Origin of the sequence: Streptomyces sp. NPDC088246, assembly GCF_044741025.1 — a bacterium.
GTDB lineage: Bacteria > Actinomycetota > Actinomycetes > Streptomycetales > Streptomycetaceae > Streptomyces.
The window spans coordinates 56,902-265,221 of the sequence record NZ_JBIURV010000008.1; the positions used below are offsets into that span (position 1 = coordinate 56,902).

At 70.1% G+C, this 208,320-nt stretch carries 159 protein-coding genes and 12 pseudogenes; 63 read left to right on the forward strand and 108 right to left on the reverse strand.

The window, feature by feature from the left end:
• Nucleotides 1-197: 197 nt before the first annotated feature.
• Entirely contained in the window at nucleotides 198-1,493 is a 1,296-nt protein-coding gene (locus tag ACIPEK_RS13740; RefSeq protein ID WP_401995242.1) for a hydrolytic protein, read from the reverse strand.
• 241 nt (nucleotides 1,494-1,734) lie between these two features.
• Here ACIPEK_RS13740 and ACIPEK_RS13745 point away from each other — a divergent pair, with 241 nt between their 5' ends.
• The 4 genes from ACIPEK_RS13745 to ACIPEK_RS13760 all read left to right on the forward strand — a co-directional run bounded on the left by ACIPEK_RS13745 (nucleotide 1,735) and on the right by ACIPEK_RS13760 (nucleotide 8,650).
• Entirely contained in the window at nucleotides 1,735-2,445 is a 711-nt protein-coding gene (locus ACIPEK_RS13745; protein WP_401994855.1) for a LuxR C-terminal-related transcriptional regulator, read from the forward strand.
• A gap of 216 nt (nucleotides 2,446-2,661) precedes the next feature.
• Nucleotides 2,662-5,817 carry a hypothetical protein gene (locus ACIPEK_RS13750; RefSeq protein ID WP_401994858.1) on the forward strand — a complete coding sequence of 1,052 codons (3,156 nt, stop codon included), beginning with the start codon at nucleotides 2,662-2,664 and terminating at the stop codon, nucleotides 5,815-5,817.
• Nucleotides 5,814-6,518, forward strand: a complete 705-nt coding sequence (locus ACIPEK_RS13755) for a DUF4255 domain-containing protein (protein ID WP_401994861.1) — start codon at nucleotides 5,814-5,816, stop codon at nucleotides 6,516-6,518. The genes ACIPEK_RS13750 and ACIPEK_RS13755 overlap by 4 nt, the downstream gene beginning before the upstream one ends.
• A complete protein-coding gene (locus ACIPEK_RS13760; protein WP_401994864.1) occupies nucleotides 6,515-8,650 on the forward strand; it encodes an ATP-binding protein in 2,136 nt (711 codons plus the stop codon). Before ACIPEK_RS13755 ends, ACIPEK_RS13760 begins: the two co-directional genes overlap by 4 nt.
• 446 nt (nucleotides 8,651-9,096) lie before the next feature.
• Here the strand turns inward: ACIPEK_RS13760 and ACIPEK_RS13765 are convergent, their stop codons facing one another.
• The 6 genes from ACIPEK_RS13765 to ACIPEK_RS13790 form a co-directional block, all read right to left on the reverse strand.
• Complete coding sequence (locus tag ACIPEK_RS13765; RefSeq protein ID WP_401994867.1) at nucleotides 9,097-10,956, reverse strand: APC family permease; 1,860 nt, start codon at nucleotides 10,954-10,956, stop codon at nucleotides 9,097-9,099.
• 180 nt (nucleotides 10,957-11,136) lie between these two features.
• A complete protein-coding gene (locus ACIPEK_RS13770; protein WP_401994870.1) occupies nucleotides 11,137-15,174 on the reverse strand; it encodes a hypothetical protein in 4,038 nt (1,345 codons plus the stop codon).
• 54 nt (nucleotides 15,175-15,228) lie between these two features.
• On the reverse strand, nucleotides 15,229-16,104 hold the full coding sequence (locus ACIPEK_RS13775; protein WP_401994873.1) for a carbohydrate ABC transporter permease: 876 nt from the start codon (nucleotides 16,102-16,104) through the stop codon (nucleotides 15,229-15,231).
• Nucleotides 16,101-17,063 carry a carbohydrate ABC transporter permease gene (locus tag ACIPEK_RS13780; RefSeq protein ID WP_401994876.1) on the reverse strand — a complete coding sequence of 321 codons (963 nt, stop codon included), beginning with the start codon at nucleotides 17,061-17,063 and terminating at the stop codon, nucleotides 16,101-16,103. Before ACIPEK_RS13780 ends, ACIPEK_RS13775 begins: the two co-directional genes overlap by 4 nt.
• On the reverse strand, nucleotides 17,060-18,367 hold the full coding sequence (locus ACIPEK_RS13785; protein WP_401994879.1) for an extracellular solute-binding protein: 1,308 nt from the start codon (nucleotides 18,365-18,367) through the stop codon (nucleotides 17,060-17,062). The genes ACIPEK_RS13780 and ACIPEK_RS13785 overlap by 4 nt, the downstream gene beginning before the upstream one ends.
• Nucleotides 18,364-21,285 carry a family 78 glycoside hydrolase catalytic domain gene (locus ACIPEK_RS13790; protein WP_401994882.1) on the reverse strand — a complete coding sequence of 974 codons (2,922 nt, stop codon included), beginning with the start codon at nucleotides 21,283-21,285 and terminating at the stop codon, nucleotides 18,364-18,366. The genes ACIPEK_RS13785 and ACIPEK_RS13790 overlap by 4 nt, the downstream gene beginning before the upstream one ends.
• Nucleotides 21,286-21,600: 315 nt before the next feature.
• Here ACIPEK_RS13790 and ACIPEK_RS13795 point away from each other — a divergent pair, with 315 nt between their 5' ends.
• Nucleotides 21,601-23,199: an alkaline phosphatase D family protein gene (locus ACIPEK_RS13795; protein ID WP_401994884.1), complete on the forward strand. Its 1,599-nt coding sequence runs from the start codon at nucleotides 21,601-21,603 to the stop codon at nucleotides 23,197-23,199.
• Between the two features lie 306 nt (nucleotides 23,200-23,505).
• Here ACIPEK_RS13795 and ACIPEK_RS13800 read toward each other — a convergent pair.
• A pseudogene (locus ACIPEK_RS13800) lies at nucleotides 23,506-24,535 on the reverse strand (cellulose binding domain-containing protein); the annotation flags it as partial.
• 1 nt (nucleotide 24,536) lies between these two features.
• Nucleotides 24,537-24,893, reverse strand: a pseudogene (locus ACIPEK_RS13805) (IS200/IS605 family accessory protein TnpB-related protein); the annotation flags it as partial.
• A gap of 361 nt (nucleotides 24,894-25,254) precedes the next feature.
• Here ACIPEK_RS13805 and ACIPEK_RS13810 point away from each other — a divergent pair.
• Nucleotides 25,255-25,650, forward strand: a complete 396-nt coding sequence (locus ACIPEK_RS13810) for an SSI family serine proteinase inhibitor (RefSeq protein ID WP_401994886.1) — start codon at nucleotides 25,255-25,257, stop codon at nucleotides 25,648-25,650.
• 239 nt (nucleotides 25,651-25,889) lie between these two features.
• Here the strand turns inward: ACIPEK_RS13810 and ACIPEK_RS13815 are convergent, their stop codons facing one another.
• From ACIPEK_RS13815 to ACIPEK_RS13835, 5 genes are all read right to left on the reverse strand, one after another.
• Complete coding sequence (locus ACIPEK_RS13815; protein ID WP_383068631.1) at nucleotides 25,890-26,048, reverse strand: hypothetical protein; 159 nt, start codon at nucleotides 26,046-26,048, stop codon at nucleotides 25,890-25,892.
• A gap of 66 nt (nucleotides 26,049-26,114) precedes the next feature.
• Nucleotides 26,115-27,065: a cytochrome c oxidase assembly protein gene (locus ACIPEK_RS13820; protein WP_401994889.1), complete on the reverse strand. Its 951-nt coding sequence runs from the start codon at nucleotides 27,063-27,065 to the stop codon at nucleotides 26,115-26,117.
• A 112-nt stretch (nucleotides 27,066-27,177) separates the two neighbouring features.
• Entirely contained in the window at nucleotides 27,178-28,206 is a 1,029-nt protein-coding gene (locus ACIPEK_RS13825) for a 6-phosphofructokinase (protein ID WP_327276624.1), read from the reverse strand.
• 373 nt (nucleotides 28,207-28,579) lie between these two features.
• On the reverse strand, nucleotides 28,580-29,308 hold the full coding sequence (locus tag ACIPEK_RS13830) for a type 1 glutamine amidotransferase (protein ID WP_093893408.1): 729 nt from the start codon (nucleotides 29,306-29,308) through the stop codon (nucleotides 28,580-28,582).
• A gap of 34 nt (nucleotides 29,309-29,342) precedes the next feature.
• On the reverse strand, nucleotides 29,343-30,581 hold the full coding sequence (locus ACIPEK_RS13835) for a MurT ligase domain-containing protein (protein ID WP_093893409.1): 1,239 nt from the start codon (nucleotides 30,579-30,581) through the stop codon (nucleotides 29,343-29,345).
• 114 nt (nucleotides 30,582-30,695) lie between these two features.
• On the opposite strand from ACIPEK_RS13835, the gene def reads away from it, so the two are divergent.
• Complete coding sequence (gene def, locus ACIPEK_RS13840) at nucleotides 30,696-31,241, forward strand: peptide deformylase (protein ID WP_401994892.1); 546 nt, start codon at nucleotides 30,696-30,698, stop codon at nucleotides 31,239-31,241.
• Nucleotides 31,242-31,253: 12 nt separating this feature from the next.
• Here def and ACIPEK_RS13845 read toward each other — a convergent pair whose 3' ends face one another.
• On the reverse strand, nucleotides 31,254-31,904 hold the full coding sequence (locus ACIPEK_RS13845; RefSeq protein ID WP_401994894.1) for a TetR family transcriptional regulator: 651 nt from the start codon (nucleotides 31,902-31,904) through the stop codon (nucleotides 31,254-31,256).
• Between the two features lie 173 nt (nucleotides 31,905-32,077).
• Here ACIPEK_RS13845 and ACIPEK_RS13850 point away from each other — a divergent pair, with 173 nt between their 5' ends.
• Complete coding sequence (locus ACIPEK_RS13850) at nucleotides 32,078-33,304, forward strand: acyl-CoA dehydrogenase family protein (RefSeq protein ID WP_266363770.1); 1,227 nt, start codon at nucleotides 32,078-32,080, stop codon at nucleotides 33,302-33,304.
• Nucleotides 33,305-33,451: 147 nt separating this feature from the next.
• Here the strand turns inward: ACIPEK_RS13850 and ACIPEK_RS13855 are convergent, their stop codons facing one another.
• From ACIPEK_RS13855 to ACIPEK_RS13865, 3 genes and pseudogenes are all read right to left on the reverse strand, one after another.
• The gene (locus ACIPEK_RS13855) at nucleotides 33,452-33,940 is read right to left on the reverse strand and encodes a glutathione peroxidase (RefSeq protein WP_401994896.1); all 489 of its coding nucleotides are present in this window, start codon (nucleotides 33,938-33,940) and stop codon (nucleotides 33,452-33,454) included.
• Between the two features lie 142 nt (nucleotides 33,941-34,082).
• Nucleotides 34,083-34,445, reverse strand: a pseudogene (locus ACIPEK_RS13860) (GNAT family N-acetyltransferase); the annotation flags it as partial.
• 29 nt (nucleotides 34,446-34,474) lie between these two features.
• Nucleotides 34,475-35,038 (reverse strand): helix-turn-helix domain-containing protein, encoded by a 564-nt coding sequence (locus ACIPEK_RS13865; RefSeq protein WP_401994898.1) that lies wholly within the window; start codon nucleotides 35,036-35,038, stop codon nucleotides 34,475-34,477.
• Nucleotides 35,039-35,217: 179 nt separating this feature from the next.
• On the opposite strand from ACIPEK_RS13865, the gene ACIPEK_RS13870 reads away from it, so the two are divergent.
• Nucleotides 35,218-35,655 carry a hypothetical protein gene (locus tag ACIPEK_RS13870; protein ID WP_401995245.1) on the forward strand — a complete coding sequence of 146 codons (438 nt, stop codon included), beginning with the start codon at nucleotides 35,218-35,220 and terminating at the stop codon, nucleotides 35,653-35,655.
• Between the two features lie 16 nt (nucleotides 35,656-35,671).
• On the opposite strand, the gene ACIPEK_RS13875 is transcribed toward ACIPEK_RS13870, so the two are convergent.
• On the reverse strand, nucleotides 35,672-37,057 hold the full coding sequence (locus tag ACIPEK_RS13875; RefSeq protein WP_401994900.1) for a chloride channel protein: 1,386 nt from the start codon (nucleotides 37,055-37,057) through the stop codon (nucleotides 35,672-35,674).
• Nucleotides 37,058-37,489: 432 nt separating this feature from the next.
• On the opposite strand from ACIPEK_RS13875, the gene ACIPEK_RS13880 reads away from it, so the two are divergent.
• Nucleotides 37,490-37,936, forward strand: a complete 447-nt coding sequence (locus tag ACIPEK_RS13880; RefSeq protein WP_401994902.1) for a DUF6325 family protein — start codon at nucleotides 37,490-37,492, stop codon at nucleotides 37,934-37,936.
• 88 nt (nucleotides 37,937-38,024) lie between these two features.
• Nucleotides 38,025-38,324 (forward strand): SHOCT domain-containing protein, encoded by a 300-nt coding sequence (locus ACIPEK_RS13885; protein WP_401994904.1) that lies wholly within the window; start codon nucleotides 38,025-38,027, stop codon nucleotides 38,322-38,324.
• 33 nt (nucleotides 38,325-38,357) lie between these two features.
• On the opposite strand, the gene ACIPEK_RS13890 is transcribed toward ACIPEK_RS13885, so the two are convergent.
• A complete protein-coding gene (locus tag ACIPEK_RS13890) occupies nucleotides 38,358-39,065 on the reverse strand; it encodes a hypothetical protein (RefSeq protein WP_401994906.1) in 708 nt (235 codons plus the stop codon).
• A 69-nt stretch (nucleotides 39,066-39,134) separates the two neighbouring features.
• On the opposite strand from ACIPEK_RS13890, the gene ACIPEK_RS13895 reads away from it, so the two are divergent.
• On the forward strand, nucleotides 39,135-39,371 hold the full coding sequence (locus tag ACIPEK_RS13895; RefSeq protein ID WP_401994908.1) for a DUF6011 domain-containing protein: 237 nt from the start codon (nucleotides 39,135-39,137) through the stop codon (nucleotides 39,369-39,371).
• A 12-nt stretch (nucleotides 39,372-39,383) separates the two neighbouring features.
• Here the strand turns inward: ACIPEK_RS13895 and ACIPEK_RS13900 are convergent, their stop codons facing one another.
• Nucleotides 39,384-40,256 (reverse strand): acyl-CoA thioesterase, encoded by an 873-nt coding sequence (locus ACIPEK_RS13900; protein ID WP_401994910.1) that lies wholly within the window; start codon nucleotides 40,254-40,256, stop codon nucleotides 39,384-39,386.
• Nucleotides 40,257-40,305: 49 nt separating this feature from the next.
• Nucleotides 40,306-42,819, reverse strand: a complete 2,514-nt coding sequence (locus tag ACIPEK_RS13905; RefSeq protein ID WP_401994912.1) for a DEAD/DEAH box helicase — start codon at nucleotides 42,817-42,819, stop codon at nucleotides 40,306-40,308.
• A gap of 138 nt (nucleotides 42,820-42,957) precedes the next feature.
• On the opposite strand from ACIPEK_RS13905, the gene ACIPEK_RS13910 reads away from it, so the two are divergent.
• Complete coding sequence (locus tag ACIPEK_RS13910) at nucleotides 42,958-43,749, forward strand: metal-dependent hydrolase (RefSeq protein WP_327276642.1); 792 nt, start codon at nucleotides 42,958-42,960, stop codon at nucleotides 43,747-43,749.
• A 146-nt stretch (nucleotides 43,750-43,895) separates the two neighbouring features.
• On the opposite strand, the pseudogene ACIPEK_RS13915 reads toward ACIPEK_RS13910, so the two are convergent.
• From ACIPEK_RS13915 to ACIPEK_RS13955, 9 genes and pseudogenes are all read right to left on the reverse strand, one after another.
• Nucleotides 43,896-44,189 (reverse strand): annotated as a pseudogene (locus tag ACIPEK_RS13915) (substrate-binding domain-containing protein); the annotation flags it as partial.
• Nucleotides 44,190-44,234: 45 nt separating this feature from the next.
• Entirely contained in the window at nucleotides 44,235-45,500 is a 1,266-nt protein-coding gene (locus ACIPEK_RS13920; protein WP_401994915.1) for a protein kinase, read from the reverse strand.
• 13 nt (nucleotides 45,501-45,513) lie between these two features.
• The gene (locus tag ACIPEK_RS13925) at nucleotides 45,514-46,455 is read right to left on the reverse strand and encodes a WD40 repeat domain-containing protein (protein ID WP_401994918.1); all 942 of its coding nucleotides are present in this window, start codon (nucleotides 46,453-46,455) and stop codon (nucleotides 45,514-45,516) included.
• Nucleotides 46,456-46,824: 369 nt separating this feature from the next.
• Entirely contained in the window at nucleotides 46,825-47,472 is a 648-nt protein-coding gene (locus ACIPEK_RS13930) for a DUF7019 family protein (protein WP_401994921.1), read from the reverse strand.
• A gap of 301 nt (nucleotides 47,473-47,773) precedes the next feature.
• On the reverse strand, nucleotides 47,774-49,555 hold the full coding sequence (locus ACIPEK_RS13935; RefSeq protein WP_401994924.1) for an ABC transporter ATP-binding protein: 1,782 nt from the start codon (nucleotides 49,553-49,555) through the stop codon (nucleotides 47,774-47,776).
• Nucleotides 49,552-51,456, reverse strand: coding sequence for an ABC transporter transmembrane domain-containing protein (locus ACIPEK_RS13940; protein WP_401994927.1), 1,905 nt, complete (start codon nucleotides 51,454-51,456; stop codon nucleotides 49,552-49,554). Before ACIPEK_RS13940 ends, ACIPEK_RS13935 begins: the two co-directional genes overlap by 4 nt.
• A 194-nt stretch (nucleotides 51,457-51,650) precedes the next feature.
• Nucleotides 51,651-53,105, reverse strand: a complete 1,455-nt coding sequence (locus ACIPEK_RS13945) for a Gfo/Idh/MocA family protein (RefSeq protein ID WP_401994930.1) — start codon at nucleotides 53,103-53,105, stop codon at nucleotides 51,651-51,653.
• A gap of 239 nt (nucleotides 53,106-53,344) precedes the next feature.
• Nucleotides 53,345-56,296 (reverse strand): FAD-binding and (Fe-S)-binding domain-containing protein, encoded by a 2,952-nt coding sequence (locus tag ACIPEK_RS13950; RefSeq protein ID WP_401994933.1) that lies wholly within the window; start codon nucleotides 56,294-56,296, stop codon nucleotides 53,345-53,347.
• A 90-nt stretch (nucleotides 56,297-56,386) separates the two neighbouring features.
• Complete coding sequence (locus ACIPEK_RS13955) at nucleotides 56,387-56,830, reverse strand: MarR family winged helix-turn-helix transcriptional regulator (protein WP_189280113.1); 444 nt, start codon at nucleotides 56,828-56,830, stop codon at nucleotides 56,387-56,389.
• A 156-nt stretch (nucleotides 56,831-56,986) separates the two neighbouring features.
• Here ACIPEK_RS13955 and ACIPEK_RS13960 point away from each other — a divergent pair, with 156 nt between their 5' ends.
• Both ACIPEK_RS13960 and mltG read left to right on the forward strand, forming a co-directional pair.
• The gene (locus ACIPEK_RS13960) at nucleotides 56,987-58,792 is read left to right on the forward strand and encodes an ABC transporter ATP-binding protein (RefSeq protein ID WP_401994936.1); all 1,806 of its coding nucleotides are present in this window, start codon (nucleotides 56,987-56,989) and stop codon (nucleotides 58,790-58,792) included.
• A 487-nt stretch (nucleotides 58,793-59,279) separates the two neighbouring features.
• Nucleotides 59,280-60,128 carry an endolytic transglycosylase MltG gene (mltG, locus tag ACIPEK_RS13965; RefSeq protein ID WP_401994939.1) on the forward strand — a complete coding sequence of 283 codons (849 nt, stop codon included), beginning with the start codon at nucleotides 59,280-59,282 and terminating at the stop codon, nucleotides 60,126-60,128.
• 12 nt (nucleotides 60,129-60,140) lie between these two features.
• Here the strand turns inward: mltG and ACIPEK_RS13970 are convergent, their stop codons facing one another.
• From ACIPEK_RS13970 to ACIPEK_RS13990, 5 genes and pseudogenes are all read right to left on the reverse strand, one after another.
• Nucleotides 60,141-61,283 (reverse strand): NAD(P)-binding domain-containing protein, encoded by a 1,143-nt coding sequence (locus tag ACIPEK_RS13970; RefSeq protein ID WP_401994942.1) that lies wholly within the window; start codon nucleotides 61,281-61,283, stop codon nucleotides 60,141-60,143.
• 131 nt (nucleotides 61,284-61,414) lie between these two features.
• A pseudogene (locus ACIPEK_RS13975) lies at nucleotides 61,415-62,616 on the reverse strand (LLM class flavin-dependent oxidoreductase).
• A pseudogene (locus ACIPEK_RS13980) lies at nucleotides 62,613-62,795 on the reverse strand (ABC transporter substrate-binding protein); the annotation flags it as partial. The pseudogenes ACIPEK_RS13980 and ACIPEK_RS13975, both read right to left, overlap by 4 nt.
• 184 nt (nucleotides 62,796-62,979) lie before the next feature.
• Complete coding sequence (locus ACIPEK_RS13985) at nucleotides 62,980-63,747, reverse strand: ABC transporter ATP-binding protein (protein WP_401994945.1); 768 nt, start codon at nucleotides 63,745-63,747, stop codon at nucleotides 62,980-62,982.
• Nucleotides 63,720-63,998 (reverse strand): annotated as a pseudogene (locus ACIPEK_RS13990) (ABC transporter permease subunit); the annotation flags it as partial. The gene ACIPEK_RS13985 and the pseudogene ACIPEK_RS13990, both read right to left, overlap by 28 nt.
• A 582-nt stretch (nucleotides 63,999-64,580) precedes the next feature.
• Here ACIPEK_RS13990 and ACIPEK_RS13995 point away from each other — a divergent pair.
• A complete protein-coding gene (locus ACIPEK_RS13995) occupies nucleotides 64,581-65,000 on the forward strand; it encodes a secondary thiamine-phosphate synthase enzyme YjbQ (RefSeq protein WP_401994948.1) in 420 nt (139 codons plus the stop codon).
• Nucleotides 65,001-65,370: 370 nt separating this feature from the next.
• On the forward strand, nucleotides 65,371-67,614 hold the full coding sequence (locus ACIPEK_RS14000) for a PQQ-binding-like beta-propeller repeat protein (protein WP_401994951.1): 2,244 nt from the start codon (nucleotides 65,371-65,373) through the stop codon (nucleotides 67,612-67,614).
• Nucleotides 67,615-67,810: 196 nt separating this feature from the next.
• Here the strand turns inward: ACIPEK_RS14000 and ACIPEK_RS14005 are convergent, their stop codons facing one another.
• The 19 genes and pseudogenes from ACIPEK_RS14005 to ACIPEK_RS14095 form a co-directional block, all read right to left on the reverse strand.
• Nucleotides 67,811-68,989 carry a hypothetical protein gene (locus tag ACIPEK_RS14005; protein WP_401994954.1) on the reverse strand — a complete coding sequence of 393 codons (1,179 nt, stop codon included), beginning with the start codon at nucleotides 68,987-68,989 and terminating at the stop codon, nucleotides 67,811-67,813.
• 217 nt (nucleotides 68,990-69,206) lie between these two features.
• Nucleotides 69,207-69,293 (reverse strand): annotated as a pseudogene (locus ACIPEK_RS14010) (IS5/IS1182 family transposase); the annotation flags it as partial.
• Nucleotides 69,294-69,533: 240 nt separating this feature from the next.
• A complete protein-coding gene (locus tag ACIPEK_RS14015) occupies nucleotides 69,534-77,957 on the reverse strand; it encodes a type I polyketide synthase (RefSeq protein WP_401994956.1) in 8,424 nt (2,807 codons plus the stop codon).
• Nucleotides 77,958-78,796: 839 nt separating this feature from the next.
• Nucleotides 78,797-80,311: a hypothetical protein gene (locus tag ACIPEK_RS14020; protein WP_401994959.1), complete on the reverse strand. Its 1,515-nt coding sequence runs from the start codon at nucleotides 80,309-80,311 to the stop codon at nucleotides 78,797-78,799.
• A 69-nt stretch (nucleotides 80,312-80,380) separates the two neighbouring features.
• On the reverse strand, nucleotides 80,381-81,112 hold the full coding sequence (locus ACIPEK_RS14025; RefSeq protein WP_401994962.1) for a PP2C family protein-serine/threonine phosphatase: 732 nt from the start codon (nucleotides 81,110-81,112) through the stop codon (nucleotides 80,381-80,383).
• A 41-nt stretch (nucleotides 81,113-81,153) separates the two neighbouring features.
• Nucleotides 81,154-81,615 carry an FHA domain-containing protein gene (locus ACIPEK_RS14030; protein ID WP_401994965.1) on the reverse strand — a complete coding sequence of 154 codons (462 nt, stop codon included), beginning with the start codon at nucleotides 81,613-81,615 and terminating at the stop codon, nucleotides 81,154-81,156.
• Between the two features lie 209 nt (nucleotides 81,616-81,824).
• Nucleotides 81,825-82,511, reverse strand: coding sequence for a 4Fe-4S single cluster domain-containing protein (locus tag ACIPEK_RS14035; protein WP_401994968.1), 687 nt, complete (start codon nucleotides 82,509-82,511; stop codon nucleotides 81,825-81,827).
• On the reverse strand, nucleotides 82,508-84,439 hold the full coding sequence (locus ACIPEK_RS14040) for an AAA family ATPase (protein ID WP_401994971.1): 1,932 nt from the start codon (nucleotides 84,437-84,439) through the stop codon (nucleotides 82,508-82,510). The genes ACIPEK_RS14035 and ACIPEK_RS14040 overlap by 4 nt, the downstream gene beginning before the upstream one ends.
• A 67-nt stretch (nucleotides 84,440-84,506) precedes the next feature.
• Nucleotides 84,507-86,750, reverse strand: coding sequence for a serine/threonine-protein kinase (locus ACIPEK_RS14045; RefSeq protein WP_401994974.1), 2,244 nt, complete (start codon nucleotides 86,748-86,750; stop codon nucleotides 84,507-84,509).
• 54 nt (nucleotides 86,751-86,804) lie between these two features.
• Nucleotides 86,805-88,097 carry a hypothetical protein gene (locus tag ACIPEK_RS14050; RefSeq protein WP_401994977.1) on the reverse strand — a complete coding sequence of 431 codons (1,293 nt, stop codon included), beginning with the start codon at nucleotides 88,095-88,097 and terminating at the stop codon, nucleotides 86,805-86,807.
• The gene (locus tag ACIPEK_RS14055; protein ID WP_401994980.1) at nucleotides 88,094-90,364 is read right to left on the reverse strand and encodes a serine/threonine-protein kinase; all 2,271 of its coding nucleotides are present in this window, start codon (nucleotides 90,362-90,364) and stop codon (nucleotides 88,094-88,096) included. Before ACIPEK_RS14055 ends, ACIPEK_RS14050 begins: the two co-directional genes overlap by 4 nt.
• 400 nt (nucleotides 90,365-90,764) lie before the next feature.
• Nucleotides 90,765-91,871 carry a hypothetical protein gene (locus ACIPEK_RS14060; RefSeq protein ID WP_401994983.1) on the reverse strand — a complete coding sequence of 369 codons (1,107 nt, stop codon included), beginning with the start codon at nucleotides 91,869-91,871 and terminating at the stop codon, nucleotides 90,765-90,767.
• Between the two features lie 87 nt (nucleotides 91,872-91,958).
• Nucleotides 91,959-92,636: an RES family NAD+ phosphorylase gene (locus ACIPEK_RS14065; protein ID WP_401994986.1), complete on the reverse strand. Its 678-nt coding sequence runs from the start codon at nucleotides 92,634-92,636 to the stop codon at nucleotides 91,959-91,961.
• Complete coding sequence (locus ACIPEK_RS14070) at nucleotides 92,633-93,337, reverse strand: hypothetical protein (RefSeq protein ID WP_401994989.1); 705 nt, start codon at nucleotides 93,335-93,337, stop codon at nucleotides 92,633-92,635. The genes ACIPEK_RS14065 and ACIPEK_RS14070 overlap by 4 nt, the downstream gene beginning before the upstream one ends.
• Nucleotides 93,334-96,720, reverse strand: a complete 3,387-nt coding sequence (locus tag ACIPEK_RS14075; RefSeq protein WP_401994992.1) for a CHAT domain-containing protein — start codon at nucleotides 96,718-96,720, stop codon at nucleotides 93,334-93,336. Before ACIPEK_RS14075 ends, ACIPEK_RS14070 begins: the two co-directional genes overlap by 4 nt.
• 98 nt (nucleotides 96,721-96,818) lie before the next feature.
• Nucleotides 96,819-97,361: a hypothetical protein gene (locus ACIPEK_RS14080; RefSeq protein WP_401994995.1), complete on the reverse strand. Its 543-nt coding sequence runs from the start codon at nucleotides 97,359-97,361 to the stop codon at nucleotides 96,819-96,821.
• Between the two features lie 802 nt (nucleotides 97,362-98,163).
• Complete coding sequence (locus ACIPEK_RS14085) at nucleotides 98,164-99,435, reverse strand: FAD-dependent oxidoreductase (RefSeq protein ID WP_401994998.1); 1,272 nt, start codon at nucleotides 99,433-99,435, stop codon at nucleotides 98,164-98,166.
• Between the two features lie 252 nt (nucleotides 99,436-99,687).
• Nucleotides 99,688-100,542: an ABC transporter permease gene (locus ACIPEK_RS14090; RefSeq protein ID WP_401995001.1), complete on the reverse strand. Its 855-nt coding sequence runs from the start codon at nucleotides 100,540-100,542 to the stop codon at nucleotides 99,688-99,690.
• Nucleotides 100,539-101,459 (reverse strand): ABC transporter ATP-binding protein, encoded by a 921-nt coding sequence (locus ACIPEK_RS14095; RefSeq protein WP_401995004.1) that lies wholly within the window; start codon nucleotides 101,457-101,459, stop codon nucleotides 100,539-100,541. Before ACIPEK_RS14095 ends, ACIPEK_RS14090 begins: the two co-directional genes overlap by 4 nt.
• A gap of 204 nt (nucleotides 101,460-101,663) precedes the next feature.
• Here ACIPEK_RS14095 and ACIPEK_RS14100 point away from each other — a divergent pair, with 204 nt between their 5' ends.
• Together ACIPEK_RS14100 and ACIPEK_RS14105 are read left to right on the forward strand one after the other, a co-directional pair.
• Nucleotides 101,664-102,836, forward strand: a complete 1,173-nt coding sequence (locus ACIPEK_RS14100) for a histidine kinase (protein WP_401995007.1) — start codon at nucleotides 101,664-101,666, stop codon at nucleotides 102,834-102,836.
• Nucleotides 102,833-103,495: a response regulator gene (locus ACIPEK_RS14105; RefSeq protein ID WP_401995010.1), complete on the forward strand. Its 663-nt coding sequence runs from the start codon at nucleotides 102,833-102,835 to the stop codon at nucleotides 103,493-103,495. The genes ACIPEK_RS14100 and ACIPEK_RS14105 overlap by 4 nt, the downstream gene beginning before the upstream one ends.
• 336 nt (nucleotides 103,496-103,831) lie before the next feature.
• On the opposite strand, the gene ACIPEK_RS14110 is transcribed toward ACIPEK_RS14105, so the two are convergent.
• Nucleotides 103,832-104,230 (reverse strand): DUF6221 family protein, encoded by a 399-nt coding sequence (locus tag ACIPEK_RS14110; RefSeq protein ID WP_401995012.1) that lies wholly within the window; start codon nucleotides 104,228-104,230, stop codon nucleotides 103,832-103,834.
• Nucleotides 104,231-104,499: 269 nt separating this feature from the next.
• Here ACIPEK_RS14110 and ACIPEK_RS14115 point away from each other — a divergent pair, with 269 nt between their 5' ends.
• The 3 genes from ACIPEK_RS14115 to ACIPEK_RS14125 all read left to right on the forward strand — a co-directional run bounded on the left by ACIPEK_RS14115 (nucleotide 104,500) and on the right by ACIPEK_RS14125 (nucleotide 107,960).
• On the forward strand, nucleotides 104,500-105,033 hold the full coding sequence (locus tag ACIPEK_RS14115; RefSeq protein ID WP_401995015.1) for a hypothetical protein: 534 nt from the start codon (nucleotides 104,500-104,502) through the stop codon (nucleotides 105,031-105,033).
• 148 nt (nucleotides 105,034-105,181) lie between these two features.
• On the forward strand, nucleotides 105,182-105,937 hold the full coding sequence (locus ACIPEK_RS14120; protein WP_401995018.1) for a dienelactone hydrolase family protein: 756 nt from the start codon (nucleotides 105,182-105,184) through the stop codon (nucleotides 105,935-105,937).
• Nucleotides 105,938-106,082: 145 nt separating this feature from the next.
• Entirely contained in the window at nucleotides 106,083-107,960 is a 1,878-nt protein-coding gene (locus tag ACIPEK_RS14125) for a transketolase (RefSeq protein ID WP_401995021.1), read from the forward strand.
• Nucleotides 107,961-108,177: 217 nt separating this feature from the next.
• Here ACIPEK_RS14125 and ACIPEK_RS14130 read toward each other — a convergent pair whose 3' ends face one another.
• From ACIPEK_RS14130 to ACIPEK_RS14230, 21 genes and pseudogenes are all read right to left on the reverse strand, one after another.
• The gene (locus ACIPEK_RS14130; RefSeq protein WP_401995024.1) at nucleotides 108,178-109,071 is read right to left on the reverse strand and encodes a peptidoglycan-binding protein; all 894 of its coding nucleotides are present in this window, start codon (nucleotides 109,069-109,071) and stop codon (nucleotides 108,178-108,180) included.
• Nucleotides 109,071-110,636 carry a DUF6519 domain-containing protein gene (locus tag ACIPEK_RS14135; protein ID WP_401995027.1) on the reverse strand — a complete coding sequence of 522 codons (1,566 nt, stop codon included), beginning with the start codon at nucleotides 110,634-110,636 and terminating at the stop codon, nucleotides 109,071-109,073. The genes ACIPEK_RS14130 and ACIPEK_RS14135 overlap by 1 nt, the downstream gene beginning before the upstream one ends.
• A 65-nt stretch (nucleotides 110,637-110,701) precedes the next feature.
• Entirely contained in the window at nucleotides 110,702-112,861 is a 2,160-nt protein-coding gene (locus ACIPEK_RS14140; protein ID WP_401995030.1) for a hypothetical protein, read from the reverse strand.
• Nucleotides 112,861-116,697, reverse strand: a complete 3,837-nt coding sequence (locus ACIPEK_RS14145) for a putative baseplate assembly protein (protein WP_401995033.1) — start codon at nucleotides 116,695-116,697, stop codon at nucleotides 112,861-112,863. Before ACIPEK_RS14145 ends, ACIPEK_RS14140 begins: the two co-directional genes overlap by 1 nt.
• 133 nt (nucleotides 116,698-116,830) lie before the next feature.
• Nucleotides 116,831-119,971, reverse strand: a complete 3,141-nt coding sequence (locus ACIPEK_RS14150) for a putative baseplate assembly protein (protein ID WP_401995036.1) — start codon at nucleotides 119,969-119,971, stop codon at nucleotides 116,831-116,833.
• On the reverse strand, nucleotides 119,968-120,354 hold the full coding sequence (locus ACIPEK_RS14155; RefSeq protein WP_401995038.1) for a GPW/gp25 family protein: 387 nt from the start codon (nucleotides 120,352-120,354) through the stop codon (nucleotides 119,968-119,970). The genes ACIPEK_RS14150 and ACIPEK_RS14155 overlap by 4 nt, the downstream gene beginning before the upstream one ends.
• Nucleotides 120,351-120,716 (reverse strand): hypothetical protein, encoded by a 366-nt coding sequence (locus ACIPEK_RS14160; protein ID WP_401995041.1) that lies wholly within the window; start codon nucleotides 120,714-120,716, stop codon nucleotides 120,351-120,353. Before ACIPEK_RS14160 ends, ACIPEK_RS14155 begins: the two co-directional genes overlap by 4 nt.
• A 19-nt stretch (nucleotides 120,717-120,735) precedes the next feature.
• Nucleotides 120,736-121,266: a phage baseplate assembly protein V gene (locus ACIPEK_RS14165; protein WP_401995044.1), complete on the reverse strand. Its 531-nt coding sequence runs from the start codon at nucleotides 121,264-121,266 to the stop codon at nucleotides 120,736-120,738.
• Nucleotides 121,267-121,308: 42 nt separating this feature from the next.
• Nucleotides 121,309-122,448 carry a hypothetical protein gene (locus tag ACIPEK_RS14170; RefSeq protein ID WP_401995047.1) on the reverse strand — a complete coding sequence of 380 codons (1,140 nt, stop codon included), beginning with the start codon at nucleotides 122,446-122,448 and terminating at the stop codon, nucleotides 121,309-121,311.
• Nucleotides 122,441-122,812 (reverse strand): hypothetical protein, encoded by a 372-nt coding sequence (locus tag ACIPEK_RS14175; protein ID WP_401995049.1) that lies wholly within the window; start codon nucleotides 122,810-122,812, stop codon nucleotides 122,441-122,443. The genes ACIPEK_RS14170 and ACIPEK_RS14175 overlap by 8 nt, the downstream gene beginning before the upstream one ends.
• 9 nt (nucleotides 122,813-122,821) lie before the next feature.
• On the reverse strand, nucleotides 122,822-123,508 hold the full coding sequence (locus ACIPEK_RS14180; protein WP_401995052.1) for a hypothetical protein: 687 nt from the start codon (nucleotides 123,506-123,508) through the stop codon (nucleotides 122,822-122,824).
• Nucleotides 123,505-124,170 (reverse strand): hypothetical protein, encoded by a 666-nt coding sequence (locus ACIPEK_RS14185; RefSeq protein WP_401995055.1) that lies wholly within the window; start codon nucleotides 124,168-124,170, stop codon nucleotides 123,505-123,507. Before ACIPEK_RS14185 ends, ACIPEK_RS14180 begins: the two co-directional genes overlap by 4 nt.
• A gap of 12 nt (nucleotides 124,171-124,182) precedes the next feature.
• Nucleotides 124,183-130,650, reverse strand: a complete 6,468-nt coding sequence (locus ACIPEK_RS14190) for a DUF4157 domain-containing protein (RefSeq protein ID WP_401995058.1) — start codon at nucleotides 130,648-130,650, stop codon at nucleotides 124,183-124,185.
• Entirely contained in the window at nucleotides 130,647-130,937 is a 291-nt protein-coding gene (locus ACIPEK_RS14195; RefSeq protein ID WP_401995061.1) for a hypothetical protein, read from the reverse strand. Before ACIPEK_RS14195 ends, ACIPEK_RS14190 begins: the two co-directional genes overlap by 4 nt.
• Before the next feature lie 14 nt (nucleotides 130,938-130,951).
• Nucleotides 130,952-132,982 (reverse strand): ATP-binding protein, encoded by a 2,031-nt coding sequence (locus tag ACIPEK_RS14200; protein ID WP_401995064.1) that lies wholly within the window; start codon nucleotides 132,980-132,982, stop codon nucleotides 130,952-130,954.
• A gap of 33 nt (nucleotides 132,983-133,015) precedes the next feature.
• A complete protein-coding gene (locus ACIPEK_RS14205) occupies nucleotides 133,016-133,921 on the reverse strand; it encodes a DUF4255 domain-containing protein (RefSeq protein WP_401995067.1) in 906 nt (301 codons plus the stop codon).
• A gap of 73 nt (nucleotides 133,922-133,994) precedes the next feature.
• Entirely contained in the window at nucleotides 133,995-134,747 is a 753-nt protein-coding gene (locus ACIPEK_RS14210) for a hypothetical protein (RefSeq protein ID WP_401995070.1), read from the reverse strand.
• Nucleotides 134,740-135,516 (reverse strand): hypothetical protein, encoded by a 777-nt coding sequence (locus ACIPEK_RS14215; protein ID WP_401995073.1) that lies wholly within the window; start codon nucleotides 135,514-135,516, stop codon nucleotides 134,740-134,742. Before ACIPEK_RS14215 ends, ACIPEK_RS14210 begins: the two co-directional genes overlap by 8 nt.
• 51 nt (nucleotides 135,517-135,567) lie before the next feature.
• A complete protein-coding gene (locus ACIPEK_RS14220) occupies nucleotides 135,568-136,092 on the reverse strand; it encodes a phage tail protein (RefSeq protein ID WP_067023001.1) in 525 nt (174 codons plus the stop codon).
• Nucleotides 136,093-136,111: 19 nt separating this feature from the next.
• Nucleotides 136,112-137,977, reverse strand: coding sequence for a phage tail sheath family protein (locus ACIPEK_RS14225; protein ID WP_401995076.1), 1,866 nt, complete (start codon nucleotides 137,975-137,977; stop codon nucleotides 136,112-136,114).
• Nucleotides 137,978-138,321: 344 nt separating this feature from the next.
• Nucleotides 138,322-138,669 (reverse strand): annotated as a pseudogene (locus ACIPEK_RS14230) (GMC oxidoreductase); the annotation flags it as partial.
• Nucleotides 138,670-138,824: 155 nt separating this feature from the next.
• Here ACIPEK_RS14230 and ACIPEK_RS14235 point away from each other — a divergent pair.
• On the forward strand, nucleotides 138,825-139,790 hold the full coding sequence (locus ACIPEK_RS14235) for an aldo/keto reductase (RefSeq protein ID WP_401995248.1): 966 nt from the start codon (nucleotides 138,825-138,827) through the stop codon (nucleotides 139,788-139,790).
• 141 nt (nucleotides 139,791-139,931) lie between these two features.
• Here ACIPEK_RS14235 and ACIPEK_RS14240 read toward each other — a convergent pair whose 3' ends face one another.
• Nucleotides 139,932-140,822, reverse strand: a complete 891-nt coding sequence (locus ACIPEK_RS14240; protein ID WP_401995079.1) for a fumarylacetoacetate hydrolase family protein — start codon at nucleotides 140,820-140,822, stop codon at nucleotides 139,932-139,934.
• Between the two features lie 147 nt (nucleotides 140,823-140,969).
• Here ACIPEK_RS14240 and ACIPEK_RS14245 point away from each other — a divergent pair, with 147 nt between their 5' ends.
• From ACIPEK_RS14245 to ACIPEK_RS14260, 4 genes are all read left to right on the forward strand, one after another.
• Nucleotides 140,970-141,536, forward strand: a complete 567-nt coding sequence (locus tag ACIPEK_RS14245; RefSeq protein WP_401995082.1) for a TetR/AcrR family transcriptional regulator — start codon at nucleotides 140,970-140,972, stop codon at nucleotides 141,534-141,536.
• A 97-nt stretch (nucleotides 141,537-141,633) separates the two neighbouring features.
• A complete protein-coding gene (locus ACIPEK_RS14250) occupies nucleotides 141,634-142,149 on the forward strand; it encodes a VOC family protein (protein WP_383068745.1) in 516 nt (171 codons plus the stop codon).
• Entirely contained in the window at nucleotides 142,146-143,840 is a 1,695-nt protein-coding gene (locus ACIPEK_RS14255) for an FAD-dependent monooxygenase (protein ID WP_401995085.1), read from the forward strand. The genes ACIPEK_RS14250 and ACIPEK_RS14255 overlap by 4 nt, the downstream gene beginning before the upstream one ends.
• A gap of 348 nt (nucleotides 143,841-144,188) precedes the next feature.
• Complete coding sequence (locus tag ACIPEK_RS14260) at nucleotides 144,189-147,746, forward strand: indolepyruvate ferredoxin oxidoreductase family protein (protein ID WP_401995088.1); 3,558 nt, start codon at nucleotides 144,189-144,191, stop codon at nucleotides 147,744-147,746.
• Between the two features lie 89 nt (nucleotides 147,747-147,835).
• Here the strand turns inward: ACIPEK_RS14260 and ACIPEK_RS14265 are convergent, their stop codons facing one another.
• Nucleotides 147,836-149,554, reverse strand: coding sequence for a protein kinase (locus ACIPEK_RS14265; protein ID WP_401995091.1), 1,719 nt, complete (start codon nucleotides 149,552-149,554; stop codon nucleotides 147,836-147,838).
• A 492-nt stretch (nucleotides 149,555-150,046) separates the two neighbouring features.
• Here ACIPEK_RS14265 and ACIPEK_RS14270 point away from each other — a divergent pair, with 492 nt between their 5' ends.
• The 6 genes from ACIPEK_RS14270 (at nucleotide 150,047) to ACIPEK_RS14295 (ending at nucleotide 155,590) form a co-directional block, all read left to right on the forward strand.
• Entirely contained in the window at nucleotides 150,047-151,009 is a 963-nt protein-coding gene (locus ACIPEK_RS14270; RefSeq protein WP_401995094.1) for an alpha/beta hydrolase, read from the forward strand.
• A gap of 181 nt (nucleotides 151,010-151,190) precedes the next feature.
• A complete protein-coding gene (locus ACIPEK_RS14275; protein ID WP_401995097.1) occupies nucleotides 151,191-151,427 on the forward strand; it encodes a hypothetical protein in 237 nt (78 codons plus the stop codon).
• On the forward strand, nucleotides 151,424-152,095 hold the full coding sequence (locus ACIPEK_RS14280) for a response regulator (RefSeq protein ID WP_401995100.1): 672 nt from the start codon (nucleotides 151,424-151,426) through the stop codon (nucleotides 152,093-152,095). Before ACIPEK_RS14275 ends, ACIPEK_RS14280 begins: the two co-directional genes overlap by 4 nt.
• 392 nt (nucleotides 152,096-152,487) lie before the next feature.
• A complete protein-coding gene (locus tag ACIPEK_RS14285) occupies nucleotides 152,488-153,171 on the forward strand; it encodes an FkbM family methyltransferase (protein WP_401995103.1) in 684 nt (227 codons plus the stop codon).
• Between the two features lie 16 nt (nucleotides 153,172-153,187).
• Nucleotides 153,188-154,342, forward strand: a complete 1,155-nt coding sequence (locus ACIPEK_RS14290; protein WP_401995106.1) for a glycosyltransferase family 4 protein — start codon at nucleotides 153,188-153,190, stop codon at nucleotides 154,340-154,342.
• 441 nt (nucleotides 154,343-154,783) lie between these two features.
• Nucleotides 154,784-155,590, forward strand: a complete 807-nt coding sequence (locus ACIPEK_RS14295) for a thioesterase II family protein (protein WP_401995109.1) — start codon at nucleotides 154,784-154,786, stop codon at nucleotides 155,588-155,590.
• A 34-nt stretch (nucleotides 155,591-155,624) separates the two neighbouring features.
• On the opposite strand, the gene ACIPEK_RS14300 is transcribed toward ACIPEK_RS14295, so the two are convergent.
• From ACIPEK_RS14300 to ACIPEK_RS14315, 4 genes are all read right to left on the reverse strand, one after another.
• On the reverse strand, nucleotides 155,625-155,948 hold the full coding sequence (locus ACIPEK_RS14300; protein ID WP_401995112.1) for a hypothetical protein: 324 nt from the start codon (nucleotides 155,946-155,948) through the stop codon (nucleotides 155,625-155,627).
• A gap of 90 nt (nucleotides 155,949-156,038) precedes the next feature.
• Complete coding sequence (locus ACIPEK_RS14305; RefSeq protein WP_401995115.1) at nucleotides 156,039-156,692, reverse strand: GntR family transcriptional regulator; 654 nt, start codon at nucleotides 156,690-156,692, stop codon at nucleotides 156,039-156,041.
• A 115-nt stretch (nucleotides 156,693-156,807) separates the two neighbouring features.
• Nucleotides 156,808-157,254: a hypothetical protein gene (locus ACIPEK_RS14310; protein WP_401995118.1), complete on the reverse strand. Its 447-nt coding sequence runs from the start codon at nucleotides 157,252-157,254 to the stop codon at nucleotides 156,808-156,810.
• 183 nt (nucleotides 157,255-157,437) lie between these two features.
• Entirely contained in the window at nucleotides 157,438-157,842 is a 405-nt protein-coding gene (locus tag ACIPEK_RS14315) for a DUF5997 family protein (protein ID WP_401995121.1), read from the reverse strand.
• A 58-nt stretch (nucleotides 157,843-157,900) separates the two neighbouring features.
• Between ACIPEK_RS14315 and ACIPEK_RS14320 the strand changes: the two genes are divergently transcribed.
• Nucleotides 157,901-158,662: a LysR family substrate-binding domain-containing protein gene (locus ACIPEK_RS14320; RefSeq protein WP_383068770.1), complete on the forward strand. Its 762-nt coding sequence runs from the start codon at nucleotides 157,901-157,903 to the stop codon at nucleotides 158,660-158,662.
• A 186-nt stretch (nucleotides 158,663-158,848) separates the two neighbouring features.
• On the opposite strand, the gene ACIPEK_RS14325 is transcribed toward ACIPEK_RS14320, so the two are convergent.
• From ACIPEK_RS14325 to ACIPEK_RS14340, 4 genes are all read right to left on the reverse strand, one after another.
• Nucleotides 158,849-160,177 carry a geranylgeranyl reductase family protein gene (locus tag ACIPEK_RS14325; protein WP_401995125.1) on the reverse strand — a complete coding sequence of 443 codons (1,329 nt, stop codon included), beginning with the start codon at nucleotides 160,175-160,177 and terminating at the stop codon, nucleotides 158,849-158,851.
• A 230-nt stretch (nucleotides 160,178-160,407) separates the two neighbouring features.
• Nucleotides 160,408-161,043 carry a response regulator transcription factor gene (locus ACIPEK_RS14330; protein WP_114243193.1) on the reverse strand — a complete coding sequence of 212 codons (636 nt, stop codon included), beginning with the start codon at nucleotides 161,041-161,043 and terminating at the stop codon, nucleotides 160,408-160,410.
• The gene (locus ACIPEK_RS14335) at nucleotides 161,043-162,179 is read right to left on the reverse strand and encodes a sensor histidine kinase (RefSeq protein ID WP_401995128.1); all 1,137 of its coding nucleotides are present in this window, start codon (nucleotides 162,177-162,179) and stop codon (nucleotides 161,043-161,045) included. Before ACIPEK_RS14335 ends, ACIPEK_RS14330 begins: the two co-directional genes overlap by 1 nt.
• A gap of 173 nt (nucleotides 162,180-162,352) precedes the next feature.
• Nucleotides 162,353-163,027 (reverse strand): DedA family protein, encoded by a 675-nt coding sequence (locus ACIPEK_RS14340; RefSeq protein WP_401995131.1) that lies wholly within the window; start codon nucleotides 163,025-163,027, stop codon nucleotides 162,353-162,355.
• Nucleotides 163,028-164,359: 1,332 nt separating this feature from the next.
• Here ACIPEK_RS14340 and ACIPEK_RS14345 point away from each other — a divergent pair.
• Nucleotides 164,360-165,694, forward strand: a complete 1,335-nt coding sequence (locus ACIPEK_RS14345) for an XRE family transcriptional regulator (protein ID WP_401995134.1) — start codon at nucleotides 164,360-164,362, stop codon at nucleotides 165,692-165,694.
• Between the two features lie 61 nt (nucleotides 165,695-165,755).
• Here ACIPEK_RS14345 and ACIPEK_RS14350 read toward each other — a convergent pair whose 3' ends face one another.
• From ACIPEK_RS14350 to ACIPEK_RS14370, 5 genes are all read right to left on the reverse strand, one after another.
• Nucleotides 165,756-169,235 carry a M28 family peptidase gene (locus ACIPEK_RS14350; protein WP_401995251.1) on the reverse strand — a complete coding sequence of 1,160 codons (3,480 nt, stop codon included), beginning with the start codon at nucleotides 169,233-169,235 and terminating at the stop codon, nucleotides 165,756-165,758.
• Nucleotides 169,236-169,487: 252 nt separating this feature from the next.
• Entirely contained in the window at nucleotides 169,488-170,051 is a 564-nt protein-coding gene (locus ACIPEK_RS14355) for a hypothetical protein (RefSeq protein ID WP_401995137.1), read from the reverse strand.
• A gap of 152 nt (nucleotides 170,052-170,203) precedes the next feature.
• Nucleotides 170,204-171,412: a serine/threonine-protein kinase gene (locus ACIPEK_RS14360; RefSeq protein WP_401995140.1), complete on the reverse strand. Its 1,209-nt coding sequence runs from the start codon at nucleotides 171,410-171,412 to the stop codon at nucleotides 170,204-170,206.
• A 309-nt stretch (nucleotides 171,413-171,721) separates the two neighbouring features.
• A complete protein-coding gene (locus ACIPEK_RS14365) occupies nucleotides 171,722-172,465 on the reverse strand; it encodes an HAD family hydrolase (RefSeq protein WP_401995143.1) in 744 nt (247 codons plus the stop codon).
• Nucleotides 172,466-172,478: 13 nt separating this feature from the next.
• Nucleotides 172,479-172,964 carry an Lrp/AsnC family transcriptional regulator gene (locus tag ACIPEK_RS14370; RefSeq protein WP_401995146.1) on the reverse strand — a complete coding sequence of 162 codons (486 nt, stop codon included), beginning with the start codon at nucleotides 172,962-172,964 and terminating at the stop codon, nucleotides 172,479-172,481.
• A 229-nt stretch (nucleotides 172,965-173,193) separates the two neighbouring features.
• Here ACIPEK_RS14370 and ACIPEK_RS14375 point away from each other — a divergent pair, with 229 nt between their 5' ends.
• The 5 genes from ACIPEK_RS14375 to ACIPEK_RS14395 all read left to right on the forward strand — a co-directional run bounded on the left by ACIPEK_RS14375 (nucleotide 173,194) and on the right by ACIPEK_RS14395 (nucleotide 179,104).
• Nucleotides 173,194-173,640 carry an alpha/beta hydrolase gene (locus tag ACIPEK_RS14375; protein WP_401995149.1) on the forward strand — a complete coding sequence of 149 codons (447 nt, stop codon included), beginning with the start codon at nucleotides 173,194-173,196 and terminating at the stop codon, nucleotides 173,638-173,640.
• On the forward strand, nucleotides 173,633-174,796 hold the full coding sequence (locus ACIPEK_RS14380; RefSeq protein ID WP_401995152.1) for an acyltransferase: 1,164 nt from the start codon (nucleotides 173,633-173,635) through the stop codon (nucleotides 174,794-174,796). Before ACIPEK_RS14375 ends, ACIPEK_RS14380 begins: the two co-directional genes overlap by 8 nt.
• A gap of 10 nt (nucleotides 174,797-174,806) precedes the next feature.
• Nucleotides 174,807-176,099 carry a sensor histidine kinase gene (locus ACIPEK_RS14385; RefSeq protein ID WP_401995155.1) on the forward strand — a complete coding sequence of 431 codons (1,293 nt, stop codon included), beginning with the start codon at nucleotides 174,807-174,809 and terminating at the stop codon, nucleotides 176,097-176,099.
• Nucleotides 176,100-176,397: 298 nt separating this feature from the next.
• Nucleotides 176,398-177,903 carry an FUSC family protein gene (locus ACIPEK_RS14390; protein WP_401995158.1) on the forward strand — a complete coding sequence of 502 codons (1,506 nt, stop codon included), beginning with the start codon at nucleotides 176,398-176,400 and terminating at the stop codon, nucleotides 177,901-177,903.
• 130 nt (nucleotides 177,904-178,033) lie between these two features.
• Nucleotides 178,034-179,104, forward strand: a complete 1,071-nt coding sequence (locus tag ACIPEK_RS14395; protein ID WP_401995161.1) for a lactonase family protein — start codon at nucleotides 178,034-178,036, stop codon at nucleotides 179,102-179,104.
• A gap of 98 nt (nucleotides 179,105-179,202) precedes the next feature.
• On the opposite strand, the gene ACIPEK_RS14400 is transcribed toward ACIPEK_RS14395, so the two are convergent.
• Together ACIPEK_RS14400 and ACIPEK_RS14405 are read right to left on the reverse strand one after the other, a co-directional pair.
• Nucleotides 179,203-180,126, reverse strand: coding sequence for a sirohydrochlorin chelatase (locus ACIPEK_RS14400; RefSeq protein WP_401995163.1), 924 nt, complete (start codon nucleotides 180,124-180,126; stop codon nucleotides 179,203-179,205).
• Between the two features lie 119 nt (nucleotides 180,127-180,245).
• Nucleotides 180,246-181,301: an N-acetylglucosamine kinase gene (locus ACIPEK_RS14405; RefSeq protein ID WP_401995166.1), complete on the reverse strand. Its 1,056-nt coding sequence runs from the start codon at nucleotides 181,299-181,301 to the stop codon at nucleotides 180,246-180,248.
• A gap of 217 nt (nucleotides 181,302-181,518) precedes the next feature.
• Between ACIPEK_RS14405 and ACIPEK_RS14410 the strand changes: the two genes are divergently transcribed.
• Nucleotides 181,519-182,196 carry a uracil-DNA glycosylase gene (locus tag ACIPEK_RS14410; RefSeq protein WP_093894247.1) on the forward strand — a complete coding sequence of 226 codons (678 nt, stop codon included), beginning with the start codon at nucleotides 181,519-181,521 and terminating at the stop codon, nucleotides 182,194-182,196.
• Nucleotides 182,197-182,604: 408 nt separating this feature from the next.
• Here ACIPEK_RS14410 and ACIPEK_RS14415 read toward each other — a convergent pair whose 3' ends face one another.
• On the reverse strand, nucleotides 182,605-183,693 hold the full coding sequence (locus ACIPEK_RS14415) for a WD40/YVTN/BNR-like repeat-containing protein (protein ID WP_401995169.1): 1,089 nt from the start codon (nucleotides 183,691-183,693) through the stop codon (nucleotides 182,605-182,607).
• A 184-nt stretch (nucleotides 183,694-183,877) separates the two neighbouring features.
• On the opposite strand from ACIPEK_RS14415, the gene ACIPEK_RS14420 reads away from it, so the two are divergent.
• The gene (locus tag ACIPEK_RS14420; RefSeq protein ID WP_401995172.1) at nucleotides 183,878-184,594 is read left to right on the forward strand and encodes a cupin domain-containing protein; all 717 of its coding nucleotides are present in this window, start codon (nucleotides 183,878-183,880) and stop codon (nucleotides 184,592-184,594) included.
• Here the strand turns inward: ACIPEK_RS14420 and ACIPEK_RS14425 are convergent.
• Nucleotides 184,582-185,124 carry a GNAT family N-acetyltransferase gene (locus tag ACIPEK_RS14425; RefSeq protein WP_401995175.1) on the reverse strand — a complete coding sequence of 181 codons (543 nt, stop codon included), beginning with the start codon at nucleotides 185,122-185,124 and terminating at the stop codon, nucleotides 184,582-184,584. The two genes, ACIPEK_RS14420 and ACIPEK_RS14425, sit on opposite strands and share 13 nt — an antisense overlap.
• A 105-nt stretch (nucleotides 185,125-185,229) precedes the next feature.
• Here ACIPEK_RS14425 and ACIPEK_RS14430 point away from each other — a divergent pair.
• The 6 genes and pseudogenes from ACIPEK_RS14430 to ACIPEK_RS14455 all read left to right on the forward strand — a co-directional run.
• A pseudogene (locus ACIPEK_RS14430) lies at nucleotides 185,230-185,466 on the forward strand (hypothetical protein); the annotation flags it as partial.
• Nucleotides 185,467-185,501: 35 nt separating this feature from the next.
• Nucleotides 185,502-185,882 carry a hypothetical protein gene (locus ACIPEK_RS14435; RefSeq protein WP_401995178.1) on the forward strand — a complete coding sequence of 127 codons (381 nt, stop codon included), beginning with the start codon at nucleotides 185,502-185,504 and terminating at the stop codon, nucleotides 185,880-185,882.
• A gap of 174 nt (nucleotides 185,883-186,056) precedes the next feature.
• Complete coding sequence (locus tag ACIPEK_RS14440; protein WP_401995181.1) at nucleotides 186,057-187,154, forward strand: NADH:flavin oxidoreductase/NADH oxidase; 1,098 nt, start codon at nucleotides 186,057-186,059, stop codon at nucleotides 187,152-187,154.
• A gap of 344 nt (nucleotides 187,155-187,498) precedes the next feature.
• Complete coding sequence (locus tag ACIPEK_RS14445) at nucleotides 187,499-187,666, forward strand: hypothetical protein (RefSeq protein ID WP_401995184.1); 168 nt, start codon at nucleotides 187,499-187,501, stop codon at nucleotides 187,664-187,666.
• A 480-nt stretch (nucleotides 187,667-188,146) separates the two neighbouring features.
• Nucleotides 188,147-188,287, forward strand: a pseudogene (locus ACIPEK_RS14450) (ABC transporter permease); the annotation flags it as partial.
• A gap of 108 nt (nucleotides 188,288-188,395) precedes the next feature.
• Nucleotides 188,396-188,812, forward strand: coding sequence for an acyl-CoA thioesterase (locus ACIPEK_RS14455; protein ID WP_383068815.1), 417 nt, complete (start codon nucleotides 188,396-188,398; stop codon nucleotides 188,810-188,812).
• Between the two features lie 59 nt (nucleotides 188,813-188,871).
• Here ACIPEK_RS14455 and ACIPEK_RS14460 read toward each other — a convergent pair whose 3' ends face one another.
• Nucleotides 188,872-189,042, reverse strand: coding sequence for a hypothetical protein (locus ACIPEK_RS14460; protein WP_401995187.1), 171 nt, complete (start codon nucleotides 189,040-189,042; stop codon nucleotides 188,872-188,874).
• 68 nt (nucleotides 189,043-189,110) lie between these two features.
• Between ACIPEK_RS14460 and ACIPEK_RS14465 the strand changes: the two genes are divergently transcribed.
• Nucleotides 189,111-189,491, forward strand: coding sequence for a hypothetical protein (locus ACIPEK_RS14465; protein WP_401995190.1), 381 nt, complete (start codon nucleotides 189,111-189,113; stop codon nucleotides 189,489-189,491).
• Between the two features lie 40 nt (nucleotides 189,492-189,531).
• Here the strand turns inward: ACIPEK_RS14465 and ACIPEK_RS14470 are convergent, their stop codons facing one another.
• Nucleotides 189,532-190,167: an NAD(P)-dependent oxidoreductase gene (locus ACIPEK_RS14470; protein ID WP_401995193.1), complete on the reverse strand. Its 636-nt coding sequence runs from the start codon at nucleotides 190,165-190,167 to the stop codon at nucleotides 189,532-189,534.
• A 101-nt stretch (nucleotides 190,168-190,268) separates the two neighbouring features.
• Between ACIPEK_RS14470 and ACIPEK_RS14475 the strand changes: the two genes are divergently transcribed.
• Nucleotides 190,269-190,646, forward strand: a complete 378-nt coding sequence (locus tag ACIPEK_RS14475) for a winged helix-turn-helix transcriptional regulator (RefSeq protein ID WP_401995196.1) — start codon at nucleotides 190,269-190,271, stop codon at nucleotides 190,644-190,646.
• 90 nt (nucleotides 190,647-190,736) lie between these two features.
• The gene (locus ACIPEK_RS14480; RefSeq protein ID WP_401995199.1) at nucleotides 190,737-191,117 is read left to right on the forward strand and encodes an ArsR/SmtB family transcription factor; all 381 of its coding nucleotides are present in this window, start codon (nucleotides 190,737-190,739) and stop codon (nucleotides 191,115-191,117) included.
• Nucleotides 191,118-191,119: 2 nt separating this feature from the next.
• On the opposite strand, the gene ACIPEK_RS14485 is transcribed toward ACIPEK_RS14480, so the two are convergent.
• Both ACIPEK_RS14485 and ACIPEK_RS14490 read right to left on the reverse strand, forming a co-directional pair.
• A complete protein-coding gene (locus ACIPEK_RS14485) occupies nucleotides 191,120-192,538 on the reverse strand; it encodes an FAD-dependent oxidoreductase (protein WP_401995202.1) in 1,419 nt (472 codons plus the stop codon).
• 77 nt (nucleotides 192,539-192,615) lie between these two features.
• Nucleotides 192,616-193,302, reverse strand: coding sequence for a DUF305 domain-containing protein (locus tag ACIPEK_RS14490; protein ID WP_401995205.1), 687 nt, complete (start codon nucleotides 193,300-193,302; stop codon nucleotides 192,616-192,618).
• A gap of 158 nt (nucleotides 193,303-193,460) precedes the next feature.
• Here ACIPEK_RS14490 and ACIPEK_RS14495 point away from each other — a divergent pair, with 158 nt between their 5' ends.
• The gene (locus ACIPEK_RS14495; protein WP_383068829.1) at nucleotides 193,461-194,951 is read left to right on the forward strand and encodes an LVIVD repeat-containing protein; all 1,491 of its coding nucleotides are present in this window, start codon (nucleotides 193,461-193,463) and stop codon (nucleotides 194,949-194,951) included.
• Between the two features lie 108 nt (nucleotides 194,952-195,059).
• On the opposite strand, the gene ACIPEK_RS14500 is transcribed toward ACIPEK_RS14495, so the two are convergent.
• The 5 genes from ACIPEK_RS14500 to ACIPEK_RS14520 form a co-directional block, all read right to left on the reverse strand.
• On the reverse strand, nucleotides 195,060-195,239 hold the full coding sequence (locus tag ACIPEK_RS14500) for a hypothetical protein (protein WP_093894798.1): 180 nt from the start codon (nucleotides 195,237-195,239) through the stop codon (nucleotides 195,060-195,062).
• 69 nt (nucleotides 195,240-195,308) lie between these two features.
• Nucleotides 195,309-196,010, reverse strand: coding sequence for an HAD family hydrolase (locus ACIPEK_RS14505; protein ID WP_401995209.1), 702 nt, complete (start codon nucleotides 196,008-196,010; stop codon nucleotides 195,309-195,311).
• Between the two features lie 19 nt (nucleotides 196,011-196,029).
• Nucleotides 196,030-196,728, reverse strand: a complete 699-nt coding sequence (locus ACIPEK_RS14510; RefSeq protein ID WP_401995212.1) for a phosphatase PAP2 family protein — start codon at nucleotides 196,726-196,728, stop codon at nucleotides 196,030-196,032.
• 33 nt (nucleotides 196,729-196,761) lie between these two features.
• A complete protein-coding gene (locus ACIPEK_RS14515; RefSeq protein ID WP_383068836.1) occupies nucleotides 196,762-197,697 on the reverse strand; it encodes a M56 family metallopeptidase in 936 nt (311 codons plus the stop codon).
• Nucleotides 197,698-197,783: 86 nt separating this feature from the next.
• Complete coding sequence (locus ACIPEK_RS14520; RefSeq protein ID WP_401995215.1) at nucleotides 197,784-198,365, reverse strand: DUF5134 domain-containing protein; 582 nt, start codon at nucleotides 198,363-198,365, stop codon at nucleotides 197,784-197,786.
• A 160-nt stretch (nucleotides 198,366-198,525) separates the two neighbouring features.
• Here ACIPEK_RS14520 and ACIPEK_RS14525 point away from each other — a divergent pair, with 160 nt between their 5' ends.
• Nucleotides 198,526-198,897 carry a hypothetical protein gene (locus ACIPEK_RS14525; RefSeq protein WP_401995218.1) on the forward strand — a complete coding sequence of 124 codons (372 nt, stop codon included), beginning with the start codon at nucleotides 198,526-198,528 and terminating at the stop codon, nucleotides 198,895-198,897.
• Here the strand turns inward: ACIPEK_RS14525 and ACIPEK_RS14530 are convergent.
• On the reverse strand, nucleotides 198,885-199,271 hold the full coding sequence (locus ACIPEK_RS14530; RefSeq protein WP_401995221.1) for a VOC family protein: 387 nt from the start codon (nucleotides 199,269-199,271) through the stop codon (nucleotides 198,885-198,887). The genes ACIPEK_RS14525 and ACIPEK_RS14530 overlap by 13 nt on opposite strands.
• A gap of 78 nt (nucleotides 199,272-199,349) precedes the next feature.
• Here ACIPEK_RS14530 and ACIPEK_RS14535 point away from each other — a divergent pair, with 78 nt between their 5' ends.
• Nucleotides 199,350-199,901: a GNAT family N-acetyltransferase gene (locus tag ACIPEK_RS14535; RefSeq protein ID WP_401995224.1), complete on the forward strand. Its 552-nt coding sequence runs from the start codon at nucleotides 199,350-199,352 to the stop codon at nucleotides 199,899-199,901.
• A gap of 12 nt (nucleotides 199,902-199,913) precedes the next feature.
• Here the strand turns inward: ACIPEK_RS14535 and ACIPEK_RS14540 are convergent, their stop codons facing one another.
• Complete coding sequence (locus ACIPEK_RS14540) at nucleotides 199,914-200,564, reverse strand: glycerophosphodiester phosphodiesterase (RefSeq protein ID WP_401995254.1); 651 nt, start codon at nucleotides 200,562-200,564, stop codon at nucleotides 199,914-199,916.
• 551 nt (nucleotides 200,565-201,115) lie between these two features.
• On the opposite strand from ACIPEK_RS14540, the gene ACIPEK_RS14545 reads away from it, so the two are divergent.
• From ACIPEK_RS14545 to ACIPEK_RS14565, 5 genes and pseudogenes are all read left to right on the forward strand, one after another.
• Complete coding sequence (locus ACIPEK_RS14545) at nucleotides 201,116-202,513, forward strand: DUF6421 family protein (RefSeq protein WP_401995227.1); 1,398 nt, start codon at nucleotides 201,116-201,118, stop codon at nucleotides 202,511-202,513.
• A gap of 26 nt (nucleotides 202,514-202,539) precedes the next feature.
• Nucleotides 202,540-203,307, forward strand: coding sequence for an SDR family NAD(P)-dependent oxidoreductase (locus tag ACIPEK_RS14550; protein ID WP_401995230.1), 768 nt, complete (start codon nucleotides 202,540-202,542; stop codon nucleotides 203,305-203,307).
• The gene (locus ACIPEK_RS14555) at nucleotides 203,286-204,365 is read left to right on the forward strand and encodes a threonine aldolase family protein (protein ID WP_383068850.1); all 1,080 of its coding nucleotides are present in this window, start codon (nucleotides 203,286-203,288) and stop codon (nucleotides 204,363-204,365) included. Before ACIPEK_RS14550 ends, ACIPEK_RS14555 begins: the two co-directional genes overlap by 22 nt.
• 75 nt (nucleotides 204,366-204,440) lie before the next feature.
• A pseudogene (locus tag ACIPEK_RS14560) lies at nucleotides 204,441-205,050 on the forward strand (transglutaminase domain-containing protein).
• 26 nt (nucleotides 205,051-205,076) lie between these two features.
• Nucleotides 205,077-205,769, forward strand: coding sequence for a B3/4 domain-containing protein (locus ACIPEK_RS14565; RefSeq protein WP_401995233.1), 693 nt, complete (start codon nucleotides 205,077-205,079; stop codon nucleotides 205,767-205,769).
• Nucleotides 205,770-205,799: 30 nt separating this feature from the next.
• Here ACIPEK_RS14565 and ACIPEK_RS14570 read toward each other — a convergent pair whose 3' ends face one another.
• Nucleotides 205,800-206,522, reverse strand: a complete 723-nt coding sequence (locus ACIPEK_RS14570) for a lysophospholipid acyltransferase family protein (RefSeq protein WP_401995257.1) — start codon at nucleotides 206,520-206,522, stop codon at nucleotides 205,800-205,802.
• A 218-nt stretch (nucleotides 206,523-206,740) separates the two neighbouring features.
• Here ACIPEK_RS14570 and ACIPEK_RS14575 point away from each other — a divergent pair, with 218 nt between their 5' ends.
• From ACIPEK_RS14575 to ACIPEK_RS14590, 4 genes are all read left to right on the forward strand, one after another.
• On the forward strand, nucleotides 206,741-207,067 hold the full coding sequence (locus tag ACIPEK_RS14575) for a TlpA family protein disulfide reductase (RefSeq protein WP_401995236.1): 327 nt from the start codon (nucleotides 206,741-206,743) through the stop codon (nucleotides 207,065-207,067).
• 72 nt (nucleotides 207,068-207,139) lie between these two features.
• Complete coding sequence (locus ACIPEK_RS14580) at nucleotides 207,140-207,220, forward strand: putative leader peptide (protein ID WP_401995260.1); 81 nt, start codon at nucleotides 207,140-207,142, stop codon at nucleotides 207,218-207,220.
• A gap of 43 nt (nucleotides 207,221-207,263) precedes the next feature.
• Nucleotides 207,264-207,770 (forward strand): flavin reductase family protein, encoded by a 507-nt coding sequence (locus ACIPEK_RS14585; RefSeq protein ID WP_383068854.1) that lies wholly within the window; start codon nucleotides 207,264-207,266, stop codon nucleotides 207,768-207,770.
• Between the two features lie 200 nt (nucleotides 207,771-207,970).
• Nucleotides 207,971-208,320: electron transfer flavoprotein subunit beta/FixA family protein (locus ACIPEK_RS14590; protein ID WP_401995239.1), on the forward strand; the 350-nt coding region annotated here is incomplete at its 3' end.

Sequence of the window (208,320 nt, forward strand, 5' to 3'; positions counted from 1 at the left end):
CGGAGCACGTCGGTTCGTATCCGAGCGACCGGAAATTCTTCACCCGTTTCAGGTGCCGCGGGGAGCCCTGGAGGCGTAGACCTACGGGGTGCAGGGGAAGAGATCTGCCAAGACCGGCAAGCCGGGTTTCCCCCGGTCGGGATTTCTGCTGTTCTCATCCCCCGTAGGGGGAAGCAGGAGGCCCGGCGTTGTTGTTTCTACGGTGCGAGATTGCTCAGTACGCCGCTGACATTGAGTACCTGGTGGCATTCGGAAGCCTGAGTTCCGGTCGCTGGCGTGCCAGGTTTGGCACAGGTCACGGAAGCGGTGACCGTGTCGTTCTCCTGAATCTCGATGGGGGTGACCCAGTGGTAGTCCGTGTTGCGGAAGGTCTCCAGAGCGATGGTGGTGATCTTCCGTTCTCCGAAGGAGATGGTCAGTACTCCTTCGTCGCCCTGGAAGTTCGCCACCACGATGTCCGTGATACCGAATACCTTCCCCTTCGGAACCCGGTACTTCCCCTCCTTCTTGGCCCCGGACCCGGTCTGCACATCGATCGTCGCCGAGCTCTGCTGGGTGCCCCCCGATCCCCCGCCCGTTCCCGAGCCGGAACCACCCGAGCCGGAGCCTCCGGACGCGTTCGGCTTGCCCGTACCGTCCCCCTGCCCCTGGTTCTTCCCCCCCTGATCGCCCGTGCCGCCCGCCGTTGTCGCACCCTGTTGCTCGTTGCGGGGCGTCTTTTCCTGAGCGGCCTCGTTCGCCGCCTGCTTCGCGGTGCTCCGTACCGCGGGCCGGACCAGTGCGAACCACGCGAGCAGCAGCGCGAGCAGCGCGGCCAGAACGATCAGCAGCCACCTGGGCAGTACCGGCAGTTGCGCGAACTCACCGGGCAGCGCCTCGGACCGGCCGGGCTGCTCGCTGTCGGTGTCCCGTTCGGTGCTTTCGGCGGCCTCGACCTCGAACGGCCAGGCGACCGGCTTACCGAACCAGATCAGCTTCCGGGCCCGTACCCGCAATCCCACCTCGGCGGACTCGCCCGGTTCCAGGCGTCGTTGGCCCGGGGTGAAGGCCAAGCGGAGTTCCTCGCCGGCCTGCTTGCCGGTGAGAGCGACGTCGACCGCGGTGTTCCCCTTGTTCTGCACCGAGGTCCGGAACCGGGCGCCCAGCCAGCCGGAGCGCCGGCGCGGGTCGAGGTCGGCCCGGAGCTCGTGAAAGGGCCCGACGACCACCGTGGCCTCGGGGACCGCCACCGACTCGGGGTGCTCCGTGGGCAGAACGCGGACACCCAGGGGTATCTCACCGGCCCGGACCTCGTGGGACCGGGGCGGCGCGAGCCGTACGGTCACCACCTCGGAGGTGCCCGGGTAGAGGGACACGCGCGCCGGCTCGACGGTGCTCCACGCGGCGCAGTCGCCGACCACTTCGAGCGTGTAGGCCTCGACGATGTCGCCGTCGTTGCGCACGGTCAGGGTCGTCGTCGCTTCAGCGCCGGGCGACACCGTCACCGTGGGCATTTCGAGTTCGGCAGATGTGGTCACGATGCGACGTTAAGCCGCCCCTGCGGTTCCGCAGCAGAGACGCGAGGGCAACAAGCGGGCAGGGGTGGTGCCCCGACGGCACAACGCCGCGGTGCCCCCGCGACCCCTCCCCGGGCCCGATCCCCATGCCGGAGGCCGGTGCAGTCGAGAGCGGCAACAGACATATCTGGCGGAAGTACCTGAGGAAGACAGGCACGCAACGATGACGACGACGGACATGAAGAACAGAGCAGCGGAACGCGGCCAGTACCGCAGGCCCGCTACGTCGGAGCACTCCGCCGAGGGCAGCGCCAAGGAGGCCCCCGGGGGCAGGATCTCCGTGGCGGTGTACGCGGAGGACCTGATCCTGCGGACCGGTGTGGTCCACCAGTTGCGCGTGCGGCCCGAGGTAGAACTGATAGCGGAGTCCGAGGCCGAACGGGCCCAAGTCTCCTTAGTGGTAGTGGACATGGTGGACGAGCCCACTGTCCAGCTCCTGCACCGTCTGCAGCGCAACACCGCGACCCGTACCGGACTCGTCGTCGGTTTCTTCGAATCGGGCGCGCTCCAGACCATGATCGAGTGCGGTGTCGCCGCCGTGCTGAGGCGCGGGGAGGCGGACCAGGACAGTCTTGTCCACCTGGTGACGGCGATGGCGAACGGCGAAGGAGTGCTGCCGGGCGACCTGCTCGGAAAGCTCCTCGACCACGTCAGCAGCCTCCAGCGCACCGTCCTCGACCCCCGGGGGCTCTCGCTCTCCACCCTCACGACGCGGGAGGCGGAGATGATCAGGCTGGTGTCGGAGGGCTACGGCACCGCGGAGATCGCACAGAAGACCTCGTACTCCGAACGCACCGTCAAGAACGTCCTGCACGAGGTGGTGACACGGCTCGAACTGCGCAATCGGGCCCACGCTGTCGGATACACCATGCGACACGGACTCATCTGAGTCCTGCCGCGGGCTCCCACGTGGACGGCCGTTCGGACGTCGCCGCGCGGGAGCCCGCCGGTGTTCTTGGCCGGAGCAGCCGGGCGGGGTGACCGGGAAGGCGACGCAAAGGGCAACAGCCCCTTCCCCCGGTCCGGGTACTACGGACCTGTCCTTGGCCCGGCGCAGGCACGATGCTTGTCCTGGAGAGTCATCAACAGGACTGTGAGGTGGGCCGTGACCGGCACTGCTGGCCCTGCGAGGCATACCCGGCTGGGCCGGCTGACGGGCGCGGTCGTGCTGTTGGCGCCGCTGCTGGTGGCGGGTTCCGCGTCCGCTCCTCAGGGTGCGCCGAGGCTCGCCGCGGCGGCGGACGAGGGGCCGGTGGATGCCGGGCGCATCGCCTACGCCGGGACCGAACACCGCAGCCTCGGCCGGGTCTCCGACCCGGCCACCAGCGCACCGCTGTTCGGTCCCGGACCGGCCCACTACGACCAGGATCCCTCCGCACGCGGTGAGGTGCTGGTCTTCACCAGCCTGCGCGACAGCGTGCGACCGCAGGTGTACGTGCGCGACGCGGACGGAGCGGTGCGCAAGCTCACCACCGGCCGGGACGCCGCGCACCCCGAACTCTCCCCGGACGGGCGGACCGTGGTGTTCGACTCCGCGGAGCGGGGGCCGGGTGACGTGGTCCAGCGTGAGCTGTGGACCGTCGGGGTCGACGGCTCCGGCCTGCGGCGGCTGACGGACACCCTCAACAACGAGACCTTCCCGACGTTCTCCCCGGACGGCTCGCGGATCGCGTACTCCTGCGACTCCGGTCCCGGGCGGAGCGGGCTGATATACGAACGGGCCGTGGCCGGCGGCGCGGCGAGGGTGATCAGTGACGGCCCGCCCGGTGACGCGACCGAGCCGGAGTGGAACCCGGTGGACGACGGCTCCCACCGCGCTCTCGTCGCGTACACCCTCACCACGGACGAGACGACGGGACCCCGGCTCCGGGTGACCGAGGGGGTCGGGACCGACCGTCCCCTGCTGGCCGGTGTCCAGGCCGGCTGGCGCACCCGCTCGGCCGCCTGGCTGCCGGACGGAAACGACTTGGTCCTCCTCAGCCCCGACACGACCTGCGGGTGCAAGGACTACGACCACGTCTACCGGACGACCGCCTTCGACGGAACCGAGCCGAGCCTGGCGCTCGGCGAGGACCGTGCGGTCGAATCGCCCACCTGGATCGGGCCCGCGGACTCCGGGACCGTCGTGGTGGCACGGCGGACCCCCCGTGAGGCGAACGACGTGACGCTCCAGGACGTCAGGCAGGACGGTTCGGATCCGCGGGACCTCGGGCTCTCCATCCTGAAGGAGGACCCGGCGGCCAGTACGAACACCGACCCCGCCAAGGATCCGCTGTTCAACCCGCAGGATGCCTATGACCCGTGGACCGAGCGGCAGAACTACACACCGGACGGCAGGCGCATCGTCGTGACCCGCTTCGAGGGTCCGGAGAAGGAGCGCGTCGAACGGATCTGGCTGGCCGACGCCGACGGCTCCAACGAGGCGGCGATGCCGCTCGCCGGACGCGGTCCCCGCGACTGGGACACCGACCCCACGTTCTCGCCGGACGGTACCAAGCTGGCGTTCACCAGGACCTCGCCCGGCGGGGTCGGCGGGGCCGCGGGGCCGAGCAGCATTCTCATCGCGGACGTGGCCACGGGAGCGATCGTGGGCAAAGTGGTCCCGCCGGAAGGGCAGTTGGCGGGTGGTGACGCGCAGCCGACCTGGTCGTCGGACGGAACCACCCTCGCGTTCACCCGCAACCACGTGATCCGGGGCCTGGGCGGCATCAAGCACGTCTGGACCGTGCCGGTGGCGGCGCTCGACCAGCAGCGGGACCTCAGCGTCACCATCTGCCCCGGTGAATGCAAGGTGATCGACGACAGCCCCGCCTTCTCCCCCGACGGCGGCACGCTCGCCTTCAACCGCAAGGACGGCGGCGGCCGGGTCAACGAGCGCGACGGAATCCTCGTGACCTCGCTGACCGGCGGCGAGTGCCGGGTCGTGCTTCCGTCCGTCCAGCGGAACAACCCCGACGCATGCCATCAGGACATCCCCGACACCTCGCAGACCGGGCCCTTCCAGCCCCGCGACGTGGCCTGGTCGCCGGACGCGGGACGGCTGGTGCTGAGTTCACGCAGAGCGCTCGCACCGAACTCCCCGGAGCAGCTGTCCGTGCTCGACCTCTCCTCCGGCACGCTGACGCCGTTCGGCGACAGGCTCACCGGGCGGCAGAAGGAGCCCGCCTTCCAGCAGTCGGTCGACCTGTCCCTGACCGCACCGCCCACCGGACCCGCGGTGGAGGTCGGTTCCTCCGTATCGGTGACGGTCACCGTCACCAACAGGGGTCCCGCACCCTCGCCCGGCACCACGTTCACCGTCGACGCCCCGCCCGGCGTGCGCCTGGAGGAGCTCACCACCCCGGCCGGGTCCTGCACCACCGGGTCGCCCCAGTGCGACCTGGGCGTGCTCCGGCCCGGGGCCAGCGTGAAGGTCACCGCTCGGCTGACCGGCGTGACGTCGGGAGACCAGCGGATCGGCTGGTCGGTCACCGGAGCCGTGGTGGACCCGAACCCCACGGACAACGCCACCGGGACGACCGTCCCGGTCCGGGACGTGCCTGAGACACCGACGCCCACCCCGTCTCCTTCGACCTCGCCGCCCCGGCCTCCGGCACCCCAGCCGCCGCCCGAACCCGAGGCGGGGCCAGGCGTCACGGTGCGGGCACAGCCCAGCCCCGGCTTCGTCGGAGGCCGGGTGGTGGTGACGTACACCGTGCGCAACGGCCGGAACGCGCTCGCCACCGGTCTGCGGCTGAGGCTCGGACTGCCCACGCGGATCCCGGCGGGTCCGCTTCCGGCGGGCTGCGCCGCCGGGGTGTGCACGCTGCCCGACCTGGCGCCGGGAGCCTCTACGGTCGTCCGCGTCGTACTCAAGCCGGACCGGGCGCTGAGGACGACCGTCACCGGAACGCTGACCACGACGGGTACCGACGCCGACACCGGCGACAACGTCTCCAGGATCCCGCTGCGCATCCTCCAGCCCCGTATCGTCGCGGTGCCCGCCGTCGGCAAACCCGGGTTCGTCACCTCCGTACGAGGCAAGGACTTCCCGCCCGGAGCACCGGTGACGCTCACCTGGAAGCCCGGGATCACGGCAACCGCACCGCCCACGGTCCCGCGAGGGGACCGTACGTTCATCGCGCAGTTGCTGATCCTGGCGAAGGACCAGACCGGGCCGCGCACGATCACCGCCGAGGGACCGGGGTTCAGCCCGGTCACCACAACCTTCCTGGTGGTCAGTGGCACGATCGTCCCGCCGGACGAGGTGGGGCGCCGATGATCCACGAAGTGGACGAGGGGCTGCGGCTGTTGCTGGTCGACGCCGGCCTCCAGGAGAGCGGTGTCGACCTGGTCTTCGACGCGCCGACGAAGGACTGGTCCGCCCGGCGCAACGCCCCCACGATCAGCGTCTTCCTCCACGGCATCCGTGAGGATGCGACCCGCCGCCGTACCGGCACGGCCGAGGAGCACGACGACCAGGGAATGGTCATCGGCTGGCGGACCCCGCCGCGCTGGTTCGAGCTGACCTATCTGGTGACCGCCTGGACCAACCGCCCGCAGGACGAACACCGCCTGCTCTCCGAGGTGTTGCGCTGCCTCGTACGATCGGACGTCCTGCCCGCCCGTATGCACACGGGCAGCCTCGCAGAGCTCGGACTGACAGTGGAGATCGAGGCGGCGGGCCCGGGCATCGACGGGCCGTCCGCCTCGGACGTGTGGTCCGCGCTCGGCGGTGAGCTCAAGGCCGCGATCGACCTGCGTGTGTGGGCACCGCTGGCCGGTGAAAGGACATCCGCCGGCCCGCCGGTCACCGAAGGGCTGGTGGTGAAGGCCGAGCCCGCACGGGACGGCGAGCCGGCGGCACCGGGGCGCCGGCTGCGCTACGAGGGGGCGTCCGACCCCGGGGGGCAGGGCTTCGCCGCGGCACGTGAACGGCAGCTGCCGCCCGGTCGGCGCAGGCGCGGGGGTGCGGCTCGATGACCACGACACAGGGCACGCATGCCGTCCGCGAGCTGCCGGGCGCGCCGACGGCGGGCATCGAGGACCTCTGGGAGCGGTTGATCCACGTCGAGCAGCGGGTCAGGCACGCCGTGGCGGCCCGCCGGGCCGTCGACCCGGAACCGGACGATCCGTACCGGGGGCAGTACCTCACCCCCGAGGCGGCCGAGCGGATCGCGACGTCCCGCGACGCGTTCGCGCCCGTACCGGCGTACGGCTCCGAGCCTCCGCCCCACTCCCCGCCCGGGAGCCGGATCCGGCAGCTCGCCGAGAACTTCGGCCTGGTACCGCTGGACGTCGACCTCCTGCTGGCCGCGATGGCCCCGGACATCGACATCCGGTTCGAGCGGCTCTACGGCTACCTCAACGACGACCTCACCCGGCGAAGGCCGACCATCGGCCTGGCACTTGAGCTCTGCGGGCTGCCCGCCGCGAGCTCCGGCCGCTTCCGGTTCTCGCCGTCCGCCCCGCTGGTCGCGGGCGGGCTGCTGGAGGTCCTGGAAGCCGACCGCCCACTGCTCTCGCGGGTGCTGCGAGTGCCGGACCGGATCACCGCGCATCTGCTCGGCGACGACGAGACCGACGGGAGGCTGCGCGGCCTCGTCCGGGTGGTCGGGCCCGAGGAGGAGCCGGACACGGGACCGGAAGTCCTGCGGGTCGCGGCGGCGTTGGGCACGGGCAGCGGCCTGGTGCATCTGCTCGACCGGGGAGGCGACCCCGGCAGACTGGCGGTCCAGGCGCTCCTTGCCGCAGGGTGTCGTGCGCTGGTGGTCGACATCACGGCACTCGCCGCCGCTCCCGAACCCGCGGAGCTCGTACGGACCCTGGCGGCCGAGGCCCGGCTGAGCAGTGGCGGGGTCGTCCTCGGGCCGCTCGAAGCGCTCGCCCCCGAGCGGCCCGAGAGAGCCGGGCTGCTCAGTGGCCTCTGCGCGGCGGTCAGCGGTACTCCCCTGATCGCGTACGGGAAGAAGAACTGGGACCCCCTGTGGACCAGGGAGAGCCCGGTTCCGGTCCGCGTCCTGCCCCCGGGCCCCGCGGGTGTGGCGCGGCAGTGGCGTCGGGCGCTCGCCGAGGCCGGCACGGCTGTCGGGCTGCCCGCCGAGAACGTGCCGGCCGACGAGGGACTCATCGAGGCCACCGCCTCCTACCGGCTCGACTCCGAGCAGGTGCGCAAGGCCGCCGCCGTCGCCTCCCGGCTGGCCGTCCTGGAGGAGCGTCCGGTGGACGCGCAGGACCTGCGCACAGCGGTCCGGGGACAGAACGGCGCGGGGCTCGAACGGCTCGCCCGGCGCATCGAGCCCGCGGTCGGCTGGGACGACCTCGTGCTGCCTTCCGCGACCCGCCGCCAGCTGACCGAACTCGCGCTGCGCGCACGCCACCGCGAGCAGGTGCTCGGGCACTGGCGGATGCGGCCGGGCGGCGGCCGGGGGCGGGGGGTCATCGCGTTGTTCGCCGGTGAGTCCGGCACCGGCAAGACCATGTCCGCCGAGGTGGTGGCGTCGGAGCTCGGCATGGAGCTCTACGTCGTCGATCTGTCCACCGTGGTGGACAAGTACATCGGTGAGACCGAGAAAAATCTCGAACGGATCTTCGTCGAGGCGTCCGACGTCAACGGCATCCTGCTGTTCGACGAGGCGGACGCCATCTTCGGGAAGCGCTCACAGGTCAAGGACGCGCACGACCGCCACGCCAACGTGGAGTCGGCCTATCTGCTGCAACGGATGGAGTCCTTCGACGGGATCGCGGTGCTCACCACCAATCTGAGGGCCAATCTCGACGAGGCCTTCACCCGCCGCCTCGACGTGATCGCGGAGTTCCCCATGCCGGACGCCCAGCAGCGACTGGCCCTGTGGGACCGCTGCCTCGGGACGGCGATCCCACGCGACGCGGAACTCGATCTGGAATTCTGCGCGGGACGCTTCGAGCTGGCGGGAGGGTCGATCCGGGCCTGCGCGGTGACCGCCGCCTACCTGGCGGCGGAATCCGGTAGACCGCTCGGTATGGAGCAGCTCGTCTCGGCCGTGTTCCAGGAGTACCGCAAACTCGGCCGACTGGTCCGGGAGAGCGAGTTCGGCCCTTGGCTGGACCGCGCGCGGGGACGTGACGGAGGTTAGCGCCTCCGGAAGATCTCGGCCGCACCTCTCCCGGCCGGAGGTGTGCGCCGGGGGTGAGGGTGTGCGTCCCGGAGGCAGGGCGACGCTGCTGGCAGACGACGAGTGAGACATGAGCCCGGCGCTGTCGATGGCAGGTACACGATTCGGAGATCTGTCCTCAGCAGTCGATGATGGTCACCGCGAGCCCCCGCGCGGCTTCCTGAGGGCCCCTGACCAGGGGACCCGGTGGCCGAACACGGACGCACGCCGGAGCACTGGCCCGCGGCCCACGAGGTCAGCACACGGACCACTGGCCGACGGACGAGCACTGAGGAACTGCGGGGCGCGATGGTCCACTACCGCGCACTCTTCGACGATCTGCTCAGCAACGGCGAAAGGCCGGGGACGCAGTGCACGGGACCGCGACAACCGCCGCGTCACGTCGTCCTTGACGGTCGTGCAGCCGGTTACATCTGCAGGGGCGGATCCGACAGCCGGAACCGCAGTCGGCAGATCACCGCGTCCGTCTCGTGGCGGACGGCGTGCGCGACGACCGCGCCTCGCTGGTTCTGCAGCAGCCGCTGCCACATGTGGGCCGGTTCGACCTCGGGGATGAGCACGGTGATCCGTACGCCCGGATCAGTGGCCGCCACCTCGCGTACATACGCGGCGACCGGACGGCCGACCGAACGGCGCTGCGAGGTCACACGCACCAGGGGGACGCCCGGATTCCACAGTGCCCAGTCCCGTTCCAGCGCTTCGGTCAGGATGCGGTCCTCGGCATCGGGGTGGCAGACCGTCACCGCGCGGACCTCGTCGCCGAGGGATACAGCGGCGGTGAGAGCCTCGCTGGTGAGCCGGGTGAGGGAGGAGACCGGAACCACGACCAGCGAGCGGTCGCGGTGCGGAGGCTCCGGGATGCGGCCGATGCCCAGCCGCTCGCCGATCCTGGCGTAGGCACGGTGGACACACTCGAAGCCGGCGACCAGCAACGGCAGGGCGACCACGATCAGCCAGGCGCCGTCGTGGAACTTGGTGGCCGTGACCACGACCGCGCCGACCCCCGTCAGGAACGCGCCCAGCCCGTTCAGCAACGCCTTGCCGACCCACTTGGGCCCGCGCACACCGCGCCAATGGATGACCATCCCGGTCTGGGCGATGGTGAAGCCGACGAAGACGCCGATCGCGAAGAGCGGGACGAGGGTGTTGGTGTCGCCCCCGGAGAAGACCAGGAGCGCGGCGGAGACGGCCGCGAGCGTGAGGACCCCGTGGCCGTGGACCTGTCGGTCGGCCTTGAGCCCGAAGACATGCGGCAGGTAGTTGTCGCGAGCCAGCAGCTTGAGCAGCACCGGCAGACCGCCGAACGACGTGTTCGCGGACAGCGCCAGCAGCACCATGGTGGCGAACTGGACGACATAGAAGGCGAGATTGTGCCCGAAGGACGCGTCGGCGAGCTGCGCCAGCACGGTGACGCCCTCGACCGGCTGCAGCCCGAACCGGGAGATCAGCACGGACAGACCGATCAGCATCACACCCAGCAGTGCGCCGAGTGCGACCTCCGCGCGCTGGGCGCGGCGGACGGCCGGGGCACGGAAGGACGGAACGGCGTTGGCGATGGCCTCGACACCGGTGAGCGCCGAGCAGCCTGAGGCGAAGGCTTTGAGTAGGAGCAACGCACCGACTGTGCCGGCGTTGGTGCCGAGTACGGAGGCATGGCCGGCGGCCGCTTCCGTGCTCACCGGGGCGTCGCGGAACAGCCCGACCACGATGAGGACGAAGATCGCTCCGACGAACACCGCGGTCGGCACGATGAACGCGCGCGCCGAGTCCACGATCCCGCGCAGATTCACGGCGGTGATCAGGACCAGAACCGCGAGGCACAGCCACAAGCGATCGCCGTACAACTCCGGGAAGGCGGAGGTCAGCGCTGCCACGCCCGCGGTCACGGCGACGGCCACGTTGAGGACGTAGTCCAGAACCAGGGACGCGGCGGCGACCAGGCTGGTGCGGCGGCCCAGATGCGCTTTGGCGACCGCATAGCTTCCGCCACCGTCCGGGAAGGCCGCGATGACCTGGCGGTACGAGGCCACGAGGACGGCCAGGAGGACGGCGATCGCCAGCGTGACGGGGAGCGTGAAGCCGAGCCCGTGGCCGCCGGCCGCTGCCAGGACCAGAACGATCGCCTCGGGCCCGTACGCCACCGAGGCCATTGCGTCGAGAGAGAGCGCGGCGAGGCCGGTGAGGGTGGTGAGCTTGTGCCGGGCCCCGGTATCGGGGGGTTCCTCGGCCCTTGGTGCCGTACCGGGGTCTGAGGTGAGAAGAGACATGTGCTGCGCGGTCCTTTGATCGGGTCCGCTCAGGGTGATCCCGCTTCCGGCCGGTGACGGCAGCCAATGGCGCGTTCTTGGCGCGAAACGGTGATCTCTTCACGCAATCTTGACGGGGTGGCCGGGGCGACGAAAGCGGGGTGGTCGCGACGACATCGACACGGGGAGGTCAGGACGGTGTCACAGCTGCCCCTGACCCCTGTCGGAACCGCCGACCCGCAGCCGTACGGGACCCAGCAAACCGCTGACACGCTGGCCCGGGAAGACGAAGTGGGTCGGGCTCGTCGCGTCCAGGTGCGGCGCCAGCGTCCCGAACGCGGTGATGTCGAGGGTATTGGCTCCGGGCCCGATCAGACCTGTCAGATCGAAGACGTACGGGGAGCACACGCGCACCCCCGCGGCGACGCCGCCGACCCGCACCTCCGCGGTCCCGCGGACCCGTCCGAGGTCGAGCGACACCTGCCCCGGGGTGATCTCGGCGGGCACGGTCACCACGCGGCGGTACCGCACACCGCCGCTGTACTCGGCGAGGCCGTGCGTCTCCCAGTCGCCGACGCGAATCCGCCCGGGCCCCACTTCACAGCGCACGGGCCCGGCCAGCGCGGCGCCCCCCTCGTACCCGGGGCGCGTCCGCACGCGCAGGGCCGCGGTCCGGGGCCCGGAGGGGCCACCGGCCGAAAGGCCGACGGTCACGGTCAGCACGTCCCGCGAGTCGACGGCGGTGACGGGCCCAGTGCACTCGGAGCCGTCCACGAAGACAGTCGTCTCGCCGCGCACGAGCGCGGTCAACCGGGTGGCGCCCGGCGGCAGTTCGCACCACAGCCACTCAACCGCTCCCCGGCGCCCCGGGACCGCGAACCGGACCGGCACCACCGTGCCGTCGTCCGCGGTCGGATCCAGCCAGGCGGCGCCCGGCAGCGGATGAGGGCGGCGGCGCAGATACAGCGCGGCCGGGTCACCCATCGGCGCGCGACGTACCGCGACCGGCACACGTCCGTCCGCGCTCTCGGCCCACCAGCGGGCGTCGCTGTGCAGGGTCGCGACACGATTGCCGTTCCCGTCGTCGAAAACCGCATCCACCAGGACCGCGCGGTCGCCGCCCCCGGACGTCTCCACCGTGATGTCGTTGTCACCGATGCGCAGGGCCGCCGCCACGTCATGCCGTCGCACGCGCGGGACCGCGTGTTCGGCGTACGGGTCGAATCCGCCTTGCCTGCCCACCACTCGTCCATTGACGCGCAGTACGCACGGCACGCGCGCGGCCACCTGGACGACGGCCCGGACGGGGAGGTCCGGGAGATGCAGCGTCATGCCCATCGTCCCGGAGGCGTGAATCCATTCCGGACGCCGGTAGCGCTCCGGATCGCGTACGAGTGCCACATGCGCCCGCAGGTCACAATCCTGATCAGGTGTCAGCTCCAGTTCGAGCAGACGGCGGCCCGCTGCCACTCCTACCGGGCCCATCGCAAGGTGGCCCTCGTCGTCCAGGAAAACGGGGGTCCCGTCGAGCCGGGCCCGCTTCGCCGCCGCGGCCCCGATCGCGAGGTGTCCGTCGAAGGCCTCGTCGAGGTGCAGTTCCATGCGCAGCCGCACCAGCTCGTCGGCGGCGGTGGGGCCGATGTGTACGAACTCCTCCGGCACATGCCCTTTGGGCCCCAGAACGGCACGGTGGATCGGGTCCTTGTACACGCCCAGGGTGTCGGACCACTCGAGGGCCGACGGGACGTCGTGGCCGGGGCGGTCGCCGAGCACGATCGCGTGCGGACCGAACGTCGCGTGGACCGTGGCCGCGACCGGCTCATCGGTGCGGTCCGGCACGGCCCATCCGTCGCGTACGCCGTCCTCCCCGGCCTCTTCCACGCGGTGCCGGAAGGTCCGGCGTTCGGTGACGGCCGGGCCGGCGGGCGGCCCGGCCGAGGGGCGGGCGAAGTCTCCCCAGGTGTTGTCGAGGGTCGGCACGAGCGTCATGTCCCAGTCCGCGTCCGGAGGGATCTCGATGGTGGTGACGTCCGGCGCGGGTGCGTCGGCTGCTATGGGCAAGGCCGTCTCTTGGGTTCCCGCCGGAAAGACCAGCACTGCTGCGGGGCCCGTATCGAAGGGGACATCGACCTCCACGGCCCGGACGTCGTCATCGGCGGGCCGCACCGGAAGCGTCCGGGGAGCGCCGCCGAACGGATCCAGCAGGACCGCCGGGCCCGCCACGTCCCGCACCCGCACCCGTGCGCCGCGCGCATAGCGGTCCGGATCGAAGTCGTACCGGGCATCCAGCCAGCCCAGTGCGGCGCCCCGCTCGTCGGGGGCCGCGACGGCCGCTCGGGTTGCCCGTGGGGCGGCGGCGGTCAGGAACACCACCGTGGCGCCGTCCACACGGCGCGCGAGTGCGGGGACCGGGGCCCGGACCACCGGGTGCCCCACGGCGAGCGCCGCGGCGAGCGAGTCGCCCGGATCGTCCGTCATGGGGACGGCAACGGCCCGGCCGTCCGCGAAACACGCGCGCAGCTCGGCAAGCGCGGTCGCCGACCCGGGGCCGATGACATGCTCGGGAAGGGCGCCGACCGCGATCAACTTCCCGCCAGAGGAGGCGAATTCGATGAGCCGGCGTGCGGTGTCCCGTTCCAGGACAGTGCACGAGGGCAGCACGATCGTGGCGTACGCCTCGTCCGCGACCCTCAGCCGTACACCGCCGTCGGACGGAGCGATCCGGGCACGCGCCAGGGATGCGTCGTCGATGACGTCGGCGTCGAGACCGAGACGGTCCATGATGCCCGGCCGGGTATGGAACCAGGTCATGTCACCGGTGAGTCGGAGATACGTCGACTGGGCCCGCGCCGCAGCATCCGTGACCCCGTCCAAAGCGGTACCGGCCTGGGCTGTGGTGGTGGGCAACAGGATCGCGATGTCGCACAGGTGGTGGCCGAGGCTCAGGATCGCGCACAGCCGGGTCACGGCGTCGGCGAAGACGCGGTGGTGGCGCCAGTACGGCTGACGCCAGTCGGTTGCGGGTGGCGCCCACTCCCACCAGCCGCCCTTGGTCGTGTAGTAGACGGCATGCGGGTTGTAGAGGGTCGCGCCCGCGCGGAGCCACGGCAGCAGCCAGTCGAAGGTCTCCTCCGGCGTGCCGCCCCAGCCGGTGGAGTGGAAGGCCTCGATCCAGGTGCGGGGGCGGCCGTAGAGGTGGGCGAGCGAGGAATGGATGCGGGCGTCCCCGTGGTGGTCGGAGCCGGGGGCCGAGAACCAGCGGTGGGTGCGGGCGTAGTCGGCGTACAACTCCACGCCCGCGACGGGGTGTCCGGCACGGGCCGGGTCCTGCTGGTCGCAGCCGATGAGCAGGCCGTGGCGGTCGTGCCAGGCGGCCAGCGGCCGGAAGAACGCCTCCTCGGCCAGCTCGGCACGGGTCACCTGAAAGTCGCGCCGGACCCGGTGGGCGTCCGGATCCGTGCTGTCGCCGTACAGGGCGTCCAGCCGTGCAGTGATGTCGTACCCGCGAAGGCGCACGAAGGCGTCGGCGAAACCGGTGGACCAGGTGGGCAGGGAAGGCAGCTCGTCCTGGAAGGAGCCGACGACGACGGTCCCGAGCCGGTCGCCGAGCCGGCGCTCGAACTCCCCGTGCACCCGGTCCAGCAGTGAGGCACACGCCTGAGTACCGAGGTAGTCGAAGCCGAGCGGCACATGATGATGGAGCGTCAGGCGCCAGCGTCCAGGGCTCGGCGCTCGTACGACTCCGTCGGCCACCGCGACCGGGACTGCCGGGCCGACTGTCCGGCCGCCGGCGTCGACCGGTTCGGCGCGGCCCGCGAGCGGCCGTCCGTCCGGGGGACACCGCAGCTCTCCGGTCCCTGCCGCTGTGGAGTCGACGACGGCACGCAGGCGGTCGAGCCGACGTCCCGCGTGGGCGGGCTGTTCGTCGACGAGGCGCGCCTGGAGGTCGGCGCCGGAGAAGCCGAGCTGATCGTAGAACCACAGGCTGACGCCGAGTTCGAGGGCGTCGTCGCACACGCTGTCGAGCAGGGCCCACCAAGCATCGGACATGAAAGGCGGGTCGTCGGCGTCGGAGCCGAACAGGGGGCCCGACGGTGCCAGGTTGAGGAGCACGAGGTTGTGCACCCCGCCCTCCGCGAACCGCTCCAGCTGTGCCCGCAGCCGCGCGTGGTCGAGCCGTTCTCCGCTCCACCACCAGATGGCGGTGGGCGAGAAGGCACGCGGGGGCTCGGCGAGCACCGTCGCGATGCTCGGGGGGAGTGGTGGGTGCGCCGGGTGTGTCATGAGATGCCCTCAGCCCTTGAGACCGCCCGCGAAGCCCTTGATCACATATCGCTGGAGGACCACGAACACCACCAGGATCGGCAGGGCGGCCAGCACCAGTCCGGCGAAGACGAGTCCGTAGTCGGAGACGTACTGGCCGACGAACGCGAACACACCGACGGGCACGGTCTCCTTGCCGGAACCGCCCAGATACAGCAGCGGGGTGAAGAAGTCGTTCCAGATGAACACGGCGTTCAGGATGATCACGGTGCCGGTGATGGGGCGCAGCAGAGGGAAGACGATCCGGGTGAACGCCTGCCGGTGGGTGCAGCCGTCGATGAGCGCGGCCTGTGCGTAGTCCTGCGGCAGGGCCCGGATGAATCCGGTGTAGAGGAAGACGGTGAACGGAAGTTGGATGCCCGTGTAGAAGAGCACCATGCCCTGGTAGGTGCCGAGCCAGCCCAGGTCGTCGACGAGTTCGTAGAGCGGGATCATGCCGAGCTGGAAGGGCAGCACGATGCCCAGCAGGAACAGGATGTACAGGCCGTAGCCCATGCCGCGGGCGCGGCGCGCGAGGTAGTAGGCCCCTGTGGAACCCAGGACGACGAGGATCAGCAGACTGACAGCGGTGATGACCGTGCTGTTGAGCAGGGCGGGCCCCAGCGACGCGGAGGACCAGGCGTCGCCGAAGTTGGCGAAGGTGGGCGGGGAGGGCAGCGAGAGGGGCGAGTCGGAGATCTGCCGGGGGTCCTTCATCGCCAGGGTGATCAGGGCGTACACCGGGAACAGGAACACGACGGCGACCGCGATCATGACAAGTTCGAGGGCGTACTGCCCGAACCGTGGCCTGCGGCCTCTGCGTTCGGGTTTCTGTTCGGCGGGTCCGCGGGACGTGTCGCTGATCACGCGGTGACCTCCCTCGCGCGCAGATAGCGAAGCTGGACCAGGGAGACCGCGGCGACGAACAGCGCGAGGACGAGGGCGACGGCGGTACTGTAGCCGAACTTCCCGTAGACGAACGCTTCCTTGTACAGCACGGTCGACAGGGTCTCGCTGGAGGTGCCGGGTCCGCCGTTGGTCGCGGCGTAGACCTGGTCGAAGAGTTTGAGACCGCCGATGGTCGACAGCATGAGGTTGATCGTCAGGGCCGGGGCCAGCAGCGGCCAGGTGACATAGCGGAAGCGCTGCCAGGAGCCGGCGCCGTCGATTCTCGCGGCCTCGTGGAGTTCGGCGGGTACGCCCTGCAGGCCGGCGAGGAAGACGACCATCGAATATCCGGCGTACTGCCATACGACCATCGCCGCGACGGACCACAGGGCGAGCGAGGGATTGCCGAGCCAGTCCTGACGCAGACCGCAGAGTCCGACCGCGCCGAGGACACCGTTGAGGCCTGCGCCGTTCTCGGGGTTGTAGATGTACTTCCAGAGAATCGCGACCATGACGGGGCTGACGACGGCGGGAGCGAAGAAGATCAGCCGCAGCAGAGCGCGGGACTTGATGTCGGCGTGGACGCCGAGCGCGAGCAGCAGGCCGACGCCGTTCTGGACGACGACCACGGCGACGGTGAGCAGCAGTGTGTTGCTGACGGACTCCAGTGCCCGGCTGTCGTCGAGCAGGGCCCGGAAGTTGTCCGGGCCGGTGAAGGAGAAGCCGCCGATGCCGGACCAGTCGGTGAAGGCGTACATCACCCCGGCGAGGCTGGGGTACAGGACGACGACGCCGTAGACGACGAGCGCCGGAACTACGAAGAACCAGGGTGGGACGGTGTGATCGCGGCGCCGGACCGGGCGGCCGGAGCCGGCCCGCAGCCCGCCCGTGGCCTGGCCGACCGTGCCCAAGGCGGCCTTCTCGGACGTGGTCGTCACGATTTCTTCCCGTACGCCTTGTCCATCTGTCCCAGGGCGCCGTCGACGTCCGTCTTTCCCGCGAGCAGGTTCTGTACGGCGGCGAAATGGGCGGGCTGGACCTCGGCGTTGGGCCAGCTCTGATCCATGAAGGGGACGGCCCGGTTGTCGTCGATGACGGGCAGGAAGTCATCGAGGACGGGGTCGATCCTGGTGGACGCATCGCGCTTGAACGGGATCGCGGCGACGGACTGCGCCCATCGGTTGACGTTCTCCTGCTTCCCGAGGAACTCGATGAGCGCCTTTGCCCCTGCTGCCTTCTTGGACCGTGCGGAGACGCCGAGGCCGACGACGATGCCCGCCGGGATCCACAGGTTCGCGGCGTCGTCACCGCCGGGGAACGGGAACATGCCGAGGTCGTCCGGTGTCCGGGTGGCCTGACGGAAGTTGGCGAGTACGGCGGAGACCTGGACGGCCATCGCAGCCTTACCACTCGCGACCATGGATGTCTGCTGCTCGTACGTCGTTCCGTTGGGGTTGTCGTTGAAGAACCCCCGACGCTGCAACTCCTGGTACTTGCCCAGCGCGTCGGCCCACCCGGAGCCGCGGAAGTGTGCCCGCCCGGCTGCCATCTCGGCGTCGAAACCGGGGTTCTTCGCGTAGACGGCGTTGGGGACCAGCGCGTAGGTGATCAGTTGGGTGACCCAGGGAGTCTGCGCGCCGAGCGCGATCGGTATCACGCCCTTGGCCTTCAACTTTGCGCAGACGTCGAGTAGTTCACTCCACGTCTTCGGCGGCGTGACGCCGGCCTCGGCGAAGGCCTTCTTGTTGTGGATGGCGCCGATGGTGCTGCTTCCCGCCGAATACAGATACATCTTGCCCTTGTACCGGTACGCGGGGTGGAAGTTCGCCGGGACTTCCTTGGCCCATGCCTGGTCGCTGAGGTCGGCGAGCAGCCCGGCCCTGGCCACCTCGACCATGGACATGGCGCTGCCGCTGCCGGGATAGAGCACATGCACATCGGGGGCGTTGCCACCCGCGAGCTGAGTGCGCACCACTGTCTGTACCTGGTCCGTGGGCGCGAAGGAGGTGGAGAACTCGTCGTCCGGGTGGGACTTGCGGTAGAGCGCGACGAGTTCCTCGATCGGCTTCTGCTGGTCGGCGACGCCGACGATGCGCAGCTTGCCGGAGCCGCCGCTCGAATCGGAGCAGGCGGTCAGTGCGGGGGGAAGGGCGGCGAGCGCCGCGGCCCCACCGCTGATACGGAGAAAACCCCGGCGCCCGACCGTGTGCCGGCCCGGCCGGCTGCGAGAACCCGTCGTCATGGTGTGTCCTCCTCGTGCGAACGGGCGGACGATGGTTTCGCCGCCGGTCCTGATGTGCGTCGGCTCCGGGTGAGCGCCGGCTCGGGCCGGTCCGCCGGAGACGTCCCGGCGTGGCCGTCTGCCGGTGGATGAGTCGCGGTGAAGCGGTAGGCACCGGAGGACACGCGGTAGCGAACGTGGTCGGAGGCGATCGCGAGCAGCGTGATGTGGCGGTCGTCGGCCCTCGGGGCCACGCCCGATTCGCGGATCGAGCGGGGGTCCGTGGTGGGCACGTACACATCGGCGGTGGAGCCGGGCGGCACCAGGACCCGCAGGGCGAGCCGGCCGCGGTGTCTCTCCCATGTCACCTCGACGGTGCCACGGACCGATTCGTGGCGGGCGCTCGCGTGGCGCAGGGCACCCGGGCGGGGCCGTATCCGCAGATGCCGGTATCCGGTGGAGTCCGGCGCCTGGTCGAGGCCGGCGACACCGCGGTAGAGCCATTCGCCGATCGAGCCGAGCGCGTAGTGGTTGAAGGAGTTCATCGACGGTGCGCGGAACCCGGTATCGGGGGTCCACCCGTCCCAGCGTTCCCAGATCGTGGTGGCGCCGTGCCGCAGCGGAAACCGCCACGAAGGCACTTCGTCACGGTGCAGGAGCGCATGGGCGAGGTCGGCCCGCCCATGGGCGTCGAGGACGGGCGCGGCGAGCGCGACCCCGAGGAAACCGGTCAGGAGGGCGGGTCCGGCCGACTCGACGATTTCACCGAGACGGTGTGCGGCGGCGTCGACGAGGCCCGCGGGCAGCAACTCGAAGGCGAGGGCGACGAGATAGCCGGTCTGGGTGTCCCCTGCGACACGTACGGCAGGAAGTGCGGCAGCGGCACTCTCGACGGTGACGAAGTGCTCCGCGAACGTGCGACGAATGTCGTCGGCCAGCTGGTGGTAATGATCCGCGACGTCTTTCTGTCCCAGGGCATCGGCAGCCTTCGCCGTGAGGCGGGCACTGTGTGCGAAGCAGGCCGTGGCGATGACATCGCGCGGGGTGGGGGTGCCGGGAGCGAGCCAGTCGGAGAAGTGCGGACCCACCCGCCTGCGCCAGACCAGATCCGTGTTGTGGCGGTGAATCAGATCGACCCAGGCGCGCATTCCCTCCAGCGCCCGGGCGAGGAACCGCGGGTCGTCGTAGGTGCGGTAGAGGTGCCACGGGATGATCACACCCGCGTCGCCCCAGCCGGGCGCGCCTTCGTCACAGACCCCCACGAGGCGCGGGGCGACATTGGTGAAGCCGCCGTCGGGTGTGCGGGCGTCATCGATGTCGCGCAGCCACTTGGTGAAGAACGCCGCGACGTCCGCGTTGAGCGCGGCCGTCGGCAGGAAGACCTGCGCGTCGGCCAGCCAGCCGAGCCGCTCGTCGCGCTGCGGACAGTCCGTGGGCACACTGACGAAGTTTGAGCGCTGTCCCCACGCCACACAGTCGTGGAGCCGCCGGAGCTCGGCGTCCGAGCAGTCGAACTCCCCGGCCCACGGGGTGTCGCTGTGCAGCGCCACAGCGACGACATCGGACTCGGTCAGCTCCGGGACTCCACTGATCTCCGCGTAGCGGAACCCGTGATAGGTGAATCGCGGCTGGAACACGATGTCCTGACGCCCGTCCCCGACGAGCACATCGGTCGCGGCGGCGGTCCGCAGATTGGCCGTGTACAGCTGGTGCGACTCGTCCAGCACCTCGCCATGGCGGATAACCACCCGTGCCCCGGCGGCGAGTTCACCGATCCGCAGCCGTACGCGCCCGGCGAGGTTCTGGCCGAAGTCGACGATGTGGGTATCCGGCGAGATGCGCCTGACCGAGCACGGACGCAGTTCGGCCATCGCCCGCACGGGCTCGTCGACGGACGCCACGAGCAGATGGTGGTCTGCGTCCGCGACCAGGGCCGGGGACCAGCCGGTGTCGTCGAAGCCGGGCAGTTCCCAGCCGTCGGCCGCGTGCCGCAGGTCATGGCACTCGCCCATGAGCAGATCCGCGTGACGGATGGCTCCCGTGCTGGTGCGCCACGTCTCGTCGGTGACGATCGCGGTACTGCGGCCGTCCGGACCGGTGAGGTGAAGCTCGGCCAGGAACTGGGGGAACGAGCCGTAGTGTGCTCCGGCCCTGCGCGGCTCGAAGCCGACGAATCCGCTCCACCAGCCGTCGGCGACGGTCGCGGCAAGAACGTTCTCACCCTCACGCAGCAACGCGGTCACGTCATACGTCTGGTACTGGACGCGGCAGCGGTAATCGGTCCAGCCGGGGGCGAGTTCGGCGTCGCCGACCCGTACGCCGTTGAGCCGGACCTCGTACAGGCCACGCGCGCTGACAAGGAGCCGGGCCGGCGTGCCGGGCGAGCCGGTGAAGGTGCGTCGCAGGACGGGGCACGGGGCGAGCCCGTGGTCGTCGAGGGCGAACTCGCCCTCGGTGGGCGCGTCCATGACGTCGACCGGATGCCGGTCGTGAGTGATCCACGACGCCCGCCAAGCCCCGGCTTCGGTGAAGGCCGTCTCGAACCAGGACGTGGCCTCGGCGGGCACCGCCGTTCCGGCCGGCCAGACGCAGACCTGCCAGTGATAGCGCGTACGGCCCAGGAGAGCGGGTCCGGCGTACTCCACGGCGGCCGCATGGGGATCAGCCACCCGGCCCGTGTCCCACAGGAGTCGACCGCCCCCGTCCAGCTCCTCGGGGCGTTCGGCGACACGGACCCGGTAGGCCACCGGGTCGTCGCCACGGCGATCGGACGCGAGCCGCCAGGAGAGCCGGGGCGCGGGTTCGTCGATCCCCAGCGGAGTGGTGCGGTGCTCGCATCGCAGACCGTACGGCCGCAGCGTCCGGTCTTCGGGACGTCCGGCCGCTGCTCCTTCGGCGGGACGGTGGGCGGGTACATCCGCTGCCGAGGGACCGGACACGAGCACGTCCTTCCGTCGCACCGATTTTCCCGATGTGAAATCTAACGTTAATTCTGTGGCGTGGAGACTATGAGCACCTCTGAGGGGTGTCAAGGGTATTGCCGACCCGTCCTCAGCCACCTCGGCAAATGACCGATGTCTCCCCAACTAACCGCCCGTGAACGGCATTGCGACCAACGAAGCGTGGTCTTGTGGCGTGTGATTCCCCTGTGATATCCAGCCTGTGATTACCACATGGGCGGACGTGAAATCACGCGCCGATCCCACCCCGTACCGCACGGGATCCCGCCCGACGAAGGGACGAGTTCCATGCAAATGAACAGTGGGCCAGGCGGCACCGGAGGGTTCGGCAGACGGGCGATGCTCGGCGGGACGGTCGGGATGGCCCTCGCCGCGGCCGGCCTGTCGGCGGGCAACGCCTGGGGTGACGCCCCCTTCCACGACGACCCGTTCACTCTGGGGGTCGCCTCCGGCGATCCATGGCCGGACGGATTCGTGCTGTGGACCCGCCTCGCGCCCCAGCCCCTCGCCCCCGACGGGGCCGGAGGCATGCCGCCGTACTCCGTCGACGTCCAGTGGGAGATCGCCCGCGACGAACGCTTCCGATCCGTCGTACGCCGGGGACGGACCCGCGCAGTGCCCGAACTCGCCCATTCCGTCCACGTCGAGGTCTCCGGGCTGCAGCCGGGCAGGCACTACTACTACCGCTTCCGCGCCGGTGGTGTGCACAGCCCCGTGGGCCGCACCCGCACCGCACCCCCGCCGCACAGCCGCCCCAAAGAACTCGACTTCGCGTTCGTCTCCTGCCAGGCGTGGTTCGAAGGCTTCTACACCGCCTACCGGCACCTTGCCGAGGAGGACGTCGACCTGGTCCTGCATCTCGGCGACTACATCTACGAGAACGCCATCGACGCGATGGGCGGCGTGCGCAACGTCCCCGTCGCCGCCGAACTGCGCCCCGAGCCGATGGACCTCGTCCAGTACCGCAACCGCCACGCACTCCACCGCTTCGACCCCGACCTCATCGCCGCCCACCGGGTCCACCCGTTCGCCGTCGTCTGGGACGACCACGAGGTCGAGGACAACTGGGCACGCGACAGGTCCAAGGCCGACACCGAACCCGACCAGGACCCGGCGGTCTTCCGGCAACGCGCGGCGGCGGCCTTCCAGGCGTACTACGAACATCTGCCGCTGAGGCTGCCGAACAAGCCGAACGGCTTCGAGGCCCGGATGTACCGCAGCCTGCGCTACGGGCGGATGGCCACGTTCCATATCCTCGACACCAGGCTCTTCCGCGACGACCAGCCCTGCGGCGACGGCACGAAGAGCGGCTGCGACGAACGGCTTACACCCGGCCGCACCATCCTCGGCCCGGAACAGGAGCAGTGGCTCTACCGCGGCCTCGGGCGGTCGGACACGACGTGGAACATGATCTCCCAGCAGATCCCCGTGACCCAGGTCGACACCGACCCGGGCCCCGGCCAGGCATTCGTGATGGACTTCTGGGACGGTTATGTGGACGCACGCAGGCGGCTGTTCAAGGAGATCACCGACCGCAGCGTGAGCAACCCCGTCGTACTGACCGGTGACATGCACCGTCACCTCGCCGCCGATCTGAAGCAGAACTTCGACGACCCCGAATCGCCCACGCTCGGTGTCGAGTTCGTCGGCTCGTCCATCTCCACCACGAAGGACGGGATGGACCTGGACCCCTCCGGGGCCAGACTGCTCGCGGCGAACGAGCACATCAAGTTCACCAACTTCCAGCGCGGATACGTACGTTGCTCGTTGACCAAGGAGAGCTGCCGCGCCGACTTCCGGGTCCTCCCGTACGTCACCACCCCCGGCGCCCCTGTCTCGACCCGCACCTCGCTCGTGACCGAGGCGGGCCGTCCCGGGATTCAGCCCGCCTGAGACCGACCGGCACATGGGGGGTGGGAGAAGGAGCGGGGCTGGGTGCGTGCAGCTGCAAGGCGGAGGAGGGAGGCAACGCGAAGGGGGTCCCCCCATGCTTCAGGGCTATGGGGGAGTTGTCGACTGACGGCAACGCCACAGGTGTGCGTGCCCAGCCCCGCGACGCCGCCCCCATGTGCCGGTCGGTCTGAGAAACACCGGCCGCCCCCTGCCGGGAGAGCGACAGGGGGCGGATCGCGCCGGGCGTGTCCCTCGCCCGGCCCTCGGCCCGTCGCCGGCCATACGGACGGCGACGGGGAAACCCGGTCAGGGAGCGGTGCCCCAGGAGAGGGTGCCGCCCGCATAGACGGCGATCTTCGAAGCGTCGGCGTAGGCCGTGTTGGTTCCACGGCTGTAGTCGTCGGCCTCGTTGAAGTTGGACCAGTCGGTCTTGTTCAGCCGCAGCTGAATCTCCCCGGTGGAGGCTCCGGCGGCCAGGCTGCCGCTGCTGAAGCCGACCTCCAGGTAGTGGCTGGCCCCCGCAGCCGAACCGCCCGAGGAGAACACTCCGATGTTCACATGGGAGCAGCCGATGACCGCGTAGTCGCACAGTGCCGAAGGTGCTCGCACCGGCCTCGGGCGTGAACCAGTACCGCACCTTCACCGTGGACAGATCCACCGCGGTGGAGCCGGTGTTGACCAGTTGCAGACCCATCCGGATCTGATTGTCGGTGGCGGAGGAATCGGTGTTCTTGTACTGGACCTTGAGGGTGCCGTTCCCGGTGCCGCCGCCCTGGTCGGTCGTGGCCGAGACCGCCGCGGAGGCCGCCGAGACATTACCGGCAGCGTCCCGCGCCTTGACCGTGTAGCTGTACGCGGTCGAGGCCGTCAGGCCCGTGTCCGTGTAGGAGGTCGACGCGGTGGAACCCACCTGAACTCCCGAGCGGTACACGTCGTAGGCGGTCACAGCGGTGTCGTCGGTCGACGCCGTCCATGACAGCGAGACGCTGCCACTGGTCTTCCCCGTGACCTTCAGACCCGTGGGCGCGGTCGGCTCCTGGGTGTCGTCACCACCGCCGCTGCCGTCCAGCGGCGGGTAGGCGTTGCGTACCAGCTCCTGGAACTGCGCGGAGAACCAGTGGCCCGCCAGCGGGGAGTTCGGCAGGGCGCCGGTCAGGTTGTTGCCGTTGCGGCCGTTTCCGGTGTACGTCGGGTCGCACATCCGGTCGAAGCCCTTGCCTTCGTCGTTGTCGACGGGCTGGCTGTTGCCGTCCGACTCGCCCGGGGGCTTCGCCCAGACGTAGGCGTCGATGCCGGGTTCGGGGGCGCTGGTGGGCCGCTCACCGATGCCCGCACCGCGCGATGCCCTGTTCGACGGCCATGGAGACCAGCCGGGCCTTGAGATTCCCGGTGGGCATACCGGAGATCAGCTGCCGGAACCTCTTCCGGCGGTCGTGCTTCTCGCGGGTCTTCTCGGCGGTGAAGTCAAGGTCTTCGATGCCGATCGCGGCGACACCGGCCTGCTTGGCCCAGTTGATCAGCCGGGTCGGGGCGTGGCGGATCTGGGCGTCGCGGTGACCGGCCGAACCGGACAGGTCGTAGCCGAAGCGGTGCGGGTCGCCGACCGGGTTGCCTTGCCGGTCGAGGTGGTAGGCGGCGAAGTGGTCGGCGTTGGTGTCGACGCCGATCATGCCCCGGGCGCGGGCTGTGGCCAGCGTTGATCACGGCAGCGGCTGTCCTTGCAAGGTTCCCCATCACAAGAGCTCCTCGGATCCGTGCCGCCGCTCCGACAGCACGGTGATCCGAACATAAAGGGCGCCGTGACCGGGGGAGGGCAGACGCTCGGGGTGCCCCGCCGGACGAATCCGTCCGGGTGCAGGGAACCCCGCCGGGCGGTACTCCAGCCGGACCCGCCGGCTGACTCCGGAGGGTGGGACCACGGCGCGGTTCCTTGCCCGGTGCGAACTCAGAAGATCATCTTGCCGGGTTCCCGAATGCGGGCCGTCCAGGACGCCTGAGACGCACCCGGCCCGTCCCCGGGATGCCCTGGATCCCCCGAGCCACAGGAGTTCTCCGATGCGCCTGCGCGCCGCTCTCGCCGCCGCTGCCCTGCTCACCCTCACCGTCGCGGTGCCTGCCGCGGCCGCCGAGTCCAAGGACCTGGTGCCGGACCGCGGGCTCCTCCTCACCGTCTCGGGCAGCGAGAACACCTGGATCCGTGGCGTCGCACTGTTCTGCCCGCCCGCCCCGGATGCCCATCACCCCCATGCGGCCGCCGCCTGCGCGGCGATCGACCGGGCGGAAGGCGATCTGGACGCCCTGCCCGGCAGTCCGCGTCTGTGCATCGAGGGGTACGACCCGGTGACGGCCACCGCCACCGGTAACTGGGACGGGCGCCCCGTCCGCTGGCAGCGGACGTTCCCCAACGCCTGCGTGATGGACGCGGTCACCGGACCGGTCTTCCGCTTCTGAGCCCGGCCGGCCTGAGAGCCTGTCGGGTGACCTCTGATCGGGCGGCCACGCCCTGGCACGCACGCTTCCGGCGTTGCCGAAATGCCCTAGTAGCTCCTTCCCCAAACTCTCAACTCCGGTCGAGCAGGGGAGACCCCATCCGAGGCCGTCCCGGCGCCTTGGAATCGCACGCACCATGCCGCGTCCGCTCTCCGATCGAAGGTCACCCGACAGGTTCTGAGCCGGGTGACCCACCCGGCTCAGGACTCGCGCGTCGCAACCATCCCCAGGGTGATCAGACCGAGCACCACCCATCCGAACCAGAGCCAGCCGCTGCTCCCCAGCGCCACCGTGTAGGCGGTGACCGCCACCAGGGACGCCACGGTGATCACTCCCATGGTTTTCGTGGATCCGGACATGCCCGCACCCTCCTCATCGGCCGCGCGGCCGTGGATGCCATCGTCACCCCGGAGGTATGCCCACCGCTACTGCCCGCGCGCCTGCAACGAGGCGAGATAGGCGTTGTACGCCTGCAGCTCCTGGTCCCCGTCCCGGTCGGCCGCCCGGTCGGAGCGCTTCGCCGTGCGCTGCTCGGAGCGGTACCACTGGAAGACCAGCGCGATCAGCACCAGCACCGACGGGATCTCGCTGAATGCCCAGGCGATGCCGCCCGCCCAGTTCTGATCGCTCAACGCGTCGACGCCGAGCGAGGCCGGTGGGTTCTTGTACGTCTCCACCATCGGCGTCGTCGCCATCATCAGCGCGATACCGAAGAACGCGTGGAACGGCATCCCCGCGAACAGCTCCAGCATCCGCATCACATAGCCGGGCCGGTGCGGCCCCGGGTCGACGCCCATGATCGGCCAGAAGAACACCAGACCGACCGCGAGGAAGTGCACCATCATCGCGATGTGCCCGGTCTTCGAACCCATCAGGAAGTCGAAGAGCGGGGTGAAGTACAGGGCGTACAGGCTGGCGATGAAGAGGGGAATCGTGAAGACCGGATGCGTGATGATCCTCATGTACCGGCTGTGCAGCAACATGAGCAGCAGCTCACGCGGACCGGTGCGGTCACGCCCCGCGACCGGGAGTGCGCGCAGCGCCAGTGTCACCGGAGCGCCCAGCAGCAGCAGGATCGGCGACAGCATGCTGATCACCATGTGCTGCACCATGTGCACGCTGAACATGACCATGCCGTAGTCGTTCAGCTTGGTGCACATCACCAGGGCGATGGACAGCACACCGACGACGAAGAAGACGATCCGGCCGGCCGGCCAGCTGTCCCCGCGCCTGCGCAGCCGCAGCACGGCGTACCCGTACAGGCCGATGGCGAGCACGCAGCCGATGAGAAAGAACGGGTCCGCGGAGAATTGAAGCCCACGTCCCAGCGTGAACGGCGGCAGATCCATGTTCATGCCGTGCCCGCTGTGATCCATCTGTTCACTCCCGCTGGGGACGTCCCCGTTTCGTGCCGGTTGTCCCGACCAGAGTAGAACTGCCCCCGGCCGCAGCTGCGGCCGGGGGCAGTTCGTCGGACAGGGGTGTCGCTCAGAGCACGCACTCCGCCTCGGCGTAGCGCTCGGCCGGGACCGTCTTGAGGGTCTCCACGGCCTCAGCCAGCGGCACCATCGCGATGTCCGTGCCACGCAGCGCCGTCATCATGCCGAATTCGCCGCGGTGCGCGGCCTCCACCGCGTGCCAGCCGAAACGGGTGGCGAGAACACGGTCGTACGCGGTCGGGGTGCCACCGCGCTGCACATGGCCGAGGATCACCGGGCGGGCCTCCTTGCCCAGCCGCTGCTCCAGCTCGATGGAGAGCTGCGTGGCCACGCCCGCGAACCGCTCGTGCCCGTAGATGTCCTTGGTGCCCTGCTCGAATTCCATGGAGCCGCCCTGACGCGGCTTGGCGCCCTCGGCGACGACGACGATCGCGAACTTCTTGCCGGCCGAGAAGCGCTTGCCGACCAGCTCGGTCAGCTCGTCGATGTCGAAGGGGCGCTCCGGCACGACGATGGCGTGCGCACCGGCCGCCATGCCCGAGTGCAGGGCGATCCAGCCGGTGTGGCGGCCCATGACCTCGACGATCAGCACCCGCTGGTGGGATTCGGCGGTGGTCTTCAGCCGGTCGAGTGCCTCGGTGGCGACACCGACGGCGGTGTCGAAGCCGAAGGTCACATCGGTGGAGGCGATGTCGTTGTCGATCGTCTTCGGTACGCCGACGATCGGCAGGCCCGCCTCGGAGAGCAGATTGGCCGCCTTGAGAGTGCCCTCGCCGCCGATCGGGATGATTGCGTCGAGACCCAGATCGGCGACGTGGCCCCTGGCCTGTTCGACGCCGCCCCGCAGATGGGCGGGCTGGACCCGGGAGGAGCCGAGGATCGTACCGCCGCGGGCGAGAATGCCGCCGACCGCGTCGAGGTCGAGCTTGCGGTAGTCACACTCGAGGAGACCCTTCCACCCGTCGTGGAAGCCGATGACCTCGTCGCCGTGGTCGACCACCGCGCGATGCACGACGGAACGGATGACGGCGTTGAGGCCGGGGCAGTCGCCGCCGGAGGTGAGCACACCAATTCGCATTGCCCGGGAAACCTTTGCAACGTGGGCCGACGACCGGACCACGTCGTCCGGTTGGATCCCCGCCACCCTACCGGCGCAGGGTGGCGGGACCGAACCGGGCGTCCGCCTGCTGGACGCCGCTCAGCTGAGCGAAAGCAAGAGCGTCCGGCAATCGGGGGGCGGCGTAGCGGGGCTGGGCACGCACTCCCCCAAGGCCTCAAGGGCCAGGGGACCCCCTCCGGCGTTGTCGTCGGTCACCGACTTCCCCAAGCTCTCGGCTTCGCTCGAGCAGGGGAGACCCCATTCGCGTTGCTTTCCTCCTCCGCCTTGCAGCTGCACGCACCCAGCCCCGCTCCTCCTCCCGCCCCTCGATTGCCGGACGCTCTGTGCCTCATCAGGCGGGCTGGGTCGCCGAGGCGATGCGCTCGGCGCGCAGCGCCTCGTACCAGCGGTCGTCCGTCGGAGGCAGGGCGTTGACATCCAGCGCCAGCTTCAGCAGCAGATCCGCGATCAGCGGGTTGCGCGCCATCACGGGCCCGTGCATGTACGTACCGAAGACGGTGTCGTTGTACGCACCCTCGGTGCCGTCGCCGGTGCCGTTGCCGCCGCCGAACTGCACCCGGGCGAACGGCCGTGCCGTCGGGCCGAGATGGGTGATGCCCTGGTGGTTCTCGAAACCGGTCAGCGGCGGCAGGCCGAGGCGCGGGTCGATGTCGGCCAGTACGTCACCGACGCACCGGGCCCCCTCGCCGCGGGTGGAGACCACGTCGAGCAGCCCGAGACCGGGCTCGCGCTCACCCAGGTCGTTGATGAACTCATGGCCGAGGATCTGGTACCCGGCGCAGACCGAGAAGATGATCGCGCCGTTGGACGCGGCCCGGCTGAGCCCGCCGTCGCGGCGCAACCGCTCCGCGGCGAGGCGCTGCGGCCGGTCCTCACCGCCGCCGATCAGGTAGATGTCGCCGGACGTCGGGACCGGCTGGTCGCTGCGGACGTCGACGCGCTGCACGTCGAGACCGCGCTGGCGGGCCCGGCGCTCCACCACGAGCGCATTGCCCTGGTCGCCGTAGGTGCTGAGGAGGTCGGGGTAGACCCAGACCAGACGCAGACCGTTGTTGCTCATGCTTCGTCCTCTCCGGAGGTGGCCGGGGCCGGGGTCAGTTGCCGACACGACGGCGCAGGTCCTGGAAGGCGGTGTAGTTGGCAATGACCTCGATACGGCCGGGCGGGGCCTGCTGCACGGCCTCGTCGAGGTTCTCGCAGACCCGGAAGTCGAGACCGGCGACTTCGAGACGGACCGCGAGGTCCAGCTTGCGGTCGCCCAGCACGAAGATCGGGTGACCGGCGAGCTGGGTGTAGTCCACGTCCCACAGCCAGGAGGTGTCCGTGCCGTCCGCGCCACGGGCGTTGACCGAGAGGATCACCGGGGTGGGCGGCGGGTCGATCAGGGAAAACGTTTCGAGCCAGCCCGCCGGGTTCTTCGCCAGCAGCAGTCGCAGCTCACGGCCGAGGAAACTGACCACGTCGTAGCGGCCCGCGACGGCCTGCACCTGGTACATGCGCTCCAGCGCGACCTGCGGCGGCACGCCGAAGACGGCGGCCACGGCGGCGGAGCTGGTGGCGTTGGCCTTGTTGGCGCGGCCGGGCAGCTGGAGGTGGATCGGCCACGCCGAACCGTGCGGGTCCAGGACGTAGTCGCCGTGCAGCACCCAGCTGGGGGCGGGGCGGCGGAATCCGCACTCGCCGCAGAACCAGTCGTCGCCGGGACGCTGCATTACACCGCCGCAGGAAGGGCAGGACCAGGCGTCGTCCTTCCACGCCTGGCCGGCCGCGACCCACACCACATTGGGAGAGGAGGACGCCGCCCAGACGATCAGCGGGTCGTCGGCGTTGGCGACGATCACGGCCTTCGAACCGGACAGCCCCTCACGCCACTTCTCCGCGAGCATCCGGGTCTCCGCGGCGCGGTCCAACTGGTCGCGGGAGAGGTTGAGCAGCGCGATCACCTTGGGCGTCGTGTCGCGAGCGACCCCGGCGAGGTACTTCTCGTCGACCTCTATCACGCCGTACTTCGCGTCCGAGCCGCCTGCCAGCGCCGAGGTGATGCCCGCCGGCATGTTCGCCCCGAGCGCGTTCGACACGACCGGGCCCGCGGCCCGCAGTGCCTCGGCGATGAGCCGGGTCGTCGTCGTCTTGCCGTTCGTCGCCGACACGAGGATCACGTCCAGGTGCTGCGCCAGCCGCCCCAGCAGGTCGGGGTCGAGCTTGAGCGCCACCCGGCCGCCGATCACCGATCCGCTGCCGCGCCCCGCAGCGCGCGACACCGCTGCCGCGGCCTTACCCGCCGTCACGGCCAGCTTGGCCCGCGGCGACAGCGGCTCCGTGTTGCCTGCCATCGTCCTAGATCCTCCTTGCATCGGTCCACGCCCAGCCTATCGATGTCCGGCGCGGCGACCGCACCGCGGCACCGCCGGGAAGGTGGAGGTCACGTGGAACGTACGATTGCCTCCATGCGAAACCGCCCGATCCCCGGCAGTTCCGGACTGATTCGTGCCATGAGTCTGCTCGGTGATCCGGTGCTGCACAGTGCCTGCGAACCCGTCACGGACTTCGGTCCCTCGCTCGCCCGCCTCGTCGAGGACATGTACGCCACCATGTACGCGGCCCAGGGAGTCGGACTCGCGGCCAATCAGGTCGGCGTTCCACTGCGGGTGTTCGTGTACGACTGCCCGGACGACGACGACGTCCGTCACCTCGGGCATCTCGTCAACCCGAAGCTGGTCGAGGCGGACGGCATCACCCTACGCGGCCCGGAGGGCTGTCTTTCGCTGCCCGGCATCGAGGCCGGCACCCCGCGCTTCGACCGTGCCGTCGTCGAGGGCGTGACGGTCGAGGGCGAGCCGGTACGGGTCACCGGCACCGGCTTCTTCGCCCGTTGCCTGCAGCACGAGTGCGACCACCTCGAAGGCACGGTGTATACGGACCGGCTGACCGGGCTGCGCCGGGCGAGGGCGCTGCGCGCGGCCCGCCGGGCGCCCTGGGCGGCGGGCGGCTGACCGCACAGACCCTCAGAATCCCGGGCCGCCGGGCCGGTCGCCCGCGTCGGCCAGCCGGCCCCACAGCAGATCCGCCAGGCTGCGAACCAACTGTTCGCGGGAGCAAGGGCGTTCACCCAGCCACCAGTCGCCCGCCGCGTGCATCATGCCGACGATGCCGTGGCCCCAGATGCGGGCCATGGCATCATTGTCCGGGCCCAGGTCCACCCGCTCGGCGATCACCAGGGCGAGTTCCTCGCCGAGCCGACGCAGCAGCGGTGCGGAGTGCCTTCCGACATCGAAGCCCTGCTCGGTCGAGGGTGCCGAGTCGTCGGACGGGTGCATCAGGAAGCGGTAGACCTGCGGGCGGGCCTCGATCGCCGCGAGATAGGTGTCGAGCGTCGATTCCACGCGCCGGCGGCGCTCGGCGGGTGCGTCGAGCGCGGCCCGCAGGGCGATGAGCAGGGCATCGGTGTGACGCTTGGCGAGGGCGCGGTAGAGGCCGCCCTTGTCGCCGAAGTGCCGGTAGAGGATGGGCTTGGTGATTCCGGCCTCCGCCGCGATGGCGTTCATCGAGGCGCCCGGCCCGTCCCTGAGCACCACGCGGTCGGCGGCCTCGAGCAGCTCGCGGCGGCGGCTCTCGGCCGCTGTCCGCTGGCGCTCGGCCTGTCGTGTGGTCTCCATGTCGCCTCTCCCCACCCCTGGCCATGCAATTGCGTCCTGCCTGCGCAACGTAACACCCTGCCCTGCGGGGCGCGGATCGGCACCCGGGCGGTTGACAGAGGCTACTTGCCGGTAACAGACTGCGGTTACCGCAAGTAACGAGTAGATTTTCAGGGCAGTACGTGGAGGGGAACATGGCCGAGTTCACGCTCGAACTCAACGATGACCAGAAGCAGGTCCGTGACTGGCTTCACGGCTTCGCCGCGGATGTGATCCGACCGGCGGCTTCGGAGTGGGACGAGCGTGAGGAAACGCCCTGGCCCGTCATCCAGGAGGCGGCCAAGGTCGGCATCTACTCCCTCGACTTCTACGCCCAGCAGTTCTTCGACCCGACAGGCCTCGGTATCCCGATGGCGATGGAGGAGCTCTTCTGGGGGGACGCGGGCATCGCCCTGTCGATCGTCGGTACGGGCCTGGCGGCCGTGGGCGTCCTCGCCAACGGCACCGAGGAGCAGATCGGCACCTGGATCCCGCAGATGTACGGCGACGCCGATGATGTAAAGGTCGCCGCCTTCTGCTCCTCCGAGCCGGACGCGGGTTCCGACGTCGCCTCGATGCGCACCCGCGCGGTGTACGACCAGGCCAAGGACGAGTGGGTGCTGAACGGCACCAAGACGTGGGCGACCAACGGCGGCATCGCGGGCGTCCATGTCGTCGTCGCCGTGGTCGACGCGGAGCTCGGCTCCAAGGGGCACGCCTCGTTCATCGTGCCGCCGAACACCCCCGGCCTCTCCCAGGGCCAGAAGTTCAAGAAGCACGGCATCCGCGCCTCGCACACCGCCGAGGTCGTCCTCGAGGACGTCCGTGTCCCCGGTCACTGCCTGCTCGGCGGCAAGGAGAAGCTCGATCAGCGCCTGGCCCGGGCCCGCGAGCGCGCCGCGTCCGGTGGCGAGCGGGTGAAGAACGCGGCGATGGCCACCTTCGAGGCCTCCCGCCCCGCGGTCGGCGCCATGGCGGTCGGCACCGCCCGTGCCGCGTACGAGGTCGCGCTGGACTACGCGAAGACCCGCACCCAGTTCGGCCGGCCGATCATCGACAACCAGGGCATCGCCTTCCAGCTCGCCGACATGCGTACGCAGATCGACGCGGCCCGGCTGCTGGTCTGGCGAGCCTCCTGGATGGCGACCACCGGCAAGCCGTTCACCTCGGCCGAGGGTTCCATGTCCAAGCTGTACGCGAGCGAGACGGCGAAGAAGGTCACCGCGCAGGCCGTGCAGATCCTCGGCGGCAACGGCTTCACCCGTGAATACCCGGTGGAGCGGATGCACCGGGACGCGGCGATCTACACGATCTTCGAGGGCACGAGCGAGATCCAGCGCCTGGTGATCGCCCGCACCCTCTCGGGCATGCCGATCCGCTAGCGCGGGCGGGAGCGGCGGTGTGCACGGTTCCTGCTCGTGCGGCCCGCACCCCGGCGCCGGCTGTCCTCAATCGCCGGGCAGGCTGAAATTCCGGCCCGTCCGGCGATTGAGGGCAGAGCGGCCGTCCGGTATTGAGGACGGAAACAGTCAGGCGGGCAGCTGGGACTCGATGGCTGCGATGAGCTCCGGGGCCTCCGGCTCCGTGCGCGGGCGCAGGCGCGCGACCGGCTCGCCCGCAGGCGAGATGAGGAACTTCTCGAAGTTCCACTGGATGTCACCGGCCTCGCCGTCCTCGTCCGCGAGTCCGGTCAGCTCGGCATAGAGAGGGTGGCGCCCCTCTCCGTTCACATCGGTCTTCTCCAGCAGCGGGAAGCTGACACCGTACGTCGTCGAGCAGAAGGTCTGGATCTCCTCCGCGTTCCCCGGCTCCTGCCCGGCGAACTGGTTGCACGGCACGCCGAGCACGGTGAAGCCGCGGTCCGCGTACTCGTTCTGGAGTCGTTCCAGGCCCGCGTACTGCGGGGTGAGTCCGCACTTCGACGCGACGTTCACCAACAGGACCGCCCGGCCACGGTAATCGGCCAGGGAGGTGGGCTCGCCGGTGAGCGTGCGCAGGGGGATGTCGTACAGCGTCATGAGGCTCTCCTTGTGAGGGTGACTTCCACAGCCATTGTCACGCCCACAAGTTGATCGGCACGCACCCGATCGCCCGGATTCAGCCGAGGGGGTGTTGCCCAGCCGCCCGATCCGGTGGTCCCTGCGCGGAGCCGATCGCCCCCCCCGCATCGGCGGCCGACCGCTCGGCGGCGGCGAGCAGCGACCTGCCGAGACCCTGACCGCGGGCCGACGGACGGACCACCAGCTTGGCGACCTCCGCACGGTCACGGGCGTTCGGCAGCGGAGCCCGGACCAGGCCGATGGTCCCGGCCAGCCGTTCCGCGTCCCGGGCGATCCAGATCTGAAGGTGTCCCGCATCGACGGCCCCGGCCCTCTCCCGTCACCAGGCAGAGGCCACGTCAGGGTCCAGCGGCGCGAGAAATCCCACCGACGATCCGCCGTTCACGGTCTCCACCAGGAGGGCGGCCAACTCATCGGCCCAGGTGACCAGTTCGGGCCAGGATGCCGGGACGGTCCCGGTCATGAGGCGGTCCTTTCACGGCTTCACAACATTCACGGCAGGACGATCATCAGTGCGTAGCGGACCTGTTCCGGTCCCGGACAGTGGAAGCGCGAAGGGCCGCGCAGCCGGAAGCGCAGGCAGTCGCCTCTGCGCACGGTATGCACGGTGCCGTCGACGGTGATCTCCACCGTCCCCTCCAGCACCCAGACATGCTGCTCCACGCCGGACACGGGCGCGTTCTCGTACGCGACGGCGGCCCCGGCGTCGAGAGTGCCCTCGATGACCTCCGCGCGCAGACCGGTGTGCGGCGGCGAGACCGAGCGGCGTACGAAGCCCGATGCCTCGTCCCGCCACACCGGTTGCCGCTCGGCGGGAACCAGCTGCGGTGGTTCCGCCTCCACCTCCATCAGCAGCCGGGACATCGTCCGCTCGTAGACCGTGCACAACTTGCCGAGAAGGGAGGCGGTCGGGCTCAACTCGCCGCGCTCCAGCCGGGACAGCGTGGAGCGGCTCACCTCACTTCGCCGGGACAGTTCGTCCAGCGACCAGCCGCGTTCGGTACGCAGTTCGCCCAGTCGCACGGCCAGCCGGGCGTCGGCGGAGTCAGGATCCACTCTTTCGAATTCTCTCACAATGGAGACAATATCCCGGATTGGAGAATGGTTGTGTCGTGGACCGGCGGCTGGATGTGGTTGTTCTGCTGACCGAGCGCCGTCGTGCCACGCTTGTTCGGGGAGGTCCCGGCGGGCCCGCTCCGGTCTGCCAGGTTGCTCTGCTAGCCGAGGAGGCCGAAATGGCAAGTGCCGGCACCGGGCCGAGTGTGGCGCGTGACGCCACCCCGAGTTCGCATCATCCCTTCCGGTACGGCTGGACCGCCTTCGCGGCGGTTCTGATGATCTTCGGCGGAGCGATGGCGATCTTCGAAGGGATCGCCGCCATCGCCAAGGGCAACATCTTCGCCGCCACACGCAACTATGCGTTCCAGTTCAGCCTCACCGGCTGGGGCTGGATCCACCTCATTCTGGGCATCGCCATAGTCCTCGCCGGCTGTGCGCTGTTCACCGGGGCCGCATGGGCACGCGTCGTGGGCATCGTGCTCGCAGGCCTGGGTGCACTCGCCAACTTCCTGTGGCTGCCCTTTTACCCGTTCTGGTCCATTGTGCTCATCGCCATCAACGTCTTCATCCTCTGGGCGCTCTGCGCGGGTCCGGAGGAGGAGCAAGGGGCCTGAGGCCACGGCCTGCCCGTCATCCTTGATCCGGTCGGGAGCCGGCACTCGCCGGAGTGTCGGGTGCCGGAGGCAGGGCGGCCGATGACGGGGTGAGCCTGAGCGTGACGACATAGGAGACCACGACCGAGACGATCGCCAGCGGCATGACGGTGAGGCCCTCGGACCCCAGCAGCAAGGTGGCCAGCAGCACCGAGGTCATCGGCAGCTTCAGAATCGCCACGCACATGGCACCGATGCCCATCGCGAAGCCCGACGTCGGATTCAGCCCGGGGAGATGGGACAGCGCGAGTCCGCCCGCCGCTCCTACGAACATCGCCGGAAAGACGGGGCCTCCCCGGAAGCTGCTGAGGGACGCGCAGTACGCCAGCGCCTTGCACAGGGCGAGCACCAGGAGCGCGGCAACCGAGTAGCCCGCGCTCCGGGAGAGCAGCGGGCCGAGCGCGCTCTCCCCGGAGAACAGCACCCCGGATGCGTCCCTTCCCGTGCCCAGCGCGTACACGAACGCCACCAGGCCGACGACGAGGCCCATGACCACGGTGGCCACCACAGTCCGCTGCTCGACCCGAGCCTGAAGGAACAGGGCGAGCCGCTGAATGCCCGCGCCGGCGAAGGCTGCCGCGAGGCCCAGCACGACTGCCCAGCCGAACTGCGCGATGTCGGGCTCCTCGGCGTGGGGCACATGGTGGAGCGCCAGGGAGTACGTCCCCAGGCCGGTCCATGAGCCGAGACCGGTGAAGATGAGCGCCCCGATGCCGGCGGCGAGCAGTCCCGGCACCAGGACCATCCCGAGCAACATCCCGGCCAGCCCCGAGGCCTCCATCAGGAGAAAGGCGCCCAGGAGCGGAGAGCCCAGCAGTGCGCTGATGGCGGCGAAGCTCCCCGCGGCTCCCACCACGGCACTCGCCTTGGGGCCGATGCCGGGCTTGACCAGACGCACCGCGTACACGGCCAGACCGCCGCCGAGCGCGATGAGCGGCGCCTCGGGACCGAGCACGGCCCCGACACCCAGCGAGGCGAGCGCCGCGAATGCGATGCCGGGCAGCTCCACCGCCGAGGGCGCCCCCGTGTTCATGAGACCGTCGGCGGGCCGGTGGCCGCCCTTTCCGGGGAGGTGGCGGACGGTCAGCCCGGCCAGCAGGCCGGCCACGGCGAGCAGCGGCACCGGCCACCAGGAAGGCGTGCCCGTGAAGCCCAGCGCCCTGGGCAGGTCGTCGTAGGTGAGCGACTGGAGTTCGTGGACGAGGGCGAGGAAGCCGAACGCCACCGCCGAGATCGGGATTCCGAGAAGCGCCGCCATCACGAGGAGCATGGCGTAAGCGCGGGTGCGGATCAGTGTGAAGGGGTCCGGCGGCGCCGTGGTGGTGGCCGGCATGATCGTTGTCTCCTCGGTGTCGGAACCCATCTGGAACACGCTGTCCCGCAAGCGTCCACAAGGAGTTAGCACAGTGCGGTCACGTGGCCGCGATGCCCCCGCTGTGTGCGGCGGTGATTTCCGTACGGCCATTCGCTTGGACCAGCGCCGTGGGCGGGCCACCGCCCACGGGGTCACGACGGCAAAGGCGGGCCTCCGATGTGAGCACGCGTGATGAACAGCAGACCGGGCCCGCCCCGCAGGCCGTCCGCGCGCGACAACCATCCGTGGCGGCGGAGGACGGGAGGGGTGCGGCTCGCCCCACTCGGCCATGGGAGCGACCCGCTGTCCGTCCAATGGTCCAACGGGGCCCAGGCTCACCCACGTCCATGACCGAGATGCGCTGTGGTGCACCCGCTGTTGCAATGGCCAAGGCCGTGGTCTCCGGCGGAACCGGGGCAGTCGAGATTCTGAGGAGCTGGCGTGAGCGGCGAGAGCGACGAGACGGGACCGATCGACTACCTGGTGATCGAGTTCCCGGCGGGAAGCCGGATGACGGGAGAGGGACTGCCCCTGCTGGTCGACCTGGTCGACCGGGGCATCATCCGGATCCTGGATCTGATCTTCGTCAGGAAGAACCAGGACGGAACGGTCGAGGGCGTGGAACTCTCCGAAGTGACCGGGGACGGCGGCGAAGACCTCGTCGTGTTCGAAGGGGCGTCCTCGGGCCTGCTCGGCCAGGACGACATCGACGAGGCGAGCTCGGTCCTCGAACCCGGCAGCGCTGCCGGAATCCTCATCTACGAGAACGTGTGGGCGGGACCCCTCGCGGCCGCGCTGCGGCGCTCCGGAGGCCGGCTCGTCGCCAACGGGCGTATCCCGATCCAGGAGGTCCTGGCCTCGCTCGACGCGGCCGAGTCCAGGGTCTGAGCCGTTCACGGTCCCGTCGGGCCGACCGTCCCCGCTGAGCCCCGGTCGGGCGGACCGTCCCCGTAGAGCCAGTCAAAGGAGATGCACCATGCCAGGCCTTCTTCGCGGCGTCGCCCGTACAGCGGTGATCGCCGGAACCGCCACCTCGGTCTCCAATCGGGTCTCCCGGCGGCAGGCGGGCCGCTGGGCACGGCAGGACGCCGCGCAGGCACAGACGGCCCAGCCGGCCCCCGCAGCGCCTCCGTCGCCCGCTCCCACGTCCCTCGCACCGGAGGACGAGATGAGCAACAAGATCGCTCAGCTCAAGGACCTCGGTGACCTCAAGAGCCAAGGAGTGCTGAGCGACAGCGAGTTCGCGGCTCAGAAGGCCAGAATCCTCGCCTCCTGACGGGTCCGGGCCGGCCACCGGCGCCGCTGCGGCTCACTGCCGCTTGTCGTCCCAGGGGGTGCCCATCCAGCTGTCGAAGGTGCGGATCAGCGCCGTCAGCGCGGCTGCGAGCCGCCAGTCGACCCACGGTGCGTGGACATGGATCTCGTCGTCGTCCGACCGGAACTCCAGCGGGACATCCTGGCCGGCCCGCCAGATGACGCGCCGCGGCCCCCGCGCCGCATCGCCGCCGCCGCTCAGGAGGCTGCCCACGCCGATGGCCACCTGGACGGGGAACAGCAGCCACCACACGTACCACCAGAAGATCCGGCCCTTGAGGCCGACCGCCTCCTGGCAACCTGTCTGCGCGACCGTCCAGCGGGTCCGCAGCCCCTTCCCGGCGAGGGCCTTCTCGCGGACGAGTGTGCCGATGGGCTCACCCTGCGCGCCCAGCACCTGGTACGTGGCGACGCCATCGGCTGCGGACGTGGTGACCAGGGTCGCCACCCGGGCCCGGCGATCGGGGTCGGCCCACAGGACGAAGGAACGCGCACCCGTCTTGCGGGCCGCGAGGTACGCGGGTATCCCGCCCTGCGGCAGTTCGCGCTCCACATGGGCGACCACCCGGGACTCCCCGCCGGGCTCGTCCGCGAACTTGACGACATGGCCGATGGGCGCGACCGCATCAGGGGTGATGTCCTGTTTCGCCTTTTTGTCCTTCTCCGGTCGGAGGACCGGCTCCAATGTCAGCACGCTGTTCACCCGCGAACTCCTCCGTTGTGTGCCGTTCGGAAGTCGCAGAGTAGACGGGCGTCTTGAGAAGATCGATCCGTGGAGTCCGCTGAACCCTTCCCCGAATCCGGCGTCGAGCCGTTGCCCGGCGGTCCGGCCGGCCGGACCGCCCGCCGACGGGTGGTGCGCTGCCGCATGTGCGGGCGCCCGCTCACCGGTACGGAGTCACGCCGCACCGGCCTCGGCCCCGCCTGCGGCGCCAAACTGCACCCGGCGCCCCCGGACATCCGCACCCGCCGCCACGAGGTCGAGCAGGACCCGCTCCCCGGCATCTGAGCCCAGGCACGGCTACGCACCCAGGCGGCGGAACAGCCCCTCCTGCACCACGGACACGAGCAGATTGCCTCCGCGGTCGTAGATCCGGCCGCGCGCCAGCCCTCGTCCGCCTGTTGCGATCGGCGACTCCTGGTCGTAGAGGAACCACTCGTCCGCCCGGAACGGCCGGTGGAACCACATCGCGTGGTCCAGCGACGCCATGTCGAAACCGCGCGGACCCCAGAGCGGCTCCACCGGGATACGGACCGCGTCGAGCAGCGTCATGTCACTGGCATACGTCAGCGCGCAGGTGTGCACCAGCGGGTCGTCGCCCAGCGGGCCGACTGCACGCATCCAGACCGCACTGCGCGGGTCCGCGCCCTTGATCTCCTCCTGCGTCCAGCGCAGCCGGTCGACGTACCGGATGTCGAAGGGCTGCCGGCGGGCCATGCGCTCCAGCGCCTCCGGAAGCGCCCCGAGGTGTTCGCGCACCTCCTCGGCGACGGTCGGCAGCCGCTCGGGGTCGGGGACCTCGCGGGCGGGCGGCAGCTGGTGCTCGAAGCCCGCCTCCTCCGGCCGGTGGAAGGACGCCGTCAGATTGAAGATCGTCCGGCCCTGCTGGACGGCCGTGACCCGGCGGGTGGTGAACGACCGGCCGTCCCGGACGCGCTCGACGTCGTAGACGATCGGCACACCCGGACGCCCCGGACGCAGGAAGTAGGCATGCAGCGAATGGACAGGCCGGTCCCCGTCGGTGGTACGGCCGGCCGCCACCAGCGCCTGCCCGGCGACCTGGCCGCCGAAGACCCGCTGGAGGGACTCCTCGGGGCTGCGCCCGCGGAAGATGTTGACCTCGATCCGCTCCAGGTCGAGGAGGTCGACCAGGCGCTCGGCGGGGTTCGTCATGCGGTTCGTCTCCACTCTCGCAGGGGTGCCGGATGCACGGCGGGCGCGGTCACAGCTGGCCGACCGAGGTGACCCTGACGACCGCCCGGCCCTCTTCGTCGGAAGCCGCCAGATCGATCTCTGCGCTGATGCCCCAGTCGTGGTCGCCGTTCGGGTCGGCGAAGGTCTGCCGGACCCGCCACAGGCCGTGCGCGGCGTCCTCGTCGATCTTCAGCAGCTTCGGCCCACGGGCGTCCGGACCGGTGCCCAGATCCTCGTACTCGTCCCAGTAGGCATCCATCGCATCGGCCCACGCGTCCTCGTCCCAGCCCGCGTCGCCGTCCAGCTCGCCGAGCGCGGCGACCTTGTCCAGCGCGGCCAGCTCCACCCGGCGGAACATCGCGTTGCGGACCAGCACCCGGAAGGCGCGGGCATTGGCCGTGACGGGCTTCACCTCGTCGGCCCGCTCCTGCGCCTCCTCGGCGGTCTCCACCTCCGGGTTGGCGAGCTGCTCCCACTCGTCGAGAAGGCTGGAGTCCACCTGACGGACCATCTCGCCGAGCCAGGCGATCAGGTCCTGAAGGTCTTCGGACTTGATGTCGTCCGGGATGGTGTGCTCAAGGGCCTTGTACGCGCTCGCGAGATAGCGCAGCACGATGCCCTCGGTGCGGGCCAGCTCGTAGTTGGAGGTGAACTCCGTGAACGTCATGGCGCGTTCGTACATGTCGCGGATCACGGACTTCGGCGACACCGGGTGGTCGCCCACCCACGGGTGGCTCCTGCGGTACACGTCGTAGGCATGCCACAGCAGCTCGCTCAGCGGCTTCGGGTACGTGACGTCCTGGAGCAGCTCCATGCGCTCCTCGTACTCGACACCGTCCGCCTTCATCCGCCCGACCGCTTCGCCCCGCGCCTTGTTCTGCTGGGCGGCGAGGATCTGCCGCGGGTCGTCGAGCGTCGACTCGACGACGGAGACCATGTCCAGCGCGTACGAGGGGGAGTCGGGGTCAAGCAGGTCGAACGCGGCCAACGCGAAGGTGGACAGCGGCTGGTTGAGCGCGAAGTCCTGCTGGAGATCGACGGTGAGCCGGACGATCCGGCCCTCCGCGTCCGGCTTGTCGAGCTGCTCCACGACACCGCCGTCCAGCAGCGAGCGGTAGATCGCGATGGCCCGGCGGATGTGACGCAGCTGCGCCCTGCGCGGCTCGTGGTTGTCCTCCAGCAGAAGCCGCATCGCCTCGAAGGCATTGCCGGGGCGCGCGATCACGGACAGGAGCATCGTGTGCGTGACCCGGAAGCGGGAGGTCAGCGGCTCCGGATCGGACTGGATCAGCTTGTCGAAGGTGGTCTCCGACCAGGCGACAAAGCCCTCGGGGGCCTTTTTGCGAACCACCTTGCGCTTCTTCTTCGGGTCGTCGCCCGCCTTCTTGACGGCCTTCTCGTTCTCGATGACGTGCTCGGGCGCCTGCGCCACGACGAAGCCCGCCGTATCGAATCCGGCCCGGCCCGCGCGGCCCGCGATCTGGTGGAACTCACGTGCGCGCAACGTACGGACGCGGGTGCCGTCGTACTTGGTGAGCGCCGTGAACAGCACTGTGCGAATGGGCACGTTGACGCCGACGCCGAGGGTGTCGGTACCGCAGATCACCTTCAGCAGACCGGCCTGGGCGAGTTTCTCCACCAGCCGCCGGTACTTCGGCAGCATGCCCGCGTGGTGCACGCCGATGCCGTGGCGCACATAGCGGGAGAGGTTCTGGCCGAACTTGGTGGTGAAGCGGAAGTTGCCGATGAGATCGGCGATCTTCTCCTTCTCCTCCTTGGTGCACATATTGATACTCATCAGCGACTGCGCCCGCTCGACGGCCGCGGCCTGGGTGAAGTGCACGATGTAGACCGGCGACTGCCTGGTCTCCAGGAGTTCGGTGAGGGTCTCGGTGATCGGGGTCAGCCGGTACTCGTAGCTGAGCGGGACCGGCCGGGTCGCGGAGCGCACCACGGAAGTGGGGCGGCCGGTGCGGCGGGTCAGGTCCTGCTCGAACATCTTGACGTCACCGAGCGTGGCCGACATCAGGACGAACTGGGCCTGCGGCAGCTCCAGGAGCGGGATCTGCCAGGCCCAGCCGCGGTCCTGCTCCGCATAGAAGTGGAACTCGTCCATCACGACCTGGCCGATGTCGGCGTATTTCCCGTCGCGCAGCGCGATGGAGGCCAGCACCTCGGCCGTGCAGCAGATCACCGGGGCGTCGGCGTTGACGGAGGCGTCGCCGGTGAGCATGCCGACGTTCTCCGTACCGAACAGCTTGCACAGGTCGAAGAACTTCTCCGAGACCAGCGCCTTGATCGGTGCGGTGTAGAAGGTGACCTTGTCCTGGGCCAGGGCGGTGAAGTGCGCAGCTGCCGCGACCAGGCTCTTTCCGGAGCCGGTCGGAGTGGAAAGGATCACATTCGCGCCGGAGACCACCTCGATCAGCGCCTCCTCCTGAGCGGGATAGAGGGTGATGCCCTGCGTCTTCGTCCATGACGAGAAAGCCTCGAAGAGGGCGTCGGGGTCGTCGGTCGGGGGCAGCTGATCGATAAGGGTCACGCCCCCATCTTGCCTGCCTTCCGCCCGGATGAGGGAACCGGACGACCGTATGAAGATCACGGACGATACGCTGCCCACTCAACTCGGCCGTGCCTGGGCGGCAATGGCAGCAGGACAACTTTGGGGGCGGGCAGAACGATGATGGGACCGGCACACTCTCTGTCAGGGGCGGCGGCCTGGCTGGGGGTGGGCGCGGCGGCGGCCGCCGCCGGCCACGCGATGCCGTGGCCCGTCCTCGCCGTCGGTGCGCTGATCACCGCCGGAGCCGCGCTCGCCCCGGACCTCGACCACAAGTCCGCGACCATCTCGCGCGCCTTCGGTCCGGTCTCCCGGGGGCTCTGCGAGATCGTCGACAAGCTCTCGCACGCCGTCTACAAAGCGACCAAGATGCGCGGCGACTCGCACCGCAACGGCGGCCACCGGACCCTGACACACACCTGGCTGTGGGCGGTCCTGATCGGTGCCGGGGCCTCCGCCGCGGCGATCACCGGCGGCCGGTGGGCGGTCCTGGCGATCCTCTTCGTCCACCTGGTGCTCGCCGTCGAAGGACTGCTGTGGCGGGCCGCCCGGATGTCCAGCGACGTCCTGGTGTGGCTGCTCGGCGCGACCAGCGCCTGGATACTGGCCGGCGTCCTGGACAAGCCGGGCAACGGTTCGGACTGGCTGTTCAGTGCCCCCGGCCAGGAGTATCTGTGGCTCGGGCTGCCGATCGTGCTCGGCGCCCTCGTCCATGACATCGGTGACGCGCTGACCGTCTCCGGCTGCCCGATCCTGTGGCCCATACCGCTGGGCCGCAAGCGCTGGTACCCGATCGGGCCGCCGAAGGGCATGCGGTTCCGGGCCGGCAGCTGGGTGGAGCTGAAGGTGCTGATGCCGGTCTTCATGGTGCTCGGGGGAGTGGGCGGGGCGGCCGCGCTGAACTTCATCTGACCGCTGTGGTCCGACGGCTGTAGTCCGACCGCCGGGTTCCGGCTGCCCGGATTCAGGTCGTCGGAGCGCTCAGGCCGACTCGCGGGGGGAACCAGGCGGTGGGCCAGGACGATCTCCCTGGCCGTTCCCGGACCGTCCCCGTCGAGCCGGTCGGCCAGCAGCTGCGCGGCCGGACGGCAGATCTCCCGGGCCGGGTTGAGAACCGTGGTGAGGGCGGGGGAGACCAGTGAGGCCGCCTCGATGTCGTCGTACCCGGTGATCGCCACGTCGTGCGGCACCCGCAGCCCGGTGGCTCGTGCCGTGTCCAGCGCGCCGATCCCGATCAAGTCGTTGGCGCACACCACGGCGTCCGGCCGCTCCGCGGCGTTCAGCACGGTGGTGGCCCCGGCCCGCCCGCCCTCGCGGGTGAAGCCGGTCCGGGCGACCAGCTCACCGGGCACCGGCAGCCCGGCCGCCTGCAAGGCCTTGCGGTAGGAAGGTGCGCCTCACATGGCCCGACGGATCGCGCTCCGAAGGCCGCAGGCGGTGGTCGGAGTGATTCGGGGCCGGTCGACGAGGCCGGCGTCGATCAGCTCGGCGAGCCGCCGGGGGAGGGAGGGCAATCGGTCACGTACCGGCACCGGCGGCTCGCGCAGGACGACGGCGACCGGGTCGGCACCGGGCGGGAAGTCACGTGGGGCCGAGCCGGTGAGCATCCAGTACAGGCAGGCTGTCACGGCCCACAGATCGGCCTCCGGGCGAGCGTACTTGAAGTCGATCACCTGGCCGCGCGGCATGAAGGCCAGGCTTCCGCCCATCGCGCCGGTCAGGGTGTGCCCGGACAGTCCGGCGCTGTCGAACGCCTTGGCCAGGCCGAAGTCCGCGATCTTGAGTGTCATCCGCTCCCGGTCACCGGTGAGCAGCAGATTCTGCGGTTTGATGTCGCGATGCACCAGCCCGCGACGCACAGCGACGGTCCCGTCGGGGAGCCGTACGGGTACCTCCGCGGCGTGCGCGTAGTCAAGGCCGCGCAGCGTCTGCAGGGTGATCGCCAGCGCCTGTTCGACGCTCAGTCTGCCGCCGGCCCGGACGACCCGGTCGGCGACACTGCCCCAACGGCAGAACTCGCAGGTGAAGTAGAACGTGCTGCCGTGCACGCCGCCACCGTGGAAGGCGACCACATTGCGGTGCCGCAGGGCCCGCGTGCAGTCGAACTCGCGCAGGAACCCGTCGCGGGCAGCCCGGCTGACGGAACCATGGGCCGACAGCGTCTTCAAGGCGAGGAGTTCACCCGTCTCCTCTCGGCGGGCGAGGTGGACGACGCCCTGCCCGCCACGACCGAGCTCCTGGAGCAGTTGGTAGCCGCGGATCGCGGTGAGGCCGGTTTCGCCCGCCTCCGCGGCGGCCAGCAGCGTGTGCAGGGCGTCGGCGGGGTCCTGGCGGGCATCGGGCACGGTCGCGGGCTTCGGGTCGGTGACAGTGACCAGCAGGAGCGCATTTCCGAGGCGGATTTCGTCTCCATCGGTCAGCTCCCGGACGGCGGGGCTCCCCTTCAGCGGCCTCCCGTTGACGTACGTGCCGTTGCGGCTGCCGAGATCCTTCACCCGCAGGTGCGGCGGATTGACGTCGAACATGCAGTGGTGGCGGGAGGCCTTCTTCTCGCTCCGGGCCAGCCGGATGCCGCATTCCTCGCCGCGCCCGACCAGGCAGGTGGTGCGGCGGGTGAAGGTGTGGACCTCGGCGGACGAACCGGCGCGGACTGTCAACGACACCGAGGCAGGCACGCTACCCGCGGCCTTCCCCGCCGGGTGACGGCTGCGGCGTGAAGTCGAAGTCCCAGTTGAGCTCCCACCCTCGGACAGTGCCGTGGTAGTCGCCGCTCACCAGCCGGTGGTCGTCTTCACTGAGGGCCAGGGTGTGCACCTTGCTCCGATGTCCCTCCAGAGCGCGCAGCAGGCGACCGGTGTCCAGATCCCACACACGGATCTGCCGTCCGCGTACGCCGGCCACGGCGAAGCGGCCCTCGCTGGTGAGAGCGAGCGCCGTGGTCTCGCCCGCGTCGGGGATCGATCGCAGGACCTGACCCGTGGCGAGGTCGAACACGGTCAGTGCCGAGTGATCGGCGGTCACTCCCCGCCGGCCGTCGACGCTGGTCGCGAGGATCTGCTCGTTGTTGACGCCCTCCACCGAGTAGAGGTGCCGGCCCGTCAGGGTGTCGAAGGCCCACAGGCCGTGGGCGCCGTAGTCCAGCAGCGTTCGGCCGCCGGGGCTGAAGCGCAGGCTGAGTCCCGGAGGCCGCTCGGTGTGATTCCATAACCGCTCGCCCGAGTCCAGATCCCACAGGCAGAGCTCATCCTCATGGCGGTACCAGGACGTGGACACGGCCTCGCCGATATTGGCCCTCGATGCCGCGAACCGGCCGTCATCGCTGATGGCGACCGCAGCCACAGCACGGCGATGGGACGTGACGTTGCCCCAACGCGCATTGACCCTGCGCTGCGCCCTGTCGATCACCAGATCGCACCAGCGCAGTTCGCCGCTGCTCTCGCCGGTGAGCACCCGGTCTCCCGCCGGAGTCATCGCCATCGCTCCCATGTTGCCGTTGCTCGACAGGGGGTAGGCGCAGTCTCCGACGAGGTCGAGCAAGAAGATGTTCCCGCCGTACTTGTCGTGGAGGACTGCCGCCTGGTCGTCGCCGGTCAGAGCCAGGGCCGTCGCCGACCCCATGTCCCAGGTGAATTCGGCGAATCGTCGGCCGTCGGCCGCATTCCAGACGTCGATCGGCCCCCCGAGCCGGACGGTGGCGAAGTAGTTGCCGTTCCGGCTGAGCGCGAGTGTGAGCGGATCGGGGAAGTGCCCGGCCCCGTCGAGGTCGAAACCCGACCACGCGCCGCCAGGTGCCCGCCTCCGCCTCGAACCTGCGTCTGCCCCCGGCCGAGGCGACCAGTTCCGGGCGGGGTGTCTTCACCGCGAGGTCGACGTTCCAGCCGCGGTGCCGCACCCGGTGGACCACGCCCATACCACCGCTGTGTACGACGTCCAGCACCTCGTACAGGTCGAGGATCACCTCGCCGGGCTGCCAGCTTTCCGGTGCCATCAGTCGGCCATGGCGACGTACAGAGGACTGCCCAGGAGTACCCGCGTGTCCGGACGGGGGTCCAGTTCGGGGTACGGACTGGCGCCCTCCAGTAGACGCCGGGCCACGAATTCCACGGACTGCGCCGGACCGCGCAGAAGGCGTCCGGCGGAGTGCACCCAGGCCAGTGCCGACGGGTCGGTGGGCATCTCGACGCCGTCGGCGGCGAAAGCCGCGGCGAGACCCGCGAGCAGTGACGGCATCGAGGACGCCGCGAACACCGGATCCTGCGGAGCGCTCCCGCCCAGCACATGGCTGCCGGCTCCACCGAGCCCGACGATCGTCCGCTCGGTTCGGCCGCCGAAGTACACCGACGACCCACCGCCCTCGCCGCGTAACGGTCCCCACTGCATCGGCAGGGTGCCGCGGAAATAGGGACCCGGATCGTCCACCGACCCTGTCTGTTCGTGCTCGCGCAGGTACTCGAGCACCCGCTCCAGCCTGGCCACCCGGTCCGGCGCGGACGCCTCGACACTGCGCTTGAAGGTGAAGAGCTTCAAGCTCATGCCGGCCTCCGTGGTGCGTCGACCGGCGAAGGACGGGTCGATCTGCGAGAGCAGCATGTCGACCTTGGCGTCGCTGATGTAGAGGTAATAGCGAATCGACATCTCGTCAGGTTATCGCCGCCCCGTATCTCCTGACCCGGTTTTGTCGAGGAGATGGATGACTCGCGAGGCCTCGACGATGAGTTTTTTTGGCCCATTGCTGTGGGGTGACGGGGCGCTCGCGGTGGTTGAACAGGCCGAACCCTGCGGCTTCCTCGATGGTCCGGGTCTGGGCGTTGAAGGTGGTGCGGGATCCATGTGGCCAAGAGCAGCCGGGCCGTTTCCGGCCGACTCTCAAGGCCACGGGCCCGGCCGTCGTCGCTGATACGTGCCGTTCCGAGGCACAGGAGGCGTGCAGGCTTTCTCAGCCGTGCCAGGACCGCCACAGCGCCGCATAGGCGCCGTCCGCCGCCACCAGCTCGTCATGGCTTCCCAGTTCGCTGATCCGGCCGCTTTCCACCACCGCGATCACGTCCGCGTCATGTGCGGTGTGCAGCCGGTGGGCGATCGCCACGACCGTGCGACCGTCCAGCACCCGGGCCAGTGAACGCTCCAGGTGCCGTGCGGCCCGCGGGTCCAGCAACGACGTCGCCTCGTCCAGCACCAGCGTGTGCGGATCGGCCAGGACCAGCCGGGCCAGTGCGATCTGCTGGGCCTGAGCCGGCGTCAGCGCCAGGCCGCCGGAGCCGACCTCGCAGTCCAGCCCCTCCTCCAGGGCCCTCGCCCAGCCGTCCGCGTCGACCGCCGCGAGCGACGCCCACAGCTCGGCGTCCCCGGCGCCGGTACGGGCCAGCAGGAGGTTGTCCCGCAGCGAACCGACGAACACATGGTGCTCCTGGTTGACCAGCGCCACATGCGTACGTACGCGCTCCGCCTTCATCTGGGACAACTCCGCGCCACCGAGCGTGACTTCACCCGTACGCGGGGCGTAGATCCCGGCCAGCAGCCGGCCCAGCGTGGACTTGCCGGCACCGGACGGGCCGACCAGCGCGAGGCGCGTACCCGGTGCGACGTCCAATGACACCTTGTGCAGGACGTCGAGCCCGGCGCGGTAGCCGAAGTGCACCTCGTCCGCCCGGACATCACGGCCCTCCGGGACGACCTCCGCATCGCCCGCGTCCGGCTCGATGTCCCGTACGCCGACCAGCCGGGCCAGCGACACCTGCGCGACCTGCAACTCGTCGTACCAGCGCAGGATCAGGCCGATCGGGTCGACCATCATCTGCGCCAGCAGCGCGCCCGTCGTCAGCTGTCCCACGGTCAGCCAGCCCTCGATGACGAACCAGCCGCCGAGCATCAGCACCGCGCCGAGAATCGTCACGTAGGTGACATTGATGACGGGGAAGAGCACGGAACGCAGGAAGAGCGTGTACCGTTCCCACGCCGTCCACTCCTTGATCCGCCGGTCCGACAGCGCCACCCGGCGCGCACCCAGACGGTGGGCCTCCACGGTCCGTCCGGCGTCCACGGTCTCCGCGAGCATCGCCGCGACCGCCGCATATCCGGCGGCCTCCGAACGGTACGCGGACGGCGCGCGCCTGAAGTACCAGCGGCAGCCGAGGATCAGGACGGGCAGGGCGACCAGAACCGAGAGCGCCAGCGGCGGAGCCGTCACGGCGAGTGCAGTCAGGAGCAGCCCCGCCCACACCACACCGATCGCCAGCTGCGGCACGGCCTCGCGCATCGCATTGGCCAAGCGGTCGATGTCCGTGGTGATCCTGGAGAGCAGATCACCGGTCCCGGCCCGCTCCAGCACGCCCGGCGGCAGCCCGACCGACCGTACGAGGAAGTCCTCGCGCAGATCGGCCAGCATCTCCTCACCGAGCATCGCGCTGCGCAGGCGCATCATCCGGGTGAACACGGTCTGCACGATCAGCGCGAGCGCGAACACCCCGGCGGTGCGCTCCAGATGCAGGTCGGAGACGCCGTCGGAGAGGTCCTCGACCAGCCCGCCCAGCAGATACGGGCCGACGATCGAGGCGATCACCGCGATGGCGTTGAACGAGATGAGCACGGTGAACGGCCTGCGGTGGCGCCGCAGCAGCTCCCGTACATAGCTCCGTACGGTGGTGGGAGTGCCGACCGGCAGGGTCGTCGCCGACTCCGGTGCGGCCGGGTCGTACGTCGGTTCTGCGACGCCGGTCATGCCCGTTCCTCGATTTCCTCGATCGTCCTGATCCTCTTGAGCGCGTCCTGAGAGGTCAGGACAGCGATTTCGTCGTCCGTCTCGCGCGTCACGACTGCCCGGTAGCGGGGGTCCGTGTGCAGGAGTTCACGGTGTGCGCCGACCGCGACGACCGTGCCCCGGTGCACCAGCACCACCCGGTCCGCGAGGTCGAGCAGCAGCGGTGACGAGGCGAACGCCACGGTCGTGCGGCCCTGGCGCAGTGCCTTGATTCCGGCGGCGACCCGGGCCTCCGTGTGCGAGTCGACGGCGGAGGTCGGCTCGTCGAGAACCAGCGCCTCCGGGTCGGTCACCAGCGAGCGGGCCAGTGCGAGCCGCTGGCGCTGGCCGCCCGAGAGCGACCGGCCGCGTTCGGTGATGCGTGTCGTCATCGGGTCGCCGTCCGTGGCGACGGACGCCTGCGCCAATGAGTCCAGCACATCGCCGCACTGGGCGGCGGACAGCGCGTCCTTTGCGGTCACCCGGCCGGACGACGGAACGTCGAGCAGCTCGCGCAGCGTGCCGGAGAGCAGTACCGGGTCCTTGTCCTGGACCAGTACGGCGGTCCGCGCCGAGTCCAGTGGGAGTTCGTCCAGCGGTACGCCACCGAGCAGGACGGACGGGGTCTTCCGCTCGGACGCGGCGTCGTCCGTGGAGTCGTGCGCTCCGTTCTCCGTCGAATCCTTCGCCCCGTTCCCGTTCCCGGCCTCGTCCGAGTCCCCGTCCGCGTCTGCATGCGCGTGTCCGCCGAGACGCTCGGCCAGCCGGCCCGCCTCGTCCGGATCGCCGCAGACCACCGCGGTGAACAGGCCGGCCGGGGCCATCAGCCCGGTGACCGGGTCGTACAGATCGCCGGTCGGTGTTGCGTCGACGGTCGACGGCCGGTCCGTGCGGTGCAGCGACAGCACCCGGACCGCGCGCTGGGCGGAGGGTCGCGAGAAGGAGTACGCCATCGCGATCTCCTCGAAGTGCCGCAGCGGGAACAGCAGCAGTGACGCCGCGCTGTACACCGTGACCAGCTGACCGACCTCGATCCGGCCGTCGCGGGCCAGCGTTGCCCCGTACACGACCAGCGAGATGAGCAGCACGCCCGGCAGCAGCACCTGGATCGCCGAGATCAGCGACCACATCCGCGCGCTGCGCACCGCGGCCTTGCGGACCTCCTGCGAGGCGCGCCGGTAGCGGCCCAGGAACAGCTCCTCGCCACCGATCCCGCGCAGTACCCGCAGCCCGGCAACGGTGTCCGAGGCCAGTTCGGTGGCCTTTCCCGCCTTTTCGCGCTGAAGGTCGGCGCGCCGGGTGGCCCGGGGGAGCAGCGGCAGCACGGCCAGTGCCAGCAACGGCATGGCGAGTGCCACCAGGACGCCCAGCGAAGGCAGATAGAGGATGAGCCCCACGCAGATCAGTACGAGGGCGGCGGCGGCCGCCGCGAAGCGGGAGAGCGCCTCGACGAACCAGCCGATCTTCTCGACGTCGCCGGTGGACACCGCGACGACTTCGCCCGCGGCGACCCGGCGGGTGAGCGCCGCGCCGAGCTCCGCGGTTTTACGGGCCAGCAGCTGCTGGACGCGGGCGGCGGCAGTGATCCAGTTGGTGACGGCGGTCCGGTGGAGCATGGTGTCGCCCAGCGCGATCAGCACACCCAGGACAGCGATCAGGCCGCCCGCCCACGCGAGCCGGCTGCCGGAACGGTCGACGACCGCCTGCACGGCGAAGCCGACGGCAGGCGGCAGCCCGGCAAGGGAGCACTGGTGCAAAAGGCCCCAGGACATGGACTTGAGCTGGCCGCGCAGCTGATTGCGGCCGAGCCAGAACAGGAAGCGTGGGCCTGACCGGACATCGGGATCGCCTGGATCCGGGTACGGAAGATCGCGAATCTGCATGACGTCCCATGGTTCGGTGTGCGTCGGTTTGTTCGGTGAATGACTCAAACCGTGCAAGGTTCGCCCCGGGACGTCCCTCGAAGCAATTGGTTTTCTCCAGGAACGGCACTTATCGCGCCATGGTCACGATGCGGGCGGGAGCTGCTGCGGGGCCGGCTCGACCGGAGCAGGCCCCGCAGCGTCGTATCGGCCCGTCAGGCCTTTTCCGGATTCTCCGAGTCCATGCCGGAGCGGGCCTTCTTCCACTCGCCGCGGGTGAAGTCCGGAATCTGCTGCGGCGCGCCCTTCGCCCTGATGGACAGATGGCTGAGCGGAACGGGTGACGTCCAGGTCGCCGCGTCGTACACATCGAAGTCGGGGACGAGGCCGAGCCGCATGCACTGCATCAGCCGGAACACCAGCATGTAGTCCATACCGCCGTGACCGCCGGGCGGGTTGGCGTGTTCCTTCCACAGCCAGTGGTCCCACTGGGCGTACTTGGCGAAGTCACCCCAGTTGTCGTCCGTGTGGTCGGGCTCGATGTAGATACGGGCCGGGTAGTCCTCGAAGACCCCCTTCGTACCGCCGAGACTGTTGATCCGCGAGTACGGATGCGGAGTGGACACATCGTGCTCCAGCCGGATGACCCGTCCCTTGGCGGTCTGGACGAGACTGATCGTCCGGTCGCTCTCGATATAGGTCTCCTTCCAGCTCGGATCACCGGCCGGCATGTTCTTCTCTCGGTACTCGGCGAGCCCCAGGGACGGGGATCCGGCACTGGTGATGCTCACCGCACGGTCGCCGCGGTTGATGTCCATGTAGTTGGCGACCGGACCGAACCCGTGGTTGGGGTAGAGATCGCCCCGCAATCTGGTGTGCCACAGCCTGCGCCAGGGACCTTCGTAGTACTGCGGGTCGAACATCAGGCCGCGCAGATCGTGGTTGTACGCGCCCGCGCCGTGCAGCAGATCACCGAAGAGACCGGCATGCGCCATGCGCAGCACCCGCATCTCGTTCTGCCCGTAACAGCAGTTCTCCAGCTGCATGCAGTGGCGTCTGGTGCGCTCGGAGAGGTCGACCAACTCCCAGAGCTGGTCGAGCTGGAGAGCGATCGGACACTCCACGCCGACATGCTTGCCGTTCAGCATGGCGGTCTTCGCCATCTCGAAGTGGAAGTCCCAGGGCGTCGCCACATAGACGAAGTCGATGTCCCCGCGCTTGCAGAGATTCTCGTAGTCGTCCTCGCCGTTGGTGTAGACGGCGGGTGCCGGCTGACCGGCGGCCGCCACCTTCGCCGCCGCCCGTCCGGCCTTGGCCTTGACCGGGTCGCACACGGCGACGACCTGTACGCCGGTGACGGCGAGGAAGAGATCGATCATGCTGCCACCGCGGTTGCCGAGGCCGACGATGCCGACCCGGACGGTGGAGCGCCGGTCGAACGGCACCCCTACCATGGTGCGCCCCTGGCGCTTCGGAGCGGCCGCCTGTCCCGCGGGAGCGGCCTCCGGGCTCCGGGTGGGGGTGGCAGCGGCCGCGGTGCCGCTGCTGAGACCGCCGAGTGCGAGCCCGGCACCGGCCACTGAGGCGGTCGTCCACAGGACCGAGCGGCGGCTCATCGAGCCTTCGTCGCCGTCCTGCGTACCGTCGTCCTGCTGTGCTGCGTCGTTCATCGATCCTCCAGATGGGGGGTCTGACGTGCGCGGCTGGTGAATGAACCTCGGTAAGGACCTTGGTAGTTGGGGCTGTTGATGCGCAAGGGGAGTGATTGGACTCCTGCTTCGAAACCATGGACTTTTGTGCCCACGCAAAAGCCGGGCGGGCTCGGAAATTGAGCCCGCCCGGTTATGTGGCGCATCGTCAGGCCAGTCGGGCCGCCGAGGGTGAATCGGCCGCCGGACGACCTCGGTGATCAACGCACCACAGCACCCGGCCGCGTAGCCCGCTCCAGCTCCATCAGCACCGAGTAGTACGACTGCCCCGTGGCCCGGTCCATACCGATCTCGCACATCCGGTTGGCCGAGAGATATGCGTCGTACTTCCGCGCATTCACCTCGGCGGCCTCCTTCGCCGTCGCGGAGGCCGTCAACTCCTTGTGCAGCATGCCGCGGTCGCCCGCGAAGGCACAGCACCCGGCGTCGTCCGGGATCACGACCTCCTCCGCGCAGGCCTCCGCGACCCTGCGCAGCTGCTCCACGTCGTCCAGATGCTCCATGGAACACGTCGGATGCAGGACCGCCGAGTCGATTTTGCGGAGGACTGTCAGCTCGGGAAGCAGTTCGTCGGCCGCCCAGACCAGGGAGTCGACAATGGTCAGCTCCCGGTGCAACTCCCGGTTGTCGTCGGTGAGATATGGCACCACCTCATGGGCGATGCCCAGCGTGCACGACGAGGCGTCGACGACCAGCGGCAGCTTTCCGCCCGCCGTCCAGCCCCAGGCCGCTTCCACGATGCGGTTGGCCATCACGGCATTGCCCGCGTCATAGCCCTTGGAGTGCCAGATCGTCGCGCAGCAGGTCCCCGCGACATCGTCCGGGATCCACACCGGCTTTCCGGCGCGGGCGGAGACGGCGACGACGGCCTGCGGCAGCGACGGGCCGCGATGGCCTTCGGGACCTGCGAAGATACGGTTCACACACGCCGGGTAATAGACCGCGCTCGCCCCGACACGGGAGGTGCGGGGCAGCTTCCGTGCGGCGGCGCCGGGGATCTCGGGCAGCCATTCGGGCACCAGATCGGGGCGCACGGCCTTGCGGGCGAGCCCGGTGAGCGTCTCCAGCGGCCCGTCACCGATCCGGTCGCCGATACGGTCGGCCGCGGCGACCGCGAGCCGTGCCGCCGCCTCCACCGCCTTGAAGTTCTTCGCGGTGAGCGCCGCGATCCGCTCCTCGCGTGGCGAGTGCCGCTGGTGGCGGAAGTCCTTCATCATGGCGCCGGTGTCGATGCCGACCGGGCAGGCGAGCTTGCAGGTCGAGTCGCCCGCGCAGGTGTCGACGGCGTCATAGCCGTATGCGTCGAGCAGCTGTGCCTCCACCGGTGAACTGTCCGGCTGCCGCATCATCTCCCGCCGCAGCACGATCCGCTGGCGTGGAGTGGTGGTCAAGTCCTCGCTGGGACACGTCGGTTCGCAGAAGCCGCACTCGATGCACGGGTCGGCGATCGGCTCGACCCTGGGGATGGTCTTCAGCCCGCGCAGATGGGCCTTCGGGTCGCGATCGAGGACGATCCGGGGCGCCAGCACCCCATCGGGGTCGATGATCTGCTTCGTGCGCCACATCAGCTCGGTCGCCTTCGGGCCCCATTCCAGCTCCAGGAAGGGGGCGATATTACGGCCGGTGGCGTGCTCCGCCTTCAGGGAGCCGTCGAAGCGCTCCACCGTCAGCCGGCAGAAGTCGTCCATGAACGCGGCGTAGCGGTCGACATCGGACGGCTTCGCCGCGTCGAAGGCGAGCAGGAAGTGCAGATTGCCGTGCGCCGCATGGCCGGCGACGGCGGCGTCGAAGCCATGCTCCGCCTGAAGTCCGAGCAGGGCCTCGCAGGCATCGGCCAGCAGGGAGGGCGGCACCGCGAAGTCCTCCGTGATCAGCGTCGTGCCCGAAGGCCGGGAGCCGCCGACCGCGGTGACGAACGCCTTGCGGGCCTTCCAGTAGCCGGAGATGACCTTGGCTTCGCGCGTGAACTCATTGGTCACCGAGGCAACGGGGGTGACCAGGTCGAGCCCCGCGACGACGGTGGCCGCTGCCCGCTCGTATCCCTCCTGCCCCGCCTCGTCCGGGGCCCGGAACTCCACCAGTAGTGCCGTGGTCTCCTTGGGCAGCTCGGCCCAGTCCGCCGGCACGCCCTGGACGCTCACGGACGCACGCAGCGTATTGCCGTCCATCAACTCGACGGCGATCGCCCCCGCCTCGTTGAAGCGGGGCACGGCGGCCGCCGCCGCGGTCAGGGAAGGGAAGAACAGCAGGGCCGTGGAGATGCGGCGGTCCAGCGGCAGTGTGTCGAACACGACCTCGGAGATGAAGCCGAAGGTGCCCTCGGAGCCGACCATCAGACCGCGCAGGATCTGTACGGGCGTCGAGCCGTCGAGGAAGGCATCGAGCCGGTAGCCGTTGGTGTTCTTGATCTCGTACTTGGCACGGATCCGGGCGGTGAGCCCGGCATCCGCCTCGATCTCCGCCTTGAGGGCCAGCAGCCCCTCGCACAGCCGCGGTTCGGCATGGGCCAGGTCCTCGTCCGCTGCCGGATCCGCAGTGTCGACGACCGTGCCGCTCGGCAGTACGAAGGTGAGGGAGGAAACGGTGCGGTATGAATTGCGGGTCGTTCCCGCGGTCATTCCGGAGGCGTTGTTGGCGACGACTCCGCCGATCGTGCAGGCGATGGCGCTGGCCGGATCGGGCCCCAGCAGCCGGCCGTGCCGGGCGAGGGTGGCGTTGGCCCGCAGGACCGTCGTACCCGGCCGGATGCGGGCCTGCGCGCCGTCGTCCAGGACCTCGATGCCCGCCCAGTGCCGGCGCACGTCGACAAGGATGTCCTCACCCTGGGCCTGCCCGTTCAGACTGGTGCCGGCCGCCCGGAAGACGACCTCGCGGCCCTTGCCGTGCGCGTACGACAGGATCGCCGAGATGTCGTCGATGTCCTCCGGGACCACGACGACCTGGGGGATGAACCGGTAGGGACTGGCATCGGAGGCGTACTTCACCAGGTCGGAGACCTTCCACAGCACCTTCTCCGGCCCCAGCAGGTCGACCAGCTCGCCGCGCAGCGGTTCGGGCGTGCCCGGAGCCTGCCGGTCGGGGACCCGGTCCAGGGACGGAGTACGCACCGCACCAGGGCGGAGTGCTTCCGGCTTCGGCTCCAGCAGTGGCATGTCGAGCTCTCCTCGGCGGTTCGGTTCGGTACTCGGTACGGCGACGGCACACACGCAGCACCCATCCGGTGTACGCGTGTCCGCACGGGTTCAGCAGCGGCGCTCCGGCATTCCGTTGACCAGGGCGGACAACAGCCCGCCGAGCACCTCGCGCTGATCGGCGGTCAATGGGGCCAGGATCTCCTCTGCGGCGGCCCGGCGCGCGTCGCGCAGCGACCGGAGGGTGGCGAGGCCCTCCTCGGTGATTTCGATCCGGACCACCCGGCGGCTGTCCGGATCGGGGGCGCGTCGCACCCGCCCGCTCGCCTCCAGGCCGTCGACCAGGCTGGTCACGGCGCGCGGGACGACATCCAGGCGCTGCGCGAGGTCCGCCATCCGGGGCGGCCCGTCGTAATGCGCGACGGTGCGGAGCAGCCGGAACTGTGCGGGAGTAATGCCGATCGGCTCCAGCTGGCGGCTCTGAATCCGCTGGAGCCTGCGGGTCACCCGCAGCAACTGCTCGGCGAGCACGCCATCGGCGTCGGAGGAGTCCATGAGGGGAACAATATCAGGATCTTGTGCATTGTGAGTATAGGTAACAATGAGCTATGCTCTCAAAAATTCGAGTCCCCGGTCCGAGTCCCCGGTCCGAGTCCCCGGTCCGAGTCTTCAGCCTGATTCCTCGCTGTCGCGCGCCCGACGAAGGAGCCCATGAAACCCGACGAAATCACCTGGACACCCCCGCCCCGGGACGGGAGCCGCCCGCCCGCCGAGCTGCGCCGCATCCTGCGCCTCTTCCGTCCCTACCGAGGCCGGCTCGCCCTGGTCGGGCTGCTCGTCGGCGCCTCGTCGCTGGTGTCGGTCGCCTCGCCGTTCCTGCTGCGCGAAATCCTGGACACCGCCATCCCGCAGGGGCGTACGGGACTGCTGTCGCTGCTCGCCCTCGGCATGATCCTCACCGCCGTGACGAACAGCGTCTTCGGTGTTTTGCAGACCCTGATCTCCACCACGGTCGGCCAGCGTGTCATGCACGACCTGCGCACCGCGGTCTATGCGCAGCTGCAGCGGATGCCGCTCGCCTTCTTCACCCGGACCCGCACCGGCGAGGTACAGTCCCGCATCGCCAACGACATCGGCGGCATGCAGGCGACCGTCACCTCCACCGCGACGTCACTGGTCTCCAACCTCACCGCGGTCGTCGCCACGGTCGTCGCCATGCTCGCGCTCGACTGGCGGCTCACCCTCGTCTCGCTCCTCCTGCTTCCGGTCTTCGTCTGGATCAGCCGCAGGGTCGGCCGTGAGCGCAAGAAGATCACCACCCAGCGCCAGAAGCAGATGGCCGCCATGGCGGCCACGGTCACCGAGTCGCTCTCCGTCAGCGGCATCCTGCTCGGCCGGACGATGGGCCGGGCGGACTCCCTCACCAAGGGCTTCGCCGAGGAGTCCGAGAAGCTGGTCGACCTCGAAGTGCGCTCCAGCATGGCCGGGCGGTGGCGGATGTCGACGATCGGCATCGTCATGGCCGCCATGCCCGCCGTCATCTACTGGGCGGCGGGCCTGGCCCTGCAGTCCGGCGGCCCCGCCGTCTCCATCGGCACGCTCGTCGCCTTCGTCTCGCTTCAGCAGGGTCTCTTCCGGCCCGCCGTGAGCCTGCTCTCCACCGGGGTGCAGATGCAGACGTCACTCGCGCTCTTCCAGCGGATCTTCGAGTACCTCGATCTCGAGGTGGACATCACCGAGCCCGAGAACCCCGTCCGGCTGGAGAAGATCCGAGGCGAGATCCGCTTCGAGGACGTCGACTTCAGTTACGACGAGAAGGTCGGCCCGACCCTCAGCGGCGTCGATGTGACCGTGCCGGCCGGCGGCAGCCTGGCGGTCGTCGGACCGACCGGGTCCGGCAAGTCCACGCTCAGCTATCTGGTGCCCAGGCTCTACGACGTCACCGGCGGCCGGGTCACGCTCGACGGTGTCGACGTACGCGATCTGGACTTCGGCACCCTGGCGCGGGCCGTGGGTGTGGTCTCTCAGGAGACGTATCTCTTCCATGCCTCGGTCGCCGACAACCTGCGCTTCGCCAAGCCGGATGCGACCGACGCCGAAATCGAGGCAGCCGCCCGTGCGGCGCAGATCCACGACCACATCGCCTCACTGCCCGACGGCTACGACACCCTGGTCGGTGAACGCGGCTACCGCTTCTCGGGCGGCGAGAAGCAGCGCCTTGCCATCGCTCGTACGATTCTGCGCGACCCGCCCGTCCTGGTGCTCGACGAGGCGACGAGCGCCCTCGACACCCGTACGGAATTCGCCGTGCAGGAAGCGATCGACGCACTCTCCGCAGGACGCACCACCATCACCATCGCCCACCGGCTCTCCACGGTCCGCGACGCCGACCAGATCGTCGTCCTGGACGGCGGCCGAACCGCCGAGCGCGGCAGTCATGACGAACTCCTCCAACAGGACGGCCGCTACGCCGCCCTGGTCCGGCGGGACACCGAACTGGCCCCTGCGCCAAGCTGATCGGCGGGGTCGGGCGTGCCCCCCCGCCGAGGCCGTACACGCGGCGACGCCGCCACTCCCGTGGGACGGGGAGCGACGGCGCCGGGCGGAGCAATGGTCAGACGAGCCAACCCACGAAGTGGACGATGCCGGCGAGCAGGTTGGTGATGAGGTTCATTCGGTGTTTCTCCTTGTACATGGTGCATATGTGGGACTGCGCAGTCTCGGTCTGCAGCCCGTCGCTTGCGCCCTGTAATCATCATCTGCCGCAGGGGAGTTGGGCAACGAACAGCGAAACGATCACACGTTCCAGCGAACACCCGATCCCCTGTTCGTGCGTTCTGTTCATGGGGTGTGGGCCCGTGTCGTCCAGATGGGGGTTGTGAGCTGCTGTCGGTTTACTGAGCTGAAGTGCGTTGTGGTGAGCGGGAGTGAGATCGCGGCGACACCGGCACCCCCGCCCAGCACTGGTTGGGAACGGTTCCGGACGGCGGGATAGCGTGCCCGCATGGTGAACGAGTCCCCGGACACCCCGCCCCGTCGCACTCTCCGCCCGACCCGGCGCGGGGGTCTCGTGCTGCTGATCGGCATCATCCTCGTCCTCGTCGTGGCAGCGGCTGTCCTCGTACCGCTGCTGACACGGGGGCCGAAGGTCGAGCGGGCTCGTCCGCTCGTGATCCCCGAGGGATGGCGGGCGTCCCAGGTGTACGCCGCAGTCGACAAGACCCTGGCCGTGGCATCCGGCACCACCGAGAAGGCCCCCGGTGCGACAGATCTGCCGCTTCCGGCCGAGGCGAAGGGCAATCCTGAGGGTTACCTCTTCCCGGCGACGTACCCCGTCACCTCCGAATCCACCCCGCAGAGCCTGCTCAGGTACATGGTCGACACGGCGGTCAAGCGCTTCGGCGCGGACCACATCACCGCAGGCGCGCGGCGCAACGGCGTCTCGGTGTACCAGACGGTGACGATCGCGAGCATCGTGCAGGCCGAGGCGGACACCGAGGGCGACATGGGCAAGGTCGCCAGGGTCATCTACAACCGGGTCGGCCGGGGGATGCCGCTCCAGATGGACTCCACACTCAATTACGCGCTGAACCGCAGCACCCTGGACACCACCACCGGCGACACGAAGATCGACAGTCCGTACAACAGCTATGAGCGCAAGGAGCTGCCGCCCACACCCATCGGCAACCCGGGCGAGCAGGCGATGATGGCGGCGATCACCCCTACCCCCGGACCGTGGCTGTACTTCGTCACGGTCGCGCCGGGGGACACCCGCTTCACCGGCAGCTATGCGGAACAACAGAGAAACGTGGAGGAGTTCAACCGCAATCGCCGCAGCGCGTCCGGCGGCTGAGCAACTGCGCCGTCACACCACGGCCGGCATGAGCTCCTCGTCCGTCCTTGTTTCCGTCTCCGCTTCGGTCTCCGCCCCCGCCGTGTCCAGCAGTCGTGTGATCGCACGCACCGCGGCCCGCCCCGCCCGGTTGGCGCCGATCGTGCTGGCGGACGGCCCGTACCCGACGAGATGGATGCGCTCGTCCCGTACCGCCTGTGTGCCCTCGACCCGGATGCCGCCGCCCGGCTCGCGCAGTTTCAGCGGCGCGAGATGATCGATGGCGGCCCGGAATCCGGTCGCCCAGAGGATGACATCGGCCTCGACGGTCCGGCCGTCGTCCCACGCGACCCCGGTCGGCGTGATCCGGTCGAACATCGGCAACCGGTCGAGCACCCCCTCCTCGCGGGCGCGCCGGATCGCGTCGGTGAGCGGCAGCCCGGTCACGCTCACCACGCTCTGCGGCGGCAGCCCGCGCCGCACCCGCTCCTCCACCATCGCCACGGCGGCCCGCCCCTGGTCCGTGCCGAACGGTCCCTCCCGGAAGACCGGCGGCCGACGCGTCACCCAGTACGTCGCGGCCGCCACCTCGGCGATCTCCATCAGATGCTGCGTACCGGAGGCGCCGCCGCCCACCACCACCACGCGCTGCCCGGCGAACTCGGCGGGCCCGGGGTAGTTCGCGGTGTGCAGCTGCCGCCCTCGGAAGGTCTCCTGGCCCGGGTAGCGCGGCCAGAACGGCCGGTCCCAGGTGCCAGTGGCGTTGATCAGGGCACGGGTGGCGTACGTACCCTCGGACGTCTCGACGAGCAGCCGCCCGCCGTCGCCCTCGCGCACGGCCCTCACCTCGACCGGCCGGTGAACCCGCAGGTCGAAGTCGCGCTCGTACGTGTCGAAGTACTCACCGATCACTGCGGAGGAGGGCCGGCTGTCGTCGGCTCCGGTGAGTTCCATGCCGGGCAGGGCGTGCATGCCGTGGACCTTGCCGTACGTCAGCGAGGGCCACCGGAACTGCCAGGCGCCGCCGGGGCGCGGGGCATGGTCGAGCACGACGAAATCACGGTCGGGCTCCATTCCTGCGCGTCGCAGATGGTAGGCGCCGGACAGTCCTGCCTGTCCGGCGCCCACCACGACGACATCGACCGTGTGCGTTGCGGCCACCCCAAAGTTGTTCACGCTTCTACCAACTTCTTCGGGGGTGAGGATCTTCCCGCGATCTGCTGAGGTTCCCTCACACCGGCCGCCGCACCGGCACGGCGACACACCGGCCCACCGGCCCGGCCTTCCGGCTCACCGCACCACCCGGTTCAGCGTCCACCGGCGATCAGCAGCGGAGCCCCGCCCGGCGCGGACGCCGGCCGGCCGTTCGCCGCGGGCACACCGAGCAACGGCGACGCCGGTACGGTCGACAACAGCCCACGCACCGCCAGCTCGGGCGTCACGCCCTCGCCGAACCAGTACGCCTCCTCCAGATGCGGGTAACCGGACAGCACGAAGTGCTCCACACCCAGTGCGTGGTACTCCTCGATCCGGTCGGCGACCTGCGTATGACTCCCGACCAGCGCGGTGCCCGCACCGCCCCGCACAAGACCGACGCCCGCCCACAGATTCGGCGAGATCTCCAGCTTGTCGCGTGAGCCGCCGTGCAGCGCCAGCATCCGCTGCTGCCCGACCGACTCGCTCCGCCCCAGCGCCTGCTGAGCGGCGGCGATCGTCTCGGGATCGAGATCGCCCAGCAGCCGGTCGGCCGTCGCCCACGCCTCCCGCGACGAGTCGCGGGAAATGGTGTGCAGCCGGATACCGAAGCGGACCGTACGGCCCTGCTTCTCCGCCAGCCCGCGGATCCAGTCGATCTTCTCCTTCACCGCGGCCGGTGGCTCGCCCCAGGTCAGATAGACATCGGCATGCGCGGCGGCCACCGGCCCGGCCGCTGCCGACGACCCGCCGAAGAAGATGTCCGGCAACGGGTCCGGCGGCAGCGCGGTCAGTCCGCCCTCCACCTGGTAGTGCTCACCGTCGAAGTCGTAAGACCGCCCGCTCCACGCACCACCGAGAGGAATTCGGCGGTCCGCGCATAACGCCGGTCGTGGTCCAGATGGTCGCCGAACCGCCGCTGCTCCGTCGAGTCGCCACCCGTCACCACATTGAGCAGCAACCGTCCCCGGGCGATCCGCTGATACGTCGCGGCCATCTGCGCCGCGAGCACCGGCGAGATGACACCAGGCCGGAATGCCACCAGGAACTTCAGCCGCTCGGTGTGCTGAGCCAGTGCCACAGTCGTCAGCCAGGCGTCCTCGCACCAGGTGCCGGTGGGCGTCAGCACCGCCTCGAAGCCCAGCTGCTCGGCGGCCTTGGCGATCTGCGCCAGATACTCGATGTCGGGCGCACGCACCCCGCTCACCGGAGTGATCCGGTTCCGCCTGATCCCGCCGTCGGTGTACGCGTGCCGGTCGACGAGCGTACGTCCGTCACCGCCGGTGGGCAGGAACCAGTGCAGATGAACACTCATGACGAGGCCTCTCCGTACGAACGGGGAGCTGCGGAGGACGGGGGCAGATCGCGGTTGAAGCGGGTGTCGACGTAGTCCTTGAGGGTGAAGCGCCGCGGAATGAGCTTCAGGTCGGCGAAGGTGTCGGCGACCGCCTGCTCGGAGGCGATCGCAGCAGGATCGATGGCACCCGGCTCCCGTAGCACCGATGTTGAGGGTGACGCTGCCCCTGCCGTCGGTGTTGTCCTTGGTGGAGGCGGACGTGGCTCCGCCGCACGCGGCCAGCAGTAGGACAAGGGGGGAGCAGGGCGGGCAGGGTACGGCCTCTCATCGGCTTCTCCTTCATCGGGGCGTGCCGGAAATCGGTGACCGACGGATGACTGTTCAGGCGGCTTCGGCGGCCGCGGCGGCACTCTCGACACCCAGTTCGGCCAGCAGCCGCGAGCGCAGTGCGGCGAACTCGGGACTGCCCACGGTGCGCGGCCGGTCCAGGGCGACGGGGGTCTCGTACGCGATCGCTCCGTTCCGCATCACCAGCGCACGGTCGGCCAGCAGCAGCGCCTCGTCCACGTCGTGTGTGACCAGCAGCACGGCGCAGCCGCGCCGCTGCCATAGTTCGGCCACCAGTTGCTGAGCCTTGATCCGGGTCAACGCGTCGAGTGCGCCGAACGGTTCGTCGAGCAGCAGATCGGGCTCACGCACCAGCGCTCGAGCCAGCGAGGCGCGCTGTGCCTCACCCCCGGAGAGCGTCTTGGGCCAGGCCCGGGACCGCTCCTTGAGCCCGACTTCCGCCAATGCGCGCTCGGCAAACTCACGTTCGGGCTTTCCGGGCAGCCCCAGCAGCACATTGCGCCAGACCCGCTTCCACGGCATCAGCCGAGGTGCCCGAAAAGCAACGGCGCGCCGCTTGGGTACGAGCACTGTGCCCTCGATCTCACGGTCCAGCCCGGCCAGCACCCGCAGCAATGTCGACTTCCCGCAGTCGCTGCGTCCGAGGAGTGCGGTGAACTCGCCAGAGCGCAGGGTGAGATCGAGCCTGTCGACAACGGCCCTGCCGTCGAAGGAGCGGGTCAGCCCCTCGACCCGCACGGCGGTCTCGGTCCGGTCGGCCGCAGCGGGGGAGCTCACTGCCCCGGGAAGGTCGGTCGCCATTGCAGCAGCAGCCTTTCGAGTATGCGGACGATGACATCGGCGGCGAGGCCGAGGAAGGCATGGACGACGAGGCGGACGACGATGACATCGGTACGGAAGAACTCCCGGGCCTGATTCATCAGGAAGCCGATCCCGGCATCGGCATTGACGGACTCGCCGAAGACCAGTGCCAGCCGTGCGGTGGCGAGCGAACAGCGCAGCCCCGTCATCGCCCCGGGGAGCGCGCCCGGCAGCACCACATGCCGAATCAGAGCACCTGCCACAGCACGAGAAGCAGCAGCGGCCCGACGGTACGCCGGATCCAACGGGGCACCGCCCGTAGGCGCACACCCCGGGCCGGGGCCGGAACAACCGGCTCGAGATCGAGCGACCGACGAGAGGATGAAACAGATGTTTTACCGGATTCTATTGATATGTCCGGTGGGGCGAGAGCATGGCCGATGGTCATGAGGGCTCCACGAGCAGTCCATGGGCAGGGGGAGGCACACCCCGGCCACATGCGTGTGTGAACCGCTGCTGCCGCTACGGCACAGGGGCTACGACACGCGGTCGACGAGGCGGAATACGCCGGGGCACATGCGAACAGGCATGTACGTCAGCGGGAACGGGCGGCCGGAGCGCCCGGTCACCGGTGGGGGGCGGTGCGCTGAAAGGACGTCAGCAGCCGCGACGACAGGCGGCGGAAGCCACCTGCAGCAGGTCGATGTGACCGCGCGAAGTGAGCAGAGCTGAACGGAACATGGCGCTGAACGTAGCGATCCATGGCTGAAACGGTCAATGGCGTCTCGGCACGTGGACGCACGATCTCGCCGCATGAGCGAGAGGATGGAGGCATGCCAAACGCCTTCACCACCAGCGTCCTGCACATCACCACCGGATCGACGGAGACCGTCACCGACCTGACACACGAATGCGAACAGTTCCTCACCCGGACCGCCGCCAGGGACGGTCTGCTCAACATCTTCGTACCGCACGCAACCGCCGGCATCGCCCTCCTGGAAACCGGATCGGGCAGCGAAGCCGACCTTCTGGCCACCCTCCACACCCTGCTGCCCGCCGACGACCGCTGGCAACACCGCCACGGCAGCCCGGGCCACGGCCGCGACCACGTACTCCCCGCCCTCGTCCCGCCGCACGCAACGCTGCCGGTGATCGGGGGGCGGCTGGAACTGGGGACGTGGCAGTCCGTGTGTCTGGTCGATACGAACATCAGTAATACAGACCGTCAGGTGCGGCTGAGTTTCATTGGTTAGCCGGTCGCCTCGCTGGGACTGCAGAGGGGAAGTCCGGCCGCACCAAATGAGCAGCGCGCGTGGGTGCAGCATGGCGGGCGAAGGCGGCCAGCAGGTTCTTCGTCTGCTGGTGGTACACGGGGCATTGCCCTGCTGGCCAGCCAAAACGGCGGTTTCTGAGCCATGTGGTGCGGCGATGGTCCGGGAATGGCCCGGATCTTGATTCGCATCCTCTTGGCGGGGCTTCGTCGTGTGCGGCACGGGAGCAGCCCCGGGCTCCCTTTCGTCACCCGCTTTGCTCTGCCGTACTGCCCTGCGGCTAGTTTGTGTGCAGGACAGGTACGCAGGCCCGTGGCGGCAGAGGTGCACGGGGGACGGGAGGACGGGAAGAGTGTCGCTGCGCGGAGGTGATCCAGCCGAGATCGGCGGTTATCCGCTTGAGGCGCGGCTCGGCTCGGGTGGCATGGGCACGGTCTTTCTGGCCCGTACGAGCTCGGGGCGACCTGTCGCGATCAAACTGATCCACCAGCAGTTCGCGGGGGACGACGAGTTCCGCATCCGTTTCCGGCAGGAGGTGGCGGCGGCGAGGCGGGTGAGCGGCGCGTTCACCGCCGCCGTGGTCGACGCTGCCCCTGAGGCCGAGCAGCCGTGGATGGCGACGACCTATATCGAGGGGCACACGCTCGCCCAGCACATCGCGACGAAAGGCCCGCTGAACGGAGCGGAGCTGAGGAGGCTCGCCATCGGGCTGGCGGAGGCGCTGCGCGACATCCACCGGGTGGGGGTCGTCCACCGTGACCTGAAGCCCTCGAACGTCGTGCTCTCGCCCGAGGGCCCGCGCGTCATCGACTTCGGTATTTCGCGCGCCGTGGACCAGCAGACGCTGACGATGACAGGGCGGGTCATCGGTACGCCGCCCTTCATGTCGCCGGAGCAGTTGCAGGCGCCGCGTGGTGTGGGGCCGCGGTCCGATGTCTTCTCGCTGGGGACGCTGCTGGTCTACGCAGCGACGGGCCACGGACCCTTCGACGCGGACAGCCCCTACATGACGGCGTACCAGGTGGTGCACGAGGAGCCGTCGCTGGATGCCGTGCCGGTGGCCTTGCGCGCGGTCGTCGAGCCGTGCCTGGACAAGGAGCCCGAGGGGCGTCCCTCGGCGGACGAACTCCTCGTGCTGCTGCGGGACCTGCCGGCCGACCTCGGCGGGACCGACGCGAACGGGGTTGGCGCGGGCCGCACCCGCGACATGATCACCCAGCATCACTTCGCGACGCCGGCCACCCCGGCGCCGACTGCCCCGACCACCGCCCCGACCGGTCCCGATACAGGGAGCACCGGCATCCCCATCGGCCGCCGTCTGCGTCGCCGATGGCGTCCCGTGCTCGCGGCCGCGGTCGCGGTGGCAGCGATCGGCGGGGGAGCCGCCGCGCTGAAGGCGGGCGGCTTCGGGGGGAACAGCGGCGGCGACAAGGGCAACAGCGTTGCGGCGCCGGGTGCCGCACTTCCGGACGGCTTCCGGCCGTGGCGCAAGACCGTGCTGGGCGGTCAGGAGGACATCCCCGACGAGCTGCGTTGCGTCGCGCGCGGCGACGCGCTGTTCTGCGGGGGCGGCGGTGTTGTCGCGACCCGTATCAGGGCCTCGGACGGCTCGCGGGTGTGGACGGCGAAGAGTCCGGGCGTGCCCGTCCAGGGCATGCACCTGGTGGGCGCCACCGACGACACGGTGCTCGGTTACCGCTTCGCCGCCCAGGACGCCCCGCAGGGCCCTCCCAGTGAGGTGGTGGCCATCGACGCGAACAATGGCCGGGAGCTGTGGTCCGCGCCGTCCGGCGCCCAGTCGAAGGCCGTCACGGGCCGGACTCAGGACGCCGTTGTGCTCGGCTCCGCCGTTGTGACGGTCGACGCTTCCAACTCCCGCTTCGAGGCCCGGGACGCGCACAGCGGTACGGTTACCTGGAAGACGCCGTTCCCCGCGGGCACACAGTGCGCTCCCGTCCCGGTGGGCCCGCAGCTCTTCGCGATGTGCGCGACGAATGCGGAGGTGGATGCCTTGGAGGTGCGCCACCCCACCCTGTACCCGGTCGACCGCGCCTCGGGGACACTGGGCAGGCACATCGCGGTCGACGGCCCCGCCGTGCCGATGGGCGTCGCCAACGACGGGCTCGTACTCCTTCAGGTGCACATGGAGGGACCGGCGCTGGCCGGCTACGACGGGGTGGCGCGGGTCCACCCGGCCTCGCGGAAGGTCACGTACTCCCGGCTGGCCAAGACATACTCGGGGACGCCCGGCATGGCGGACGGCGCCCTCTACGTGAGCAGCCAGACCGGTCTCGTCACGGCGCTCGACCCCGCGACCGGCCGGAAGAAGTGGTCCCGGCAGACGGGCGTGGAGGGCGCGTCGGGTCCCGTGGCGGGAGCCGGCGCGCTGTATTTCAGCTCGGCCACCGGCCGGGTGGTCGCGCTGTCGCCGTACGATGGCAAACCCCTGTGGACAACAGATCCGCAGGCCGATGGTTTGACGGGCGAGCAGGGCGCAAGCCCGCGCGTGACCGTCGCGGGGCGTGCAGTGATCGTGGCCGCGGCCAAGAACACTCTCTTCGCCTTCGACGCGCAGAAGCCGCCGAAGTCGGGCTGACCCCGGCGGAACGGGCCGCCGGCCGCCTTCCTTGCCGTGCGGACACCTCAGCGGCTCGCTCGGTCGCCTACGCAGCGAGGTCGCGTCTTGTGCGAGTGCGCCGCGGCCGTAGCGTTACGAAAGCCTACTCGCCATGTCCGAACGTCCCATGACGCCGTCCGGCAATCTGGGACTGGGCCGCACTGCTGGACGCACGTCAGCCGACCAGGCCCAGCGCGGCGACCTCGCGCCGTAGCCACTCCTCCTTGGTGCGGGGCAGGTCCCGCAGTGCCTCGTATGTCTCGTAGTCGGCGGCCCGCATCTCCTGGGGCAGGCCCTCCCACCACGGAGCATCAGGCCTGAACGGCCCGAGAAAGTCGTCCCGGTTCCGGCGGCGCCGCTCATCGGCAGAGGCCGGCATCCGGGAGATCCAGCTCATGTCGCGTCGGGCGTCTTCCTGCGTTATGTGCCGTTCCAGATACCGGTCCTGCTGGAAGCGCAGCAGGGACACCTCCGCATTCACCAGGTCCCACAGCGCTGACGGCGCAAACCACCGCGCGTCCACGGTGCCGTCGCTGCCGTGCTGCGGCATCAAGTTCGGGGGCACGAAAGGGCGCAACCCGTCATCACTGAGACGTTGCAAGAGGCCCTGCTCGATCCGGATAGCGTCGTACAGGCGGCGGCATCGCAGTCCCGCGTGGAGTCGCCAGCCATGCGCGCGATGCTCGCTGATGTGGGTGTCCTGCTTCCCCATGGGGGAGGCCTGTACCAGCGTGGCGGCGTGACCCGGGTGGTGCATGATCACGACGCGCCCCGGACTCTTCAAGGTTTCTTCGTCCACCGCGCAGTACCTGCACATACCCTCACTCCAACCCGCCGTGGACCGATCCTCCCCGGTCCAGCGCGGCTCGGTTCCACAGCTGCTGCAGGGCAACCAGGAGCGGTCGACGGCCCCCTGCTTGACCTTCACCCAGTTCTGCACCAGCCAGCCCTGCACGATCTCCGGCCAATCGTCCCCGACTCCGGGCTCCGTCGAGCTGGCACGGGGGCGCGGGACGGCCCGGGGCGGCGGCGCCTCCGGCATACTCTCTACGAACTTCACCACGAGGTCCCACAGGTCCGACACCTTGATGGCGTCCGATGACACCGTCTCAGTCCAGCCGCCCTGCGGCATCTGCGACGAGCTGAGACACGCGCCCAACCCACGTACGGCACGAAGTTCGTTCAGGACCGCTTTCTCCACGGCCTCTGCATGTGGCCGGTAGGGCAGAAGCACCGCACGATGCAATTCCCAGCCGTCGCGGAGGTGCTGGTCGATCCGGGCCGTCTGTCTGCCTTTGCCCCCGGCGACCCCCACCTTGAGCGCCTTGTGCTTGGCGTGGCTGATCACGTACACGTGTGCGGCAGAGCTCACGGTCCCCCCATGGTGCTGACGGTCATCCGGCCCATCTTGCCCGCTGCCACTGACAGCGGGCTCGTTACATCAGATGAATCCCGTCGCACGGCAGCGCCGGTTCCCCCGAGAACGAGTGGGGACTGGGTCCGGCGCCCTGTTCTGGCCGGCTCTTCCGTAGGCGCTGCCTGTCCGCAGCGAACGGCGCCAGGCTTCATCTCCGGAGCGGTGCGTCGGCGCCTGCGCAACGCAATGCGGTCACCGATCCGCCGAAGATTCGTGGGATCAGTCCAGTGAACGGGGCCACCCAGGAAGACTACGACGCCGCAATCACATCAATCATGCGGTGCGGACCGGGCTTTGTGTTGTCGCCCCGCTTGCGGTCGAGCCGGTTCCGAAGTCTCCAGTCGGCCATGTGCCCTTCCCGCCGGAGTGGGGGCGAGGATCCGCTTGCAGGCACCCAGGACATCGGTCTGGCCTGCGGGCACCCGGCCGTCGCTCCCGTGCCCAGGACCGCCGGGTGCTCGCGCTGACGGAGACGGGATAGTCAGAGGCCATGAGCGGGTCCACCGCCGTCGACAGATGACGGCCGGGAGCTCGGCTGCCGCCCGGCCACCCCGTCGTGGCCCTGGGACGCGCTTCCGGACGCGTCCACTCGGAGGTGCTCGGAGAGCCAGGTGTGGATGGCGAGGGCGGTCGTGCGGGAATGATCCTCCAGAACGGTGAAGTGGTCACCGGGCACGGTGATCTCGGAGTGCGGCAGGCTCCATGACTCGGCCGCCTCGATACCGGGCAAGCGGTCTCCGGCCCGGACGAAGAGGGTGGGGGCCGTCAGGGCCGTCGGCTGCCAGCCGGCGTAGAGCTCCAGGTAGCCGGCCATCGCAGTGAGCCGGTCGGTCTCGGCTGAGGCGAACTGCGCGGAGTTGTCCAGCATGCCTGCGGCCATAGCCGAGAGTGCGGGGCCGTCGCCACCGCTGCCGCCGAGGCTGCTGTCCTCGCCGGGGTAGGTGTCGATCAGGATGACGGCGGACGGAATCAGACCCGTGCTCTCAAGCTTTTCGGCGACCACGTGTGCCACCCATCCGCCGGCCGAGCGCCCCAGCAGGACGAACGGCTCGTCGCCCGCACACGCGCGCACGGCGGCGGTCTGTGCCGCCACGAAGGCGTCCAGTGTGGCGGGCAGCAGTTCCTGCGGCAAGAAGCCCGGGTTCGGAAGCACCGAAACCGGACGCCGGTCCTGGAGGGCCCGCCCGAAACGGGCGTACTCGTGCGGCCCTGACAGCGCGCTGAGGGCGGGGAAGCAGATCAGGCGGGTCCCGGAGCCCCCTGTCGCGAGGGTGACGGCCGAGGGTGGTGAGCCGAGGGCCTCGGCGTCCTCGAACACCTCACGGAAACGTGCTGCGATCGTCAGGAGGGCCATCCCGTCCCACGCCTTGCCACGGGCGCACGCTGTACGGAAGAGCGCGGACAAGGAGTCGGCGTCCGTGCCTTTCGGGGCCGAAGTCCTTCTCGTTGCACCGTCCTGCCACCGGGGGGAGGCCCCGCCCGGGGCGGTACCGGCTGCTGCGGGGCCGGTTGTGCCGGGAGCGGCCAAGGGGCCGGGCGCTTCAGGGGCGTCTTGGGACCAGCGTTCCTCCAGGTGGGCGGCGACCCCACGCGGCGTCGGGTAGTCGAACAGGATCGTGGCCGGCAAGGCGAGTCCCGTCAGCGCTGCGAGCCGGTTGCGCAGCTCGACCGCGGCCAGTGAGTCGAGGCCCAGCTCCGCCAGCGCGCGGTCCGCCTCGACCGCGGAATCCCCCGCGCCGTGGCCGAGTGCCAGGGCGGCTTCCGCTCGGACCTGCGAGAGGAGCAGAACACCGCGTTCGCCCGCGGGCATGGCGGCCAGCCGTCGGCGCGGAGAGTCCTCGCCTTCGGTGCCGGGCCCCGTGAGCGATGCGGAGGCCCTCCGTGCGGGCCCACGGCCCGGTACACGGGAGAGCGGCGCCCCAGGTGCCCCGGTTGCCGCCGGGTCGAGACGAGCTGCCACCAGGACTGCGTCCTGTCCTTCGACGGCGGTGTCGAAGAGCGAAAGGCCCTCCTCGGTCCGCAGCGGGACGAAACCGGAACGGGCCATCCGGCGCAGGTCCGCGCCCCGGAGCCCGGCCGTCATCCCACCGCTCTGCTGCCACGGCCCCCAGGCGAGAGAGGTGCCGGGCAGCCCGAGCGCCCTGCGGCGCTGTGCCAGCGCGTCCAGGAACGAGTTCGCCGCCGCGTAGTTGCCCTGGCCACCGGAGCCGAACACCCCGGCCACCGACGAGAACAGGGCGAACACCGCCAGGTCGCTGCCCCGGGTCAACTCGTGCAGGGCGAGGCCCGCGTCCACCTTCGGTCGCAGTACGCGGTCCAGCCGCTCCTGGGTGAGTGCCGGGACCACGCCGTCGTCCAGGACCCCCGCGGTGTGCACCACGCCGGTCAGCGGGTGTGCCTCCGGCACGCTCGCGAGCAGAGCGGCGAGCGCCGTACGGTCGGCGACGTCGCAGGCCGCCACCGTAACCTCCGCGCCTCGTTCGGTGAGTTCCGCGCACAGTTCGGCGGCGCCGGGCGCATCGGCTCCGCGCCGTCCCACGAGCAACAGGTGACGCACCCCGTGCGCGACCACGAGGTGACGGGCGAACGCCATGCCCAAGGAACCGGAGCCCCCGGTGACCAGGACGGTGCCGTCCGGGTGCAGCCGACGTGGCGCACCATCGGCCGTTGTCGTTGCCGTTGCCGCGTGGGATGCGCGGACCAGTCTCGGTACGTACGCGACACCGTGGCGTACGGCCGTCTGCGGCTCGGGGCTCGTCAAGGCTCGGACCAAGGCCGCTGCGGACGCGGGATGGTCGTCGACATCGATCAGTGAGAAGCGGCCCGGGTTCTCGGTCTGCGCCGAGCGGAGCAGCCCCCAGACCGGTGCGTGGACGAGAGCGGCATCGTCGTCGCGCATGCTTCCGTCCGGCTCCGCTCCGGTGGCGACGACACCTGACGTCAGGACGACGAGACGTGAGTTGGCGAGCCGTTCCTCGGCGAGCCAGTCCTGTACGAGCCGCAGCGCCCAGCCGGCCGCACGGTGTGCGGCCGATGCGCGGTCCGGTCCGTCCATCCCGGTGAGCGGAGGGCAGGCGACCACGACGGCCGGTGCGTCGGCTGCCGCCGAGGCCGGATCCGTGTAGACCGCCGACAGGACGCCCGACTGCCGGAGTCTGTCGCTCAGCCGCGGGCCGGGCCCGCCCAGGAGCCCGCACAGAGGCGGCTTTGCCGACATCGCGGCGGGGGAATCCGGCAGACGTGTCCAGTCCAGGCGGAACAGACAGTCGCCGTGGGCACGTACGCCGCTCAACTGCTCGCGGGAGAGCGGACGCAGGGCGAGTGAGCGCACCGTGGCCACGGGGGCTCCGGTCCCGTCGGTCAGCTCAAGCCGGGCTCTGTTCCCCTCTGCCCGGGACACCCGCACTCGCAGTGTGCGAGCGCCGGACGCGTACAGCCGCACACCGCTCCAGGCGAACGGGAGCGACAATGCCGCCCCGGTTCCGCTGCCGCCGCCGTCGTCGCCGTCCGGGACGGCCTGATCCAGCGTCAGGGTGTGCAGCGCCGCGTCCAGCAGGGCCGGATGCAGAGTGAACAGGCGGGCGTTTGCGTTTTCCTCCTCCGGGAGTTCGACCTCGGCGAGGAGGTCGTCGCCCAGGCGCCAGGCCGCCCGCAGGCCCTGGAAGGCCGGTCCGTAACGGAGGCCGCCGTGCGCAAGTCCCTCGTAGAGGCCGATACCTGACTCGGTGCCGAGCGGCAGCGGTACGGCGCTCGCCGGAGGCCATGGAGACGGCACGTCCGCGGAAGTCCGCAGATCCGGAGGGCCGAAGTCCGCAGGGGTCAGGACTCCGGAGGCGTGGCGGGTCCAAGGGCCGTCGTCGTATCCGGGAGCGTGCGTCCGCGCGTGGAACACCACGGCCCGGCGCCCGTCCGTGTCCGCTCGCGCCACCTTCACCTGAAGCTCGACCGTCTCGTCGAGGGACAGCACAAGCGTTGCCGTCAGAGTCAGTTCCTCCAGTACGGAGGCTCCCGCCCGGTCCCCGGCGTGGATCACCATGTCGACGATGGCCGTCGCCGGCAGGAGCACCGTGTCCAGCACCGCGTGGTCGGCGAGCCAGGGCTGGTCACGCAGGGACAGCCGGCCGCTCAGCAGCAGGCCGTCGTCGTCCGCCGTCGACGTCGCCGCTCGCAGGAAGGGATGGGACGAGGCCTCGGGCTCCGCCGTGGATCTCCGCAGGTCGGCCTCCAGCCAGTACCGCTCACGCTGGAACGCGTAGGTGGGCAGCGCCGTACGCCGTGCGCCGCGCCCGGCGAAGACCGCGTGCCAGTCCACGTCCACACCGTGGGCGTGGAGTGCGGCCACCGTGGTGAGCAGCGCGCCGGTCTCCGGCCGTGGGCCGCGCAGCGTCGGGACGACCAGAGGGGCGGGGCCGTCCGCACCGCCACCGGGCGTGGCCGCCGCCGTGTTCGCAGTGGCCGTCTGGCGGCGGCCGGAGAGGCAGTCGCGTGCCAGGCCCGAGAGCACACTGTCCGGGCCGAGCTCCACGAAGTGCGTGGCGCCCCGCTCCCGCAGGTACCGCACCGAGTCGGCGAAACGGACCGGTCGGCGTACATGGTCCATCCAGTACCGGGGCGAGCAGATCTCCTCGGTGGTTGCGGGCCGGTCCGCCACCGCGGTGACGAGGGGAAGTTTCGGCGGGGAGTAACTGACCCCCTGCGCGACCAGGCCGAAGGCGTCGAGCATGGGTTCCATGTGCGCCGAGTGGAAGGCGTGGCTCACCCGCAGACGGGTGGTCTCGCGTCCCTGTTCGCGCCAGTGCGCGATGACCTCCAGCACTGCGGATTCGTCCCCGGAGACGACCACGGAGCGACCGTTCACGGCCGCGATGTCCACCCCTCGCGCCCTGTCCGGTCCGCCCGCCAGGAACGCGATGACCTCGCTCTCGTCGGCCTGTACCGAGGCCATCGCCCCACCGGTGGGCAGCGCGTCCATCAGACGGCCCCGTGCCGCGACCAAGGTGCAGGCGTCCGCGAGGGACAGCACCCCGGCGACGTGCGCCGCCGCCAGTTCGCCGACCGAGTGCCCTGCCACCATGTCGGGGCGTACGCCCCAGGACTCCAGCAGCCGGAACAGGGAGATCTCCAGAGCGAAGAGCGTGGGCTGTGCGAAGCGCGTCGTGTGCAGGAGCCCGCCTGCTCGCGAGCCCCCGGCACCCTCGGCGCTCCCCGTGCGGCCTTCGGCACCCTCGGCGTTCTCGGCGGCGAACACCACGTCCCGTACCGGCTTCGGCAGAAGCGGGTCCAGCAGCGCGCAGATCTCGTCGAAGGAACGGGCGTAGACGGGGTAGGTCTCGTACAGTTCCCGGCCCATGCCGGCCCGCTGGCTGCCCTGCCCGGTGAACATGAAGACGACCGGGCCCCCCGGGCGGGGGCCACTCGTGCTCAGGCCCGGCCGGTAGCGGCCTTCGGCCACCGCGTCGAGCGAGGCGAGCAGTTCGTCGCGGTCAGCGGCCACCAGTACCGCGCGATGCTCGAAATGGGCGCGGGTCGTGGCCAGGGAGAAACCGAGGTCCAGCAGGTCCGTTCCGGGGCGTCCGCCCACGTAGGCGCGCAGTCGCCGAGTCTGCGCCCGTAGCGCCGGGGCGCTCCTCGCCGACACCGGGAACGGCACGGCCGCCACCGGGGCCGCGGCCAACCGGGCAGCCGCGGATCCGCTGTCCGGGTGGCCCGGGGCACCCGGCTCCTCCACCGGCGCCTGCTCGATCACCACATGCGCGTTGGTCCCGCTGATCCCGAAGGACGACACACCCGCACGCCGGGGCCGCCCGGTCCGGGGCCAGGGCACCGAACGGGTCAGCAGCGACACCGCACCCGACGACCAGTCCACGCCGGGGTTCGGCTCCTCGGCGTGCAGCGTACGCGGCAGTACGCCGTGTTCCATCGCCTGGACCATCTTCATCACAGCGGCCATACCCGCCGCCGCCTGCGTATGCCCGATGTTCGACTTGACCGAGCCCAGCCACAGCGGGTGTTCCCGTGTACCGGCCTGCCCGTAGGCCTCCAGGAAAGCCTCCGCCTCGATGACGTCGCCGAGCCGGGTGCCCGTGCCATGCGCCTCCACCGCGTCGATCTCCGCGGGTGCCAGCCGGGCGTCGGCCAGAGCCTGGCGGATCACCCGTTGCTGCGCCGGTCCGTGCGGCGCGGTCAGACCGTTGCTCGCGCCGTCCTGGTTCACTGCGGAACCGCGCACCACGGCCAGCACCCGGTGGCCGGCCCGCCGGGCCTCCGACAGCCGGGTCACCAGCAGCATTCCCGCGCCCTCGGCCCACCCGGTGCCGTCCGCCGCCGCCCCGAACGCCTTGCAGCGGCCGTCGGGGGCCAGCGCGCGCTGCCTGCTGAACTCGACGAAGGAGAGGGGCGCCGACATCACTGTGACGCCTCCGGCGAGTGCCAGTGAGCACTCGCCCCGGCGCAGCGCCTGGGCTGCCAGGTGCAGGGCCACCAGTGACGACGAGCACGCCGTGTCCACGGTGACCGCCGGCCCCTCCAGGCCCAGGGTGTAGGCGATACGGCCGGAGGCGACACTGCCCGCGTTACCGATGCCGAGGTAGCCCTCCACACGTTCCGGTGTGCGGGCGAGACGGCCGGCGTAGTCGCTGTACATGAGTCCGGCGTACACACCGGTGCGCGTGCCGCGCACCGTGCCGGGATCGATCCCCGCGTGTTCGAAGGCTTCCCAGGCGACTTCGAGCAGCAACCGGTGCTGCGGATCCATGGCCAGGGCCTCGCGGGGCGAGATCCCGAAGAAGGCCGGGTCGAAGCGGTCGACGCCGGACAGGAAGCCTCCCTCGCGTACGTAGGTGCGGCCGGCCCGCCCGGGGTCCGGGTCGTACAGCCCGTCCACGTCCCACCCCCGGTCGGTGGGGAAGGGAGTGATGGCGTCGATCCCGTCGTCGACCAGCCGCCACAGGTCCTCGGGGGTCTCCGCGCCGCCGGGGAAGCGGCACGCCATGCCGACGATGACCACGGGGTCCTCGTCCGGACCGGCCCCTTCCGGACGGCTGGGCGTGGCAGTCGCCGTCCCTCCGGTGAGCCGCGCCAGAAGATGTGCGGCGAGCTCGACCGTGGTGGGGAAGTCGAAGGGCGCGGACTCGGACAGCGGGAGACCGGTCGCCGCCGACAGACGGTTGCACAGGACCGTCGACGTCAATGAGTCCAGCCCCAGGTCACGGAACGCGGTGCCCTGCTCCACCTCGTCCACGGCGCAGCCGAGCACGGTGGCGACCTCGGTCCGCACCAGAGCCGTCAGGTCCACCGTCTCCGCCTCCGTCGGCGTGAGGGCCCCGGCCGGCAGAGGGCGCGCGGACAGGCCGGCGAGCGCGTACCGCCTGACCTTGCCCGAGGCGGTACGCGGGATCGCGTCCACCTCGTAGAGGGCGGCGGGCACCTTGAACGGTGAGAGGTGTTCCCGGCAGGCGGCGAGAATCTCTCTCCTGTCGAGGACACCGGCGTTCGCCGGGACCAGGTAGGCGGTCGGGACTTCACCGAGTACCTCGTCCGGGAGGCCGGCCACTGCGGCGTCCCGGATTCCGGGCAGCGCCAGCAGCACCGCCTCCACCTCGGAGGGATGGATGTTCTCCCCGGCCCGGATGATCAGCTCGCTGACCCGGCCCGTGAGGGTGAGTTCACCGTCGGTGCCGATCCGGGCCAGGTCACCGGTGCGGTACCACCCGTCGCGCAGGACCTCGGCGGTGTCGTCGGGCCGCTGGTGGTACCCGGCCATGACACCGGGCCCGGAGACCCACAACTCGCCCTCGCCCGAGGCCTCGGCGCCGCTGCCGTCACCGATACGCGCCCGCATGCCCGGCAGCACACGGCCGCAGGAGCCGGCCACCCGGGCGGCACCCGGTGCCGTCATGGTGATGGGCCCCGCCTCGGTGCTTCCGTAATGATCGAGGAACGGAGCCCGGCAGATTTCCTCGAAGGCCCGCTGGAAAGCGGGAGGGGCGGCCGCGCCCCCGCTGACGCAGCCACGCAGCGCGGGTGCCCCCAGCCCGTCGTCCCCCACGGCGTCGACGAGCTGGGCGTACGTCGCCGGTACACCGGCCAGCAGCGTGAACGGGTCTTCGGTCCGGCGTAGTTCACCCAGTACGGCCGTCACGGAAAACCGCGGCAGGAGCATGGCGGACGCTCCGGTCGCGGTCACCCCGAGGACGCACAGGAGCTGCCCCATGGCGTGGTGGAGGGGGAGGGGCCAGAGCAGGCGGTCGTCCGCCGACAGGCCGAGGACGGCGACGAAACCGGACGCCACCGACGACAGCCGGTTGCGCTGGGTGGACAGCACCCCCTTGGGCAGGCCGGTCGACCCGGAGGTGTAGAGGAGCCAGGCCACCTCGTCGAGCCCGAGATCATCCGGAGCCGGCACAGGCGGCTCGGTGGCGGCCAGGGTCGCGTAGCGGAACATGCCCGCTTCGTCGGCCGAGCCGCCACTCGCCCCCGCCGCCGGGGGTCCGTCCGGCGTTGCGGCATCCTGGACGAGCACCACGCTCAGCCGGGGGCGCTCCGGCAGCAACGGCAGTAACCGGCCCAGGGAGGACTGGTCGGTGAAGACGACCCGGGCCCCGCTGTTGTCCAGCAGGTGTGCCAACTCGGCGGTGGTGCTCCGCGGGTCCATCGGCACACCGACCGCGCCCGCCCTGATGACGGCGAGCACGCTCTCGACGGCCTCCACCCGGCTGTCCAGAAGGATCGCCGCTCGCTCGCCGTGCCGCAGACCGAGGCTGACGAGATGTCCCGCCAGCCGGCCGGTTCGCAGTTCCAGCTCCCCGTAGGTCACACGGGAACGGTCGTCCTGGAAGGCGGTCTTGGTACCGAGACACCGGGCATGCTCCCGGAGCAGATCCGGCAGCGGGCGGAGGGTGGCCATGTGCGCTGTCACCAGGATGAACGCTTCCTCTGGATGCGGGAGTTGCCGGTGAGCACGATAGACGACCGGCGTGTCGGGCCGGGGGAGCGGCGCCCGGCGAGACCTGCAACGGACCGGACCGTGCCGCGGGTTGGCGAGCCCTGAATGGCAGACCCGCCTGCGAGGGGGGTTCCCCGTCGGCCCGCTCCCGCCGGAGGCGACGGCTGGAGCGGCGTCCGTCGATGCGAGACGCGAAGAGCTCGACAACGCCGCGCACGACATGTAGCTCGATGGGGATCGCAGCCTTCGTCCGAGCGGCTTTGTTCGGCATGTGGACGTTGATGCTCATCAGTCCGCGGCTTTCCTTACGGCCGGGAATACTGCTTCGCCCTGGTAGTTGTGGTTCGGAGGGGTGGGAAGCGACAGACGCGAGCGACTGCGCAGGTCCCGGTCGCTGCTCGCTTCTGGTCGGTGATTCCGGGCCGAGCACTCGAAGTCCGCCGATTTGAGGGAGAAACAGACACACTGAAGCCATGCGCCGTAGCGTGGGGGACCTGAAGGATCACCACGGAGGTTGGGGGCTATGAGACCTCGTAGTGCTGCCGTTGCCGGCAAAGACTTTCCTTACACGCCACCCACGACCTGTTACATCGAGGTCCACAAGGACGGTCGGGCACGCGGACCATGCTCACTCCCTCCCGAGGGCCCGCCCGGCGTTATGAGCCTGCGGGGTCAGGAGGACGCGCGGCGGACCAGCCATGCGCCACCCGCGCCACAACAACCCGCCCGAATGGTCCGGGCCGTCCCGGCACCCCCAACGCCCGGATCAACAAGCCCGTCCAGCCCGATCAGGCTGGAGATCACGAAGGGCAGCCCGCTGAGGCACGCGTCGGCATCCGGAGTGTGATCGCGCCGTCGGGAACGCTGATGGTGCTATGAGGGCGACGCGGATCGAGGAGAGCGGTGACACCGCCGCCACTGCCGAGTCGCCACATGGGGCGGTCCCGGGGAACGCCCTTCACCCAGTCGTCGGCACCGATCACGCAGACCGGGTCGGGGTCGAGTCGTCTCCAGCCCTGCGGCGCGCTGCCTGCAGGCGTGCGGGCAAGTTCGAGTCCGGCGTCGCCGGCCTCACGGACCTCTCTCGCGACCTGGAGGAGCAGCTGGGCAACAAACACGATCACAGCTACGTAGATCAGCACTGAGGACGTACGTCCCATGCGGAACACACGAACAGCGGAGTAGATCAGGAGCAGTGCGTTGATCGCGACCAGGACGTAGCCGGCGATGGGCGCCGCGGTGATGATCAGGTCGCTGTTGGTGAGCCCGACGTCCTCGGCCTGGAGGTTCCATGTGGAGAGGAATTCTCCGTACAGGAACTGACTGTAGAAGACCATCAGTGGTCCGCCGGCGACGAACAGCGTCGGCAGGACGACCTGGACGAACCAGGGCGCGTGGGTGCGGTACAGCAGCGGGACCACCGCGATCGCGATGATGACGCCTGCCACGACCAGAACGGCAGTGTCCACCTGCAGGAAGCCGCGCGTGAGCCGGCCCAGGATGACGGCGAGGAATACGCCCGCGACGGCCAGAACGAAGTTGTCCCGCCGCCGCCCGACGAAGGGCTGGAACACCGTGGCGGCAGCGGCGGCCACCACAGCCACGGCTCCGATGGCGGCTGTCAGCAGCCGCGTGTTCGCTCCTGCCGGCGCGAACGTGACGAGAACGGCGATGGCGAGGAGAAGGCTGCTGCACAGCCCGGCCTGCTGCGGGGAGCGTACCTGCGGGGGCAGGCTCATGTTGTGGGCCGGATCGAAGCTCCTTATGAACTGCAGCCTGAGGTCGGCCACCGGGATGCCCGCCGTGCGTGCGAAGGAGGGCAGTTCGCGGCGCGCCTGGTCCTCGTCGGCCCCGTACACCTGTGCGCCCAGCGAGCGGCTCTGCACGAGGTGACGCCACTGAGTGCGTGCACTTTCCGGTGCGAGGCGCCTCAGGACGGTGGGCACCGGGCGTGCCCACCAGGGAGGGGAAGCGCGGCGTGCGCGGACGGCGTAAGTACTGACCACCCGGGGGTGCGGGAGCGGTCGGGTGGCCACCATGCGGACCCGGTGATGCATGCCCACCGCACCGAGCACGTTCGACATGCGGCGGGAGACGTACGCGTGCACCTCACGTGACAGGCCTTCATAGGGGACCAGCACGTCCAGGACCTTGTGGTCGGGGCCCTCCGGACTCGCCTCCTCCTTGCAGACCCGCAGGCCCTCCGCCTCCAGCAGCGCTGTGGCGACCTCGGTGTCGCAGGATGGCACCTCCACCCGGACACGCGTGGTGCGGGACTGTCTGCCCGGTGCGGGTGAAGGCATGTCGAGTGCCAACGGACGTCTCCTTCTCAGTGTTCGGTGGTGTTCGGTCCCGTGCTCGTGGCCTGAGAGGCGTCTTTGGCGTCAGCAGCGCACGAGCACAACGGTGATGTTGTCCCGTCCGCCGGCGTTCATCGCGGCCGCCCAGAGGGCCTTCACGGCCCGGACGTCGTCGTCGGCGTTGTCGGCGAGAAGCGACTCCATCTCGGCTGCGTCCACCAGGTCGGAGAGTCCGTCGCTGCACAAGAGCCAGCGGGTTCCCGGAAGACGGACATCGGTTCCGGAGTGTGGGTGGACGGGTTCGAAGCGGTCCGCTCCGCCCAGGCTCTGGAGGACGATGCTCGTGGCCGCGGCCGGCTCACCGCAGTCGTCCCAGGCCGCACTGGCCGAGTCGTCCACGGAGACCTGGCCCAGGTAGCCTCCGTCCTCGCGGTACAGCCGGGAGTCCCCCACGTTGAACCAGGTGATCTCATGCGGTGTCACCAAAAGGCCGACTGCGGTCGTGCCCGCTCCCGTATGTGCGGGATGAGTGCGGGCCAGTTCGTACAGCTCCGCGTTGACGTCCCGGAGCAACTGCAGGACCTGGGACGCGTCGGTCGTCCGCGGACCGCGCTCAGCCAGACGGCGCACAGCAAGAGCGGAGGCGACCTCGCCCGCGTTATGGCCGCCGAGTCCGTCGGCGACCGCGACCACGACCGATTCCTGCACCACCAGGTTGACCACCAGAGGATCCGGGGTGTCCACACCAGTAGCTGTCAGGACCCCGATGACGAATGCGTCCTCGTTGGCGTCACGCAGCGCGCCGCGATGCGTCATCGCCGTGACGGTGACTCGGGCGGAGGCAAGCCGTTCGGCGCTCACCGGCCACTCCCATCGGCCCTGACGGCCCCGCCCCCGAGGACGACGTCGAGGGTGCAGTCCGCAGCCAGCCTGAGGGTGTCGCCGTCCCGCAGGGGCGCTCGTACTCCTGGCCTGAGGGGGGTGGCGTTGACGAAGGTGCCGTTCGTCGAGTGTTCGTCGCGCACCCATGCTGTGCCGTCGGTCTCCATGCCGACGGTCGCATGGCGCCGCGAGACGTTGTCATGCCGCTCCAGCAGGTTTCCCGTCCGGTAGGCGGAGGCGTCGCGGCCGAGCAGCAGGGTGTTCCCGGGCGTCACCACGAACTCCTCCGTATCCAGCCGGATGCGCAGAACGGCGCCAGGGGCGTCGCGGCGGGTGGCGTGCGCGTCCCGAAAGGCGGAATGCGGTTCGGGCGCAGGAGTGGGGCGCACCTCCGGCAGGAGTCGCTGGCAGATTACGCACACCCGGTTCGTCGGCATGGGGATGTCCGCCCCGCAGTGAGGGCACGTGCTGCGGGGGACCTCCGTCGTGAGCCGAGCTGACGAGGCGGATGCCTCCGCAGCACCTTCAGCCGCTGGAGCCGTCCGGTGTGAGGCCGACGGCACGCTGACCGGCCGGCTGAGGTTCCCCAGGCAGCCGCGACAGATCAGGTCCCCGTCCTCGGCGACGAGTCCGCACGATGAGCAGGTCAGCTGCGCCATGACACCTCTCCTGTGGTGATTCCCGCCGTCCGGAGTTGGTCGTCGAGCCGGTCCATGTCCCCGCGGCCGGGTATGCCGATGAACCAGATTCGGCCGCCCTCGACCGACACCTGCATACCCGGCGACCCGGCGGCAGGCTCCTCCGCGCGCTCGTAGCGCTCATGGCCGAGTTCGGTGAGGGTGGTCACGCGTTGGTTGGCCGAGCCGCGCCAGCGCAGTCCGGGCCGGTTGAGCCTCTCGACGTACCGACCGGTGATCACCGCATCGCAGTTACTGAGGATGTCGGGGTGTTCCCTCTGCAGCCAGGACAGGGAGTAGCCGCTGTAGACGAGGACGTCGACAGAGAGGCCCTGGCCGGCACGCCAGACGTCCACGCCCTGGAGAAGCGCCGCGAGCGCCTTCGGTTGCTGGAACGGCTCCCCTCCGGACACGGTCACCCCGTCGAGCGGTTGTGGCAGGGATGCGAGCCACCCCAGTAGGGCATCGACGTCCACCGAGGCAGCCGGGTCCGCCGCCCAGGTGTCCTTCGAGACGCACCCGGCACAGCCGATCGTGCAGCCCTGCGTCCAGATCCCCGCGCGTGTGCCGGGGCCGAGGGAGGTGACCGGGTAGTGGGCCTTGTTCAGCATCAGGCCGGGCAGTACGGGAGCGGCGCCGGCCGGGGACGTGGTCATGCCAGCTCCACAGAGACGATGTCGGCGTCCTGGCGCACCTCAGTGACCCGGACGTGCTCGTCCGCAGCCGTGTCCCGGTCGAACAGCGCCCGGGCCAGGGGATTGACGAACCGGGACTCCAGCGCCATGCCGATGCCGCGTCCGCCCATGTGCAGGTCGCTGGTGCACCACTGCCGTAGCACGGCCTTCGCCGGCTCGTCGATTTCGAGGGCGACGTTCTGCTCTTGGCGGACCCGCGCCGTGATGTTGTCCATCTGCAGGTCGAAGATGCGGGCCGCAGCATCCGGGCCGATGAAGTTGAAGACCACGATGTTGTCCCCGAAGCGGTTCAGCAGCTCAGGCCGCCCCAGGACCCTGGTGAAGTGGTCACTGATCGCCTCCTTCACCCGTGCCTCGATCTGCTCGTACGGCATCCCCGGGTGAACGTTCGGCACGAGGCGGTCGTGGCCGTCGTCCACGCTCATGCCGAGGTTGGAGGTGAAGACGAGGACCGATTCGGAGAAATGTGCGGTCGTGCCGCGCCCGTCGGTCAGCCGACCGTCGTCAAGGATCTGAAGGAACTTGTCCAGGATCCGGGGGTGGGCCTTCTCGATCTCGTCGAAGAGGATGACCCGGAAGGGCTGCTGCCGCACCGCGTTGGTGAGCTCGCCGCCCGCCTCGAACCCCACGTAGCCGGGCGGGGCGCCGATCAGCCGGTCGCCGGCGTGCTCGGCCGAGAACTCGCTCATGTCGAACCGCAGGTACGCCGACTGGTCGCCGAAGATCAGCGAGGAAACGGCCTTGGCCAGCTCGGTCTTGCCCACGCCGGTGGGGCCTGCGAAAAACAGGATGCCGCGGGGTTTGGCCAAGGCGCTGGACTGCTGCGCTCCGGAGAGGCCGAGCGCGGCCCGCTTGAGAATGTCCAGGGTCTTGGTGACGGCCTGCTGCTGTCCGATCACCTTCCGCGGGACCGAGTGCTGGCCTTCACTGATCGTCTTGCGCAGGTAGTCGCGTTTCCAGGGGTTGTCCATCACGCCAAGCTTGTAGATGCGGACGGCGTCGGGGAGCTCACTGATACCGAGGCCGCGGTCCCTGGCCAGACGGGTGATCTCGATCATTGCCTGGAGGGGGAGTCCATCGGTCTGGGCGGCGAAGGCACCGCGCGCCTCGGCAGCCTTGTCGTCCGATTCGACGTCGGTCACGCCGAAGAGTCTGAGCAGCAGCTGTGCCGTCTCCTGCCGGTCGCCGAGGTCGGGGGCCGGCAGGCCGATGGAGCGGATCTGGTCGTTGGCCGAGGTCAGCCAGGCGGGCAGATCGCCCTCCCGGTCCGCGAGCCAGATCACCGGGTTGTACAGCGGGGTAGTGCGGCCTTCCGCGGAGCTCACGGATACGGCCGTCCGCGACAGCCTGGCGAAGAAACGGAAGAAGTCCCGTTCGTTGGGCTCCATGTCGGTTGCACTGCGGGCGATGCGGGAGGCGTCGTCCAGGACCAGTGCGGCCCGTACCTGCACGTCGGGACGGACCAGCCGGGCGGCGATGGTGCGCAGCGCCTCCAGTGAGGGGGCCTGGCCGGGCTGGGGCCGCTGCGGGAGCAGTCGGGAGACGGCCTCCTCCGCCCGGTCGACCTGCTCGGGTGTCGCGCCGGCCGGTATGTGCAGGCGAAGTCCGTCGACCGGGTCGTGGATCAGAAGGCATCGGTACCCGCTGGCTTGCAGTACGTCCCACAGGAGATCCGGCAGTGTCAGCAGCCGGGGGTGGGAACCGGCCGATCCGCGGACCAGGAAGCTGTCGTGGCGGTTCCCCCACAGGACGAACTGCGAGTGCACCGGCAAGGTGGCATCCAGTTCACGGATGAACGCCGGTCTCCCGGCCAGGTGTGGGGCATTCGAGAGCCCCGCGCCCTTGAACAGCCGGGCGCCTTCCCCCGGTGCGGCGGACTGCACAGTCATCGATCTCATTCCCCCTGATTTGTTGGCCGCATGACCGGTTTTGTTGGCCGCATGACCGGTGAGCCGGTCACTGATCGGCTTCCAGGCGAACCACCCAGGCGTTGCGCCCCGCGCGTGCCCGCTGCACGGTCCACCAGACGTACACAGCGGCGATGGCGACCGGGACGGCCGCGGTCGAGAACTGGAAGCCGGCCGAGAGACTCTCGGCGAAGAACCCGACGGCAGGCACCATGATGAATCCCACCCCCAAGGCCGCTCCCATGCCGAGCAGGAAAAGCGCGTGCAATTCGTTCCCGTCCTCCCCGCACGACTGCCGGTATCCGTCGGCCAGCAGTACCGCCAAGGCGAGTTCGCAGAGGAACTGGACCAGCAGGACCAAGAACGCGATGTCCCAGAGATCGTCGAACCCCCTGAGGCTGCCGTCCGCGAATACGTCGACGAAGACCCCGGCTATGCTCGTCACGATCGTTCCGATCAGCCAGATCACCAGCAGACCGAAGGCGTTGAGCGCGGAGAGGCCAGCGGCCTTCAGCAGGTCACTCGCGAACTTGCGCTTGCGTGCCTTCCTGGTGGCGGACACAGCCTGCGCCTGAGCGATCGCCGCGGGGCCGGTCCCGATCACCGTCAGCAGCCACACCGGGTCCGTCCGGTCGGAAGTCCGCACGAGGCGGCGAAACCAGTCGATCCGCTCACCGGCGGCGTCCAGCTCCCTGCAGACAGCGTCCACGCGGGCAGCAAGCTCGGGTACGGCCTCATCGGGTACTGCCGCCGTCGACAGCAAGAGCGCGTGCGCCTCGGATGTCCCAGGGAGGAGGGTCCGTCCGGACTGCGGCACCCCTTCAAGGAGCTTGCCCGAGTCCCACCTCTTGACCAACTTCTTCCACCGGCGGTTGATGTCGCTGAGCCGGTGGGCCTCTTCGCCGAAAGAGGCAAGGATCGGCAGCAGGTCCTGCATGCGCAGTTCGTCGACCATGCGGCGGGCAGCACGGACTCCGGCGGCTTCGTCATGCGCCGACGTCGCCTGCTGTGCGAGGGTGTGCAGGTCCCCGGGAAGCAGGCGCTTGCCGCGGTAGACCGGCGGCATCGCCGGATCGAGCCAGTGCAGGAGCCGCAGCAGCTTCACATCCGGGCTCGCTTTCCCGGTCAGCTGCACGTCGATCAGCTTCACAAGCCCTTCGACGTCGTCGTGTTCGGTGTCGTCGAACTGCGTCAGCCACTCGCGCAGCTGGCGCCAGCCCTCGCTGGGATTCTCCGGGCTTCCCATGGCGGCGAAGAATTGGCGCGCGGCCGCTCCCCAGTGTGTGGCAAGCGCCCGTGCGAGTGTGGCCTTTTCGGTGTGCCGCCCTCCCTTGAACGCCAGCGCCCGGCGCCCGGCGCCACTTGTCGCACCAGCAGGCGCGACCTCCTCGGCCACCTCCGGGCTGCCGCCTTCCAGCCAGCTGCGCACCTCCGCGGTGCCCCACCGCTGGTGCGGGTCCCGGGCCAGGAGCCCCCGGCACAGCAGTCGCATCCGTTCGTCGGCCACGTCTGCCACGTCGATGGGACGGGTGGCCAGTTGGTGGCGGACTGCCTGCTCGGACAATCCATCGAACGGTGCTTTACCCGTTGCCAGTTGCCGGACGATGACCCCCACGGCCCACCAGTCCTGTGGCGCGGAGACCTGCGCACCGAACAGGTACTCGGGTGAGCAGTACGAGACGGTGCCGAACACGCGCTGCGTGAACCGTGACGTCGCGTCCAGCGACTTGCTCACTCCGAAGTCGGCCAGCACGAGATCGAGCGGATCGCGGCTGCGTACCAGCACGTTCGACGGCTTCAGGTCGCTGTGGACGATTCCGGCGCTATGCAGGTGCTCCACCGCCTCGGCGAGCTGCCGGACGATTCGCGTCAGCTGCCGCCCGGGTAGGGCGGCTTGGGCAGGGGATACAAAAGCCTCGAGCGATCCCCCCTCGAGGTACTCGAGCAGCTCGAAGTCCCGTCCATCCGAATGGCCCGTCTCGTGCACCCGTACGACGTGCCGCGCGTCCAGACCGCAGAGTTTCTCCCATACCTCCGGAGCGACGCGCACACCACTGCGGTAGACCTTCGCGACGAGCTGCGTGCCCTCGGCGTCGCGGACCAGCAGGATGTCGGCCTCATGCCCCTGATGGGGCAACTCGCCGACCACGGTCAGGCGCTTCGCCAGCGCAGACGGCAGACGCAGCAGCCCGTCTGCCGCGGACTGCGCCGGCACCCTGTCGCGCCGCGTCGCGTCGGCGCTTCGCTCCCCGCTCGCCGCTCCGTCGCGACGCGTTGCGTCAGCCGAGTCCATACCAGTACCTCCGCGCCTGCCGTCTCTGCCCCTGTCGGTTCCTGCCGGGTGTGCTCACCGGGTGCGCTCCTGGTGCCCGGCGCGGGTTCTGGCGGGCGGTGCGGCAGGAGAAGCGACCAGGGGGACAGGAATCTCACCCGGGGCTGTGGCCACCTGAACTTCTGTGTCCAGCCCTGCCTGTGCCAGCCGGTCACGCAGCCGGCGGAAGGACTCGCACCACTGCTCTTCCCTCTCCACATCCACCCGTGAGGCGTCATCGTCATCGCCGACCGCGGTACGGACGACCGCAGTGCGCAGCTCACCGTGTTCCTGGTCGACGACCAGGTTCACCGCATGCTCGGACCACTCTCCACGCGTCAGGCGCAGGGCTCCCGCGGAGACGGTGAGTGTCTCGAACCCCTCGCTGACCTGGTAACCCATGTCCGCGAGAGCATCAGTCACGGTGGCGATCACGTATCGCTGCTCGGCCTGCTGAGCGACCGCGGACCGGCAGGCCACGACCTGCCGGCGCAATGGCTCGTCGAGGATGCCGCGACCGGCCACAACCTCCCCGAGCTGGTCCCGGATCGCTTCCACGACTGCCCCTCGGCCGCTCTCCAGGACGTGGAGCAGGCGCACGGCCTCGTCAACCTCACGCCGTCGGGCCTCGGCACGTGTGTTGGCCTGTTGCACACGGAGCCTCAACTCGACCAGCCAGGTGCTTGCCTCGCCGGAGGTGGCCGCGCCAGCCGTCCGTGCTGCGGCGTCGCGGGTACTCGCCCGGTCCGCCTCGGTACAGTCCGGCAGCAGCCGTGCGAGGACCCGGGCCAGAACCTGCTCCGTCTCCTCGCGGGCAGCAGCGCCTGCGGCTACCCGGTCGGCAGCGCCTGCCGATGCTTCTGCGGAACCTCGGTCCGCGAACAACTCAGCGGCGTCGACCAGCCGGTGCTCCGTGCCGGAGGCGGAGTTGTCGGCAAACAGCTGTGTCGCGATCGCGCGGGCGCACTGCTCTCTGAGTTCAAGCTCCGCGGCCGCGAGCCGCTTGTCGACCCGGGTGCACCATGCCTCCAGCTCGCGCGTGGGTTGTGCGCCGATATGGAGAGTCGCGGGTGCTTTCGTGGTGATGGCGGTGCCGTACCGGGTTCTGACCACTTCGCAGGACGTGGTGAAAGCGCTGATGCGTGTGTTGCGTGACTTGACCTCCTGCACGGCCCGGTCCCGTTCGGCGGCGGCCTGCAGGAGCGCCGTACGTGTCGCCTCTTCCCGGCGAGCCGCCTCGCGAAGTGCAGCCTGCTGTGCGGCCGCCTCCAGCATGGCTGTCGTCAGTGCTTGGTCACGTCGGTAGGTCGTGCACTTCGGCCCGCTCATTGCTCCCCCAACACCTGCAGCCGATATGCCTCGTGCACATGGCTCCAATCCTTGTAGCGTGCATACGTCCATGCCGCGAAGCTGATGGCGACACCGATCGGCACAGCTGTCCAGAGCCGGGTCGTCAGAATGACGAGTCCCGAAATGGCAGCAACCTGGTAGACCAGGCAGCAGCCTCCGCAGCCGATCGCTGCTTTGGGAAGCGGTCCGAGACGCGATGAGACCTCACGGCTTCGGCCTGCGAGACGGCGGCCTGCGTTGGCAAGCCGTGCTCGGAGTGACCACCGCGGATGATAGACGTGACCCAGCTTTGTTGCGAGGGCGATCTCGCACCCGAGAGGCACAGCGCACGTCACCGCGGCCCAGGCGACGATTTCGCCGTTGCCGATGTACACGGCCAGGAGCACAGGCAGGCCGACGGGCAGGGCGAACAGAAGGGCCACACCACCGATTGCATTCAGGATCACAAAAATGCGCCCGGCCAGCCGACCTGCCTCGAACTCCTGCCATGTGCGCTGGTGGGCGGTCGCAAGCGCTTCTTGGGTGCGACGCACCTGGTCCAACCGGTCAGCTTCGACGACGGCCGTCGGAAGAGTCCGGGCGGCTGCCAGCAGGCGGACCGGATCGTCCCCTGTGACCAGGAGGTCATCGAACCAGCCGATCTGGCCGCGTGCGGGTGTGGCAGAGGTTTCGATCTGCTCTCGGAGGCTCTGCGCTCGGTCCGGATCCACTGCCAGGGCCAGTAGTTCCGGCTTCGCATCGGGTTCGCTGACAGCTTTCCTGGCTGGTGCGGGCAGGAACTGGGATGAGCTCAGTGCGCTCCACTCGGCAATGAGCTCATCCCAGCGCCGGTCGATGTCGGCCGTCCGCTGGGTGGCCTCTCTGGAGCCGGCAAGGAGTGGGAGCACGTTGCGGGTATGGATTTCGCCGACCAGGCGTTGCGCGGCGCGGGACGTCGCGTCGTCCACGGAGGACGCCTGCTGGGCCAGCGCGAGAAGGTCCTGGGGGAGCAGCCGCTTGCCGTGGTAGACCGGCGGCATCGTCGGGTCGAGCCAGCGCAGCAGCCGCAGCAGCTTCACATCCGGCGTGTCGCTGCCGGTCAGGTGATTGTCGACGAGCTCGACGAGAGTCTCGATGTCGTCATCTGCATCGTCGAACTGGGCCAGCCACTCCCGCAGTCGGCGCCAGCCCTCGCTCGGATTCTCCCGGGTTCCCATGGACGCGAAGAACCGCCGCGCCGCTGTCTCCCAGTGTGTTGCCAGCGCTTGGGCGAGCGAAGTCTTCTCGGTGTACTGCACGCCCTTGAAAGCAAGCGGCCGTCGGCCTCCGGCGTCGAACGTGGCAGCAGTCCGGTCGCTCTCCGCCACCTGCGGGCTTGCGCCGTCCAGCCAACTGCGTACCTCTGACGGGCCCCACCGTCGCTCCGGGTCGCGGACCAGGAGTCCCTGGCACAGCAAGCGCAGCCGCTCGTCGGCGACATCCGTCACGTCGATCGGACGCGTCGCGAGATGGTGTCTGACAGCGTGCTCGGACAGGCCGTCGAAGGGCAGCCGACCGGTGGCCAGCTGCCGGACGATCACCCCGAGGGCCCACCAGTCCTGCGGTGCGGAGACCTGCGCGCCCAAGAGGTACTCCGGGGAGCAGTAGGAAACCGTGCCGAAGACCCGCTGGGTGAACCGCGATGTCGCGTCCAAGGACTTGCTCACCCCGAAGTCGGCCAGCGCCAGATCCAGCGGATCGCTGCTGCGTAGCAGGATGTTGGAGGGTTTGAGGTCACCGTGGACGATGCCGGCGCCGTGCAGGTGCGTCAGCGCCTCGGCGACCTGACGGACAGCCTCGGCCACTGGCACGTCGACGGGTTCGGTACCCGTCGACTTCTCCAGCGAGCCGCCGGTCAAGTACTCCAGCAGCTCGAAGTCGCGTCCGTCGGAGTGCCCGGCTTCCACCATGCAAACGACATGGGGGGAATTCAGGGTGCGGAGCCTGTCCCACACCCCCGAGGCGACTCGGACACCGCTCCGGTACACCTTGGCGACCAGATCCTGGCCGCTCTCGTCACGGACGCGCAACACGTCGGCCTCGCGCCCCTGATGGGGCAGCTCGCCGACCACCGAGAACCGATCGGCCAGAGCTGTGGGCAGCCGCAACAGCCCCTGCGGCTCCGGGGCCTCCGGGATCCAGGGACTTCCGTCGCGCCGTGTTGCAGCAGTACCGGGACGTGGCCCGTCGCTCCCCTGGTCACGCCTGGTCACATCTGACGAGCTCACAACGCCTCTCCCCGTTGGCCGCTCCGAGCTGCGAGAACATGGTGATCAGGCACCTGCGATTCCCCTCGTGGCGTGGAGTCCCTGACTGCGGGGAAGGCCGAGAGCCGTGGCAGAGAAGCGACGGGTGTTCATGCCGGAGTTCCGTGAGGGGGCTGTACGCATCGTGACGGAGACCGGGAAGTCGATCCCCGGGATCGCGCAGGGCCTGCAGATCACGGTCCGGCCCGCCGCCCCGCAAGCCCACTCTTCCATCCCGCCCCTCCATACGCCAAACACCATGTATCAGCCCGTCAACTGTCCCTGTCGAAGCGGAACTTCGGGCAATCGAACGCACCTCGGACCCTCTCGCCCACCCTCGCACCCGCTCACGCGGAGCGGGGTGTACTCCCATTCCAACGGGTCACCCGGTTGCCCGCCGGTCGTGCGCCGGGCGGATCCCGGCCGGGATCCGCTCCACGGCTGCCGCCGCCTCGGGAGTGCGCACCACGAAGTGGACGTCCCACCGTGCCCCGCGCGCCAACTCGGCCTCCACAGCGGCCCATACGGCAGCCAGGCTGACGTCGTACGCCATCCCGCCACGCCCCGAGCCGAGCAGCGGGAAGCACACCGAGCGCAGCGGCGGGGCGAAGCGGCCGTGTTCCTCCGCCAGGACCGCGAGCGCCCGGGACGCGGCCCGGGTGACATCGGACGGCAGTACGTCGTAGTCGTTGGTCCCGGCCCGGGGAACGGCGACCGCCGCATGGTAGATCCTGCGGACGCCCCGTTCCGCCAGGGCCCCCGCATCGGTGGCGGCCACGGTGCCGGGCAGCACTGCGCGCCCCGAGACACCGTGCCCTGCCGCCCACGCGCGCAGCTCGTCGTGGACCGGGTCGTCCAGCACGTCACCGGTCACCCCGCGCCGGGCGGCGGCTCGGCGCAGCGACGCGGCGACCGACGACTTGTACGGCTCGGGCAGCGCGAAATAGACGTTGGACGGGGACACGACGACGTCCACGCCGTGCAACAGGTCCACCGGATGAACATGCAGGGTGAGCGTCACGGGCCGGTCGGCGGCCCTGACCCGCACGGTCCGGTGCGTGCCGCCGCCCTCGGCCACTGCGACGGCGCCGGGCACCGCGGCCGGCTCCGCCGCCAGCCGCAGGATGTGCTCGGCGACCTGCTCCAGGACCATCACCTCGTGGTCCTTGCGGAACCGCTCGACGCTCACCCCGTACACCGAGGCCGCCCGCGCGCGGCGGGAGGACGCCGGCCAGTCCCGGGTGCCCTGCGCCAGCCCCAGGGTGTACTCGGCGGCGGTGCGCAGGGTGCCGGCGTCCAGGCGCGACACGGCGAGCCGCAGCAGCGTCTCGACGGCTGCGCCGGGCGTCCGGGCGGCCGTCGCGGCCACCGTGTCCGCCGCCGACTCCAGGGCGGGCAGCGCGCGCCCGCGCAACCGGACCAGTCCTGCCCGCCTGACTTCCTTGAGTTCAGGGATGAATGACGCAGGATCAGGGAGAGGCGATGCCATGCGACCACAATGGCATCCCCCTTCACCTGCGGACAAGCCGGTTCGAACGGCCCCGAGGACATCACCGCCGCACGGGTTCCGCGGATCTCACCACGCCACGGGCTTCGAAATCTCCGCCCACAGCGGTTTGAGCAACTCGTTGGCCTGCTCCCGTCCCTCGCGGGAGCCGAGCTCCGGGATGCCCCGGCCCGGCACCACCTCCAGCGGGCCGCCGTTGCCGTGCTCGAAGCGGTCGTGGTACAGCACCAGGGCGTGCTCGGACCGGTTGCGCCGGGAATCCCAGATCAGCCCCTGGGCATCCGGTGCCTGCGCCCGGATCTCGCTCGACCAGCGCCGTGCCGTCGCGTAGTTGCTCTCGTCCTCCAGGAGGGTGGAGTGCTGGCGGACGGCGGCCAGATCCGTCCCCTTGATGAGGGAAACCAGGGTGAGGTCGTACCGGGTGCGCAGGCAGCTCAGCGACCGGCCATGGACCGTGACGTAGGGGATGTCCCGCATCTCGAGCGGATGCGCGAAAGGCAGGGAGCGCAGCACGCTCTCCGCGAGAGCCGTGACCGGGGTGTCCGCCAGGTAGAGGTAGTGGTACGGGTCGAGCACGGTGCCCTCGAAGCGGCCCCCACCGAAGTGGATGTCCGAGAGTTTCGGGTTGAACCCGTCCGGCGCGTACTTGGACTGGTGCACCCGCCACAGCTGCGTGCCCGCCGGGATCGTATGGAAGTTGGGGCACAGAACCAGGTCGATCATGGGGAAGAAGCGGCAGTTCATCATTCTCCCTCCACCAGTTCGGTGGCTGCGCCGACCAGCCGGTGGTCGGGCAGCCGGCCGAGCAGCGACGCGGGGATGCCACCCAGCCAGGTGTTCTCGCTGAGCCACCAGGCTCCGGCGCCCCAGGGGTCGACGGCCGCGAGCAGCAGCCGGTTGACCTCGAGGACGGCGTTGCGCGGGGTGCCGTTGTCCTCGGCGAACTGGAACTCCGGGTAGCGCTCGCCGTCCTGAGGATCCGGCACTCTGATCAGCTCGGGGGGTGGCGGGCCGCCGCAGCGCGTCCGCGCCTCCTCGGCGGAGAGTGCCGGCGCCCCGAGCAGCAGGTGGCCCCGTCCGGATGCGGTGGGGTGCGCCGGTTCGGGCTCAGGTGCCGGGGCCGTCAGCCAGGCCAGCAGGTCGCGGGCCCCCGGCACGGTCGCCGGCCCGGGCGGGGTGGCGACCAGCCGCACGGCGTCCAGCGCGAACACGCGCACCGGATGGTCGAACGGCAGCGGCAGCAGGGCCAGGCGGACGCCCTGGAGTGCCCTGCGGACCGCCTTGTCGTCGTCCGCGGCAGAGGTGGCGAGGGCTTCCAACCGGGTGAGCAGCAGCGCGTACTCCTCGTCGTCCAGCTCCTCGCGGATGCTGTCGCGGTGTTCGCCGATCAGGGCGAGCAGCCGCTCCGTCGAACGTCCGCCGCTCTCACTCGTCCCGTCGTCGTTCACGCGTTCCTCTCTTCTTCGGGTGTGTTCGGGTCTTGCGGGCCCGGGTGCCCTTGGTGGATGAAGGCGGCCCAGGCCGCGATCCGGTCGAGGCCCGGGCGCCGCATCTCCCGCAGCAGATCGCCGCGGAGCGAGCCCGGGTTCTCCCGGCCCGGGTCGAGCATCCAGAGCTGCGCGGCCCTGAGGGCGTCGACGGGGCTGAGCCCTTCGACGTTCAGGTAGTGGTGGAACACTGCCATGAGCAGCGCCGACGCGCCGTCGGACGTCGTCCACCGGGATCCGACGACGTCCCGCGCGCCGGCCGCGGCGAACGCCGTGGTGAGGGTGAGTGCCTCGTCGTGGTCACGCATGCTCAGGTCGGTCTGGCAGGCACTCAGCACCACCAACGGGCCGTCTGTCGCTTCACGTTGGGTGTCCGGGCGGTCGAGGAGCCGGGTTACCGTCAGCAGGTCGGGGTGCGGGTCGTGGTGGGGGGCGGGGTCCTGCACGTGCTCGGGGGTGTCCAGGCGCAGGGCCGAGTCCGTGGGGCGCGTTCCCGCGGATCCGTGCGAAGCCATATGGAGCATCGAGGCTCCGTCGACGAGGAACGTGAGGACGGCCTCGGGCGTGCCGCGGGACACCTCGTCCCGAGCCAGCTGCGAGATCTCCCCATACATCCGGGCCTGCTGGTAGAAGGCGTTCCGCAGGGCCATGACCTCGATCTCGGCGTACGCGAGGGTCTGGGTCGGATCGGCGAGCAGGACAGGGGCTGCCGCCGGATCCCGGGGCGCGCGGCGCACCGTACGCAGGAACTGGCTGCCGGACGCCGCGTAGCTGATGACGGCCGCTTGGCAGAGGTACTCGTGGGGCGGATCGCCGGGGAAGCGGCCGGCGTGCCAGGGGACGATGCCGAGGCGCCCGCAGGGCACGAGGACGACCCGCAGCGGCCAGCCGTCCCGCTCGCCGTCGGCTGCGAGCCGCTCCTCCATGCCGGCGAGGACGGGGCCGAGCACCTGGAAGGCCCAGTCGCAGAGCGCTGCGAGGGCTTCCTCCCATGTCTTTTCGACGGACGGGTCGACCGGGCGCTCTTCGCGTACGGCGGTATCGCGTACGGCGGTGGCGTCGAGATAGCGCTCCAGCGGGCGGCTCCCGGCGCCGGACAGCTGTGGCTGAACGCCCACCGCGGCTCCGAGGCCGGGCGCCACCACAATGACCACGCCGGGGTTCTCGCCCTCGCCGGGGACCAGATAGACGAGCGCGTCGGCGCCGCTCCGAGCGATCCCGCCGGCGAGTTCGCTCAGCGTGGGCGTGCCGAGCAGGCCATCCTCCCGCCGGTAGCCCAGGGCTTCGAGGGCCTGGCGTCGCAGCGTGCTCGGCAGTTCGCCGGGGACGCCGCCTTCGTCGGCGGCGCCGGGGCCCTGGGTCGCGCCGACCGCCCGCCAGCCCTCGGCAAGACCGTGGTGCCCGCTCGCATCGAGGAGTCCGGGTACGGTGGACGAGGTGGACGCCGCGTGCAGCACCAGGGCTCGGCCCAGTTCCAGAGCGGCCACGGCCTCGTGCAGCCGTCCCTGCGAGGCCGCCCACAGAGCGGCCTGCACGCCCTTGCTCGCCCCGGAACGGGCCGCCAGCAGTCCGTGCTCCGCACCGGCCTGGAGAAGGACGTCGGCGGCGAGCGCCGTCAGCGCCTCCTTGGCGGCTTCCAGAGCCGCGATGTCCTTCACGTCGTCGTTGAGGACTCCGCGCTCGCGATACGCCTGGGCCAGATGCCACAGCGCATCGGCAGCGATCCGTGGCGCCTTCCCCTCACGAACGCAGTCGCGGACCCGCTCCAGCTCATCGATCAGCATGTCAAGGAGGGCCGGGTCACGGGTGAGGGAGAAGCGCAGGCCCAGGGAGAGCGCGGAGGCGTGGAGATCCTCCGCCGAGGCGCCCGGAGGCGGGGCAACGTGGTCGTGTGCCGATGCCGTGTCGCCGGTGAGGCCGGCGCGAAGCAGATCGAGGTCCGGGATGTACGGCGGGGGTGCCTCGTCGGCGAACGGGAGACCGCTCTCCCTGACGCCGACCATCCCCTTCTCGATGTACGGCAGGGCACGCAGGAGCATCTCCTTGTCCCCGGTGACGGTGCCGAGCTTGCCGTAGGCCGCACCCAGGGCCGAGGAAACCATGAATCGGAACGGATGACCTTCGGGAACGGTCTTCTCGAGCGCTTCGGCCTCGTCCACCAAGTCACGGAGCGTCTGGGCGTCCTCCGTCTCCCCGGCATCGAGGATCCGGGTGTACAGATCGAACGCGCGGCCCCCAACGGCAGGATCCCCCATTTCCGGAGGCAGCGATCCTTCGAGCTTCTCGAAGTGGCCGACGATCGCCTGAAGGTGGGCACGGCCGGCCGACCGGTCCTGGAACGTGCCGCCTACGCCTGGGCTGATGTTGAGCAGGAGCGCCCTCAAGCTCTCCAGGGCGGAGGTCGGGTCCGGCCCGGGGGCCGGCAGATCCTGTACGGAGCGCAGTCGGCGGAGAAGTTCGTTGAGCGCCTGGGGATCGCCGTTCTTGAGCACGTCATCGAGGCCATGTGCGGTGGCGTTGACGGCGTCCATGGTGGCGGCGAACCGGCGGATGTCGTCGGGCGTGAGCGCGGGCTTCGGACCCGGGGCGGGGGCCGGATCCGGTGACGGCTCGGAATCCGCGGACTTGCGCTGTCCGGTGGCGTCCGGGTGCCCGCCCGTGGGAGCACCGGTCGTGCCGAACGCCCGGTCCATCGTCTGCCGCAGCTGATCCGCGAAGGGATTCCCGGCGGGCATCATGCCCGTGAGAAGGTCGGGGAACCCCGGCCCCGAGGAAGCCGTGAAGAACCCCTGCATCCGCCGCAACTGCCCGAGGAACTCCTGCGGCAGCGGCAGATCCACCACCTCCGCGGTCAGTGCCTGGATCTCCGCCGCGATGCTCATCATCCCGCTGGGTCCCGCCCGCGCGACCCATTCGATGAACGAGGAGAAGTCGGGCGTCGTCCCGAACCCGCCCTGCTGCGGCCGTATCGGCGAAACGAGCGGCAGCAGGAACAACGCCGCCCAACGCCGTTCCTCCTCGCCCGCCGTCGCACCCAGCGCCGTCCTGCGGTCCCGCGCGTCCCGCAACAGCGTCTCCGCCCGCTCCCGGTCGCCGGGCTCACCGACCCCGGCGACCTGCCGCAGGGCCAGCGCGCCTCCCAGCCATACGCTCACCGCACTGCGCAGACCGGGTTCATGGTCCAGCAGTCTTGCCAGCTGGTCGAGTTCGGCGACCGACGAGTCGTACGCCCCCGGCGGCAGCGCACCGTCCTGCGTGGCGGGAATCAGCTGTCTGACCCGCTCCGCAGCGTCCGCCGCCCAGGCGCGCAGTGCCTGTACGCCGCCGCTCTGCTCGTCGCTCACCGACACTCTGCCTCTCCGGGACCTCAACAACCCTTGGAATCACCGACACTATGCCGATCCGCCGGATCCACGGCGACCAGATCCTGCCCTTCTCGTGCTCAACGCCCCGAGTTCGCCCGGGACGCGCCCAGATCGGCCCTCATCTCGTGCCGCATCTCCCGCAGTCGACCCCACAGTGTGTCGATGCTCGCCTGCGCGGTGGCCGGCGAGTCCCCGGCTCGCAGTACTCCGTCGTCCAGGCGTCGGACCATGCCGTACACCGCGCCCAGGTCATGACTGAGGTCGCCCGCGAGTCCGAGTACGCGCTCCGGCACCCGCATCTGAGCCTCCGCGTACACGTCCCGGTGCTGGTCACGCGCCCCGGTCAGCCGCTGCCGTACGGACCGTAGATCCTCATCGCGATCCAGCGCGTGCAACTGGTCGGTGAGCGCGGCCAGATACTGCCGAGCCGAGGTGTTGAGCGCCACGTAGCACGACCGTAGCTCCTGGGCCTGGCCGCGCCGCTCCTGCAGCTCCTCGGCGCGCTCCTGCTCGCGCCGGTGGCTGCGATCGGCCGCGCGCTGAGTCGGCAGCGCGGACAGCAGCGTCCCGACGACTCCGACGACCGCGACCACGGGAGCGGTCGCACCACCGACGTTCATGCTGCCTCCCTCCGTCGTTCCGTCACGGGGCCAGCGAAGCAGCGGATCCGCTTCGGGTGAACACCTCGCCCGGGCGTCGCCCGGTGTTCGCCCCATCGCCGACCATCCGAGCAGCGGGCGGCGGTATCTGGGCACTCTTCGGGCGACGTCCCCGTCGGTGAAAGGGAGTTGATGGAAGTCGGGAACGGGAGGTCTGCTCTGAAGTCGTCCTGAGGTCACGATGGCCGATGAGCGGACCGAAGCAGAACCCCGCGGCGGACGGGAGGACGGGGGCGGAGGCGAAACGCGAGCCGGTCCGGTCGTTCCAAGAGGCAGCCACGGAAGCCCTGGGACATTCGCCTGGTCGCTGCTCATCCAGGTGGGCGGTCTCGCTGAACTGTCGGATGGCCGAACGGAGTTGACGGCGCGGGGGCATAAGGCGCTGGCCGAGCCCGATCACGAGGCGGCCGGGCGCGCGTGGGGGCGTTGGCTGGCCACGAGGTGTTGGACGAGTTCAGCCGGATTGAGGAGATCAAGGGGCGGCGCGCGGCGAATGTCCTCTGCGCGGTCGGTCCGCGCCGCAAGGCGGCGGCGCTGACCGGGTGCTGTCCGCCGGGGGAGTGGGTGAGCGCTGGTTCAAGGCGGAGCGCACCACCGGCCGTGATCCGTGGCTGGTCCGTTCCGAGCGGGCGCCGGACAGGGCGCGGGACGACTTTCGCCACACGTGGGGCGCCGACTGGCTGGGTAGAGCCCAATCCCGGCCCGTCGCCCAGCGGAAGCGGGGTGGGCGTGGTGTCGGCCCCGCCGACGCAAGGCGTCCGGCTCAGCGCACCGACGCGGCCGGTGGACGCTCGCGCAGGGCGCCGTAGGCGAGGAAGTACGCCGGCAGGCGGTTCAGCCATCGTGAGGTCGTGATGAGCTCGATCAGCCGCCGGGCGCGCTTCGGGTCGCCGAACGCCGGGCGGCCCGACAGGACCGGTTCGATGACGTTCGTGTGGGCGAAGCGCTGAAGGGCCTGCGTCGCGGCGGTAGTGGGCCAGCGGCGTCGCTGGACGCGGCGTACGGCCCGCAGGCCGACCGTGCCTCCGAGCAGCGGTTCGACGAGATACCGGGCGGCCGCCACCGCGTCCTCGACGGCGAGGTTGATGCCGATGCCGAAGACCGGTGACATCGCGTGTGCCGCGTCGCCGATGCACAGCAGTCCCGGGCGGTGCCAGCGCCGTAGGCGGTCGAGCCGTACATCGAGCAGCTTCACGTCGTCCCACGACCCGAGCGCGTGCACCCGGTCCGCGAGCCAGGGGACGGCGGCCATGAATGCGCCCATGAAGCGGTCGAGGCCGGCGGCGCGGCGCTGGGTGTCGGTTCCCTTGGAGATCAGTGCGGCGCACTGCCAGTAGTCCCCGCGGTCGATCATGGCGGTGAGGAACCGGTCGCCGACGCCTCCCACGAGCCCGTTCGGGTCGCCCTCCCGACGCGGCAGCCGGAACCACCAGGCGTCCATCGGGCAGGTGAACTTCCGCAGTCCCAGTTCGGGCAACGACCTGGCCAGCGAGGACCGGCCGTCGCAGGCCACTGTGAGGGTGGCCCGCAGCTCACCGGTACGGCCGTCGGACGTGCGGTACCGGACCCCGGTGACCCTTCCCCGGGCTCTCGGCTTCGCTCGACCAGGGGGGACCTCCGTGCGCTCCATCAGGAAGGAGGTCGCCTCGGTGTTCATCCGCAGGGAGAAGGACGGTTCCCGCCCGGCCTCGTCCACGAGGAGGTTGAGCAGCTCCCACTGGGGCACCATCGCGATGTAGTTGTACTTGCCCCGCAGGACGCCGATATTTCCGACGGTGACGAGCGAACGGTCCGGGCCGAGCGGCAGTTGGACTGTCGTCACCCGCCGCTGCGGCAGCCGGGCGAACCGCTCGGCCAGCCCCAGGTCCTCCAGCAGCGCCAGGGTGGACGGATGCACGGTGTCACCGCGGAAGTCGCGCAGGAAGTCGCCGTGCTTCTCCAGGACCGTGACCGCCACCCCCGCCCGGGCCAGCAGCAGTCCGAGGACCATTCCGGCGGGGCCGGCGCCCACAACACAGCACGTGGTCCGCTCCACTGAGACCGCTCCCTTCGGTGAAATCCCTGGGTCGGCAATATTGTCTTATATACCCACAGTCCTGATAAATCCACACTGGGAGAGGATCTTTGCGAGCGGCGACCTGTGGAAACGGATCGGCTTCCGGGGCTCTCGCAGAACTCTCACAGATGGTCGTTCATGAGAGCTCCTCATCGAGGCTGTGACAAGCTTCCGGGACCTTGCGCCTGGCATGTGTCTCCAGGGCGTGATATCTGCGTCCTGGCGACACGTTCACACGTCGCGGTGCCGCACAACGATCACTGCGAGTGCGACTGCGATCAGCGGCCAGAGCGCGTACACGGCCCAGGAGCCGGGGACGCCGGCGGTGTACGCGAGGGAATCGGGATCCGGCGGCCAGTTCTGGACCAGGCGCTTCCAGGCGGTGACCGGCATCGCGTGGTTGATGTCGGCGGACCAGCGCTCGCTCTGCGAGAAGACCGGGGGCAGCATCAGCTGCGTGAAGACGCTGATGACCACGGTGGTGGCACTGTGCCGGATCAGGACACCGAGGCCCAGGCCGATCAGTGCGCAGACCGGGGCCAGCAGGGCGGACGCCACCATGGCCCGGGCCACACCGGGGTGGGTGATCGAGACCCCGGCGTCCTGCCCGTTCAGGATTGCCTGGGAGACCAGGAAGGAACCGGTGGAGGTGACCGTACCGACACCGGTCCACAGCGAGGCGGTGACGACCGCCTTGGCCAGCACCATCCAACCGCGGGCGGGGACGGCCACGGTGGTGGTCCGGATCAGTCCGCTGCTGTACTCGCTGACGACGGTGATGGTGCCGATGGCGCCGGCGACGATCATCAGCGTCCAGTGGCCGACCGTCGTGTAGGCGGTGAAGGGGAGGAAGTCGTGGGGCTCAGGCGTGCTCGGGCTGGAGTCCGCGATGTTGTTGTATTCCGCCAGCGCCGCCACCGCGGCGGATCCGATGACGAACACGGTGGTGAGTGCGAGCGTCCATGAGGTCGAGCGCAGGGACCGCATCTTGATCCACTCGGAGGCGAGCAGGTCGCGGAAGCGGGCGGGCGGCCCGACGACGGGCGCGGGCGAGGTGGGCGGGGGGACGGTGGGGAGTGTGGTCATCGGGTCTGTCCTGCCAGGTATTCGACGCTTTCGGCGGTGAGTTCCATGAAAGCCGCCTCCAGTGAGGCGGTCCGGGTGGTCAGCTCGTTCAGCGGGATCCGGTTCTCGAGGGCGAGCACTCCGATCCGGTCCGCCGGCAGCCCGCTCACGGCGAGCTTCTCGGCGCCCGCCGAGCCCTCCGGCTCGACCGACGCGCCTGCGGCGGTCAGTACCGCCGCCAGCTCGGCGGCCTGTTGTGTGCCCACCACGACGCCGGGGCGGGTGCTGCGGGCCGCGAAGTCCCGTACCGACTCGGCGGCGATGAGCCGGCCCCGGCCGATGACGACGAGCTGGTCGGCGGTGTTCTCCATCTCTGACATCAGATGGCTGGACAGGAAGACCGTGCGCCCCTCGGCGGCCAGGCGCCGGAAGAGCCGGCGCATCCAGAGCACGCCTTCCGGGTCCATGCCGTTGACCGGCTCGTCGAACATCAGCACGGGCGGGTCGCCGAGCAGGGCGGTGGCGATCCCGAGCCGCTGCTTCATGCCGAGCGAGAACCCGCCGATGCGGCGGGCCGCCGCCCCGGCCAGCCCCACCTCCTGCAACACCTCCTCCACCCGGCGCAGCGGGATGCCGTTGCTGCGGGCCAGGGCGGACAAGTGGGCCACGGCGCTGCGTCCGCCGTGGACCTGGCCGGCATCGAGGAGGGCGCCGACGTGCCGCAGTCCGCGTGGGTGGCTGCGGAAGGGGACGCCGCTGACGGTGGCGGCGCCGGCGGTGGGCGTGTCCAGCCCCAGGATCAACCGCAGGGTAGTGGTCTTGCCGGCTCCGTTGGGGCCGAGGAATCCGGTGACCTGGCCCGGCCGCACGGTGAAGGAAAGATGGTCAACGGCGGTCTTGCCGCCGTAGCGCTTGGTGAGTTCGTCGACTTCGATCACAAGGGCAACCCTGCCGGGAGGCCCACGTCCAATCATGGGGCCGTGGGCGGAAACCGCACGGCCTGGTCAGCCCGCGGGCCTACATCCCCGGGCCGACGTCGCGCGGGCGGCAGCTGGTTAAGCTCCCGGCATGGACGCCACACCGACCACCCCATTGCCTTCGCGCGTTTCGCATCGCCCCCCTCTCGAAGGGGCACACCGCCGATGACGGGAACAAAGGTCATGGCCTGGGCGGGGGGTTTCCTTTACCTCTTCATGGTGCTGCTGTTGGGGGGCGCGACGCGGGCTTCGGGCACGGTCCACGCCGTCGGGTCACTGCTGGCTGTGAGTCTGCTCGTCGGTGTGCTGCGACGGATGCCGCTCCTGGCTCTGGCCATGGCGCTCTTCGGATCCACTGCCGTGGTGGTGGGCACTTCGAGCTCCGTCCATGCGGGCCTGACGGTGTCGTTCCAGGGTCAGTTCCTGTCGTATCTGGCGGTGGACCTCGTCCTGGGCTTCATCGTCGCCACCTGCACGCGGCGGGCTTCGATCGTCGCCGTGGCCGTATCTTTCACCGTGCAGCTCTTGGTCATCGGCGGCTTCGCCCACGGGGACAACCTGACCGTCAACGTCGTGATCGCCCTCTTGGCGATGGCCGCATCCTGCACGGTCGGTCTGCTGAGCCGCGAACGCCGCGAGCACGCGGTGGCGCTGCGTTCGCAGGAGGTGGCCGAGGCCGTGACCGCCGAACGGCTGCGGATCGCGCGGGAGCTGCATGACATGGTCGCGCACAGTATCGGCATCATTGCCATCCAGGCCGGGGCGGGGAGCCAGGTCATCCAGACACGGCCTGCGGAGGCCCGCGAGGCACTGCGAGCCATCGAGGCCACCAGCAGAGAGACCCTGTCGGGCCTTCGGCGCACGCTGGTGGCGCTGCGTCAGGCCGACCCTGGCGCGGCGGCCTCGAGACAGGCACCGCTCGCGCCCTCACCGGGTCTGAGGGACATCGAACGGCTGGCAGCGGCGACGGCCGACGCGGGGGTACGCGTCGACGTGTGCCGCAGCGGGGAGGAACGTCCTTTGCCGGCCGACATCGACCTGTCCGCCTACCGTATCGTGCAGGAGGCGCTGACCAACGTGGTCCGCCACGCGGGCACCGGGCGTTGTCGGGTGGCCATCGACTACGGGGACGAGGAGCTGTCGGTGGAGGTCGTCGACGACGGGCGCGGCGCCACTGAAAACGGCTCGGCCCATGGCTTCGGCATCGTGGGCATGCGGGAGCGGGTCGGCCTGCTGCACGGCCACCTCAGTGCCGGGCCGCGTCCCGAGGGCGGCTTCCGGGTGGCGGCGCGGTTGCCGCTGCCCGAACCTGCCGGAGTTCTGGAGGAGGCCCGATGATCATCCGGGTCGTGCTCGCCGATGACCAGCCGTTGGTGCGGTCCGGTCTGCGCATGGTCATGGCCGATCATCCCGACCTGGTGGTCGTCGGTGAGGCCGCCACCGGCGTCGAGGCAGTCCAATTGGTCAGGGATGTCAGCCCCGACGTCGTGGTGATGGACATCCGGATGCCCGGCATGGACGGGATCGAGGCCACTCGCCTGATCATGGCCGGCCCGGCCACGACCCGCGTCCTCGTCCTGACCACCTTCGACGAGGACGACCACGTCTACGGCGCGCTCCGGGCCGGCGCGAGCGGCTTCGTGGTCAAGGACATGGCGCTGAACGACATCCTCGCGGCGATCCGCGTGGTCGCCGCCGGCGACGCACTGATCGCGCCGGGGGTGACGCGCCGTCTGATCGCGGACTTCGTCGGGCGCCCCGGAGCTGCCCCGGAGCTCCCTCCACGGTCGGTCGAGGGCATCACCGAGCGGGAACGGGAGGTCCTGACCCTGGTCGGGCGCGGCCGGTCGAACACGGAGATCGCGGAGGACCTCTGCATCACGGTGGCCACCGCCAAGTCGCACGTGTCACGTCTGTTCACCAAACTGGGCGCCCGGGACCGGGTCCAGCTCGTGATCACCGCCTATGAGACGGGGCTCGTCACGCTGCCTCGCTGAGCGCGTCCCTGGACCCCTGGGTGGAAGCCGGAAACGTCGTGTCGCCCCCGCATCAGCTCCTTCATGGCTGCCGGCGCCCAGCTCACTCGCCCGCGTCGGTGGCGCACATCGCTGAATTCGGGACATCCCATCCCCTCCTCGGCTCCGGCAGCTTGCTCGCCGGGCTGCACAAAAGGTCCCAGGACCGGTGAGCACGCACGGGATGATGCCGGGGCCGGGTGACGGCCGCTGCGGCAGGGCGAGGACCCGGGCGACGTACGTCGGACTCGCGAGAGGGCCCCGGTACAGAGCTTCCTCGACTGGACAAGGCCGGCCCGGGGTGGCGGTCGCGGCGCGCTAATGCATGAACCGTGGCAGCCACTTGGCTCGGTAGTCGGGGTGACCGGCATGCTCTGCGGCCATCTGGCGGACGGCGAAACCGAGTCCGACGGCGCGGCCGGACGGGAAGTCGTAGTCGGGGCGGTCGGTGTCCTTGTCGGCGACCTCCGCGTACTCATCCAGAAGAACTCTGCTCGTCTCGATGCGGCGGCGTGTACGCGCAGGGTCCTGGAAAGCGATGTGCTGGTCGAAGCCGAGATGCCGCAGGCTGAACGCGATGGCGCCGGACCGGTCGTGCACTTCGCCGGGCACGTCGGCCGGGCACCGCCAGCTGTCACCGCCTGCCGCTTGCGCAATCTGTTCTTCCTCAGCAAGACGCGCCCGAACGAAGTCGATCATGTCGGAGTTGTCCGTCATCGGCCTTTCGAATCCTTCACCGTCATGGCTCCCCACCAGAAACCGCACCTGCCGTCCGTGCCGGTTCTGTCGGTTCACCGAGGATGTCGGACGACGATACCGAGTCGAAAGTCCGGCACCCCGGGGACACCACCTGTAGTGCGCATATCTCGGTGCCGAGGTGGTCGGGACCGCCGTCGCCCCATGCGCAGACCGACTGGCAGGACACCGTAGGGTGGGCCGTCCGACGGCTCGCCCACGGGCTCGGGTGGCGACGCAAGGAGCACACGATGCCCACGTCCCAGCGGCGCCTGACGATCAGTCAGGTCGACGTGCGCCGTCTGGTCCTCTCGCGCCAGCACCTGGCCGGCCCCCGACTGCCGGCGGACGCGACGAGTCTGCGCACCGCTTTCCGGGCACTGGGCTATGTGCAACTGGACCCCGTCGACGTCGTGGCGCCGAGCCATGAGCTGGTCCTGTGGAGCCGCCTCGGACCACGGGCCGGCTCCCTCTTCTCCGGCCTGTGGTGGCAGGACCGACGGCTGTTCGAGTACTGGGCGCACGCCGTGGCCGTGGTACTCACCGAGGACTACCCGATACACCGGGTTTCGATGGACACGTACCCTCCGCCGAACGTGTCGTACACCGCGACGTGGATGGCCGCCAACGACCGGCTTCGCAAGCACGTGCTGCATCGACTCGGCGAAGGCGCTCCCCTGCCCACCGGTGCGTTCGAGGACTGCGCGGTGGTCGACTGGGCCTCGACCGGATGGACAGCCGGCCGCAATGTCGAGCGGAGGTCGGTCACTCGGCGGCTGCGATGAAGCCTTCTGCGGGGTTTCCCCGTCGACCCGACCGGGCAACCGGCCGCGCGGTCGCTGACCGCTTACGATCACTGACTGCAACCGCACCCCTTCGTCCCTCATGATTCCGAGCGCAGAGGGGCGACCGGACGAGAGAAGAGAACCGCCCATGACCGCCGTGCGCGGAACATCCGTGGACATCCCCACACAGGACGGCAATGCCGACGCCTACCTGACCCATCCCGACGACGGAAGTCCCCACCCCGGGGTCCTGCTCTGCACGGACGCCTTCGGACTCCGTCCTCACCTGAAGAAGATGGCCGACCGTCTTGCCGAAGCCGGCTACACAGTCCTGGCCCCCAACGTCTTCTACCGCCATGGGCGAGCGCCGGTGGTCGAGCTGCCCGACTTCATCGACCCGGCCCGACGCCCGGAGATCTTCGAGCGTCTCGGCCCGATCATGCAGTCACTGACACCCGATCTGGCGATGCGCGACGCCGACGCCTACCTGACCTGGCTGACAGACTGCCCCCTGGCCACTGACGGGCCGGTCGGCATCACGGGTTACTGCATGGGCGCAGGCCTTGCCCTGCGTACCGCCGGTACCTACCCGGAGCGGGTCGCGGCCATGGCAGGCTTCCACGGCGGGCGCCTGGCCACCGAAGCTGCCGACAGCCCGCACCTTGTCGCCGGCCGGATCACCGCGGAGCTGTACTTCGGCCACGCCGACCAGGACCCCTCGCTGCCCCCCGAGCAGATCAACCGCCTCGACGAGGCCCTCACCGCAGCGGGTGTGCGCCACCGCAGCGAGGTCTACACCGGGGCGCACCACGGTTTCACCCAGGCAGACACCGCCGCCTACGACAGCACAGCGGACGAACGCCACTGGAAAGCACTGACGGCACTCCTGGACCGCACCCTCTGACCGGCACGCGTTCAGATCGCGGCCACCGCACCACGGACATACGGTCGGCGAGGGCACAGGCGCCCCACGCAGCCTCTGCGCGCGGCCCGCGAGCCGGCAGCCGTCGACGACCGGATCAGAACGCAGGACACGAGAGGAAGCCGCGATGTCGGTCGAGAACACCCCCACTGTCTCCCTCGGGCCCGACAGCGGCCTGGACCAGGTCTTCGAGCTGGCTCAGCAGCTGCGCGTGGACTCCGTTCGCGCCAGCACCGCCGTCGGCTCTGGCCACCCCACCTCCAGCCTGTCCGCCGCGGATCTGATGGCCGTCCTCATGACACGCCAACTGCGCTACGACTGGCAGAACCCGAAGAACCCGGCCAACGACCACCTGATCTTCTCCAAGGGGCACGCCTCCCCCCTGCTGTACGCGATGTTCCTCGCCGCCGGTGCGATCGACGAAGAGGAACTGATGACCACCTACCGCCGCAACGGCGCCCGACTGCAGGGCCACCCCACTCCGGTCCTGCCCTGGGTGGATGCGGCCACCGGCTCCCTGGGCCAGGGCATCGCCTACGGTGTCGGCATCGCGCTCGCCGGACGGGACCTGGAACACCAGCCGTACCGTGTGTGGGTGCTGTGCGGCGACAGCGAGATGGCCGAAGGGTCGGTGTGGGAAGCCCTGGACAAGGCAGGCCGCCACCGGTTGGCCAACTTCATCGCGATCATCGACGTCAACCGCCTCGGCCAGAGCGGCCCCACGGAGCTGGGCTGGGACACCGGCGCCTACGCCCGCCGCGCCGAAGCCTTCGGCTGCCGCGCCCTGGTCGTCGACGGCCATGACCTCGCGGCCGTCGAACAAGCCCTGGCCGCCGCGGACGACGGGCAGGCCCCCACCGTCATCGTCGCCAAGACCGTCAAGGGTCAGGGCGTCTTCGAGGTCGCGGACGCCGAGGGCTGGCACGGCAAGGCGCTGCCCGACGATCTCGCCGCACGAGCCATCACCGAACTGGGCGGCGTCCGCCACCTCACCGTCCGCGGCCCCCAGCCGCCCGCCGCCGCCCCCAGTGCCCCGGCCGCTCCCGTGGAGGTGACGCTGCCGCACTTCGAGGTCGGCGAAACCGTCGCCACCCGCGTCGCCTTCGGCAAGGCGCTCGCCGCGATCGGCGCCCGGCCCGACATCGTGGCCCTGGACGCCGAGGTGGGCAACTCCACCCACGCGGAGGATTTCGGCAAGGCACACCCCGAGCGGTACTTCCAGATGTACATCGCCGAACAGCAGATGATCGCCGGCGCGGTCGGTATGGCCGCACGCGGCTACCGCCCCTACGCCACCACCTTCGCCGCCTTCCTCACCCGAGCCCATGACTTCATCCGTATGGCGGCCGTCTCCCAGATCTCCATGAGCCTGTGCGGGACCCACTGCGGTGTCGAGATCGGCGCGGACGGCCCCTCCCAGATGGGCCTGGAAGACATCGCCATGATGCGCGCCGTCCATGGCTCCACCGTGCTCTACCCCAGCGACGCCACATCCGCTGCCGCTCTGACCGCCGCAATGGCCTACCTGGACGGCATCTCCTACCTTCGCACCACCCGGGGCGCCTACCCCGTCCTCTACGCCCCCGACGAAACCTTCCCCGTTGGCGGGTCCAAGACCCTGCGCGCGAGCGACAGCGACAAGGTCACTCTCATCGGCGCCGGCGTCACCCTCCACGAATGCCTCGCCGCCGCCGACCAGCTCGCCGCCGAGAACATCCCCGTCCGGGTTGTCGACCTGTACTCCGTCAAGCCCCTGGACCTCGACACGCTCGCCCGCGCCGCCCAGGACACCGGCGCACTGGTCGTCGTCGAGGATCACCACCCCGAAGGCGGCATGGGCGAGGCCGTACTGTCCGCACTCGCCGCACAGCGACTGGCCCCCGCAGTCGTCCACCTCGCCGTGCGCAATCTGCCGGGCTCCGGAACCCCCTCCGAACTCCTCGACATCGCAGGCATCTCACGCACCCACATCATCCGAACAGCCCAAGACCTCGCCGCCCGCTGAGCGCTGCCGCCGTGGGCGGCGATGAGAGTGGGGGCGCTGGGCCCTGCTCCTGCGCCAGTGGGGCGTCACCGCGGGCATGGGGTCTGCCGCCGCCTTCGCCACCAACACCGGCTCACGGGACGAGGACGTCGACAGCGCCGTGGAACAGCGCCGCGCCACGGCCGCCGCGGTCAGGTAGCCGGTCTGCCCGCACTTCGGCGGGCAGACCCCGCGCGCCCTACCGCGACGCCGGCACCTTCAGCCTGTCCCAACTGGCCCTGCCCGGCGCGCCGTCCGCGTCCTTGCCCCGGTACCCCAGCTTGTGCTGCCACGCCGCGTAGGACTTGCGGTCCGCGTCGGTCCACTCGGGGCCGGGGCCCTCCTCGTAACGGCCGCAGCCCTCCGCGACCAGGCGCTTGCCCATGGCAGTAATCCGCTTGTCGTGGTGGCCGGCCCGGAAGAAGGCCGAGCCGGGGAACGGCTCGTACGCGGGCCGGGGCTTGGTCGGCGGTTCGGGGCTTCCGCCACCGCCCGGTTTGTGGCTCCGCAGGCGGTCGGCGATGCGCGAACGCATGCCGTCCATCGTGAAGCCGCGCGGGTCCTGCTTGCCCGGCTGCCACTCCTTGTGGCCGATGACGGAACGCTCGCTCCAGCCGTGGGCCCGGCAGATCGCGGCCGAGACCTTCTCGATGGCCTCCTTCTGGGCCTCGGGCCAGGGGTCCTTGCCGTTGCCGAGATTGATGCACTCGAAGCCGTAGAAGTGGCGATTGCCGTCGGTGTCGGCCTCGTTGTCCGGCGGCAGTTTCGTCTCGTTGACGACGGCACGCAGGACGTCGCCGTCGCCGAGGCCCGCATGGTTGGCGCGGCCGTTGCCGACCATGTGGACGTGGCCCTTCTTGTCGATCACGCCATGGCACAGCGGGCCGGGGAGGCCCGAGTAGCCGTTGTAGCAGATGTCCACGGACGCGTCGGTGCCCGAGGTGACGGTGTGGTGGATCATCACACCGTTCATCGGACCCCATGGGCCCTTCGAATTGCGGTTGTGGGTACGCCAGTTGCGTACCTCGTGGACTGTCAGACCCTCCGCACGCAGGATCTCCACCAGCTTGGACGCGCTCAGTGGCTTGGCCATCACTTGTCTCCTTCCACTGCGGTTTCCGCCTCGGGCGTGGTCTGTGACCGGGGTTCCGCCGGGGCGTCCTGCGTCGTCTCCGCCGCGTACTCCTCTTCGGCCGCGAGTGCTTCCGCGGCGAGCGCCGCCTCGTCCGCTGCCGGAACGCCGTACCCGAGTGGGGCGAAAACGAGCCGCAGGTCGACGGGGGCGTCCTCGCCCTTCACCAGGGCCAGCGGCGCGAAGTGCCGTGCGATGCCCGTGGGGGCCTGGAGCAGCGGCTTGCGCGCGTCGTTCGTGGGCCACTCGACGCTGCCGGTCGCGGTGCGGGCTGGGACGATCCAGTGATCGCCGGTGCGGTAGGTGCCGCCCTTGGCGAAGTACACCTCGACGCCGTCCTCGAGAGGCAGCCACTCGCCCTCCGCGACACGGACGGCTCCGCCCGGCAGGCCGGCCGAGCGGCCCTGGCGCCTGGTGCCCGCACGGTGGTCCCAACGACGCAGGAACGGGTGCAGATGGGGCAGCCGTCCCACGCCCGGCTCCGGCTCGGCGGACAGCCGCACCCGCCGTCCCGGCAGGTCCAGCTCCTCGACCCGCAGCAGGGGGAGGGCCTCCAGACGCGAGGCGTACGCGGTGTCGGTGAACTCCACCTGGTCGCCCACGTCCAGGTCCAGCTTGTCGTCCTGGCCGAAACCCGCCAACTGCACCCATGTTCCGTCCAGTTCGTCCACCGGGAAGACGACCGAGCCGTTCTCGCGCGACCACTTGAACGTGGCGTCCCCGGCCGGGCCCCCGTTGTGCACCTCCACCCGGTACAACTGGTTCTCCGGACCGCGGTAGCGGGCGTCCGGTTTGACCAGGCACGGGTCCTCGTCCGCGCGGTCGGGACGCTCGGCGCGGGCCGCGAGGTACGCGGAGGGGGCGCTTTGGCCAAGCGCCCACTGGGTGAACTTCTCGCTCACCTGCTCCTTCGACGGGTCGCTCTCCTCGATGCCGAGCGCGGTGAGCGTGAGCGGCAGCACCTGCCAGACGACCTTCGCGCGTGCCGCAGTGTCCGGCATCGCCGAGCCGAGCGCCACCTCGCGCAGCGCCGGGTCCTCCGCCGCGGTGACGACACGCTCCCACACCTTCAGATAGACCACGAAGGGCACTTGGGCGGGCGACGGCAGCCGGTCGCCCGGCCTCTCCGGGTCGCGGAAGCCGTCCGGCTGGTCCCAGTACGTCCAGAACGCGGGCGGCGTGGCGGCCTCGGCGTCGTCGTCCGCGGCGCCCTCGTCCGGGACCGGCACACCGGGCGCGGTCCGGTCCGCGTCGCACAGGATGCCGTCGACGTAGTAGCGGCCGCCGTAGATGTTCAGGGTGTCGATGTCGTGCTTGCCACCCACGTACTGGATGCGGAAGCCCGCCGCGTCGCGCGGCGCACCGTGCCGGCCGATCAGGTCGGCGGCGAGCGTACGCACCCGGTGGAGCTCGATCGCGGCCTGCTCGTTGGCGTCGGCGTCGAGCTGGACGCGGCCCTGCTGGGAGATGACCGCGGAATAGTGCCGCTCCGGGCGGAAGGTGGAGCGGGAGAGATCAGCGTGCATGAAGGGGGTCCCCCTGGTTCAGGAATGTGCGGGTCGAGAGAGTCATCGGGATCGGTGCGGCCGGATCAGGTGACGTAGAAGATCCCGGCGTCCGTGCCCGCGGGCGTGTACTGCGCGAGCCGCGCCCGCAGGCTCGTCTCGCGCTGCGGCCGGTACAGGTCGTGGAAGGCGCCCATCTCGGCCCCGTCCTGCGCCCCGCGCCGGATCTCCTGGGCGCACCGGTCCGCCAACTGCCCGTACCAGGGCGTCCCGTAGCGCTCCGACGTGAACAGCGGCCGCACGCGCGAGGCCTCGCCGGGACCGGCCAGGTCCGGCCGGCAGCGGTACCTGCGCGGCGTACGCGAGCCGACGGGGACGTACGAGAAGCGCAGGCAGCCGATGCCGCGCCGCGCCACGTGGAGCCGTCCGGTGAACACGGAGTCCTCCGCGACCGCCACCGCGTGCGTGTGCACCTCGCCGATCACCGTGGTGCGGTGCGCGTGCAGGACGGCGTGGGCGTGCCGGCAGTCCGGGGCGGACAGGGCCGGGCGCTCGCTTCCGGTGGCGTCCAGGACGCTGTCGCGGATGTGGATGTCGAGCGGTTCCTCGGACACCTCGTCGCCGATGACCTCGATCGTGCCCAGGATGCTGTCCTCGATCTGCAGGCACGCCGTGGTGCGCTCCAGGACGATGCTCGGCTCCTGCGGCGCGTGCGGAGCGCACTCGGGTTCCAGGGACCAGCCGGGTACGAGCGTCGTGTGGCGCACGACGACCGCACCCACCGGGCCCGTCACGTTGATGCCGCGGCCGGCGACGAGCAGTCCGTCGAGGGTGATCCGCGGACGCTCGCCCGGTTCGCAATCCCCGGACACGGAACGGATGTTGAGCGCGTCCGGACGGTTGCTGTACCAGTCCAGGAGCCGGATCACCGGGCGGGTGCCCTCCGCCGCGCGCACTTCGAGGCGGTCGCCGGGGTCGAGGTCGAAGTCCAGCTGCTCCTGGTGGGCGCCGCTGTGCGTGATCTCGATGATGCCCTCGGGTCCGCAGGTCCCGGCCCGCCGGTCGTGCTGCCAGGCCCGGTACGCGCCCATGATCTGCCGGTACGTCTGCCCGGGCCCGACCCGGTAGAGCGCGGCTTCCGGGCGGGGCGGGCGGTCCCGTGCGTACTCGCCGCCGCCCATGTCGGCGCCGGACGCGTAGTGGTAGTCGACCCAGACGCCCTGCCGGGGCGCGGACCGCGAGCCGAACGCGATCCGCCCGAGCTCCGGGTCGACGGCGACCTGCCCGCGCTTGGGCCGGTAGCGCCAGTCCGACAGGTCGGCCACCACGATGTCCGACGGCGGCACCGGCCTGTCCTCACCGTCGCGCCGGATGACGAAGCTCTTGCCCGGGCCGTAGTAGTCGGCGAGCCGGTCGTGCAGTTGGCGGCGCCGGATGAACGCGGGAACGTTGTCGATCGTCGCGATGTGCGTCGCCGAGGGCTCCGGGACCGGCTTGGTCACCAGTGGGCTGTCGTTGCCGAGGATGGAGAAGGTGTAGAGGTTGCGGGCCCGGTCGATGCAGTACGCGGGTGAGGACGTCAGCGGGTGCGCCCTCAGCCGCCAGACGAAGAGGCCGACCCCGGCGGGAGTCAGGCCACCTTGCCTGCGGCGGGAGTTGGCGCTCCTGACGTCGACCGAGCGGGCCACCGTCCCGAAGGCGGAACCTGCCAGGTCGAGCGCGGATCCGTCCCGCAGGTCGGCGAGGCGCCCGCGCCGCGAGCGGCCCGCGTCCCCGGACCCGGCGGACCCGGCCCCGTACAGCTTGACCGGCTGCTGGTGCGAGACGAGCCGGGACAGTTCGACCGCCCGCGCCGGCCATCCCGCCACCTGTTCGCAGAGCTCTTCGAGCAGGTGCAGCGTGCCCTTGCGGCGCAGGTTCGCGACCGTGGCGGCCACGTCGCGGCGCGGCGCGATCGCCTCCGTCAGCGCGGCAGCCGAACTCCCGCTCCGCAGACCGGTGGTGAGGACGCGCTCATAGCCGGGCAGATTGCGATAGCCCACGAGGTCGCCGAGGTACGGAAGCACCCAGGGCGTCGCCGTCTCCACGAACAGGTCTTCGTAACTCTGCTCGACCCCGTTGCGTACGACATCGATCTGCTCGGCCATCACCGCGAGGAGGGCGCGCAGCGGCTCGCCCTCCTCGGCGTCCCTGAGGCGGTGCCACGGGGGGAGCAGCTGAGCGAGCCCGTCCGGCTCCCTGGACATCACTTGACCTCCGTCAGAATCAGCGTGTCCGCGGCCTTGGGCGTCAGCAGTACGAGCTGCGCCGGGCGGATGCCGCGGAAGACGAACACCGAGCGGCCCTCGGCGAGGCGCCGGGTATCGGTGATGTCGGGGTTGAGGCGCAGGAGTTCGGCGAGCGGCACGCCGTGGCGTGCGCAGACCTCCGACAATGTCTCGCCGCCCTTCCTGCGCACGGTGTGGATCTTCTCGTCGTACGTCGCCGAGGGCGCCGGGACCGTGGACCTCGGCTCACCGGGCGTGCCGAGCAGCCGCGTCAGCTCCTGCGCGGAGGCGCCGACGGCGGCGGACGCGGACACCCCGGTGAAGACATCGACATCCATGTAGTCGACCCCCGGCACCGAATGGGCCGTCGCGAGAACCTCCGAAAGGCGGGCCGGCTGACCCAACTCCCTTCCCTCGAAACCGAGTCGGCGCAGCAGTGCCTGGCGCAGTCGTGGTTCGACGACCTCCCAGGTGTGGTCGGGCGCGAGCTTCACCTTCGCGGCGATCAGCAGCAGCACCAGCTCGCGCACGTCCACCCGAACGGGCAGGCGCGCGTCGCCGTACTCCGTGAGCGAGCCGCGCAGCGCGCGCAGCAGCGCCGAATCACCGGTGGCGTCGGCAAGTGGAACGTCGTCCGTGCCCGCGACTGTCACATGCAGCACGCGCCGTCGCCCGTCGAAGAGTTCACCCGCAGCGGCCCGGCCGATCCCGGCGCGGGAGCGTGCGAAGTCCTCGTAGTCGGACACGGACACCAGGCGGTCCAGGGCCGCGACCGCGAGCGGCACGGTGCGCCGCGTCAGCGCCGGCCCGTCCGCGTCCGTACCGCCCGACGCCGGGCGCGGGTTGGTGACCGATGTGACTCCGAGCGGTCGGGTCATGGCCTGGGTGATGCGCTCCGCCGCCACGTTCGCCGCCCTGCCGGTGCCGAAGCGGTAACGGGCGCGCACGTTCTCGTGGCCGCTGGGCAGGCGCGCGCCGTGCACGCCGTCGCCGAACGTCACCGTGGTGCGGCCGTCGCCGGTCGTGCCCGTGATGTACACGCGCTCGCGCGGCCCGCGCCCCGCCAGGCTGTCGACCGCGTGCCAGAGAAGCCCGTCGACGCGGATCTCCAGGACGGGCGTGGCGCCCAGCGGGGTGTCGGACGCCATCCAGGTGAGCGGCGACTGCCACAACGTGAACGTCTGGTTCGTACGGTCGGCGTCGCCGCTGCCGATCGGTTCGTCCCGGTCCTCGCCGTGCGTCGCCTCCACCACATTGCCGAGGACCTTCACCGTTTCGCGCCGGTAGCGGTATGCGAGATCGGCTGTCAGCGTCAGCTTCGTATGGACGTGGTCGCCCGGCAGCTGCGGATCGAGCGCCGGCTCGGCGGCCGCGACGACCACGACCTCGGTGGCCTCGACGCCCCCGCCCGAGGTGCCGGGGATGTCGCTGCGCCTGCCGCTGACGACGAGGGTGCGGCCGGGGCGCAGCCCGTCGTACAGCTCGGCGAGTTCCAGCTCGTTGCCGTGCACGTCCTCGCCGAGCGGCTCGTCCGCCAGGCGCAGCGGCTCGCCGGCGGCGTGCACGGTGGTGTCACGGATGTGCGAGAGCAGCACGTCCTTGTCGTCCAGCCAGGGGTCGGCGAGGACGAGTTCGGTGCCGCGGCCCGTGATGCCGTAATTGGTGTACGCGGCCGTGCGCACGGCCACGACCTTCGTGGTGACGAGCTTGAATCTCTTGTCACCGGGGTGGGCGTCGTCGTCCCCCTTGGCGGGCCGCTCGATCGCGACCCAGCTCCCGACGGTGATGCTGTCGTACACGGTGTCCAGCTGCACCACGCGACGGTTGGCAGGGGCCGGCTTGGTGGCGATGACGATCTCCACGTTGGGAGCGGTGGTGCCGACCGTGTACCGGAGGGCCACCTCGTACTCGCCGTGCGTGAAATGCGCCGGGACGCCCGGACGGAGGGGAACCTCCTCGGCCGTGCCGTTGTACACGCCGACGTTGATCACGCCGTGCGCGTCCGGGCGCGACACGAAGAGCGTCCGCTCGGGCAGGCCCGAGTGGAGGCGGGCGGTGACGCCCGGCTCCTGGGAGTCGGCGGGGCGGCGGCTGAGCCAGTTCAGCTCGCGGTCCTGGCCGCTGCGGGTGGAGAGCTCGACCTGACCGGGGCCGAGGGGGAGGTTCTCCGGCTGGGGGATGGGCAGAGTCCTGGCGCGCTGGTCGGAGCTGCTGCCCTCGACGTGCTGGAACTCGGCCGTCTGCGGGACCTTTCCCGCGGGGTCGAACACGACGCGCATGGTGGTGAGGACGGCGCCGGTCAGAGGCCAGTCCGCGGTACGGATCACCCGCCCGCGGTCGTCCTGGACCGGCTTCAGGGGAGCCGTTGCCCCGAAGGGAGCCGCTTGTGCACGCAGGGCGAGCAGCTCACGCAGGAGGCTCGGAGCGCCCGGGACCGCGGCCTGCCGCCAGGCGGGATAGAGGGTGCCGAGGGCCGGGTCGAGGGTTTTGAGCAGACGGGCCGTGTCCGCGCCCGGCGTGGCGGACCTCCCGCCCCTCGGGGCGGGAGCCTTTCCGCCCAGGGCGGGAAGGAGGGCGGTGAGCGCCTGCAGCGCGGCCTCCTCCGGGCGAAGGAGCGGGGCGCCCGTCCGGGCGGGCGACGACTCCCCCTCCGGCCGGGACGGGTCCTTCCCGGGTCGGGATGGCTCCGCCTCCGGTCGGGAAGGGGCCAAATCCCCCGACCGTTCCGCAAGTTCGGCCAGTACGGCTTCGAGCTGAGCGAACCACTCGGCCACGTCCTCGTACGGTGTCGCCAGGACCTGCGCCTCGGCGAGGCGGTCCATGGGCTCCATGAGGACGGCGGCGAACTGCTCCGGAGTCTTCACGCCGCCGAGGCCGTCCCGCAGCAAAGTGAGCACCTGGTCGTCGAAGTCGTCGATCAGACGGCTCACCGGACGCGGGTTGGGGACGTCGGGCGTGGGCGGCTCGTCGCCCGGCTCGCCCGGAGCCCGGGGCTCGGTGGTCCAGCGGCGAACCTCGTCGACGAGCTCCCCGAGCGTCGGCGGGGCCGAGCGCGGCAGGCTGATCGCCGTGATCCCGTCGTCCCGGTCGACGCGTACGTGCGAGACGGGAAGGAGCAGCCGCTCGCCACCCGCCTGCTCACCGAAGACGAAGAGCAGCTGATCACCCGTCCGAAGGGAGTTCGCCGTGCCCTCGACGAAGATTTCGGAGCGGCGGGTGAGGTCCTCAGGAATGATCAGGCAGGGGCGCCGGCGGCGGAGAGCCAGTTCGTTCCAGTCCCAGCGGGCCGTCAGGTCCCGGCTGGTCTCGAACGTCTGCGACTCCTCGTCGGCCGATGCGGGGACGCTGTTGCTGCGCGCTCCGCTGGGGATGACCACGGGGAGGGTCTCCGCCCGCGGGTCACGGTCGAGGGTGTACGCGAGATGCGTGGTCGCGGCGACGCCGGGACGTGGCCGGTGACCGACCAGGCGGCCGAGCAGCACCAGCGAGCGGTGCTCGCCGGCGGTGCGCAGATAGGCCTCGTCGGCGATCCGCTCGGAGTGGAACGTCAGCAGGTCACCGAGGACGGCGGTCGCGTCGAGGAGACCGATCGCCGGGTCGTCGGGGGTGCGGACGGTCAGCCTGTCGAGCGCCGGACAGGCGGGGGACGCAAGCCGGTCGAGCAGGGCGGAAAGGAAGGAGCCGTACTCGCCGACGCGGTAGTCGAGGGCATTGCGGCCCGGCGGGTTGTGCGGCGCGGCGGGGGGCACCCGCTCGTCGTGGCCGCCCGCGCAGGTACCGGTACAGCCGCAGTCGGGGGTGGGCTCGTCGCTCATCGGGCACCTCCAGGGTTTGCCGCCGCGGGCCGGTGGCGGTGGTCGCGGGCGGCGCGCAGGGTGGGGCGCGGTGCGGCGCACCGGCCCGCACCCGGCGTGGCGCGGCCGTCGGGTGAGCTTTGTCCGGCCGTGCTCATCGGGCACCCCCAAGGGATATCGCCAGATGGCCGTTCTCCGGCCGGTCCGGGTCGTTGTCGCAGGTGGCGATCTCCAGCGGGCCGAGCCGCAGCACGCCGTCCTCCCTCTCTCCTCGGTCCTCCTCGAAAAGCCGCCGCAGCCGGGTGACATGAACGCTTTCCACGCCCTGGACGGCCGCCGCGGCCGCGACCAGCCGGCTGAGCCTGACCGGCTCGCCGAACGTCAGCGCGTCAGGGTGGAAGAAGCCGAGCCGCCCGCCCTCGAGCCGGCCATTGCCGAGCACGCGGTACAGCTCGGCCAGGATCTGCCCCTGCTGGTGCCCGGGCTTCGCGCACACCGACAGTGCGATGTCGAGCGGTACGAGACGCGCGGGCCCCACCACCACGTCGTGACCGATGCGCCGGTAGGCCTCCAGCGACTGGGCCACCGAGTCGAGGAGCGCCGGCGCCGGGGCCCCGGCGCCTTCGGCGTCGATCGCGATGTGCGCCTCCTGGACGCTGCCCGTCCAGCGCAGCTCCGCCGCCGCCCTCTGTACCCCGGGCAGGTCCGTGGCGAGGGCTGCGTAGTCGTCGGCGGTCACGGCGCGCAGCCGGGTGCGGCGCAGGTCGAGCGGTGCCAACTGGCGTACCTGCTCGACGGGTTCGGGCTCGGTGCCGCCCACGGCGGGGAGCGGGTTGCGTACCCCGGTCACCAGCGGCTCTTCGACCCTGTCCACGTCGTCACCATCGCGACGGAGCACCAGGTGGTTGATGGCCTCCGCGCCCACGTTGCCCGCGAGGCCGCCGCCCAGCCTGTAGCGGAGTTCCAGGCGCGAGCCGGGGGCCGGCTTCGCGCCGTGCCGCCCGTCGCCGAACCGCAGCGCGAGCCGCCCGTCGTCCTCCAGCTCACCCACGAAGTGCAGGTCGCGGGGACCGCTTTCGAGCAGATCGCGGCGCGGCGCCCAGCGCAGCCCGCCCTCGTGGATGCGCACGGCGGGAAGGGCGCGGCGCGCGTCCTGCACGAGCCCTGTCGTGGCGGAACCCCGCAGGACCGGCTCGTCGGGGTGGAGTCCCTCCGCATACGCCGGGCCCCAGCTGTGTGCGATCTCCCAGGCGATGTGCCCGTCGAGGACCGCCCCGGCGCGGGCGCGCGCGGTCAGCACATCGATGCGGCGCAGTTTGGAGTCGAGCAACCGGTCACTGCGGTGAAGGAGTTCGCGGAGCGCGCGGACCGGGTGCAACCGCAGTTCGAGACGATCGAGGACCCGCAGGCCGTAGATCACGGCCAGTTCTGCGATCTCCTCTTCACCGAGCCCGTCGCGGTCGCGGACGCTGCGCCACAGCTCCACCAGACGCTGTTTCACCCGGCCCGGGATGGCGCCGATCCGCTCGGCCTGCCCCGCAGAAACGGCCCCGGGGTCGGGGAACGGCACGGCCTGCACCACCGGGGAGCGGCCGAGCAGCGGCCGGAAGCGGGGTGCGATGCCCGGGTAGACGGACTGTGCGAGCAGCGTGCGCAGCGCCGCGGCCTGTGCGTACGCCGTGCCGGGCACGACGCGCTCCTGCCGCTGCCCGGCCGGCTCCAGGCCGAGCCCGGCGCGTACGATCGCGTCCTCGCCCACCACGTCGAACAGCTCGCGGATGTCGTCGGCGGTGAGTTCCGCGCCGCACTCCGCCTTGTCCGTGTGGGAGTTGATGAGCTTCGCCGTCGCGTTGCCCTCGTCGGGGTCCCAGCAGCCGAACGCGGGAGGGCCGCAGGGGACCAGGGTGGCGGGCGCGGGCGGCACGGTCGACGTCTCAGGCAGTGTCTCCCCGCACCAGCGCAGCGTACGGCCATGGTCGACGAGGACCACGTTGCCGCGCGCCAAGCCGACGTCCTCGACGGGTGCGCAGCCGCGTCCGCCGCGCGTGGTCAGGCAGAGCGGGAAGCGCAGCGCGTCCTCGGCCGCCCAGGTGACCTCCAGGACCGGCTGATCCTCGATGCGGTCGACGCCCGGGGTGACGGACGTGAGACGCACGGCCTGGCGGTGCGTCGGGTCGGCATCGCCCGGTGTTCCGCTGCGCGGCCCCCTGACCTCCTCCAGGACCAGCAAGTCGCCTGGTCGCAGGTCGAGTTGGCGCGCCCCGCAGGTCTCCGCGTCACGCCACTCGTCGCGCAGCGTGGCCGACGTGGCCCCCGTCGGCAGGGAGCACACGTCGCCGCCCCAGGTCCAAAACCGTATCGCGTTGTGCGCGGGGCGCAGCTCAAGGGATTCACCGGCCGCGACCGGCTCGAAGACCTCCACGGAGCCCTGCTCGGCGAGGTCGGCGAGGTCCCGGTCGTCGACGACCGTTCCGGGCGCGGGTCGGTCGTGCGGATCGAGGACGCGTACGTCGACCGATGCGAAGCGGAACGTACCCGCCGGCAGCGTGTGCTCACCGGCCGCCTCCACGGTCACGTACGCACGGGAGGTGCAGCCGTCGTGCATCGCATAGTCGATGAGCCGCACATGACGGCGTACGGAAACCCGGCGTCGCGCGGTGTCGAGATACGCCTCCGTGGCGACCGCGTCCTGCTGATAGCTGATCTGGTCGCCGGTGTACGCGAGCAGCTCGACGAGAGTCATGCCCAGATCGGCCGGGTTGCGCTCGACCCAGTCGGGTGTGGTGAGGGCCAGGCGGTCCAGGAGGAGCTTGCGGATGGTGTCGTAGTCGCGGGCCGTGTAGTCGACGACCGGGGTACGGGGGAAGGAGGGTTCCTCCGTCGTCTTGTCCGCGCAGTCGAACGGCGTGGGACAGTCGGGACGGAAGCGGAACACCGCGCTGTGGTAGCGCCGGTCGAAGCCGCGGAAGGGCTCCGTGCCCGGCCGCCCGTACGGGTCGGTCTCGACCAGGCCGAGCCGGTAGCGGGAGGTGTCGCCGGCCTTGTCGAGCGTGACGTACAGACGGTCGTCGAGCTCGGGGTCCTCCTCGCGCTCCACACTGACGTCCACGGCCTCGATGCCGGTGATCCGCCGGCCGCCGTCGATGCGCACGTTCTGTGCGCGCAGGCCGTGCGGGGCCTTGCCGAGGAAGGAGACGGTGAGCAGGAGCCCGTCGTCACTCACCTCGACGGCGTCGACTCCATTGAGTTGCGCCGCCCTCACCTTGGCCCGTCGAGTGGATACGGGACTGCTCATGCCTCGGCCCTCCCTTCGAAGACGTCGTCACGACGGCTCGCCGTGGAGCGCACGGTGTACGACACATACACGCGGACGACGTTCTCCTCGCTCACCACGTCCAGGGCCGCGACCTCGATGAGGTCACCGAGCCAGCGCTGCAGTGCAGCCTGAACCGAGAGCTCCAACGCACTCGCCAGCTCAGGGCTGTTGGGGGTGAAGACCAGATCGAGCAGGCCGCAGCCGAAGTCGGGGCGCATCACGCGCTCGCCGGGGCTGGTGAAGAGCAGCTGCTCGATCAGGTCGCGGACATGCTCGTCGCGGTCGGCGTGAGCGGTGCGCCCCCGCCGGTCGGCCCGGAACGGAAAGGCGAGATCGCTGCGGACCCGGGTGCGGGGGTTCACCGGACGGTCACCTCTCGCTGCGCGGACTGGACGAAGGGCGGGCCCTGCGGCACGAACGCCGCCGTGACGCACTGGGCCGCGGAGGTGTCGAGCAGCACCGGCGTGCCGTCGACCGTGATGCCGGTGGCGTCCGCGGACCAGCGCACGGCGGCACACGGCTCGGGCACGCCGCCGACGGTGTGGGGGCAGCCGGCCACGGCGTAACTGTGGGCAGCCGTCGCGACGGGCGCGCCATTGATGAGCACGGCCCGGCCCGACGAGCCGGCCGTCGGGGTGGCGCGACCGCCGTGCGGGCAACTGATCACGGCACCGGAGCCACCGCCGGAGCCGGCGGTGAGCAGATTCCCGGAAATCCCGGACATCCTGTTGATCCCCCGTCTTCTATCGCTTGGCGGCCAGGTTCAACTGGCCCTTGTTGATGGTCACTTCCTTGCCGCGCAAAATGATCTCGGCTCCGTCGCCGGTTGCGATGACCACGGCTTCCTTGGTGATCCGGATGTAGGCGCCGTCCTGTGCCTGGAGCAGAATCCCTTGCTCGGGCGCGTCATTCATCACGATCTTGTGATTGCCCGGCGTCTGGACGACGACCGGTTTGTTCGGCGAGTTCTGCTGCACGGCGGTGCGCGCGTCCGGTGGCAGCTCGGCCTCGGCCCCGTACCAGCACCCCGTCCACACCGGGAAGCTCGGATCGCCCTGCTCGAACTCGACCCACACGCCCGCGCCCGGCGGCGGCACCACGAACTGGCCCGCCTGCGGTCCGGTGAAGGGCAGACAGGGCAGCGCCCACGTCGACGGCTCGTCGCCCAGTACGTCCGGGACCTCGGCCGTGACCCGGCCGATGTGCAGCGGGTCGTTGTTGTCCACGACTCGGCCACGGAACTTGCCGAGGTAACGATTGTTGGGTGCCGCCATACTGAACTGCTCCTGGTCTGTGGGATGTTGCCCGGTGGTGCGTCAGGGCCGGACGTAGCCGCTGCGTGCTTCGAGCCCTTCTCGCGACAGGGTGAAGTTCTGCTGGAAGGAGCCCGGCCGCAGGTTGTGCGTCACGGACTTGACGTAGTAGTCGCCGTCGTATGCACGGCCGGAGCCGCGCACGCCGACCAGCCGGCGCGGCTGCAGGATGTAGCCGTGCCGGTTGACATCGAGCGATCCCGATCCGGAGATGACATCGGCGGACACGGCCGCGCGCGCGAGCAGCTCGGCCTCGGCCGCCTCGCGTTGCTGTTTGGCGGTGCCGGAGAGCGTCCTGCGCTTGAGCGCGGGGGTGGCCCGCTTGCCGAGGGGCGGGCGCAAGGGGCTGATGACCGGCTGGGGGAGCAGGGTGGACTGCCGGGTCCTCGGGTCCTGCCAGCGCGCCTGAGGCTCCTCGCGGGCGGTTCCGTCGTACGCGAACGTCAGCTGGTCGACCGTGGAGCTGGCGTCCATGTTGACGTTCAGGGCGTGCTGGCGGATGCCGAGGCGGACCTCGGGGCCCCAGCGGGCCGACGACTGACCGGGGGTGGGGCCCGGATCCAGATAGAAGGTGTAGCCGTTGGCCCGGGCCAGATCGGTCACGTACTGCAGATCGGTGCCCGTCTGGTAGTGCACGCGCAGATTCTGGTGCGGAGGCTGGGAGATCTTTTCCGTGTACACGTCCGGCCGGATGCCGTAGTCCGAGTAGCGGCGCAGGATCGCGAGCACACGCTCGGACGGCGGCAGGTTGGGATACCGCTCCGTGCGCTCCTCCAGATCCATGAGCAGCGTCAGGTCCTCGCCGGTGACGGTCAGGGTGGAGTGTCCCGGCTGGTTGCTGGTTCCCACTTCCTGACGCACGATCAGCCCGTCGAAGAGGACCTCGGGGGTTCCCTTGACCGTGACGGTGACGATGACGCGGGTCTTCGGATCGAAGAATCCCTCGGGGAGCAGAGTGCGGCTGATGAGCCCGTTCTTGGTCAGATCGAAGGCCAGCTGGAACCCGCTCCGCTCACCCGCGGTCGCGGTGATCTGCGCCGAGAGAAGCGCCTCGGCCACCTCGGCGGGGACCGGCCGGGCCAGCTGGGGTCCCATGGAGAGGGTGATGTGGACAGGGCCCTGGCCCACGGGCAGTTCAGACACGCCTCTCTCCCCGCGGGAAGTTGCCGGCGAGCGGTATGTCGATCTCGCTGCCGGGTTCGGCGGTGAGTTCGCGCGGGTCGAGGACGGGGTTGGCGTCGGCGATCTGCCACCACTGGCCGGGGTCGCCGAAGTAGCGCCGGCCGAGGAGGTCGGGGCGCTCGCCGGTGCTGACGGTGTGCGGCTGCGTTTCTTCGGGGTCGTCTGCGATCGGGGGCAGCAACCGGCGCTTGGTGTAACGGACTTCGGTGCCGTCCGGCTGCCGGTGTAAGCCGATCTCGGCGTCGTGGTAGCGGCTGGAGCGGGGGTAGGGATGGGCGCCGGGTATCGCGTCCAGGGCGTTCTCGTACGGTTCCGTGCCGGCCATGGTGTCCGGTCAGCCCCTTCCCATGCCGATGTCGCCGGGGGTCAGCCCGAGCGTGCCGAGACTTCCCGCCCGGGCGGCGCCGGCCAGCCGCTCTTTCTGCGCGAGGTGCGCGAAGTACAGTTCGGCGCCGCGGTGTCCGGCCGGCAGGTCGCTGACCGTGAGGACCTTCAGGCCGATGCTCAGCGAGGCCCGGATCGGGTTCAGATTCACGTCGAAGGCGGATTCATTGATGGACAGTTCGGTCAGGCGCACGGGCATGACGCGCTTGCTGCCCCACGTGAAGAGGGTCAGCGGCATCTCGATCGGGCTGATCTCGATGGTTCCCTTCTTGGACAGGCGTCTGGCTTCGCTCAGTTGGGCCGAGGTCGGCTGCACGAGCATTTCGAGGACGGCCAGTTGGGGGTGAATACCATCCGGCGCGGCGATCTCGAACTGGTCGGTGGCGTCGATCTCTGCGGTGAACTTCCAGGTCTCCTGCGCCGGGCCCTTGAGTCGCAGGGCCTCGTTGCGGTCCCCACTTCCGCTGCCGCCTCCGCCGGAGTCTCCACTGCCGCCTGCGGACTGGGGAGAGAGGCTGCGTTCCAGGGTGTCCGGGTTGAACTGGAGCACGATGATGCGTTGGGGGGTGCCGCGTTCGGGGTCTACGAGGACTATTCCGGAGCGGATGGGTTTGGGGATGTCGGGGTAGCGGGTCACAGGCGGGCCTCCAAGCGAGTGGCCAAGGGTGCGTAGTCGTAGTCAGGGAACTGCTCCGGGAATACCCGCAGCATCGTCCTGAGATTCTCCAGGATGTATCCGTACTCCCTTTCGCCGAGCGGTACGTCGGCGAACAGGTACTGCCAGCCGGTCGCGCCTTTCGTGATGAGCAGATTGTCGAGATAGTCGCGGTAGTCGAGCTCGAGCCGAACGTAGTCGTGGTACCTGTCGAGGAACCAGATCTCCGGATTCGTCACACCCGGATGGAACCGCATGGCGGCCAGACGCCCTTCGCCGCCCGAGGAAATGTCGTCCAGGATGCGGAGCTCCGAAAGGAGTGCGCGGTCGCTGTCCTGCCGGGTCAGGTCGTCGATCGGCAGCCTGATATCCGGTGTGACGTCGATGCTCACGACGTCGAATTCGCCGACGAGCGGGGTATCGGAGGCTGCGGCTCGCCACTGCAGTGCCATGTTCCGGTAGGGGAAGAAGCACTCCAGCAGCCTCGGTTCGAGTGGATAGCCGTCCTCGGCGAGAAGCTCGTACAACCCTGCCGTGTCCGCCCCTGGACCCCCCGGCCCCCGGTGCTGGTCGACGACGTCCAGGAGCGGCGACTCACGCACCTCGCGGAACACCTGTTCCAGACGGCGCTCATACGGAAACATCTGATTCATTCCTTACAGTTCCTCGTGCAGCGGGTTCCAGTCGACCTTTCCGGGTATGCCGTCGAGCGCCTCGAGCTTGACTATCGCCGCTTCGAGATCGGGCATCGCTCCGTTCCCCAGAGCGGCTTTCCTCGCTCGAAGAGCCTGCTTGAAACGCCTTATACCCCTGTAGGCCCCTCCGGGTTCCACTTCGCGCTGTTTCACGATGTGCTGGGCAAGGCTGGACTTGATCTTGAGCCGCTTACCGATGGTGGTAGCGCCGTAAGTGTTGATGTAGAGCTTCTTCTTTTCGTCCGTCTGGGGCGGTTGGAGGCTCAGTCCGACGGTTTCTTCGGCACCCGTCCTCTGCCAGTCGCTCCGCTTCCCTCCCGTTCCCCTCGTCTTCTTGTACTGACCGAAAGTCGAACGGATGTAGCTGGGAAAGTCATTGAAGGCGCCGGTGTATCCGAACTTCACTCGGGATTCGTACCAGATGGGCATCTTCCGGAAAGCGCGCCAGGCGGGCATCTCCACACCGAGCTCGAGGTCCTTGTTCACCCCGCGCCGGGCCGGAACAAGGTTGTTGCCGGTTGCCAGTCCGCCGAGCCTGGACGGGAGAAGGTGCGCCCTCACCCAGGCTCCGCCCCTCGCGAGCCTGCGTGACGGGTCCGTGATGTAGTTCCAGCCGTCCGGCTTACCACGGGGTGCGGCGCCGGCCTCGGTACCCCACGGGACGCGCGGCTCACTCAGGAACTCCGCGCTGATGACATCTGCTCGACCGTTGTGGAAGGCAGGGAGCTTCGGCTTCGGCAGGTCATCCGCCGCCGTCGGCGCCCCGGGCGGAACGCTGTAGGCGGAGGGCTCGGACCGGGGTTCCGAATAGTCGCCATCAAGTACAGGGAGTGACGGATTCAGGGATGCCACGACCGTGAACGGATCTCCTCCGACGGGTGCGAGTCCGGTCAGCCGGTAGTAGAGCTTCATCGACTTCAGGAGGCCGAGGAACCCTGAGCGGCGAATGCCGGGGCGCATCACCCTGGACAGCCGGGGCCGGATACGCGCCACGATCTTGCGGAGCCGTGCGTCCTTGGACTCCTTCGAGTTCTCGTCCTTCTTCTGTCTGTCCTTGTCCGGCTTGGACTTGGGTCGGCCAGGACGGCTCTTTTCGGGGCGTGGTTTGGGCTTGCCCGGGCCCTTACTGTCAGGCTTGGGGCGAGGCATGCCGGGACCGTCCTTGTCGGGCTCGGGCTTCGCCTTCTTGTCGTCGCCGTCCTTCGGCTTGGGCTGCTTGCCGTCCGGGTCCTTGTCCGACCTCGGCTTACCAGGGACGTTCTTGTCGTCCTTGGGCTTGGTGGGGCCCTGGTCCTTGCCGTCGTTCTTGGGCTTGTCCGCGCCGGGCGCGTCGTCCTTCGGCTTTTCCTGGGTTCCCTTGTCGTCCTTCGGTTTGCCCGGGGCCGTGTCCTTGGGCTTCGTATCCGGGCCGGCCTGCGGCTTCGGCCGGGGTTCCGGCTTCGGCTTGGGCTGCGATGCGGGAGTCGGGCGCGTGTCCGGCTTCGGGGGAGCGTCCTTGTCGCCCTTCGGCTGACTGTTCTTGCCGGTGCCCGTGGGCCTCTCGGGGGCGGTCTTCGTACCGGGCTTGCCGTCCGGCTTCGGCGCCGGCCTGGTGTCCGGCTTCGGCGCCGACGTCGGCTTGGTGCCCGGCTTGGGTGCAGTCGCCGTCGGGGTGGGAGCCGTCTTCGGGGCGCCCTTGTCGCCGCCCTTGTCGTCCGAGCCCTGGCCCGCAGGGCTCTTGCCGTCGCCCCTTCCGCCCTTGTCCCCCTTGCCCAGCTTGGCCGCCACCCCCTTCAGCCGCTTGCCCACCTTCGCCACGTACTTGCCGATGCCGCTGATCAGCGCCTGGTAGGCCAATTCGAGGAGCGCCACGATGCCCGACGCGACGGCCTTCGCGAAGAGGATGCCGGCGCCGCCGCTGCGCACGGCCTTCAGCCAGGAGATGACCGCGCCGATCGCGCGCAGGATCGCGCCGAGCGCGCCGATGGCCGTACGAATGGCGTCGATGACCGCCATGGCCCAGCCCGCGCCCGGGATCAGTTTGGCGACGACCTTGGTGATGACGATCTCGCCGATGATGAAGGGGAGTTGGGGGACCACGGCGTCCCACGTCTCCTTGACGATCTTGTCCAGGGTGTAACCGCCCTTGAACAACTTCTCCAGGATCGCCTTGGGGACGCCGATGATCTCCTCGATCTTGGACTGGAACCACTGCTTGACGGCCGCCTGCACCTCGCGGAACAGGTGATGCTTCGCACCGTCAACCGCCGAGTTCTTCGCACCGCTCAGCCAGCCGCCCGGGTCGTCCAGGAAGTCGACCGCGATGAGCATGAAGTCGCCCAGCGCGCTCAGCAGTTCGGAGGCGTACTCGAGGATCGTCTTGACCGCGTCGACGATCGCCTTGATCACGTCCTGAAGCATCTTCTTGAGGACGTTCAGGATGTCGCTCAGCATCTTCGCCATGGCGTTCAGCAGATCGCTGATGATCTGCTTCAGCATGAGGGCGAGCCGGTTGACGAGGGCGATCGCCGCCGCGATCAGCGAAGTGATCAACTTCCGGATGCGGTTGGCCAGTTCGATGACAGCCCGAACCATCGCCTTGGCGAATTCGATCAGATCATTGATGAGCGCCTTGATCGTGTCGACGACGAACTTGCGCGCCTCGTTGATCCAGCGCTCGACCGTCTCCTTGAAGTTCCTGATGAAGCCGATGACCGCGTCACGTGCCGCTTTGATGACGCGGACGATCGCGTTCTTGATCTCGATGACCTTCTTCTTGATCCAGTCGAAGGCCTTGGTGATCCAGTTGCCCGACTCCTGGACGCTGTTGTCGCGCTGCTTCTCGGCGTCCTGTTCGGCCTTGGTGTTCTCGTCCTGGATCCTCTTGTCGCCGTCGTCCTTCTCCTTGGTGACGTCCTTGTCGGTCTTCTCTTCTTTGTCCTTGACGTCCTTGCGGACCTTGTCGTGCCGCTCGGTCTTCTTCGTCCCGAGCTTCTTGAGCTCTTCGTCCTGCTCCGCACGCCAGTCGGTGCGCCGGCCGGTGACCTCGGTCAGGGCTTTTTCGCGTTCGCCCGTTTGGCTCCTGGTGTTCTTCGCGATCTCGGTGTCGACCTGCTGCTTGTGCTTCTGCTGGGAGTCGCGGAAGTCCCTGTCCTTTGTCTGCCGCCCCTCGGACATGCCCTTCTGGCCCTGGCTGAACGCTGCCTGGAACTGCGGACCGCGATCGTGCTCCGCCACCGCCGAGGCCGCCTCGGGGGGAACGGCACCAGTCGACGCGCCGCCATCGGGCACACCGCCCCTGCCGCCCTGCTGACCGGGCACCTTCCCCTTTATTTGCTCCTTGGGAGCATTGGGGTAGACCTGGTTCTCACCCATAGGGCGTCCGGCGTCGTCACGGGCCGTGGTGATGGTTTCCTGGCCCTTGGTGTCGACACTGTCGCTCTGTTCGCCAGCTGTCTGCTCGGCGGCGTCCTGCATCTGTACGCCCGGCGCGTTGCCGGCCCGGGCCTTCTTGAGCGCTTCGTCCTTGGTCGGAAGGCCCGCGAACTTGGCGGCCAGCTCCTGCTTGTCCACCTTGAAGCCGAGCTTGTTCGCGAGCCAGCCCAGACCGAAGCCCAGAGCCATCTTGAAGGTGTCCCAGCCGCCCGGCTCTTCCGCCTTCTCGGCCTCGATCTGGCCCTCAGGCTCCTTTGCGCCCTTGACTTCGGCCTTCTCGTCCTTGGGGGCTTCGGACTTCTGCGCGGGGTCCTGGGAGTACTGGGCCGATGCGTCGGACTTCGGCTTGCCCTCCAGCGTCCGGGGCGCGCCCGCCGGGCGCTGCATCGAGGGCGGCGCGGCGGCGAGCGCCTTGTGCTCGTCGCCGACGGTGCGGTCCACCGAGCCACTCACCCCGGACATGGCCTGAAGTGCCTTGTGGGGTTTGAGTTTCGAGGCCGTGGACAGGCCCGCTTCCGGCGACACCGTCGACAGGTTCGGAGCCGGCGCGGCGGCCTTCTTCCCCTTGGCCGACGGATCGGCCCCGCCGCCACCGCCTCCCGCGCCGCCCCCGCGCGATCCCTGAGCAGCGGGAGCCGGCTTCGACGCCGCGGCCTTCGGCGCGGGTGCCGTCTCAGGAGCGGGTGCCGCCTCCGGGGCAGGCATGACGGCCGGCGCCTCGGGGGCCTGGACGGGCTCCGGAGTGGCGCCCGCGGGAGCCTTCGCCGTCAGGGACTCCAATGGGGAACTGCCCGCGCCGCCGGGCGAATCCGCGTTGGACCGGCCGGTGACATGGCTGTCCCGTGCGGGCGAGGGTGACTTCGCGTCCGCCGTCGGCTCGCTCTTGGCCGCCGGAGCCGAGTCCGTCTTCTTCTGCTCGGCCTTGGCCGCCGCCTCCGGAGCGGCCCTGCCGCCCGTCGCCTGCGGGGAGGCCTTCTCCTGGGCACCACCCGACTTGCCGCCCGAGGCCGGAGTGCCCTTCTCCTCCTTGGCGGCCGCTTCGCCGATGGTGCCGCCCGCGGCCTTGCCCGGTGCCTCCTGCACCGTCCTCTGCGCGGCAACGGGCCCGGCCTTCGGGTCGGTGCCGCTCTTCGGGTCCCGGGACGTCGCCTCCGGTCCGGGCGGCGCCTCGGCGGCCTGTTCCAGGTCGAGACCGCCGATCTGCCCGTCGCCCGGACCGCTTTCGTCCGCCTGCGCCGACGGCTCAGTGTCGGCGCCGCCGTCCTCGAGGTCGGGTTCGGCTTCTGCAACCGCGTCCTCGGAGTCCTCCGCGTCCCGCTCGGCCTGCACCTTGTCGGCCTTGGTCACGGGGGGAGCGGGGAATGACGGGAGCGCGCCGGCTGCCGAGGAGGCATCCGTCTCCTCCACGGTCGGCACGGTGGACACATCAAGGTCCTGCGCGGGGAGGAAGTCATCAGGCTGGAGCTTGATGTCCCAGGCGCTCTTCTCCTCGCCCCCGACCTCGACCTCCGACCCACTGCCCGAGCCGGACGTCTCGTCGTCGGCCTCCTCCGCGAAACCGTCGAGATCCTGATTGCGTACGCCATCCAGCGTGCTGAGTGCGCCGGGCAGCTGCGTGTCCTTGCCGGACACCGTCGGCGAGCCCGTGGGCTCGTCCGCCCCGCGCTTGTCCTCCTGCACCAGCTGTCGGCCAGCCACCAGCGCGTCGACCGCGCCCGGACGGTTCCTGGCCGCGGACTCCTCCTTGCTCGCGACCGGAGCGCCCTGCTGGTCCTGTCCCTCCTTGGCCTCCTCAGGGCCCGCGGCCTTCTTCTCACCGTCCTGCTGCCCGCCGTCGGACTTCCCGCCCGGGGATGCGTCCTGGCCCGACGATTGCTGCTGAGGGGCGGCAGCCGGCGCTGCCGCAGCCGCCGGCTGCTGTCCCTCGGACGCCGAACTCCCGCTGCCACGACCCGAGTCAGCGCCCGGCTTATGCTTCTGCCTGCCACCCTGCGGCGCGCTCCCGCCCTGCGGAGTGGCCCTGTCCTCCCGGGTGCCACCGTTGCGCGGGGTACTGCCGACGGCGCCCTCCGCGCGGGCCTCGTCCTTCTCCGGGCCCGGCGCCCCTTCCAGCCTCTGCCCCTCTGCCCGCTCCTCCTCGGCCGACTGCCGCGCGGTCTCCCGCTCGAACCACAGCCCTTCGGCCGGATCGCTCTCGGTAACCGGGACGTCGAGCGAATTCTGCTCCAGATCGTCCACGTTCTCGATCTCGTCGACGAGATCGAGAACCCGCTCGTGCTCCGAGCTGAGCAGCCTGCTCTCCAGGTGCTCGAGCACACCGTCCAGCAACTCCTCGGGCAGCCTGGCCAGTTGCATGCGCGTGCGCTTCGACCGGTCCTCGGGGTCGCCGCGCAGCGAGCGCACGACCGAATTCGTCAGCCGGTCCACCAGGGTCGCCGGATCGATCTGCTCGATCCGGCTCCGGTCCGCGTCCACGGTGGCGTACCGCATCCAGCCGGGAGTGGCCTGCCCCTCGGTCACCTCTGAGGCCGCTTCGGACTGCTTGCCGACGGAAGGACGTACGAGATCCTGCGCGGCCGACTCCGCCTCGCGCTCGATCGCCTGCTGCGGCAGGCTCACCGCGCCCAGGTCGCGCCCGGCCCGCAGCGCACCGAGACCGTGCGGGTTCTGCACGGTGTGCAGGAGTTCGTGGGCGAGCAGCCGCTGCCCCTGTGCCGTGCCCGGCAGATAGGCGCCCTCGCCGAAGAAGATGTCCTGGCCGACTGCCACGGCGTCCGCGCCGAGCAAGTCGGTGAGCGCACCGGAGTCGCGGTCGGTGTGCAGGCGTACGCGGCTGAAATCGTGGCCGAGCTGTTCCTCCAACTCCCTGCGCACGCCGAGATCGAGGGGCTGCCCGGCACCGCTGACGATGTCCTTCGGCTCGGGCGCGCGGGACTTGGCGGCCCGCTCCCTGCGCTTGCGGCGCCGCTCGGCGGCCTGGTCGGCGTGGGCTTCCCGGGTCTGCGATGCGCTCAATGGGTCACCTCCCCGCGGCCCGAGAGACCCGCGTGAACCGCGCGCGCCAGCTCCTGTCCCAGACGACGCGCGGATACACCCGCGGGGAGCGGCGGCAGCGCGGAGAGCGTGTCCAGATTCCGGCCGCCGTCCGCGGCGATCGGGATGCCTCGTTCCCGTACGAGACGCGTCAACTCCCGCTCGAACGAGGCAGATACATGTTCCGGGTCCACGCCGAAGCCGTCGAGGACCAGCTCACCGATGTCCACCCGGATCGTGTGCGGCTGCCGCTGCTCCGCTGCGCGCACGCCCCGCTCTCCTGTCACACCCATCCGCGGACCTCCGAGGGAGTCAGGGAGCGTTCCAGCTTCACGTACTCGGTACGGGCCGCGGCGAGCATGTGACGCATCTGCAGCCGGTCGCCCTCCTCCGCGGCGAGGAACGCGCCCGACAGAGCGATGTTGCGGATCGAGCCGCCCGCGACCGTGAGCTGCGCGAGCAGCTCGGGGTCGATGCCCTTCGTCGGCGTCTGCGCCGGAAGCACACGGCGCCAGATCTCGGCGCGCTCATGCTCCGCGGGGAACGGGAAGTCGACGACGAAGCGGATACGGCGCATGAACGCCGTGTCCAGGGCCTTCTTCATGTTGGTGGTGAGGACGGCCAGGCCCCGGTAGGCCTCCATGCGCATCAGCAAGTAGCTGACTTCGAGGTTGGCGTACCGGTCGTGGCTGTCCTTCACCTCGCTGCGCTTGCCGAAGAGGGCATCCGCCTCGTCGAAGAGCAGGAGGGCACCGCCGCGTTCGGCGGCGTCGAAGACCTTGCGCAGGTTCTTCTCGGTCTCGCCGATGTATTTGCTGACGACCTGCGAGAGGTCGATGACGAACAGGTCGAGCCCCAGCTCCTTCGCCATGACCTCGGCGGCCAGAGTCTTTCCCGTACCGGACCCGCCCGCGAACAGGGCTGTGACGCCGAGACCGCGACGCAGAGTGGCGGCGAAGCCCCACTCCTGGTGGACGGTCGCACGCCGGCGCACGTGCGCGACGATCTCGCGCAGGGTGCTGGTCTGCCGCTCATGCAGCACCAGGTCGGGCCAGCCCGCCTCCGGCTCGATCCGCCGTCCGAGCCCGTCCATGCCGACACGGGCCTCGTCGAGCCCCGCCCGCCAGGCGAGCGAGGCGGCGTCGCGCTCGTCCTCGTCCGGCAGATCACGGCGTACTGCTTCGGCCGCGGAGCGTATGACGTGCGGCGGAAGCTGGAACTGCGCGACCAGTGAGCGCAGGTCGCCCTCGTGGATATCGGCGACGCCCTCGAACGCACCCGCCCAGAGTCCGAGCTGTTCCTCGTCGTCCAGGTGCGGCACGTTCACGCGCCGGCCGCGCGGACGCTCCGTCGGCCGGGGATCGGGACTCGATACGACGACGGGCACGGCGGCACCGGCCAGGAACGCCTCCGTCGCGGCGTGCTGATCACGGTCCAGTTCGCCCACCTCGACAAGAAGCGCTGCCGGCAGCAGAATCGCCTCGCGCTGCCACAGGCGGGCGAGGAGGTCGCGCTGCGCAGGGTCGGTGGGAATGTCCTCGGCGCTCATCGCGTACAGGCCGAGTCCGGCGCGTGCGGCCGCCGCCGCGGCGATGTCGGCCCGGCTGCGCAGATCCCCGCCGATGACTTCGACGAGCAACGGCGCGCCGGGCCGCGCCGTCGTCGTCCAGCCCGCGGTGACGCCGGACACCGCGAGGTCGTACGACGGCGGCAGCTCGTCCGGCACCGGAGTGCGCCGCAATTGGCCGTGCAGCCGGGTGTCCAGATACGGCGAACCGAGCAGGAAGTGCAGAATCCGCTCGTCGAGCCGCAGCCGGGACCGGGTGAGCCGCGTCTCGTCCTCCAGGTCGACCACCCGCCAACGGCGCAGCGGCGCGACCGGAGTCAGAGCGCTCCAGTGCGCCCCGCCCAGCGTGGCGAGCGCCAGCGAGAAGGTGGGGTACGCCCGATCGGGATCCCCGCAGGCAGCGGCGCAACGCGTGGCCGTGGTGGGGTCCAACTCGTAGGCGGCGGTGAGCAGTACGAGGTCCCGCTCGAACGGGGTGAGACCGAAACAGGCGGTGAGGGCGTCGAGGGGCGCGACACCGGGACCTGCGACCGCCGCGCCCGCGAGGTCAGGCTCGGTGCCGTGCGGGGGCTGCTCGTCGCCGGGAGCCGTCGAGGTGGACCCGTCGGCGGATCCGTCACCGGGCACGCCGTCGCGTGCCGCGCGTGCCGCGTGGGCGTCCACCAGGGCGAGGACGCGCCGCACCTCCGCGAGCAGTGCCGACCGCTCGTCCGGCGTGGCCGCCGTGCCCTTCTCGTACGCACCCATGTCCTCACCTGCCCCCGTCGCCCGCACCGCGCCTCAGCTCCCGTCGTCCTCGGAGCTGCCCGTGCCGGTGGCAGTTCCGTCGGAGGTGGTGCGCTTGGCGGCGGTGGACGCTGTCGACTTGCGGGTCCGGGCGGGCGTCTTGGCGGGTGCTTTGGCGACGGCCTTCGTGGACTTCCTGGCGACGCTCCTCGTGACGGGCTTGGTGTCGGTCTTCGCACCCGGCCCGGTGGCGTGCCTCCCTTCGGACCCGGCGCCTGCCGTCCCGGCCGGTTCGCCCCCGTCTCTACCGTCGCCGCCATCGGCCGCGCCGGGCGGAACCGGTGCCCCTGGAGCCCCGAACGGCAGCGCCCGAACCGTGCTGCGCTCCACCGGCTTCGCCGGCGCCGGCGTCTCGCGGCCCTCGATCAGGACCAGCGCCGCCTGGTACGTCACGGAGAGTGTGTACGGCGTCTGGTTGAGCATCCCCCACAGCTTCGACGTCTCGTCGATGTCCATGACCGTCGGCACGAACCGCACCCGCTGCGCCGCGGCGGCGAGATCGCTGTCGGCCAAGTAGGGCCTCTCACCGGCCTGTTCGATGATGTCGTGAGGCAGCACGGGAATCTCGTGGAGCGTGCGCACCACGCTTCCGATGAGCCGTTGCCCGACCAGCTCCGTCTCCTCTCCGTACGCGCTGATCACGAAGTTCAGGTCGAGTGCCGCCGCGGGCCGCTTGAGCAGCCTGCCGTCCGGTGCGCGGGTGGTCAGATCGTTGTTGCGCTGCGAAGTGTTGGGCGTGACCTGGTAGAGAAACACGGTGATGGTGGGCTCGGTGGGCGGGTCGGCGGGCGGCTTGCGGGTCTCGACCTTGACGGCCATGTCGATCTCGGGCTGCAGATTGGCCTCGATCAGCAGGGCGAGGGCCTGGGTGACGTGGGCGATGGCGAGTGCGTTGCTCATGGCGTCAGTTCCTCAGTCCCTGATCCCGTAGTCCCTGATCCTGTTGCGAACCGTCCGGCTGTCCTCGCGTCGTTCACTCGCGCCCCCGCGCCAAGTAGTCGTCCAGGTTCACGGTCGCCCCGGACCGCCGCGCCGGGGGCGACTGCGTCCGGCCGCCGCCGGAGGGCGCCGCCGCCGTAACCTCCAGCCGCCCGATCTGCACGTGCACCACCTGCTCCCCGCCCCGCCCCGACCGCCTGCCCGTCGCCTGCCGCACGGCGTCACGCGCTGCCGCCGTGTCCGCGGCGCTGGGCCGCAGGGGAGAGGGCGTGATGGCGGAAGCGGCGTTTGCACCCGGGGGGATGGGTACGGAGGCCGCGCTCCGGGATGTGGGTAGGTCCGCTCGGGTACGCACTGCTCGACGTTCCCGGTCCGGAGCGAGCCCGGGCCCGGGCGTCACCGCGGCGGCGGGCCGCAACAGCGGGACCACAGGGACCTCCCGCTCCGCCTCGCGAGATGCGGCGGGCCGCTCCGGTCGCGGCGCCCGATCGGCCCGTACGACGGTCCGTTCCCGTTCCGTACGGAGGTGGACCTCACGGGAGCCGGGTCGATCCGCCGACCCATCGTTGATGGACGGTACGCGGGGCGTGCTCGGCCACAGGGGCTCCGGTGTCTCCGGCTCCCCGGCCCGGACCGCCTCGACCCGCTCGAAGGGGCCCGCGAGGCGTGGCCTCACCCGCACCACCCCGGGGCGCGGCGCGGCGCCCGGCGCGTGGCGGGCGAGCAGCCGGTCGAGGTGGTCGGGGGCCCCGGCGCCCTCGGACGCGCGCCCTGAGGAGTCAGACATCCGCACACAGCTCCAGGTAGTAGCGGCGCCTCAGCGGGCTGAGGGCCAGGATCTCGGGCTCGCTCCACCCGTACGCAGTGGCGAGCAGATGGACGTCGAGCAGCAAGTCCCTTGCCCAGGCGTCCAGTTCTGTCCACAGGTAGGATGCGATGTCCAGTTCCGCGCGGGTTGCCGCTCCGCAGTCGGGGCAGCTGACGTTGAGTGTCACGTCGGCCGCCGGATCGGCCCTCTCCGCCGCCTCGGCGATGCGCCGCTGGACGGCCGGAGGCAGTGCGCCGACCAGCGCGGCGATCTTGTCGGGCGAGTCGTCGGGTGCCCCGGCGGGCATGTCGCCCCCGTCACGTACGACGGAGACGACACACCGTTCGAGCAGCGCCCGGCGCGCGTCCGCATGCCGGGCTGCCGCCGTGAGGTCGGCGACGCTCGGCACCCGGAACTCCACCTCCCAGTCGTCCTCGCGGATTCGCACCGGCGACGCTTCGGGAAAATGCAGCGACCGGGCGAACTCTCCGGCATCCAGGTCGAATTCCATGTCGGTCGCGCATGCCCCGCACGCCAGGCGCACCTGCATCCGCTCGCCGAACAGCGCCCGGCGCAGCGCGAACAGATCGGCCTCGCGCGCGCCCACCGGCAGCGAGAGCAGCACCTCGCTGTCGCCGCCGGTGTCCGGGCGCGCCGCGCGGTGCAGCAGCAGGGCACGCCCGGAAGAGCCCCGGTCGAGCCCGGCCTCCCAGGTGGCAAGCAACTCGGTGGCCTGGGCGATCGCCATGTGTGCCCCCGTTCGTTCCGTTCGGCCTGCGTTGGTTCAACGTGCTGTCGCTCAGGCAGGGTTGAGGAACGACGGCTCCTCGGGCTCCGGCACCTCGTAGTCCCGCTCCCAGCCCTCGCATTCGAGCTTCAGGCTCTGGATGGCCACCGCGTTGGCGTTAGCATCGAGCTCGCCTAGTACCTGGTACTCGCTCGGCCAGGTCCGGTAGAGCTTGTGCGAGACAGCCACCTGGCCGGCCTCGTTCAGGACCTGGATGACGATGTCCTTGCGGAAGTCCGCGAGCGACACCTCGGAGCCGAGCCCCGCGCCGACCTGCCAGACCTTGTTGGCCCAGCGGTCGAACTCGGGGTCGTGCGTCACGCCGCGCTCCAGCGTGATGCCCTCGAACTCGGAGCGTCCCGGCGACTTGCGCGGGGAGCTCGGATCGCCGCCGTGCCGGTGCTTGACGACTTCGGTGGTCCGCTTGAGCGGACTGACCTTGCTGATGCCCGCCACCGTACGACCGTCCCACAGGACCAGGAACTTGAAGTTCTTGTACGGATCGAAACGATGGGCGTTGACCGTGAACTCAGCCATCGAATTTCCTCGGAATTCCTTAGAGCTCGAACTGCCCGGACGTCTGCTGGATCTTGACGATCACGAATTCGGCGGGCCTGACCGGTGCGATGCCGACCAGCACGTTCACGACGCCGTTCGCGATGTCCTCGTCCGTCGTGGTGTCCTTGTCGCACTTGACGAAGTACGCCTCGCGCGGCGTGCTGCCCTTGAAGGCCCCCTGACGGAACAGCGTGTGCAGATACGAGGAGGCGCTGAGGCGGATCTGCTGCCACAGGTTCTCGTCGTTCGGCTCGAAGACGACCCACTGCAGGCCGCGTTGCAGGCTCTCCTCCACATGCAGGGCGAGCCGCCGCACCGGTACGTACTTCCACTCGCTCATCCGGGCGTCGGAGCCCTCCAGCGTGCGTGCACCCCACACCAGCGGGCCCACCATCGGGAAGGTGCGCAGGCAGTTCACGCCCAGTGGGTTGAGCAGCCCGTTCTCACGGTCGGTCAGCTGCACCGTCAGAGAGCGCACGCCCGCGAGCCGTGCCTCCGTCCCGGCGGGCGCCTTCCACACACCGCGCTCGGAGTCCGTTCGCGCGAACACGCCCGCCACCGCGCCCGACGGCGGGAAGGAACGAAGCCGCCCGGTCAGCGGGTCGGTGAGCTGCAGATGCGGGAAGTACAGGCCCGCGTGGTTGCCGCGCACCGCGTCGAACGCGGACAGGCCCGCGCGCGCCGCGTCCACGCTTCCCCAGCTGCCGGGAGCATCGACCAGAAGGAAGATTCGCTGCTGCTCGCACAGGCGCTGCGCCGCCGAGACGACCGTGACCATGTCGTCGGTCGACTCGTATGCCGCGAGCTCCGGCAGGGCCAGCAGGTTGACGTCGGCGACATCGCGCAGCGCCTGGATGCCGGTCTTGTCCGCCTCGCTGCCGATCAGGTCGCGCGGGCCCGGCGCCTCACCGTCCTGGCCGCCGCCCAGCGGGAACACCGGCGGGTTGACCGAAGCCTCCAGTCCCAGGTCGTTGGCGCACTCGCCGACGAAGCGGACGACGTCCGCGCGGTCGGTGGAGCCTGCGACGACCTGAAGGCGCCGGCCGAACGCGGTGACTTCGGCACCGGCGAAGGCATGCCTGCCGGGCGCGTCGGGCAGTGCGCGCAGCTTGCGTTCGAGGAGCAGCGCCAGCTCGGTGACGGTGCACGGAGCCTCGCCGTCGCATGCGGGGTCGTACAGTGTGAACTCGCGCTCGACCTCGCCGATCTTCACAAGCAAGTCGACTGTCAGGTCAGGAAGTTCATGACCGAATGGCTTGGATACGGTGCCCGACGGGTCCGGGCGGCCCTCGCCGACGACGTCCACACGGATCAGGCGCGAGCCGGTGTTGACGACGGTCGGGGCGTAGCGCCCGTCGGCCGGATCCAGACAGAGGCCGGTGAAGGACTCGCGGGCCTCGCCCCTGGCGTCGTACACCCGCAGATTGAATGTCTCTTCCGGGTGCGGCGTGTCGTGGTCGACGGCGATGCGCAGGCCGTTGCCCCACACGCCGGGCTCCTTGGCGTGCACTTCGAGGACCGCACACTCGCTGTGACCCTCGGTGGACTTCAGGGCCGCACAGGCGGCCTTGCCGGTGCCCGCCTTCGCGACCCGCACGATCACGGCGATGGTGCCGCCGTTGCCGAAGAACTGGTGCACCGCGTAGCCGACGGCGCTCTGCGCGCTCAGCCCGCCGAAGCGGCGCTCGAACTCGGTGAAGCTCGTGACCCGCACCGGCTCGTTGAGCGGGCCGCGCCGTGTGTGACCCACGAAGGCGGTCGCCGAGGTGGTCACGGCCGAGATGGTGCGGACACTGCTGGGAAGCTCTTCGACGTAGACGCCGGGATACGTCGGCTTGGCAGCGCTCACTGCATTCGTCGGCATTCCCCCTCCTATCCCTTCTCAGGCACCGGGTGAAGGCACCAAGAGACGGCAGGGGGAGACAGCTCTCGTCAGCGGGTCGGCCCGCTACGGCATGCGCGACCGCTGGGGCCCGTGGTCCGGGGACACCTCGATCGCACGCGCTTCATCAGTTTCCCCCGTCAGCCCCCGGGCGGTTGGCCGTCCGGGGCAAGCAGTCCGCTTGTGACTCCTGATGCATAGGTGCTCAAACCACTCTGGAACGCGTGGAGTTGGCAGGGCAAGGTCTGTTCAGGACACCCCGGGAGGAGGTCCTGTGAAGGGATTGTTCGCGGCGTGCGGGCCGCCGGGCACGTTGTGGGCATGGCCTACACCTTTGTGTCCTCCTTCATCGTGTCGGCGCACTTCTCGCCGGTCACCATGGTGGTGACGCACGGGTTGACGATGACGAGATCCGGCATCGCGGATCCGTCCGCCACCCGCAGGCCACGGATGCCCCGGACCCGCGGACGTGGGTCGAGCGGTGCCGTCGGACCGGCATCGGGGCCCATCTTCACGGTGGCCGAAGGGTGGTAGAGGGTGTTGCAGGTCCTGACGATGCAGTCCAGCAATTCGTCGTCGGACATGACATCGGGACCCGGCGCCGGCTCGGCGCCCGCCCAGTCGGCCGGTGCGGGCTGCGCGGCGATCTCGCGGGCCGGCCGCAGCCCGTGGAGCCCCTGCCGCCTGCCGCGCCGACGCGGTGGCCTTCGCGGACCGCGGGGAAGCGGAAACCCGCCTGACTCCGCCGCCCCGGTCGCCTATCGTCGACGTGATTCCTGGCGGAGGCCTCGGACCGTCCAGGGCGAGGACCATGATGTGGAGGCTGATTGTGCGCTACCGCGAGCTGGGACGCAGTGGAGTGTCCGTCTCCGAGATCGGATACGGCGCCTGGGGCATCGGTGAGTCCGCCTGGGTGGGTGCCACGGAGGACGATTCCGTACGCGCCCTGCACCGGGCCATCGACCTCGGCGTGAACTTCATCGACACCGCCCGCGGCTACGGCGAGAGCGAGCGAATCGTCGGCCGGGTCGTCCGCGAGCGGGCCGGCGACGAGGTGCTCGTCGCGACCAAGGTGCCGCCGAGGAACGGAATGTGGCCGGCGCCCGGCGGTCTGGACCCGGCCGAGACGTTTCCGGGCGAGCACATCCGCGCAAGCCTGGAGACCAGTCTGCGCATCAGCGGCCTGAACCATTTCGATGTAGTGCAGTTCCATGTCTGGAGCGACGACTGGGTCGGCCGTGGCGACTGGCTGGAGACGGTCGCCGAACTGAAGCAGGAGGGGAAGATCCGCCTGTTCGGCGTCTCCGTCAACGACCACCAGCCCGACAACGCACTCGCGCTCGTGCGCAGCGGTGCCGTGGACAGCGTGCAGGTCATCTACAACCTCTTCGACCAGGCGCCCGCCGACGCGCTGCTGCCGGCCTGTGAGGAGCACGGTGTCGGTGTCATCGTGCGGGTGGCGCTGGACGAGGGCGGCCTCACCGGCCGGATCACCGCCGGTACGACGTTCCCCGAGGGCGACTGGCGCAACCGCTACTTCCGCGACGACCGCCCGGCACAGGTCGAACAGCGGGTGGCTGCGATCGTCGCCGACCTCGGCATCGCACCCGATGAGATCGCTGAGAACGCGCTGCGGTTCGTACTGAGTTCGACGGCGGTTTCCACCGTCATCCCCGGCATGCGCACCGTAGGCAACGTCGAGCGCAACACGGCCCTGAGCGACGGGCGTGCGCTCACCGCCGACCAGCTCGCCGTGCTGGCCGGGCACCGGTGGCAGCGCAACTTCTACTCCTGATCCACGGGCGCCGTTTCCGGGGCCGGGCGGTACGCGGTTCACCCCCGCCGACCGCCCGGCTCGGTGCTGCCCGTGTTGAGCGGTATCAGCCCGGTGACGCCGCCGTCGGGGCGGAGCAGCTCGTACGGTGCGTTCTGCCGGTCATGCGCCCGCGCTCCCGTCCTCGGGTGCGGCCGTCACGCGGTTGCGGAGCGTGCCGATGTTCTCGACCTCGACCTCGACGACATCGCCCGGGCGCAGGTGGCGACCGGAGAAAACGCCGGCGCCGCGCGGTGTTCCGGTGAGGATCACGTCTCCGGGTTCGAGGGTCTGGTAGCGGGAGAGGTAGGAGATCAGCCCGGCCACGCCGTGGATGAAGCTGCTGGTGCGGTCGTCCTGGCGTACGTCACCGTTGACCAGGGTGCGCAGCCTCAGGTCGAGTGGGTCGGCGAACTCGTCCGGGGTGACCAGGCAGGGGCCGAGCGGCTTGAAGGTGTCGAAGCTCTTGGCCACGCCGATGGACGCGGTCGGATCGCCCGACATGGCGCGGTGCTGGATGTCGCGCGCGGAGACGTCGTTGGCGACGGTCAGGCCGGCGAGGTGGCTCTCCGCGTCGGCGGCGCAGACGGCGCTCGCGGGCCTGCCGATCACGGCGGCCACCTCGCCCTCGTAGTCGACCTGGCCGGCCGCGACGGCCGGCAGGCGGATGTCCCCGCCCGGCGCGGTGACCGCGGATCCGGCGACCACCTGGAAATTCGGCTCCGTCGGCAGGGTGATGCCGGGCCGTCCCATCGCGGCGAACATCTCCAGGGCCTCCTCCGCGTGGCTGCGGTAGTTGAGGCCGACAATCAGGATCTTCCCGGGCCGGACAACGGGGGCGTGCACCCGGACCTCGTCGAGAGCGATCCGCCGGACGACCGCCGCCGCGCGTGCGGCGTCGATACCCGGTCCGTGCAGGAGGGCGCCCAGGTCGGCGAAGGGGAGATCGAGTACGGAGAGCTCGCCGGGGCTCTCCTCCCTGGCGATGCCCAGGGCTGTGCTGTACAGGCGCATCACGGACTCCCGCGTGTTGAGGTCACCTTCTCTTGTTTCTGAGTCAAGAGCTTTCTTGTTTCGGAGTCAAGAGTTCATCGGCTGCCGGGTTACTGTTCTCCGATGCCGGGGATGGGGGCGAGGGTGCGCCGCCTAGGCTGGGTTGCTATGCCACGGAACCGTCAGCAGATCCCGAAAGCCGAGCGCGAGGCCGTCCTGGTCGACAGTGCTTGGGAGCTCTTCGCCGTCAAGGGGTACAAGGGGACCAGTCTGGCCGAGGTCGGCAAGGCGGCCGGCGTCGCGGCCAACGCCGTGCGCTGGTACTTCCCGACCAAGGACGACCTGTTCGCCGCCACCCTGGACCGCCTCTTCCTGCGTGAGCGGGAGCATGTCGAGGCGGACCCCGCGATCGGAGGTGATCCGCGGCGGCAGCTGGTGACGTTCCTTGCCGACCTGGAGCCGTATCGCGGGCTGCACCGGGAGGCGTACGACCGCATGGACGAGTCGCCGGCCCTCGCCGACGTCTACTCCCGCATGCGGGAGTGGCTGGAGGGCCGTCTTCTGGCGGCCGTCGCGAGCCGACTGTCCGAGGGGACCGATGTCGCACCCGTGGCGGACATGGCCCATGTGCTGTTCGAGGGGCTGCTGGTCAGTGCCCGGGAGCTGGACCGGTCGACCGAAGAGTTCATCGACCTCCTCGTGGAGGCGCTGGTGGCCGTCGCGGTGGCGCGCTGAACGCGATCTCTTGACTGCCATACAAGAGCCCGTCTAGGGTTCTCTTGTATGGCAGCCAAGAGGGCTGTCGTGCCCCCGATGAGGAGGTCGCTGTCCCATGGCTTCTCCAGGCAAACTCGCCCACATCGTCCTGCGTACCGGCCGTCTGCCGGTCATGACCGAGTGGTACATACGCGTTCTCGAAGGCCGCGTCACCTTCGCCAACGACGCCCTCGCCTTCCTGACCTACGACGACGAACACCACCGTGTCGCGCTGGTCGCCACCGGGGCGTCCGAACGCCCGACGGACGCGCACACCGGTCTGCACCACGCGGCATTCACCTACGCCACGATCGGCGAACTGCTCGGCACATACCAGCGGCTGAAGGGGGACGGCATCCTCCCCTTCTGGTGCATCAACCACGGTCCGACCACCTCGATGTACTTCGAGGATCCCGACGGCAATCACATCGAGCTCCAGATCGACAACTTCGCCACCGAGGAAGCCCTCGACGAGTGGTTCCGGTCCGGAGCCTTCGAAGCCAATCCGATCGGCGTCGAGTTCGACCCCGACGACCTGGTGCGCCGCTTCGATTCGGGTGAGTCCTTCGCCGAACTGGTCAGGCGCTCATGACCGCCATCGACACACCGGTCGTCGTCATCGGAGCCGGCCCCGTGGGGCTGGCCACCGCGCTGGTCCTCGGCCGGCACGGCGTCCGCAGCATGGTCTTCGAACAGTACGACGGGGTCAATCCGCACCCCCGGGCCCATGTCGTCAACACCCGGTCCATGGAACTGTTCCGCACCTGGGGCATCGCGGATGCCGTCCACGCGGACGCGGTCGACCCGGCGTGGGCCGGCACGATTCTGTGGAAACACACCCTCGCCGGGGAACCCCTGGGCCGGATCGACCTCGTCGAAGGGCCCGAGGACCAACTCCTGCGCCGGGTCCACGCCTCCGCCGAGCAGTTCACCTCCTGCGCCCAGGACCGTGTGCAGCAGCACCTCCTCGACGCCGTCCTCGCCCAGGGCATGGCCACCGTCCACTACAGCACCGCCGTCGTGGAGGTGACGGACCACGGCGATTCGGTCGACGTCACCGTGGAAGGCGTGGGCAAGCGGCAGATCCTGCGCACCTGCTACGTCGTGGCGGCGGACGGGGCGACCGGGGGCACGCGCGACAAGCTCGGCATCGCGATGGACGGCTCTCCGGTCCTCGGCCACCAGCTGAACATCTACTTCCACGCCGACCTGTCCCCATGGACGGGGCAAGATCCCGCCCTGCTGATCTGGCTGATCAACAGCGTCTCCCCGGGACTCCTCATCGGGATGGACGGCGTTCGCCGGTGGACCTTCCAGCGGAGCTTCGACCCGGCTGTCGAATCGCCGCGGGACTACCCGCCCGAACGGTGCGCCCAGATCATCCGGGACGCTGTCGGCACCACCGAACTCGACGTGGACATCCGCTCCGTGGGGCCATGGGCCATGACGGCCCGGACCGCCGAGACCTACCGCAGCGGCCGTGTCCTCCTCGTCGGCGACGCGGCGCACCAGTTCCCGCCGACGGGCGGCCTGGGTATGAACAGCGGCCTCGCCGACGCGGACAACCTCGGCTGGAAACTCGCCGCCGTGCTGGCGGGCTGCGCTTCCGACGCCCTGCTCGACAGTTACGAGCGTGAACGTCGCCCGGTCGCCGTCGACAACGCTCGCCACAGCGTGCTCAACGCCATCAGAATGGCCGAGGTCGGCATAGGGCCCGAGACGGCCAGGATCGCCGCACGCCTCGAAAGCCCGGACCCGTCAGTCGCCGCGGCGGAACGCCGGCGGATCGCGGAAGCCGTCCCTCTGCAGCGCCCGCACTTCGACGCGCTCAACCAGGAGATCGGATACATCTACGGGGCGAGCCGGCACGCCGGCGGCGTCGGCGGAGCCCCCCTCTCGGCCACCGACTACACACCGACTGCCGTCCCCGGAGCGCGACTTCCGCACGCCTGGGTCGAACGTGACGGGGAACGGGTGTCGACGCACGACCTCCTCATGCCGGGCTTCACCCTCATCACGGGGCCCGGGGGAGCCACCTGGGCCGATGCCTTCGCGGAGACCGGGGAAGGCGTGGCGAAACAGACTGTCGTGATCGGCCGGGATGTCACCAGCCCGGACGGCTGCTGTCCGCAGCTGCTCAGGATCGGTGAGGACGGAGCCCTCCTCGTCCGACCGGACGGCCACATCGCGTGGCACAGCGCCGAGGGATCATCCCCTGCGTCCGCGCTCGCCGCCCTGCTCGACACGGTCGGGCAGTCCGCCCGGAAGGCCGGTCCGGCCTGATCCGAAAGGCAGGCCCTGTTCCGGCGCGGACCGCGAGCGGAGCGCCGGGCCGCGAGCCCGGCGCTCCCGGCCCTCGCCCGGAGTCTCCTGACTGCGGCCTTCCGGCCCGGAAGGCCGAGTCCGGTCGCCCCGGTCGCGGCACGCCTGCCCCACGAATGCCGCAGCTCCGGCCGGTGCCGACCGGTATCGACCAGCGCCGACCGGTGTCGCCCGACGCCCGCCGCCCCGACCCACGCACCGCGGCTGCGCCCCGCCGACACGGCCGCCCCGGTCCCCGCTCCTGTCGTACGGGACCGACTCCTCGCCCGCACCGACGACCACACATGTCCCACCCGGAGGAACACAGTGGTGACCCCTCAGAAAGCAACCGGCCCCCGTCCCACGCTTCAGGATCGATACGTGCGCGAGGAGGGCACCGTCCACCTCACCGGCATCCAGGCGCTCGCCCGCCTGCCGCTCGACATCCGTCGCGCCGACCGTCGCGAGGGCCGCAGCACCGCGGGATTCATCTCCGGATACGAGGGTTCGCCGCTCGCCGGATACGACATGGAGCTCGCCCGCTGCCGCTCCCTCCTCGACGAGTACGACATCGTCTTCCGCCCCGGCGTCAACGAGGAACTCGCGGCGACGGCCGTCCAGGGCACCCAACTCGCCGCGACGCAGCCGGACAAGCGCGTCGACGGCATCGCTGCGATCTGGTACGGCAAGTCCCCGGGCCTCGACCGCGCCTCGGACGCCATCCGGCACAACAACCTGATGGGCACCCACCCCGACGGCGGTGCGCTCGCCCTGGTCGGCGACGACCCCGCCGCCAAGTCGTCGACCGTGCCCGGCGCCTCCGAACTGCTCCTCGCCGACCTGGGCCTGCCCACGCTCTACCCGTCCGACCCGCAGGAAGCGCTCGACTTCGGGCTGCACGGCGTGGCGATGTCCCGGGCAGCCGGCCTGTGGGTGGCGCTGAAAATCGTGACGGCGGTCGCTGACGGTTCCGGCACCGTCGACGTGAGCGCCGGACGGATCGCACCGGTCGTCCCGGACCTCACGGCCGACGGAGTGCCGTACCGCCACACCGTCGGTACCCGGATGCTGCAACCGGCCCTCGGGGACCTGGAACGCAGCCGGGACGGCGCCCGCCTCGAGATCGCCCGCCGCTACGCCGTCGCCAACAACCTCAACCGGATCACCAGGACGGCCCCCGGCGACCGCATAGGCATCGTCGCGGCAGGCAAGACGTTCCTCGACCTCCGCCAGGCCCTGCGCATCCTCGGACTCGACGACACCGAACTGGAGCGCCGCGGTGTGCGCCTGCTGCACCTCGGCATGATCCATCCGCTGGAACCCACGATCGTCGAACGGTTCGCGAGGGGGCTGCGTCACATTGTTGTCGTGGAGGAGAAGCGGCCACTCATCGAGACCGCACTCAAGGACCTGCTCTACGGGCGCGGCGACCAGCCGTCCGTCTCCGGTAAGCGCGCACCCGACGGTTCGGTCCTGTTCCCCCTCGACGGAGAACTCGATCCCGACACCGTCGCCGCCCGGCTTGCGCCCCGCCTGAACGCACTGGGCGAACTCCCCACCGTACAGAGCTGGTTGGACACCACTCGGGCAGCGGCCCGGCGCAAGGCGCTGCCACTCCTGCCTGTGCTGAGCCGCACCCCCTACTTCTGTTCCGGCTGCCCCCACAACCTCTCGACCAAGGCACCCGCGGGCGCCGCCGTCGGGGCGGGGATCGGCTGCCACGCCATGGTCACACTCATGGACCCTTCCCAGGCCGGGGACGTGATCGGCATGACCCAGATGGGAGGCGAGGGCGCCCAGTGGATCGGCATGCAGCCGTTCCTCGAACGCGACCACCTGATCCAGAATCTCGGCGACGGCACCTTCCACCACTCCGGAAGTCTCGCCATCCGGGCGGCGGTCTCGGCCGGGGTGAACGTCACGTACAAGCTGCTCCACAACTCGGCGGTGGCGATGACCGGCGGACAGCAGCCCGTCGGCGTCATGCCCGTGCCCGCGATCGCCCAAGGGCTGTTGGCGGAAGGGGTCGAGCGCATCATCGTCACCACCGAGGACGTCAAGCGCTACCGGAAGGTCACGCTTCCCAAGGGCGTGGTCGTCTGGCACCGCGACCGGCTGGCCGAGGCCCAGGAGGTGCTTGCCCGGACCCCCGGCGTCACCCTGCTCATTCACGACCAGGAATGCGCGACAGAACTCCGGCGCAAGCGCAAGCGTGGCCTTGTGCCCGAACCCACCGAGCGCGCGGTGATCAACGAGCGGGTGTGCGAGGGGTGCGGCGACTGCGGACAGCAGTCCAACTGCCTCTCCGTGCAGCCCGTCGAGACCGAGTACGGCCGCAAGACCCGGATCGATCAGTCCTCCTGCAACAAGGACTACGCCTGTCTGGCGGGGGACTGCCCCTCCTTCCTCACCGTCGTCCCCGCCAGGGGAAAGGCCGACTTCGCTCCCGCCCCGATGCCGGCTGGCGCGGTGCTGCCCGATCCGGCCCCCGTCGTACCGGCTTTCCACACCACCCGGATCACAGGCGTCGGAGGCTCCGGGGTGGTCACCCTCGCGCAGATCCTCAGCACCGCAGCCTCGCTCGCGGGCCTGCACGTCCGGGCCCTCGACCAGACAGGCATGGCCCAGAAGGGCGGCGCGGTCGTCTCCGACATCAAAATCACCAAGGAGGCGACGGAACAGGCCGGCAAGGCGGCCCTGGACGAGTGCGATCTCTATCTCGGCTGTGACCTGCTCGTCGCCGCGGATCCCGGACATCTGACCGCGGCCGCCCCGGCGCGAACGGTGGCGGTCGTCTCCACGGCAGAGGTCCCGACCGGACAGATGGTGATCGACCCGGGGGTGTCGTTCCCGCCTGCCGAACCTCTCAAGGAACGGATCAGGGCAGAGGCCAAGGACACGGTCTTCCTCGACGCGCGCCGACTCGCGAACGACCTGCTGGGCGAGGATCAGTTCGCCAATCTCCTGCTCACCGGCGCGGCCTACCAGACCGGCGGGCTGCCGCTGCCGGCCCACGCCATCGAGGAGGCGATCACTCTCAACGGCGTGAAGGCCGAAGCCAACATCAAGGCGTTCCGCCTCGGCCGCCAGGCCGTCGCCGACCCCGGGGCCTTCGCCGACCTCCTGGAGGGGCGTGTCACCCCGGCGAAGTCGGGGCGCGGCCTGTCCGCCGAGGCCCGGCACACCCTGGAACTGGTCGGGGCGGCCCCCGGGTCGGAGCTCGCCCGGCTCCTGGAGGTCCGGGTACCGGATCTCATCGCGTACCAGAACGCCGCCTACGCGACGAGGTACGCACGTTTCGTCGAACAGGTCCGCCGGACCGAGTGCGAGCGCGCCCCCGGCTCGACCGCACTCACCGAGGCAGTGGCCAGGTACCTGCACAAGCTGATGGCGTACAAGGACGAGTACGAGGTGGCCCGGCTCTCCCTCGACCCCGAGGTCGAGCGGGAGGTGAAGGCCCGCTTCGGGGACGGCGCACGGATGTCCTACCGTCTCCACCCGCCTGTCCTGCGGGCACTCGGCATGAACCGCAAGATCGAACTCGGCCCCTGGTTCAAACCGGCCTTCCAAGCCCTCGCCGCGATGCGCAGGCTCCGCGGCACGCGCCTGGACCCCTTCGGAGCGGCGCGCGTGCGGCGCACGGAACGGGCCCTGGTCGTCGAGTACGAGGCCACGATCACCGAGGTCTGCCGGAATCTCGACATGGATGCCCACGGCCTGGCCGTTGAGATCGCCTCACTGCCCGACATCGTGCGTGGCTACGAGGAGATCAAGATGGCATCCGTGACTCGGTACAGGACCCGGTCCGCGGAACTCGTCGGCCGGCTGTCCTCGGGCCGCGAACGTACTGGTGCCGACACAGCGGCGTCCTGGCAGACGCGTGGGTGACTGGAGGGCCGGTCGCTGTGCCGGTCGCGGACCCGGTCCCGTTCTGCGGGGGTGGGGAGGAACGCGTCGGCACCGCCGTGAACGGTGTCCTAGGCATGGAAGCCGTTGCACGCGACGGATGCGTACTTCGTGGGCCCGCCCTCGACGTGGTACAGCACCACGGTCCAGTCGCCCCTGTCGTCGCCGACCGGGATCGCCTCGACGGTCCGACTGCCGAAGTGGGCCCGGAAGTCTTCGGGGTACTTGAGTTTGATGGTTCCGCCCGAGGACCACCGTGAGTAGATGTCGACGGGCTTGCTGGTGAAGCCGATGCCCTTGCCGACGGACCGAAGGGGCCGGCCGGTGGCGCGGTCGGTCTCGTGCGGGGGCCGCACCCCCACAGAGATGTAGTACGGCGCGGGCCGCTTTCCCTGGCCGGCAGTCTTGGGACGCAGCTCCACCGAGGCGGTGTCCGAGCCGGTGGTGTGCGAGACGGAGGACAGCAGGTCCATCGGCGGTGAGGACCCGGAAAAGCTGGCCAGGTCGCAAAAGCCCATGCGCTGGGCGGCCTGTTTCGGATCGTCCGACAGGGTCCAGCGGTCCTGCGAGACACGGTCGTTCACGATGTGGTCCGGTGGCCGGCCCGCCGGACCCTTGGTGGCCGACCGGGACGCGGTGACGTCGGTCGTGGGTGCGGCTTTGGGGGTTTGGCTGTCCTGTTCGGGGAGCAGCCAGACCGTCGCCGGTACGACGAGCGCCACCACACATGCGGCGAGCCAGCCCCGGCGACGTGTGGTGCGGGCGGGATGCCGTTGATGATCCGGCGTGCCGTACGGCGTGGTGTCGGGCGTCCCCGGAGGTACGGTCTCGGCTGCCCGCTCACGCACCTGACCCTCGGGCTCGCGATCCGCCGGCCGTGCAACGGCCCCGGTCTCCGGTTCCGCCTCCGAAGGCGGCGTGCTCAAATGCGCGGGCGCGGGTTCGGCGTCGCGGGCCACGGAGCGGTAGTGGGCGTCCGTAGCCAGTGCCGAGTCCACCGCGCAGTGGGCGATCACGGCGGCCAGCTCGGGCCGCTCCGCCGGGTCCTTGGCGACGCACTGCCGGATCAGTGCGGCCAGCGCGGGCCGTACCCCCGCCAGGTCGATGTCCTCGTGCACGGCCCGGTAGCTCACCGCAGCCGCGTCGCCCGTGCCGTAAGGGGACCGGCCGGTCACCGTGTAGGCGATCGTCGCCCCCAGCGCGAAGACGTCCGCCGCCGGGCCGACCTCGTTGCGCAGGACGACCTCGGGCGCCGCGTACCCGGGCGTTCCCGGTGCCATTCCGTCCCGGGTGAGGATCGTCTGCTCAAGTCCCCGGGCAATGCCGAAGTCGATCAGTTGCGGTCCCTGCGGCGCGAGGATGACGTTCTGCGGCTTCAGGTCCCGGTGCGTGACCCCGTGGACATGGACCGCGGCCAGCCCCTCGGCGAGCGCGGCAAAAAGTCGCATGGCACTGTCCGGCGGGAACGGGCCGCTCGTGCCCACGGCGCCGCGCAGCGTGGGACCTGGCACGTACTCGTTGGCCAGCCAGTACGGGGACGAGTCGAGCGACGCCTCGATCAACTGGGCGGTGTAGGCGCTGCGTACGGCCTCCACGGTGGCGGCCTCCCGCCGGAACCGGGCCAGTGCCTCGGGGTGATCGTTGATCTCGTCGCGGATCATCTTCACGGCCACCAGCCGTCCGCCGGGCGACCGGCCGAGATATACCTGCCCCATGCCGCCCGCGCCCAGCCGGGCGAGAATCCGGTACGCGCCTATGTGCGCGGGGTCCTGAGGTCGCAGCTCTTCCACCGGCACGACTGTGCCATATCCGCTCACTCGGCGGACCGCAACCGACGCACAACCGCCCCTGGTACGCGGCGAGGTGTTCGCGGGCCGGGTGCTTCTTGCACCGAGCGCAGCCGCCATCCCTCCATCAGTCCTGTGCCGGTCACCGATGCGGAGTGCATAACGGCAGCGCCCATTGCCCGGGTTGAACAGTGACGCAGCGGCCCGGATCCTGAGTACGGCTCAGACCGGTACCCCATGCTCCGGCACGGACTGTCCGGTCGACCGGGACCATTGACGGCCGACGGCGCTGCACGAAAGCCCAGACATTGGCCGAACGCCCTACCGGCCGGACAGGCATGCGCGTCAGCGGTTGATCGGCTTCACCCCCTGCCCCCCGTACTTCAGAACTACGCGGAAGGTTCACTCCTGGGCGGGACGCGGACTACGAGGTGTGATTCATAGCTTCAGTACCGGAAGCACGAAAGACATCCGGTACGGAAGGAATCGTCTGTCATGGCGTCCCGCCCACGCAGAAGCCGCCTGTGCCGCGCCCTGCTCGCCGCATTCGTCGTCGCCTCGGTGGCCGTACCGGTGTCGGGCGCGGTCAGGGCCGCCGACGTACCGGCGCCCGCTCCGACAGTCCCGGGCCCGTTGCCCGCCGCCACCTCGAGCGCTCTCGCCGAGCGGTGGGCGGCAACCCGCGCGGACATCGCGGCGGCCGCGCGGACGGCCGACGGCCACGGCGACGGGAAGCGGGCCGACGCGCTGCGCATCCTGGCAGACCCTGCGCGCCACTTCATCACCTTCGACGGCCGGGACGGCGGCCGCACCGTCGAGGTCTTCGGCGACCTCGCCCGGGCCGACCGGATCGCCGTGCTGGTCCCGGGTGCGGGCACAAGTGTCGACAACTACTGGCGGCTGAAGGGCGGCGCCCAGGCGCTGCAGAGGGAGCTGGGCAACCGGTCCGCCGTCGTCGCCTGGCTCGGGTACGAGACGCCGGCCACTGTGAGCCTGTCGGCGGCCACCTCGGGGCGGGCCGACGATGCCGCTCGCGAACTGCGTGGCTTCCTGGGGGAGTTGACAGGTGTCAAGCCCGCCGCCCGGACCTCTCTGCTCTGCCACTCCTACGGTTCCGTCGTCTGCGCCCGGGCCGCGGCCGGAGTGGAGGTCGCGGACATCGTCCTGTACGGCAGCCCCGGTGTGGGAGTCGACGACGTGGCCGCGATGCACACCCGGGCCGCGGTCTGGGCGGGCCGGGGCGGCGACGACTGGATTGCCGACGTTCCGCACGTGCGGCTGGAACTCCCCACCGTGGACGTCGGATTCGGCGCGGATCCGGTGTCCGATGGCTTCGGCGCCCACACCTTCGACGCGGGCTCCGGCGGCCACAGCGACTACCTGAAGCCCGGTTCCGTACCCCTGAAGAACATCGCCCGGATCGTGGACGGACGGACCCCGGACGCCCCTCACGCGTGATCCGGTGCGGAGGACCGCAGCCGTTGCCCCGCCCGGTGTGGGACGGCAGCCCAAGAGGTGACCGGTTGTTGGCACGGAACGTTCGTTCCGGCGAGCTGCCGCGTCGTGTCCGGGGTGGTGCTCATGAAGAAGCCGGACATGGAGGAGCGCCTCGCCGGGGGCCCGCGGAGCGGAGGTACGGGTGGAGATCGATCAGTGCCCGTCCGCGGTCACCATTTGGGCCGCCAACACCGCGCCGACGCCCGCCCAGTCCTTGCCGGGCGTCGGCCACGGTCTGCCCGACATACGGGAGCGCGCTGCGATGCTGTGTGGCAGGCTGGCTTTCGGCGCCACCTCCGACGGAGGATACGAAGTGATCGCGAAGCCGCCCACGCAGCTTCCCGCCGTACCTGCCGACCTTGTGGAGGACAATCCGTGACGACCACCCGCGTGCTGATCGCCGACGATCAGATGATGGTCCGTCAGGGGTTCACGGTCCTGCTCGATGCCGAACCCGGCATCGAGGTCGTCGGCCAGGCCGTGGACGGCATCGACGCCGTCGCCAGGGTCGCCGAACTGACCCCCGACGTCGTACTGATGGACATAAGGATGCCCGGGGTCGGCGGCATCGAGGCGACGCGCCGCATCATGGCATCGCCCGCCGCCACCACCAAGGTCCTTGTCCTGACCACTTTCGACCTCGACGAGTATGTGTACGAGGCGCTGCGCGCTGGCGCGTCCGGGTTTCTGCTGAAGGACGCGTCGGCCACGGAACTCGCCCATGCGGTACGGGTGGTGGCGGCCGGCGAGGCCCTGCTCGCGCCGAACATCACCAAGCGTCTCATCGCCGAGTTCTCCCGGATGTCCGACGTCCCCCGCGGCCCGGTCAAGGGCCGCAGCGGCAACCTCACGGAGCGCGAGACGGAGGTTCTGTCCCTGATCGCGCAGGGCCTGTCGAACGCGGAGATCGCTCGGCGTCTGGTGGTGGCCGAACAGACCGTCAAGACGCATGTGAGCCGGATCCTGGTCAAGCTCAGCCTGCGCGACCGGACCCAGGCCGCGATCCACGCGTACGAGACGGGCCTGGTGCGCCCGGGCGGGTGCTGAGGAGACACCGCCACATCGAGCACGGCTTCGCACCTCGCCCACAGTCGTGGGCGGGGTGCGAAGCGATGATCTGCGCTCTTTCATGATGGTTTCATCGGTTGTGGGCCCAACCCTGAGATGTACATCTCAGGTCTGATGTGCCGGCCAATCTGCTTCTGGAGAAGGATGGGATCACCCCGCATCCGATGATGCGATGGAACGCCGATCGAGTGTGGTGTCGCTCCGGCAGCGGGAACCGTACGCTCAAGCAGGCTGAAAGGCATTTGATGAACGGCAGGTTGACGCGTCGGCCGGATCCCTCGGTTCCCCGGTCCGGCGGTCGCCCGCACCCGGGGCTGCGTGTGTCATCCGTCGCGCTCGCGCTTCGCTGGGCATCCTCGCGGTGGCCCTTTGTGGAAGAAGAAGTGGCCGGCCTGCGGCCGCTGGTGCGGCCGGGCGCTGTCTGCCTCGACATCGGGGCCGAGTACGGCCTCTACACCTGGAGCCTGTCCGCGCTGGCCGGACCGTCGGGGAAGGTGCACAGCGTCGAACCGCTGCACGGCCCCGCGAAGTGGCTGAGGGCCACGGCAGCCGCCCTCGGCTGCGACAACGTCACCGTGCACCGCATGGCTCTCGGCGCAAGGGCACACGAAGGAACGATGAGCCTGCCCCGGCGCCATCGGCTGCCCGTCCACGGACGCGCCTATCTCACCGAGGGCGCCTCGGGACCCGGACCCAACATCGAATTCCCCACCTCCCGCCCCGTGACCACACCGGTGCGGACGGTGGACGGTCTGTGCAACCACATGGGCCTCGATCGCGTCGACTTCATCAAGGCCGATGTCGAAGGGGCGGAGGCAGCCGTGCTGTCGGGGGCCCGGCGCACGCTGCTGCGCCACCGGCCCGCGCTCCTGCTCGAGATCGAGGACCGTCACCTCGAGAAGTACGACACGAAGCCGGGCGACCTCGTCAGCCGGCTCGGCGAGCTCGGTTACGACATGTACCACTGGCAAAACCGGGGTTGGGAGCGTATTGCCGACGTGACCGACGACTGCCGCAACTACCTCTTCTCGGCTCGCTCGACCGCATCCAGCTGAAGGATCCAACACTTTCATGGGCTCCACCCTTGTCATCACCAATGACTTCCCGCCGCGCCAGGGAGGCATAGAGACCTTCGTGCACGCCATGACCACGCGCATACCGGACGACGACGTGGTCGTGTACACCTCGCGCGAGCCGGGCGACACCGCGTACGACGCGGCCCTTCCGTTCCCTGTCGTACGGGACTCCAGCGGCATGCTGCTGCCGACCGGGCGGGTCACCCGGAGGGCCGTCGAGATAGCCAGGGCCCATGGCTGCGACCGGGTCTGGTTCGGGGCTGCCGCGCCGCTGGCCCTCATGGCGCCCGCCCTGCGCCGCAGTGGGATCCAGCGCATGGTGGCGACCACCCATGGCCATGAGATCTGGTGGGCCAGGACCCCGGGTCCGCGTCAGATGATGCGCCGTATCGGCGACGGCGTGGATGTCGTCACGTATCTCGGTCAGTACACGCGTGCCCGGATCGGGCCGTCCCTGGGCCCGCGTGCGCGCATGAGCCGGTTGGTGCCGGGGGTCGACGCGGAGGTGTACCGGCCCGACGCCGGTGCCGGATCCGACCTGCGTACGGAGCTCGGCCTGCACGGCAAGCGCGTGATCCTGTGCGTGGCCCGCCTGGTCCCGCGCAAGGGCCAGGACATGCTGATCCGGGCCCTGCCGCTGATCCGGCGGGAGGTGCCCGACGCGGTGCTCGTCGTGGTCGGCCGGGGACCGGACGAGGCACGGCTGCGCAAGCTGGCGCACCGGCACGCCGAGGGCTCGGTCCGTTTCGTGGGGGGAAAGTCGCACACCGAGACTCCGCAGTACTACGCGGCGGCGGATGTCTTCGCCATGCCGTGCCGTACCAGGAAGGCCGGTCTGGAGGCGGAAGGGCTTGGGATCGTGTTCCTGGAGGCGGCGGCGAGCGGACTGCCGGTGGTCGTCGGCGACTCGGGCGGCGCCCCGGACACGGTGCTCGACGGCAGGACCGGCCAGGTCGTGGACGGCACCGACACAGCGGCGATAGCGGGCGCGCTGACCCGGATACTGCTCGACGCGGACCAGGCCGCCGAGATGGGCGCCGCCGGCCGTAAGTGGGCCCAGGAGTCCTGGTCCTGGGACGCGTCGGCCCGCCATCTGACACAGCTGCTGAACCCCGAGGGCATCCCGGCGGTCGTGCCGGGGCAGGAGTAGGGGAGCCGCGACATACGACGCGCAGGGCCCGGACCTCCCACCCCAGGTGAGAAGTCCGGGCCCTGTGCCGCCTGGGCTGCTCCTCACGCGCGCGGCGCAGGCCCATGCGTGTCAGTGGGGTTCGAGGGCAAGGGCGGTTTCCCCCGTCGTCGGTCCGCGGGCCGGCCACCGCCCCGCTGTTGCACAGGGTGTTTCGTTTGGATCAGGCCGGGTTCGCGGGGTCCGGCCTGATCCAAATGAAAGACCCCAGCCGATGTCGCCACGGAAGTCGGCTCCGATGTCCGAGGACGATGCGACAATCGCCCCGCGACGTCATGTGGCGCGCTGTGCGACAAGGATTGCCACGAGGGGAGTGCAGTTGCTGGAGTCAGTCGAGCCGTGCCGGGCACAGCAGGTCCTGACCGGCCCCGGCCCCCGTGCCGCCACGGGAAGGGGCGGGGCATGACACATACCACCGTGGTCCGTGGATCCGCCGTCTGCCCGAGCCCGGTCGCCGACCCGTCCCTGCGCCTCTTTCTCTTCCACCACGCCGGTGGCTCGCATCTGCTCTACCGGGACTGGGTACCGGAGTTCCCGCCGGACTGGGAGCTGTGTCTGCTCAACGCCCCCGGGCGTGCGCACCGGCGCGATCAGCCCGCCGTCGATCGCGTCGAAGATCTGGTCGACCACTTCCATCAGGAGTTGCTGCCGCTGTTCGACCGGCCGTTCGCCTTCTTCGGGCACAGCATGGGCGGCCTGGCCGCGTACGAACTGACCCTGAGGCTCGCCGCGCAGGGCGGGCCGATGCCGGTCTGGCTCGGGCTCTCAGCCTTCGGTCCGCCCAGGGGCGCGGAGTACCGGCGCCGCCCAGGACGGCACGAGAGCTCCGACGCCGAACTGCGTGACTGGCTGCGGTCGATCGGCGGTACCCCCGCCGAGCTGCTCGACAACGACGATGTGTGGCGGTTGTTCGAGCCCGTGTTCCGCAGCGATTTCAAACTTGTCGACACGTGGGCGCGCGACCCCGCCACCGGCTCGCCGCCGCTGCCCTTCACCGTCTTCGGCGGTGACCAGGATCTTGTCGTGGAGCCCAGGAGGCTCAAGGCCTGGGCCGACCACTCCCCGTACCTCCAGGGCGTCCACCTCTACCCCGGCGGCCACTTCTATCTGCACGACCACCGTGCTGCCCTGATCCGCACGGTCACCGCGTCGGTGAGCGCGGCCCGCGCCGCCGTCGAACGCGACATCACGGCGCCCGGCGCCTCGTAACTCCCCTCGCCCGTCAGCGGGCGGCGGGCTGCGGTCAGCTGCTCAGCGTCTTCGAGGGAGCGAACGGTGTCCGGTTCGGGAGCGCCGCAGGCGTCCGGCGAGCCCTGGGCCTGCCGGAACGGGCGTCGTACTGCGTGGTGGCAGGCGAGGTCGGGCGGAACGGCGAGGACCCGCTGCCCGCCATCACCGCCCGGCTGGCGAACGCCGACGTGGCATCCGTCCGGACCACCGAGCTGGGCGAGCGGTTGGGCCTGGTCGCCCCGGCGGGCACGACGGCGAGGATCTCGGCGCCGGACATCACGACGTCCACGGGTGCCGCACCCCAAGGGCGGACATTCGCCAGTGTGACTTGGGTCAAGGGGGAAAATGGTATCCCGAATGAATTCGAGCTGTGATGCGGCACAAGGCCGGCTACGCCGATCATGGACCGCGCCGAGGCCGCATTCCGTCAGGAACCTTGAGGCCGCCTCCGACGTGCAGCGGCCGCGCTACGGCTGCTCGCCAGGTGCTTCACGACTAGTTGTTCGACTCGGTGAACGTCCCGCTCCGCGATCGCGGCGTACAGGGCCTCGTGCTCGTTCGCGACTGCCATGAGGTCGTCATGCTGCGCCAGCAGCCATCGCATCCTGCTTCGAAGCGTCCGCTCCAGCTCACTGAGCAGCTCATTGCCGGCCAACAAGGTCACTGTCTGGTGGAAGTCGGCGGCGGCCCGTCGAGCCCGCACGGCATCTCCCGTATGAGCGGCCTCCAGCTCGGCGTCGAGGTCCGAACGAAGCTTTTCGAGGCCCGGCCGCGTACGCCGCTGAGCAGCGAGCCGGAAGGTGAGCAGCTCAAGGGGTGTACGAATCTCGTCGAGATCCGCGATGTCCGTGGACGTGAACTCCCGGACGACCGCCCACGTCCGCGGCCGGGGAGTGACCAGGCCCTCTGTCACGAGCACCTTGAGCGCATCGCGGATGGGCAGTCTGCTCACCCCGAGCTCTGCGGCGAGTTCGCGTTCGACGAGCTTGCTGCCCGGCTGTCGAACACCATCAAGAATGTCGTCCCGCAGCTGCCGAGTGACGCGCTCCGACTCCGGCTCGAAAGCTTCAGACCCTGTCATACCGATCATTCTCCCAAACCCGCTTCCGAACGAGTGAAGCGATCGCGCTCCGTTCGGAGCGGGATCGATCCCACGTCCGTCGGCCCGCAACCGCAGGCGTCGAAGCGGAAGCGTTTCAGATCGTCTTCGAAGTCGACATGGAGCCATTCACACGTTGTGGCGCGAGCCTCGCGACCAGCGCCGTTCCGATTCCGGCGGCTCGGCGCTGCCGCAACTGCGCCGACTGCTCGGTCGACAGCCGCTCCGGTGCCGCTCCGGTGGCCGTGACCTCAGGGCGCCGCCGTCGCAACCGGGGGAGCGTTCGGTGCCGCACGGCGCCGACGGCACGCTCGGTGGGGTGCTGAGTCAGATGTTCCAGGACCGGAACCGCCGCTGCGAGAGCCGCCGTGCCGAGCAGAGCCGCAACCGCCTCCGCAGCGAGCCCCAACGGCTCGGCACGTCCGCCGACCAGCAGTCGCTCGTGCGGCGGAGCGATGAGGAACGCCTCCGCCGTCATCGCGAACTGCTCCAGCTCCTGCGGCGCGGCCGCTTCCGCCGCACGACGGGCGAGCCGCGTCGCCACAGCCCTGTCTGCCCCTGCGCCCGCCCCTGCATGACGAAGCCCCCCGATCGACTTCCGGTCGGTGACCGTGCGGCGAGCCCTTGTGCCGTCCCGGCCGCGCCGTCCGTCGCCGGCGCAGCACCGTCGAACGAGGCGCGAGCCGGCGCCGGGCCGTCACGCCGAGGGAGGGCCGAGGGACAAAGGTCAGGAACGCGGACCGTGGGACTGATCGGCGCGTGCTGCGTTCTTCTCCTTGATGCGAACCGCTTCCTTCCGGACCTCGGCCTGGGTGGCGCGTTCCTGCTGGAGCCAGTCGGGGCTGTCCTTCTTCAGCGCCTCGATCTGCTCCGTGGTGAGGGCGTCCGTGATTCCGCCACGGGCGAGACCCGAGATGGAGATGCCCAGCTTTGCCGCGACCACCGGCCGGGGGTGCGGGCCGTTGCGTCGCAGCTCCTGCAGCCACTCGGGCGGATCGGACTGCAGTGCGTTCAGCTCGGTGCGCGAGACGACACCCTCCTGGAACTCGGCGGGGGTGGCCTCGAGGTACACACCCAGCTTCTTTGCCGCGGTTGCGGGCTTCATTGTCTGGGTGGTCTTGTGCGACGCCATGGTGCCAAGGGTATCGAGCATGTGCGCTACCTCTGACCAGGGCCGGTAACCTGGCTGAGTGACAAGCTCGGAAGAAACCCCTTCGTTCCGGCTCGCGTACGTCCCGGGGGTGACGCCCACCAAGTGGGTGCGGATCTGGAACGAGCGGCTGCCCGACGTCCCGCTGACCCTCATCGGGGTGTCGGCCGCCGAGGCATCCGACGTGCTGCGGGGCGGCGGCGCCGACGCAGGTCTCGTGCGGCTGCCCATCGACCGCACGGGCCTCAGCGCGATCCCCCTCTACACCGAGACGACGGTGGTCGTGATCCCGAAGGACCACGTCGTGGCAGCGGTCGACGAGGTCTCCGCCGAGGATCTCGCCGACGACATCGTGCTGCATCCGCTCGACGACACCCTCGAATGGGAGCACCGGCCCGGACGGCCCGCGATCGAGCGGCCCGCCACTACGGCGGACGCGATCGAGCTCGTGGCGGCCGGAGTGGGCCTTCTGGTCGTCCCGCAGTCGCTCGCCCGCCTGCACCACCGCAAGGACCTCACGTACCGGCCGGTGTCGGACGCCCCCGAGTCGCGCGTCGCACTGTCGTGGCTGGAGGACGGGACGACAGACCTGGTGGAGGACTTCATCGGGATCGTCCGAGGGCGGACCGTCAACAGTTCACGGGGCCGCCCCAAGACCTCGGCGCAGCCGAAGGCCAAGCGCCCCGAAACAGGCGGCGCACGGCGGAAGCCCGCAGCCGGCAAGGCGGCCGGGAAGAGCGCGCGGAGCGGTTCCGGCGGCGCCAAGGGCGGCAAACGAGGAAAGCCTCGCCGCCGGTCATAGACCCGCAAGGTGCATGGGCCGCCGGTGCGGCCCGTGTCATCGCACCGCCTGGGCTCTCTCAGGGCTCCGTCACCGGACGCGGAGTACGGGGCCACGATCGACGGGTAGTACGGGACGCAGCGCTCCGGGGCCGGCCGGCAGGCTTTCCCCGGAGCGCTGTTCGTCCCTCCGGCCGGGAATCGCGGTTCAGCGCCTGCGTCGCACCTTCGGTTCCGGGACGAGACGCACGACGCCGTTGAGCAGATGGTCGATCAGGTCGTGCGAGGGCCTGTCCGTGAGGTTGGTCAGCAGCCGGGCCAGGGTGTTGAGCAGAAACGGCGACCCCATGACGTAACGGTTGAGGACCGGCTGGAAACCCGAACGGCTGAAGACGAGGTCGGCGGCCGTGTTCCCGAGACGGTAGTAGCGCCCCCAGCGGCGGTTCATCTCGACGGGGTAGCCCCGCAGTACCTGCTCCCGCCGGGCCCCCCGGGGGAGTGCGAGGGCGAGCGCGGTGGTCTCGGCCGCGACTTCGCCGGCTTCCATGGCCTGGCCGATGCCTTCGCCGTTCCAGGGGCTGATCATGCCTCCGGAGTCGCCGACGAGGAGGAGCCCGCGGGTGTAGAGGGGGTGACGGTTGAAGCCCAGCGGAAGGGCCGCGCTCCGGACAGGGCCCTCCGCGTTCTCCTCGCGCAGTCCCCAAGCGTGCGGGGTCCGCGCCAGCCACTCGTCCAACGTGGCGCGCAGGTCCGCCTTTCCGTGCCGCCGGTGGGGCAGAGCACCGAGACCGACATTGACGCGGCCGTCGCCCATGGGGAAGATCCAGCCGTATCCGGGCAGGTAGTGATCGCTCCCCGGGAAGCGGAGGTCGGCCCACAGCTCCAGGTACTCCTCCTGGGAACGCTCCGGACTTCGGTAGTAGCGGCGGGCGGCCGTCGCGATCTGCCTGCTCCTGTCCCGCTCCAGGCCCATGGCGAGAGCGAGGCGGGCGGAGGCGCCGTCGGCGGCGATGACGATCGGCGCGCGGAAGGCCAATGGCTCCTTCGCCGAGGTCGTGGCGGTGACACCGGTCATACGGCCGGCGCGGTCGGTCAGGGGCTGGGTCACCTTCACGCCGCTGCGCAGCCGGGCTCCGGCGGCGACGGCGTGCCGGGCCAGGATGTCGTCGAAGTCGTGCCGGCTGCGCGAGAGCCCGAAGTCCGGGTAGCGCCCGAGCGCGGGCCAGTCGATGTGCACCTGATGGTCCCCGGCCACCCATCGCATCCCGCGTGAACGCGTCCACCCCGGAGCCTTGATGTCGATGCCCATCCTGATGAGCTGGTGCACCGCTCGTGGCGTCAAACCGTCCCCGCACACCTTCTCCCGGGGAAAGCGGGACTTCTCCAGGAGCAGGACATCGACGCCCGCTCTGGCGAGGTGGAAGGCCGCGGCCGAGCCCGCCGGCCCCGCCCCCACCACGATCACCTGAGCTTCCTCGTCCGAGCCGTGGACGGACCGATCGTCCGACGGGGAATGGTCCGGCGTCGTTTCCCGCATGGGGAACCCCTTCCTGTTCCTGGGACAGGCGGTGCCGCACCGAGGACGGCAGCCCTGTGCATCATCATCGATCAGGGAGGGCCGGTGCGGAACCCGGCCCGGATGTCCGGCCCCCGCCCGATGCGGCATCGACGACTGCGTGAGGAACTTCGATCCTGGACGCTGTCGTCGTCCGGGCGGGCGACGGCCGCATGGTGAGCCCGAGCCCGAAGGGACCGGCGCGCCGGTGCCTACGACTCCAAGTAGCGCAGGACCGCCAGCACTCGTCTGCTGTATCCCGTGGTCCGCGCGAGATCGAGCTTGTCGAAGACGGAGTTGAGGTTCTTCTCGACCGAACTGAGCGAGATGTGCAGGTGCTGGGCGATGGCCGCGTTGGTGCGGCCCTGCGCCAGCTCCTGCAGGACGCTGCGCTCGCGGGGCGTCAGCCTGGCCAAGGGGTCGCTGTGCGTGGTCCGGACCACCAACTGCCGTACGACTTCCGCGTCGATGGACGCGCCGCCCGCGTGAATCCGCTCCAGCGAGTCCAGGAACTCGTCGACCTGCGCGACCCGGTCCTTGAGCAGATAGCCGACCCGCTCGGCGTTTGCGGACAGCAGCCGCACCGCGTAGTTGCGCTCCACATGCTGGGAGAGCACCAGCACACCGACCAGGGGCCAGCGCTCACGGATCTCCAGCGCGGCCCGCAGCCCCTCATCGGTGTGGGTGGGAGGCATCCGGATATCGACGACGACGAGGTCCGGCGGGTCCGCCTCGACCGCCCGTACGAGGGCCGTCCCGTCACCCACCGCGGCGAGGACTTCATGTCCCTCCTCGGCGAGCAGGCGGACCAGGCCCTCCCTCAGCAGGGTCGAGTCCTCGGCAAGCATTACGCGCACAGCAGCTCCGCGATGATGGTGGTGGGGCCCCCGGAAGGGCTGTCGACGTACAGCCGGCCGTCGAGTGCGTCCACCCGGCTGCGCAGCCCGGCCAGTCCGCTGCCCGTGGGATCGGCTCCGCCGGTGCCGTTGTCCCGGACGCATACGGACACTCCGCTCCCGTCGCCCTTGACGCTGACGGAGATGTGGGTCGCCCGGGAGTGCTTGGCCGCGTTGGTCACAGCCTCCGACACCACGAAGTAGGCGGCCGTCTCCACCGGCCGGGGCAACGGCAGCGCCAGGTCGAACTCCATGTGCAGGGGAATGCTGCAGCGCTGGGCCACCCCGCCGAGTGCCTCCTCCAGCCCGAGGTTGTCGAGCGCCGACGGATAGACGCGCCAGGCCACCTCCCGCAGCTCGGTGAGGACCTCCTGGGACTCCTTGTGCGCCTGCTCGAGCAGTAGATCGGCCTGCTCGGGCGTCCGGTTGCGGCGGGCCCGGCCCAGCAGCATGGCGAGTGCGACGAGCCGCTGCTGCACGCCGTCGTGCAGATCGCGTTCGATGCGCTTGCGCTCCACGTCGACCGCCCGGAGCACCCCGGCACGGCTGGCGGCCAGTTCCGCGATGCGCCGCTCCAGCAACTCCCGCTCGGACGGGCCGAAGTGTTCTCGTGCCAGCCGTGCGTCGAGGGCGTCCAGGGAGAAGAGCCCCTGGAGGTCGAGGAAGAGGAGGACGCCGCCGAGGACCCCTTGGGTCAGCAGTTCCTGCCAGCTCGTGGTGGCGCGTGCCACTCCGGCCGCCAGCAGCCCGGCCAGCACGACCCCGAACCCCAGCAGCGCAACCACGAATCCGGACAGCACCCCTGCGCAGGCGCGGGTGGCGAGGTAACGAAGGACTTTCCGGTCGGAGGCATGGTGAGTGGGGAACACGTCGCCGAAGAAGACGCTGCGACGGATCCGCTCCAGCTCCGTGAGCCGACGGGCCCCGGCACTCAGCACGGCCAGGGCGCGCCGACGCGTGCGGGGCCACAGAATGAACGGGCCCGACAGAGCGCCCGGCACGGCGAAGTACAGCAGGTCCAGCAGGGCGGTACAGCAGCCGAGCAGGACGCCCGTGACTCTGCGGGGCCAGGGGGAGGTGCGCGCCACCGAGGTGCCCCCTTCATCGCGCCTCGGGCCGAGTGGCCCCGGAAGATGACTGGTCGCACTGTCTGTGGAGTCCCCCTGCACGGATGCCGAGGCTAGTCGCGCGGCACCGTCACGGCAAGATCGTCCTTGGCGGGCGGGGGAGACCGGGAGAGCGCGGGGCAGCGGCTCGAAGCTCACGACGGACGACGGTGCTGCGCCCGCTCACGGGGACGGGGACGAGAGCGCAACCGCAGACTCACGTACACGATGACGGCCGCCAGGACCAGGACGAGAACGGCCTTGGAGAGGACCCCGACATAGGTCTCCACCAGATCCCACCGGTCGCCGAGCCAGTACCCGGCCATCACCAGCACCGAGTTCCACAGCAGGCTGCCCACAGCGGTCAGGGTCACGAAGAGCGGCAGCGACATGCGCTCCACACCGGCCGGCACGGAGATGAGACTCCGGAAGATCGGCACCATGCGCCCGAGGAGGACGGCCTTGGTGCCGTGCTCGGCGAACCACTGCTCCGTACGCTCCAGATCGGAGCTCCTCACCAGCGGAAGCCTCGCCCAGATCGCATGCATCCGGTCGCGGCCGAAGAGCATTCCGATCCAGTACAGAACCACCGCGCCCACCACCGAACCGAGCGTGGTCCAGAAGAGCGCGGAGGCCAGGCCGATGACGCCCTGCCCCGCCGCGAACCCGGTCAGCGGGAGAATGACCTCGCTGGGCAGCGGCGGAAAGAGATTCTCCAGGGCGATGGCGAGGCCGGCTCCCGGACCCCCCATGGTGTCGACGAGATCGGCTGCCCAGCCTGCGACGCCGCCCGCGGGTTCCTGGGGGAGTCCCAGAGTGACGAGATCCATGAACTGACTCCTGGCGTGGTGGAGAGGCACGAGAAGTCCGTCGCGCCTCACCGGCAACGCTAGGAAGTGCCGGCCGGCGCCGGTACGGGGATTGCCGTCGAACCGGGTGATGTTCTCCGCACCCGCCACCCTGCGGTTTTCCTCAACTTCCGTGGCCCGCGGCGATCACGCCGACGCCGCTCGCGTCACTTCGGCGCGAAGACGATCCGGACCTGGCTCGGAGCGGAGGTCATCTGCCTGCCGTCCCGGGTGGTGAAGGAGGTCCCCGACCCGGCCGTGCGCCGAGACCGTCCGACGTCGACCCCCTCGCCGTTGCGCAGAACGTCGTGGACGGAACAGTGCTGCTCGGACAGGGAACTGCTTCCCCGCCGCGCCGGCAGCCGCCGCTGCCGCGATGAACAGCGCCGGCATGGCCGACGATGCCGCAGCCGACTACTTCGTCCCGGATGCGTGCATGGCTGCCGCCCCTCCCGGGTCGGCCGACGCACCCGCCCCGGCTTCTGCCGTTCGCTGCGACGGCTCCCTGTCCGTCATCACGCAGATGGTTGCCCCAGGGGTTCGCGTCGGTCGCGGCGGGGGCGTGCTCAGTACGGCAGCGGGCGGCCGGACGGGGTTCGCAGATCGAGTGGCGGCGGCCGCGACGGCAGCTGCGGGCGTCGGACGATCTTGATGCGGCCCATTGCCACCACCTCCTGTCAGTCACCGGTCATATGCCCGGCGGGTTGCCCCTTCATGCAGCCTCGTCCGGCTCAACTGGCCGGCTGGGCGGCAGTGTTACGTAACCCAGCAGGGTGGTGGCAGGGGACGCTTCGACACCGCCGTGCACAGCGTTGGCCGGAGCGTGTGCGCGGGCAACTGCGCCTCGGCCGGGGGATGGTGTGGATCGTCGTCGGGCGAAGCTCGTTGTGGACGTGCTCCTCGCACTGTTCAGGGCGCACCGATCTCGACGTCCTGCTCGCACGGGCCCGCTCCCGGGTCTTCAGGCGGCTGACGGACGACGAACGCCGCAGCTTCCTGCCGCCAACGGCCCCCACCCCGGAACCACAGAGATGACACCGCTGGCGATACCGGGGCCGACGCCGGGAAGGCGCGGGAGGCGCGGGAAGGCGCCATCTTCCCGCGGCACCGGGGACACCACGCACACGCGCTCGCTATCCTCCCGGCTATGAGCCATGAGCGTGGCACGGGTGGGAGATCCGGCGGGGCTCCGCGGGGTTCCGGGTGACGGAGGGCGTGGGTCCTTCGCCGGATGTCCGAACCGCAGAGGCGTGGAGAGCCTTCGGAAGCCGGTTACGTCAGTGGCGCAGGCGCGCCGGACTCACCCAGGCTCAGGTGGGCGCCCGCGTCGGCTACGACCACACCGCCATCAGCAAGTTGGAGCACGGCACCCGCAAGACGCCGCTGCCGCTCGCCCGCAGGCTGGACGATCTGCTGACAGCCGGCGGCGACCTCCTCGACGCCTGCGAGGCGGCGGAGGCCGAGGGGCCGGGTGGTACGGGCGAGGGGAACGGGGGCGTACGTCCGGCCGCGACCACCGCACGGACGGGCCCCCTGCCCGGCGAGCCCGCGGGTGGCGCCCTGCTCTCGATGCTGCCGCCGGACACCGTCCTGCCCATGAGCCTGCCCACCTACGGGCTGGTGTGTCCGGTGCACGGCCGCGACGGCTGCACCGTTCCCGTACTCGCCGACGTCATCGCGCTGCATTCGGCCTTCTGCGCCCTGGGCCCGGCCACCGTCTCGTGTCCGCCGCTGGACATCGACACCGTGCATGCCCTGACGGCGCTGCTCGCCGTCTGCCAGCGGGCCGGCGAGGAGCGCGCCTGGCCGGGAGCGACCGTCGTGGTCGAGCGCACCCTGCACGCGATGCTTCGCTGGATGGCCCTGCCCGCAGCGCCGTACCAACGCCAACTCGCGCCACTCGCCGCCGAGTACGCACAGTCGGCCGGCTGTCTGCGGCTGCTGTGGGGCCGGAACGCGACAGCGATGGCCTGGCTCGACCGGTCGCTGGTCTGGGCCGGCCTGGCCGGTCACGTCGGAACGGAGGTGGCCGCGCTCAGCGACATGAGCACCCTGGCGCGGCTGGAGGGCGACGGCCCTTCCGCCCTAGCCTACGGCGGCGCGATCCGGCAGGCGGCCGCGGGCCGGCACTGGGCGGGCGCCATGAGCGATCTGTACGAGGCGCGCGGGCACGCGGTGCGGGGCGACGCGCGGCAGACCCTGGACCATATCGACCGTGCCTGGTCACAGATGGACCGGGCCGGCGAGCAGGACGAGACGGAGGCACCCTGGCTGTCCGTCGCCTCCGTGCGTCTGCGGGTGGAGTCGGGCGCCGCCGGGGCCCTGCGGGACCTCGCCGCGGCGACCGGTGACCGTCGACTGGCGCTGCGCGCGGTCGAGGCGACCCGTACCGCGCTGGGCCTGCTCCCTGTGGGGATGCACTCGACGCGGATGCTGTTCCTGGTTCGGATGGCCGACGCCCATGCCTGCGCTCAGGACCCGCTCGCCGCGATCGCCATCGCCGAACCCGTACTGGACACCACCGAGGTGACCGCATCCACGCTGCTCGGCCAGGAACTCCGCGGCCTGCACAGCCGGTTGGCGACCCGACACGGCAATCGGCCGGAGATCGACGACTTCACCCGCCGGCTGGCGGTCGTCGTCCGCTGAGACAGCGAGAGCGGGGCGTGTGCGGACACGCCCCGCCCTCGGTGGATATTCTGATGATCAATCAGCTCGCGTTCAGCGTCACGTCGTCCACGACGAAGCTGGTCTGCAGGTAGGCGTCCTCACTGCTGGTGAACCCGAGCGTGACCGTCTGACCGGCGAAGGCGCCGACGTCGAAAGTCTTCTGGACGTAGGAGCCCGCGGCGTCCGTGTTGGAGTACGTCGCAAGCGTCTTGGCGCCCAGCTTCACGGTGAATGTGTCGTACGCGGTCGGGTCGCCCGCCGACTCGTCCGTGTCGGTGCGCAGGTGGAACGAAAGCTTGTACGCCGAGCAGCCCGGGGGAATGGTCAGTGACTGCGAGGCGGTGTCGGTGTGAGTGGATCCCCAGCCGCCGAGCCAGGCCATGTACGCGCCGCTGTGCGCGGGCTTCTCCGACGTCCGGTTGCTGATCACGCCGTCGGTCTGGGTCCACGGCGCGACGCCCTCCTCGAAGCCGCCGTTGGCGACGACCTGTCGTGCCTGGCAGCTGCCGCCGCCACCGACGACGAGCGAGTACGTGCTGGCGTGCGTGGCCGAACCGGTCCCGGTCACCGTGATGGTGTACGTACCCGGCGCGGCCTGGGCCCCGGCGGAGACGGTCATGGCCGACGACGAACCCGACTGTACGGAGGCCGGGTCGAACACGACCGTGACACCGCTCGGCGCCCCGGAGGCCGTCAGCTTCACGGTCTGCGCGGAGCCACTGGTGGTCGCCGTCGACACACTCGCGCTGACCGAGCCGCCCGGCTGGACGTTGCCGGAGACCGGCTGCACCGCGACGGAGAAGTCATCGGCCGGCGCGGTGGTGCCGACGGACGTCTTCCACACCGTATGGGCGACACCGTCGGCGCTGCGGTCGAGCGCGGTCGCGTTGATGTTGCTCGTGGTGTCGCAGGACTGGTGGTAGCAGGAGTCGTAGGACCTGCCCGCCGTACCGCCCCACTTGGCGGCCTGCGCCGAGGACTTGGTGTCGCTCGCGCCCGTGGCGTAACCGGAGGTGGGAATGCCGCCCTGCTGGAAGGAGTAGTCGTCGGAGCGTCCCTGGCCCTCGACGTTCTCCTCCGGAGCGAGGTTCAGCGAATCCCAGTACTCCTTCATCGGGGCCGAGGCGGCCGAGTTCACGTTGTTGATGAAGTAGCCCGCGTTGGTCGAGGCGACCATGTCGAAGTTGTAGTACGCCTTGATGGCGCTGCGCTGGGCGGCGGTGAGCTGACCGACGTAGTATCCGGAACCCTGCAGGCCCTGTTCCTCGCCGTTCCACCAGGCGAAGCGGACATGCTTGGTCATCGTCGGGTTCTGCTGCGCCAGGGCGAGCGCGTTCTCCAGCAGGATGGCGGAACCCGAGCCGTTGTCATTTATCCCGGGGCCGGCCGCGACGCCGTCCAGGTGGGCGCCGAACATGACGGTCTGGTCGGACGGGCCGCCCGGCCAGTCGGCGATCAGGTTGTTGCCGCGGTACGTGCAGCTGGTGCAGGTCTGCTCGCTGACCGTGTAACCGGCCGCCTGCAGCTTGCCCTTCACATAGGCGACCGAGGCCGTGTAACCGGCGCTGCCGGCCCGGCGGTTGCCGCCGTTCTGCGAGGCGATGGTGTTCAGCTGCGCCAGATGGGACTGCACATTGGCGACACTGATGTCGGGCGCGCCGCCGCCCGGATTGCCGCCGTTGTCGACGGTCAGCGTGTACTGCGCGGTGTGGCTCTGGGTGCCGTCACCCTTCACCGTGAAGGTGTACGCGCCGGGCGCGGCGTTCGACGACGCGGACACGGTCATCGTCGAGGACGCTCCGGACTGCACCGACGACGGGCTGAACGACGCGGTGACACCGCTCGGCAGGCCGCTCGCCGTCAGGTTCACCGTCTGCGCACTCCCGGAGCTGACCGATGTCCGCACCGTGGCCGTCACCGAACTGCCCGGCCTCACCGAGCCGGACGCCGGGTCCAGAGACATGGTGAAGTCGTCGTTGCCGCTGGGGGCACAGGTCGGGTCGCCGCTCTGGGCGGGCACGCTGATGGCGTCCCACGCCGCCTTGGTCCGGTCGAAGAGCACACAACTGGAGTCGAGGTTCCTGGCGGCGGTGAGGGTGGTCGTGCGGTAGCGCTTGTAGGTCATGCCGCTCGTCTTGAGCAGCATGCCGCCGTAGAAGACCTTGCCGGCGCTCTGGATGCCGACACCGGTGACCGAGGAGCTGTTGCACGTCGGGCTGGACGGCTTGCCGCCGCCCGGGTTCGATCCCTCGGCCAGCAGATAGAACCAGTGGTTCAGCGGACCGGCCGCCGCGTGCTCCTCGGTGTTGGGTATGGAGGAGCTGTAGCAGTTCGGGTCGCCGATCTGCGACGGGTTGTACATGATCCGGATCGGCCCGTTGCCGACCAGGTTGACCTTCTCGCCGACGGTGTAGTCCGGGTCGTCGTACGGGGCGGGCTCATTGGTGTACGCCTCGGTCAGGGCGCCCATGATGTCGCCGGTGGCCTCGCCGAGACCGGACTCGTTGTTGGCGCCGCCGGGCGTGTACTGGTCGATGCCGTGGCCGAACTCATGGCCCACCACGTCCATCGCGCCGATCCACTGGTTGGCGTTGTTGTGGCCGATGGAGACCGAGGAGCCGTCCCAGTAGGCGTTGACGTCGTTCAGTCCGACCTTGACCGGCCAACTGCGGCCGTTGCCGTCGTGCCCGTTGCGGCCCAGCCAGTCCCGCAGCATGTTCCACTCGTGCTGCGCCGCCCACATGACGTCGACGCAACCGGTCTCCTTGCTGGAGGCGCTGCCGGTGCCCCAGGAGTCGCTCGACTTGCTGAAGACACTGCCCGTGCTGTAGTCGGCGCAGCTCAGGCCGGGCCGGTTCGGGTCGCGCAGCGAGTAGCTCCCGCCCGACGCGGTGGTGTCGATGGACAGCGGCGACGGACCGTTCCACTGGCTGTTGCCGGTGCCCGCCCTGACGTCGTCGTAGCTGTCGAGCACCTTGCCGGTGCCCGCGTCGACGAAGACATGTACATGGCTGGGGGACTTGGCGCCGCGCCCGGTGAGCACCGTCTCCCAGGCCAGCCGGGAGGTCCCGCCCGTGGCGCGCACGACCAGGCGGTGCGAGTCCACCCGTGTCACGGTGGTGAGTCTTTTGCGGGAGAGGGTTTCGGCCGCCTTGGCGGAAACGGTCGGTGTGGTCGGCACGTTGATCCGCCGGGACACCGCCGACTGCGTGGCGCGAACTCGGCCCTCGGAGTCGGCCACCACGACGGCGTCCCCGCCGACGACCGGCAGACCGCGGTAGGTGCGCTGGTAGGCGATGGAGTACATACCCTTGACCCAAGGCGTCACGCTCTGCCGCTCGTACTGCTCGTCGGGCCCCTTCGCCAGGGTGTCGAGACCACTGACGGCGGCCCGGTCGGCTGCCGACACCGCGGCCGAGAGCGCGGTCGGGGCGGGCGGAGACGGTTCGGCAGATGCTGGCTGGCCGCTGGTGACGACCAGCATTCCGGCGAGGACGGCCAGGGTTGTCCCGGCCGTCATCGGTCTGCGGTTCATCGAGGCTCCTTGAGTCGGGGGGGTCTCGATCAAGGGCAGCGGCGTACGATGACGCACTTGCTGCGGCCGTCGAAGGCCGGCCCCGTCGCCCGTGTCGCCGTCGTCCCTGATCGAGCGACCGAACACTCACATGTCGTCATGGCCTCGTCAATGAACTGCGAGGGCTGCCGAGTGACTTGGCAAGTCTGGTCAAGCCGCGATGGTGGGATCGCACAACAACACGGGCGTGCGGGGCGGTTACTCCAGGCCGGAGATCGTGAACACCGTACGGGCGGTCCGGCGGTCGATACGGTCGGCCAGCTGACGCAGCGCCGTCACTCCGCACCGCAGCGTCCCGCGTTTCACACAGCCGCGGGCGTCGTCGTCCAGCCGGTGCCACAGCGCCGGATTGGCGAGGAACACCTGGGGGTCGACCTCGACCCGGCCGCCGTCCGCGTCACGGAGCACCAGACGCTGGGAGACTCCGTCCGACCAGCGAACCGACACCAGCCGGTCGGTGCGCACGATCCGTTCGCGCACCAGGCCGCGGCAGGACAGCCACCCGGCACCCGCACGGACCCGTGGCGGCACCAGGATCACGAGCAGCAGGGCGGCCAGGCCCGTCCACAGCAGTGCGCGCAACCAGGTGAGGTGACCGGCCGTCGCATCGACGGCCAGGAGCAGCCCGAGGAGCGTCACGGCGCAGCGGACCGCGAACCGCAGGTCCCCGGTCCAGCCGTGGTCGTGGGCGGTCGTATCGGGCGGAGGGTGTGCTCGGCCGGTGTGCGGGCCGGGCACGGCTCGGATGTCACGTCGTCGCATGGCAGTGACGTTATGGAAGCCGGCCGGCCCGTCGGCGTCCGTTGATGAACCGCTGACGCCGTAACCTCCGGTCCTGACGGCTGCTTGACGGGTGGTGCCGCGGCCGGGGCGGTACGGTCATGGAGCCGGGGCGGCGGCCAGGGGAGAGCGGCTCAGTCCTGCTCGTCGTCCCCGTCGTCCGCGCTGTCCTGTGCCGGCTGGTCCTGTGCCGGCTGGTCCTGTGCCGGCTGGTCGGGGGCCGGTGAATCGGGTCCGGTGGATGCGGTGGGACCGGTGCCCGGGGTGTCGGCCGAGCCGGAATCCGGTGAGAACAGGCTCATCCCCAGGTACACGGCCGCGAGGAAGGCGACCGTACCGGCAATGGCGCTGGCCACTCTGGGCCGACGCCTGATCGCCTCGCGGGCGCTGGTGTGCCGCCGGACCGGCACGGACCGGTCCGACGGACGCCGTCTGTGGCCGCCGGCCTGCGGCAGGCGATATGTCGCCTGAGCGGAGGCGGAGGCCGGGGCTGTGCCGAACGCGGGGGCAGGCGCCTGGGCGTAAGGAGCACTGGGTGCTGCCTGAGGGGGCGTGGGGGCGTACATGGGCATGGGCTCCGGCTGTCCCCGCCACGCATCGTTCTGGAACCAGTCGGCGACCTGCTGGGCGCTCGGCCGGTCCTCGGGCTGCTTCGCGAGCAGTCCCAGCAGATAGGAGTCGAAGGCGGGAGACAGGTCGACTCCCCGCTGTCTGAGCGGCACGGGGGCCGTGTCGACATGCTGATAGAGCGTGGCGGTCGCAGTGTCGGAGCGGAACGGTGGCTCGCCCAGCAGGAGTTGGTAGATCACACAGCCGAGGGAGTACATGTCGGACGCCGCACCGGCCGTACGGCCCAGGGCCCGCTCCGGGGCGAGATAGAGACTGGTGCCGACGATCTGCCCCGTGGTGGTCAGCGCGGCGGAAGGGTCGTCGACGAACTGGGCGATGCCGAAGTCACCGATCTTGACGGTCCCTTCCGCGTCCAGCATCAGGTTTCCGGGCTTGATGTCACGGTGCACGATGCCCTGCCGATGGGCAGCGGCGAGCCCCGCGGCCGCCTGGCCCGCGATCCGGGCGACCTGCTCGGCGCCGAGCCTCTCCTCGGCCGCGAGCAGATCGCCCAGGCTTCTGCCCTCGACGAGTTCCATCACGAGGAAGAAGCGGTCCTCCCAGGCCCCGAAGTCGAACACGGCCACCAGATGAGGGTGGCTCAGGCGGGCCGCGGTCTGTGCCTCCAGACGGAACCGGGCGGTGGCCGACTCGTCCGCGCGGTCGCCGAGCAGTAGCTTCACGGCCACCGCCCTGCCGAGCACTTCGTCGGCGGCACGCCACACCTCACCCATGCCGCCGCGGCCTATGGGAGACAACAAGCGGTACCGACCAGCTACCAGCACCTGTGCACCAATCTCGAATTGTGGGCCGCTTCGAATGCCACGGCGGCGACCCGACCGGGATCGGGGCGGGGTGGGGCGCGCGGCATGATCAGGATATCGGGCCGCCGGACCTCGACGGCACGCCGAGCAGCCGAGACGGTGTCCGCAGACGCTGACCGCCGCTTCCCTGCACTAATGGGCGGTGGAGGCGATGGCCCCCGTACAAGGTCCCCGGCATCGAACTGGTCGAAGCCTTCCCGATGACCGCCACCGGAAAGATCAGGAAGACGGAACTGGCCGAACGGGCGCGGGCCGGGGTCCTGCCCCCGGGAACAGCCAGTCGTACGCGGCCTGCGCAGTGAACTCGCTCTGCCCCCGCGCGAAGAGCAGACCGGCCGCCGTGAACGCCGGATCGGAGGCCGTCGCGGCCACATAGGGAATCGCGATGCAGCGCATGCCCGCCGCATGCGCTGCGGCCGCGCCGGGCGCCGCGTCCTCCACGACGACACAGTCGGCGTGCGCCGCGCCGAGGCGGCGGGCGGTCTCCAGGAACACATCCGGTTCCGGCTTGCCGTGCGCCACCTCGTCGGCCGAGACATACGTGCTCAGATACGCGCCGAGTCCCGTGCCCGCGAGCACGGCCTCGATCGCCGCCCGGGACGAACCCGACGCCACCGCCATCCCGACGCCCTCCTGGTACAGCCGCCCCACGAACTTCCGCATCTCGGGAAAGACCTCGGTCGACGATCGCGCCAGCTCCAGGTACAGGGAGTCCTGACCTGCCACCAGTTCATCGACGGGCGCCGCGATCCCGTACTCGGCGCGCAGGGCCGCGAGCGTCTCGCGGACACCGATCCCGATGAAGCGGGTGTGGTGCTCCCAGGTGAAGCCGGGCGCGCCGTACCGTTCCAGAAGGCGGCGCGCCGCCTCGTAATAGTTCGGCTCGCTGTCCACCAGTGTGGCGTCGAGATCGAAGACGACGGTGGGGACGGGGATGCGCCGGGAGTTCATGCCATCCAGCATGCCAAGACGGTGATCACTTCGGGCTGCCGGCTGCCGTGCGGCCCACCGATTCGACCAGCGGCAGCAGCCGGTGCGGCACCCGCTCGCGCAGCGCCACCTCGGTACGCGTCCTGACCACACCGGGCAGTTGGATCAGCCGCTGGATCACATCCTCCAGATGCCCGTTGTCGCGGGCCACCACCCGGGCCAGCAGATCGCCGCCGCCCGTGGTCGAGAAGGCCTCGACGATCTCCGGCACCGAGGCGAGCGCCTGGCCGACCTCGTCCAGATGCCCCTGGGTGACTTCCAGATGAACGAAGGCCAGCACCGGGTGACCCAGCGCGGCGGGGGACAGGACCGGGCCGGTACCGGTGATCACACCGTCCCGCTCCAGCCGGTCGATACGGGCCTGGAGGGTGCCCCGGGCGACGGAGAGGATGCGTGCGTACTCGCGGACGCTGGTACGCGGCTGCTCGATGAGCAGTCGCAGGATGCGGGTGTCGAGGGCGTCCACCGCCATGGTCCGTTGGTCTCTTCCTGGTAGGCCGATCCGGGCTGCGACTGTACCAATGGCCCGGCAGCGGCCCCGCCGGAGTGATCCGGGGCACCCTCACTCGCATCTCATACCCGTAGTCCTATAGAGCTACAAAAAAGGTTCACACCCCGGTGGGACGCGGATTACAAGGCCCCCTCCATAGCTTCTGTACCCGATGCAGTGCAGCCGTCCGGTACGGAAGGAACAACCTGCCATGTCGTCCCATCCGCGCGACTTCATAGGGGAGTCGAGAAGGCTGAATCCTGCGGTCCGGACCTTCCTCGTCTGTCACTCCTACGGCTCCGTCGTCTGCGCCCGCGCCGCGCACGGACTGCGGGTCGCGGACATCGTCCTGTGCGAGAGCCCCGGCACCGGCTACGGAAACGCCGCCGACCTGCACACCCCGGCCACCGTCCGGGCGGGCCGCGGCAGCGACGACTGGATAGCCGATGTGCCGCACATGAAGCGTCAACCGCCTTTTGCGGACATCGGGTTCGCAACGGACCCGGTCTCGCCCGAGTTCGGCGCCGAGATCTTCGGGGCGGGCGACGGCAGCCACAGCGACTACCTGAAGCCCGGTTCCCTACCGCTGAAGAACATCGCCCGGATCGTGGCCGGAACGGCCAAGTCCGCAGAGCCCTCGGGAGAGCGTCATGCGTGACTTCGTCCGGCGGATGGACTCCGCCACGCCTGTCGAGCGTGACCGCGCGATCGACGCCCTGCGCGCCATCGCCATCCTCGGCGTGGTTCTCGGCCACTGGCTGGTGACCGCACTGGTCGTGGACAGCGGCACCATGCACGGCTCCAGCCCGCTCCAGTACATGCCCCGATTCACCCCGGTCTCCTGGGGGTTCCAGACCCTTGCCGTCTTCTTCCTGGTCGGCGGACAGGTCGGCGCGAAGAGTTACGCCTCCGCCCGTGCCCGTGGCGAGAACTACGGCCGGTGGCTCCGTACGCGGATGACCCGGCTGCTGCGGCCGGTGGTCGTCGTGCTGGTCGTATGGACCGTGGCGGCGTGCGCGATGCTCGCCTCCGGCGCGGACCAGGACACCGTGCGCGCGCTGTGCAAGCTCGTGTGGTCCCCGCTCTGGTTCCTGGTGGTCTTCGCGGCGCTGACGGCGGCGACCCCGCTGGTGGCGAAGCTGCATCCACTGTGGCCGTTCGCCGTTGTGCTGATCACCGACCTCTACCGGTTCGGCCTGGACGCGCCCGGCGGGTTCACCTCGGTCAACGTGATTGCCGGCTGGCTGGTTCCGTACTGCCTGGGCGCGGCCTGGGCCCGGGGTGACCTGCACAGTCGCAGGACCGGCTGGACGCTGCTGCTCGGCGGAGCCGCCGCCACCGCCGGACTCGTCCTCCGGGCCGGCTACCCGGCAGCCATGGTCGGGGTGCCCGGCCTGGCGATCTCCAACCTCGACCCGCCGACCCTCGCCGTGGTCACCTTCGGCCTCGCGCAGTGCGGAGCGGCACTGCTGCTGCTCGGCCCGCTGCGCCGGGTGCTGCAACGCCCGGCCGTCTGGGCGGTGGTGGCGATGGTGAACCTCTCCGCGATGACGATTTTCCTGTGGCACCAGACCGCGATGATCGCGGTCACCGCGACCGGCCTGTTGGCGGGCGGGACCCTGCCGGGCCTGCACACCGTCCCCGATGACCCCGGCTGGGTTCTCGCCCGGCTGTCCTGGCTGCCCGTGTTCGCCGTGGCGCTGCTGATCTGCTGGGTGGCGTTCCGTGGTTACGAGCAGGGGCGGCCGCGAAAGAAGAGCATGGTCGTCCGCAAGGGGCGTCCTGCCCGGTCGGCGCAGACGCGGCGCGCTTAAGGTGAGTTCTGTGAAGCAGGGGGACTTGGTAAGGCGGTCGGCGGAGGTCCTGCGGGCGTTGCCTCGTACCCTGCGCGAAGATCTGGTGACGTCGGTGGCCGACCCGACCCCGTATGGGCGGCGGCCGCGCTGGCTGGAGTGGCGGCCGGCTCTCGTGGTGCCGTTGGCGATGTTCGCGGTGGGCATTCTCGTCTTCAACACGAACCAGTACGCCTTCGGGTACGGGATGGGCATACAGCTCGGCATTCTGTTCGCCGGTATCCAGTCGGCCGCGCTGGTCGCCGCACTGTTCCACCCCGTCCTGGCCTGGTGGGTGACGGTGCTCGTCATGGTCGTGCTCACGCCGTTCGCCGCGAACGCCGGCCCTTTCGGCGCGACGTTCCCCTGGAACGGAACCATGATCGGGCTGCAGGCCGCCATGCTGTTCCTGCTCGCGCTGCGGGTCCGGCCCCGGACCGCCGCCCAGGCGCTGACGATCAGTCTCGTGGCCGGACTCGTCTGCGGCACGATCAACCCCTGGCGTCAGGGCGGCGTCGGCATCGCCGTCGCGGTTCTCGTCGTCGCCGTGGTGGTCGGCGCCGCACTGCGTGGCATCGGGGCGGCGCGTACCCAGCTGGTCGCACAGGAGGAACTCACCGCCGAGGAGCGCTCCCGGCGCACTCTTCTGGAGGAGCGCAACCGGATCGCCCGTGAGCTGCACGACGTGGTCGCCCACCACATGTCGGTCATCTCCATCCAGGCGCAGGTCGCCCCGCACCTGGTCGAGAACCCGTCCGACGAGCTCAGGGAGAACCTCGCGGGCATCCGCGAGAATGCGGTCGGCGCGCTCACCGAACTGCGCAGGGTACTCGGCGTACTGCGCTCCGAGGACCCCCTGCCGCAGGCGGCGAGGCACGCCCCGCAGCCCACCCTCGACCGGCTGGACGATCTGATCGACAACGCGCGCGGCGCCGGGCTCTCGGCCACCGCCGAGACCACCGGGGAGCCGCGACCGCTGTCGCCGGGCGTCGAGCTGTCGGCGTTCCGCATCGTGCAGGAGGCGCTCAGCAACGCGATGCGTTACGCACCGGGCGCGAAGGTGCGGGTGGAGATCGGCCACCACCCGTCGGCCGTCACGGTCCGGGTCACCAACACCCCGCCGGAACGGTCCGCCCCGCCCTCGGTGGGCGCGGGCCACGGTCTGCTCGGCATGCGCGAGCGCACCACGATGCTGGGAGGCGAACTCGCCACCGGAGCCACCCCTGACGGCGGCTACGAAGTGACTGCGACGCTGCCCACTCAGCCCCCTGCCCATCACCGCTGACTTCCCGCCCACGTTGGGGCGGCATGAGACATTCGTCCACGCGACGGCCACACGGGTACCGGGGTGCCGCAGACGCCGTTCGGCCCCATTTCGGTCCGTTGGCCTAATTTCGGTCCGTTGGCCTACCCCTGGTGTACATCGGCGGTCATTGGCTGGGCCAATGGCCCAATGGTTTCCCTCTCGTTTGAGCCATGGGCCGCAAAGATGTTGTGATGTACCCGTCGATGGCGCTGCGGATCCCCGCGGCGCCTTTTTCATGCCGGTGTGCAGGGCCGGTGTGCCGAAGCGGGAGCATGCCGTGCTGAAGAGGATGTTCGTTTCCCCGGACCCGGGCCGACTGCGGCTGCGCAGCGGTCTCCGGGCCGTCCTCGGCATCGGGCTGGCCGTCGTGGTGTGCGGTCTGGCCGGTCACTCGCTCGTCGCGGCCGTCACCGGCGGGCTTGCCGCTCTGCTGGCCCTGTTCACGGTGCTGGACGCCACGGTGCGCGATCAGGCGATCACCACCGCGCTGCTGCCTGCCGTCGGTTTCCCCGTGCTCGCCCTCGCCGCAGGGCTTCACGATCATCCGTTGGCACGGGACGCGGCCTTTCTCGCGGTCATGGGCCTGGGCGTGTACGCCCGACGATGGGGGCCGCGCGGCCACTCACTGGGCGTGTTCGCCTTCATGGCCTTCTTCACCACGCAGTTCCTCCACACCCTGCCCGGGCAGTTGCCCGAGCTGTTCTCCGCGGTCGCCCTCTCCCTGCTCGCCTCGTCGACCGTCCGCTTCGGACTGTGGTGCTACGAGCGACGGCTGCCCGCCGCCGCCGTACCCACCCCGGCGACCGGCAAGGGGCTGGCCCGCGCGACCACGCGCCAGGCGATTCAGGCGACCGTCGGCGGAGCCCTCGCGCTCACGGCGGGGCTGCTCCTCTCCGAGCAGCGCTGGTACTGGGCCGTGGGCGCCACATGGTGGGTCTTCGTGAACACCGCCTCGCGCGGCGAGACGCTGGTACGGGGCTTCCGCAGGGTCCTGGGAACACTGATCGGCATCCCCATCGGCCTGGCCGTCGTCGTCCCGCTGCACGGTGCCGCCGTGCCCAGCGCGGTCGTCGTCGCGATCGGCGTCTTCGGGATCTTCTACTCCGCTGCGGTCTCGTACACCTGGATGGTGTTCTCCGTGACAGTGATGGCGGGGGCGCTCTACGGACTCCTCGGCGTGCTGGACCCGGCCCTGCTCATGCTGCGGCTCACCGAGACCGGTGCCGGAGCGCTCGGTGCGATGCTCGCGGTGCTCCTCGTGCTGCCGGTCACCACACACGCCACGACCGACGCATGGATCCAGCGGGCCCTGCGTTGCGTGCACGCCTGCACCGCGGAAGCCGCGGCGCGACTCTCCGGCTCGACGACCGCCGACCCGGCGCCCCGGATCGCCGAGCTGGAGGCGCTCCTCGGGCGGGTGCGGCTGTCCCTGGCCCCGCTGGTGCATCCGCTGAGCCCACTGCGCGCCCGAAAGGCCCGCGCAGGACAGGTGCTCGCTCTGCTGGACACATGCGCACGCGAGGTGCGCGGACTGGCCTGCGTCGCCGCGGACCCGGAAGCGTCCCACGACGCCCGCCTCGCTGCCGCCTGCTGGCGCGTCGAAGCCTCCGTGGAGGCGCTGACGGCCCCGGATCTGCAGCAGCGGGCGGACATGCCGGGCATCCCGCCGCACCAGACCGTCGCAGAGCCCGCGCTCGCCCACCTGCACGGTCTGGAGCGGGCACTCGCCGAGCTCGCCGCCCCGCTGCACAGCGATCCGCGTGCCCCGTTGATCGGTGTGTGAAGCGCCCCCGCGGAACCGGCCGGCAACCCGAGACCTTGGTCCAGACCTCGACGGGCCGACTGCTACCGTCGCCCCGGAAGATCACGACGCTACGAACGGTCGTGCTCAGTCGGCGGAGAGGGGCAGTGCGGTGGGCAGCGACAACTGCGCGGGACGGGCATTCATAGGGTCGTTCACCTCGGCGGGCGGGCGGGGAATCACCGCCGCCGCCGTGGATCGGGAGACCGGGGCCCTGACCGTCCTCGGCTCGACGGACACCGTGCCCGATCCCTCATATCTCGTCCTGGGCCACGGGCCGGGTCCGGGTGGCAGGGCGCTCTACACGGTCAGTGAGACCGAGCACGGTGCGGCCGCCGCACTCGACATCACCGGCGATGTGCCGCGGCCGGTCGGCGAGATCCGACCGGTGGAAGGCGATGGGCCGACCCATCTCGCGCTCGCGGGCGGTCATCTGCTCACTGCCAATTACGGCTCCGGCAGTGTCACAGCTCTGTCGGTGCGGGAGGACGGTTCCCTCGGCGCCGTCACCGCCGTGCTCAGGCACGAGGGCAGCGGTCCGGACGCCGACCGTCAGCGGGGCCCGCACGCACACCAGGTGCTGCCGGACCCGTCGGGGAACTGGGTGCTCAGTGTCGATCTCGGGACCGACTCCATACGGATCTGCGCGCTCGACACGACCACCGGGGCGTTGCGGCTGCACGGCGAGACGACCCTGCGGCCGGGCACGGGCCCGCGCCACCTGGCCTTCCACCCTGCGGGCAGCCACACCTACGTCCTGAACGAACTCGAACCGACCGTCACCATATGCAGGTGGGACGCCGCCGCGGGGGTCCTGGAACCGGTCGCTGAGACGTCCGTGCTGCCCGAGGAATCCGCGCGTGGCGGGGACACGGCGACCTACCCGTCCGAGGTGGTCGTCGCGCACGACGGACGGTTCCTCTGGACGGCCAACCGCGGGCACGACAGCATCTCCGTTCTCGCGCTCGACGGAACGGGCGAGAAGGCGACGCTGGTCACGACCGTGGGCTGCGGCGGGCACTGGCCGCGCGATCTCGCGCTCGACCCCACCGGCCGATGGCTGTACGCGGCCAATGAGCGGTCCGGGAACGTCAGCTGGTTCGCCGTCGACCCGGCGACCGGCATCCCGCGCCGCGCGGGTTCGCTGGAGGCCCCTGCCGCGTCCTGCGTGATCTTCGCCTGACATCACGCCACGCACAGCCGAATCGCCGGGCGGGCCAGAAAAGTCAAGCCCGCCCGGCGATCGATGACAGACCGCTGCCGGGCGCACCCGGCACCGGGTCAGTGCGTCTGAGCACCCTGCGGCGTCGCCGGCGCGATACCGAGCGCCGTCATGTACATCGACAGCACGAGCTTGCCGATCGCCGGATACGCGCCGAGCGGCTCGGCCGTCGCGCAGCCCGCCTCCTTCGCGGCGGCATCCAGCAGCCCTTCGGCCACCTCGGGGCCGACGAGGTACGGAGCCAGCGCGAGCTGCACCGAGCCGGAACTCGTGAGCTGCTCTGCGATCGACGCGACGGAACCCTCCACATCGAGTGCGGCGGCCATCACCGGTACCGCGAGCCGGGCAGCCAACAGCATGCCGGTGATCCCGGCGGCCTGCACGGCCTCTTCGCCACCCACCGTGGCCAGCACGATGCCGTCGGCGGCCGTGGCCACCGTGAAGAGCCTGGCACGGTCGGCGCGGGCCAGACCGGCCTCGGAGAGGCGTACGTGCAGCGCCTCGGCGAGCAGCGGGTGCGGGCCGAGTACATCGGTCAGCTCGACCTGCGTACCGCTGTCCATCACGGCCTGCCGTATCCGCCGGATCAGGGCGCTGTCCGGCCCCGCGAGCAGCGGCACCACGACGGCGGACGGACCCTCGGGCTCGGCGACCTCGCGGCCCGCGGCCTGCGCCTGCTCGAAGCGCGCGATGCGCTCGGCGGCGCTGTGGGTGAGTACGGACGAGAGCTTCGGGTACTCGGCATCGTCGCCGTCGAGGTAGCCGATCCGGGCATTGAGGCCGGGCAGCTCGGAACGGGCGATGCTGATCACCTCTTCGACCAGGCTGCGCGTGGCCGAAGAGGGGGTACCGGGAACGGCGAGAACGAGCGCGGCAGCGCCCTCAGGTGCGACCACGGGCTCCGGGCGGCGGTGCCGTCCGGACTGGCGAGGTCGCGGCATTCGTACAGGCAGGCCGGAAGCGGGCCCAGTGGGGGTGCTCATGGCGCCGCATGCTACTGGTTTTGGGTGCCCCTCTGTTCGGGGAGGGCCCGGCAGGGCGTCATCTGTCCGCTTTTATCCGATGAGAGGCTTACCGGTCGACTGTCCTGCTCTGTCGGTACCTAGCCGGGCTCCTGCTCAGGCCCATGACCGGGTACGCAGAGCAGCGTCGGATGGCGGGGCAGCCGCAGATCCCCGACGGCCAACGCCTGAGCGATGGACAGTGCACCCGTCAGCGGATCACCCGAACCGGGGACCGTCCGTGCCTGCGGGAGCTGCCGGGACAGTTCCTCCCGCAACGGTACGAGTAGTGGATCGCCCATCCGGAACAAGCCTCCCGTCAGGGCCACTTCGCACGGTTCGTCGTCGACCCCGGCCCTCGGACACACCGCCGCGGCCGCCTCCGCGATATGTCCGGCGGCCTCGCGCAGAATGCCCGCGGCGACCGGATCCTGCCCGGCGCACGCGGCGACCTCGGGCGCGAACGAGGCCAGCACGGCAGGCCGGTCGGTGCGCGGATACAGCAGTCCCGGCAGCTCCGGCGCCGGCCCGAACACCGCCTCCAGCCGAGCCAGCAGTGCGGCGGACCCACCGCGCCGCCCGTCATGGGCGCGCATGGCCGCATCGAGCCCGGCCCGCCCGATCCAGGCGCCGCCGCCGCTGTCACCCAGCAGATGACCCCAGCCGTCGGCCCGGCGCCAGCTCGTCAGATCCGTACCCAGCGCGATCATGCCCGTGCCGCCCGCGACAACCGCCCCCGGGTGCTGGCCGACCGCACCCGCGTAGGCGGTCACCGCGTCGGCGGCGAGAGCCAGCCGGCGCATCCCGAGCGCGCTCTCCAGGGCCGAAGGCAGCTCGGCGCGCAACTGTCCGCCGAGCGTCGCCATACCGGCGGCGCCGATCGCCACGGCGGCGATCCCGGTGCCGTCACCGCTGCCGTGCTGCTCCAGCAGCCGGCGGGCGGCGGGCAGCAGTTGCTCCAGCAGATGGCCCGCATCGATCCCCGCAGGTCCGGTGCGTACCGGCTCGGCGCAGACGGTCGTGCCCACCGGGGCGGACATGCCGACGCTGCCCAGCGCCACCCGCAATCCGGAACCGCCCGAGTCCACGCCGAGCACGAACGGCCCCGACGTACCCGTCGCGCCCGCCGATGCGTCCGTCTCCGTCTGCGCCGTCACGACAGCCTCCACCGGGCGCAACGAGTACCGCCGCTCTCCGGCGAACGCCTGCGTGACCTCATGGACCGGCTCCAGACAGAGAAAGAGGTGAGAAGAGGAATGACGGCGGCAGCCTATCCCGAGTCCCGGATGCGGGACTTCGGGGAGCAGGGGACCGGCTGCGGAAGCCGCCACAGCGGCGGGGAGCGGGTCCAGTACGCCGGTAGAGTGATGCTTCGTGGCACCACGACCGTTGAATGAAGTAGTCGAGCCCGGCTGGGCCGAGGCGCTGGCCCCTGTGGCCGGACGCGTCGCCGCGATGGGCGATTTCCTCCGTGCGGAGGTCGCAGCCGGCCGCACCTATCTGCCGGCCGGCGCGAACGTTCTGCGCGCATTCCAGCAACCCTTCGACGAGGTACGCGTCCTGATCGTCGGTCAGGACCCCTACCCGACACCCGGGATGGCCATGGGGCTGAGCTTCTCCGTGGCCCCCGAGGTGCGTCAGCTGCCCGGCAGTCTGGAGAACATCTTCCGGGAGCTGCACACGGACCTGGGGCTTCCGCGACCGTCCAACGGCGATCTGACGCCCTGGACGCGCCAGGGCGTGCTGCTGCTCAACAGGGCGCTCACCACGGCGCCCCGCAAACCGGGCGCGCACCGCGGCAAGGGCTGGGAAGAAGTGACCGAGCAGGCCATCCGGGCCCTGGCCGCGCGTGGCAAGCCCCTGGTGTCAGTGCTGTGGGGGCGCGACGCCCGTAATCTGCGGCCGTTCCTCGACGGTTTCCCGGCGATCGAGTCCGCACACCCCTCGCCCATGTCGGCGGACCGCGGCTTCTTCGGCTCGCGCCCGTTCAGCCGCACCAATGAACTCCTGCTCCGCCAGGGGGCCCAGCCGGTGGACTGGCAGCTGCCATGAGCCGAAGCCGCCGTCGGTGCGGGACCGGCGGCGGCGAAGCTCCCTCTCCGTCTGCCTGCCCCACTCCTCAGGCGTCCATGACGATGACCCGCTCGAGGGCCTTGCCGGTGGGCCCCTTCGGGAGCTGGTCCACCAGTTGGACGATTCGCGGGTACTTGTAGGGGGCCACTCGGGCCTTGGCAGGCCGCCGACCAGACTGGATTCGGTCTGATCGACCCCCAGGGCGCCGCTGCGCAGGGTCAGTTTGCCCCAGCGCCCACCGACTTCGGCGGATGGGGCCCGGGCAGCCTGTGGTCGATGGTATGTACGAGCGATTCGCGCCGTTCGCCCGCCGCACCCGACCGCGGGTCCCAGGTGAACAGCGGCAGGTGGACGCGGCCCCTGCTCCACCGCTGACGACCACACCGGTCAAGTGCCGATGACCGCCGCCCGGACGCACAGGACGTCCGGCAGGTGTGAGGCGAGCTGCTGCCAGCTGTCCCCGTCGTCCGCGCTCGCGTACACCTCGCCGTTGCGATTGCCGAAGTAGACGCCCGCAGGGTCGGCGTCGTCCGTACACAGCGCATCGCGCAGCACCGTGCCGTAATGCGTCTCCTCGGGCAGGCCCGCCGACAGCGGCTCCCAGGTGCTGCCCGCGTCGCCCGTGCGGAAGACCCGGCAGCGGTGCTCGGCCGGCACGCGGTCGGCATCGGCATTGATCGGGAAGAGGTACGCCGTGTCCGCGCGGTGCGGGTGCGCGGCTGCGGCGAATCCGAAATCGGAGGGCAGGCCCCGGCCGATGTCCGTCCAGTTGTCCCCGGAGTCGTCGCTCCGGAACACTCCCCAGTGGTTCTGGAGGTAGAGGCGGTCGGGATCGGCCGCGTCCCGGGCCACCTTGTGGACGCACTGACCGAACTCCGGATCCGGGTCGGGGAGGAAGACCGCCGACACTCCCTTGTTCGACGGAGCCCAGCTCGCGCCGCCGTCCTTGGTGCGGAACACCCCGGCCGTGGAGACCGCGACCGTCACGGCCCGGGCATCCCTGGGGTCCGTGAGGATCGTGTGCAGACCCTCACCGCCCCCGCCCGGCACCCACTTCGAACGCGTCGGATGCTCCCACAGCGGGCGGACCAGCTCGAAGGACACCCCGCCGTCCTGAGAACGGAACAGCGCCGCCGGCTCGGTCCCCGCGTACACGACATCAGGCGCCTCGGGGCCCGCCGGATGGAGCTGCCAGACCCGCTCCAGCGATGCCTCGGTGAACTGAGGGAACTTCACGGCCGGTTGCTGTGGTTCGACCCAGGTGCTGCCCAGGTCGTCGGAGCGGAAGACCGAAGGGCCCCAGTGCGCGCTGTCCCCGCCGACCAGCAGCCGGGGGACCTGCCTGCGGGTGTCGATGGCGATCGAATAGATCGCCTGGGCATTGAAATGCGGGCCGTCGAACTCCCACACGCCACCGCGCCTGCGGCCGATGAAGAGTCCCTTGCGGGTACCCACGGTGAGTAGTACGTCGGTCATGGCCGAACCTCCCGAAACGCCGTTGTGTCGGATACGGGCCAGTCTGCACCCCACCACTGACAGTGGCCCGCAGGGCAGCTCCGGTCACCGGACCCTGTTGCTTCCACGGTCGGCGAAGGTACGGTGCAGCGGGTATGGAAAGCGCTTGCCCCCGGCGCCGACGCAGAGAGACCGAGGAGTAGCTGTGCCGACCTTCGAAGGGCTGCCCGGTGCCGTCGCCGTTTCCCACCTGCGGGTGTACGACTGGCCCACCGCGGACGGCCTGCGCGGCGGGACGCCCCATCTCCACCTCACCTGCTCCGAGGGGTATGTGGTGGTCGGGGGCACGGGCTCGGTGCAGACCCTCACCGCGTCGGGGTTCCGGCAGACGCCGCTGGCCCCGGGAGCCCTGGTCTGGTTCACGCCGGGCACGATCCACCGCCTGGTCAACGAGGACGGGCTGCGCATCGTCGTCCTCATGGAGAACAGCGGGCTGCCCGAGGCCGGTGACGCCGTACTCACCCTGCCGTCCCGCCACCTCGCGGACCCCGACGCCTACCGGGCGGCGGTCGTCCTTCCCGTCGACGGCTCCGAAGAGGAACAGGAGCGGGCCGCTCGCGCCCGCCGTGATCTCGCCGTCGAGGGTTTTCTCGCCCTGCGCCGGGCCACCGAGGCGGGTGACCCCGAACCGCTCGCCGATTTCCACCGGGCCGCCGCCGCACTCGTACGCCCGAGGACCGAGGACTGGCGGGGGCGCTGGCAGAAGGGGGCCGCTGCCGCGTCCGAGGTGACCGGCGGACAGCTCGACGCTCTGGCGCGCGGTGACGGCGGATACCTCGCCGACGCCTGTGTGCACGCCGAACAGCCCTCCGCGTACGGAAAGTTCGGCATGTGCGGCCGTCTGGACGTCTACCTCGGCTGATTCGCCCCTGCGATGCCGGCGCAGGCGGAGCGCGTCAGGACCCGGGTCGTGCTGCCGTCCTCCTCCAACGTGTCCCGGACGTGCCGGAAGCCGATCCGGCCCAGCAGCGCCAGCGAAGCCGCGTTCTCGGCGGCCACTGTCGCATGCACCTCGGTGAGCCCGAGGACGTCGAACCCGTACGAAGTCAGTGTCTGCGCGATCTCGGTGCCGAACCCCTGTCCCCATGCGTCCGGAGCCAGGGCGTAGACGATCTCGTGGCCGTCCACATCCGGGGACGGGGAGGGCTTGATCTCCGCATGGCCGACCAGACGGCCGCCCTGTCGCACGGCCCATACGTCGAAGAGCTCCTGTGCGTACACCTTGCTGAAGACTCGCCCGAACAGGGCGCGGTCCTCGGCCTCGGTACAGGGTCCGTCACCCATCCACCGGGACACCCGGGCGTCCTGGAAGAGCGCCACGAAGCCGTCCTCGTCCGCGGGTGCGTACGGCTCCAGGAGCAGCCGCCCGGTGTGCAGGGTGGGGGTCGTCATGACGGGGGACGGTACGCGGCTCCCGTCCGGGCGGCAACGGAATAGAAGCGCAGGTCGGACCGGTGAGCGGGGTGAGGGCAGGAGGGATCGGCGCTGGGCTCCGCGGTGAACGTCATGGCGGTGACGGGTTGCGACGACGGCACGATGAACGTCCAGTGGGCCCGCAACACCTCGGACAACGTCAATGTCACCAGTACGGTGCACCGGATCGGCCGGCCCGGAGTCCATGTGCTGAAATTCTGGGTGGTCGACCCGACGGTGGTGCCGCAGAACCTGGTGGTCGACACCGGCGGCCTCAAGCCCAGCTATCTGGGCCCGCTGGAGAGCCTCCGGCTGCACTGAGCCGAAGGGTGCACCGGGCAAGGGGAGACAGAGCGATGACGAGTGGGATCGAGGACCGGGACGGACACGTTGCGACTCTGGAGGTGACCCCCGTTGGGGCGGGGGTCCAGGTCCGGGGCGTGGCACCGTCGGGAGAACTCGCTGTGATCTGCACCCCCGCCCGCGCCCGGGAACTGGCGGCGGCTCTCGCCCTCGCGGCGGACGAGGCCGAGAGTAAGCAGTCGGCGGAGCCCGTCACCGTCAAGGCGCGCGAACTGCGTCGAGGGGATGTACGCGACGGCGACCGGGCCATGACGGTGGAGGGCGTCAGGATCGACGGCACCACCGCCCATGTCACCTGGAAGTCGGACGCCGGACGCAGCTGGACCCAGGGTTACGACGCGGACGCCGACATCACACTGAGGCGTCGCGGATAGCCCGCATACGGCCGGTCGGCGGCGCGTGAGGCCCATTCCCGGCCGGAAACGGACCGGGAATGGGCCTCACGCATGTCCACGCCTTTGTACGAGGGGCGTCGTAATTTGACGAGTGCCGTAGTACGAGATGTATCGTACTAGCGATTCTTCCGTACCGTCGAAACGGAGTCCCACGTGAGTGCCCTCTTCGAGCCCTACACCTTGCGGTCGCTCGTCATTCCCAACCGGGTGTGGATGGCGCCCATGTGCCAGTACAGCGCCGAACCTGTGGGGCCGAACGCGGGCGTCGCGACCGACTGGCACTTCGCCCACCTCGCGGCGCGTGCCGTCGGCGGCACCGGACTCATCCTCACCGAGGCGACGGCCGTCAGCCCCGAGGGCCGGATCAGCCCGGCAGACCTCGGCATCTGGAACGACACCCAGGTGGCCGCCTTCCGCCGGATCACGGACTTCATCACGGGGCAGGGATCGGTTCCCGGCATCCAGCTCGCCCATGCCGGTCGCAAGGCGTCGACGGCTGCCCCCTGGCTGGGCGGTGGCCCCGTCGGGCCGGATGCGCACGGCTGGACGCCCGTCGCCCCCAGCCCGCTGCCGTTCGACGACGGTCACCCCGTGCCGCACGAGCTGACCGTGGACGAGATCCAGGGCGTCGTCGGCCGGTTTCGCGAGGCCGCCCGCCGCGCGCTCGACGCGGGCTTCCGGGTTGCCGAGGTGCACGGAGCCCACGGCTACCTCGTCGGACAGTTCCTCTCCCCGCACAGCAACCGGCGTGACGACGAGTACGGCGGCAGCTTCGAGAACCGCATCCGCTTCGCCCTGCAGGTCGTCGACGCGGTGCGGGAGGTCTGGCCGGAGGAACTGCCCGTCCTCTTCCGGATCTCCGCGACGGACTGGCTCACGGAGAACGACGAGGACGAGCGCGAGGGCTGGACCGTCGACGAGACCGTACGACTGGCCGAGGAGCTCCAGGCCCACGGCGTCGACCTGCTGGACGTTTCCAGCGGCGGGAACGCCCCGCGCGCCCGCATCGAGGCCGGGCCGGGCTACCAGGTTCCCTTCGCCGAGCGGGTCAAGGCGGGGACCTCGCTCCCCGTGGCGGCTGTGGGCCTGATCACCGACCCGCAGCAGGCCGAGAAGATCATCACAGAGGGCCGGGCGGACGCGGTTCTCCTCGGGCGCGAGCTGCTGCGGAGCCCGTCGTGGGCCCAGCACGCAGCCCGCGAACTCGGCGGCGAACTCCGCACGCCGGAGCAGTACCTCAGCGCGGTCTGACAGCCAGGCGCTGCACCCGGGCCTCCAGGCGATTCCGGCAAGGGCGACTTCATCGACCACCACGACTACCTCAACCGTGAGGCACCGCTCTCGGACGGCCGGGCCGCGATGGTCGGCGAGCGCGGCGGCTTCACCCTCCGTACCTCCGGGCACATGTGGCCGGGCGCCCCCGGGCCGTCTACAGCGGCGTCGCCGATTGCAGTGGACATGTTGTCGACGCCCAGGACCTTGCAGGAGTGCAGATCACGGATCCGGTATCAGCCGTCGGAGAGCCACTGTCCTGCGTCCGGATCGGCCGTCGGAAGGCCGTGATCCGCAGCCGCGTCGCACCCATGGGAATGAGCGTGACATCCTCCACCGGCTCGCTGCTGCACACCGGGCTGTCCTGGAGCGGGGCGAAGACATGCTCACTGCCCGCGCTCCACTCGGGAATCCGGCGGACGCGCGCGGTCATGGTCGGCGGGGTGCCGTCGAGGGTGAACAGGGGCACCGCCCGGGCGCGCGGCAGGTGAGGTCTGCCGCAGTAAATCCTTGGCTTGCCAAGGCAGTTGCCTTGAGGGGTGAAGCAGCTCACCGTGAGTTCTTCGCGGCGCCTTCGGGAGTGCAGAGGCACCGTGAAAGCGAAAGCGCGAGGCTGGGAACCGGGGCAGACCGAATGGGCCGGCACTCGCACTGGAAGGCGGTCTTGGTCGTCGGTGGTGAAGGTGCGGTAGGCGATGGTGCGGCACAACTCGCGCTGCCACTTGGCGGGGGCGAGGGCGAGCGGGCCGCCGACGCCGGCGGACCCGTTCTCGCTCCGGGTTCCGGCACTTTTTGGAAACGCGTCGGCAGCTCTCCTGCCGCCCGTGCCACGCCGCCTATATAACGTTGTAAACCGAGCCGCCGACAGGCCGCGCAGGCTCTCACGACCACCGGTTCGGCACTGTTTCGCGCAGCTCGGAGCGGGGTCGTGAGGAATGCAGTGACATCACCCGCCCAGCGGTCGATGCATCGAGGGCAGCACATGGGGCTTCGGCTACCCGATCCTGATCGCCCTCGTGCTGTCCGGCGGCGGTGGACTGCTCCTGCAGCGCACATCGTTCGGGCAGACCCTCTTCGCCGTCGGCGGCAGCAGCGACACGGCCACCCTGCTATTGGGGCGAGGAAGTTGCCTGGGCATGACAGGTGCGTAAAGAGCTGCGGCGTGGACAGTTGTGCGGGTGTGGGGGAATGGTGCAGTGCGCCGTGATGTTGAGACGTCCATGACCTTTTCTGTGGACGTGACCGTCCGGGGCTACGAACTCGACACGCAGGGACATCTGAACCAGGCCGTCTATTTGCAGTACGCCGAGCACGCACGCTGGGAACTGCTGCGCGCTGCCGGCCTGTCGCAGGAGAAGCTGCTGGCCAGCGGCGTTGGGCCAGTGGCCCTTGAGGCGACGGTGAAGTTCCTGCGGGAGCTCCGCGGCGGCGACCGGGTGCGGGTGACCTGCCAGTTCGTATACGGCGAGGGGAAGACGTTCAAGGTCGCGCAGAAGATCCTCAAAGAGGACGGCACGGTCGCGGCGCAGATCACGGGCGTGGCGGGGATGCTCGACCTGACGGCCCGCAAGCTGATCGCCGATCCGGCCGGGCATCTTGCCTCACTGGCCGAGAACGCGGACCTGCTCAGCGGCTGACCGGCCGCCCCGCGGCTATGCGGTGCCGGTGGTCGGGCCTGCCTGCTGATACAGCGTCATCAGTACGTCGTGCTCGGGCTGATCTCCGGCGTCCTCCTCGGCTTCGTCGACCAGTCCAGCGAGGGTCTCGCCGAGTTGTTGTGCCTTCGCGGGGCTGAGTCGAGGTGGCGCAACGGCAGGTGTGACTCGGCTGGGGAGCGGTCCAGCTCCTGGGCGATTTCGGCGAACATCGCCGCAGTGCCTGCTTCTTATCGAGGAGACAGCCCGGCTCCTGAATGAGCACTACGTCTTCCCGGAGATGGCCGAGCAGCTTGCCGGCCTGAGCGCTGCGAGCAGTCCTGGAGCCTGCCGCAGGTTCCCGGCGCGCGCTTCGGCGGCGACAAACCGTTGTACGTGCTGGCCGTGCCCGTACGTTTTCGGCACCGAGGAGCTGACGTACGACCTGCAACAGCTCGGCCGCGCCGTAGTTGTCGGCGAGCCGACCGGCGGTGGGGCACACCCGCGGGAGGGCTGGACGGTGCATCCGCACCTGGAGGCCACCATCCCGGCCGGCTGCCCGGTCAACCCCGTCTCCGGCACCAACTGGGAGGGCACCGGCGTGCAGCCGGACATCCTCCGCCCAACCGCCGATGCCCCCGAACGCGCCCACGCACCGGCCGTCGCCCGGCTGGCGGGCTGACGTCCTCGGCCGACCGGCCTGCTGCGACCGGCCGGTTCGGTCATGCCTCCTTGATGCCGATGTGCATGCGGTGGTGACCGGGGGCGTCGATCTCGTCGAGCAGGGCGATGGCGAAGTCGCCGTAGGAAATGCGGGCGGCGGCGTCGACCGTGGCCGTGGTGTAACGGCCGGAGCGCGTCCCCTCGTGGCCGAAGTCCCCGGCCGGACTGACGACCAGCCAGTCCAGTGCGGTGGCCGAGGTACGCAGCACCGCCGTTCCGGCTGCGTGGCCGTGGCTGAAGGGACGGTACTCCTGAGGGAAACCGGGGGCGTCCATCAACGGGGTTCCATCGGCGGTCTCCATGGTTGCCGACAGGCCGACGGAGATCAGCCGGGGCACACCGGCCCGCGTCAGTCCGTCGGTGAGAGCGCGGGCGGCAGCCGTGAAGAAGACATCGGGCAGGGCGCCACCGTCGTGGACGGCGGAGATCGCGGCATCGTGCCCGGATGCGAGGTCGGCAACAGCCCCCACTTCGGTGACATCGCCGGTCACGAGCCGGACGCCCGGACCTTCGAGCTCTCGGTACTTGGCCGGTTCGCGCACGACCGCGGTGACACGATGTCCGCGGCGAAGGGCCTCGCCGACGGCTGCCCGCCCCGCCCTGCCACCTGCGCCGAAGATGATGATCCTGCTCATGTGCCTACCTCGCCTCGCGTCCTGGAAACTCTGTGCCGACGTGCTCGGGCAAGGTAGCCGGAGCCGTGGTCACCTCCCGGATACCTCGCTAATGTGGCTCCGTGACCAAGCCGCTGGACCCGGAGATGTTCGACCCGGTCTGTCCGACCGGACTGATGCCGATCCGTGTGGGGGACAAATGGGCCGGAATGATCGTCCAGTGCCTTGAGGGCGGCCCGCGACGCTTCTCCGAGCTACGGATCCCGCTGCGTACGGTCACGCCCAAGGTCCTCACCCAGTCACTCCGGTCGCTGGAGCGTGACGGTTTCGTCGTCCGCACGGCCCGGGCCGGACCGGCCCGGTACGTCCAGTACGAACTGACCTCGCTCGGCCGGAGTCTCCTTGAGCTGCTGGACACCGTGCGCACCTGGGCGGAGATCCACATGGAAGAGGTCATCGACGCCCGTGAAGCGGCATCGCGCGCCGATCGCACCGGGTGATGCGCGGCCGGACCTGTCGTACGGTGAATCTCAAACTACGATGAGTCTCGTATCATGAGGGACCGGACCAAGCCAGGAAGTGGAGCCATCGTGACCCCAGCCAGCGCCCCTGCCACAAGCGCCGCTGCGGTCGGCGGCCGCTCGCTCGACCACCCCACGCGGGACGAGATCCGCATCGAGGCAGTGCTCCATGCACTCTCCGACCCGATGAGGCTGCGCGTGGTCCGCGAGCTGGCCGCCGCCGATGCCGAGATCACCTGCTCCCACTTCGACCTGCCGGTGTCCAAGTCGACGACCACGCACCACTTCCGGGTGCTGCGCGAGAGCGGGATCGTCCAGCAGATCTACCGCGGCACCGCCAAGATGAACGGACTGCGCCGCGACGATCTGGAGGCGCTGTTTCCCGGTCTTCTGGACAGCATTCTCGACGCCGCGAACCGGCAGGTGCAGCGCATCGGCGAGGACCGATAGCCTCACGATCCGACCCGGTCGCCACCCTCCGCGGCGCTCAGCAGCCCCGCCCAGTCCGGGATCTTCACCGGCCCCCGGCCGAGCGACCGTCCCAGCGCCGCCTCCGCCCGCTCGATGGACAGCCAGCCGTCCCACTCCACCGGGCGCAGTCCCCACGCCCGCAGCGCGGCCACGGGATCGGGCGCCGACGGGCGCCCCGCGAGCAGCGTGGCGTCATCGAGCAACGATGCCACCGTCTCCTTCGCGCACGACCGGTTCGAACCGATCACTCCGGTCGGCCCCCGCTTGATCCACCCGGCGACGTACTCCCCGGGTGACGGCACCCCGTCCCGCAGCACCCGCCCCGCCAGGTGCGGCACGGTCCCGCGCGCCGGGTCGAACGGCAGGCCGGGCAGCGGCAGCCCGTGATAGCCGACGGCCCGCAGCACGAGCTGGGCGTCGATGTCCTCGTACGTACCGGCGTCGCGCACGCCCCCGCTGCCGTTCGGCACGGTACGGGCGAACCGCACCCCGGCCACCCGCCCGTCCCGCTCCAGCAGTTCGACAGGGCGCAGAAAGAACCGCAGTCGGATCGTGCGCAGCGGGTCTCCCTCCGCGCCCGCACCTGCGGGGCCGGCTGCGGCCCATCCGCGCAGCACCTCGACATTGCGCCGCGCCGCCGCCGTCAGGGGTGGTGCGTTCGGTGGTGAGGGCAGGGCCGGCGCCGACCGGGGGGACGGATCGACGTACGCCGGGTCGAGGGCCAGCTCCGCCTCGTCCACCACCACCCGCGCCCGCGGCAGCGCGCCCAGCTCCCGCAGTTCCTTGGTGGTGAACCGGGCCTGGGAGGGTCCGCGCCTGCCCGCCATGTGGACCTCGCGCACCCGGCTTCCGGCCAGCGCGCCGAGCGCCCCGTGCGGTACGTCGGTGGGGCGCAGCTCCTCCGCGCTCCGGGCGAGAATCCGCGCCACGTCCACCGCCACATTGCCGACCCCGATCACCACGACCGAACGGGCCTGCAGCGCAAAGCTGTTGTACGCGGCGTCGGGGTGTGCGCTGTACCAGGAGACGAACTCGGTCGCGGAGCAACTGCCGGGCAGATCCTCGCCGGGGACGGCGAGGCCGCGGTCGGTCGCCGCCCCGACGCAGTACACGACTGCCTGGTAGAGCTCGCCGAGACGTTCGGACGGGATCCCGCCGCCGCCCACCTCGACATTGCCGAGGAAGGTGATCCGCTCGTGCTCCAGGACGGTCCGCAGACTGTTCTGCAGCGATTTGATCTTCTCGTGGTCGGGGGCGACGCCGTAGCGCACCAGGCCGTACGGGCAGGGGAGCCGGTCCAGCACATGGACCCGGACACCGGGCACCCGGTCCTGCTCGACCAGGGCCTGGGCGGCATAGACCCCACTGGGTCCGGAGCCGACGACGGCGACACGGAGCACGGCGCACCTCTTCCCGCAGGATGCCTCCAGCATGGCACCGGTGGGCGGAGCAGGGGAGAGGCGCGCCCGGGGCGCGGTCAGGACGACATCGCGCGCATTCTGTCGATCTCCACCGTCTGCTGGGCGACGACGTCCCCGGCCATCTCCTCGACCTGCACGTTGTTCCCCTGCGAGAGCACCTCCGTCGCCATCGTGATCGCTCCCTGATGGTGGGTGATCATCAGCTTCAGAAAGAGCTTGTCGAAGGCCGCGCCGTCCGCCGTCCGCAGCTGATCCAACTGCGCCGGGGCCGCCATTCCGGGCATCGCCGAGTGATCGTGGCCGCTCTTGCGCTTCTCTCCGCCATTGTGTTTGAGCCATCCCTCCATGGCACCGATCTCCGGCTTCTGGCCTGCGGTGATGCGCTCGGCGAGCCGCTTGACCGCGGTGGAGTCGGAGCGGGCAGGGACGAGACCGGTCAACTCCAGCGCCTGAGAGTGGTGTTGGATCATCATCTGCACATATCGGAAGTCGGCCGAGTTGGGGGTGTCGTCCCCGGCGGCCTTCGCGGCCTCCTCGGCGGACAGGGTCCGCGCGGGTTCTCCCGGTTTCCCGGGCGCCACAACCGAAGTCCCCCCGCCCGCCCGCGACTTCGTACGGTTGTCACCGCCTCCCTCATCGCATGCGCCCAGGGTGAGAACGGCGGACATGACGGCCACGGCGAGAACGGATCTGCGTACACACATGGTCCGACGGCGGATCAACAAGTGGACCTCCATTGCCATATGGGGCGGTTGCGAACCGTCCTGACACGCTTCCGCACCACAGCGATCAGAAACTTTCATTACGTCTCTGTTGCCATCTGTTGGGATACCTGTGGGGAGGACGATACTGCCGGTGTCCGTGAACTGTTCAACTACGTACGGATGCATGGGAGGACGCAGTGATTTCGTTGCACACGAGCCCGGCGCGGCGCAGACGTCTGGGTGTGGCCGTGGCAGCCGCCGGGCTGCTGGCCACGCTGCTGACGGCCGGACCGGCGGCCGCGACGCCCGACCCCGGTGATACGGCCACCGCCCGTACCGGTGTCTCCGCCGCGCAGGAGGCCGAAGCCGCGGCCGCCATCAGCAGCGGCGAGATACCCGGCGTGGACGAGATCGTCCACAGCAGCAACATCACCCATCTGGCCAACGTCCCGAAGGACGCACTCAAGGGGCTGAACACGGACCTGGCCTTCCAGGGGAAGTACGCCTTCGCAGGAAACTACGACGGCTTCCGGATCTACGACATCAGCAATCCGAAGTCCCCGAAGACGGTCGCCCAGGTCCTCTGCCCCGGATCGCAGAACGACATCTCGGTCTCCGGAAACCTGCTCTTCCTGTCCACCGACTCCTCGCGCAGCGACAACTCCTGCACAAGCACCACCCAGCCCGCCACCGAGAAGTCCTCCTGGGAGGGCATGAAGGTCTTCGACATCAGCGACAAGCGCAACCCGAAGTATGTCGCCGCTGTCGAGACCGCCTGTGGGTCGCACACCCACACGCTGGTCCCCGAACGCAAGAACGTATACGTGTACGTCTCCTCGTACTCGCCGAGCGAGACGTTCCCGGACTGCCAGCCGCCGCACGACGGGATCTCCGTCATCAAGGTGCCGCGCAACGCCCCCGAGAAGGCCGCGGTCGTGAATTTCCCGGTGCTCTTCCCGGACGGCGGCAACCCGGGCGCCCCGACCAACCCGGGCGTCTCCAAGACGACCGGCTGCCACGACATCACGGTGCTGCCCTCGAAGGACCTGGCCGCCGGTGCCTGCATGGGCGACGGTCTGCTGTTCTCCATCAAGGACCCGGAGAACCCGAAGATCATCGACCGGGTGCAGGACAACGTGAACTTCGCGTTCTGGCACTCCGCGACGTTCAACCAGAAGGCCGACAAGGTCGTCTTCACCGATGAACTCGGCGGTGGTGGCGCAGCCACCTGCAACGAGGAGATCGGCCCGAAGCGCGGCGCCGACGGTATATACGACATCGTCGGCAGGGGAGACCACCGCAAGCTGGTCTTCCGCAGCTACTTCAAGATCGACCGTCCGCAGGCCGACACGGAGGTCTGTGTCGCCCACAACGGTTCGATCATCCCGGTCAAGGGCCGCGACCTGATGGTTCAGGCCTGGTACCAGGGTGGAGTCTCGGTTTGGGACTTCACCGACTCCTCGAAGCCGAAGGAGATCGGCTACTTCGAGCGCGGCCCCGTCAGCACGGACGCGGTCACCACGGCCGGCCCCTGGTCGGCGTACTACTACAACGGCTACATCTACTCCAACGACATCGCCAAGGGCTTCGACGTCCTGAAGCTCGACGACCGGCGGACCGACCCGGCGAAGCGGGTGCGGCTGGACGAGCTCAATGTTCAGACGCAGCCGGACTACTTCGACCACTGATCCGGCCGGTTCACCCGATCGGCCGCCACCATCCTGCTCCACCGCGCACCGAGCGCGTCCCGCCGGGCGGATCCCCCGCCCGGCGGGACGCCGCAGTCGACGTCCGCGTCAGGCGGCCGTCCTGGCGCTCCCGCCGGTCGCCGCGGCCCATTCCACGAGCAGCCGCTGGTACTGCTCCTCGTCCTCCGGGGACAGGCAGCCGCCGGAGCGCTGCCACAGGTCACGAATCTCTTTGTTCACCACGGCGGCAGTACGCACGGAATCGGAGGAGCACGGAGAACGGGACATGCATACAGGCTAAGGCCCTGATGTGACAATCCGACCCATTGGGCGTCAGGGACATCTCTCACATGTCTCTCAGGCAACGCCCGGCGTCAGTCCCAGCATCCGCAGCCCATCGGGCCGCTCCTCCACCGGAAGATGCTCCACAAAGCGAACGTCACAGCCCAGCGCCGCCGCCCCGCCGTCCGCGCGTCGGTCGTCGCCGACCATCACCACATCCGTCGGGTCCTGCTCTATAAGTGTGCAGGCCGTGTGGAAGAGCCGTGTGTCCGGCTTCTGGACGCCGTGCTCGTACGACAGGACGTAGGCGTCGATCAGGGCGTCCAGGCCGTGTGCCCGGAAGACCGGCCGCAGGTCCCAGCCGATGTTGCTGACCACACCGATACGGGTGCCGCTGTCGCGCAGCGCACCGAGCACCTCCGCCGCGTCCGGGTAGGGCTGCCAAGCGGCAGGTGACCTGTGCCGCTCGTACAGTGCGTCGTACAGCCCCGGATCCGGCAGGGCCACCTGACGGGCCAGTCCCGTATATGCCTCCCGGTGGAGTTCCGCGCTCTCGTCGCGGGTGGCCCACACGGAGGCGAGGCGGGCAGGAACGTGCTGGGGAAGCGGGCCGCCCGGCAACGCACCGGCGGCCTCGAGCCCCCGCGCGTATCGCTCGAAGGCGGCCGCTGTCACTGTCACCTCCCGCTCGGCGAGGACCGCACGCAACCAGGACCGGACCGATTCGATACGGAAGAGGGTCCCGGAGAAGTCGAAGAGCACACCCTTGATCTGCATGGAGGCGATCCTTCCCGGTTCAGGAGCGCCGCGGCAAGGCCGGTCCGCTGCGCGCCTCGTACCTGGCGAACCCGGCGACGGAGAACCCGACCAGGGCCGCCCCCAGCAGCCAGCCGCCCAGGATGTCGCTCATCCAGTGCACCCCCAGGTAGAGCCGGGTGAGGCCCACCCCGACCACCGAGACCCATGCCGCCACCAGCGCCGTCCGCCATATCCGGGATCCCGTACCGTGCCGTCGCAGCAGCCAGAGCAGCAGACCGCAGGCCACCGTCGCCGTCATCGCGTGACCGGAGGGGAACGCCGCGTAGTGGGCGGAATCCACCGGGTCCGGCCACCGCGGCCGCTCCCGGCCGACCGCGGACTTCAGTCCCTGCTGCAGGAGAGTCGACAGCGCGCTCGTCACTGCCACCCACATCGCGAGCGCCCGCGCCCCGCGCCACCACAGCACCACCACGGCCACCGCGATCAGGGCACGCATGGTCCATGGGTCCCACACCCAGTCGGTCAGGATCCGGTTCGCGTGGACGAGCCCGGGTTCGGTGACCGCCCTTCGGTGCAGGGCGTCCGCGACCGTACGGTCCAGCGTCATGAGTGGCGACCAGCGCACGGCGACCAGGATCAGCAGGACCAGGGCAGCAGACGCGCAGACCACGGCTGTGCGAAAAGGTGTGACGCCGGAACGGGTGCGGGCCTGTGGGGCGAGTGGCGGGGATGGCATGGGGTGATCTTCGCGGACGATCCGCACACCCGGCTATCCCAGTGCGCTGAGTCCCGGAATGAATGCCACCAGAAGCGGAACCACCGGTACCAGGGCGGCCGCCGCGGTCAGCCGGAGCCGACGGCCCGCAGTGAGCCGCTCCACCGGGGTCAGCAGCCGGTTCACCCGCAGCGGCAGCTGGGCGTCCGGCGCCGGGCACGGGCCGAACACGCCACGGTCCTCGTTGAGTTCCACCAGGGCCAGAGCGATCGTCAGCCGTCCGAAGCGCCTGGATGCCACATCGTCCGCGGCCAGTTCGACCAGCCGGTGCATCTCGTCGCGGAAGGCCGCGAACACCGGAACCTGCGGGAACCCGATCGCGAGTGCGCCGGAACAGTGCAGCAGCCAGTCGTGCCGGGCCCTCGCGTGTCCCTGCTCATGGGCCAGCACAGCATCCAGCTGACGGCCTTTCAGGCGGCCAAGTGCCGCCGTGGTGATGACCAGTTGAGGTGCAGCGCCCGGCAGCCACCAGGCACCCGGACGCTCTCCCTCCAGTACGACGAGCCGACCGCTGCCGGGTTCCTCGCCGGGCATCAGCGGGGAACGCACCAGCAATTCGGCGCGCCGTCGCCTGCGACGCACCTGGGCTCGGTGGATCTCCCGGGTCAGCATCGCCGCGGTCCACACCCCTCCGAGCGCCAGCAGCACGGCCATGGCCGCAGACCACCGCCCGTGCCCGCCCAGTGCATACGCCTCCACCACGGCACGCGGCGCCGGTGCGAACACATGCCCGCGCACCGCCTGCCAAGCCGCAGCCGCACTGAACGTCATGGAGAGCGCGAAGGAGAGCAGAACCCCGGCCACCACGCACTGCCAGACCCACAGCGCAACGACGGGCTCACGCTCCGGCCAATCCGCCCGCGCCATCAGACGTGGGGTCACGACGGCGGCCAGTGCACCGAGCAGCAGCAGCGCGAGGGAGACCAACATGGCGTCAGCCTATGAGCGGTGCGGTAGCCGCGGGTATGGCTGTGCACGGCAAGTGATGCACGCCACGGTTTGGCCTGCTCCCTGTCTCACAGAGTGAGCAGCATCGCGAACATGGCTATCCCCATCGTCAGCCGACAGGCGAGAGCCAGCTCGGGCCATGCGCTCCAGCCGCTCCCGACCGGCCCGCCACCGCCCCCCGCCGTGGTGGCCACCGGTATCAACCGGGCTCCCGAACGCAGCACATACACCGCGTAGTAGGCCAGCAGCAGTCCGGTCAGCAGAGGTATGCCCCCGGCCGTCACCGCGACATCATGGCCCGTGTGTCCGCTGTGCGCCCCTCCACCGCCCGGTGCCATCGTCAGCGCCATGTAGACCATCGCCGACGACCCGACCAGATGGTGCAGATGGTGCGTGCTGCGCCGGGAGAACCACAGCGCGCGCAACGAGGCCGCGCCGAACAGCACCGCGTACACCGCCCACCCCCACACCGGTGGTGTCACGACGGCGGCCGGCACGGCCATGGCGGCCATGCCGAAGCCCATCAGCGCCTCCGCACGCGCCGTCCTGCGCCCCTCTCCGGTCTCTCTGCGCGTGCGCAGCAGGCAGTACGCGCCCGTCACCCCGCACAACGCCGTCAGCAGCCAGCCGGACATCGCCGGTCCGTGCACAGCGCACCTCCCCCTGGACGTACGACGTCGGTCCCTCCTAGTCGATGCCCGGGCCCAGGCCGTCGTACGCGGCGCACTGAGGTACACGGGAGCGCGCGGAGGAGGTGTTCCCTGCCGCGCAGTGTGCTCCCGCCGGCTTGGTCAGCCGGTCGTGAAGGACTTGAAGACGCGTGCCCGGTCGGTGATGGCGTGTTCGGCGGGAGCCATTCACGCTGTCTGCGGATATTGCCTATGGCGACAATGCCGCCGCACCGGCTCCCTCGACGACCGGCTGCCGCCCGCCGCCGGCGCCGCCATCGGCCCCCTCTCGGAGTTCTTCCGGGGCGCCCTCCGGCCGGGCTGGATACGCGCCTCCACCACCGTCATCCGCCGTCTGGCCGACATCAAGAGGTCCGTCGGCCTGTCATGCCCGGTGGTGGAGCAGCTGCCGGCCGTGGAGCTGTTCCACCGACTGCCCGGCCGTGCTCGTCGACTGCGCGGAGAGAAGCCGCGCCGCGCACGGACGGCGCACCGGCACTGCTACGGGCGGTAGCGCAGTGGATGGTCCTCCGGTACTTCCACCACGACGATCCGGTGCCCGTCCGGATCGCGGATCCACATCTCGACAAGCCCCCACGGCTCGCGCACCGGCGGCCGCAGCACCTCGACGCCACGGGCCGACACCTCCTCGTGCGCCGCCCGGACGTCCGCGACCTGCAGCCACAGTTCGAGGCCGGGCACCGGAGGTGCAGTGGCGCGCCCGGAGACCTCCAGGAAGCCGCCGCCGAGGAAATAGACCGTGCCCCGCTCGGGGCCCGTGCCGAACTCCCGGTAGACGGGCAGCCCGAGGGACTGACTGTAGAAGATCCGTGACCGCTCGGGATCGGCCGGACGCAACAGGATCCGGCTGCTCAGCACATGAACCATGCGCCAGACTCTAGGTCCGGAACACGCGGGTTACGCTGCTTCGGCACGGCCACAGCAGAGAAACGGAGAGCCACCACCATGGACATAGCCCCTGCCGAGGACTCGGGACAGCTGACCTTCCGCGACGCGGCCGACGCCGATGTGCCCGCACTCGTGACGCTGATCGAGTCGGCGTACCGCGGGGACTCCAGCCGGGCCGGATGGACCACCGAGGCGGACATCCTGCAGGGGCAGCGGACCGACCCGGACGGCGTCCGCGAGGTCGTCGAAGCGCCCGGCAGCCGATTGCTCGTGGTGGAGCGCGACGGTGCGCTCATCGCCTGCTGCCAGCTCGAACACCGCGGTGACGCCGCCTACTTCGGGATGTTCGCGGTCCGTCCCGAGCTGCAGGGAGCCGGTCTCGGCAAGGTGATCATCGCCGAGGCCGAGCGCACCGTCCACAAGAGCTGGGGGGTGACCGAGATGCACATGACCGTGATCTCGGTGCGCGAGGAGCTGATCGCCTGGTACGAGCGCCGCGGCTACCGCCGTACGGGAAAGCTCAGCCCGTTCCCGTACGGCGACGATCGTTTCGGCATCCCGCAGCGCGACGATCTCACGTTCGAGCTGCTGATCAAGGACCTGGTCTGACCGGGCAGGCGATCAGGCGGTGAAGCGGCCGGCGCGGCGGATCTCCGGGTAGTCGGTGGTCGCGCCGTCCAGTCGCAGGGCGCGTACCAGCCGCAGATGGTCCTGGGTGTTCACCACCCAGCCGATGACCTTCAGCCCTTCGGCGTGCGCCTGCTCGACCACCTCCAGGGTGAGGCGGCGGATGTTCAGCGCCAGCGTCGCCGCACCCACCGCCTTCGCCCGGTCCACCACATCGCTGCGCCAGCGGCTCGCGATGAGTACCGTCCGTACTCCCGGCACCAGTTGGGCGATCTCGGCGACCGCCTCGTCGTGGAACGACGACACCTCGACCCGGTCGACGAGACCGCGTCGCAGCATCACTTCTGCCAGGGCGCGGGCCGCGGCCGCATCTTTGATCTCTGCCTGAACGGGGGACCGTACGGCGTCGAGCACCTCCTCGAAGACCGGCACGCGCTCGCCCTGTCCGGCATCGAGTTCGCGCAGCTCCGACAGGGTCTTCTCGGCGATCGGACCGCTGCCGTCCGTCGTACGGTCCACATCGGGGTCGTGCATGACGGCCAGCGCGCCGTCCTTGCTCAGATGAAGGTCCAGTTCGATGGCGTCCATCCCGGCGTGCTCCGCATGGACGAACGACCGCAGGGTGTTCTCCGGCTCGACACCCATCACTCCGCGATGACCGATGGTGAGAAAAGACAAGGCAACTCGCTTCCGTCGACGGCGTCTTCCCGCGTGCGGCTCCTACCCGCGAGGCACTACGGCATTACGTCAATTCGGCAGCCTAATGGCCCGCCCCGAGAGAGAACCGCTTGGACGAGGGGGAGTGGCGCCGTGTCCCCGGACGTCGGCGGCACCGAGCAGGAACCCGGTGATGACGGCTGCGACGGGAACGGCACGGATACTCACGCGGTGCGGCTCCACAGGTGGCGCGAAGGGCGGATGCCGTCCGTCCTGCCGGCGGACGGCCGTGCCGGGCGAGCTGTGTCACTCATGCGTGGGCGCGCCCTGCATGGCCTGACCGCTCAGGTGCGCGAGGCCGGGCGAACAGCCTCCGCGAGGGGCCGGCCGACGGAAGCGTTCGCAGGGAAGGTTCAATGCAGGAAGAATCGCGGTGACCATGGGGGGTCGGCAGGATAATTTTCTGAGGCCCACTTGTCCGAAGGAACTGCGGATGGATACGGTTGCTTGACGCGAGGTTCTCCTGTGGAGGAAGTGTTATGACGGAAATTCTTGTGCACGACGTTGCCGCAGGTGACATACCTACGGACCAGCGGGTGGTTGATCACCCCGCCTGGCCCGCGCTCAAGAATGCCGTGGAGGAGATCCGCCCCTGGCAGTCGAAGGACGGTTCCATCGACTTCGACGCCGAGGGTGCGCCGTCCCGGGCGGCTGCGCGGGCGACGCTGGATCGCGTGATCGTCGCGATCGAGGAGCTCTCCCCGCTGCTTCCGCATGACGACGCCTACCACCGTGCCCTTGTCGTGGACCTGCGTCGCTGGGCCACGGACGGCTTCGCCGTGCCGGACTTCCTCGACTCGCTGCTCGCCTTCCAGCCGGCCAGGGGCCGCACCGACGGGCTCCAGCACCTCGTCGTCTTCGCGATGTACACACAGAACGGCAACCCGGACCGCAACCTCGAAGCGGTCGTGCTGCGGATGGTCTGGCCCGAGTGGCTGGCCGAGCTCGAAGCCACCCGCTACGACAACCCGTTGTTCTGCGGCATCACCTTCGAGGGCTTCACCTCGGGATACGACACCAACTCCGCCGTGCTCTTCCCGGAGACCGTCGCCGTGCGCGAGGCCCCCGAACGCTTCAGCTGGGGCGGAATCTTCTGCGACCGCGAGGCCGCCCGCTTCCGCCGTGTCACCGAGGCGTCGGTCGATCTGCTCGGCGTCGAGCTGCCCGATGACATCCACGAGATGATCGGTGACCAGCAGCGCTGCGAGCAGGCCTTCGTGCTCTGGGACATGGTCCACGACCGGACGCACAGCCACGGCGACCTGCCGTTCGACCCCTTCATGATCAAGCAGCGCCAGCCGTTCTGGATGTACGGGCTCGAAGAGCTGCGCTGCGACCTCACCGCCTTCAAGGAGGCCGTGAAGCTGGAGGCCGACGGCTTCCCGCAGGGCCGCGATGTGCAGTACGCCGTGCTGTTCGACCGGATGTTCCGCTTCCCCGTCACCGGCGAGCGCGTCCGCAACTACGACGGCCTCGGCGGCCAGCTGCTCTTCGCGTACCTCCACAAGCACGACGTGATCCGCTGGACCGACAACACGCTGAGGATCGACTGGGACCGTGCCCCGCAGGTCACCAATCAGCTCTGCACCGAGATCGAGAAGCTCTACCGCGACGGCATCGACCGCCCCAAGCTCGTCCACTGGTTCGCCGCGTACGACCTGGTCTCGACCTACCTCGCCCCGCACCCGGGCTCCCGCTGGGCCAAGGGCCCGGACGCGCTGGATCTTTCCCAGCCGCCGCGGAAACTCGTCGACGACGTGCTTCCGGATGAGTTTCCCCTGAGCATGTTCTATGAGGCACTCTCCAAGAAGCTGAAGAACGTGATTGCCTCGACCAAGGGGATCACCGCCGCGGATGCCGAGCGGGCAGCCGCGTGAGCGCCGGGCATAAGGAGGCGGTGGCCATGAACGGAAACGGCAAGGGCAACGGGAGCGGTGCTCTCGAAGGCGCTGTGGTCGCGGTCGCCGGGGCCGCGGGCCCGGCCGGCCGGGCCACGCTGATGAGGCTCGCCGAGGCCGGTGCGACCGTCGTCGCCTCCGACGCCGATGCCACCCGCCTGGCCGAGGCGGTCGACGCCGCCCGCTACGCCCACGGCGGCGCCACGGTCACCGGTGACACCGTCGATCTGCTGGACCTCGGTGCCGCCCGCGAATGGGCGGACAAGACGGAGAAGGAATTCGGCCGGATCGACGGCCTGGTCCACCTCGTCGGCGGCTGGCGCGGCAGCGCCACCTTCGCCGAGACCGACCTCGCCGACTGGAACCTGCTCGAGAAGCTGCTGATCCGCACGGTCCAGCACACCTCGCTGGCCTTCCAGGAGGGTCTGCAGCGCAGCGACCGGGGTCGCTATGTGCTGATCAGCGCGGCCGGGGCGAGCAAGCCCACCGCGGGAAACGCAGCCTATGCCGCGTCGAAGGCGGCGGCCGAGGCCTGGACGCTCGCGCTCGCGGACTCCTTCCGCAAAGCGGGGGGCGACGAAGGGCCCAGGACCGCGGCTACGATCCTGATCGTCAAGGCACTGGTGCACGACGCGATGCGCGCCGAGCGCCCCAATGCGAAATTCGCGGGCTTCACCGACGTCAAGGAACTGGCCGATGCCATCGCCGGCGTCTGGGACCGGCCCGCCCCGGAAGTGAACGGAAAGCGCCTGTGGCTGACCCCACAACCGTAAGGACCGACGCGCGACGCCACCACGACCCGCAGGTACGCGGCTTCGCCAGTGACAACTACGCCGGCACGCACCCGGAGATCCTCGCGGCCATCGCCCTTGCCAACGGCGGTCACCAGATCGCCTACGGCGAGGACGACTACACCGAGCATCTCCAGCGCGTCATGCACAGTCACTTCGGCCCGACCGCCGAAGTCTTTCCGGTCTTCAACGGAACCGGCGCCAACGTCGTCTCCCTCCAGGCGATGACCGACCGCTGGGGCGCGGTGATCTGCGCCGAGTCCGCTCACATCAACGTCGACGAGGGCGGCGCCCCGGAGCGGGTGGGCGGCCTCAAGCTGCTCACCGTGCCCACCCCGGACGGCAAGCTCACGCCCGAGCTCATCGACCGGCAGGCGTACGGCTGGGACGACGAGCACCGCGCCATGCCGCAGGTCGTGTCGATCACCCAGAACACCGAACTGGGTACGGTCTACACACCCGGCGAGATCCGCGCCATCTGCGACCACGCCCACGGCCACGGCATGAAGGTCCACCTGGACGGGGCCCGGATAGCCAACGCCGCGGCTTCGCTGGACGTACCGATGCGTACGTTCACCAATACCGTCGGCGTCGACGTCCTCTCCTTCGGCGGCACGAAGAACGGGGCGATCTTCGGCGAGGCCGTGGTCGTCCTGAACCCGGACGCCGTCCGTGCCATGAAGCACCTGCGCAAGCTGTCGATGCAGCTCGCCTCGAAGATGCGCTTCGTCTCCGTACAGCTGGAGGCACTGCTCGCCGGAGACCTCTGGCTGCGCAACGCCCGGCACGCCAACGCCATGGCCCAGCGGCTCGCGGAGGGCGTGCGTGCGGTGGACGGGGTGGAGATCCTCCACCCCGTCCAGGCCAATGCCGTCTTCGCCCGGCTGCCGCACGAGGTCAGCGAGCGGCTGCAGAAGCGCTTCCGCTTCTATTTCTGGGACGAGGCCGCCGGTGATGTGCGCTGGATGTGCTCCTTCGACACCACGGAGGACGATGTCGACGCATTCGTCCTTGCCCTGAAGGAAGAGATGGCGAAGTAGCCATAGTTGAATAGGCATGCGGTCGATCGGAAAGATATTGACATCCGGTCGGCCGCTTACCTATGTTCGGCGGCCATGGAGCTGATCCGGCAAGTCCCGGAGCTTTCCACCTGTCTCGCCGCCGATGAGGCCATCGGCCGCGAGCATCCGCCGGTACGGGATACGGTCGCCGATCTCCGGAGCAATACCACCGACGCATACGCATACGCATACGCATACGCGGCCGCCGCTTACGCCTTCGTGCGTGACGCCATTCCGCACTCCGCCGATTCGGGTGACATGCGGGTCGCCTGGCGCGCCTCCGGCGTCCTCGCGACGCGCGACGGTATCTGCCACTCCGAGTCCCACGCTCGGGCCACCCTCCTCCGTGCGGCGGGCGTCCCGACCGCCCTCTGCTACCAGGGGCTCGGCGAGCAGAACGGGGATCCGGGCCCCGTGCACGGGCTGATCGCGGCTCGGCTGCCCGGTCGCGACCGCTGGACCGTCAGGACCCCGGGGCGGTAGGCCGGGCGTCGACGCCCACTTCTCGCCCGGCGAGGAGCGGCCGGCATGGCCCATCCGCCCGGAGTTCAATGAAGTGGACTATCCAGTACTCTATGCAGCACCGCATCCGGCGGTACTGCGCGGCCTCCGGTCCGCCGAGGACCGCCCGCAGCTGTGGCGCACTCTCCCCACTGCGCTCTGAGATCCCGTCCCGAGGCAAGGCAGCCGATGACCCTGACGTTCACTGTCTCCGACGACGTACGTACCCTCGCCCCCGGCTTCAGTCACCTCGCCGTCGAAGCGCGCGGCCTGGTCGGCGGGCCCAGCAACGGCGACAGCTCAGCCCTGCTGGACGAGGCGGCCCGCCGCCTGGCCGAGCGGCTCGACGGCCGGGCCCCGCACGAGGACCCCCACTTCGCCGCCTGGCGCGACATCTACACCGCCTTCGGCGCCAAGCCCTCCCGCACCCGCAACTCCGCCGAAGCCCTGGCCCGGCGCGCGCTCACCGCCGCCGGGCTGCCGCGCATCAATCTCCTGGTCGACCTCTACAACGCCATCAGCGTCGCCCATCTGATTCCGGTCGGCGGCGAGGACATCGACCGCATCAACGGCACCATGCAGCTCGTACGTTCCACCGGCCAGGAGCCTTTCGCCACCGTCGCGGGCGGCGAGGAGACCGTGGAGCACCCCGAGCCCGGCGAAGTCGTCTGGTGCGACGACGAGGGCGTCACCTGCCGTCGCTGGAACTGGCGACAGGGCGTGCGCACCCGGCTCACCGAGGAGTCCGTGAACGCCGTGTTCCTGCTGGAGCGTCTCGCGCCCATGACGATCGGCGAACTCGAAGCCGCAGGCGCCGAACTCGCCGAAGGGCTGGAGAAGCTGAGCCCCGGGGCGCGGATCACCGTCGGCGCTGCGGAGTGACATTTCGGTCGTGACCGTGAGCCGGCCGCGTCAGCTCTTCTCGCGCACCTCGGCGGGCGTCGGAGCCGTACCGCCGAGGTGCGAGGGAACCCACCAGGTGTCGCTCGCGTCCTTCGGGCGCACGGGATAGGCGCGCTGAGCCGCTTCGAGGAGCTCCTGGGCCCGCTCCCGCAGCCGCCGGGTGATGGCGCCCGCGTACTGGTCGGCGGGTGCCTCCACCGGCTCGCCGACCCGGATCGTCACCGGAATGTGGTTGCGCTTGAAATTGCGCGGCCGGCCCTTGGTCCACAATCGCTGCGTCCCCCACAGCGCCATCGGGACCAGCGGCACGCCGGCCTCCTGGGCCAGCCGGGCAGCGCCGGACTTGAAGCTCTTCAGCGTGAACGACTCCGAGATCGTGGCCTCGGGGAACACGCCGACGATCTCGCCGGAACGCAGCGAGGCAAGGGCGTGCGCATATGCGTCCTCACCCTGCTTGCGGTCGACGGGGATGTGCTTCATGCCGCGCATCAGCGGGCCCGAGACCTTGTGCCGGAAGACCGATTCCTTCGCCATGAAGCGGACAAGACGCTTCTGCGGCAGCGCCGCGAGCCCGGTGAAGATGAAGTCCAGATAGCTGATGTGGTTGCTGACCAGTACCGCGCCGCCGGTCTTCGGGATGTGCTCGGAACCCTGAGTGTCGATCTTCAGGTCGAGCGCCTTGAAAAACGTACGAGCGGCGCCGATGACCGGCCGATAGACGAGTTCTGCCATCTGGAGAAGACCCTTCTTCAGCGCCTGAGGAGGGTTCTCCCGGCGGAAGTTACGCAGCCGTAGGTTTGCGGCATTGCGCCGATCGTGCCCCATGCGCGACGCGGTGGCCAGTCTCCGAGGGCGTGGGCCGCGAGATTCTCGTCACGTGGAACCGCCGGGAATGTCTTGGTGTCCGGTGGTGCTGACCCCTTGCGAAGAGCTCTGACAGGAGGCCGAAGGTGGACGGGCAGACACAGGCGGGAACACTGGACGCGGCCCAACTCGGCGCGGAATTGGGGGAGCGGGCAACCCTTGTGCAGTTCTCCAGTGCGTTCTGTCAGCCCTGCCGGGCCACCCGCCGTACTCTCGTCGAGGTGGCGCGAATGGTGGACGGCGTCGCCCATGTCGAGATCGACGCCGAGGCGCATCTCACTCTCGTGCGCGAGCTGGAGATCAGCCGGACACCGACCGTGCTGATCCTCGATGCCACCGGCCGGATCGTCCGCCGGGCCGTCGGGCAGCCGCGTACCGTCGACGTCGTCGCCGCACTGGGACGGGCAATGTGACGGACCGTGATGCATCTCCCACATTGCGGAACGCTCTTGACTGCCCCCACCACGCATCGTCAGTCTGACGCTATGCCGCCAGAACCCCTTCTCTACGGCCGGGTCCATGTGGATCTCGCCCGCAACGCGAGTGCGCGCTGTCCGGATGCCTGAGCAACCACGGCCCCGTACGCCTCCCTCGCAGAAGGACACCTCCATGACGGCTTCGCCCGAGCTCGGCACCTCCCGCACGGCATCCCCCGAACTCCTCCGCTCGGTCTTCCGGCAGCACGCCGCCGGTGTGGCAGTGATCACCGCCGCAGGTGACCGGCCGGTCGGCTTCACCGCAACCTCTCTCAACTCCGTCGCCGCCGAGCCGCCGCTGATCTCCTTCGGTGTGGGGACCTCGTCCTCCAGTTGGCCGGTCGTGGCCGAGGCCGAACACATCGGCGTCCACATACTCGGTGAGCACCAGCAGGAGCTGGCTGCCACCTTTGCCCGCAGCGGCGCCGACCGGTTCGGCCCGTCCACCTATTGGCGCAGTGGGCCCGCAGGTGTGCCGGTGCTCGACGGTGTGCTGGCGTGGCTGGTCTGCCGCGTGGTGGCCCGGGTTCCGGCGGGGGACCACCGGATCGTGATCGCAAAGGCCGTGGTCGGCGACCCGGCCGGAGGCGGTCGCCCGCTGCTGTATCACCAGGGCCGTTTCACCGCTCTGCGGGACTGAGAACTCCCAAGCGGCACAAGGGCGCCGCACGTTGGCCAGATCACAGTTCCAAGCGCTTGCTCATGGGGGAAACACTGGGTGTACTGACTAGTAATATTTCCTTCGGAGCGTCGGTCGCCCGACCGGAAACCGCCCCATCAGGCGCCTATGCTGCGTGCAACAAGGCAGCCCAGAAATGACGATGCAGTAGGAGAGCCGGCGTGAGCTTGAGGATCGTTGTCTGTGTGAAGTACGTGCCCGACGCCACCGGCGACCGGCACTTCGCCGATGACCTGACGCTGGACCGTGAGGATGTCGACGGTCTGCTGTCGGAGCTCGACGAGTACGCGGTGGAGCAGGCGCTGCAGATCGCGGACGAGGCGGATGACGCGGAGATCACCGTCCTGACGGTGGGTCCGGAGGATGCCAAGGACGCGCTGCGCAAGGCGCTGTCGATGGGTGCCGACAAGGCCATCCACGTCGAGGACGACGACCTGCACGGCACGGACGCCATCGGTACGTCCCTCGTGCTGGCCAAGGCCATCGAGAAGGCCGGCTACGACCTCGTCAT

What these genes read in the sequence shown, in the direction of transcription:
- ACIPEK_RS14080 (WP_401994995.1), bottom strand. Translation starts at nt 97,361, where the DNA reads ATGAACGTCGGTGGTGCGACCGCTCCCGTGGTCGCGGTCGTCGGAGTC.
- ACIPEK_RS13945 (WP_401994930.1), bottom strand. Translation starts at nt 53,105, where the DNA reads ATGAACGACGCAGCACAGCAGGACGACGGTACGCAGGACGGCGACGAA.
- ACIPEK_RS14050 (WP_401994977.1), bottom strand. Translation starts at nt 88,097, where the DNA reads ATGAGCGGGCCGAAGTGCACGACCTACCGACGTGACCAAGCACTGACG.
- ACIPEK_RS14215 (WP_401995073.1), bottom strand. Translation starts at nt 135,516, where the DNA reads ATGGCGATCGCCCAGGCCACCGAGTTGCTTGCCACCTGGGAGGCCGGG.
- ACIPEK_RS14250 (WP_383068745.1), top strand. Translation starts at nt 141,634, where the DNA reads ATGGCTTCTCCAGGCAAACTCGCCCACATCGTCCTGCGTACCGGCCGT.
- ACIPEK_RS14315 (WP_401995121.1), bottom strand. Translation starts at nt 157,842, where the DNA reads ATGGCGTCGCACAAGACCACCCAGACAATGAAGCCCGCAACCGCGGCA.
- ACIPEK_RS14100 (WP_401995007.1), top strand. Translation starts at nt 101,664, where the DNA reads ATGACGGGAACAAAGGTCATGGCCTGGGCGGGGGGTTTCCTTTACCTC.
- ACIPEK_RS14255 (WP_401995085.1), top strand. Translation starts at nt 142,146, where the DNA reads ATGACCGCCATCGACACACCGGTCGTCGTCATCGGAGCCGGCCCCGTG.
- mltG (WP_401994939.1), top strand. Translation starts at nt 59,280, where the DNA reads ATGGTGAACGAGTCCCCGGACACCCCGCCCCGTCGCACTCTCCGCCCG.
- ACIPEK_RS13850 (WP_266363770.1), top strand. Translation starts at nt 32,078, where the DNA reads ATGGCCGAGTTCACGCTCGAACTCAACGATGACCAGAAGCAGGTCCGT.
- ACIPEK_RS14210 (WP_401995070.1), bottom strand. Translation starts at nt 134,747, where the DNA reads ATGTCTGACTCCTCAGGGCGCGCGTCCGAGGGCGCCGGGGCCCCCGAC.
- ACIPEK_RS14305 (WP_401995115.1), bottom strand. Translation starts at nt 156,692, where the DNA reads ATGACAGGGTCTGAAGCTTTCGAGCCGGAGTCGGAGCGCGTCACTCGG.
- ACIPEK_RS14325 (WP_401995125.1), bottom strand. Translation starts at nt 160,177, where the DNA reads ATGCGGGAAACGACGCCGGACCATTCCCCGTCGGACGATCGGTCCGTC.
- ACIPEK_RS14470 (WP_401995193.1), bottom strand. Translation starts at nt 190,167, where the DNA reads ATGAGCAGGATCATCATCTTCGGCGCAGGTGGCAGGGCGGGGCGGGCA.
- ACIPEK_RS14090 (WP_401995001.1), bottom strand. Translation starts at nt 100,542, where the DNA reads ATGACCACACTCCCCACCGTCCCCCCGCCCACCTCGCCCGCGCCCGTC.
- ACIPEK_RS14545 (WP_401995227.1), top strand. Translation starts at nt 201,116, where the DNA reads ATGACGGAAATTCTTGTGCACGACGTTGCCGCAGGTGACATACCTACG.
- ACIPEK_RS13910 (WP_327276642.1), top strand. Translation starts at nt 42,958, where the DNA reads ATGATGGGACCGGCACACTCTCTGTCAGGGGCGGCGGCCTGGCTGGGG.
- ACIPEK_RS14375 (WP_401995149.1), top strand. Translation starts at nt 173,194, where the DNA reads ATGTCGTCCCATCCGCGCGACTTCATAGGGGAGTCGAGAAGGCTGAAT.
- ACIPEK_RS14240 (WP_401995079.1), bottom strand. Translation starts at nt 140,822, where the DNA reads ATGCGCCTGTACAGCACAGCCCTGGGCATCGCCAGGGAGGAGAGCCCC.
- ACIPEK_RS13855 (WP_401994896.1), bottom strand. Translation starts at nt 33,940, where the DNA reads ATGACGCTGTACGACATCCCCCTGCGCACGCTCACCGGCGAGCCCACC.
- ACIPEK_RS14130 (WP_401995024.1), bottom strand. Translation starts at nt 109,071, where the DNA reads ATGGCCAAGCCACTGAGCGCGTCCAAGCTGGTGGAGATCCTGCGTGCG.
- ACIPEK_RS13960 (WP_401994936.1), top strand. Translation starts at nt 56,987, where the DNA reads ATGAAACCCGACGAAATCACCTGGACACCCCCGCCCCGGGACGGGAGC.
- ACIPEK_RS14205 (WP_401995067.1), bottom strand. Translation starts at nt 133,921, where the DNA reads ATGAGCAACGCACTCGCCATCGCCCACGTCACCCAGGCCCTCGCCCTG.
- ACIPEK_RS14370 (WP_401995146.1), bottom strand. Translation starts at nt 172,964, where the DNA reads ATGGCGGTGGACGCCCTCGACACCCGCATCCTGCGACTGCTCATCGAG.
- ACIPEK_RS14115 (WP_401995015.1), top strand. Translation starts at nt 104,500, where the DNA reads ATGCCCACGTCCCAGCGGCGCCTGACGATCAGTCAGGTCGACGTGCGC.
- ACIPEK_RS14585 (WP_383068854.1), top strand. Translation starts at nt 207,264, where the DNA reads ATGACGGCTTCGCCCGAGCTCGGCACCTCCCGCACGGCATCCCCCGAA.
- ACIPEK_RS13940 (WP_401994927.1), bottom strand. Translation starts at nt 51,456, where the DNA reads ATGCAGATTCGCGATCTTCCGTACCCGGATCCAGGCGATCCCGATGTC.
- ACIPEK_RS14120 (WP_401995018.1), top strand. Translation starts at nt 105,182, where the DNA reads ATGACCGCCGTGCGCGGAACATCCGTGGACATCCCCACACAGGACGGC.
- ACIPEK_RS13900 (WP_401994910.1), bottom strand. Translation starts at nt 40,256, where the DNA reads ATGACGAACCCCGCCGAGCGCCTGGTCGACCTCCTCGACCTGGAGCGG.
- ACIPEK_RS14415 (WP_401995169.1), bottom strand. Translation starts at nt 183,693, where the DNA reads ATGACCGACGTACTACTCACCGTGGGTACCCGCAAGGGACTCTTCATC.
- ACIPEK_RS13815 (WP_383068631.1), bottom strand. Translation starts at nt 26,048, where the DNA reads ATGTCCGGATCCACGAAAACCATGGGAGTGATCACCGTGGCGTCCCTG.
- ACIPEK_RS14125 (WP_401995021.1), top strand. Translation starts at nt 106,083, where the DNA reads ATGTCGGTCGAGAACACCCCCACTGTCTCCCTCGGGCCCGACAGCGGC.
- ACIPEK_RS14220 (WP_067023001.1), bottom strand. Translation starts at nt 136,092, where the DNA reads ATGGCTGAGTTCACGGTCAACGCCCATCGTTTCGATCCGTACAAGAAC.
- ACIPEK_RS14105 (WP_401995010.1), top strand. Translation starts at nt 102,833, where the DNA reads ATGATCATCCGGGTCGTGCTCGCCGATGACCAGCCGTTGGTGCGGTCC.
- ACIPEK_RS13740 (WP_401995242.1), bottom strand. Translation starts at nt 1,493, where the DNA reads ATGCCCACGGTGACGGTGTCGCCCGGCGCTGAAGCGACGACGACCCTG.
- ACIPEK_RS13835 (WP_093893409.1), bottom strand. Translation starts at nt 30,581, where the DNA reads ATGGCAGGCAACACGGAGCCGCTGTCGCCGCGGGCCAAGCTGGCCGTG.
- ACIPEK_RS14355 (WP_401995137.1), bottom strand. Translation starts at nt 170,051, where the DNA reads ATGCGACGACGTGACATCCGAGCCGTGCCCGGCCCGCACACCGGCCGA.
- ACIPEK_RS14030 (WP_401994965.1), bottom strand. Translation starts at nt 81,615, where the DNA reads ATGCCGACGAACCGGGTGTGCGTAATCTGCCAGCGACTCCTGCCGGAG.
- ACIPEK_RS14515 (WP_383068836.1), bottom strand. Translation starts at nt 197,697, where the DNA reads ATGTTGGTCTCCCTCGCGCTGCTGCTGCTCGGTGCACTGGCCGCCGTC.
- ACIPEK_RS14380 (WP_401995152.1), top strand. Translation starts at nt 173,633, where the DNA reads ATGCGTGACTTCGTCCGGCGGATGGACTCCGCCACGCCTGTCGAGCGT.
- ACIPEK_RS14490 (WP_401995205.1), bottom strand. Translation starts at nt 193,302, where the DNA reads ATGGCAATGGAGGTCCACTTGTTGATCCGCCGTCGGACCATGTGTGTA.
- ACIPEK_RS13985 (WP_401994945.1), bottom strand. Translation starts at nt 63,747, where the DNA reads ATGGCGACCGACCTTCCCGGGGCAGTGAGCTCCCCCGCTGCGGCCGAC.
- ACIPEK_RS14025 (WP_401994962.1), bottom strand. Translation starts at nt 81,112, where the DNA reads ATGACGCATCGCGGCGCGCTGCGTGACGCCAACGAGGACGCATTCGTC.
- ACIPEK_RS13930 (WP_401994921.1), bottom strand. Translation starts at nt 47,472, where the DNA reads ATGTCGATTCGCTATTACCTCTACATCAGCGACGCCAAGGTCGACATG.
- ACIPEK_RS14435 (WP_401995178.1), top strand. Translation starts at nt 185,502, where the DNA reads ATGACGAGTGGGATCGAGGACCGGGACGGACACGTTGCGACTCTGGAG.
- ACIPEK_RS14185 (WP_401995055.1), bottom strand. Translation starts at nt 124,170, where the DNA reads ATGTTTCCGTATGAGCGCCGTCTGGAACAGGTGTTCCGCGAGGTGCGT.
- ACIPEK_RS14145 (WP_401995033.1), bottom strand. Translation starts at nt 116,697, where the DNA reads ATGAGCGACGAGCCCACCCCCGACTGCGGCTGTACCGGTACCTGCGCG.
- ACIPEK_RS13885 (WP_401994904.1), top strand. Translation starts at nt 38,025, where the DNA reads ATGCCAGGCCTTCTTCGCGGCGTCGCCCGTACAGCGGTGATCGCCGGA.
- ACIPEK_RS14015 (WP_401994956.1), bottom strand. Translation starts at nt 77,957, where the DNA reads ATGGCCACCCTCCGCCCGCTGCCGGATCTGCTCCGGGAGCATGCCCGG.
- ACIPEK_RS13765 (WP_401994867.1), bottom strand. Translation starts at nt 10,956, where the DNA reads ATGTCTCTTCTCACCTCAGACCCCGGTACGGCACCAAGGGCCGAGGAA.
- ACIPEK_RS14570 (WP_401995257.1), bottom strand. Translation starts at nt 206,522, where the DNA reads ATGGCAGAACTCGTCTATCGGCCGGTCATCGGCGCCGCTCGTACGTTT.
- ACIPEK_RS14535 (WP_401995224.1), top strand. Translation starts at nt 199,350, where the DNA reads ATGGACATAGCCCCTGCCGAGGACTCGGGACAGCTGACCTTCCGCGAC.
- ACIPEK_RS14365 (WP_401995143.1), bottom strand. Translation starts at nt 172,465, where the DNA reads ATGCTGGATGGCATGAACTCCCGGCGCATCCCCGTCCCCACCGTCGTC.
- ACIPEK_RS14035 (WP_401994968.1), bottom strand. Translation starts at nt 82,511, where the DNA reads ATGACCACGTCCCCGGCCGGCGCCGCTCCCGTACTGCCCGGCCTGATG.
- ACIPEK_RS13870 (WP_401995245.1), top strand. Translation starts at nt 35,218, where the DNA reads ATGGCAAGTGCCGGCACCGGGCCGAGTGTGGCGCGTGACGCCACCCCG.
- ACIPEK_RS13925 (WP_401994918.1), bottom strand. Translation starts at nt 46,455, where the DNA reads ATGGGGTCGGCGACGGCCCTGGCTCTGACCGGCGACGACCAGGCGGCA.
- ACIPEK_RS14360 (WP_401995140.1), bottom strand. Translation starts at nt 171,412, where the DNA reads ATGGGTGAGGTGTGGCGTGCCGCCGACGAAGTGCTCGGCAGGGCGGTG.
- ACIPEK_RS14040 (WP_401994971.1), bottom strand. Translation starts at nt 84,439, where the DNA reads ATGACTGTGCAGTCCGCCGCACCGGGGGAAGGCGCCCGGCTGTTCAAG.
- ACIPEK_RS14465 (WP_401995190.1), top strand. Translation starts at nt 189,111, where the DNA reads ATGGCCGAGCAGCTTGCCGGCCTGAGCGCTGCGAGCAGTCCTGGAGCC.
- ACIPEK_RS14290 (WP_401995106.1), top strand. Translation starts at nt 153,188, where the DNA reads ATGGGCTCCACCCTTGTCATCACCAATGACTTCCCGCCGCGCCAGGGA.
- ACIPEK_RS13785 (WP_401994879.1), bottom strand. Translation starts at nt 18,367, where the DNA reads ATGACGACGGGTTCTCGCAGCCGGCCGGGCCGGCACACGGTCGGGCGC.
- ACIPEK_RS14460 (WP_401995187.1), bottom strand. Translation starts at nt 189,042, where the DNA reads ATGTTCGCCGAAATCGCCCAGGAGCTGGACCGCTCCCCAGCCGAGTCA.
- ACIPEK_RS13795 (WP_401994884.1), top strand. Translation starts at nt 21,601, where the DNA reads ATGAACAGTGGGCCAGGCGGCACCGGAGGGTTCGGCAGACGGGCGATG.
- ACIPEK_RS13950 (WP_401994933.1), bottom strand. Translation starts at nt 56,296, where the DNA reads ATGCCACTGCTGGAGCCGAAGCCGGAAGCACTCCGCCCTGGTGCGGTG.
- ACIPEK_RS14580 (WP_401995260.1), top strand. Translation starts at nt 207,140, where the DNA reads ATGCCGCCAGAACCCCTTCTCTACGGCCGGGTCCATGTGGATCTCGCC.
- ACIPEK_RS14150 (WP_401995036.1), bottom strand. Translation starts at nt 119,971, where the DNA reads ATGAGCAGTCCCGTATCCACTCGACGGGCCAAGGTGAGGGCGGCGCAA.
- ACIPEK_RS14295 (WP_401995109.1), top strand. Translation starts at nt 154,784, where the DNA reads ATGACACATACCACCGTGGTCCGTGGATCCGCCGTCTGCCCGAGCCCG.
- ACIPEK_RS13995 (WP_401994948.1), top strand. Translation starts at nt 64,581, where the DNA reads ATGCCAAACGCCTTCACCACCAGCGTCCTGCACATCACCACCGGATCG.
- ACIPEK_RS13955 (WP_189280113.1), bottom strand. Translation starts at nt 56,830, where the DNA reads ATGGACTCCTCCGACGCCGATGGCGTGCTCGCCGAGCAGTTGCTGCGG.
- ACIPEK_RS13755 (WP_401994861.1), top strand. Translation starts at nt 5,814, where the DNA reads ATGATCCACGAAGTGGACGAGGGGCTGCGGCTGTTGCTGGTCGACGCC.
- ACIPEK_RS14165 (WP_401995044.1), bottom strand. Translation starts at nt 121,266, where the DNA reads ATGGCGGCACCCAACAATCGTTACCTCGGCAAGTTCCGTGGCCGAGTC.
- ACIPEK_RS13830 (WP_093893408.1), bottom strand. Translation starts at nt 29,308, where the DNA reads ATGAGCAACAACGGTCTGCGTCTGGTCTGGGTCTACCCCGACCTCCTC.
- ACIPEK_RS14565 (WP_401995233.1), top strand. Translation starts at nt 205,077, where the DNA reads ATGACCCTGACGTTCACTGTCTCCGACGACGTACGTACCCTCGCCCCC.
- def (WP_401994892.1), top strand. Translation starts at nt 30,696, where the DNA reads ATGCGAAACCGCCCGATCCCCGGCAGTTCCGGACTGATTCGTGCCATG.
- ACIPEK_RS14530 (WP_401995221.1), bottom strand. Translation starts at nt 199,271, where the DNA reads ATGGTTCATGTGCTGAGCAGCCGGATCCTGTTGCGTCCGGCCGATCCC.
- ACIPEK_RS14245 (WP_401995082.1), top strand. Translation starts at nt 140,970, where the DNA reads ATGCCACGGAACCGTCAGCAGATCCCGAAAGCCGAGCGCGAGGCCGTC.
- ACIPEK_RS14500 (WP_093894798.1), bottom strand. Translation starts at nt 195,239, where the DNA reads ATGTCCCGTTCTCCGTGCTCCTCCGATTCCGTGCGTACTGCCGCCGTG.
- ACIPEK_RS13745 (WP_401994855.1), top strand. Translation starts at nt 1,735, where the DNA reads ATGAAGAACAGAGCAGCGGAACGCGGCCAGTACCGCAGGCCCGCTACG.
- ACIPEK_RS14140 (WP_401995030.1), bottom strand. Translation starts at nt 112,861, where the DNA reads ATGTCCAGGGAGCCGGACGGGCTCGCTCAGCTGCTCCCCCCGTGGCAC.
- ACIPEK_RS13810 (WP_401994886.1), top strand. Translation starts at nt 25,255, where the DNA reads ATGCGCCTGCGCGCCGCTCTCGCCGCCGCTGCCCTGCTCACCCTCACC.
- ACIPEK_RS13845 (WP_401994894.1), bottom strand. Translation starts at nt 31,904, where the DNA reads ATGGAGACCACACGACAGGCCGAGCGCCAGCGGACAGCGGCCGAGAGC.
- ACIPEK_RS14160 (WP_401995041.1), bottom strand. Translation starts at nt 120,716, where the DNA reads ATGTCCGGGATTTCCGGGAATCTGCTCACCGCCGGCTCCGGCGGTGGC.
- ACIPEK_RS14350 (WP_401995251.1), bottom strand. Translation starts at nt 169,235, where the DNA reads ATGACGGCCGGGACAACCCTGGCCGTCCTCGCCGGAATGCTGGTCGTC.
- ACIPEK_RS14540 (WP_401995254.1), bottom strand. Translation starts at nt 200,564, where the DNA reads ATGGGTGTCGAGCCGGAGAACACCCTGCGGTCGTTCGTCCATGCGGAG.
- ACIPEK_RS14045 (WP_401994974.1), bottom strand. Translation starts at nt 86,750, where the DNA reads ATGGACTCGGCTGACGCAACGCGTCGCGACGGAGCGGCGAGCGGGGAG.
- ACIPEK_RS13760 (WP_401994864.1), top strand. Translation starts at nt 6,515, where the DNA reads ATGACCACGACACAGGGCACGCATGCCGTCCGCGAGCTGCCGGGCGCG.
- ACIPEK_RS14340 (WP_401995131.1), bottom strand. Translation starts at nt 163,027, where the DNA reads ATGGATCTCGTCACTCTGGGACTCCCCCAGGAACCCGCGGGCGGCGTC.
- ACIPEK_RS14270 (WP_401995094.1), top strand. Translation starts at nt 150,047, where the DNA reads ATGGCGTCCCGCCCACGCAGAAGCCGCCTGTGCCGCGCCCTGCTCGCC.
- ACIPEK_RS14200 (WP_401995064.1), bottom strand. Translation starts at nt 132,982, where the DNA reads ATGGGTGCGTACGAGAAGGGCACGGCGGCCACGCCGGACGAGCGGTCG.
- ACIPEK_RS13935 (WP_401994924.1), bottom strand. Translation starts at nt 49,555, where the DNA reads ATGACCGGCGTCGCAGAACCGACGTACGACCCGGCCGCACCGGAGTCG.
- ACIPEK_RS14225 (WP_401995076.1), bottom strand. Translation starts at nt 137,977, where the DNA reads ATGCCGACGAATGCAGTGAGCGCTGCCAAGCCGACGTATCCCGGCGTC.
- ACIPEK_RS14400 (WP_401995163.1), bottom strand. Translation starts at nt 180,126, where the DNA reads ATGAGCACCCCCACTGGGCCCGCTTCCGGCCTGCCTGTACGAATGCCG.
- ACIPEK_RS14060 (WP_401994983.1), bottom strand. Translation starts at nt 91,871, where the DNA reads ATGGCATCGCCTCTCCCTGATCCTGCGTCATTCATCCCTGAACTCAAG.
- ACIPEK_RS13875 (WP_401994900.1), bottom strand. Translation starts at nt 37,057, where the DNA reads ATGGGTTCCGACACCGAGGAGACAACGATCATGCCGGCCACCACCACG.
- ACIPEK_RS14510 (WP_401995212.1), bottom strand. Translation starts at nt 196,728, where the DNA reads ATGCCATCCCCGCCACTCGCCCCACAGGCCCGCACCCGTTCCGGCGTC.
- ACIPEK_RS14135 (WP_401995027.1), bottom strand. Translation starts at nt 110,636, where the DNA reads ATGCACGCTGATCTCTCCCGCTCCACCTTCCGCCCGGAGCGGCACTAT.
- ACIPEK_RS14110 (WP_401995012.1), bottom strand. Translation starts at nt 104,230, where the DNA reads ATGACGGACAACTCCGACATGATCGACTTCGTTCGGGCGCGTCTTGCT.
- ACIPEK_RS14425 (WP_401995175.1), bottom strand. Translation starts at nt 185,124, where the DNA reads ATGACGACCCCCACCCTGCACACCGGGCGGCTGCTCCTGGAGCCGTAC.
- ACIPEK_RS13825 (WP_327276624.1), bottom strand. Translation starts at nt 28,206, where the DNA reads ATGCGAATTGGTGTGCTCACCTCCGGCGGCGACTGCCCCGGCCTCAAC.
- ACIPEK_RS14505 (WP_401995209.1), bottom strand. Translation starts at nt 196,010, where the DNA reads ATGCAGATCAAGGGTGTGCTCTTCGACTTCTCCGGGACCCTCTTCCGT.
- ACIPEK_RS14175 (WP_401995049.1), bottom strand. Translation starts at nt 122,812, where the DNA reads ATGGCCGGCACGGAACCGTACGAGAACGCCCTGGACGCGATACCCGGC.
- ACIPEK_RS14330 (WP_114243193.1), bottom strand. Translation starts at nt 161,043, where the DNA reads ATGCTTGCCGAGGACTCGACCCTGCTGAGGGAGGGCCTGGTCCGCCTG.
- ACIPEK_RS14455 (WP_383068815.1), top strand. Translation starts at nt 188,396, where the DNA reads ATGACCTTTTCTGTGGACGTGACCGTCCGGGGCTACGAACTCGACACG.
- ACIPEK_RS14065 (WP_401994986.1), bottom strand. Translation starts at nt 92,636, where the DNA reads ATGATGAACTGCCGCTTCTTCCCCATGATCGACCTGGTTCTGTGCCCC.
- ACIPEK_RS13820 (WP_401994889.1), bottom strand. Translation starts at nt 27,065, where the DNA reads ATGGATCACAGCGGGCACGGCATGAACATGGATCTGCCGCCGTTCACG.
- ACIPEK_RS14550 (WP_401995230.1), top strand. Translation starts at nt 202,540, where the DNA reads ATGAACGGAAACGGCAAGGGCAACGGGAGCGGTGCTCTCGAAGGCGCT.